This is a genomic window from Niveispirillum sp. CC-CTL257 (assembly GCF_059489915.1).
In genome coordinates this window covers 1,074,342-1,303,626 of the sequence record NZ_JCAJXE010000001.1, presented here as the reverse complement: position 1 = coordinate 1,303,626, position 229,285 = coordinate 1,074,342, and the positions used below count along the sequence as shown (strand labels likewise).

The 229,285-nt window shown below is 63.1% G+C and carries 206 protein-coding genes, 7 tRNA genes, 1 other RNA gene and 1 pseudogene (1 of these 215 running past the window's edge); 110 read left to right on the top strand and 105 right to left on the bottom strand.

What is annotated here, in order from left to right; translation table 11 throughout:
• Positions 1-94: 94 nt before the first annotated feature.
• Both ABC729_RS06245 and ABC729_RS06240 read right to left on the bottom strand, forming a co-directional pair.
• Positions 95-3,931 (bottom strand): SIR2 family protein, encoded by a 3,837-nt coding sequence (locus ABC729_RS06245; RefSeq protein ID WP_495606773.1) that lies wholly within the window; start codon positions 3,929-3,931, stop codon positions 95-97.
• Positions 3,932-4,237: 306 nt separating this feature from the next.
• Positions 4,238-5,479 (bottom strand): hypothetical protein, encoded by a 1,242-nt coding sequence (locus ABC729_RS06240; protein ID WP_495606772.1) that lies wholly within the window; start codon positions 5,477-5,479, stop codon positions 4,238-4,240.
• A 569-nt stretch (positions 5,480-6,048) separates the two neighbouring features.
• Between ABC729_RS06240 and ABC729_RS06235 the strand changes: the two genes are divergently transcribed.
• Positions 6,049-10,506, top strand: a complete 4,458-nt coding sequence (locus ABC729_RS06235) for an NACHT domain-containing protein (protein ID WP_495606771.1) — start codon at positions 6,049-6,051, stop codon at positions 10,504-10,506.
• Positions 10,507-10,942: 436 nt separating this feature from the next.
• Positions 10,943-11,116: pseudogene (locus tag ABC729_RS06230) on the top strand (IS256 family transposase); the annotation flags it as partial.
• Positions 11,117-11,410: 294 nt separating this feature from the next.
• On the opposite strand, the gene ABC729_RS06225 reads toward ABC729_RS06230, so the two are convergent.
• Entirely contained in the window at positions 11,411-11,827 is a 417-nt protein-coding gene (locus ABC729_RS06225; protein ID WP_495606770.1) for a GNAT family N-acetyltransferase, read from the bottom strand.
• A 99-nt stretch (positions 11,828-11,926) separates the two neighbouring features.
• Here ABC729_RS06225 and ABC729_RS06220 point away from each other — a divergent pair, with 99 nt between their 5' ends.
• The gene (locus ABC729_RS06220; RefSeq protein WP_495606769.1) at positions 11,927-14,428 is read left to right on the top strand and encodes a ligase-associated DNA damage response DEXH box helicase; all 2,502 of its coding nucleotides are present in this window, start codon (positions 11,927-11,929) and stop codon (positions 14,426-14,428) included.
• Positions 14,429-14,431: 3 nt separating this feature from the next.
• On the opposite strand, the gene ABC729_RS06215 is transcribed toward ABC729_RS06220, so the two are convergent.
• Entirely contained in the window at positions 14,432-15,199 is a 768-nt protein-coding gene (locus tag ABC729_RS06215) for a GGDEF domain-containing protein (protein ID WP_495606768.1), read from the bottom strand.
• 262 nt (positions 15,200-15,461) lie between these two features.
• On the opposite strand from ABC729_RS06215, the gene ABC729_RS06210 reads away from it, so the two are divergent.
• On the top strand, positions 15,462-16,307 hold the full coding sequence (locus ABC729_RS06210) for a cell envelope integrity EipB family protein (RefSeq protein WP_495606767.1): 846 nt from the start codon (positions 15,462-15,464) through the stop codon (positions 16,305-16,307).
• Here ABC729_RS06210 and ABC729_RS06205 read toward each other — a convergent pair whose 3' ends face one another.
• From ABC729_RS06205 to erpA, 5 genes are all read right to left on the bottom strand, one after another.
• A complete protein-coding gene (locus tag ABC729_RS06205; RefSeq protein WP_495606766.1) occupies positions 16,308-16,913 on the bottom strand; it encodes a flavin reductase family protein in 606 nt (201 codons plus the stop codon). It lies immediately after the preceding gene.
• A 69-nt stretch (positions 16,914-16,982) separates the two neighbouring features.
• Positions 16,983-18,065 (bottom strand): isoaspartyl peptidase/L-asparaginase family protein, encoded by a 1,083-nt coding sequence (locus ABC729_RS06200; RefSeq protein WP_495606765.1) that lies wholly within the window; start codon positions 18,063-18,065, stop codon positions 16,983-16,985.
• A 128-nt stretch (positions 18,066-18,193) separates the two neighbouring features.
• Positions 18,194-20,206, bottom strand: coding sequence for a multicopper oxidase family protein (locus ABC729_RS06195; protein ID WP_495606764.1), 2,013 nt, complete (start codon positions 20,204-20,206; stop codon positions 18,194-18,196).
• Between the two features lie 83 nt (positions 20,207-20,289).
• The gene (gene xth, locus ABC729_RS06190) at positions 20,290-21,060 is read right to left on the bottom strand and encodes an exodeoxyribonuclease III (RefSeq protein ID WP_495606763.1); all 771 of its coding nucleotides are present in this window, start codon (positions 21,058-21,060) and stop codon (positions 20,290-20,292) included.
• 12 nt (positions 21,061-21,072) lie between these two features.
• The gene (gene erpA / locus ABC729_RS06185; protein ID WP_495606762.1) at positions 21,073-21,453 is read right to left on the bottom strand and encodes an iron-sulfur cluster insertion protein ErpA; all 381 of its coding nucleotides are present in this window, start codon (positions 21,451-21,453) and stop codon (positions 21,073-21,075) included.
• A gap of 102 nt (positions 21,454-21,555) precedes the next feature.
• On the opposite strand from erpA, the gene dgt reads away from it, so the two are divergent.
• Positions 21,556-22,881, top strand: coding sequence for a dGTP triphosphohydrolase (gene dgt, locus ABC729_RS06180; protein WP_495606761.1), 1,326 nt, complete (start codon positions 21,556-21,558; stop codon positions 22,879-22,881).
• Between the two features lie 4 nt (positions 22,882-22,885).
• On the opposite strand, the gene ABC729_RS06175 is transcribed toward dgt, so the two are convergent.
• The gene (locus tag ABC729_RS06175) at positions 22,886-23,365 is read right to left on the bottom strand and encodes a glutathione peroxidase (protein WP_495606760.1); all 480 of its coding nucleotides are present in this window, start codon (positions 23,363-23,365) and stop codon (positions 22,886-22,888) included.
• Positions 23,366-23,435: 70 nt separating this feature from the next.
• Here ABC729_RS06175 and ABC729_RS06170 point away from each other — a divergent pair, with 70 nt between their 5' ends.
• The 3 genes from ABC729_RS06170 to ABC729_RS06160 are packed head-to-tail and all read left to right on the top strand — an operon-like array spanning position 23,436 to position 25,722.
• Positions 23,436-24,314 carry a hypothetical protein gene (locus ABC729_RS06170; RefSeq protein ID WP_495606759.1) on the top strand — a complete coding sequence of 293 codons (879 nt, stop codon included), beginning with the start codon at positions 23,436-23,438 and terminating at the stop codon, positions 24,312-24,314.
• Entirely contained in the window at positions 24,311-24,691 is a 381-nt protein-coding gene (crcB, locus tag ABC729_RS06165; protein WP_495606758.1) for a fluoride efflux transporter CrcB, read from the top strand. The genes ABC729_RS06170 and crcB overlap by 4 nt, the downstream gene beginning before the upstream one ends.
• Positions 24,688-25,722: an RluA family pseudouridine synthase gene (locus tag ABC729_RS06160; RefSeq protein ID WP_495606757.1), complete on the top strand. Its 1,035-nt coding sequence runs from the start codon at positions 24,688-24,690 to the stop codon at positions 25,720-25,722. The genes crcB and ABC729_RS06160 overlap by 4 nt, the downstream gene beginning before the upstream one ends.
• A 4-nt stretch (positions 25,723-25,726) precedes the next feature.
• Here ABC729_RS06160 and ABC729_RS06155 read toward each other — a convergent pair whose 3' ends face one another.
• A complete protein-coding gene (locus ABC729_RS06155; RefSeq protein WP_495606756.1) occupies positions 25,727-26,755 on the bottom strand; it encodes a BMP family ABC transporter substrate-binding protein in 1,029 nt (342 codons plus the stop codon).
• A gap of 187 nt (positions 26,756-26,942) precedes the next feature.
• Here ABC729_RS06155 and ABC729_RS06150 point away from each other — a divergent pair, with 187 nt between their 5' ends.
• The 3 genes from ABC729_RS06150 (at position 26,943) to ABC729_RS06140 (ending at position 30,038) form a co-directional block, all read left to right on the top strand.
• Positions 26,943-27,617, top strand: a complete 675-nt coding sequence (locus ABC729_RS06150) for an HAD-IA family hydrolase (protein WP_495606755.1) — start codon at positions 26,943-26,945, stop codon at positions 27,615-27,617.
• Positions 27,618-27,622: 5 nt separating this feature from the next.
• Positions 27,623-28,315, top strand: a complete 693-nt coding sequence (locus ABC729_RS06145) for an ATP12 family chaperone protein (protein ID WP_495606754.1) — start codon at positions 27,623-27,625, stop codon at positions 28,313-28,315.
• A 112-nt stretch (positions 28,316-28,427) separates the two neighbouring features.
• A complete protein-coding gene (locus tag ABC729_RS06140) occupies positions 28,428-30,038 on the top strand; it encodes a methyl-accepting chemotaxis protein (protein ID WP_495606753.1) in 1,611 nt (536 codons plus the stop codon).
• A 33-nt stretch (positions 30,039-30,071) separates the two neighbouring features.
• Here the strand turns inward: ABC729_RS06140 and ABC729_RS06135 are convergent, their stop codons facing one another.
• Both ABC729_RS06135 and ABC729_RS06130 read right to left on the bottom strand, forming a co-directional pair.
• Entirely contained in the window at positions 30,072-31,634 is a 1,563-nt protein-coding gene (locus ABC729_RS06135; protein WP_495606752.1) for a glycosyltransferase family 39 protein, read from the bottom strand.
• A gap of 57 nt (positions 31,635-31,691) precedes the next feature.
• The gene (locus tag ABC729_RS06130; protein WP_495606751.1) at positions 31,692-32,756 is read right to left on the bottom strand and encodes a glycosyltransferase family 2 protein; all 1,065 of its coding nucleotides are present in this window, start codon (positions 32,754-32,756) and stop codon (positions 31,692-31,694) included.
• A 439-nt stretch (positions 32,757-33,195) separates the two neighbouring features.
• Here ABC729_RS06130 and ABC729_RS06125 point away from each other — a divergent pair, with 439 nt between their 5' ends.
• Positions 33,196-33,732 (top strand): RNA polymerase sigma factor, encoded by a 537-nt coding sequence (locus ABC729_RS06125; protein ID WP_495606750.1) that lies wholly within the window; start codon positions 33,196-33,198, stop codon positions 33,730-33,732.
• Between the two features lie 2 nt (positions 33,733-33,734).
• Here ABC729_RS06125 and ABC729_RS06120 read toward each other — a convergent pair whose 3' ends face one another.
• Positions 33,735-33,953, bottom strand: coding sequence for a hypothetical protein (locus tag ABC729_RS06120; RefSeq protein WP_495606749.1), 219 nt, complete (start codon positions 33,951-33,953; stop codon positions 33,735-33,737).
• 155 nt (positions 33,954-34,108) lie between these two features.
• Positions 34,109-35,905 carry an acyl-CoA dehydrogenase gene (locus ABC729_RS06115; RefSeq protein WP_495606748.1) on the bottom strand — a complete coding sequence of 599 codons (1,797 nt, stop codon included), beginning with the start codon at positions 35,903-35,905 and terminating at the stop codon, positions 34,109-34,111.
• Positions 35,906-36,152: 247 nt separating this feature from the next.
• Here ABC729_RS06115 and ABC729_RS06110 point away from each other — a divergent pair, with 247 nt between their 5' ends.
• Positions 36,153-37,097: a lysozyme family protein gene (locus ABC729_RS06110; protein WP_495606747.1), complete on the top strand. Its 945-nt coding sequence runs from the start codon at positions 36,153-36,155 to the stop codon at positions 37,095-37,097.
• A 2-nt stretch (positions 37,098-37,099) separates the two neighbouring features.
• On the opposite strand, the gene ABC729_RS06105 is transcribed toward ABC729_RS06110, so the two are convergent.
• The 3 genes from ABC729_RS06105 to ABC729_RS06095 all read right to left on the bottom strand — a co-directional run bounded on the left by ABC729_RS06105 (position 37,100) and on the right by ABC729_RS06095 (position 37,842).
• Positions 37,100-37,384: a hypothetical protein gene (locus ABC729_RS06105; RefSeq protein ID WP_495606746.1), complete on the bottom strand. Its 285-nt coding sequence runs from the start codon at positions 37,382-37,384 to the stop codon at positions 37,100-37,102.
• 100 nt (positions 37,385-37,484) lie between these two features.
• Positions 37,485-37,559 (bottom strand) — tRNA-Met (locus ABC729_RS06100).
• A 76-nt stretch (positions 37,560-37,635) separates the two neighbouring features.
• Positions 37,636-37,842, bottom strand: a complete 207-nt coding sequence (locus ABC729_RS06095) for a hypothetical protein (protein WP_495606745.1) — start codon at positions 37,840-37,842, stop codon at positions 37,636-37,638.
• Positions 37,843-38,008: 166 nt separating this feature from the next.
• Between ABC729_RS06095 and ABC729_RS06090 the strand changes: the two genes are divergently transcribed.
• A complete protein-coding gene (locus ABC729_RS06090) occupies positions 38,009-39,490 on the top strand; it encodes a hypothetical protein (protein ID WP_495606744.1) in 1,482 nt (493 codons plus the stop codon).
• Between the two features lie 39 nt (positions 39,491-39,529).
• Here the strand turns inward: ABC729_RS06090 and ABC729_RS06085 are convergent, their stop codons facing one another.
• Positions 39,530-40,882, bottom strand: a complete 1,353-nt coding sequence (locus ABC729_RS06085) for an AmpG family muropeptide MFS transporter (RefSeq protein ID WP_495606743.1) — start codon at positions 40,880-40,882, stop codon at positions 39,530-39,532.
• A 243-nt stretch (positions 40,883-41,125) separates the two neighbouring features.
• On the opposite strand from ABC729_RS06085, the gene ABC729_RS06080 reads away from it, so the two are divergent.
• The 5 genes from ABC729_RS06080 (at position 41,126) to ABC729_RS06060 (ending at position 45,127) form a co-directional block, all read left to right on the top strand.
• On the top strand, positions 41,126-42,535 hold the full coding sequence (locus tag ABC729_RS06080; protein ID WP_495606742.1) for a class II 3-deoxy-7-phosphoheptulonate synthase: 1,410 nt from the start codon (positions 41,126-41,128) through the stop codon (positions 42,533-42,535).
• 111 nt (positions 42,536-42,646) lie between these two features.
• On the top strand, positions 42,647-42,886 hold the full coding sequence (locus tag ABC729_RS06075) for a DUF4160 domain-containing protein (RefSeq protein WP_495606741.1): 240 nt from the start codon (positions 42,647-42,649) through the stop codon (positions 42,884-42,886).
• Between the two features lie 3 nt (positions 42,887-42,889).
• Positions 42,890-43,150 (top strand): DUF2442 domain-containing protein, encoded by a 261-nt coding sequence (locus ABC729_RS06070; protein ID WP_495606740.1) that lies wholly within the window; start codon positions 42,890-42,892, stop codon positions 43,148-43,150.
• A gap of 82 nt (positions 43,151-43,232) precedes the next feature.
• Entirely contained in the window at positions 43,233-44,522 is a 1,290-nt protein-coding gene (locus ABC729_RS06065) for a Xaa-Pro dipeptidase (RefSeq protein WP_495606739.1), read from the top strand.
• A gap of 53 nt (positions 44,523-44,575) precedes the next feature.
• The gene (locus ABC729_RS06060; RefSeq protein WP_495606738.1) at positions 44,576-45,127 is read left to right on the top strand and encodes a YybH family protein; all 552 of its coding nucleotides are present in this window, start codon (positions 44,576-44,578) and stop codon (positions 45,125-45,127) included.
• Here ABC729_RS06060 and hpnE read toward each other — a convergent pair.
• The 3 genes from hpnE to ABC729_RS06045 all read right to left on the bottom strand — a co-directional run bounded on the left by hpnE (position 45,096) and on the right by ABC729_RS06045 (position 48,937).
• Complete coding sequence (gene hpnE / locus ABC729_RS06055; RefSeq protein WP_495606737.1) at positions 45,096-46,370, bottom strand: hydroxysqualene dehydroxylase HpnE; 1,275 nt, start codon at positions 46,368-46,370, stop codon at positions 45,096-45,098. The genes ABC729_RS06060 and hpnE overlap by 32 nt on opposite strands.
• Positions 46,367-48,121 (bottom strand): squalene/phytoene synthase family protein, encoded by a 1,755-nt coding sequence (locus ABC729_RS06050; RefSeq protein WP_495606736.1) that lies wholly within the window; start codon positions 48,119-48,121, stop codon positions 46,367-46,369. The genes hpnE and ABC729_RS06050 overlap by 4 nt, the downstream gene beginning before the upstream one ends.
• Before the next feature lie 189 nt (positions 48,122-48,310).
• A complete protein-coding gene (locus ABC729_RS06045) occupies positions 48,311-48,937 on the bottom strand; it encodes a superoxide dismutase (RefSeq protein WP_495606735.1) in 627 nt (208 codons plus the stop codon).
• 210 nt (positions 48,938-49,147) lie between these two features.
• Between ABC729_RS06045 and ABC729_RS06040 the strand changes: the two genes are divergently transcribed.
• Positions 49,148-49,993, top strand: a complete 846-nt coding sequence (locus ABC729_RS06040; RefSeq protein ID WP_495606734.1) for a phytoene/squalene synthase family protein — start codon at positions 49,148-49,150, stop codon at positions 49,991-49,993.
• Between the two features lie 328 nt (positions 49,994-50,321).
• A complete protein-coding gene (locus ABC729_RS06035) occupies positions 50,322-51,620 on the top strand; it encodes a glycosyltransferase family 2 protein (protein ID WP_495606733.1) in 1,299 nt (432 codons plus the stop codon).
• A 167-nt stretch (positions 51,621-51,787) separates the two neighbouring features.
• Here the strand turns inward: ABC729_RS06035 and ABC729_RS06030 are convergent, their stop codons facing one another.
• Entirely contained in the window at positions 51,788-54,472 is a 2,685-nt protein-coding gene (locus ABC729_RS06030; RefSeq protein ID WP_495606732.1) for a valine--tRNA ligase, read from the bottom strand.
• 104 nt (positions 54,473-54,576) lie between these two features.
• Positions 54,577-54,978 (bottom strand): DUF2497 domain-containing protein, encoded by a 402-nt coding sequence (locus ABC729_RS06025; RefSeq protein ID WP_495606731.1) that lies wholly within the window; start codon positions 54,976-54,978, stop codon positions 54,577-54,579.
• Between the two features lie 8 nt (positions 54,979-54,986).
• On the opposite strand from ABC729_RS06025, the gene ABC729_RS06020 reads away from it, so the two are divergent.
• Positions 54,987-55,115 carry a hypothetical protein gene (locus ABC729_RS06020; RefSeq protein WP_495606730.1) on the top strand — a complete coding sequence of 43 codons (129 nt, stop codon included), beginning with the start codon at positions 54,987-54,989 and terminating at the stop codon, positions 55,113-55,115.
• A 238-nt stretch (positions 55,116-55,353) separates the two neighbouring features.
• Here ABC729_RS06020 and ABC729_RS06015 read toward each other — a convergent pair whose 3' ends face one another.
• Genes ABC729_RS06015 through ABC729_RS06005 form a run of 3 tightly spaced genes read right to left on the bottom strand, consistent with a single transcriptional unit; the run spans position 55,354 to position 57,767 of the window.
• Entirely contained in the window at positions 55,354-56,745 is a 1,392-nt protein-coding gene (locus ABC729_RS06015) for a TolC family outer membrane protein (RefSeq protein ID WP_495606729.1), read from the bottom strand.
• 2 nt (positions 56,746-56,747) lie between these two features.
• Positions 56,748-57,080, bottom strand: coding sequence for a rhodanese-like domain-containing protein (locus tag ABC729_RS06010; protein WP_495606728.1), 333 nt, complete (start codon positions 57,078-57,080; stop codon positions 56,748-56,750).
• A 21-nt stretch (positions 57,081-57,101) separates the two neighbouring features.
• On the bottom strand, positions 57,102-57,767 hold the full coding sequence (locus ABC729_RS06005; RefSeq protein WP_495606727.1) for a protein-L-isoaspartate O-methyltransferase family protein: 666 nt from the start codon (positions 57,765-57,767) through the stop codon (positions 57,102-57,104).
• A gap of 224 nt (positions 57,768-57,991) precedes the next feature.
• On the opposite strand from ABC729_RS06005, the gene ABC729_RS06000 reads away from it, so the two are divergent.
• Positions 57,992-58,065 (top strand) — tRNA-Cys (locus tag ABC729_RS06000).
• Positions 58,066-58,105: 40 nt separating this feature from the next.
• Here ABC729_RS06000 and ABC729_RS05995 read toward each other — a convergent pair.
• Positions 58,106-58,720 carry an NUDIX domain-containing protein gene (locus ABC729_RS05995; protein ID WP_495606726.1) on the bottom strand — a complete coding sequence of 205 codons (615 nt, stop codon included), beginning with the start codon at positions 58,718-58,720 and terminating at the stop codon, positions 58,106-58,108.
• A gap of 176 nt (positions 58,721-58,896) precedes the next feature.
• Between ABC729_RS05995 and ABC729_RS05990 the strand changes: the two genes are divergently transcribed.
• The 3 genes from ABC729_RS05990 (at position 58,897) to ABC729_RS05980 (ending at position 59,567) form a co-directional block, all read left to right on the top strand.
• Positions 58,897-58,971: transfer RNA gene (locus ABC729_RS05990), tRNA-Asn, on the top strand.
• A 98-nt stretch (positions 58,972-59,069) separates the two neighbouring features.
• Positions 59,070-59,144, top strand: a tRNA-Asn gene (locus tag ABC729_RS05985).
• A 45-nt stretch (positions 59,145-59,189) separates the two neighbouring features.
• Positions 59,190-59,567, top strand: coding sequence for an Mth938-like domain-containing protein (locus ABC729_RS05980; protein WP_495606725.1), 378 nt, complete (start codon positions 59,190-59,192; stop codon positions 59,565-59,567).
• Positions 59,568-59,574: 7 nt separating this feature from the next.
• On the opposite strand, the gene ABC729_RS05975 is transcribed toward ABC729_RS05980, so the two are convergent.
• Both ABC729_RS05975 and ABC729_RS05970 read right to left on the bottom strand, forming a co-directional pair.
• Positions 59,575-60,039 (bottom strand): spore coat protein U domain-containing protein, encoded by a 465-nt coding sequence (locus ABC729_RS05975; protein ID WP_495606724.1) that lies wholly within the window; start codon positions 60,037-60,039, stop codon positions 59,575-59,577.
• Positions 60,040-60,104: 65 nt separating this feature from the next.
• Entirely contained in the window at positions 60,105-60,566 is a 462-nt protein-coding gene (locus ABC729_RS05970; RefSeq protein WP_495606723.1) for a hypothetical protein, read from the bottom strand.
• Between the two features lie 377 nt (positions 60,567-60,943).
• Here ABC729_RS05970 and ABC729_RS05965 point away from each other — a divergent pair, with 377 nt between their 5' ends.
• The 5 genes from ABC729_RS05965 (at position 60,944) to ABC729_RS05945 (ending at position 68,278) form a co-directional block, all read left to right on the top strand.
• Entirely contained in the window at positions 60,944-62,317 is a 1,374-nt protein-coding gene (locus ABC729_RS05965) for an adenylate/guanylate cyclase domain-containing protein (protein ID WP_495606722.1), read from the top strand.
• A gap of 57 nt (positions 62,318-62,374) precedes the next feature.
• Positions 62,375-63,565, top strand: coding sequence for a vWA domain-containing protein (locus ABC729_RS05960; RefSeq protein WP_495606721.1), 1,191 nt, complete (start codon positions 62,375-62,377; stop codon positions 63,563-63,565).
• A 430-nt stretch (positions 63,566-63,995) separates the two neighbouring features.
• The gene (locus tag ABC729_RS05955) at positions 63,996-65,447 is read left to right on the top strand and encodes an NADP-dependent isocitrate dehydrogenase (RefSeq protein WP_495606720.1); all 1,452 of its coding nucleotides are present in this window, start codon (positions 63,996-63,998) and stop codon (positions 65,445-65,447) included.
• 262 nt (positions 65,448-65,709) lie between these two features.
• The gene (locus ABC729_RS05950) at positions 65,710-66,084 is read left to right on the top strand and encodes a GcrA family cell cycle regulator (RefSeq protein WP_082372212.1); all 375 of its coding nucleotides are present in this window, start codon (positions 65,710-65,712) and stop codon (positions 66,082-66,084) included.
• A gap of 226 nt (positions 66,085-66,310) precedes the next feature.
• The gene (locus tag ABC729_RS05945; RefSeq protein WP_495606719.1) at positions 66,311-68,278 is read left to right on the top strand and encodes a methyl-accepting chemotaxis protein; all 1,968 of its coding nucleotides are present in this window, start codon (positions 66,311-66,313) and stop codon (positions 68,276-68,278) included.
• Positions 68,279-68,539: 261 nt separating this feature from the next.
• Here the strand turns inward: ABC729_RS05945 and ABC729_RS05940 are convergent, their stop codons facing one another.
• From ABC729_RS05940 to ABC729_RS05895, 10 genes are all read right to left on the bottom strand, one after another.
• The gene (locus ABC729_RS05940) at positions 68,540-69,583 is read right to left on the bottom strand and encodes an oxidoreductase (RefSeq protein WP_495606718.1); all 1,044 of its coding nucleotides are present in this window, start codon (positions 69,581-69,583) and stop codon (positions 68,540-68,542) included.
• Between the two features lie 37 nt (positions 69,584-69,620).
• Positions 69,621-70,424 carry an MBL fold metallo-hydrolase gene (locus tag ABC729_RS05935; RefSeq protein WP_495606717.1) on the bottom strand — a complete coding sequence of 268 codons (804 nt, stop codon included), beginning with the start codon at positions 70,422-70,424 and terminating at the stop codon, positions 69,621-69,623.
• Positions 70,424-71,218, bottom strand: a complete 795-nt coding sequence (locus tag ABC729_RS05930) for a TatD family hydrolase (RefSeq protein WP_495606716.1) — start codon at positions 71,216-71,218, stop codon at positions 70,424-70,426. Before ABC729_RS05930 ends, ABC729_RS05935 begins: the two co-directional genes overlap by 1 nt.
• Positions 71,218-72,765, bottom strand: coding sequence for a methionine--tRNA ligase (gene metG / locus ABC729_RS05925; protein ID WP_495606715.1), 1,548 nt, complete (start codon positions 72,763-72,765; stop codon positions 71,218-71,220). The genes ABC729_RS05930 and metG overlap by 1 nt, the downstream gene beginning before the upstream one ends.
• Before the next feature lie 31 nt (positions 72,766-72,796).
• A complete protein-coding gene (locus ABC729_RS05920; RefSeq protein ID WP_495606714.1) occupies positions 72,797-73,924 on the bottom strand; it encodes a DNA polymerase III subunit delta' in 1,128 nt (375 codons plus the stop codon).
• Positions 73,921-74,556, bottom strand: coding sequence for a dTMP kinase (tmk, locus tag ABC729_RS05915; RefSeq protein ID WP_495606713.1), 636 nt, complete (start codon positions 74,554-74,556; stop codon positions 73,921-73,923). The genes ABC729_RS05920 and tmk overlap by 4 nt, the downstream gene beginning before the upstream one ends.
• An 8-nt stretch (positions 74,557-74,564) precedes the next feature.
• A complete protein-coding gene (locus tag ABC729_RS05910; RefSeq protein WP_495606712.1) occupies positions 74,565-75,755 on the bottom strand; it encodes a D-alanyl-D-alanine carboxypeptidase family protein in 1,191 nt (396 codons plus the stop codon).
• A 160-nt stretch (positions 75,756-75,915) separates the two neighbouring features.
• Entirely contained in the window at positions 75,916-76,944 is a 1,029-nt protein-coding gene (locus ABC729_RS05905; protein ID WP_495606711.1) for a septal ring lytic transglycosylase RlpA family protein, read from the bottom strand.
• Between the two features lie 42 nt (positions 76,945-76,986).
• On the bottom strand, positions 76,987-77,934 hold the full coding sequence (locus ABC729_RS05900; RefSeq protein ID WP_495606710.1) for a lytic murein transglycosylase: 948 nt from the start codon (positions 77,932-77,934) through the stop codon (positions 76,987-76,989).
• Positions 77,935-78,056: 122 nt separating this feature from the next.
• A complete protein-coding gene (locus tag ABC729_RS05895) occupies positions 78,057-78,848 on the bottom strand; it encodes a YdcF family protein (RefSeq protein ID WP_495606709.1) in 792 nt (263 codons plus the stop codon).
• A gap of 341 nt (positions 78,849-79,189) precedes the next feature.
• On the opposite strand from ABC729_RS05895, the gene ABC729_RS05890 reads away from it, so the two are divergent.
• Positions 79,190-80,530: a putative bifunctional diguanylate cyclase/phosphodiesterase gene (locus ABC729_RS05890; RefSeq protein ID WP_495606708.1), complete on the top strand. Its 1,341-nt coding sequence runs from the start codon at positions 79,190-79,192 to the stop codon at positions 80,528-80,530.
• A 65-nt stretch (positions 80,531-80,595) separates the two neighbouring features.
• Here ABC729_RS05890 and ABC729_RS05885 read toward each other — a convergent pair whose 3' ends face one another.
• From ABC729_RS05885 to ABC729_RS05850, 8 genes are all read right to left on the bottom strand, one after another.
• A complete protein-coding gene (locus tag ABC729_RS05885) occupies positions 80,596-81,861 on the bottom strand; it encodes a peptidoglycan DD-metalloendopeptidase family protein (RefSeq protein ID WP_495606707.1) in 1,266 nt (421 codons plus the stop codon).
• A complete protein-coding gene (locus ABC729_RS05880) occupies positions 81,858-82,514 on the bottom strand; it encodes a protein-L-isoaspartate(D-aspartate) O-methyltransferase (RefSeq protein WP_495606706.1) in 657 nt (218 codons plus the stop codon). Before ABC729_RS05880 ends, ABC729_RS05885 begins: the two co-directional genes overlap by 4 nt.
• Positions 82,511-83,287, bottom strand: coding sequence for a 5'/3'-nucleotidase SurE (surE, locus tag ABC729_RS05875; protein WP_495606705.1), 777 nt, complete (start codon positions 83,285-83,287; stop codon positions 82,511-82,513). The genes ABC729_RS05880 and surE overlap by 4 nt, the downstream gene beginning before the upstream one ends.
• The gene (gene serS / locus ABC729_RS05870; RefSeq protein WP_495606704.1) at positions 83,280-84,554 is read right to left on the bottom strand and encodes a serine--tRNA ligase; all 1,275 of its coding nucleotides are present in this window, start codon (positions 84,552-84,554) and stop codon (positions 83,280-83,282) included. Before serS ends, surE begins: the two co-directional genes overlap by 8 nt.
• Positions 84,555-84,687: 133 nt before the next feature.
• Positions 84,688-85,740 carry a hypothetical protein gene (locus ABC729_RS05865; protein ID WP_495606103.1) on the bottom strand — a complete coding sequence of 351 codons (1,053 nt, stop codon included), beginning with the start codon at positions 85,738-85,740 and terminating at the stop codon, positions 84,688-84,690.
• A 209-nt stretch (positions 85,741-85,949) separates the two neighbouring features.
• Positions 85,950-87,317 carry an ATP-binding protein gene (locus ABC729_RS05860; RefSeq protein WP_495606703.1) on the bottom strand — a complete coding sequence of 456 codons (1,368 nt, stop codon included), beginning with the start codon at positions 87,315-87,317 and terminating at the stop codon, positions 85,950-85,952.
• A complete protein-coding gene (locus tag ABC729_RS05855) occupies positions 87,314-88,024 on the bottom strand; it encodes a response regulator (RefSeq protein WP_495606702.1) in 711 nt (236 codons plus the stop codon). Before ABC729_RS05855 ends, ABC729_RS05860 begins: the two co-directional genes overlap by 4 nt.
• A 32-nt stretch (positions 88,025-88,056) precedes the next feature.
• The gene (locus ABC729_RS05850; RefSeq protein WP_102111230.1) at positions 88,057-88,548 is read right to left on the bottom strand and encodes a MarR family winged helix-turn-helix transcriptional regulator; all 492 of its coding nucleotides are present in this window, start codon (positions 88,546-88,548) and stop codon (positions 88,057-88,059) included.
• A 72-nt stretch (positions 88,549-88,620) separates the two neighbouring features.
• On the opposite strand from ABC729_RS05850, the gene ABC729_RS05845 reads away from it, so the two are divergent.
• Entirely contained in the window at positions 88,621-89,517 is an 897-nt protein-coding gene (locus ABC729_RS05845; RefSeq protein ID WP_495606701.1) for a branched-chain amino acid aminotransferase, read from the top strand.
• On the opposite strand, the gene ABC729_RS05840 is transcribed toward ABC729_RS05845, so the two are convergent.
• Positions 89,518-90,762 carry a pyridoxal phosphate-dependent aminotransferase gene (locus tag ABC729_RS05840; RefSeq protein WP_495606700.1) on the bottom strand — a complete coding sequence of 415 codons (1,245 nt, stop codon included), beginning with the start codon at positions 90,760-90,762 and terminating at the stop codon, positions 89,518-89,520.
• Between ABC729_RS05840 and ABC729_RS05835 the strand changes: the two genes are divergently transcribed.
• On the top strand, positions 90,761-92,128 hold the full coding sequence (locus ABC729_RS05835) for a M48 family metalloprotease (protein WP_495606699.1): 1,368 nt from the start codon (positions 90,761-90,763) through the stop codon (positions 92,126-92,128). The genes ABC729_RS05840 and ABC729_RS05835 overlap by 2 nt on opposite strands.
• Before the next feature lie 28 nt (positions 92,129-92,156).
• On the opposite strand, the gene ABC729_RS05830 is transcribed toward ABC729_RS05835, so the two are convergent.
• Entirely contained in the window at positions 92,157-93,731 is a 1,575-nt protein-coding gene (locus tag ABC729_RS05830) for a DUF3369 domain-containing protein (RefSeq protein WP_495606698.1), read from the bottom strand.
• 237 nt (positions 93,732-93,968) lie between these two features.
• On the opposite strand from ABC729_RS05830, the gene ABC729_RS05825 reads away from it, so the two are divergent.
• The 5 genes from ABC729_RS05825 to accC all read left to right on the top strand — a co-directional run bounded on the left by ABC729_RS05825 (position 93,969) and on the right by accC (position 98,414).
• A complete protein-coding gene (locus tag ABC729_RS05825) occupies positions 93,969-94,733 on the top strand; it encodes a DsbA family protein (protein WP_495606697.1) in 765 nt (254 codons plus the stop codon).
• A gap of 98 nt (positions 94,734-94,831) precedes the next feature.
• Positions 94,832-95,977: an MBL fold metallo-hydrolase gene (locus ABC729_RS05820; protein ID WP_495606696.1), complete on the top strand. Its 1,146-nt coding sequence runs from the start codon at positions 94,832-94,834 to the stop codon at positions 95,975-95,977.
• Between the two features lie 96 nt (positions 95,978-96,073).
• Positions 96,074-96,532, top strand: coding sequence for a type II 3-dehydroquinate dehydratase (gene aroQ, locus ABC729_RS05815; RefSeq protein WP_495606695.1), 459 nt, complete (start codon positions 96,074-96,076; stop codon positions 96,530-96,532).
• A gap of 33 nt (positions 96,533-96,565) precedes the next feature.
• Positions 96,566-97,036, top strand: a complete 471-nt coding sequence (accB, locus tag ABC729_RS05810; RefSeq protein WP_495606694.1) for an acetyl-CoA carboxylase biotin carboxyl carrier protein — start codon at positions 96,566-96,568, stop codon at positions 97,034-97,036.
• Positions 97,037-97,067: 31 nt separating this feature from the next.
• Positions 97,068-98,414, top strand: coding sequence for an acetyl-CoA carboxylase biotin carboxylase subunit (gene accC / locus ABC729_RS05805; protein ID WP_495608647.1), 1,347 nt, complete (start codon positions 97,068-97,070; stop codon positions 98,412-98,414).
• A 174-nt stretch (positions 98,415-98,588) separates the two neighbouring features.
• Here accC and ABC729_RS05800 read toward each other — a convergent pair whose 3' ends face one another.
• Together ABC729_RS05800 and uvrB are read right to left on the bottom strand one after the other, a co-directional pair.
• Positions 98,589-99,020 carry an OsmC family protein gene (locus ABC729_RS05800; protein WP_495606693.1) on the bottom strand — a complete coding sequence of 144 codons (432 nt, stop codon included), beginning with the start codon at positions 99,018-99,020 and terminating at the stop codon, positions 98,589-98,591.
• Between the two features lie 92 nt (positions 99,021-99,112).
• The gene (gene uvrB, locus ABC729_RS05795; RefSeq protein WP_495608646.1) at positions 99,113-101,305 is read right to left on the bottom strand and encodes an excinuclease ABC subunit UvrB; all 2,193 of its coding nucleotides are present in this window, start codon (positions 101,303-101,305) and stop codon (positions 99,113-99,115) included.
• 180 nt (positions 101,306-101,485) lie between these two features.
• Between uvrB and ABC729_RS05790 the strand changes: the two genes are divergently transcribed.
• Positions 101,486-101,833 carry a hypothetical protein gene (locus ABC729_RS05790; protein WP_495606692.1) on the top strand — a complete coding sequence of 116 codons (348 nt, stop codon included), beginning with the start codon at positions 101,486-101,488 and terminating at the stop codon, positions 101,831-101,833.
• A gap of 99 nt (positions 101,834-101,932) precedes the next feature.
• Positions 101,933-102,397, top strand: a complete 465-nt coding sequence (locus tag ABC729_RS05785) for a hypothetical protein (RefSeq protein WP_495606691.1) — start codon at positions 101,933-101,935, stop codon at positions 102,395-102,397.
• A 113-nt stretch (positions 102,398-102,510) separates the two neighbouring features.
• On the opposite strand, the gene ABC729_RS05780 is transcribed toward ABC729_RS05785, so the two are convergent.
• The 4 genes from ABC729_RS05780 to ABC729_RS05765 all read right to left on the bottom strand — a co-directional run bounded on the left by ABC729_RS05780 (position 102,511) and on the right by ABC729_RS05765 (position 105,683).
• Positions 102,511-104,136 carry an NTP transferase domain-containing protein gene (locus tag ABC729_RS05780; protein WP_495606690.1) on the bottom strand — a complete coding sequence of 542 codons (1,626 nt, stop codon included), beginning with the start codon at positions 104,134-104,136 and terminating at the stop codon, positions 102,511-102,513.
• A gap of 4 nt (positions 104,137-104,140) precedes the next feature.
• Positions 104,141-104,848, bottom strand: a complete 708-nt coding sequence (locus ABC729_RS05775; RefSeq protein ID WP_495606689.1) for an XdhC family protein — start codon at positions 104,846-104,848, stop codon at positions 104,141-104,143.
• Positions 104,845-105,171, bottom strand: coding sequence for an XdhC family protein (locus tag ABC729_RS05770; protein ID WP_495606688.1), 327 nt, complete (start codon positions 105,169-105,171; stop codon positions 104,845-104,847). Before ABC729_RS05770 ends, ABC729_RS05775 begins: the two co-directional genes overlap by 4 nt.
• Before the next feature lie 62 nt (positions 105,172-105,233).
• Positions 105,234-105,683: an SRPBCC family protein gene (locus ABC729_RS05765; protein WP_495606687.1), complete on the bottom strand. Its 450-nt coding sequence runs from the start codon at positions 105,681-105,683 to the stop codon at positions 105,234-105,236.
• A gap of 193 nt (positions 105,684-105,876) precedes the next feature.
• On the opposite strand from ABC729_RS05765, the gene ABC729_RS05760 reads away from it, so the two are divergent.
• The 7 genes from ABC729_RS05760 to tatC all read left to right on the top strand — a co-directional run bounded on the left by ABC729_RS05760 (position 105,877) and on the right by tatC (position 112,395).
• Positions 105,877-106,848 (top strand): TAXI family TRAP transporter solute-binding subunit, encoded by a 972-nt coding sequence (locus ABC729_RS05760; RefSeq protein WP_495606686.1) that lies wholly within the window; start codon positions 105,877-105,879, stop codon positions 106,846-106,848.
• 195 nt (positions 106,849-107,043) lie between these two features.
• Positions 107,044-109,137, top strand: a complete 2,094-nt coding sequence (locus ABC729_RS05755; protein ID WP_495606685.1) for a TRAP transporter permease — start codon at positions 107,044-107,046, stop codon at positions 109,135-109,137.
• The gene (locus ABC729_RS05750; protein WP_495606684.1) at positions 109,137-109,529 is read left to right on the top strand and encodes a DUF1850 domain-containing protein; all 393 of its coding nucleotides are present in this window, start codon (positions 109,137-109,139) and stop codon (positions 109,527-109,529) included. The genes ABC729_RS05755 and ABC729_RS05750 overlap by 1 nt, the downstream gene beginning before the upstream one ends.
• 94 nt (positions 109,530-109,623) lie before the next feature.
• Positions 109,624-110,796, top strand: coding sequence for an ABC transporter ATP-binding protein (locus ABC729_RS05745; RefSeq protein ID WP_495606683.1), 1,173 nt, complete (start codon positions 109,624-109,626; stop codon positions 110,794-110,796).
• A 96-nt stretch (positions 110,797-110,892) separates the two neighbouring features.
• Positions 110,893-111,087, top strand: coding sequence for a twin-arginine translocase TatA/TatE family subunit (gene tatA, locus ABC729_RS05740; protein WP_495606682.1), 195 nt, complete (start codon positions 110,893-110,895; stop codon positions 111,085-111,087).
• Between the two features lie 4 nt (positions 111,088-111,091).
• Positions 111,092-111,598, top strand: coding sequence for a Sec-independent protein translocase protein TatB (gene tatB, locus ABC729_RS05735; RefSeq protein ID WP_495606681.1), 507 nt, complete (start codon positions 111,092-111,094; stop codon positions 111,596-111,598).
• The gene (gene tatC, locus ABC729_RS05730) at positions 111,595-112,395 is read left to right on the top strand and encodes a twin-arginine translocase subunit TatC (protein WP_495606680.1); all 801 of its coding nucleotides are present in this window, start codon (positions 111,595-111,597) and stop codon (positions 112,393-112,395) included. The genes tatB and tatC overlap by 4 nt, the downstream gene beginning before the upstream one ends.
• A 15-nt stretch (positions 112,396-112,410) precedes the next feature.
• Here the strand turns inward: tatC and ABC729_RS05725 are convergent, their stop codons facing one another.
• Positions 112,411-112,827 carry an NUDIX hydrolase gene (locus tag ABC729_RS05725; protein ID WP_495606679.1) on the bottom strand — a complete coding sequence of 139 codons (417 nt, stop codon included), beginning with the start codon at positions 112,825-112,827 and terminating at the stop codon, positions 112,411-112,413.
• Between the two features lie 11 nt (positions 112,828-112,838).
• Positions 112,839-113,309: an Lrp/AsnC family transcriptional regulator gene (locus ABC729_RS05720; protein ID WP_495606678.1), complete on the bottom strand. Its 471-nt coding sequence runs from the start codon at positions 113,307-113,309 to the stop codon at positions 112,839-112,841.
• Between the two features lie 129 nt (positions 113,310-113,438).
• On the opposite strand from ABC729_RS05720, the gene ald reads away from it, so the two are divergent.
• Positions 113,439-114,548 (top strand): alanine dehydrogenase, encoded by a 1,110-nt coding sequence (gene ald / locus ABC729_RS05715; protein WP_495606677.1) that lies wholly within the window; start codon positions 113,439-113,441, stop codon positions 114,546-114,548.
• 120 nt (positions 114,549-114,668) lie between these two features.
• Here the strand turns inward: ald and ABC729_RS05710 are convergent, their stop codons facing one another.
• Positions 114,669-115,049 (bottom strand): hypothetical protein, encoded by a 381-nt coding sequence (locus ABC729_RS05710; protein WP_495606676.1) that lies wholly within the window; start codon positions 115,047-115,049, stop codon positions 114,669-114,671.
• A gap of 299 nt (positions 115,050-115,348) precedes the next feature.
• Here ABC729_RS05710 and ABC729_RS05705 point away from each other — a divergent pair, with 299 nt between their 5' ends.
• The 6 genes from ABC729_RS05705 (at position 115,349) to ABC729_RS05680 (ending at position 120,397) form a co-directional block, all read left to right on the top strand.
• Positions 115,349-116,230, top strand: a complete 882-nt coding sequence (locus tag ABC729_RS05705) for a retroviral-like aspartic protease family protein (protein WP_495606675.1) — start codon at positions 115,349-115,351, stop codon at positions 116,228-116,230.
• Between the two features lie 67 nt (positions 116,231-116,297).
• Positions 116,298-117,116 carry a helix-turn-helix transcriptional regulator gene (locus ABC729_RS05700; RefSeq protein WP_495606674.1) on the top strand — a complete coding sequence of 273 codons (819 nt, stop codon included), beginning with the start codon at positions 116,298-116,300 and terminating at the stop codon, positions 117,114-117,116.
• A gap of 63 nt (positions 117,117-117,179) precedes the next feature.
• Positions 117,180-117,329, top strand: coding sequence for a hypothetical protein (locus ABC729_RS05695; protein WP_495606673.1), 150 nt, complete (start codon positions 117,180-117,182; stop codon positions 117,327-117,329).
• 83 nt (positions 117,330-117,412) lie between these two features.
• A complete protein-coding gene (locus ABC729_RS05690; RefSeq protein ID WP_495606672.1) occupies positions 117,413-118,267 on the top strand; it encodes a DUF4198 domain-containing protein in 855 nt (284 codons plus the stop codon).
• Complete coding sequence (locus ABC729_RS05685; protein ID WP_495606671.1) at positions 118,264-119,445, top strand: DUF4331 family protein; 1,182 nt, start codon at positions 118,264-118,266, stop codon at positions 119,443-119,445. Before ABC729_RS05690 ends, ABC729_RS05685 begins: the two co-directional genes overlap by 4 nt.
• 121 nt (positions 119,446-119,566) lie before the next feature.
• Positions 119,567-120,397: a hypothetical protein gene (locus ABC729_RS05680; RefSeq protein ID WP_495606670.1), complete on the top strand. Its 831-nt coding sequence runs from the start codon at positions 119,567-119,569 to the stop codon at positions 120,395-120,397.
• On the opposite strand, the gene ABC729_RS05675 is transcribed toward ABC729_RS05680, so the two are convergent.
• The 5 genes from ABC729_RS05675 to ABC729_RS05655 form a co-directional block, all read right to left on the bottom strand.
• Positions 120,390-121,235: a TIGR00282 family metallophosphoesterase gene (locus ABC729_RS05675; protein ID WP_495606669.1), complete on the bottom strand. Its 846-nt coding sequence runs from the start codon at positions 121,233-121,235 to the stop codon at positions 120,390-120,392. The genes ABC729_RS05680 and ABC729_RS05675 overlap by 8 nt on opposite strands.
• 17 nt (positions 121,236-121,252) lie before the next feature.
• Positions 121,253-121,852, bottom strand: coding sequence for a 5-formyltetrahydrofolate cyclo-ligase (locus tag ABC729_RS05670; protein ID WP_495606668.1), 600 nt, complete (start codon positions 121,850-121,852; stop codon positions 121,253-121,255).
• Positions 121,853-121,885: 33 nt separating this feature from the next.
• Positions 121,886-122,044, bottom strand: a non-coding RNA gene (ssrS, locus tag ABC729_RS05665) — 6S RNA.
• A 13-nt stretch (positions 122,045-122,057) separates the two neighbouring features.
• A complete protein-coding gene (locus ABC729_RS05660) occupies positions 122,058-122,414 on the bottom strand; it encodes a cell division protein ZapA (protein ID WP_495606667.1) in 357 nt (118 codons plus the stop codon).
• 2 nt (positions 122,415-122,416) lie between these two features.
• Complete coding sequence (locus tag ABC729_RS05655; RefSeq protein ID WP_495606666.1) at positions 122,417-122,671, bottom strand: hypothetical protein; 255 nt, start codon at positions 122,669-122,671, stop codon at positions 122,417-122,419.
• A 337-nt stretch (positions 122,672-123,008) separates the two neighbouring features.
• On the opposite strand from ABC729_RS05655, the gene tkt reads away from it, so the two are divergent.
• Entirely contained in the window at positions 123,009-124,997 is a 1,989-nt protein-coding gene (tkt, locus tag ABC729_RS05650) for a transketolase (protein ID WP_495606665.1), read from the top strand.
• A 58-nt stretch (positions 124,998-125,055) separates the two neighbouring features.
• On the opposite strand, the gene ABC729_RS05645 is transcribed toward tkt, so the two are convergent.
• The gene (locus ABC729_RS05645) at positions 125,056-125,742 is read right to left on the bottom strand and encodes a glutathione S-transferase family protein (RefSeq protein ID WP_495606664.1); all 687 of its coding nucleotides are present in this window, start codon (positions 125,740-125,742) and stop codon (positions 125,056-125,058) included.
• 146 nt (positions 125,743-125,888) lie between these two features.
• Between ABC729_RS05645 and ABC729_RS05640 the strand changes: the two genes are divergently transcribed.
• The 5 genes from ABC729_RS05640 (at position 125,889) to ABC729_RS05620 (ending at position 128,866) form a co-directional block, all read left to right on the top strand.
• Positions 125,889-126,374, top strand: coding sequence for a hypothetical protein (locus ABC729_RS05640; protein WP_495606663.1), 486 nt, complete (start codon positions 125,889-125,891; stop codon positions 126,372-126,374).
• Positions 126,375-126,629: 255 nt separating this feature from the next.
• Entirely contained in the window at positions 126,630-126,902 is a 273-nt protein-coding gene (locus tag ABC729_RS05635) for a hypothetical protein (RefSeq protein WP_495606662.1), read from the top strand.
• The gene (locus tag ABC729_RS05630; protein WP_495606661.1) at positions 126,899-127,210 is read left to right on the top strand and encodes a type II toxin-antitoxin system RelE/ParE family toxin; all 312 of its coding nucleotides are present in this window, start codon (positions 126,899-126,901) and stop codon (positions 127,208-127,210) included. The genes ABC729_RS05635 and ABC729_RS05630 overlap by 4 nt, the downstream gene beginning before the upstream one ends.
• Before the next feature lie 278 nt (positions 127,211-127,488).
• Complete coding sequence (gene gap / locus ABC729_RS05625) at positions 127,489-128,499, top strand: type I glyceraldehyde-3-phosphate dehydrogenase (protein ID WP_495606660.1); 1,011 nt, start codon at positions 127,489-127,491, stop codon at positions 128,497-128,499.
• A gap of 130 nt (positions 128,500-128,629) precedes the next feature.
• Positions 128,630-128,866 (top strand): DUF3126 family protein, encoded by a 237-nt coding sequence (locus ABC729_RS05620; RefSeq protein WP_054169668.1) that lies wholly within the window; start codon positions 128,630-128,632, stop codon positions 128,864-128,866.
• 42 nt (positions 128,867-128,908) lie between these two features.
• On the opposite strand, the gene ABC729_RS05615 is transcribed toward ABC729_RS05620, so the two are convergent.
• The 3 genes from ABC729_RS05615 to ABC729_RS05605 all read right to left on the bottom strand — a co-directional run bounded on the left by ABC729_RS05615 (position 128,909) and on the right by ABC729_RS05605 (position 133,120).
• On the bottom strand, positions 128,909-130,282 hold the full coding sequence (locus tag ABC729_RS05615; RefSeq protein WP_495606659.1) for an aspartate aminotransferase family protein: 1,374 nt from the start codon (positions 130,280-130,282) through the stop codon (positions 128,909-128,911).
• A gap of 193 nt (positions 130,283-130,475) precedes the next feature.
• Complete coding sequence (locus ABC729_RS05610; protein WP_495606658.1) at positions 130,476-132,098, bottom strand: ABC-F family ATP-binding cassette domain-containing protein; 1,623 nt, start codon at positions 132,096-132,098, stop codon at positions 130,476-130,478.
• 170 nt (positions 132,099-132,268) lie between these two features.
• Positions 132,269-133,120 (bottom strand): TolB family protein, encoded by an 852-nt coding sequence (locus tag ABC729_RS05605; RefSeq protein WP_495606657.1) that lies wholly within the window; start codon positions 133,118-133,120, stop codon positions 132,269-132,271.
• A gap of 333 nt (positions 133,121-133,453) precedes the next feature.
• Between ABC729_RS05605 and dprA the strand changes: the two genes are divergently transcribed.
• The 3 genes from dprA (at position 133,454) to ABC729_RS05590 (ending at position 137,874) form a co-directional block, all read left to right on the top strand.
• Positions 133,454-134,590: a DNA-processing protein DprA gene (dprA, locus tag ABC729_RS05600; protein WP_495606656.1), complete on the top strand. Its 1,137-nt coding sequence runs from the start codon at positions 133,454-133,456 to the stop codon at positions 134,588-134,590.
• A 51-nt stretch (positions 134,591-134,641) separates the two neighbouring features.
• Positions 134,642-137,329, top strand: coding sequence for a type I DNA topoisomerase (gene topA, locus ABC729_RS05595; RefSeq protein WP_495606655.1), 2,688 nt, complete (start codon positions 134,642-134,644; stop codon positions 137,327-137,329).
• 68 nt (positions 137,330-137,397) lie between these two features.
• Entirely contained in the window at positions 137,398-137,874 is a 477-nt protein-coding gene (locus ABC729_RS05590; RefSeq protein WP_495606654.1) for a hypothetical protein, read from the top strand.
• 15 nt (positions 137,875-137,889) lie between these two features.
• Here the strand turns inward: ABC729_RS05590 and ABC729_RS05585 are convergent, their stop codons facing one another.
• Entirely contained in the window at positions 137,890-138,747 is an 858-nt protein-coding gene (locus ABC729_RS05585; RefSeq protein ID WP_495608645.1) for an ATP-binding protein, read from the bottom strand.
• 212 nt (positions 138,748-138,959) lie between these two features.
• On the opposite strand from ABC729_RS05585, the gene yajC reads away from it, so the two are divergent.
• Positions 138,960-139,301, top strand: a complete 342-nt coding sequence (gene yajC / locus ABC729_RS05580; RefSeq protein ID WP_495606653.1) for a preprotein translocase subunit YajC — start codon at positions 138,960-138,962, stop codon at positions 139,299-139,301.
• 160 nt (positions 139,302-139,461) lie between these two features.
• Here the strand turns inward: yajC and ABC729_RS05575 are convergent, their stop codons facing one another.
• From ABC729_RS05575 to ABC729_RS05565, 3 genes are all read right to left on the bottom strand, one after another.
• The gene (locus ABC729_RS05575; protein WP_495606652.1) at positions 139,462-142,536 is read right to left on the bottom strand and encodes a TonB-dependent receptor domain-containing protein; all 3,075 of its coding nucleotides are present in this window, start codon (positions 142,534-142,536) and stop codon (positions 139,462-139,464) included.
• Between the two features lie 528 nt (positions 142,537-143,064).
• The gene (gene mgtE / locus ABC729_RS05570; RefSeq protein ID WP_495606651.1) at positions 143,065-144,489 is read right to left on the bottom strand and encodes a magnesium transporter; all 1,425 of its coding nucleotides are present in this window, start codon (positions 144,487-144,489) and stop codon (positions 143,065-143,067) included.
• A complete protein-coding gene (locus ABC729_RS05565) occupies positions 144,486-146,774 on the bottom strand; it encodes an NADP-dependent malic enzyme (protein WP_495606650.1) in 2,289 nt (762 codons plus the stop codon). The genes mgtE and ABC729_RS05565 overlap by 4 nt, the downstream gene beginning before the upstream one ends.
• Positions 146,775-146,998: 224 nt before the next feature.
• Here ABC729_RS05565 and ABC729_RS05560 point away from each other — a divergent pair, with 224 nt between their 5' ends.
• The 3 genes from ABC729_RS05560 (at position 146,999) to ABC729_RS05550 (ending at position 149,611) form a co-directional block, all read left to right on the top strand.
• Complete coding sequence (locus tag ABC729_RS05560; RefSeq protein WP_495606649.1) at positions 146,999-147,877, top strand: FkbM family methyltransferase; 879 nt, start codon at positions 146,999-147,001, stop codon at positions 147,875-147,877.
• Positions 147,878-148,002: 125 nt separating this feature from the next.
• Positions 148,003-148,632 carry a class I SAM-dependent methyltransferase gene (locus ABC729_RS05555; RefSeq protein ID WP_495606648.1) on the top strand — a complete coding sequence of 210 codons (630 nt, stop codon included), beginning with the start codon at positions 148,003-148,005 and terminating at the stop codon, positions 148,630-148,632.
• A 79-nt stretch (positions 148,633-148,711) separates the two neighbouring features.
• Positions 148,712-149,611 carry an FkbM family methyltransferase gene (locus ABC729_RS05550; RefSeq protein WP_495606647.1) on the top strand — a complete coding sequence of 300 codons (900 nt, stop codon included), beginning with the start codon at positions 148,712-148,714 and terminating at the stop codon, positions 149,609-149,611.
• A 38-nt stretch (positions 149,612-149,649) separates the two neighbouring features.
• Here ABC729_RS05550 and ABC729_RS05545 read toward each other — a convergent pair whose 3' ends face one another.
• Positions 149,650-150,054: a tautomerase family protein gene (locus tag ABC729_RS05545; protein WP_495606646.1), complete on the bottom strand. Its 405-nt coding sequence runs from the start codon at positions 150,052-150,054 to the stop codon at positions 149,650-149,652.
• Positions 150,055-150,152: 98 nt separating this feature from the next.
• On the opposite strand from ABC729_RS05545, the gene ABC729_RS05540 reads away from it, so the two are divergent.
• Positions 150,153-151,010, top strand: coding sequence for a LysR family transcriptional regulator (locus ABC729_RS05540; RefSeq protein ID WP_495606645.1), 858 nt, complete (start codon positions 150,153-150,155; stop codon positions 151,008-151,010).
• 188 nt (positions 151,011-151,198) lie between these two features.
• Here the strand turns inward: ABC729_RS05540 and ABC729_RS05535 are convergent.
• A tRNA-Leu gene (locus ABC729_RS05535) sits at positions 151,199-151,283 on the bottom strand.
• 176 nt (positions 151,284-151,459) lie between these two features.
• On the opposite strand from ABC729_RS05535, the gene ABC729_RS05530 reads away from it, so the two are divergent.
• From ABC729_RS05530 to ABC729_RS05520, 3 genes are all read left to right on the top strand, one after another.
• Complete coding sequence (locus tag ABC729_RS05530; protein ID WP_495606644.1) at positions 151,460-152,569, top strand: branched-chain amino acid ABC transporter substrate-binding protein; 1,110 nt, start codon at positions 151,460-151,462, stop codon at positions 152,567-152,569.
• Between the two features lie 221 nt (positions 152,570-152,790).
• Positions 152,791-153,204: a response regulator gene (locus ABC729_RS05525; RefSeq protein WP_495606643.1), complete on the top strand. Its 414-nt coding sequence runs from the start codon at positions 152,791-152,793 to the stop codon at positions 153,202-153,204.
• A gap of 235 nt (positions 153,205-153,439) precedes the next feature.
• The gene (locus ABC729_RS05520) at positions 153,440-153,679 is read left to right on the top strand and encodes a hypothetical protein (protein WP_495606642.1); all 240 of its coding nucleotides are present in this window, start codon (positions 153,440-153,442) and stop codon (positions 153,677-153,679) included.
• A gap of 123 nt (positions 153,680-153,802) precedes the next feature.
• On the opposite strand, the gene ABC729_RS05515 is transcribed toward ABC729_RS05520, so the two are convergent.
• The 4 genes from ABC729_RS05515 to ABC729_RS05500 all read right to left on the bottom strand — a co-directional run bounded on the left by ABC729_RS05515 (position 153,803) and on the right by ABC729_RS05500 (position 158,920).
• Positions 153,803-154,291, bottom strand: a complete 489-nt coding sequence (locus ABC729_RS05515; protein ID WP_495606641.1) for a DNA polymerase III subunit chi — start codon at positions 154,289-154,291, stop codon at positions 153,803-153,805.
• Between the two features lie 46 nt (positions 154,292-154,337).
• Positions 154,338-156,770, bottom strand: a complete 2,433-nt coding sequence (locus tag ABC729_RS05510) for a beta-galactosidase (RefSeq protein WP_495606640.1) — start codon at positions 156,768-156,770, stop codon at positions 154,338-154,340.
• A gap of 68 nt (positions 156,771-156,838) precedes the next feature.
• Positions 156,839-157,351, bottom strand: a complete 513-nt coding sequence (locus ABC729_RS05505) for a hypothetical protein (RefSeq protein ID WP_495606639.1) — start codon at positions 157,349-157,351, stop codon at positions 156,839-156,841.
• 75 nt (positions 157,352-157,426) lie between these two features.
• Complete coding sequence (locus ABC729_RS05500) at positions 157,427-158,920, bottom strand: leucyl aminopeptidase (protein ID WP_495606638.1); 1,494 nt, start codon at positions 158,918-158,920, stop codon at positions 157,427-157,429.
• Between the two features lie 202 nt (positions 158,921-159,122).
• On the opposite strand from ABC729_RS05500, the gene lptF reads away from it, so the two are divergent.
• From lptF to ABC729_RS05425, 15 genes are all read left to right on the top strand, one after another.
• The gene (gene lptF, locus ABC729_RS05495) at positions 159,123-160,250 is read left to right on the top strand and encodes an LPS export ABC transporter permease LptF (protein ID WP_495606637.1); all 1,128 of its coding nucleotides are present in this window, start codon (positions 159,123-159,125) and stop codon (positions 160,248-160,250) included.
• Positions 160,250-161,344 (top strand): LPS export ABC transporter permease LptG, encoded by a 1,095-nt coding sequence (gene lptG, locus ABC729_RS05490; protein ID WP_495606636.1) that lies wholly within the window; start codon positions 160,250-160,252, stop codon positions 161,342-161,344. The genes lptF and lptG overlap by 1 nt, the downstream gene beginning before the upstream one ends.
• A gap of 50 nt (positions 161,345-161,394) precedes the next feature.
• A complete protein-coding gene (locus ABC729_RS05485; RefSeq protein ID WP_495606635.1) occupies positions 161,395-162,717 on the top strand; it encodes a peptidylprolyl isomerase in 1,323 nt (440 codons plus the stop codon).
• Positions 162,718-162,720: 3 nt separating this feature from the next.
• Positions 162,721-163,734, top strand: coding sequence for a 4-hydroxythreonine-4-phosphate dehydrogenase PdxA (pdxA, locus tag ABC729_RS05480; protein ID WP_495606634.1), 1,014 nt, complete (start codon positions 162,721-162,723; stop codon positions 163,732-163,734).
• Position 163,735: 1 nt separating this feature from the next.
• Positions 163,736-164,581: a 16S rRNA (adenine(1518)-N(6)/adenine(1519)-N(6))-dimethyltransferase RsmA gene (gene rsmA, locus ABC729_RS05475; protein ID WP_495606633.1), complete on the top strand. Its 846-nt coding sequence runs from the start codon at positions 163,736-163,738 to the stop codon at positions 164,579-164,581.
• A 112-nt stretch (positions 164,582-164,693) separates the two neighbouring features.
• Complete coding sequence (locus ABC729_RS05470; RefSeq protein ID WP_495606632.1) at positions 164,694-166,994, top strand: putative monovalent cation/H+ antiporter subunit A; 2,301 nt, start codon at positions 164,694-164,696, stop codon at positions 166,992-166,994.
• Complete coding sequence (locus ABC729_RS05465) at positions 166,991-167,389, top strand: Na+/H+ antiporter subunit B (RefSeq protein WP_495606631.1); 399 nt, start codon at positions 166,991-166,993, stop codon at positions 167,387-167,389. The genes ABC729_RS05470 and ABC729_RS05465 overlap by 4 nt, the downstream gene beginning before the upstream one ends.
• Positions 167,389-167,748 (top strand): Na+/H+ antiporter subunit C, encoded by a 360-nt coding sequence (locus tag ABC729_RS05460; RefSeq protein ID WP_495608644.1) that lies wholly within the window; start codon positions 167,389-167,391, stop codon positions 167,746-167,748. The genes ABC729_RS05465 and ABC729_RS05460 overlap by 1 nt, the downstream gene beginning before the upstream one ends.
• On the top strand, positions 167,745-169,310 hold the full coding sequence (locus tag ABC729_RS05455) for a proton-conducting transporter transmembrane domain-containing protein (RefSeq protein ID WP_495606630.1): 1,566 nt from the start codon (positions 167,745-167,747) through the stop codon (positions 169,308-169,310). Before ABC729_RS05460 ends, ABC729_RS05455 begins: the two co-directional genes overlap by 4 nt.
• Positions 169,307-169,780 carry a Na+/H+ antiporter subunit E gene (locus ABC729_RS05450; protein WP_495606629.1) on the top strand — a complete coding sequence of 158 codons (474 nt, stop codon included), beginning with the start codon at positions 169,307-169,309 and terminating at the stop codon, positions 169,778-169,780. The genes ABC729_RS05455 and ABC729_RS05450 overlap by 4 nt, the downstream gene beginning before the upstream one ends.
• Positions 169,777-170,076, top strand: coding sequence for an MrpF/PhaF family protein (locus ABC729_RS05445; protein WP_495606628.1), 300 nt, complete (start codon positions 169,777-169,779; stop codon positions 170,074-170,076). The genes ABC729_RS05450 and ABC729_RS05445 overlap by 4 nt, the downstream gene beginning before the upstream one ends.
• On the top strand, positions 170,063-170,428 hold the full coding sequence (gene mnhG, locus ABC729_RS05440) for a monovalent cation/H(+) antiporter subunit G (protein WP_495606627.1): 366 nt from the start codon (positions 170,063-170,065) through the stop codon (positions 170,426-170,428). Before ABC729_RS05445 ends, mnhG begins: the two co-directional genes overlap by 14 nt.
• Positions 170,428-170,991 (top strand): hypothetical protein, encoded by a 564-nt coding sequence (locus tag ABC729_RS05435; protein ID WP_495606626.1) that lies wholly within the window; start codon positions 170,428-170,430, stop codon positions 170,989-170,991. The genes mnhG and ABC729_RS05435 overlap by 1 nt, the downstream gene beginning before the upstream one ends.
• A 161-nt stretch (positions 170,992-171,152) precedes the next feature.
• Entirely contained in the window at positions 171,153-172,859 is a 1,707-nt protein-coding gene (locus ABC729_RS05430; protein ID WP_495606625.1) for a long-chain-fatty-acid--CoA ligase, read from the top strand.
• Between the two features lie 125 nt (positions 172,860-172,984).
• Positions 172,985-173,206 carry a hypothetical protein gene (locus ABC729_RS05425; RefSeq protein WP_495606624.1) on the top strand — a complete coding sequence of 74 codons (222 nt, stop codon included), beginning with the start codon at positions 172,985-172,987 and terminating at the stop codon, positions 173,204-173,206.
• A gap of 99 nt (positions 173,207-173,305) precedes the next feature.
• On the opposite strand, the gene ABC729_RS05420 is transcribed toward ABC729_RS05425, so the two are convergent.
• On the bottom strand, positions 173,306-175,546 hold the full coding sequence (locus ABC729_RS05420; protein ID WP_495606623.1) for a xanthine dehydrogenase family protein molybdopterin-binding subunit: 2,241 nt from the start codon (positions 175,544-175,546) through the stop codon (positions 173,306-173,308).
• A gap of 3 nt (positions 175,547-175,549) precedes the next feature.
• A complete protein-coding gene (locus tag ABC729_RS05415; protein WP_495606622.1) occupies positions 175,550-176,008 on the bottom strand; it encodes a (2Fe-2S)-binding protein in 459 nt (152 codons plus the stop codon).
• Positions 176,009-176,306: 298 nt separating this feature from the next.
• Between ABC729_RS05415 and ABC729_RS05410 the strand changes: the two genes are divergently transcribed.
• Entirely contained in the window at positions 176,307-177,839 is a 1,533-nt protein-coding gene (locus tag ABC729_RS05410) for a YifB family Mg chelatase-like AAA ATPase (protein WP_495606621.1), read from the top strand.
• A gap of 1 nt (position 177,840) precedes the next feature.
• Here the strand turns inward: ABC729_RS05410 and ABC729_RS05405 are convergent, their stop codons facing one another.
• Both ABC729_RS05405 and ABC729_RS05400 read right to left on the bottom strand, forming a co-directional pair.
• Positions 177,841-178,593, bottom strand: a complete 753-nt coding sequence (locus tag ABC729_RS05405) for a substrate-binding periplasmic protein (RefSeq protein WP_495606620.1) — start codon at positions 178,591-178,593, stop codon at positions 177,841-177,843.
• 68 nt (positions 178,594-178,661) lie between these two features.
• Positions 178,662-179,423, bottom strand: coding sequence for a substrate-binding periplasmic protein (locus ABC729_RS05400; RefSeq protein ID WP_495606619.1), 762 nt, complete (start codon positions 179,421-179,423; stop codon positions 178,662-178,664).
• 143 nt (positions 179,424-179,566) lie between these two features.
• On the opposite strand from ABC729_RS05400, the gene ABC729_RS05395 reads away from it, so the two are divergent.
• A complete protein-coding gene (locus ABC729_RS05395) occupies positions 179,567-179,938 on the top strand; it encodes a VOC family protein (protein WP_495606618.1) in 372 nt (123 codons plus the stop codon).
• Here ABC729_RS05395 and ABC729_RS05390 read toward each other — a convergent pair.
• On the bottom strand, positions 179,935-180,243 hold the full coding sequence (locus ABC729_RS05390) for a hypothetical protein (protein WP_495606617.1): 309 nt from the start codon (positions 180,241-180,243) through the stop codon (positions 179,935-179,937). The genes ABC729_RS05395 and ABC729_RS05390 overlap by 4 nt on opposite strands.
• Before the next feature lie 174 nt (positions 180,244-180,417).
• On the opposite strand from ABC729_RS05390, the gene ABC729_RS05385 reads away from it, so the two are divergent.
• Together ABC729_RS05385 and ABC729_RS05380 are read left to right on the top strand one after the other, a co-directional pair.
• Complete coding sequence (locus ABC729_RS05385) at positions 180,418-181,293, top strand: dienelactone hydrolase family protein (RefSeq protein ID WP_495606616.1); 876 nt, start codon at positions 180,418-180,420, stop codon at positions 181,291-181,293.
• A 108-nt stretch (positions 181,294-181,401) separates the two neighbouring features.
• Positions 181,402-182,370: an aspartate carbamoyltransferase catalytic subunit gene (locus tag ABC729_RS05380; RefSeq protein WP_495606615.1), complete on the top strand. Its 969-nt coding sequence runs from the start codon at positions 181,402-181,404 to the stop codon at positions 182,368-182,370.
• Positions 182,371-182,489: 119 nt separating this feature from the next.
• Here the strand turns inward: ABC729_RS05380 and ABC729_RS05375 are convergent, their stop codons facing one another.
• Positions 182,490-182,690: a hypothetical protein gene (locus ABC729_RS05375; RefSeq protein WP_495606614.1), complete on the bottom strand. Its 201-nt coding sequence runs from the start codon at positions 182,688-182,690 to the stop codon at positions 182,490-182,492.
• 188 nt (positions 182,691-182,878) lie between these two features.
• Between ABC729_RS05375 and ABC729_RS05370 the strand changes: the two genes are divergently transcribed.
• Complete coding sequence (locus ABC729_RS05370; RefSeq protein ID WP_495606613.1) at positions 182,879-183,577, top strand: 2OG-Fe(II) oxygenase; 699 nt, start codon at positions 182,879-182,881, stop codon at positions 183,575-183,577.
• A 2-nt stretch (positions 183,578-183,579) separates the two neighbouring features.
• On the opposite strand, the gene ABC729_RS05365 is transcribed toward ABC729_RS05370, so the two are convergent.
• Positions 183,580-183,667, bottom strand: a tRNA-Ser gene (locus ABC729_RS05365).
• 198 nt (positions 183,668-183,865) lie between these two features.
• Between ABC729_RS05365 and ABC729_RS05360 the strand changes: the two genes are divergently transcribed.
• From ABC729_RS05360 to ABC729_RS05330, 7 genes are all read left to right on the top strand, one after another.
• The gene (locus tag ABC729_RS05360) at positions 183,866-186,262 is read left to right on the top strand and encodes a response regulator (protein WP_495606612.1); all 2,397 of its coding nucleotides are present in this window, start codon (positions 183,866-183,868) and stop codon (positions 186,260-186,262) included.
• A gap of 63 nt (positions 186,263-186,325) precedes the next feature.
• Complete coding sequence (locus ABC729_RS05355; RefSeq protein ID WP_495606611.1) at positions 186,326-186,727, top strand: response regulator; 402 nt, start codon at positions 186,326-186,328, stop codon at positions 186,725-186,727.
• A complete protein-coding gene (locus tag ABC729_RS05350) occupies positions 186,724-187,176 on the top strand; it encodes a GNAT family N-acetyltransferase (protein ID WP_495606610.1) in 453 nt (150 codons plus the stop codon). The genes ABC729_RS05355 and ABC729_RS05350 overlap by 4 nt, the downstream gene beginning before the upstream one ends.
• 74 nt (positions 187,177-187,250) lie before the next feature.
• Positions 187,251-190,391 carry an ATP-binding protein gene (locus ABC729_RS05345; RefSeq protein WP_495606609.1) on the top strand — a complete coding sequence of 1,047 codons (3,141 nt, stop codon included), beginning with the start codon at positions 187,251-187,253 and terminating at the stop codon, positions 190,389-190,391.
• A gap of 5 nt (positions 190,392-190,396) precedes the next feature.
• Positions 190,397-190,804, top strand: a complete 408-nt coding sequence (locus tag ABC729_RS05340) for a response regulator transcription factor (protein WP_495606608.1) — start codon at positions 190,397-190,399, stop codon at positions 190,802-190,804.
• A 72-nt stretch (positions 190,805-190,876) separates the two neighbouring features.
• Entirely contained in the window at positions 190,877-192,052 is a 1,176-nt protein-coding gene (locus ABC729_RS05335; RefSeq protein ID WP_495606607.1) for a PQQ-dependent sugar dehydrogenase, read from the top strand.
• 125 nt (positions 192,053-192,177) lie between these two features.
• Positions 192,178-192,858 (top strand): class I SAM-dependent DNA methyltransferase, encoded by a 681-nt coding sequence (locus ABC729_RS05330; protein WP_495606606.1) that lies wholly within the window; start codon positions 192,178-192,180, stop codon positions 192,856-192,858.
• Here the strand turns inward: ABC729_RS05330 and ABC729_RS05325 are convergent, their stop codons facing one another.
• Complete coding sequence (locus tag ABC729_RS05325) at positions 192,859-195,045, bottom strand: xanthine dehydrogenase family protein molybdopterin-binding subunit (protein WP_495606605.1); 2,187 nt, start codon at positions 195,043-195,045, stop codon at positions 192,859-192,861.
• A gap of 22 nt (positions 195,046-195,067) precedes the next feature.
• Complete coding sequence (locus ABC729_RS05320) at positions 195,068-195,517, bottom strand: (2Fe-2S)-binding protein (protein WP_495606604.1); 450 nt, start codon at positions 195,515-195,517, stop codon at positions 195,068-195,070.
• A gap of 202 nt (positions 195,518-195,719) precedes the next feature.
• Between ABC729_RS05320 and ABC729_RS05315 the strand changes: the two genes are divergently transcribed.
• The 4 genes from ABC729_RS05315 (at position 195,720) to ABC729_RS05300 (ending at position 199,547) form a co-directional block, all read left to right on the top strand.
• Positions 195,720-197,141, top strand: a complete 1,422-nt coding sequence (locus ABC729_RS05315; protein WP_495606603.1) for a sigma-54-dependent transcriptional regulator — start codon at positions 195,720-195,722, stop codon at positions 197,139-197,141.
• Positions 197,131-198,492, top strand: coding sequence for a sensor histidine kinase (locus ABC729_RS05310; RefSeq protein ID WP_495606602.1), 1,362 nt, complete (start codon positions 197,131-197,133; stop codon positions 198,490-198,492). The genes ABC729_RS05315 and ABC729_RS05310 overlap by 11 nt, the downstream gene beginning before the upstream one ends.
• A gap of 52 nt (positions 198,493-198,544) precedes the next feature.
• On the top strand, positions 198,545-199,156 hold the full coding sequence (locus ABC729_RS05305) for a LysE family translocator (RefSeq protein ID WP_495606601.1): 612 nt from the start codon (positions 198,545-198,547) through the stop codon (positions 199,154-199,156).
• A gap of 88 nt (positions 199,157-199,244) precedes the next feature.
• Positions 199,245-199,547 carry an SCP2 sterol-binding domain-containing protein gene (locus ABC729_RS05300; protein ID WP_495606600.1) on the top strand — a complete coding sequence of 101 codons (303 nt, stop codon included), beginning with the start codon at positions 199,245-199,247 and terminating at the stop codon, positions 199,545-199,547.
• A gap of 43 nt (positions 199,548-199,590) precedes the next feature.
• Here the strand turns inward: ABC729_RS05300 and ABC729_RS05295 are convergent, their stop codons facing one another.
• Positions 199,591-202,119, bottom strand: coding sequence for a M10 family metallopeptidase C-terminal domain-containing protein (locus ABC729_RS05295; RefSeq protein ID WP_495606599.1), 2,529 nt, complete (start codon positions 202,117-202,119; stop codon positions 199,591-199,593).
• A gap of 180 nt (positions 202,120-202,299) precedes the next feature.
• Here ABC729_RS05295 and pyrC point away from each other — a divergent pair, with 180 nt between their 5' ends.
• On the top strand, positions 202,300-203,586 hold the full coding sequence (pyrC, locus tag ABC729_RS05290; RefSeq protein WP_495606598.1) for a dihydroorotase: 1,287 nt from the start codon (positions 202,300-202,302) through the stop codon (positions 203,584-203,586).
• Between the two features lie 32 nt (positions 203,587-203,618).
• The gene (plsY, locus tag ABC729_RS05285) at positions 203,619-204,233 is read left to right on the top strand and encodes a glycerol-3-phosphate 1-O-acyltransferase PlsY (RefSeq protein WP_495606597.1); all 615 of its coding nucleotides are present in this window, start codon (positions 203,619-203,621) and stop codon (positions 204,231-204,233) included.
• A gap of 1 nt (position 204,234) precedes the next feature.
• Here plsY and ABC729_RS05280 read toward each other — a convergent pair whose 3' ends face one another.
• From ABC729_RS05280 to ABC729_RS05255, 6 genes are all read right to left on the bottom strand, one after another.
• On the bottom strand, positions 204,235-206,007 hold the full coding sequence (locus ABC729_RS05280) for an ABC transporter ATP-binding protein (protein ID WP_495606596.1): 1,773 nt from the start codon (positions 206,005-206,007) through the stop codon (positions 204,235-204,237).
• 103 nt (positions 206,008-206,110) lie between these two features.
• Positions 206,111-206,452, bottom strand: coding sequence for a PilZ domain-containing protein (locus tag ABC729_RS05275; protein WP_495606595.1), 342 nt, complete (start codon positions 206,450-206,452; stop codon positions 206,111-206,113).
• A 2-nt stretch (positions 206,453-206,454) separates the two neighbouring features.
• Positions 206,455-207,642, bottom strand: coding sequence for a PP2C family protein-serine/threonine phosphatase (locus tag ABC729_RS05270; RefSeq protein ID WP_495606594.1), 1,188 nt, complete (start codon positions 207,640-207,642; stop codon positions 206,455-206,457).
• Positions 207,639-208,403 (bottom strand): ATP-binding protein, encoded by a 765-nt coding sequence (locus tag ABC729_RS05265; RefSeq protein WP_495606593.1) that lies wholly within the window; start codon positions 208,401-208,403, stop codon positions 207,639-207,641. The genes ABC729_RS05270 and ABC729_RS05265 overlap by 4 nt, the downstream gene beginning before the upstream one ends.
• A 13-nt stretch (positions 208,404-208,416) precedes the next feature.
• A complete protein-coding gene (locus tag ABC729_RS05260; protein ID WP_054168696.1) occupies positions 208,417-208,722 on the bottom strand; it encodes an STAS domain-containing protein in 306 nt (101 codons plus the stop codon).
• Positions 208,723-208,739: 17 nt separating this feature from the next.
• Positions 208,740-209,576, bottom strand: coding sequence for a protein phosphatase CheZ (locus ABC729_RS05255; protein ID WP_495606592.1), 837 nt, complete (start codon positions 209,574-209,576; stop codon positions 208,740-208,742).
• A 461-nt stretch (positions 209,577-210,037) separates the two neighbouring features.
• Between ABC729_RS05255 and ABC729_RS05250 the strand changes: the two genes are divergently transcribed.
• Positions 210,038-211,057, top strand: a complete 1,020-nt coding sequence (locus ABC729_RS05250; protein WP_495606591.1) for a DUF2786 domain-containing protein — start codon at positions 210,038-210,040, stop codon at positions 211,055-211,057.
• Positions 211,054-212,226: a sialidase family protein gene (locus ABC729_RS05245; protein WP_495606590.1), complete on the top strand. Its 1,173-nt coding sequence runs from the start codon at positions 211,054-211,056 to the stop codon at positions 212,224-212,226. Before ABC729_RS05250 ends, ABC729_RS05245 begins: the two co-directional genes overlap by 4 nt.
• A gap of 7 nt (positions 212,227-212,233) precedes the next feature.
• Here ABC729_RS05245 and ABC729_RS05240 read toward each other — a convergent pair whose 3' ends face one another.
• The 6 genes from ABC729_RS05240 to ABC729_RS05215 form a co-directional block, all read right to left on the bottom strand.
• Positions 212,234-216,049, bottom strand: coding sequence for a response regulator (locus ABC729_RS05240; protein WP_495606589.1), 3,816 nt, complete (start codon positions 216,047-216,049; stop codon positions 212,234-212,236).
• A 251-nt stretch (positions 216,050-216,300) separates the two neighbouring features.
• Positions 216,301-216,376, bottom strand: a tRNA-Lys gene (locus ABC729_RS05235).
• A 91-nt stretch (positions 216,377-216,467) separates the two neighbouring features.
• Positions 216,468-217,247 carry a substrate-binding periplasmic protein gene (locus ABC729_RS05230; RefSeq protein WP_495606588.1) on the bottom strand — a complete coding sequence of 260 codons (780 nt, stop codon included), beginning with the start codon at positions 217,245-217,247 and terminating at the stop codon, positions 216,468-216,470.
• A 231-nt stretch (positions 217,248-217,478) separates the two neighbouring features.
• Complete coding sequence (gene coaD, locus ABC729_RS05225) at positions 217,479-218,003, bottom strand: pantetheine-phosphate adenylyltransferase (RefSeq protein ID WP_495606587.1); 525 nt, start codon at positions 218,001-218,003, stop codon at positions 217,479-217,481.
• Positions 218,004-218,138: 135 nt separating this feature from the next.
• Positions 218,139-220,865: a DNA gyrase subunit A gene (gene gyrA, locus ABC729_RS05220; protein ID WP_495606586.1), complete on the bottom strand. Its 2,727-nt coding sequence runs from the start codon at positions 220,863-220,865 to the stop codon at positions 218,139-218,141.
• Positions 220,866-220,972: 107 nt separating this feature from the next.
• Positions 220,973-222,349: an MATE family efflux transporter gene (locus tag ABC729_RS05215; RefSeq protein WP_495606585.1), complete on the bottom strand. Its 1,377-nt coding sequence runs from the start codon at positions 222,347-222,349 to the stop codon at positions 220,973-220,975.
• Between the two features lie 357 nt (positions 222,350-222,706).
• On the opposite strand from ABC729_RS05215, the gene trmFO reads away from it, so the two are divergent.
• Entirely contained in the window at positions 222,707-224,071 is a 1,365-nt protein-coding gene (gene trmFO / locus ABC729_RS05210) for a methylenetetrahydrofolate--tRNA-(uracil(54)-C(5))-methyltransferase (FADH(2)-oxidizing) TrmFO (RefSeq protein ID WP_495606584.1), read from the top strand.
• A gap of 7 nt (positions 224,072-224,078) precedes the next feature.
• Here the strand turns inward: trmFO and ABC729_RS05205 are convergent, their stop codons facing one another.
• Positions 224,079-225,032, bottom strand: coding sequence for a hypothetical protein (locus ABC729_RS05205; protein WP_495606583.1), 954 nt, complete (start codon positions 225,030-225,032; stop codon positions 224,079-224,081).
• Between the two features lie 177 nt (positions 225,033-225,209).
• Here ABC729_RS05205 and mazG point away from each other — a divergent pair, with 177 nt between their 5' ends.
• Together mazG and ABC729_RS05195 are read left to right on the top strand one after the other, a co-directional pair.
• Positions 225,210-226,019 carry a nucleoside triphosphate pyrophosphohydrolase gene (gene mazG / locus ABC729_RS05200; protein ID WP_495606582.1) on the top strand — a complete coding sequence of 270 codons (810 nt, stop codon included), beginning with the start codon at positions 225,210-225,212 and terminating at the stop codon, positions 226,017-226,019.
• A gap of 22 nt (positions 226,020-226,041) precedes the next feature.
• The gene (locus tag ABC729_RS05195; RefSeq protein ID WP_495606581.1) at positions 226,042-226,815 is read left to right on the top strand and encodes an SDR family NAD(P)-dependent oxidoreductase; all 774 of its coding nucleotides are present in this window, start codon (positions 226,042-226,044) and stop codon (positions 226,813-226,815) included.
• A gap of 72 nt (positions 226,816-226,887) precedes the next feature.
• Here the strand turns inward: ABC729_RS05195 and ABC729_RS05190 are convergent, their stop codons facing one another.
• From ABC729_RS05190 to ABC729_RS05175, 4 genes are all read right to left on the bottom strand, one after another.
• A complete protein-coding gene (locus ABC729_RS05190; RefSeq protein WP_495606580.1) occupies positions 226,888-227,622 on the bottom strand; it encodes an inositol monophosphatase family protein in 735 nt (244 codons plus the stop codon).
• Positions 227,619-228,938, bottom strand: a complete 1,320-nt coding sequence (gene hflX / locus ABC729_RS05185; protein WP_495606579.1) for a GTPase HflX — start codon at positions 228,936-228,938, stop codon at positions 227,619-227,621. Before hflX ends, ABC729_RS05190 begins: the two co-directional genes overlap by 4 nt.
• Before the next feature lies 1 nt (position 228,939).
• Entirely contained in the window at positions 228,940-229,191 is a 252-nt protein-coding gene (gene hfq, locus ABC729_RS05180) for an RNA chaperone Hfq (protein WP_054167448.1), read from the bottom strand.
• Between the two features lie 85 nt (positions 229,192-229,276).
• Positions 229,277-229,285 carry the 3' end of an HAD family hydrolase gene (locus tag ABC729_RS05175; protein ID WP_495606578.1) on the bottom strand. 705 nt of this gene lie beyond the right edge of the window, so the window shows 9 of its 714 coding nt (coding positions 706-714); its start codon lies off the right edge, out of view; the stop codon is at positions 229,277-229,279.

Genomic DNA, 229,285 nt, shown 5'->3' with positions numbered 1-229,285 from the left:
GCCTCCGGCAAACCCGGAGCGGTTCACTGCTGAATTCAAGCATCCAGGAAATTTGGTGCGGTTCAGTTACTTGGATCCGGTCAGCCTATGGGGATCATGATCCAAGGGCCACGGAGAACTTGGCGTACCTGGGATCGGCTTCAAGGTTTGGGTCCGACTGCCGGATCCGGTCCAGGATGCTCTGAAGGTTCGTCCTGACAAACGCGACGTGCCGGTGGTCCACCAAACGTTCCAATATTTCGAGCGACTCCGATGGGTGTTTCCGCGGATGGTCGGATTGCGCTAGGTCCACCAGCACTTGGTTCGGGCTCGGCTGGGGCACCATAAACGGACCGAGCATCTGGATGGCATCCGGCAGCGCGTCATCCGTCGATATGGCGAGCCTGCCAAAGTTGATCGCAGTATCCCGCGTCACAAGCGCCCTGAGGCGCGGCCATGCGCGGTGGAGCCAAGGGCGCACCCTTTCCGACCAGAAGCGGTCAGGTCCTGGGTCGAGCCTGAAGGCGGGATCGTAGGACTGCAAGTACAGCCATTCCGACGCCATGGCCCGGTCCTTATCGCTCATCGTCCCGATCGCCCTGCGTGCCTCCGAAGTCGGCACTTGGTCCGGGGGGAGCCATGTGCCGACGACCATAAGCAACTGGGCGAGAGGCCAGGTCGCATCGGGTCCCAACGATGCCAGCCTCGCCTCCTGGAAAGTGGCGAAGAAGCTGGTGCGGATCAGCATCCACAGGTTGGGGCTGATGTGCGGGCGGGTGGCGTAGCCAGTCCAAAGTGCCCGCGCCTCGGCTTCATCCCTCCAGTCCATGCGCATGAGGAGCGCCGAAGCCGTCCAGGCGGGGTCGACGGCATGGAGGAAATGCAGCCTCGTGGCAAGCGTCCGGCGGGCGTCCCGGAGCATGGCGGGCTCCGGCGCCAAGAGGAGGTCGAGCCATCCCTTCGCGGCGGCGGGGATGTTGCCACCCGTAACCATTCCGATCGCGTTCAGCGTGTCCAGCATGCCGTCAGCGAGCAGCATCACGTCGGTGTACGCCCTATTCTCCTGGGGCCTGTCCGCTTCCGGGGGCTCGTTCCGTGCCTGCTCCACCAGCGAATTGAACAAATCGGTCCAAAGGCCGGCAAAGCGCTCGATGCCCAACTTTGCGGCTGATGCCCACCTGTCCCCGGCGAAGTAATGGCAAATGGGTTGGATGAGGCCCCCCTTCGCCGGCGGGGGAACCGCGTCAATGAGGTCGACGAGGACATCCGGCGTTATGCGGCCGGGGTCTTCGGACAGGCCAAGGATGGCGAAGCGCCAGGTCGCGGTGTCGGCCGCCTCCCGGACCGCGGGAACGTTCCGCAGGACCGAGAGCGCCTTGTCCGGGACCTGGGCCGCCATGGAACGCCACACGGCCAGCCGGTCGTCGAAGTCGCCTTCGGCAGCTGCCAGGTACGAGGCCAGTTCGCCGTCGGCCATCGCCTCCATCTCCGCCGAACCCAGGCCGTTGGAATCGATGCCGTCGCGGGAGGAAAGGTAGCTGCTGAACCTTGCGCGGTGCGGGTCGCTCGGTTCCCAGACAGGGTACGCGGCCCGCAGACGCCTGAGTTCGACAGAGGCTGCCTCGGGCAGCGCTGCGGAACCCGGGGCAGACAGTAAGGAAAGCCGCTCGTAGACCTCTCGGTCGCGGACCCTGATGATCTTTTCCCTGGTACGGCCCGCTTCAGGATATTCGGCAACGTCGGGCGGGCCGGCGGCGATGAGTGTCGCGAGCCTGTCCCGCCCTACCTCGTCGAGGCGCCCCATGAGCGCGACCATGAGGTCCACAGCCTCCTTCTTCATGTATGGGTGCCAAAAGCAATGGCCGGCTACGCCGTCGGCAAGCGCGTCCAGCGCCTCTTTAGCAGGGTATTCGTCGTCACAGGCCATCGCCGCGAGCGCTAGGCGCCTGAACGTCCTGTGAGGGTATCGGAGCCAGTCCGAAACCACCCTGCGGCCGGCAGCTCGATCCGCCCCGTTCAGGAAGGCCCATCCCTGCCAGAGCGCCGTGATTAGGAACGTCCACGAGCCCGGCCCGTCTGACCGGTGTCGGTTCTGTTCGTCGGGCAGGATGGACGGGCGCTCGAGGTCCCCCGGGTCTTTGTCTTCCTGGTTAGAGCCGAGCATCGCCCATAGGTCCAGGGCCTCCTTGAGGCGAAGGGCAAGCTCGTCGACCATGGTCGACATGAATTCTCCATGGTCGCCCTCGTGCCAGCGCTGCCCACCGATCTCCTCACCCCGTTCGAGCACTACCTTGGCTCGAACCAGGTCACTGAGGTGCCGGTCCCTAGGCGGGGCCTCCACGCCTCTTGCCAGGAGCAGGTCGACCCATGGGTTGCCGCCGGGCGGCATCTCCGCGAACCAGAGCCTCGGCCGGGCCGCAGACAGGAAATTGGCTCGCCGGAGGTCTTGGTCGCCTTCGAAATCGGGGCCGTGGAACGTCGGGTCGCGGAAGTCGCGGTCGAGGGTGCCCACGAGGTCGGACGTGGCGAGGGTCCAGAACCTGAGGTAGGTGGCGGGAGCGGGGACAGCCGTGTCCGTTGCTTGTCTTCCTCTGACACGCGCCAGGATAAGGTCGCGCAGGTCGGGGTGCAGCCGCCGATGACGGCTCAACTGCCGCGCGGCCCAGCCGACCGCCTCGGGCTTGTCAAGATGCAGCACCAGCCAGTTGGCGAGTTGTCGTTCTTGGAGCGACAGGTCGTGCGTCTCGTCCCATGGTCCAAGGGTCAGTCTGCGGATGAGCATCGCCGGCCTTGGTCGCAACCGGTGGATACCAGCTGCCTCGGCCTCCGTGATATAGGCCGCATGCCTCTCGATCGCCTCCTGGTCGCGTCGGTCGAACTCCTCCAGCCATTCGACGGGCGGGGGCGGGGCGGCCAGCGCGAAGGCCCTAGCTCCGTCTCCGTCGGCGCTGGCCACCGCCCAGCAGACGTTGTCGACGTCCTCGGGGTCCCCGCCCTTTGGTCCGATCCCGGCAGGGTGGCGGATCATCTTCGCCTTCGAGGAAAGCCAGTCATTCCTTGCCTCGGCCCATCGGATAACCGTGTCCCGTAGGAGCTTGTGGTCGTTTCTATTCCTGCTCCTGTAGAAGATCGGCTCCAGGCCCCGGTCCGTCCATTCCCGGACTTCCTCGTCGGAGGGCCGACCTGAACGGTGGGCTCGGAATATGTAGGAGGTCCGGCGGGTAAGCGGCCGATCCGCGTTGACGTTCTCCGCAGCGAACGCGTCCGTGAGGTATGTCATCACGGGATCGTCGAGGCTGTACCCTATGAAGACGACGCTGTAATCGTCGAACAGCCGCTGGACGAAGCGGGCCGCCCACCCCTCGGTCAGATAGGCTGTACCGAAGTCGGCGCTGGTCAGGACGAGGTGGTGATTGTCATCTTCCTTATGATTTACGAGGCCGTGGAGAAAAACTACGCTTTTCCAACTTTGGTTGCCGTCGGCGCGGGGGACGGGAAGTGCGGGAGCCTCGTGCCAAGCTGGCGAGGCCTCCATATCCTTTGCTGCCTCATGGAAATAGCGGTCAAAGTTCGTCGTCACCAAGCGGTGTTCCGGGTGACCCTTGAGCTTTGCCAGCCCTAAAAGGGCTTTGTGCAGCTCTAGGTCTTTGGGCTGCCATAGGAGCCGCCGTGCAACTGCGGCCCGCATCGCGCCGGCGGGGCTGTCTACCTCGAGCTTGCGGAGCATCCGGTCCAATGGAATCGACGGCTTGCGTTTCCTTGACACTGGATCGCGGGCGTCGGGTCTGGGTTGTCCGAGTTCCTCATACGCGAAGTCCACCAACCCGCTGAAGCTAGGCTGCCCTGCGCCCATGGAGATGCCAGCGCCGCAGAAGAGGACAACCTTGTCCTCCTCCAATGTCCGAATGAGATCGTCAGGGATCAATGGGCCGTGGGGAACGAAGCGCGGCATGGATTTAGATCAGCGATTGGTGGGATGTTAGATATAATCCAACTTGGCTATATCGCTAAAGTAGTCTGACAACAGACTGCTTAATTTAAAAGTGCTTCAATGGCGGGCTATGGCACGTTTCACAAACACCGCTGTGGGCTGACAGGAGTCGTGTCTTTAGTTTCCAGTTCGCGTTCGCCGCAATGCACCCCATAATCGTTACCCAAGACGGGCAGTCGTGTTCCTGAAAGCAGCTATATCCACTCGTTTGGAATTACCGCCAACTGGCGACGAGCTTAAAGAGAAGCCTTACCGCAGACACTACGTTTACGCGATGCCATAAATCCGTTCGGCATACCCTCGAACTTCCGCTGTCGCCCGGGCTTCGAGCTCGCGCAGATAGGCAAGAAATTCCTCCTTATTTGCGTAACTATAGATGCAGGCGCGATAGTGAAGTTCGCGGCGCAATTCACCTTCGCCAAGCAGTAGCGCGCACTCGCGATCGACGAACATTGCATCTACATAAGGCGCGTAGGCGGCGATAGCCCGGAAGTCGGTCATCAACCCGCGTGTAAATTTGCGCTGCCCCATTGTTACTCGTCTGCCGAATGCCGCGAATAAATAGGCGAAGATGCGATTGAACGGCATCTCGTGTAGGCGCGGCCAATCCCAGAATGTGCCGACACGCCACGTCGCCACATCTTCAGACGCGTCCTGGCGCAGAAAATCGTGCAACATACGAAATTCCCTCCAGACCGGTGCCAGCGCAGCATTAAGCATGTCCATACCGTCACCGTCCGTGCCGGCATTTGCCATACGCCGAATGACGCTTCGGAGCGCAATGCGCCGATGCTGGCCAAACTGCGATTCCCGACGAAGCAGTTCACGAAACGGTGGTTTCTCTTCGGTCCAGGCCGCGACTAGCTCGCTCAATGCGGCGAATCCCTCGTCGCGCGTGCGGCGGATGCCATCTGCGAATTGCGAATAATCTGTGTTTACGCTGACACGCATGTCCGGCAACCAGCCATTGCGTGATCCGTGCAGGATCACGTCGGGAGTAAACGTAAGCAAGGGTTCGCCGCCATCGCGGAACGCTCGGGCGAACGCGAGCACCTGATCCATTTCAATTTCATCACTGTTATGCAACGAGGCGTCACCCCCGATATCCTCATATGCATCGCGCAAACCGCGAGGATCATGAAAGACGATCGTCTCGTTGGAGTGAAGGTCCGAGTGCGGCAAAATCGCCTGCTGCAGTAGAACGACGCGGCGCAGGAGTGGGATCAACTCCTCGTAAAAATCCCGATGACCGGGCGGAGCTTGACCGCCGGCTTTGATCTTGAAGATGTTGCTGAACACGAATTGGTCGAGATATATACACGCTTTTTCGACTTCGGGCAGCACTTCACCGTGGCTATAGCGGCATTTGGTACAGCGCAGCGTTATCAAATTACGCTCAACACCAAGTAAGCCAAACGTCTGCTCAAGGCAACGCGGGCATTGCTCGAACGGTCCTCGCTCCCAGGTGAAATATTCTGTCATTAGATGAGTATAAATCAGATCAGACACAGATAGAACTTCATATGCAAGGGAAATTGAAGCAATCCGCCGTGCCATGTTTGATACGAGCAGCCATTCTGGGCACGAATGTGAGTGAAAGGATGGTCGGGCGTTCATCGATCATGACGATCATCACATGCTTGTGGATTTCGATCCGGGAGCGGGCAAGCCTTGTCGTTTCGGGTTGATTGAGTAGCTGTCTCTGCAATACCGGTAATCCCGTGCTGACCTTCTGCTCGGAGACGCCCACTGCCAGCCGGTTTGAGTTAAGTCAGGGACAACGGATTGGAGGTCGGCCAGTAAGGCGAACCGCACTCCCACCATCCCGTGCGACAATCAACGCCAACATGATTGACGACCCTCGACAGCGCACTTGAAACCAGTGCCAATCAAAACTCACCATTACCTCGCCGCGACCCTGGGCCTTCTCATCATGATTGTAATGCCATAGATTCGCAGATCGAATACGTCAGCACCATTTGAAGACAGAAACGATGCCTTCACCTGCAATCGATTTCCGCGCTATCCGTTCGCACCATGGGAGCCAGCATAGTGGCTTTGAGGAACTGGTCTGTCAGATGGCAGCCCTTGAGACGCCACCCAGCCTTTGCTTCCACCGCAAGGGCGCGGGGGCCGATGCAGGACTGGAATGCTACCGTGTCGAAGCCGATGGGTCGGAGACCGGCTGGCAGGCAAAATATTTCTTCGAATTTGGCAGCGACCAGGCCTCGCAGCTGAAGGAATCCTTCGATCACGCTACTGACCATCATCCCGATCTCAAGCGGTTCATCGTCAGCCTCCCATTCAACCTATCGGACGGGCGCGTCGTGAACCGCAAGTCGCAGAAGGATCGCTGGGAGGATTGGGTGGCGGCACGCACCAAGGCGATCCTGCCGCGTATAGTCACGATCGAGTTATGGGATGAAACCCAGTTGATCGAGCGCCTGACGCGCACCGATCCGCGCCATGCCGGCCGCCGCCGCTACTGGTTCGGTCTCCTGCATTTCACGCCGGACTGGTTTCAGACGCGCTTCGACATCACCCGCGCGGCGCTCGGCAAGCGTTATACGCCCGAACTCAATATCGAGCTTCCCGTTCGTCGCGGGCTGCTCGCGATCGCGCGCGATCCCGCCTTTATCGAGGATCTATCCGAGTTGGCCAACAATGTCGATGCGGCCCGGCACCGAGCCGCCAGCGACATCGCGAGTTTGCTGGCGAATGGTCCGGCGGCCGCCCCCGCCGCCGGGCTCGATGCTGCGTTTCGCGCGATCAGCCTTAGCATCCGGACAAGCGCGATGGGTCCGGCCGATACTGTGCCGTTTGACACCTGGTTGCAGGCGGTCGATCAGGCCCGCACGACTTTGGGAATTTGCGCGACTGAGGTCTGGAATCTGCACAGCAAGAAGGCCGGTGACCGCGAAGCCATCCAGCGCGGGCATCACCACGTAAACCAACTCTACGAGGCGCTTCAGGCCATCTCCGAATCAGTCGATCGGCATGAGGCGCGGTTGGCGAACGAACATCGCCTGCTCGTGACCGGTGAGGCGGGCGTTGGTAAGTCGCATCTGCTGGCGGACGTGACGCAGCGCCATATCATGTGCGGTTACCCGGCGGTGCTGGTACTCGGCGGGAGCTTTGTCGATGGTGAAATCTGGCGCCAGGTCGGCGACCAGCTCGGGCTGACCAACGTCACCCCGGACGAGTTGCTCGGTGCCCTTGATGCTGCGGGCGAAGCCGCAGGCACGCGTGCACTGATAATCGTCGATGCGATCAATGAACGCGGCGGGATCGCCATCTGGACGAGCCGCTTGGCGGCATTCCTCGCGACCGCAGACCGGTTCCCGCATGTGGTAGTCGTCCTTTCATGCCGTACGACTTTCCTTCCCTATATCGTGTCCGACATCGATGAGAATGAGCTGCCGCGTCTCGCTCATCCGGGCTTTGCCGGGCGGGCGGCGGAAGCGGCGCAGCGCTATCTCGACCAGCGCGGGATCGTGCGCATGGCGGCGCCGAATCTCTCGCCCGAATTCGAGAATCCCTTGTTCTTGCGTACGTGCTGCGATGCGCTGGAGCGCCGCGGCGAGACCGAACTGCCGCGCGGGCTTGCTGGCGTGTCAGGCGTGTTCGATTTCTATTTCGGCGCCGTGTCGGAAACGATCACGGCTCGGATGAAGCTGTTTCCGCGGCTTCGGATCGTCGAGCGGGCCTTGGAGGCCATTACTGCGGCCATGGTCACCGCTCGGAGCGGCCATTTGTCGATCGGTGATGCGATTGCCCTGTTCGAAGTTCTGCACACCTCAAACAACCAGACCGAGCAAAGTCTGTTCTTCCAGCTCGAGAATGAAGGAGTCCTGACCATTGAGCCGGTGGTCGAGGGCGACGTCACCACCGAGATGGTTCGTTTCACGTTCGAGCGGCTGAGCGATCACCGCATTGCGCAGGCATTGCTGGAAGCCAAGGTCACTGGCACAAATCCGGCTCCCGCTTTTGCGCAAGGCGGGGCTCTTCGTGACTATGTGTTGGGACGATATGCGCATCGCTTCGCTGGGATCGCTGAAGCCTTTGCCGTCCAACTGCCCGAGCGATACGGAGTCGAACTTCTCGACCTGATCGACGACGAATGGGCATCCTATAATCTCTTGCCAGGCTTTCGCACCAGCCTGCTATGGCGGCGCCAGCACGCCTTCAATGCCCGTACAGTCGAACTGCTTGAGGAGAATGCCGACCGTCTGGGCGACGATCTCTGGCTCGACACAATGATTGCCATTGCGACCGAACCAGCCAATGCGTTCAATGCCGATCATCTGGACAGCTGGTTGCGCCCAATGACGCTGCCGGAGCGCGACGAGCTTTGGTCGGTGCGCGCGACTTATCATGCCCGAGATGAGGGCAATGCAATCGACACCCTGATCCAATGGGTACTTGTCAACGGACTGAAGCCCATCGAGGAAACACGTGCCCGTCTGGCGGCAATCATGCTGGCCTGGCTTACGAGTCTTAGTCACCGCGCCGTTCGCGACATGGCAACTAAGGCACTGGCCGTGCTACTCGTCAGGCGCCGTGGATTGGCCGCGCAACTCGTTGCAGATTTTGGCCGCCTGAACGACGCCTATGTCGTCGACCGCGTGCTGGCTGCGGCATATGGTGCGGCGACCCGCAGTGATAGCAATGAAGGCCTCGCTGCTTTGGCAGAGGCTGCCTATGCCGTAGTATTTGCGGATGACCCGATTCCGCCGCACGTGCTGATCCGAGATCATGCCCGCGGTATTATCGAGCTTGCCGCGTATCGCGGCGTCTTGCCGGCATCGGTTTCGCTCGATCGAGCTCGGCCGCCCTATCCGGTTGGCACTCCCATCGAGCTCATCGATGATGCCACGCTCGCTGGCTATGTGAAAATCTATGAGAATGGATCATGCTACCGCGACGATATCATGGGCTCTGCGGTCGAGGACGGCGATTTTGCGCGGTACGAGATCGATCCACTCGCAAACCAGTTTCTGGAATTGCCCCGGGAGGAGGTCGGACGGTCGAACGAGGTGCGCTATGACGAATGGTATGCGCGCGCGATCGCCGGAAATGTCGGGCGCGAGGATGCACTCAAGAAGCTGATCAGTCTTTCTGGCCAGCTGAATGCGATGCCGCATGACTTCAACTTCTATCTCGACGACCGACGCAACGGGGCGGGCACCAATGCTGACGGTCCGACTCGCGACGAAGTGCAAGCGGAGCGCGACACAGCTGCCGCGGCGTTCAAAGCACTTCTCGACGAAGCTGAGCATCGCGACTTCCATATTTACGCCGAAGGGTGGGTGGAACGCGCGATGTGGGATTCCGACGCGCAGCCAAATTATCCCAATATAAGCCACAACATGGCGCGGCGCTGGGTGGGTTGGCGTGCGCATGATCTGGGATGGACGCCTGAGCGTTTTGCGGTGCCCGAACGCAACATGCACAGTCACGACCGCATGGATCACCTTATTGAGCGGATTGGCAAAAAATATCAGTGGATCGCCTATCACGAGCTGACCGGGCGCCTGTCGGACCTCTATGCCATCGACGGCAGCTATCACGACGAGCCCCAGCCTTATCGAGGGCCATGGCAGGTAGGAACGCGCGAGATGGACCCGACGATACTGGTTACGCACACCGAAGCCCGGAATTCGAGCAAGCAACCTGCCACTTGGTGGTCGCCCCATGCGCCGCGGTGGCGCGAAGATCCGCCAAAGGCGCGTATCGCCTGGATGGAGGATGAAGGCCGTGACGTCCCGGATCCTGTGGCCCAGCTTGAGGTCACCGACCCCGATGGCAGGCACTGGCTCATGCTCGACCTGTCCGCTAGCCGCAATCAGTCAGTGATCGATGAAGGCGAGCACGTCATGCTGCGCATGACGTGGCACAAGATCCAATCGCTGCTCGTCCCGCGCAGCGAAGCCGATAGCTTGGTTCGGCTGCTGCGCCGATGCGAACGCGAACGCAATCATTTGCCGAAAATCGAACTACCCTGGCGAGCCTATCTGGGTGAGTATCCCTGGCATCAAGCCTATGACAGCATTCACGGCGAATGGGAGCTTGGCCGCCGCAAGATCGAAGCCTTTGCGACCATCGCCGACCGCTATGTCGAGCGTTCGGGGCATAATTATTCGGTTGTCGAAAGCTTCAATCTGACCATCCCAGGTCCGCGTCTGATGCGCGGGCTCGACCTGCGCTTGGCAGAGGGTCTTTCGCTATCCTATTGCGATGCCCAGGGCCGTGTTCTGTTCAAAGACCCGTCTGCGGATACGCCGGGGAACAGCGCCGCCGTTGTTGATCGCACGGCGCTGGTCGCGCTCCTAGCGCGAGAGGACCTTGAGTTGATCTGGGTATTCACAGGAGAGAAGAGCGCTCACGGCGGTCGTCCACACCGCAGCGGCTGGGGTGGCCAGCTCGAATATTGGGGTATCTACCGGTTTAACGGTTCGGCAATCAGCGGCGAACTCGAGTTCCAGCACAAGAAACCCGACAAGCAACAGCTCGCGGAATTCCTCGCCCATCGCTAACCAAAGGCGGTGCGAGGGCCAGGACACACGGCGGTTGCTCGGCGCGCTCTAAGAGAGTCTCTACATGAAGCTTGGCCGCGGAGCCGTCGTGCGTGAACTGGCCCCGTTTGAGCCGGACACTCAGGCGGCTTCGACTTGTTCCCTGGAAAGATGGCTGATGTGAAGCCTAGACCTCTCGGTCGAGAAGGGCTTTGATGGTGAAGGGCGGTTTCGGGCGATAAGCAGAGAGGTGTTGCGAAGTCCCTTGTCAGCCCTCATGGTATAAAAAGGTGAGGTGGGGTATAGACTTGACTCGTCACTATTAATTTCCCTATTTTCTTCCCTGTTGAGCAGTTGATCGGCCCCACTGGCTTCGCTAAGCGCCGCCAACATAGTTCGTTGAGCACCAGGTCAGGCTCGTCCTCACCTGGTGTTTCTATTTTAGCTTAAGCACTGTGCCGATGTCGTCGGCATCTTTCCAAACGAAGCTGCCATCACCAAGCTCGTCGATCGCATCGTGCTGGAACAGAACGTTGAATCGACCGTGCAGCGCGTCCGCTACATGACATTGGAAACCATGGCCCCGTTCAGCGATGATCCCGCCGCTCCTACACCACCCCGCGGGACGTGATCGGTGCAGGCGTTGTGATTACTTTCGTCTTCGACGAAACGAGGGTGTGCCCTCGTGCACCCCTTACGCTTGATCAGCCGCGAATTAAAATTCGCGGCTGATCAAGCGTCCAGTGTAAACATTTTAGACCAAAATTTGAGTTTTGTTTACATTTTAAATAATTGAACCGAAGAAAAGTCTATAAAATATATGATTATCAGTGACTTATGATGTTATTTACACTATCATAGTGCACATAACCGTTCTGAACAAGATCAAACCGGTGGGGATATTCCCCACCGGTTTTTCTTTGGCTTAAATGGGCTTTGTGAAGCCCTGTTCCCCACCCTCGGTCAGTTCGGTTGGCTGCCACCCCTGACGGCGGTAGAATTCATCGGCACGGGTGTTGGGGCCGGTTGACAGGGTGGCCGTGTTCCAGCCGGCGGCACGCAGATCATCCAGCGCATGGGGCAGCAGTGCCTTGCCAATCCCACGGCCTTCGGCGGTGGGATCGGTGAACAGGGCCCAGATGCTGCCATCGCGCGGGTCGGCGGCGGCGAAGCCATGGATGCCCCCTTCATCCTGGTATAGCCAGATGCGGCTGACGGACATGAATTCCTCATAGGCCGATGCCGGCACCCGCGACGGATCGTTCAACCGGTTCTCCTGCACGGCGGCACGGATACGCATCAGGTCCGGGATATCGGTGTGGGTGGCGGTGCGGATCATCATGGCTCACGCGGTTGACAGGGTGTGGTCTCGGTATAGGTGGGTGCAGACAGCGTCGCAACGCCCCTTTTCGTTCGCGCTCCGTTCCGTCATGATGCGCCGATGCAGTCTGTACCCGACCTTTCCGATGATCAGGACCTGATCCCGCCCGGCATCGCCGGCTGGTTTCGTGCCCAGGGCTGGACGCCGCGCCCGCATCAGCTGGGCATGGTGGCGGCCGCACGGGACGGGATGCATGCGCTGCTGATCGCGCCGACGGGGGCCGGCAAGACGCTGGCGGGATTTCTGCCCAGCCTGATTGACCTGTCCGAACGCCCTCGCGAAGGGCTGCACACCCTTTACATCTCGCCGTTGAAGGCGCTGGCCGTCGATATCCAGCGCAATCTGGAAGCGCCCATTGCGTCCCTGCGCCTGCCCATCCGGGCCGAAACGCGGACCGGCGATACCCCCGAAGCCAAGCGGGCGCGGCAACGGTCCAAGCCGCCGCATATCCTGATGACGACGGTGGAAAGCCTGGCGCTGATGGTCTCCTATCCCGATGCGGCGGAGATTTTCCGACCGCTGCGCCGGATCGTCATTGATGAACTGCATGCCCTGGCGGGGACCAAGCGCGGGGATCAGCTGGCCCTGTGTCTGGCCCGCCTGTCCAGTTTGGCCCCTTATGCCCTGCGCGCCGGCCTGTCGGCCACGGTGGCGGACCCGGATGCCCTGACCGCGTGGCTGTCGCCCACCGGGCGGCTTTACGATGATGAGGGGGAACTGGCGCCTGTACGTGTGGTGCGCGGTCGGCCCGGTGCCCCGCCCAAGGTGGAGATCCTGGCCACCAAGGAGCATCTGCCCTGGGCCGGGCATATGGCATTGCATGCGATGGGGGAGGTGTACCAGCGCATCCGCGACCATGGCGTGACACTGGTCTTCGTGAATACGCGCGCGCAGGCGGAGCTGGCCTTTCAGGAACTGTGGCGGCTGAACACCGACAATCTGCCCATCGCCCTGCACCATGGGTCGCTGGCCGTGGAGCAGCGGCGCAAGGTGGAGGCGGCGATGGCCGCTGGCAAGTTGCGCGCCGTGGTCGCCACCTCGTCCCTGGATCTCGGCATTGACTGGGCAGAGATCGATCTGGTGGTGCAGGTAGGGGCGCCCAAGGGCGTGTCGCGCCTGTTACAGCGGATCGGACGTGCCAACCACCGGCTGGATGAGGCGTCAAAGGCCCTGTTGGTCCCCGGCAACCGGTTTGAAGTGCTGGAATGTGAGGCGGCGGTGGCCGCCATCAAGGCCGGCACCCTGGATGGTGAAGCCTTGCGCCCCGGTGCCCTGGATGTGCTGGCCCAGCATGTCACGGGTGTCGCCTGTTCCGGGCCGTTCAGCCCCGATGCGCTGTATGCAGAGGTCGTGCGGGCCTCGCCTTACGCCAACCTGTCGCGCGATGAGTTTGACGATGTCTTCGATTTCGTGGCCACGGGCGGCTATGCGCTGGGTGCCTATGACAAGTTCAAGCGCCTGACCAAGGACCCGGATACCGGCCTGTGGCAGGCGGCCAACGGCATGGTGTCGCGTCAATATCGGCTGAATGTCGGCACCATTGTTGAAGAGGTGATGCTGAATGTGCGCCTGAACCGGGGGCAGGTGCTGGGACGGGTGGAGGAATATTTCGTCAATGGTCTGGTGCCGGGCGACACCTTCATCTTTGCCGGACAGTTGCTGAAATTCGTCGGCATCCGCGAGAATGATGTGATCGCCGCCAAGGGCGGGCAGGGCACACCGAAAGTTCCCGCCTATGCAGGCGGGCGTCTGCCGCTGTCCACCCATCTGGCCGACCGGGTGCGGGCCCTGCTGTCCGACCCGCGCCTGTGGGATGCGTTCCCCGACGCGGTGCAGGAATGGCTGCGCCTTCAGCAATATAAATCGGTGATGCCGGATGCGTCGGGCCTGCTGGTTGAAAGTTTCCCGCGCAACGACAAGGAGTACCTGGTCGCCTATTGCTTTGAGGGGCGCAACGCGCATCAGACCCTGGGCATGCTGCTGACAAGGCGGATGGAGCGGGCGGGGCTGCACCCGTTGGGATTCGTGGCGACGGATTATGTGCTGGCCATCTGGTCGCTGAAGCCCGCGACGAACCTGGAGGTCTTGTTCGATCAGGATATGCTGGGCGACGATCTGGAGGCGTGGATGGAGGAATCATCCATGCTGAAGCGCCTGTTCCGGAATGTCGCGGTCATTTCCGGCCTGATCGAACGCCGCCATCCGGGCTTGGAGAAGACAGGCAAGCAGGTGATGTTCAGCGCCGATCTGATCTATGACGTGCTGCGCCGGCATGAGCCGGGGCATGTGCTGTTGCGCGCCACACGGGCCGATGCGGCGGCAGGTTTGACCGATGTGCGGCGTGTGGCCGGTATGCTGAGCCGTGTGCAGGGCCGCATCCAGCATCGCCGCCTGGACCGGATTTCGCCGCTGGCGGTGCCCGTCATCCTGGAAATCGGGCGGGAGCATATCCAGGGCAGCGCCATCGATGCCCTGCTGGACGAAGCGGTGAATGAGCTGTTGGAGGAGGCGGTGCCCGAACTGATGGCCCCACCGTCGGAGCGGCAGGGCCGTTTGTTGTAGTGATCAACGAGCTGCCGACTTCGCCGCGCGCTTGACGCGGTACATGCCGGCATCGGCGCGGCGGATCAGTTCTTCTTCCTGATCGCCGGGCGCAAAGGGCTGCATGCCGAAGCTGCCGCGCAGGGGCAGGGTGCGCATCTGCCACTGACACGTCTGGGCGTTGAAGATCGACGACAGGGCTTCGGCGCGGGCCATGCCCTGCACCTTGTCGGTATGGGTCAGCAGGACCGCGAATTCATCCCCGCCGAAACGGGCCACGATGTCATTGGCGCGGACATTGTCCTTCAGGGTGCGGGCCGTCTGACGCAGATACCAGTCGCCGCAGAGGTGCCCGTGCGTGTCATTGATGGCCTTGAACCCGTCCAGGTCGATAATGACCAGAACCCCGCCGACACCTGTGCGCTTGGCCATGGCCAGTTCGCGCCGGAATGCCTCCACAAAGCCGCGACGGTTCAGAAGCCCCGTCAGCTCATCCGTCATGGACAGGGTTTCAAGATGTTCGATTCGTTCCTTCTGCTCCGCGACCTTTGCCTCCGCCTCTCGCAGACGCATGATTGTGTCCTGCAAAAGATAGACATAGGTGTCCGCATTCATCGACACCGGGCCCATATCCGGCATCACGGCACTGCCGACGCTGCCCGCAACGCTGCGGGCCAGGCTGTGCAGGCTGTTGGTCTGTTGCGGGGACGGGCTGGGGAAGGCGGACAAGCCACGATCCAGGCCACGCGACATCGTCATCGGACGGGTCTGGACGCTATCGAATGGGCTCATGGTCGGCTCCCCTGAATGGGTAATTGATCTGACCCGGTATCAGCAATGGCCGTGCCATCAGAAAAACGGCGGAAAAACAGGTGGTTGCGCGGTGTTGTTCGTTGATCATTCATTTCCGGGTGGCAGTTTCTGCCCGGTTGGATGAGCGCCGTGTGGCAAATGCTGCCCAGTGGCTCCCTCATCCGTCAGAGGGGTGCGAATGCCCGTTGCGGCGGGCCGTTCGCGGGCGCAAGATGGGTGTCTTGTTCCATATCAAGGCCGCATGCCCAACGTGACCGCCCTGTCCCGCGCCCGCCGCACCGCCCGTCCCGCCGCCGCCTTTGCCCTGGTCTTGCTGTTGGGCAGTGCGGGGACCGTTCCTGCCTTCGCCCGCTCCGGCATTGATATCGCGCCGCACAAGGCGACATACCGGCTGAAGCTGGATCATGCGCGGCTGCAAAGCGGCATCACGGATGTGAGCGGTCAGATGAGCTTTTCCTGGAATGACGCCTGCGATGGCTGGACCATCGATCAGCGTTTCCAGGTCCGCTTCTCCTATGCCGAAGGGGAGGACATGAACCTGATCACTAACTACGCAACATGGGAGGCGAAGGACGGCTCTGCCTACCGCTTCAATGTGCGCAAGCTGGTGAATGGCGAGATGGATGAGGAACTGTCCGGTGGTGCCAACCTGGATGGCAAGGGTGGCGGTAATGTCCGCTATGACAAGCCGGAGGCGCGGTCCATGCCGCTAAAGCCGGGCACCATGTTTCCCACTGCCCATACGCTGCGTGTTCTGAAACAGGCCGGATCGCCGGAAAACTTGTTTTCCGTTCCCGTCTTCGATGGGGCGGAGGCAGAGGGGGCCAGTCCCGTCAACACCATTGTCGGCAAACTGCGCTCCCCCGCGGTGATGAAGGTGAAGGATGCCGACCTGCTGGCCGCCAAGGCGTGGCAGGTGTCGCTGGCCTTCTTCCCCATCAATCCGGGCGAACCGCTGCCGGATTATGAAACCAGCATGGTTTTGCAGGAAAATGGCGTGGTCCGTTCCATGCTGGTCGATTACGGCGATTTCCGGGTCTCCATGGAGTTGGAGACCCTGGAAAAGGCCATCAAGCCGCCCTGCTGATCAGGTTTCTGCGCGGAAGTTCCGGCCCAGTGGCGCCGTCCCGCCGACATAGTGCCGGAACACATAGAAAAGCGGATGCCAGCGCGCGGTATCGATATGCCGGCCATTGGGCAGCAGGATATCGGGGGTGGCCCGCACCTCCGTAACCGTTACCTCCACAATGGCGTACCCGACATCCGCATCCTCATGGATGATGTTGGCGGTGCCGCTTAACTGCATCGGACATTCGGTGATGCGGGCCACCGGCCAGTCCGGGTCCTGTTGCGGGGTCAGGCTGCCCAGCGCGAACTTGTCCGCGACATGCATATAGCCCATGGCCTGTTTATGGTCGGGCACCGGGTTGCTGCCCGTTGCGCGGGCGATGCGTTCCACCTGCGGCCAGAGGTCGGCCGAGGGCAGGTTCAACACGCAGCGCCCATCGCGGCGCAGATTGGACATGGCGTAGCCATCCAGCCCCAACCCGATCACAACCCGGTCGCCCAGTGCCCACGCGGATGAGATGGGGGTGATATTGCTGGTCCCATCTGTGTTGAGGCTGGTCAACAGAATGACCGGTGTGCCGAAATAGAGCACAGATGGGGTGATGGTGACATGGGTGGCGGACATGGTGGCTCCGTTACTGGAAGAAGCCAACCTATGCCGGGCGGACGGGCCGTTGGTTCGGTCAGGACCGTATCAAGGTTCGCCCTTGAAAATACCCACCACCGGCTGCCCCCCGGCCACCTGCCGGGCGCGGTACATGCCGGAGGTGTTGAAGGACCAGGCGACCTGACCGTCCGGCGCGACGGCAACAATGCCGCCATCGCCGCCCAGTGCCGTCAGACGGGCCTGGATCACCTCGTCGGCGGCCTGTTGCAGGCTCATCCCTTTCAATTCGACCAGATCGCAGATGGCCCGCGCCACGCCCAGGCGGATGAAATATTCCCCCGTACCCGTGGCTGACACGGCGCAGGATCTGTCATTGGCATAGGTGCCGGCACCGATAATCGGCACGTCACCAACGCGGCCCCACAGCTTGGCCGTGGTGCCGCCGGTGGAGGTGCCGGCGGCGACATGGCCGGCATTGTCCAGCGCCACGACGCCGACCGTGCCGTATTTGCGATCCTCAAACGGCATATCGGCGGCAGCCAGCGGTATGGGTTCCGGGCCTACGCCCGCCGGCCGGGCCGGGACGGACAGGCCACGTTCCTTCAAGGTTTTCTTCAATGACTGCCAGCGCCGTTCGGTGAAGAACCAGGACGCGTCGGCCTGTTCCACACCCGCCTGCTGCCCGAATTTTTCAGCACCGGCCCCGATCAGCATCACATGGGGCGATTTCTCCATGACGGCGCGGGCCAGGGTGATCGGGTTTTTGGTGCCGGTGATGCCGGCGACCGCACCGGCTTTCAATGTGGCACCATCCATGATGGCGGCGTCCAGTTCATTGCGGCCATCGGCGGTGAAGACCGCACCCTTTCCGGCATTGAACTGCGGGTCATCCTCCAGCCCACGCACCACCGCCACCACGGCATCCATGGCGGTGCCGCCCTTTTCCAGAACCGCCCGTCCGCGATCCAGGGCGGCATGCATGGCGGCGCGGTATGACGCCTCCGTTTCCGGCCCCATGGTTTCGCGGTCCATCACGCCCGCGCCGCCATGGATGGCCAGCGCCCAGGCGGGACGGGCCGGGGCCGCCGCCTGTTTCTGCGTGGCACAGGCGGACAGGGCCAGGGTAGCGCCCAGCAATAGGGTGGCAAGGCGGATCGGATTGCGGCGCACGGTCACTCTCCCCGGAATGAAATTTCATGTCCCTTCAGGCACCGGGCTGGCGGTCGCCTGCCTCCAATCTGTTGCGGGCTTGATCCGTGACAGATTGGTAATGGGGAGAGTGATAGCAGGCTTGGCCGTCACCTCACCAGTTCAAGCAGTTCCATCATGCCGTTATCCTCATGGTTCACATTGTGGCAGTGCATGACCATGGGGCCGGTGAAGTCCAGGGCGCGGGACAGGAATTGCAAGACCTCGCCATTGCCGCCGGGCGGGTTGTCATTGGGCTGCGCGGTATTGCCAAACGGGAAGGTGCAGCCGCCGGGGCCGGGGGCGCAGTTGATCAGGGCCGTGTCGCGCCAGATAGGGAAATCATAGGCGACCGCACCGCGCTGCACGATCTGGAACGAGTTGATATGGATATGGAACATGTGGGTGTCGGATGCGCTTTGTACCCCCCATCGATCCATCTGCCCCAGTTTCAGCCGGCGCTGCACCCGTTCCAGGTTGAAGGGACGGCCATTGACCACCGAGGCACCGCCGATGGCGGATGGGGCATATTCGGTGTTGGTAAAGCCGAAAACGACGCCCTGGGTCGGCCCGTCGGGTACATCCTTTGCCGTCACCAGATCGGCGGGGGTGTAGAGCGCGTTCAGAGCCGTCTGGGTCGGCACGGCCTTGTTCACGTTCTTGGCCTTGCGCTTCTTAGTGACATTGACGGTCAGCAGGGTCTGCGTGCCGCTGGGCGGCGTGGCGCTGCACAGGTTGGTGGTGGGATTGGGGTTGGGATTGGCGGTGGTCGGGGTCGCCGTGCTGGCCGCCGGCGCCTGATAGATCAAATATTGTCCCTCCGCCGACGGTGCCTGGACCATCAGGTCCATACGCTGACCAGGGGCCATCAGCACCAGTTCATTGGTGATTACATCGGTGCCGGCGGTGGACGTCGTCAGTTTGTAGACGGGATTGCCCAGCGCGAAGGGCAGGTCCGGCGCACCGGATTTCAGCGTGCGATGGATGGGAACACCATCAGCGGCCAGTGCGTAGACGCCGGGGACGGGAGCCGTCGTGCCAGCCGCCGGTACCAGACAGAATGGCTGGACATTGCCGACCGTCGTATTAACCACCCGCCACAGCATGGCCTCTCCCGGTGCCATGGAGATGGTGGGGTTCACCTGACCGTTGACGGAGAACTGGGCATTGGCGGTGGGGTTATAGTTCGCAGGGTATTGATAGCCCAGCGTCTGGCAGATGGCCTGGCCATAGGTGGCGAAGCAGTTGACCGCATTCGGTGCCTCCTGGGTCGGTCCATTGGGGAAGGTGGGAGACGTGACATAGCCGATCTCCTGGATCACCAGGATGCGTTCGCCGTCATAGGCTTTGGCGTGCTTCACGGCGGGCAGGCTGTCGATTCCGCGCTTCTCATCCTCAATGATCAGGGCGCCGGCCATTCCGCTGGCCAGTTGGATCGCCACCGACCCATGTTTATGCGGATGATACCAGTAGGTGCCTGCCGGATGGTCTTCGGGGATCTTGTATTCATAGTCGAAGGCCCCCTCCACGCAGACATGGCGATGGGCCACGTCCTTGTCGGTTTCCATGTGGCAGGCCTTCTTCAGATCGTCGGCGGTTGCCCCTGTCGGCAGGATATTCAGCAGCACATTGTCGCTGTTGCCCAAAGGCGAGACATGCAGCCCGTGGGTGTGCAGGTTCAGGACGTCGAACCCATGCGGCAGAGTATCGACATAGGTTCCTGAACCCGGCCCATGGCCCAGCTTTGGTGCTTCGGGAAAGAAGTCTCCCGCCTCTTTCTCCTCCGCCTTGCGCGCAGCAGCGGGCGTGGGCCGCTCCAGCGCGGTGGTCGGGGGCATGTCGTTGCGCAGCTTCAGGCGCACATGCTCCCCTGGGCGTGCGCGCAGGGTGGGGGCGATCAGGCGCGTGTCCTTCCCCGTCCGCGCCGTCGTCCCCTCCGTCACGAAGCTGCGTGTCTGCACCAGCGTGCCGTTGAACGGATAGACCGCAGTCTTTGCGACCAGCAGATATTGCCCGTCGCCATTACGCCGCATATCGGGCGGATTTTGCAGTTCGTCGGCCAGAGCGACCGTGGTGAACGACAGGCACAGGGCGGCCACGCCCATGTTCAGAACCAGACGCATATCCATATCCCCCCGAGCAGCGACACCGGTGCCGGGAGGATAACAGAATTCAGGGTGTATGCCATATGCAACCGGGAGGGGTTTTACGCCAAAGTCAGTACCACGGGCGTATGGTCGGACGCCTTCTCCTTGGCGCGGGGGCCCTTGTCGATCTCGCACGCCACGATACGGTCGGCGGCCCGAGGTGACAGCAGGAAATGGTCGATGCGCAAGCCGTTATTGCGGGGCCATGCGCCGGCCTGATAATCCCAGAAGCTGTAAGCGGGGACGAGCCCCGGATGCAGGGTGCGGAACGCCTCCGTGTAGCCCAGCGCCAGGATTTCCTGGAACTTCAGCCGCGTTTCCTGCCGGAACAGGGCATCCTCGCGCCAGCCGATGGGATCATACACATCTTCCGGTGCGGGGATGACATTGTAGTCACCGCCCAGCACCACGGGCTGACCGCTTTTCAGCAACTCCGCCGCATGCAGGCGCAGCCGCTCCATCCAGCGCAGCTTGTAGGGATATTTCTCCGTCCCCACCGGATTGCCGTTGGGCAGATAGATGCTGGCGATGCGCACCCCGCTGATCGTGCCCTCGACATAGCGGGCCTGTTCATCCTCCACCTCTCCCGGCAGACGGGTGATGATGTCGGTGACAGGTGTCTTCGACAGGATGGCGACGCCGTTATAGGCCTTCTGACCCACTGCCTGGACGTGATAGCCCAGGTCCTCGAACGCTGATGCCGGAAAGGATGCCGTCTCGCACTTGATCTCCTGGAACAGCACCACGTCGGGCGCTGCCTCCGCCAGCCATTCGGTGATGTTGGGCAGGCGGGCCTTGGCGGAATTGACGTTCCAGGTGGCGATCTTCACGATGGGCTACCCTCAAACCGAAAACGACGTGCCGCAGCCACAGGAGGAGGCGGCATTGGGATTGTTGACCTTGAAGTAGCTGCCCATCAGGTCTTCCGCGAAATCCAGCTCGGCACCCGCCAGCAGGTCGAGGGAGACATCGTCAACCACCAGCTTGGCCGTGTCCTTGGCGAAGACATGATCATCCTCGTTGGTGACCGTGTCGAAGGAGAAACCATACTGGAAGCCGGAGCAGCCGCCGCCCGAGACGGTCAGGCGCAGCATCTGATCGGGATTGCCTTCCAGCGTCGCCAGCTTGGCGATGCGGCGGGCGGCACTGTCGGACAGGGTCATGGACCTGCTGCCGGGCGGCGGGGTTCCGGCGTCGCCGGTACTGGCCGATGTGATGGTCATTGAATGGTTCCTGTCTGCTAACGACTGGACAAACGCTTACACCCTATGTAAGCGGCGAAGGCGTGTCCGTCAAAGGTGGGCATGGCATGCGCTGGAGATAGCATGATGATGCGTTGGCAGTCCCTGTTGTCCCGCAAGCGTTTGGCCAAGGACGGATTGGCCCCGGAACTGCCCTATCGCAGCGCCTTTGAGATCGATATCGACCGCATCACCTTCTCCACCAGCTTCCGACGCCTGTCGGACAAGCAGCAGGTGCATGGCATCGGCGGGTCGGATTATGTCCGCTCCCGCCTGACCCATTCGATGGAGGCCGCACGGGTGGGCCGCTCTCTGGGCAGCTGGGCCGGGTCGGAGATCATCGCCCGTTATGGTCAGGATGCCGTGCCGGCCAGTGCGGCCGATATTGGCGATGTGGTCGGGGCGGGGGCCTTGGCCCATGATCTGGGCACGCCATGCTTTGCCCATACCGGCGAAGATGTGATTTCCGACTGGTTCGAAGGCACCAGTCTGGGCCGTGAGATTCTGTCAGGTGTGGATGGACAGCAGGCCGCCGAACTGTCGAACTTCGAAGGCAACGCCCAGGGCTTCCGCGTGCTGACCCGCCTGCAGGGCTGGCGTGCGCAGGGCGGGCTGCAACTGACGGCGGCGACGCTGGGCACCTATGGCAAATACCCCTGGGCCGCCCCGGCCTTCGCGGGCGAGGAGCGACCCCATAAGCGCAAATATGGCTTCCTGGGCAGCGAGACGGAACTGATGGCGGAGGTGGCGGGCGAACTGGGCCTGATCCCCATTGGCCGCGATGCCTGGTGCCGACACCCGCTGGCCTATCTGGTGGAGGCGGCGGACGATGCCTGCTACTCCGTCGTCGATATTGAGGATGCGGTGAAGATGCGCATGCTGTCCTTCGCCGATGCGGAGGAGTTGCTGGAACCGTTGATCGATTGGGACCGCGCGGAATATGAGGGGATCGAGGATGAGGATCGCCGCCTGATCTATCTGCGCGCCCGCGCCATCGACCGGCTGGTCACCGATGCGGCGGCGGCCTTCCTGGACAAGCTGCCCGACATCATGGACGGCAAGCCGGTCGGCCCGCTGCTGAAGATGATTGAGCGCACGGACGCGCTTAAGGAAATCTCCGACGTTTCCTACACCCAGATTTATCGCGGGCATCAGCGCTGCGAGACCGACATCGTTGCCGCCCGCACCGTCACCACCCTGCTGGATGCCTATGGCGAGGCCTTGCTGGCGCGGGAGAAGGCGGGGCCGGGTGGAGACCTGCCCCGGCGTTTTGCCTCGCTGCTGGAAACCGTGCCCGGCATCCGACAAATCCCCTACGACCGCGCCGGCTGGACCCGGTCCTTAATGGATTACATCGCCGGCATGACCGACCGCTTCGCCATCCGGCAGGCTCAGTTGATCGCGGGGTGAGGGGTTACAACAGCCCCTCAATCGCCACCCGCAGCGCGTCGGGCTTCGTCGTCGGGCTGAACCGGCCCACCACCTTGCCCGACCGGTCCACCAGGAACTTCGTGAAATTCCATTTGATCCGGCTGCTGCCCAGGAAGCCGCGCTTTTCCTTGGTGATCCACTTGTACAGCGGATGGGCCTTCTCCCCATTCACATCGATCTTGGCGAACATAGGGAAAGTGACATCATAGGTCAGGGAGCAGAAATTGGCGATTTCCGCCGCGTCGCCGGGCTCCTGCTTGCCAAACTGGTTACAGGGAAAGCCCAGGACAACCAGCCCGCGCGCCGCATAATCACGGTGCAGCGCTTCCAGACCTTGATACTGATAGGTGAAACCGCATTTGGAGGCGGTGTTCACGATCAGCATGACCTTGCCGCGCCAGTCACCCAGTGACACATCCTTGCCATCCAGCGTTTTGGCAGTGAAGTCATAGATGCTGGTCATGGACACTCTCCCCGTTGATCCGTGCGCGATGATGCGATGGGGACGGGGCGGTTGGCAATGTGGGGCAGGGATGGAATTTGATCTTTTCGTGGGCATTGACTGGACCGGCGCACAACCGGCCCGCGCCGTGGCTGTCGCCGCCTGTGATCCGTCGGGTCTTGTCCACCCTATTTGGCCCAGGGAGCGCTATTGGCGGCGGCAGGAGGTGGCGGACTGGATCGCTGCGGAAATCATATCGGGCCGCCGCATCCTGGCCGGGTTCGATTTCGGATTCGCCATGCCATGGGTGGATGGTGTGGGCTATCTGGATGGCCGCGTGCCGGATATCACCGACATGTTTGCGTTATGGGACCTGATTGATCAGGCCAGCGCAGGCGCGGAGGATGATTTCGCCGGTGCCGCCGTTCATGACCCGCGTCTGTTCCCCAGCTTCTGGATCAACGGCCCCACGCCGGTTCATTGGGGCGATGGTTCGACCAAGCGGCGCCGGGTGGAAGTGGTGGCGGCAGAGACGGGAGCCGGCACGCCCGTATCGCTGTTCAAGCTGGCGGCGGCGTCGAAACAGGTAGGCAAGGCCTCGCTGGCCGGCATGCGCACCCTGAAACGGTTGCGCACCATGGCGGGCGACAGGCTGGCAGTCTGGCCGGCGGAGCAGCCAGGATCGGGGCAAAGCGTGGTGATGGAAATCTATCCCACCCTATTTCGCAAACAGGCGCTGGGGGGCGTGCGAAAGATCACGGGACGGGCGGCGATGGCCGACGCGGTGGCGCATTTCGGCTGCACCCTGTCGTCCGATCTGCCGGAACAGTTTGACGATCATATCGGGGATGCCATCATCACGGCGGCCGGGCTGTCGCGGCTGGCGGGGCAGGCCTCGGCCTGGAATCCCGCCGGCCTGACGCCAGACATCGCCCGGCGTGAGGGCTGGATATTCGGGGTCGGCGCATGAAGATGGTGTTCTATGTCGCAATCGGTGGTGCGTTCGGCTCCGTGGCGCGCTATCTGACAGCGCAATGGTTCGGTCGGCTGTTCGGCACGGGCTTTCCCTGGGCGACGCTGACGGTCAACATCGTCGGTTCGTTTGTGATGGGATTGCTGGTCGGGCTGATGGCCCATGCCTGGTCGCCCCCGGCGGAGGTTCGCGCCTTTCTGACGGTGGGGATACTCGGCGGGTTCACGACCTTTTCCACCTTTTCCCTGGACGTGGCGGTGATGCTGGAACGGGGGGATATTGGGATGGCGGCGGCCTATGTGCTGTCGTCTTTGATTGTCGGCATCGGCGGGTTGTTCGCCGGGCTTTATCTGGTACGGATGGTGGCGGCATGAGCGATGCCGATGAAGTGCGCGGTCCCGCGAAGATCGTAGAGACGAAGCTGGTGGCCGATGACGAGGCCGATATCCGCCTGGACCGCTGGTTCAAGCGGCATTACCCGCAGGTGGGCCATGGCGTGCTGCAGAAGCTGCTGCGCACCGGTCAGGTGCGGGTGGATGGCAAGCGCGCGGACGCCAATACCCGCCTGTTGGCGGGCCAGACCGTCCGCATCCCGCCGCTGCCCGATGCCGCCCCTGCACCGGCAGACGAACAGGGACCGGCCGCCAAGGCTGCCAAGCCGCTGTTCAGCGACAAGGAAGTGGCGGCCCTGCGCGCCTGTGTCCTGTACCGCGACGCCGATGTCATCGTGCTGGACAAGCCCGCTGGGCTGGCGGTGCAGGGTGGCACGGGGCAGGCAAAGCATCTGGACGCCATGCTGGATCTGCTGAAATTCGACGCTCCGGGACGACCCAAGCTGGTCCACCGGTTGGACAAGGATACCAGCGGCTGTCTGGTCCTGGCCCGCAACGCCTTCGCCGCCACGCGCCTGACCGAAAGTTTCCGGGGCCGCGACGCGCGCAAGATTTATTGGGCCATCACCGTTGGCGTGCCCGAACCGCATCAGGGCCGCATCGACCTGTCGATCGCCAAGGAAATGTCGGCAGGTGGTGAGCGCATGATGGTCGATGAACGCAATGGCCAGCGCGCGCAATCCTATTACACCGTCCTGGAACATGCGCATCGCAAGGCGGCCTTTGTGGCCCTATGGCCGCGCACGGGCCGCACGCACCAGCTGCGCGTGCATATGGACGCTATCGGCACGCCGATCCTGGGCGATGGCAAATATGCCGGGCAGGGGGCTTTTATCGACGGGGCCGATATGAAGCGGCAGCTGCATCTCCATGCACGCCGCATCATCATCCCGCACCCGCGCGGCGGCACGGTCGATGTGACCGCACCGCTACCGGAACATATGCGACCCGCCTGGGATTATTTCGGGTTTAGCGCCAATTTGAAGGAAGACCCGTTCTTGGCCCTGGACTGAGGCCTCATTGCAGACGTGTTGGCGGCTCGCTATGTGCCGCCAACCGCAGTTCTGGCTGTTCACAGGACGCATCGGTCTGGCGGATGGTCAGGCGACCGTTCCTGATCCGCTGCTTAGCGCTTTCGATGGCGTTGATCTGATCGGGGGTCAGGAAACGGTCGGCACCCTGGCGCACCCAATCCACGCCGCCCTCGGCAATGCCCAGTTCCAGTGCGCCCGCCGACCAATGGTTATCAGTCAGATCCCGTAGTGCCTTGTAGACCGCCACATCCACACGCTTCAGCGCAGTGGTGACGATATGGCCGGGTGCAAGCATCTCCTGATCGCTATCCACACCGATCCCCAGATGCCCTGCCTGGGCCGCGGTCACCAGCGCGTCGCGGCTGGCGATGCCGGCGGCGGGAAACAGCACGTCGGCCCCATCCTGAAGCAGTTCTTCTGCCACCAACCGCGCCAGCCGCCGGTCGCGGAACCCTTCCATGTCCTTGGACATGTAGCGGGTGACGACCGTCAAGGGACGCCCCGTTTCCCGTGCGCCTTGCACAAAGCCGCAGCCAAAACGCTGCACCGGTGGGGTGGCGACGGCACCGATGAATGCCAGTTTGCCGGCCTTGCTGGCAAAGCCAGCGGCCATCCCAGCCAGGAACCCGGCCTCTTGTTCACGGAACCGGATGGACTGCACGTTGGGGGCCTTCACGGCGCTGTCGATGATGGTGAAACGGGCATGCGGGTAGATGGGGGCCAGCTGAATCAACGCCTTATCATGCACATAGCCGATCAGCAGCAAGGTGGTGATTCCCCGGTCAACAAAGGCTCGGATCGCCTCGGCGCTGTCATGTTCATTATTGATGACGCGTTGCCGGAACCGGATGCCGCTTTCCGCCTCCAACCGTTCGATAGCGGAAACAACCATGGAATTGTAAACCTGATCGTCCTTCTGTCCGCTGTAGATCACCCCGTAATCCCCCGCTGCCCGTGCCTGCGGCGCGGTCAAAAGGCTGAGGGCGATGATCAAGGCATAGAACAACCGCATTCGAACGTGTGATTCCAGGTGCAAACATAGTTATCCTGCTTATATCCAGGATTTCATGCCGATGGACAGCCGCCGCCACCTATCCCTTTGGATCAGGTGCCCAGCATGCCGCGCATGTTGCCCCGCCCCCTCGACAGCGCGAAAGACGCGGGGTAGCTAAGGGCATGCCCGTTCCTGCGCCTGAGACATGATGCCCTTACGACTTGCCCTGTTCGATTGTGACGGCACTCTGGTGGACAGCCAGCACGCCATCGTCGCCGCCATGGAGGCAGGGTTTGCCGCTCATGGCCTGGTCCCGCCTCCGGCGCGGGACATACGCCGTGTTGTCGGTCTGCCGCTGGTGCCTGCCGTCGCCACCCTGGCACCAACCCTGACGCCCGACGCGCATGAGGCGATATCAGAAGCCTACAAAGCCGCTTTTTACCGCAACCGTCTGGCCGGCACCCACCCGGAACCGCTGTTTGACGGCGTCGTGGCAGCGCTTGACGCACTGGAGGCAGCGGGCTTCGTTCTGGGCATCGCGACGGGCAAGAGCCGGCGCGGCCTGGATGCCACGCTGGCCCACCATGGTCTTGCGCCCCGTTTCGTCACGTTGCAGACCAGCGACCGGGTGGCGGGCAAGCCCAGCCCCGACATGGTGTTCGCAGCCCTGGCCGAGAGTGGGGCAAACGCGGCGGACACGGTCGTGATCGGCGATACCAGCTTTGACATCCTGATGGCCCGCAATGCCCGCGTCCGTTCCGTCGGCGTGTCCTGGGGCTATCACGAGGGGGCGGAACTGCTGGCGGCGGGTGCGGACCTTCTGGTGCATGAATATGCGGCCCTGCCCGACGCGGTGACGGGCCTGCTTGTTAAGGATTGAGGATCATGAAGCGCTTCTACAAGCAGGTGGAAACCATCGCCGCCGAAGGTGGCTTCACCCTGGCACTGGATGGAAAGCCGGTGCGCACCCCGGCCAAGCTACCGCTCGTCGTGCCGACCCAGGTCCTGGCAGAGGCGATGGCCGCCGAATGGGCCGCCCAGGGGGAAGAGGTGAAGCCCGCCACCATGCCGCTGACGCAGCTGGCCAGCACCAGCATCGATGGTGTGCGCGGTCGCCTGGAGGCGGTGGCAGAGGCGTCCGCCGTTTATGGCGAAAGCGAGCTGGTCTGTTACCGTGCCGACGAGCCGGCGGAGCTGGTGGAACGGCAGGCGATGCTGTGGAACCCGCTTCTGGATTGGGCCGCCCATCGTTATGACGCGCACCTGCTGATCGCGACCGGCATCATCCACAAGGCACAGCCGGAAGGGGCCCTGAAGGCCCTGCGGTCGGCGGTGGATCAGCTGGATGAATGGCATCTGACGGCGCTGCAAAACACCATCGGCATCACCGGGTCGCTGCTGGTCTCGCTGGCCCTGATCGACCGTCATATCACGGCGGAGCAGGCCTTTGATCTGGCCCAGCTGGACGAGAATTATCAGATCGAGAAATGGGGCGAGGATTGGGAAGCCGCAGATCGCCGCGCCATACAACGGGCGGATCTGGCCCACACCGTCCGGTTCCTTGATTTGCTGCGCTGAAGCATTCCGTGCCGCATTGCGCAAAATGTCAGGTGGCATTTCCAGTCTTCATCAAACCTGATACAAGCTGTCGCGAACAAAGACTTGCTGGTTTCCTGGGGGATTGGTTGGAATGCGGAATGGTGAGGGTCGCGCCGTATTGGCGCGTATTGGCAATGCTGTCGATGAAGCCATAAATGCTTTGCAGCGCCGCCTGGATGTTAATGGATTAACCACATCCAACCTGCGTTCCCTGATCGAAGGGGGATTGCCTTCGGAGAAACAGGCGGAGTTGGCCGCCGCTTTCCGGGCGTCGGGCAAGTCCCCCGCAATGGCGGCGGCGGCCTTTGCGGCGGTCCAGGGTGATCTGTCCGCGGCCCTGGTCACCGCTTCGCGCTGGAAACATGCCGCTGCCGTGGACGGCGTGCGGGTTCTGGGTACTGCGCTGTCCGATGCCTTGTCGGTACTGCTGTCACCGCCAGCTGCTGCAACGGCGACCGCGGGGCACCCGGTGCCGGATACGGCGGGCTTCATCACTGGCCTGATGGATCGCACCGTTGATGTGGCGACCGCCATCAACGACGCTTCCATTGCCAACGCAGAGATGGTGGGCCAACTGCGGGCCGTGGACAGTCAAGCCCAGGCCATCGCTGCCGCGACCGAGGAAACGGTGGCCGGTGTCAATGAAATCTCCGCCCGCAGCCAGGATGTGGCTCGGCTGGCGTCGGAGGCGCATGACGTGGCCGAAGGTGGGCGTCAGGCCGTTGCCAACGCGGTGCGCGGCATGGATGCCATCGCCGATGCCGTGGCGCAGAGCGCGTCGCGCGTGTCCGAACTGTCCGAAGCGTCTGATCGCATTCAGGACATCCTGGCCAGCATTGAGGCCATTGCCGCCCAGACCAATCTGCTGGCGCTGAACGCGACCATCGAGGCGGCGCGGGCGGGGGAGGCCGGCAAGGGCTTTGCCGTCGTTGCGTCAGAGGTGAAGAGCCTGGCCAACCAAACGGCGAAAGCGACGGAGGATATCCGCTCCCGTCTGGCGCATCTGCGCGCTGAAATGGCCACCATCGTCGGCTCCATGCAGGAAGGCACGCGTGCGGTGGCGGCGGGGCAAGACCAGATGCGCGAAGTGTCGGCCCGAATTGATGATGTGACGGCGCGTGTGGACACCACAACGGAGCGCATGGCCGAAATTGCCGCCATCCTGCACCAGCAGACGGCAGCAGCTCAGGAAGTGGCCCAGGGTGTGACTGACATTGCCAGCCGGGCCGCGCGCAACAGCCAGGCCATCATGCGCAATGTCGACGCCACCAAGGGCGTGGAATCGCTGCTGGGCAAGCAATTGTCCGACCTGATGAAGCAGGACATCCCCAATAAGATTGTGAAGATCGCCAAGGTCGATCACATCATGTGGAAAAAGCGGCTGGCCGACATGGTGGTGGGGCTGCAGACGCTGAACGCCGCTGAACTGGCCCGCCACGACGCCTGCCGCCTGGGCAAATGGTATTACGGTGCCGGCTCACTGCCCTTGCGCGGCCACCCGGCCTTCGCCGGCCTGGAGGCACCGCACAAGTCAGTGCATGAACATGGCATCCGTGCCGTCGAACTGTTCAATGTCGGCGATCTTGACGGGGCGATGAAAGAAATCGCCTTGGTGGAGGAAGCATCCGAACGCGTCGTGGCACAGCTGGACCGGTTGCAGAACGAACCGGTTCCGGGCACGCAGCAGGCGGCCGGGTTCTGAGATTCCTATCAGGTCGGGGCGGGAGGCCCCGACCTATGGCCTTGTCCTCAGGTCCAGCACATAGGCCAGCACAACGCCCATCCGCTCCACCCGCAGCAATTCCCGCCCCGCCGGGACCGGACCGCAGGTTCCACGCGTGAAGGCGATGTAGAAATCGGCTTCGCCATGCCCATCCTTGGGTGCCTTCCAGGTGGGGGGCAGATAGTGCAAGGCGCTGTCATGCGGGCCGCAGATGCGGATGCGATAGGGGTGGGCGACGGCCCCGCCCCCTTCTTCCGCTACGATGCGGTTGCGCAACCGGTCCGCCGCCTCTGACAGGGGGCTGCCCCAATAATCCAGCTCAAACCGCCCCTCCGCGCCGCGCACGCCGCCGGCCAGGGAATTATACCAGATGGCTTCATAGGGGTGCAGGCGGGCCACGGTCAGCACCTGCCAGCCAGCCCAGAGTGCCAGTACGCCACCGACAATCCGGCCCGCCTGTGGGAAACGGCCAGTAACCTTCTGTGTGGCCAGCAGGGCCGCCAGCCGATCCAGGCCCATGGCAGCGGCCACCGACAGCGGCGGCAGCAGGAACAGGAGATGGCGGATACCGTCATAGAGAACGGCACCCGTGATGATCACGATCAGCGGCGGCAGCAGAATGGCAGCCGCCAGCCCCACCCGTTCCGGTGACAGGGCCAGCGGTCGGCGCAGCGCCTGTACACCCATGATGGTGGCGATCAGCAGGCCGGCCAGAGTGACCTCCGGCAATTTCACGCTGAACGCTACAGGCACATACCACCACGGAAGGTCGGTCGTAACCAGCGTTTGACCCGCGAAGGGGAAACTGAATTGCAGCGGGAAGTGGGAAAAGCCGGCCAGCGCCTCCAGCGGGCGTGATACCGGGTCCAGCTGTGCCCAGGGCCAGAAGGCCAGCATGATCAGCCAGGCCAGTGCGAAGGCCGGCAGCAGCCGTGCCGCCGCCGTTATCCCTTCCCACAGCGCCGTTGCCGCCGGACGTTCACGCAGCCGCAGGAAAAGCCAGTAAAGACAGGCAATTCCCAGCGGCCCGATCAGGACGACGCCCCCCACGCGAATACCAAGTGCCGCCCCGAAGGCCGCGCCATAGGCCAGCAGGGTGCGCGCCTGCTGACGCGGCAGATCGCGGATCAGGCGGATTTGATACAGGCCCATCCAGGCGGCTGCGGTGGCAAAGGGCACATCCTTGGGATTGGCGAAGGATTGCCCCATCCATTCCGGGGTCAGCAGCAGCAGCAGCGCTGCCAGGGCGCCGGCACGGGGACCGGCCAACATGCGCGCCTGCGCCCGTACCGCCGCCAGCCCCGCGACCCCGACCAGCCCGCCAACCAGCCGCCGCGTTTCATAGGCATCGAACGGCAGCAGGATCCCGGCCACTGCCGTCACCGTGTCATACAGCGCGCCGTAGAGATAAAGGTTCTGGAAATTCAGCACCCGCTGGTCCGCGCCCAGGGACATGTACCAGTCCAGCGCCCGCCGCCCATTTTCCAGATGCAGCGGCTCGTCCCAGGTGATGCCATATTGCTTGAAGGTGGAGGCGACGAACAGCAGCGCGCCAGCCAGAACCAGCTGCGCCACGATATCCCAGAAATTCGAAGGGCCTTCGTCCCTTGTGCCGGATGGGCCCATCACAGATCAGTTCACGCCGCTGCGCCGGTCGGGCATGGCGGCCGCCGCATGGCGATGATCGGCGGCGTCCATACCGGCGCTGGCCGTGAAGCCGATACTGTCCGAGACAAGATAGAGCGGACGCCCCTTCACCTCGGTAAAGACCCGGCCCAGATAATCGCCCAGCACGCCCAGACAGATCAGTTGCACGCCGCCAATGAACAGGGTCGCCACCATCAAGGAGGCATAGCCCGGCACGTCGATCCCGAAGATCATGGTCTTCAGCAGGATGACGGCACCATAGAGTACCGCGATGGCCGCCACCGCCAGCCCCAGCCACGACCAGACGCGCAGCGGCAGGGTGGAGAAGGAAACGATGCCATCCATGGCGAAACGGAACAGTTTCCAGGTGCTGAAAGTGGTTGTGCCCGCATGGCGCGGCGCCGTTTCGAACGGAACCGCCACCTGGCGGAAACCGACCCAGGAATAAAGCCCCTTCATGAAGCGGGTGCGTTCGCCCATCTGGTTCAACGCATCGACAACAGCGCGGTCCATCAGGCGGAAATCGCCGGCATCGCGGGGCAGGGGCACTTCTGACATCGCATCCAGCATGCGGTAGAAGCGGCGGGTCAGGAAACGGCGCAGCGGCGGATCGGTATCGCGGGAACGGCGGACGCCGTAAACCACCTGTGCGCCGGCCTGCCAATGGGCATAGAACTCTTCAATGACCTCCGGCGGGTGCTGCAGGTCGCTGTCCATCAGGACGACGGCACGGCCCGACGCATGGCGCAGGCCAGCCGTCATGGCCATTTCCTTGCCGAAATTGCGGCTGAACCGGACCAGCCGGATACGCGGATTGGCGGCGTGCGCCGCCTGCAGGCGGGCCCAGGTGTCGTCGCGCGAGCCATCATCCACACACACGACCTCATATGGCACGCCCAGCCGTTCCATGACCGGGGCCAACCGCGCGAACAGCGCGTCGATATTCTCCCCCTCGTTATGCATGGGCAGAACGACGGACAGCACCGTGGCCTCGTTCAAGGGGCGCAGCGGGGTCGGGGACTTGGACGGCTCGTAGGGGGGCGTCAACATGACGGGTCCTTGGCAGGGCACGTGGTAGCGGCAAAGACGGCGGTCACCGGTTATGGCCGCTTCAGACGCGAACACTAAGCCTTAACCGGCCGAACCGCCACCCAACCGGAGGGTTAGGCCCTGGCCGACCGGCCGATACGGCCAGGTTCCACCTGTCCGGTGGATATAGCGTATCCGCGCCATTTTTCCAACCAGCCGTAATTTCTGTAGCGGAAGGACTATATCCATCCGGCTCGGACTAAAGAGATCAGATGTTAGACGCCGGCTGCCACAATCATGACACCGTCCAGAGAAAAATTCTCTAAATCACGAAGGGGAACAACTACTCCAATAAATCGGCTCACACTTGGGTCGTGCCAATAACAAGTCGAATATATTTCGATATTCGACATATGGCGAAGCAGACCTTGCGTTTCAGCCTTGGACGAAGGAGATGAACATGGCCAGCAGCCACTATAATATCACCACTGCCTCCGCCCGCCCCGACCTTGCGGCACAGGTGGCAGCCGAGCGTGAATATCTGCGCCGCTATGCATTGGGATTGTGCCGCGACGGCACGCTTGCCGACGATCTGGCACAGGAATGCATGGAACGCGCACTGACCCGCCTGCATCTGTGGGAGGAGGGCACGAACCTGCGGGCCTGGCTGTCAACCATGCTGCGTAACCTGCACATCAATGGCCTGCGCCGGAATCGTCAGCATGTGGCACTGGATGATTGCGATGGTGCCGAACTGGGTGGCACGCCGGCACGCCAGATGGGGCGCATGCAGGTCCGCGACCTGCGCCGCGCCATGGCACGGTTGCCGTCGGACCAGCGCGACATGGTCGTGATGGTTGCCTTGCGTGGCGTCAGTTATGAACAGGCGGCCCTGAACGCCAATATCTCGGTTGGGACGGTCAAGTCCCGTCTGTCGCGGGCACGCGGCACCCTGCGCCGCCTGATGGATGGCGAGATTGTGGAAGGTCGTGCCTGACGTCAGCTCTGGGACCAGGCCGCGGGTGGGCGGCCCCGCCGACGGCGCTTCTTGGGTTCAGGTGCGGCGGGTGGGGGTGGGGCGATGCAGCGTTGCAGGCCCTGATACGCCAGTCGGATCACGCCTGTCAGCTGATCCGGCGCCTGCGGGTTGGCCTGTATATAAGCGGTCGCAATCCTCGCGGCCAACAGGCGCAGTTGATCCGTCGGCGTCTCGGTCATCGGGGGTTCCTCCAGCCCTTAATCGATAAGGCACTGTGGAACCGGTCGCCCCCTCAAGTCCATTTGACCCATAGCCTAAACACGCAAACGTTGGGCCTATGCCCTTCGTAAGAAGCCGTGGGTGGCGAGGGGAGCGCCACCCACGGGACGGATTATCAGAACTGGTCGTCCGACAGGCCCATGACGGCACGGTGACCATGGGTCACCACCGTCAGCAGGCCGCGTGCCTGGGGCAGAATCTGGTCCGCATAGAAGCGGCCCGTGATGATCTTGGCATCCAGGAACTTGGCATCGGCCCCCGGTTCACGCATCAGGCTGTTGGCGGCCATCATGGCCTTGGCCGTGAGGTAGCCGCCGATGGTGACGCCGAACATACGCAGATAGCTGACGGCACCCGACGCGACCGCCGTCATGTCAGCCTTGCCGGTCTCCACCACCCATTTCGTGGCCGCTTCCACGGCGTCGATGGCATCGGTCAGGTTGGCACCCATGGTTGCCATGTCGTCGCCCGGCTGGGCGGCAATGGCGGCGGCTGTGGCGCGCATTTCGCTGATCAAAGTGAACGCCGCCTGACCGCCATCACGCAGCACCTTGCGGAAGGCCAGATCGTTGGCCTGGATACCGTTGGTGCCTTCATAGATGGGGGCGATACGGGCGTCGCGGTAATGCTGGGCGGCACCCGTTTCCTCAATGAAGCCCATGCCGCCATGGATCTGCACGCCCAGGCTGGTCAGTTCCACGCCCAGGTCCGTACACCAAGCCTTAGTGATGGGGGTCAACAGGTCGTTCAGGGCGTTGGCGGCCTTGGCGGCTTCGGCATCCGGATTGCGGTGGGCATTGTCCAGGGCAGACGCCGTCAGATAGACCAGCGCGCGGGCCGCCTCGATCTGAGACTTCATGCACATCAGCATGCGGCGCACATCGGGATGCTTGATGATGGCGACAGGGGCGGGGTCCTTGCCGGTCAAGGCCCGGCTCTGCACCCGGCCCTTGGCATATTCCACCGCCTGCTGATAGGCGCGTTCGGCAATCGCCATGCCCTGAAGACCAACGCCCAGACGGGCATTATTCATCATGGTGAACATATATTCGATACCGCGATTTTCCTCGCCCACCAGGAAGCCGACGGCACCGCCATTATCGCCATAGGCCATGACGGCGGTCGGGCTGGCATGGATACCCATCTTATGTTCCAGGCCGGCGCAGCGCAGGTCATTGCGCGCGCCCAGGCTGCCATCCTCATTCACCATGAACTTGGGCACGACGAACAGGCTGATGCCCTTCACGCCCGCCGGGGCCGTGGGGGTGCGGGCCAGGACCAAATGGATGATATTGTCGGTGAAATCATGCTCACCATAGGTGATGAAGATCTTCTGCCCGGTGATCAGCCAGGTGCCGTCTTCATTCGGCACGGCCTTGGTACGGACGGCACCCACGTCGGAACCGGCCTGCGGCTCCGTCAGGTTCATGGTGCCGGTCCATTCACCGCTGATCAGCTTTTCCAGATACAGCTTCTTCTGCTGTTCCGACCCATGGGCCTGCAGCAGTTCCACCGCACCCTGGTTCAGCATGGGGCAGAGCGAGAAGGACATATTGGCCGAGGTCCACATTTCCTGGATCGGCAGGGCCAGCGTCCAGGGCAGGCCCTGACCACCGAAATCCGGATCGAACGGCACCGCGTTCCAACCACCCTCGGCATATTTCCAGTAGGCGTCACGAAAGCCGGGGGCCGTGGTGACCACGCCATTCTCCAGCTTCGATCCATTCTGGTCGCCGACCCAGTTCAGCGGCGCCAGCACGTCACGCGCCAGCTTTCCGGCCTCGTCCAGGACCTGATCCACCAGATCGGGCGTCACCACGTCATAGCCGGGCAGACCGGCCACCTGGGCCAGGCCGACCACATGGTTCAGCGTGAAGCGCATATCCTGGATGGGTGCGTTGTAAGCGGTCATTTCGCCTTGTCCTCCCGGCTTCAATTTCAGGGCGGGTTCCAGCGCCCCGCCATCGGTTCATATCATGAAAGATCACCCGCGGCTCCGACAAGGTCTGCCAAAACCGGTGAGCGATTCTGTCATTACGTTAACGTAAAAGGAAACTTGCGTCACTGGCTTTGTCATCTGTTTCTGCATGTCACAGACGGTTGGCACGGCGATTGCTTTCCTTAGTCACGACCCCAGTGCGTGAGTGGAGTAAAGTGCCGTGACGACCAGCAGCCTCAACCTTTTGAACCAGCAGGGCAACAGCGCCGCCAGCCAGGGCGCCTCGCGCAATGCGCCGGCCCATGTCGTCCGCGCGGTCCAGCAGGCCAGTGCGGCAACCGGGGTCGATTTTGCCTATCTGATGGATAAGGCCGGGGTTGAAAGCGGCTATCGCACGGATATCAAGGCTTCGACCAGCAGCGCCACGGGCCTGTTTCAGTTCACGGAAGGAACCTGGCTAAACATGGTGGAACAGCACGGGGCCAAGTACGGATTGGGTGTCTATGCCGACAAGATCAATAATGGTTCGGTCTCCGACCCTCAGACGCGCAAGGAAATCCTGAATCTGCGCAAGGATCCGCGCCTGTCCGCCATCTTTGCCGCCGAACTGGCCAATGATAACAAGGCCCATCTGGAGAATGAGCTGGGCCGCCCGGTGGGTAAGACCGAATTGTACATGGCGCATTTCCTGGGTGCCGGCGGGGCCGCCAAGTTCCTGAAAGCCATGGACAAGAACCCCAACCAGCCGGCCGCCAACCTTCTGCCCGATGCGGCCAAGGCCAATCTGAACGTATTCTATGACGGCACACGGCCCAAGTCGGTCGGTCAGATCTTCGATAATTTCGCCGCCAAGTTCGATGATGCCCCGGCACAATTTGCCGGGTCCACGACGCTGGGCACCGTGCAGCCGGCGGATACTTCCTCCCAGCCATGGCTGACGGGGATGCGGTCCGCCGTGTCGGGCAAGGAACCGATCTCTACCTTCACCATCATGATGCTGGACAGTCTTGCCGTCCCGTCAGATGACGAGGAAGAAAGGAAGCGCTCCACCGGTTCTGGTGCCCGCGACAGCGATGAAGGCGATCAGAGCAGCGGCAAGGCCACCAACGGCTATGGCATGAAGGTCGGCCCGAACCTGTCCGCCGGCAGCCTGATTGCCGCGTAATATCAGACGGCCCGGCTGCCACCACTGAACAGGATACCGGAGCCGACAACGAATCCGAAATCGTACCAAAGCCCGTCATTGGGGAACGCGTACATCCGCATATCCAGAAACAGGCTGCCGATAAAGGAAATCGGGGCCAGGAACCCATGCACCAGACCCCAGAGCAAACCGGGCAGGGGATGGGTCACCTCCGGTGCCGGCTGGTTGGCACAGGCCGCCACCGACATTGCCAGCAGCACCAGCATGGCACCACGCAGCGCCCCCTTGCGGTCAATGGACTTGAACATGGATGCTGCCCTTTCGGCTGATGAAGCGGAAAGCGGATCGTATCATCCAGGCCCGGAAAAGCGAAAACCCCGCCGGAGGTATCTCCAGCGGGGTTTTAGATGGTGGCACCGGCGTGATTTGAACACGCGACCAAGGGCTTATGAGTCCCCTGCTCTACCGCTGAGCTACGGTGCCGAAACTCGTCCGTCCGGGTGGTCCCGAACGGGAGCCGCTATTTATGAAACTGCGCCCAGCCTGTCAATATCTGTTTTCAAAAATCTTCGTCATAAAGCAGGTGCCGTTTCAACTGCGCCCGGTAGCGGCCCATGCGTGACCCGTCATGGCCTGGCCAACCGGCGCGCAGTGCCGATAATTCGGCCTCGCGTTCATTGATGGCCCAACAGGACAGCTCCGTCTCTTTGCCGGCATCGTTGCGCCAGCGGAAAACGAACAGCTGTGGCGTTGGGGGCGATGGCATAGGGTAGGGGACCTGTCGGCGGCTTCACAGGGTGCAGGATGCGTTGCATCGATATTCCTGTCCACCCTGTCCAAGTTTGGTGGTGGGTTTGTCAATCGACCACAAGACTTTGGGGGTTATGCCGCTGTAGGATGCGCCACCCGCCAACCCGTGCCGGTTATCCGCCATGTTGCGCCTCGTGCTGACCCCGCTTCGCTGGTTCTTTCGCTTCGTGCTTTATACCAGCGTGATTCTCACCCTGCTGGTGCTGCTGGCGCCCTTTGCCTTTGACATACCAGGACGGGCCGAAAAGGTTCTGGCCAGCATGAATAATGGCAACCTCCGTGGCATGCGGGTGCAGGCCCTGCCGGAATCGGTGAGCGGCTTTCCGCCCGAGCTGGAAATCAGCAATCTGCGCGTGACGGTTCCCGGACCACAGGGGGTGACAGCCACCGCGATGACGGCGGCAAAGGTTCGCGTTGTCGTCAACGTCATGGAAAGCATTGTGCGCGGTCGGGTGGTGCTGGCCGCCATGGTCGAAAACCCTGTTATCTATGCCAACCAGCCCCTGAACCTGGGGGCCATCGCGACGGCCATAAGTGTTGCCACCGGCCTGCATACGCAGATCCAACTGGTCGGCGGCGAAGTGATCAATCCGGGAAGCCGGACCGTCGTGGCGTTGGGCGACGACACGCTGACCAATATCAACTCGCGCTCCAGCGAGGATCAGCAAGTGGCGGAGGTGGTGCCCCAGGACGATCGCGGTGCTACATCCACCTTTGGTGGCGGGGGCGGGGGTGCAGGTGGTGCCACGGGTGCCACGGCGGCGGGTGCCGGCGTCGGTGCCGGTGCCATTGCCCCTGGCGTGGTCGCCGGTGTGGCGGCTGGTGTTGGCGGTGGCATCATTGCCGGCACCAGCGGCGGTGGGCGGGTGCCCGGCACAAATCCCGGCGGTGGTGGCACTGATCCTGGTGGCGGCGGAACGAACCCTGGCGGTGGTGGCACCGATCCCGGCGGCGGGACTAACCCCGGCGGTGGCGGCACCAATCCGGGCGGTGGCGGCACATTGCCGGGTGGGGGTGGTACATTACCAGGCGGCGGAGGCACATTGCCGGGCGGCGGTGGGACTTTGCCCGGTGGCGGTGGCACGAACCCTGGCGGCGGCGGCACCAATCCGGGTGGCGGCGGCACCAATCCGGGTGGCGGTGGCACCAACCCAGGTGGTGGCGGCACCAATCCCGGTGGTGGCGGCGGTACGAACCCCGGCGGTGGCGGCACCAATCCTGGTGGCGGTGGCACGAACCCCGGCGGTGGTGGCACCAATCCCGGTGGCGGTGGCACGAACCCCGGCGGTGGCGGCACCAATCCTGGTGGTGGTGGCACCAATCCCGGTGGCGGCGGAACGAACCCCGGCGGTGGCGGCACCAATCCTGGTGGCGGTGGTACAAACCCCGGCGGTGGCGGCACCAATCCTGGTGGCGGTGGCACGAACCCCGGCGGTGGCACGAACCCCGGCGGCGGCGGCACCAATCCTGGTGGCGGTGGTACAAACCCCGGCGGTGGCGGCACCAATCCTGGTGGCGGCGGCACGAACCCCGGCGGTGGTGGCAGCAACCCCGGTGGCGGTGGCACCAACCCGCCGATGTGTAGCTGTCCCTGCGGCTTCTGACCGGTTGGAACCGGGTGGAGACTGTCTCCACCCGGTCAGTCACGCCTTACGTTGCCGGCTGGCGGCGCGGTCCAGGAACAGGCAGAGGGCGACGACGGGAATACCGATGGCGGCGGTACCAGCAAAGAACAGGGCGTAGGCCCCCATCTGTCCGGCAATCGGCTCCAGCCCCTGCACCATCTGACCTGAAAAACCCTTCAGCACCTTGCCCAGCACGGTATAGAGCGAGGACAGAAGCGCATATTGTGTGGCGGTATAGCCGAGGCTGGTCAGGCTGGACATGTAGGCGGTCAGCGCCACGCCGGCAAAGCCCGTGGCGATATTGTCCACGATGATGGCCGCAGTGAACACACCGATATCCGGCCCGCTGAGCGCCATGACAGAGAAGGCGAGGTTGGAGAAGGGGCCCAGGACCGCGCCCAAGATCAAGGTCCGCCGAAACCCCAGTCGGACCGACGCGATGCCACCCAGCGCGATGCCGGCAATGGAGGCCCAGAGCCCCACCGAGGCGCGAACGGTTCCCACCACTTCCTTCGTCAGGCCCAGATCGACATAGAACGGGTTGATCATGGGCCCAATCATGAAATCGCCCAGCCGGAAGGTCATGACGACCAGCAGCATCAGCACCGATAGCGCTCCATAGGTGCGCAGGAAGCTGAGCAGCGGCCCGACAATAGCGTCGAACAGGCCTGCCGGCGTCCAGAGCGGGGCCGACGCCATCCCGCCTGTCGGCGCGTGCCGCATCGGCTCCGTCGCCATCAGCGTGGCGACGATCCCCACCGCCATGACGGCACCGGCTACGCCGTAGGAGGATTGCCAGCCGATCCCGGCGGCCAGCAGCAGGATCAGGCTGTCGGTGGCCAGCATGGCGGCCCTGTACCCGGTCTGATAGGCAGCGGACAGCAGGCCCTGTTCTGCTCCATCCTCCGCACTCTCAATGCGCCAGGCATCAACCACGATATCCTGCGTGGCGGATGCGAATGCCGCCAGCAGGGCAAAGGCCCCCAGTTTCCACAGGTCGCCCCCGTCCGGCCCCACGGCGGCCATGCCGAACAGACCGGCCCCGATCAGCAATTGCGACAGCACCATCCAGCCGCGCCGCCGACCAAGCCGCCCCAGGATCGGCGCGTCCAGCCGGTCCACCAGGGGCGCCCACAGCATCTTCAGCGAATAGGCCAGTCCGACCCAGGACAGGAAGCCGATGGTCGCCAGATCGGCCCCACCTTCCCGCAGCCAGAAGCCCAGCGTATTGCCCGTCAGCAGAAAGGGCAGGCCGGAGGAGAAGCCCAGCAACAGCATGACCAGCACCTTGCGCTGTCCCAGCGAGCGCAGTACCTGCCGCCAGCCGATGGGGGCCTTCTTCTGCTCCTGGGTCGCTGCATCGGCCGTCATGGGCGGGTCCTGTTCTGTCTGCGGATTGATGGGGGTGAGTATAGGCAAGGGTTTGCCGGCCCGCGCGGCCTATTTGCGCACGAACATTGCGCAAAATGCAGGTCGTTTGGACTGGAAAATACCCACGCTCTCCGCTTACAAAGTTCGACCCACCGGTGAAATCCGATGCTGGGTAACCCATATGCACATCCCGCCGCCGGGAAGAGGCCGGTGCGGCGATGGCAGTAGAAGGATGAGCAGGACATGTCGACGGATACGCAGAAGGTGTGGACCGCTGGGCGCTGGACGCCTGACAGCTGGCGCGCCAAGCCGATCCGGCAGGTCCCGTCTTATCCCGACGAAACCCGGTTGAAGGCCGTCGAAGCCAAGCTGGCGGCCTATCCGCCGCTGGTTTTTGCGGGCGAGGCGCGACGGCTGAAGGATCATCTGGGCAAAGTGGCGCGGGGAGAGGCATTCCTGCTGCAGGGTGGCGATTGCGCCGAAAGCTTTGCCGAGTTCCATCCCAACAATATCCGCGATACGTTCCGCGTTCTGCTGCAGATGGCGGTCGTGCTGACCTTTGGTGCCGCCACGCCGGTCGTGAAGGTGGGCCGTCTGGCCGGGCAGTTCGCCAAGCCGCGGTCGGCCGATACCGAGGTGATTGACGGCGTCGAACTGCCCAGCTACCGCGGCGACATCATCAACGGCTTCGATTTCACGCCCGACGCCCGTATCCCCGATCCTGACCGCATGGTCCAGGCCTACAACCAGTCGGCCAGCACCCTGAACCTGCTGCGCGCCTTCGCCCAGGGCGGTTATGCCGACCTGCACAAGGTGCATCAGTGGAACCTGGGCTTTGTTGAGAAGAGCCCGCAGGGCGAGCGTTATCAGGACCTTGCCAACCGCCTGGATGAGACGCTGTCCTTCATGGCCGCCTGCGGCATCACGGGGGAGACGACGCCGCAGATCCGCGAGACTGAGCTGTTCACCAGCCATGAGGCACTGCTGCTGCCCTATGAGCAGGCGCTGACCCGCATCGACAGCACCAGTGGCGATTGGTACGACGTCTCGGCCCATATGCTGTGGATTGGCGACCGCACGCGCCAGCATGACGGCGCGCATGTGGAATTCCTGCGCGGGGTGAAGAACCCCATCGGCCTGAAATGCGGCCCGACAATGGACCCGGATGATCTGCTGCGTCTGATCGATATCCTGAACCCGGCGGACGAGGCTGGTCGTCTGACCCTGATCGTGCGCATGGGGTCGGACAAGGTCGCGGATAAGCTGGCACCGCTGGTCCGCAAGGTACAGCGCGAGGGTCGCACCGTGGTCTGGTCCTGCGACCCGATGCATGGCAATACCGTCAAGTCCTCCACTGGTTTCAAGACGCGGCCGTTCGACCGCGTCCTGGGCGAGGTCCGGGGCTTCATGGAGGTCATCCGGTCCGAAGGTGCGCATCCCGGCGGTGTGCATTTCGAAATGACCGGCCAGGACGTGACGGAATGCACCGGCGGTGCCCAGGCCATCACCGATCATGCCTTGGCCCTGCGCTACCACACCGCCTGCGACCCGCGCCTGAATGCCAGCCAGTCGCTGGAACTGGCCTTCCTGATCGCGGAAACCCTGAAGGCCGTCCGTGATGGGCAGCCGCGTACCCGCGTGGCGGCGGAGTAAGGTGTGAGACCGGACGGCGGTGGGCTGCTGCCGCCGTCCGGCATCATCGATTGAAGAACTTCAATGAAATAACATATAAGTAGCATCGCCTGTTGTGTTCAGGGATGCACCGTGCCTGTCGTCTTCCGCTCTGGTCCCTACACGATCCGCTTCTTCAGTAACGAGAATGGGGAACCGCCCCATGTCCATGTGGATCGTCCGGGATGCACGGCCAAAATCTGGCTGCTGCCACAGCCATCGATATCGATGGTCCGCGGATATGCCGGTCATGAACAGCAACTTGTGCTTAAACTGGTGGCGGACAACGCCTCAATCTGCTTAGAATCCTGGTACAGGCATTTTGGATACTGAGCCATGCATGACCCGTCCATTATCGATGTGGTGGTGACACAGGACCTCCTGACTGTTCATCTGGACGACGGTCGTGTGCTGTCGACCCCATTGTCGTGGTATCCCCGGTTGCACAATGCAACTGATTTGGAACGGCAACGCTGGGAAATTGTCTCGGCAGGTCTCGGGGTCAGTTGGCCGGATATTGACGAGGATTTGTCCCTGGCCGGCATGTTGCGCGGACAGCCGTCACTTGGGCAACCCCATGGGGCAGCGGCTGAGTAAGCCCATCGTCCCCTCAGCCCTGCTTATCTTTTCGGCATCCGCATGGTACCTCTGTTGGCAAAACAGCAATTCAGAGGGTTCCATGCCGTCGCTTGCCACCATTAAAAAGACGCTCGCCGCCATCCTGCTGTCCGCCACGGCCCTGTCTGCACAGGCCGGGACCACCTATGTCCAGGCCGACCGCATGGTCGATGTCGTGTCGGGAAAAACGGTGGAGAAGCCGGCCCTTGTCATTACTGATGGCCGTATCACGGCGCTGGGGACACAAGGGTCGGTGACGGTGCCGGCGGGGGCGGAACGGCTGGACCTGACGGGCATGACCATCCTGCCCGGCCTGATCGACATGCATGTGCATCTGACGGGCCGGCATGACATGCACGGCTATGAAGGGCTGGCGGAATCGACGGGGGATGAAACCATCAATGGCGTCATCCATGCCGAAAAGACCCTGATGGCCGGCTTTACCACGGCGCGCAATCTGGGCGCGGCCGGTTTTTCCGACGTCGCCCTGCGCCGTGCCCTGGCGGCCAACCGGTTGAACGGCCCGCGCCTCTATGTCTCCGGCCCTTCCATTGGCGCTACGGGTGGGCATTGCGACAATAACCTGCTGCCGCCCGAATATGATGCGCACAGCCAGGGTGCCGCTGACGGCCCCTGGGGCGTGGTCAAGAAGGTGCGGGAGGTGAAGAAATACGGTGCCGACCTGATCAAGATCTGCGCCACCGGCGGTGTGTTGTCCAAGGGCACGCAGGTAGGCGCGCAACAGCTGGCGCAGGAAGAGATGGACGCCATCGTGGCGGAGGCCAAGCGCCTGGGCCTGAAGGTGGCCGCCCATGCTCACGGCACCGCCGGCATCAAGGCCGCCATCCGTGCTGGCGTGGACACAATCGAGCATGCAAGCTTCATCGATGATGAAGGCATCAAGCTGGCCAAGGAGCGCGGCACCTACCTGTCGATGGATATCTATAACACCGAATATATCCTGTCGGCGGGAGAGGCGGCGGGCTTCCTGCCCGAAAGCTTGGCCAAGGAACGGGTGGTCGGCAAGACCCAGCGGGAAAGCTTCACCCGCGCCGTCAAGGCCGGGGTGAAGATGGTTTTCGGCTCCGATGCCGGCGTCTATCCCCATGGCGACAATGGCAAGCAGTTCAGCCGCATGGTGCAGTTCGGTATGACGCCGATGCAGGCTATCCAGGCCGCCACCGTCAATGCCGCCGACGCGCTAGGCGCGTCCGCCGATGTCGGCGCCCTGGCCGTGGGCCGCTATGGCGACCTGATCGCGGTGAAGGGTGATCCGCTGGCCGATATCTCGGTCCTGGAAAAGGTCGATGTGGTGGTCAAGGGCGGGGATGTGGTGAAGGGCAAGCCCTGACGTTACCGGCCATTAACCATTTCGACATCCACGGGAAACGCGCGGGCGGCATCATGCCGCCCGTTTTCGTTGAACCGAACGAGGTCGATGACATGCGTTTTGCCGCCGCTGCCCTTGTGGCCAGTATCGTCATGGCGGTTCCGGCCCGGGCCGATGACGCCGCGATCAACCGCATCTATGGCGACATGAGTGCGGCCTATAAGGCGCTGGATGTCGGCGCGATGGAGCGCATTTATACCCAGGATGTCAGTTACTTGCAGGCCGGTCCCGGTGACGCGCAATGGCAGGCGGGCCGTGCGGATGTCATGGGCGGCTTCAAGCAGATGTTCGATGCCGCAAAGGTCAGCGGAGATACACTGGATATCCGCTTTCGCATCGTGAAGCGCACCAGACAGGGCGATGATGCCGCCGCCGATATCGGCCATTTTAAACTGACGGTTACGCCAAAGGGCAAACCGGCGCAGGTTATGGCGGGCACGTTCATCACCATGCCGGTGAAGCGCCCGGATGGCACCTGGGCCTTTGCCGCCGACAGCTGGGGTCCTGTGAAGGCTGACGCTTATGACAAGGCGGTTAAAGCCGACGGGCTGCGTTTTGATGAATAAGGCTGGCCGCCCGATGTCCTGACTGTACCGCGCCTTCAATGGTGGCGGGCAGGCCGGTGTTGGTCCAGTCGCCGGCCAGATACAGATTCTGCGCCACCTGCGACGCTGGGCGTCGGCGTTCCTGGTCGGGGGCGGCGGCGAAGGTGGCGCGCTTTTCCTTCACGATGCGGCCCGGTGCCGGGCGGTCGGGATCACGCCCGATGGCCGCCGCCACATCGCGCCAGATCAGCCGCAACAGCGCATCCGCGTCGCTGTCGATCAGGGCGTCGGCGGCGCTGATGGTCACGGACAGGACATCATCGCGCAGGAACAGCCATTCCGCCACCCCACCCACCAACCCGACCAGGGGAAGGCCGCCCGGCAGGGTGGCGGGGGCGTCCAGCCGGTAATGGGCGTTCACGATGGCATGGAACCGGTTGGGCACCGGCAGGTCGGGCAGCAGGCGTGATACCGTGTCAGGGGGCAGCGCCAGGACCACGCTGTCGCCGGCCTTCAGGGCCACCCGATCCAACCCGAGATCCAGCAGCACCGCCCGACCATCCGCCGCACGTTCCATTCCTTTCAGGCGGGTACCGAACCGAACCCTTGCCCCCGATCTGTCCAGAAAGGCCAGGGCCGGATCGACGAATGCCGCCGACAGCCCGTCCGGCCCTGCGATCCAGGGTCGGCAGGCGTCTGCCCCGCGCAGCAGGGTGCGGCGGAAGACGGACCAGAGCAGACGGGCCGACCCGGACTCATAGGGCGTGTTCAGGATACTGACGGCAAGCGGCTTCCACAGCCGGTCCGTTAACGCCCGCCCTTCCGGCAGCACATCCGCTACCCGTGCATCCGGGTTGGCGAAGGCCAGCTTGAGTGCCGGCAGATAGGCCAACAGGCCACTGTCGGGCACCCGCCGTGCAGAATCGGTCAGCCACAGGGGCAGGATGCCGTTATCTGGACGCAGGGACCAGGACCGGCCATCGCGCAGATCCAGAAAGGGCAGGGTAACCGGATCGACCGTTATCAGGCCCGTCCGCCCGCCAATTCGGTCCAGATAGGCGAAACATTCGGTGTTGGCACCCAGGATCAGGTGATTGCCATTATCGATGGTCCGGTCCAGCACGCTGTCATGCCAGGAGCGGCAGCGACCGCCGGCATGGTCGGTGGCTTCATAAAGGGTGACGGAATGGCCCGCCGCCGCCAGCGCGGTGGCGCAGGCCAGGCCCGACAGGCCGGCCCCGACGATATGGACGGTGCCCGTCACAGGCGGGGTGCGCGACCCAGGGCGCAGGATAGCGCCACGCTGATTTTTTCCCAGCGGCCCAGGCGCGGACGGCGGGACAGGACGTCGGGTGACCAGCCACGCAGACGCAGGCGCAACAGGATGCGGTGATACAGCACCATCATGGCGGCCGCCGGCCACAGCTTGCGATGCGGCTGCTTCAACAGGCTGTTGGCCTGATGGAACGCGGCCTCGGCGCGTGCCGCCAACGCCTCACAGACCTGCGGCAGGGCCGGATCGGTCAGTACCGCGACGGGGTCGGACTGCACCGCATAGATATCGACGCCCGCATCCTCCAGCATCTCTTCCGGCAGGTAGCAGCGGCCATCGCGTGCATCTTCCTCCACATCCCGCAGGATGTTGGTGAGCTGCAACGCCTCGCCGAGAGCGAGCGCGAAGGCATCGGCGCTGGCATCGCCCTTGCCGAAGACACGGACGGACAATAGGCCCACGGCCCCCGCCACGCGCCGGCAATATTGCGCCAGCATGCCCAGCGACGGGGCGCGGATGGGGCCGTCCACGTCCATCATCATGCCGTCGATCACCGCCTGAAATTCCGCCTGTGGCAGGTTGTAGCGGCGGACGGCGGAGGCCAGATCCCGCAGACGCCCATGGTGGCGGCCGGCACCCGGCATGCCATACATGGCGTCGATGCGGCGCTGCCAGTCGGTCAGGGCACCGCGCTTGACCTCGTTATTCTCCTTGCCGTCGGCAATGTCGTCCACGGCACGGCAGAAGCCATAAATGGCGAACATGGCCCGGCGCTTGCGCTGTCCCAGCAGGCGCAGTGGCCAGTAGAAGGTGGAGGTGCCGCAGCTTCCGGCCTTGGCCAGTCCGCTTTCCGGCGACAGGCGTGGTGGACGGCGCGACATGCCGCGCAGCACGCCCAACAGCACCGCGCCGATCCGGCTGAATGCCGACAACTGCACCTTGCCGGCCAGCGGGTCGCGGCGGCGCAGCTGCTTCGACAGGGCCACTGCCATCTCAATGATCACTGCCGATTCCATGCGCAGGCCGGGATTGGCGATCAGGCGGGGCAGGGCGCTGGCCCGGCGCAGCAGCGAATCGACATTGTCCAGCGTCCGGTCGATGACGACGCGTACCGGCGGCGTCGCCTCCGTCTCCACCAGATGTTCGACCGACCCACCCGCTTCTTTGAACCAGGATGTGGGCAGGTAGCAGCGGCCAAGCTCCACCCAGTCATGCCGACAATCCTGAATATGGTTCAGGATCTGCAAGGCAGTGCAAAGCGCATCCGATGGTGGGGCCGCGTTGATCCCCTCCCCATGCAGTTCCAGCAGGAACCGGCCCACGGGGTTGGCGGAGTAACGGCAATAAAGGACAAGGTCCTGCCAGGTCTTGCAATGGCTGCCCGTGGCATCCCGACGAAAGGCCTGCAGCAGCTGCCGGGCATGCAGACCCGACACGCCGGTCGCGGTCTGCGTAGCCTTTAGGGTCAGGGCCGGGGCCAGCCAGGGCTGGTTGCCGATGCCGCTGACCAGCGCGCGTTCCAGCGCGTCCAACTGTGCGATCTTCATGTCGGGTTCGACATGCGGGTCGTCGGCAATATCATCGGCCAGCCGCGCGAAGGCATAGAAGGCCATGACATGCGGACGATAGGGGGCCGGGATCAGCCGGGAAGCGACGGGAAAATTCTCCGCCTCCGCGCCCTTGCGGGCGGCAGGATCGCCCGGTTGGGCGGGGTTCTGTGCTGACAGGCGGAATTCAGCCATGGGTCCCGGCGCTCTTCATCATCATCACCCTACTTTGCCACGACATGGCGACAGGGAGAAGTGGCGATAATGGGGCGCGACCCCGATATGACAAACCCCGCCGGTTGGGCCGACGGGGTTTGCATTACGTTTCATGTTCCCTCAGCCACAGGGCACTGCCATCCGGTGCCTGAGAGAATATGAAAAGTTTTAAATCACCGAACCAGCCTTGATCTTGTCCAGGCGGGCATTCACGGCGTCCCAATTGACCGTGTTCCACCAGGCGGCCAGATAGTCGGCGCGGCGGTTCTGATATTTCAGGTAGTAGGCGTGTTCCCAGACGTCATTGCCGAACAGGACCGGGGTGCCGTTGAACAGCGGCGTGTCCTGGTTCGGCTGCGCCACGATGGCCAGCTTGCCGGCGGTATCGGCGGTGACGAACACCCAGCCGGAGCCGAACTGCTTGGTCCCGGCCTCGTTGAACTTCTTCTTGAAGTCCTCAAAGCTGCCGAAATCGCGGGTGATGGCGGAGCCCACCTCACCGGTCGGGTCGCCACCGCCATTCGGACCCATGATGGACCAGAACATGGAATGGTTGGCGTGACCGCCGCCATTGTTGCGCACGGCGGTGCGGATGCTTTCCGGCAGCTCGCCCAGACGCTTCAGCAGGTCTTCCAGCGACAGGTCATGCAGCTGGCTGTGGTCGGCCAGGGCGTTGTTCAGGTTGGTGATATAGGTCTGGTGATGCTTGCCATGGTGGGTGGCCATGGTCAGCGCGTCGATATGCGGCTCCAGCGCCGCGGTGTCATAGGTCAGTGCCGGCAGGGTGAAGGCCATGATGATGGCTCCTGTTCTCTCTCGGGGTGGGTGTCGCCCCTGACGCGGGGACGACCGGACACGGGGTTGAGAGATACGACCGCGCCGCGCGCGGGTCAACCTGCTCGACCCCTGAATAATTGTCGGAACAACCATATGGGATGCTTGGGCTTTGCGAACAGGGGCAGAGCGCCTATAAGGCGGCAATCACCCCTGTTGGATTGAGCAAGAATGGCGCCCCCCGCCCTGTCCGCCTGTGCCGAGGCGGTCCGCAAGCATGACAATGACCGCTTCCTGACCGCGCTGTTCGCGCCCGCCGGGGTGCGGGAGGATTTGTTCGCGCTCTACGCCTTCAACCATGAGGTTGCCAAGACGCGGGAGGTGGTGACGGAGCCGACCCTGGGCCAGATCCGCCTGCAATGGTGGCGGGAGAGCGTCGAGGGCGCCTTTGAGGGCCGTCCCCGCCGGCACGACGTGGTGGAACCGCTGGCGACGGCAATTCTCCGCCACGGGCTGGACCGGACCCAGTTCGACCTTCTGATCGACGGGCGGGAGGCCGACCTGGATGATGAGGCACCAGCCGACATGGAGTGCCTGATCAACTATGCGCAAGTGACGGGCGCGCCCCTGACCCGGCTGGCCTGTCAGACATTGGGTGCCGGCGATCCGGCGACGATGGAGGCGGCCCGGCTGGTCGGCACAGCCTGGGCGCTGACCGGCATCCTGCGCGCCGCACCCTTTCTGGCGCGCGGTCACCGTTCGCGCCTTCCCCTGACCCTGATGGTCGAACATGGAGTGACGGAACCGTCCCTGTTCGATGGCAAGCCCGAACCGGGCCTGTCCAAGGTCGCGACCGCCGTGGCCGATGCCGCCCGGTCACTGCTGACCGATGCCCGCCGGATGCGACGCGACGTGGCGAAGGCGGCCCTGCCGGCCCTGCTGCCGGCCACCCTGGCCGACCATTACCTGGGCCGTATGGCGGCGGTCGGGTACGATTTGATGAACCCGATCCTGCTACGCCCCAGCGTGCGCCGCCCGCTGTCCGTGGGGTGGGCCGCGACCATCGGGCGGTGGTGAAGCGACCGTCCGTGCAACGCTGTGAAACACAAATTCAAGGCGTGTTTCACTTGATGCGCCGGGCGGCAGCCGCAGAGTCCGCCCTTTGATTGAGTTTATATAGCATATTCTGGTCGGGATTTCAGCAGTCCGTCCGTTCTGGTTCACAGACCAATGAACAGGCCATATGATCAGCGGCATTTACGTCGGCTCTGGCTGTTGTCAAATCTCAAGAGGCGCGATGCACCTCAATCAAAACAGGTTTTCTGTTCCTGAGAATGATTCGGAATTGGTGCCGTCAGGAAATGCAATTACAATGAACGTAATTTTCATCGAGTGAGGATCAGTTATGTCCCGGCCTACGTTGAGCATCTGTATTCCTACCCACAGACGGGCAGAGATATTGCGCGGCACTTTGCGATATCTATTGGAAGAAATACATTTCCCATTTCAATATGAGGTTTGCGTATCTGATAACGTATCCGAGGATGGAACGACTGAAGTCGTGGCCGAATTTATTAAGAAAAACCATCCTGTAAAATATAGGAAGAACGAAACATTGGTCAGTGGGGTCGTGAATTTTTCCAATGCAATTCGTCAGGGATCCGGAGATTTTCTGATTGTAATGGCTGACGACGACAGACTGATACCTGAACAGCTTTCGAAAGTTGTTCAGTTTCTTCAGATAAATGATAAGTTTGTCGCTGCATATGCGCCATTTGAATTCTATAGTGATAAGACAATATCAAGGCAATGTCTGTCAGTTGAAAATGAAAATTTTCCAGAAATAACAACCTTATCTGTGGATAATGTTTTTGCGACACTGGAATTTTTTCTTAGTATGATTTTGCCTCCGGAGGCGATGGTTTATAGAAACACAGTTTCAAATTTGGCTTTTAGTAACACGAAATTCTGCTATGGCTGCTATTTTGATATGACGAGCCTATTACTGCAGGGTAACGTTGCATATTTCCGTGAGCCATTCTATCGTTGGGTTACTGAGTTTGAGACACCAGATCAGCGAACCCATGCCAGCGTCAAGGAAAGTCGAGGCGGTTGGTCAGAATGGCGTGGCGGCATGGAAGAAATGATCAATATGTTGATGGCGCGGGCCTCTATCGGCATTGATGGAGAAATTAAGGATGTGTGCAACAATAAGCTCGATGCTTTTGAGCTTAGGAGAATGGAAGTGGCGCTGAATGCACACTTGGCAGTTAATGATCTTGTAAGTGTGTATGAAATTTATATAAGAATGAAAATTTTTTCTAAGTTGAAAAATATTGACCTGTCTCCATTGGAAAATTACAATGTTGCAACAAGTAGACTTCCTGGTGTTGTGCAGTGGATGTATGTTATTGGACTGATAAAAAATGACGAAACCTGCGATAATGTGTATTTTTACAATCTGGATACTGAAGTAACGTTGGATGACATAAAGCATGCTTTTAGTATGCATTCAGTGAAAGCATCTGTGCAACGATTGTCAGATACATTGGCAGAGAACATTGACGTCTTGAAAGAGGACGGAAAGACACGATTTATTATCGTTAGAACGCCAGCCGAAAGGAGAGGGCTTCTGGAGAATAGCACGTATCCGGCAGGTCAGATTCTGGATATGGAAACCATCACCCATCGCTTCCCAATCTGAACCGTGTCGATCAATGCCGAGTTCAGCATCGGTTCTGTTGGAATGAGGGAGGCAGGTTCCCCTGCCTCCCTCATTCCAGAGCTTACCTCCAACGACCGGAAACACGCTCCACCCTTCATCTCCAGCGCCGGCCGGAGCTGTTTTGGGTCAACCGAAAACAGCGCAAGTCACCCCAGCCGCGCCAGCGCATCCGCCAGCTTGGCCCGCACCGTGTCGGCTTCGGCCCGGCGGTCGCGCTGTTCTTCGATCACTTCTTCCGGGGCCTTGTCGACGAAGTTCTTGTTGGAGAGCTTGGCGTCGATCTTCGCGATGTCCTGTTCCAGCTTGCCGATTTCCTTGGCCAGACGCGCCTTTTCCTTCTCCACATCGATGAAGTCGGCTAGCGGCAGGATCAGGGTGGCTTCGTCCAGGATGGCCTGGGCGGAGCCTTTGGCGGCGTCTTCGCTGGTCGTTTCTACGCCGGACAGGCGGGCCAGACGCAGGATTAGGTCGCGGTGGGTGGCCAGACGCTGACGCGTGACCTCCGACGCGCCTTTCAGCAGCAGCGGCAACTGCGCCGACGGCGGCACGTTCATTTCCGACCGGACGGTGCGGATGGTGGAAATCAGGCGCACGACCCATTCCATCTCATCGCCTGCCGCTGCATCGACCAAGGTCGCCTGGGGCAGGGGCCAGGGGGCGGAGATCAGCGTCTGGCCCGCACCACCCAGCTTCTCGTTCAGTTCCTCCGTGATGAAGGGCATGACGGGATGCAACAGGTGCAGAATACGGTCCAGCACCCAGGCGGTGGTGGCGCGGGTTTCGGCCTTAGCGGCTTCATCCTCACCATTCAGGATGGGCTTGGTGAATTCCAGATACCAGTCGCAGAAGCTGTTCCAGGCGAACTGATAGATGCCATTGGCTGCCTCGTTGAACTTATAGGCGTCCAGCGCGTCGGTGACACGGCCCGCCGCCTGCTGTACCGCCCCCACGATCCATTTATTGACGGTCAGCTTCACAGCCGCCGGATCAAAGCCCGGCACCTGCGCCACCTGATTCATCTCGGCATAGCGGGCAGCGTTCCACAGCTTGGTGGCGAAGTTGCGATAGCCTTCGACGCGGTTCACGGCCAGCTTGATGTCGCGGCCCTGGGCCGCCATGGCCGTCAGGGTGAAGCGCAGGGCGTCACAGCCATACTGGTCGATCACTTCCAGCGGGTCGATGACATTGCCCTTCGACTTCGACATCTTCTGGCCCTTCTCATCGCGGACCAGTGCGTGGATATAGACCGTCTTGAACGGCACATCGCCCATGAAATGGATGCCCATCATCATCATGCGGGCAACCCAGAAGAAGATGATGTCAAAGCCGGTGACCAGCACGTCGCCGGGGTAATAGCGATCCAGCTCCGGCACCTTTTCCGGCCAGCCCAGGGTGCTGAACGGCCACAGGGCCGACGAGAACCAGGTATCCAGCACGTCGCTGTCACGGGTCAGGGAAACATCGGCACCGGCTAGGGCTTGGGCCTCTTCCGCCGTCTCCGCCACGAAGACATTGCCGTCCGCATCATACCAGGCGGGGATCTGGTGACCCCACCAGAGCTGACGCGAGATGCACCAGGGCTGGATGTTGCGCATCCATTCGAAATAGGTGTTTTCCCAGTTCTTCGGGACAAACACGGTCTTACCGGTTTCAACGGCCTCGATGGCCGGCTTGGCCAGCGTTGCGGCGTCGCAATACCATTGATCGGTCAGCCAGGGTTCAATGACCACGCCGGACCGGTCGCCATGCGGCTGGGTCATCTTGTGCGGGACAATCTGTTCCAGCAGCTCCAGCGCCTCAAGATCGGCGACGACTTGTCTGCGGGCCTCATACCGATCCAGGCCGCGATAGGACTCGGGCACCGGCTCGCTGAAGGCTTCCAGACGGCCATTGGCGTCCGGCTTGTACCCTTCGAAGGCCTGCACGATACGGGCATCGCGGTCCAGCAGGTTGATCAGCGGCAGCTTGTGGCGCTTACCCACCTCGAAATCGTTGAAGTCATGGGCGGGCGTGATCTTCACGGCACCCGACCCCGTCTCCGGATCGGCATACTCATCCGCCACGATGGGGATCAGGCGGCCGACCAGGGGCAGGCGCACGAACTTGCCAATCAGGTCCTTGTAACGCTCATCCTCAGGATGAACGGCCACGGCGGTGTCGGCAAGCATGGTTTCCGGCCGGGTGGTGGCGACCACGATATAGCGGCCTTCCTGCCCGTCGATGGGATAGCGGAAGTGCCACAGATTGCCGTTCACCTCCTTCTGCTCGACCTCCAGGTCGGAGATGGCGGTGTGCAGCTTGGGGTCCCAGTTGACCAGACGCTTGTCGCGATAGATCAGGCCCTGGCGGTACAGTTCCACGAACACCTTGCGGACGGCCTTGTTCAGGCCCTCATCCATCGTGAAGCGTTCACGCGCCCAGTCGGTGGAGGCGCCCAGGCGACGCAGCTGTGTCGTGATGGTGCCGCCGGATTCCGCCTTCCATTCCCAGACCTTCTCCAGGAACTTTTCGCGGCCCAGCGCCTGACGGCTGACACCTTCCTTGGCCAGATTGCGTTCCACCACCATCTGGGTGGCGATGCCGGCATGGTCGGTACCGGGCTGCCACAGGGCATCCTTGCCGCGCATACGCTGATAGCGGATCAGGATATCCTGCAAGGTGAAGGTCAGCGCGTGGCCCATATGCAGGCTGCCCGTTACGTTGGGCGGCGGCATCATGATGGTATAGGGCGTCTGGTTCGAATCGACGTGTGCGGCAAAGGCACCCGTCTGCTCCCAACGCTGGTAATGGCTGGCTTCAACCTCGGCGGGGGAGAACGTCTTTTCCAACATGATGGCCGGACCTTCCGGGTAAGGGGGATCGGGTTAGATAAAGGAAAAGGGGCGGCACCAGCAAGGCGCCGCCCCTTTTGTTCACGTCAAAGCAGGCAAGCGCGTCAGTCGAGGCCGCGCCGTACTACCCGCTCAATCTCACGCTTGACCATACGCTCCACCATGGAGGGCAGGTTGTCGTCCAGCCATTCACGGATCATGGGACGCACGATCTCATAAACAATCTGTTCCAGCGTGACGTCGGCGCGACCGATGGGGCCATCGCCCGTCAGGCTCGGGCCGCCACGGCGATAGCCAGCGAGACCGGAGGCAAATGCTCGGCTGGCCGCGTCGGCGGCATAGTCGGAGATCAGGCCGCCATCGTCCGGTGGCGGTGCACGGCGCGGTGGCGGCGGCGGGCTGTAATATTCCGGCTCCTCCTGAACCATCTGGGTCAGTTCCAGCGGCTCTTCTTCCATCGGGCCGAAATCCGGCTCCGGCTCCGGATCGTCCATCATCATCGCCATGGGAGGCGGTGGCGGCGGGGGAGGCGGCGGCGGAGGGGGGGGAGGTGGCGGCGGTGGCGGGGGGGGAGGTGGCGGCGGCGGGGGAGGAGGCGGTGGCGCTGCCTCTTCCCCTGGCGTGTCGCCATCTTCTGAAATGATCCTGCGAATGGAAGCGAGGATCTCTTCCATCGATGGTTCTTGTGAGGACCCTTTGTCGGCCATTTCGCGCGTAACCTGACCTTCCACGAATTCGTTGGCAAGCCTAGGGCAGAACGCGAGAAATTTCCACGAACTTGTTAACAGGATTGAATAATCGGCCCTGCAGCAGGCCCAAAAGCAAAGGGGAGGCTGTTTGGCCTCCCCCGCTGATGCTGATTTGCGTCAAATGCCGCCGAATCAATCGGCCGACAGACCCCAAATCTTGCTGGACGCGCTGTTGTAATGCGCCTCCACATCATAGACCTGAACCGGCAGGCCCAGGCTGCCGACCGACAGCTGACCGGTGGCGGCCATCACCTGGAAGCTGGCCACAACCTCGTCACGCTGGGCACGCACCAGCTCGACCTGGGCGTTCAGCAGTTCCTGTTCGGCGTCCAACGTATCCAGAACGGTGCGCGACCCGACGGTCGCTTCCTGACGCACGCCTTCCAGGGCGATGTTGGCAGCGCGCACCTGCTCATTACGCGACTTGATGGAGGCGCGGGCCGTGCTCAGGGCTTCCCAGGCGCGGATGCCGGTCTCGCGGGCGTTGCGGACCGCTTCATCGATCTGGATGCGGCGCTGCGACGCGGTCTGCTTGGCTTCGCGCACACGGGCGGTGGTGCCGCCAGCTTCGTAGATGGGAACCGAGACGCGGGCGATGATGGCGCCATTGTCCAGATCGCCCAAGGTACCCGGACGGTCCCAGGTACGGCTGTAGGAACCGACCAGCGAGACGGTGGGCAGCAACTCACCGGCGACCTGATCGACAGCGGCATCGGCGGCGCGTTCAGAGAACTTGGCGGCTTGGACCTGCGGATTGTTCTGTTCCGCCAACGCGATGGTGGCATCCAGCGACGCCGGCAGACCGGTCAGGGGGGCTGCCTGCTTCACGCCCTGCGGCACGGCACCGATCAGGCGGGCGAAGGTAGCGCGGCTGGCGTTCAAGGCACCTTCGGCGGCGATGCGGTTGGAGGTCGACAGGGCCAGACGCGACTCGGACTGGCTGACGTCGGTGCGGGTGATCTCACCCACGCGGAACCGGTCATTGGCCGCTTCCAGCTGACGCTTCAGCACCTGCTCGTTGTTGATGGTCAGCTGTAACACCGCTTCGTCGCGGACCACATCGGAATAGGCCTGGGCGGCGGCCAGCAGCACCGACTGTTCGGTGGACAAGAGGCTGGCACGCTGCGCCTGGATCAGGGCTTCGGCGCGGCTCATGCCGGCCATGGTGCGGCCACCGCGGAAAATCGGCTGTATGATTTCGGCGCTTGCGGACTTTTCGGTCCAGTACGTCTCAACCGGGCCGTTCTTCTGCAGGTTACGGCTGGCGCTGCCATTGGCGGTGATGGTCGGCAGGTAGCCAGCCTTGGCCTGCGGCAGCAGCTCATCGGTGGCGCGCAGTTGGGCGCGGGCGGCGTCCAGGGTGGGGTTGGACTGATAGGCCTGTACCAGCGCGTCCTGCAGGGACTGCGCATTGGCGGGGGAAAGGCCAAGTCCGAATGCCAGGGCCACGGCCGGCAGAGCGGCGCGCGCCACGCGGCGCAGGATCAGGCTGGTCGGGGACGGCTTCAGACGGCTGGAGTCCATGGTCAATACACCTTCATGGTCGGATCGATACGCCGGGCCCAAGCGTCGATTCCGCCCGCAAGATTGATAGCCCGGTCGAAACCCTGGGTGCGCAGCCATTGTGTGGCGTGCGCGCTTCGCATGCCGTGGTGGCAAAGGACCGCGATATCACGATCCTTCGGCAATGCCGCCACGGCCGACGGCAATTGCCCGAGCGGAATGTGGATGCTTTGCATGATCTGGCAAAGTTCCACTTCCCAGGGTTCGCGTACATCCAGCACGACAACCCCGTCATCCACCCGGAGCCTGTCCGCCAAATCCTCCACCGTCAGCTCATTGTCTGTGATGGGGCGCACAGGAGTTCTCCGGATACTGGATCAGAACTGGAAATCGGCCTTGGCTTCAAAGCCCGGCAGCAGGGCCGCCGATGCATCGAACAGGATGCGGCTGGACACTTGTCCACCATTCTTCTGATAGAGACGGGCCACGCCCTGGCCGCTTTCCGGCAGGACAACGGCCAGAAGACGCCCGCCCTCGGCCAGCTGATCCAGCAGCGAAGCCGGAACGGCGGCGACCGCACCCTCCAGGATGATCACATTATAGGGGGCCTGCTTTGCCCAGCCTGCATTCAGCGGGCCGTGCATGACGGCGGCGTTGTCCACGCCCTGGGTCTGCATCGCCTGATTGGCGAAGGCAGCCAGTTCGCTGTCCGATTCCAGCGCCACGACGGTGGCGGCGAGGCGGCCCAGCACGGCGGCGGAATAGCCGGTGCCGGTGCCCACATCCAGAACCATGTCGGTTGCTTCAATCTTGGCATCGTTCAGCAGGCGGGCCAGAACCATCGGTTCCAGCAGGTAGCGGCCCTTCGACACCGGAATGCTCTTGTCGACATAGGCGACGCCACGCAGGCTGTCGGGCACGAACTGGTCGCGCGGAACCGCCAGGAAGGCATCGACCACACGCTGATCGGTCACCTTGTTGGGCCGGATCTGGCCTTCGACCATGTTCAGACGGGCGGCGCTATATTCGGTGGTGGCCATCATGGACGTGTCTGTCGCGCTGGGGAAAGGAAGGGCGGGTGGGTTCGGCCGCCGGAAAGCGCCCAACCCACGCTGCTATATATCCGTCCCGTCCGCGGAACACAATGTTGCGCCTGCACCACAGACATCTGTGATGGAATTCTTAATCCAAACCCTTGACCTTGGTGGCGGCACCCGTCTATATACCGGCCCCACCCCGGACGGCGATGCCGGACGGTGGCACCGATGGCGCGGTGGCAGAATGGTGATGCAACGGACTGCAAATCCGTGAATCCGGGTTCGATTCCCGGCCGTGCCTCCAGATTTAAAAAGGCCCGTCCTCGTGACGGGCTTTTTTGTTTTCATTGACCACTCAACCCTTTCTCCAGTGCTGCTCGCAGGTCTGCCGGTGTGTCGGCGGCGTCCCGCAGCAATGGCAGGCGCAGAAGCGCCATGATGGACAGGCTGTCGGTGATCTCCCCCGACAGGGCCATCTCCAGCGCCGCGCGCAGTGGCAGGCGGCGCAGGCGCAATTGTTCGGTATCGTCGGGCTCTGCCGCACCTTCCGTCAGGTCCCAGGCGACATAGAGCGTGCCTTCCTCGTCCGACACGCTGTTGGATAAGGCGACGCGGGGGATGATGGGGAGAATGCGGGCGGCGGTCAGCCCCGTTTCCTCCCGCAACTCGCGCAGGGCACCCAAGGCCGGGTCCTCACCTGCCGGCACCCCGCCTTCGGGAATTTCCCAGCTGTAGCGGTTCAGCGGGAAGCGGTACTGTCCCACCAGCCATGTGGCGCCATCCGCCGCCACCGGGACCACGCCGACGGCATGATTTTGGAAATGCACCAGACCATAGATGCCGGGATCGCCGCTGGGTTTCAGCACATCATGATGATCGACGCGGATCCAGGGATTCTCATAAACCGTGCGGCGGGTCAGCGTGCGCCAGGGATTGGCGTCCGGATCGTGGTCGCGCATGCGTGTCCCCCTTGTCAGACATGGGTTCAGGCTACTGGAATCACAGGGATTTTCCAGCCCGATCAAGAAAATGCGCGAAATCGCGAAACAGGGGTTTACAAACCTGGATCGGGTTGGCTATAAGCCCGCCCACCGCACGATGCGGCGCCGATGACGCGCCACGTTGTGAGCACTGATCCCAGGTAGCTCAGAGGTAGAGCAGGCGGCTGTTAACCGCCCGGTCGGGGGTTCGAATCCCTCCCTGGGAGCCAATCGGCAGGGCCGGATGCCCAAAAGCGTCCGGCCCTGTTCATTCAGGGGTGCGATTGGCACGCGTACCATAGTAGTTCCAGTGTTGGAAATGGCCTGATCCCAGGTAGCTCAGAGGTAGAGCAGGCGGCTGTTAACCGCCCGGTCGGGGGTTCGAATCCCTCCCTGGGAGCCATTTCAACCTGGCCCGTTCTGACGGGCTCTTCGGAATATCCCCGACATGGTCGATATCACTCCCATCATCCCTGCTGACCGTCAGGTCATCGATACCTATGGCCCTGGCCGTTTCCGGGTGTCGAATGTGGTGCATGAAGGGGCGGTGATCGTTTTTCCTGACCGGACGGTTGCCTGGGATACGCCCGGCTTCGCCGGTCTGACCGCCGATCATTTCACGACCGTGCTTGCCGCCGATCCTAAGCCGGATGTGCTGCTGCTGGGTTCCGGTGCCCGCATGCAGTTGCTGCCATCGGCACTGCGCAAGGCGCTGCGGGAGCAGGGATTGGTCGTGGATGTCATGGACAGTCCCGCCGCCTGCCGCACCTATAATGTGCTGCTTGCCGAGGGGCGGCGCGTGGCCGCCGCCTTGCTGACGGTATAATCCCGCCTCACCGTGCGGCGATGGTTACGGTGATCGTGTCAGCATAATCGCCGGCGACGCGTTCGGTTGAGATCGGCACCGTCACCTTCAGGTCGGATTTCTTGCCGAACTGCGCCGTCGAACGCTGAACCACCATCTGGCTGGTCAGGGTGCCGGCATTGCTGTCGTAATCGACAGAATAGGCGATTTCATTGGCACCGCTTTTCATCTTGCCGCCATTGGCCGAGGCCAGGCTGATGGAATAGCCATTGCCCGCATTGCAGCTTTCCGTCACCGACCCGACCGTTTTCGACCCTTCGCCGCTGGTCAGGTTCCAGATGACATTATTGTCCTGCACGCTGATGGCGCAGGACATAGGCATATTGCCCCGCAATGAGAAAGTGCCACCCGTGCCTTGCGCCTTCGCGGCGGGCATCAGGGCGGTTGACGACAAAAGCAGGGCCAGGATGGCCCGGACCAGCATATGGCGCATTCTGCACCTCTCCATCCGGATATGGAAAACCCCGCCCGGTTTCGGGCGGGGTTTGGTCGGTAAGCTTACTTGGCGGCGATGGTGACCGTGACAGTGTCGGCATAGTCGCCGGCGATATACTGGTCGGAGGCGGCGATGGTGACCTTCAGGTCGGACTTCTTGCCGAACTGGGCGGTAGAGCGGTCAACGACCATCTGGCTGGTCAGCGCGCCACCCTGGCCGTCATAATTGACGGAGTAATCGATGGTGAAGTTGCCGGACTTCAGCTTGCCGGCGTTGGCGGAGGCCAGCGTGATCTTGTAGCCGGAGCCGGAATTGCAGGTCTCAGTGACCGAACCGACCGTCTTGGCGGTTTCACCGGCCTTCAGGGCCAGCGACTGGTTCAGGTCCTGGACGGCGATGGTGCAGGACAGAGCGACATTGCCCTTCAGCTGGATCGTACCGGACGCGTTCTGGGCCATGGCCGGAGCAGCGAAAGCAACGGCGATGGCGGCAGCGGCGGCGGTCTTGGCGAAGAACTTGGTCATGATGTCGGCTCCGTCTGAGCTTTTATTTCTGGGAAGGCATCGGCCTTTCTGATCACTCCTGCTGCACGGAGTATGCCAATCGGATAAGGGCAGAATCCGGGGTTAAAATCGCGCGCCCAAGGGAGGGTTTGTTAAAATATGCAATGCATTAGGCAATTAGTGCGCGGGAATTTGCAAAAAGCAACGACGGCTGCAAATGGAGGATGTGAAGAACCATATCCTTGCCATCAACCTTCCATGATTGCCGTTCATGGTCGCCCAGCTTGCGGGATCGGCTGGGGTGGGTTGATGCTTGGCCCTGTCATAAAGACCCGTTGTCGCGTTAGCTTGGTGATCAGGGGACAAAGCCGCTTGCAATGGCGGTGGGGAAGGGTGGCATGAGCAACCTGTCAGATCGCAATCTGGGGGCGGAAGCGCGGCTGAAGGCCGTGTTCGCGCGTGAGCAGTCGCGCGGGATCGAAATGGCCACCTGGGCCCGGCTGATCGGCCTGGGCGCTATCCTCAGCTGGATTGCCGCGCTGGACCAGTCGGTCGGGAACATTGCGGCCTACATCTGCATCGCGATCCTGGCCTGTAACGGCCTGGGGCTGTGGGCCCTGCACCGCACGCGGCTGTTCCGGCCCTGGCACCTGTTCGCCTCGGTTGCGTTCGACAATGCCACCATTGCTGCGGTGATGACGGTCCCCGTTATTTTCAGCGGGGAGGTGATGCCAGCCGCCCTGACCACGCGCAGCGTCTGGTTTGCCGTTTTCTTCCTGATGGTGGCGAGTTCGGCCACGTTGCAGCGCCCGGCCCTGGTGGTGTGGAGCGGGTTGACCGCTGCCCTGTCCTGGTCGGCGGTCATCGTGCACGCGCTGCGGGAGCCGCGAACCTTCACCATGCCGATGGACTGGCCCTATCACAGCACCAGCCTCACCGAGATATTCGAGGTCATGCTGGACCCCTATTATGTGGACCTGCCTGGCTGGCTCAGTCAGGTGTTGGTCCTGATACTGGTGGCCCTGACCCTGGCGGCGGCAGTGCGACGGTCCAAAATGCTGCTGGTCAGTCAGGCCGCGACCGAGTGTGAGCGGGCAAACCTGGCCCGTTATTTCTCGCCGGACATGGTGGAACGGCTGGCCGCCAGCGACAGTCCCCTGTCACAGCCCAATACCCGTGTCGTCTCCGTGCTGTTCGCCGATCTGACGGGTTTCACCCGCCTGTGCGAGAATGCGCCGGCGGGTGAGATCATTGACCTGTTGCGTCAGTTCCGCATCCGCATGGAGCAGGCCGTCTTTACCCATGGCGGCACCGTCGACAAATATATCGGCGACTGCGTCATGGCCACCTTTGGCCTGCTGGCACCCAGCGGCCGGGACCCCGCCGCCGCTTTAGCGTGCGCCCACGACATGCAGGATGCCATCGACGACTGGAACCGGGAGCGCGCAGCCCGGGGCCTGCCCCTGGTGGGGCTGGGCATCGGCGTACATTACGGGGCCGTGGTGGCCGGCGATATCGGATCGGATCAGCGGCTGGAATTTACGGTCATCGGCGATACCGTCAATGTCGCCAGCCGCCTGATGCATCTGACCCGGGAACTGGAAGCTGGCATCGTCATCTCTGACGAGGTGGCGGGGGCCGCCCTGGTGACCGATGGAGAGACCGCCCTGGCGGGTTACCGGCGGGTGGAGGAAATGCCCCTTAGGGGCCGTGAAGGCACCATCGCGCTTTGGTACCGGCCCCTGGTTTTGCGCGACGATGTCGCGGCCTGAACCAAACGCGTGTTAGACTGGCCTCTCATCAGCCCCTGCATGAATGCGTGACGACCCATGTTCACCGGCTTCTTCTATGACCTGCGCAAGGCCGGCGTGCCCGTCAGCCTGAAGGAATATCTGGCGCTGATGGAGGCGATGCAGGCCGGCATCGCCGGCTATGCGGTGGAGGACTTCTACTACCTGTCGCGCGCCATCCTGGTGAAGGATGAGCGTAATCTCGACAAGTTTGACCGGGTTTTCGCGACTGTTTTCAAGGGCTTGGAAGGCTCTGCTGCCATCGGCGCTGAGGAACTGACAGCCCGTATCCCCGACGAATGGCTGCGCAAGCTGGCCGAGAAATTCCTGACCGAGGAGGAAAAGGCGCAGATCGAGGCGCTGGGCGGCTGGGACAAGCTGATGGAGACGCTGGCGCAGCGACTGGCCGAACAATCGGGGCGCCACCAGGGCGGCAATAAATGGATCGGCACGGCGGGGACCAGCCCTTTCGGCGCCCATGGCTATAACCCAGAAGGCGTGCGCATCGGCCAGGATGGCAGCCGCCATCGCCGGGCCGTGAAGGTCTGGGACAAGCGGGAATTTCGCAATCTGGATGACAGCGTCGAACTGGGCACCCGCAACATCAAGGTGGCGCTCCGCCGTCTGCGCAAATTCGCACGCCAGGGGGCCGCCGATGTGCTGGACCTGCCTGACACGATCAGTTCAACGGCGCGCAATGCGGGCTGGCTGGACATCAAGATGGTGCCGGAACGGCATAACGCCGTGAAGGTGCTGCTGTTCCTGGATGTTGGCGGCTCAATGGATGACCATATCCGCTTGTGTGAGGAACTGTTCAGTGCCGCGCGCGGGGAGTTCAAGCATCTGGAATATTATTACTTTCACAATTGCGTCTATGAAGGCGTGTGGAAGGATAATAAGCGCCGGCATGTGGAAAAACTGTCCACCTTCGACGTCATCAACACCTATGGCCCTGACTATAAGCTGGTCTTTGTCGGCGATGCCTCCATGAGTCCCTATGAGATCACGCAGCCCGGCGGATCGGTGGAGCATTTCAATGAGGAGGCGGGCATTGTCTGGATGCGCCGCCTGCTGGACAAGTACACCCACGCCATCTGGCTGAACCCGGCGGATGAGCGCTACTGGTCCTATACGCAGTCGATCGGCATCTTCCAGAAGATTATGGCGGGCCGCATGTATCCGCTGACCCTGGCCGGGCTGGATGCGGGCATGCGGGAACTGATGCGCTGATCAACTCTCCCGCCGGCATCGGTTTTTTGTTAGGCTGAAGCCCGCACCGCTACAACTGTATCCGCTGTGAAACACGCCGCGAAACCATGTTGCACAGGGTTTCACATCCGCCGTGGACTGCTCCCCAAGCTTGAGACAAGGATGTTGCACAGCGTTTCACGGGCTTGTCCGGCACGTCCTATGAAACACGCGATGCCGGGATGTTGCACAGTGTTTCACAGGGCGGTTCGTCGCCCCGTCACGAAAAATATCGGGGGAAGGGGTGGTTTAGACACAAAAGTTCTTTGTGATCCGTGACTTGCGCCGCCGGGTCAGGGCCGCCCCGACCTTCGGTGCGATTGTGCGAAAACGGTAACGGGATTAACTTCGCGTCCGCCAGGCCCGGCAAACCCCGCTGAAGGGGACGGGCATTGACGAAAGGAACCATCACATGACCGAACCTACCCCCATTACCATCGCGCGCGGCGACGGCATCGGCCCCGAGATCATGGACGCCACGCTTGAAGTGCTGCAGGCATCGGGTGCTAATCTGGCGTTCGAGGAAATCCAGATCGGTGAAAGCGTCTATAAGCGCGGCATCATGAACGGCATGGAGCCCAGCGCCTGGGAAAGCCTGCGCCGGACTAAGGTGTTCCTGAAGGCCCCGATCACTACGCCGCAGGGAGGCGGGTACAAGTCGCTGAACGTCACGATCCGTGGCGCGCTAGGCCTTTACGCCAATATCCGCCCGTGCGTGTCCTATCATCCTTATGTATCGACCAAGCACCCGACCATGGATGTGGTCATCGTGCGCGAGAATGAGGAAGACCTGTATGCCGGTATCGAATACCGTCAGACGCAGGAAGTGACGCAGGCGGTAAAGCTGATCACCCGGCCCGGTTCGGAAAAGATCATCCGCTACGCCTTTGAATATGCACGCGCGAACCATCGCCGCAAGGTGACGGCCTTCGTGAAGGACAATATCATGAAGATCAGCGATGGCCTGTTCCATCGCGTCTTCGACGAGATTGCCGCCGAATATCCCGATATCGAACATGAGAGCATGATCGTCGATATCGGTGCCGCCCGTCTGGCCGACACGCCGGAGCAGTTCGACGTGATCGTCACGCTGAACCTCTATGGCGACATCATCTCCGATATTGCGGCCCAGATCACGGGTTCAGTCGGTCTGGCCGGGTCCTCCAACATCGGCGACCAGTGCGCGATGTTCGAGGCCATCCACGGCTCTGCCCCCACCATCGCCGGCAAGAACATTGCCAACCCGTCGGGCCTGATCCTGGCTTCGGTGATGATGCTGGTCCATATCGGTCAGGCGGAGGCGGCGGAGAAGATCCACAATGCCTGGCTGCGCATGATTGAGGATGGTATCCACACTGTCGATATCTTTAAGCGCGGCGTATCCAAGGCCCGTGTCGGCACCCGCGATTTCGCGCAGAATCTGATTGACCGTCTGGGTGAGCGTCCCAACCAGCTCATCCCCGCCTCCTATCAGGTGGGCGAGAAGTCCAGCTTTGCCGGCATCGCGCTGAAGGACTATCCGCGGGCTGATAAGAAGCTGATCGGCGTGGATGTGTTCCTGGATCACAAGGGCGGCAATGGCGACGACATGGCCCAGCGCGTGGCCGGTCTGGTCGGCGGCGATCTGAAGCTGTCCATGATCTCTAACCGTGGTCAGAAGGTCTGGCCCGACGGGGCACCGGAAACTTTCTGCACCGACCATTGGCGCCTGCGCCTGCTGGGCGATGGCAAGGCACCGGTGAGCCATGCCGCCATCATCAGCCTGCTGGGCCGCTTCGCTGATGCCGGCCTGGATGTGGTGCAGACGGCCAGCCTGTACAGCTTTGACGGCGCCAACGGCTTCTCTGCCGCTGCCGGGCAATAAGCGCAAAGGATGGGGTGGGGAAGGGGGCATATAGTCCTTCTTCCCCCTTCGGATAGGTAACGGAGTTACCCACAGGAATCCGTACCGCGCCCCCTACCCAAGGCGACTCAAATTTGGTAGGTTCACATCCAACAGGCCACCATATTTAGTGGCCGGATAATGGATAAGACAGCGATCCGCAGGGTTCGGGGCTGGACCCGTCAATGTGGTGAACTATCTGTTCCGGTTTCGGTAATTGCCATAGCACAAGGGGACCTGGAGCGTGGAAGCGACGGAAAGCACCTGGAGCGAAGAGCGCGTTGAGAAGCTGCGCCAGCTTTGGGGTCAAGGCATGAGTGCCAGCGAGATCGCCGAGCTGTTGGGCAATGTTACCCGCAATGCCGTGATCGGTAAGGCGCACCGTCTGGGCCTGTCCGGTCGGCCGTCGCCCATTAAGAAGAAGCCGACCAAGGGCGCCACGATCCTGTCCCTGACGGAACGTATGTGCAAATGGCCGGTCGGCGACCCGAAGTCGCCGGACTTCCATTTCTGCGGCAAGCCGTCACTGAACGGTCTGCCCTATTGCGCGGAACATGCGGCCATCGCCTATCAGCCGGCCCGTAAGCGCGAAGATGACCGCAAGTTGGGCGTGGCCTGAAGGCCCCTGACTGAACGGTGATAAGGATAGCCCCGGTATCGAAAGATGCCGGGGTTTCTTATTAAGGGTTGCTGTTCCTGCCGAACTATTTTCCAGTAATACGTGTGCAAATGGATAGTTTCCATCCTTTCAACCTTGTCAACCCATTCTGTTAAAATTCAGGTAATAATCAGGGCGCACGCTGAACCCAGGCGAAGAAATCGCCATACCAAAAAGGGAGCGTGTTATGCGGTCTTATCTTTCAAATATTTCCGTTACGGGCAAGTTGTCATTGGCATTCGGTGTGGTGATCGGCGTGGTGGCCCTGTCGGGCGTTGGGATCACCGGCTTCCTTAACCGTACCCATGAAGCAGTCGATCTGAATACCGAAAGCTATCAGGTACTGGATAAGGTCTCGACCCTGCAGCAATCAATCCAGCAGCAGGAAAGCGCCCTGCGCGCCTTTCTGGTGACGGGGGATAAGGAATTTCTAGCGCCCATCGCGCCGGCCCGCACAAACTTCGACAAGGCCATGGCGGAAGCCATGACGCTGTCCCACGGCGACGGGTCGATGCAGGCGCAGTTGCGGGAGATCGGGGCGGCTGCGGCGGATTGGCAGACACAGGTCGCCGACCGCGAGATCGCACTGGCCGTGCAGACCGGTGGACTTCAGGCCGCGCGGAATATGGTGGCCCAGCATGTCAGCGCCCCCATCATGGCGCGGTTGAGCAAGGCCCTGGATGCGGTGGAAGGGGCGGAACGGACACAGCTCGCGGACCGGTCGATGATCGCGGATGAGGGCTTGCACGGCATGCTGGACATATTGTGGTCAGTGATCGCGGCGGCGGCGCTGGTGGCGCTGCTCTCCGCCGTTGGGCTGGCACGGGCGGTCGTGGTGCCGTTGAACCGGGTCAGTGCGGCCATCACCGAACTGGCAGCCGGTAAGGCTACCCGTGCGATGGGCTGGAGCCGCCGGGATGAGATCGGGCGGATCGCGCAGGCATTCGATACGCTGCGAGGGACCGTGGCCAAGGCTTTTGCCCAGGCCCAGATGATCGCCGATGCGCCATTGGGCGTGATGACTTGTGACCCGGCCGACAATTTCCGCATCAACTATATGAACAAGCGCAGTGTCGAAGTGCTGAAGACGGTTGAGCATCTGCTGCCGTGCAAGGTCGAGGAACTGGTGGGCCAGTCCATCGACATTCTGCACAAGCATCCCGAACATCAACGCCGGCTTCTATCCAACCCCGCCAACCTGCCTCACCGTGCTAAGATCAAGCTGGGTGGCGAGGTTATGGATCTGAGGGTGACAGCCATCCTGGACAGCGAAGGCCGGTATGTCGCCCCTATGCTCACCTGGTCGTTGGTGACGCAGCAGGTCAATCTGACCAATGACTTTGAGATGAATGTGAAGGGTGTGGTCGATCTGGTGGCCCAGGCTGCCGAGGAGATGGCCCGTGCTGCCGACGCCTTGAGCATGACGGCCAATAATGCCAGCGGCCAGTCCGTGGCCGTGGCCGCCGCTGCCGAGGAGGCCAGCGCCAATGTCGCGGCCGTTGCCAGTGCCACAGAGGAACTTGCGGCCTCCATCCAGGAAATCGGCCGGCAGGCGGAGGCCTCCAACAGCCGGACCAGCATGGCGGAACAGGAGGCCTCGCAGGCCGATGAGATGATGCGTCAGCTGACCGACAGCGCACGGGAAGTGGGTGAGGTGGTCGAACTGATCAAAGCCATCGCTAGCCAGACCAACCTTCTGGCCCTGAATGCCACGATCGAAGCAGCGCGTGCCGGGGAAGCTGGCAAGGGCTTTGCCGTCGTGGCGGGGGAGGTGAAGGGCCTGGCCACGCAAACCGCCCAGGCCACCGACCGTATCCGCCAGAAGGTGGAGGAGATTCAGGCGGCATCGGGCCGGGCCGGCAGCGCGCTGCGTGGCATGACGGACATGATCCGCGAACTGCATTCGACCGCCGCCGCCATCTCCGCCGCCGTGGAGCAGCAGCAGGCCGCCACGCGGGAAATCGCCAGCAATATCACCCAGGCTGCCGCCGGTACCCGTGATGTGACGGAGCATATCAGCGGCGTCAATCAGGCGACTGGCGAAACGGGAGCAGCTGCTGCCCAGGTGCGGGGGAGCGCTGATGAACTGAGCTTCGGTGCTGGCAGGCTGTCGCAGCAGGTCGAACGTTACCTCGCCGAGGCACGCGCCGCCTGACCGGTTCACGCTCCCGGAAACAGGTGAGAACTGGGCCGGATGGGCGACCATCCGGCCCGATCTTTGCCTGGAACATCTCGTCAATCCGGCGCCGTTCCGCCAAACTCAGGTGCGAATAGTGCTCTCCCATGGCAGCCTCCAAACCGGCCAAAACCGATCCAGAGACTGACATTTCTATCTTGCCCAGGACTGACATTTTAACTTTGCGCCTACATTGCGTAGATCGATAATTAAGATTATGGAAAATATATCCAAGCCAAATCAAAGTGTTACGGTGCGTTCTGTCGATGCACTGTCAATGCCTACTTCAATCAACTCCATAACGTCGATAGCTTGACCGGCAGTCACAGGGTTTGGTTTGCCGTCTCTGATGGCGTCCGCCACTTCTGTGTAATAGCGGCGATAATCACCGGGAGATCCCGCATAAACCACAGCTTCAAGCGCCCCATCAGAAGCGGTTCGGGTCAGTCGTCCAGGCTGAAGGTCCTGGCCCCAGTCAGGGCTGCCGGGCACATTCCCGGCCTTCAGCATCTCCTCCTGGCTGTCGAGGCCATGTTTTACAAAGCTGCCCGTGTCCCCATGGACGGCAAAGCGCAGGCCGCTATCCGCCGTCAGCATGGAGCCGTGAAGGATGACGCGAAGCCCGTCAGCGTAGCGCAGGATGGCGTGGAAATAGTCAGTGGCACCGCCGCCGGGCCGTTGTGTCCCGATATCGGCCCAAAGGCTTTGCGGTCGACCGAACAGGCAAAGAGCCTGATCAATGACGTGCGGCCCCAGATCGTACCATAGACCGGCCCCCGGAACCCCGGCCCTTTCCCGCCAGCGATCACGCGGAACGGGCCGGAAGCGGTCGAAATGGCTTTCGAACTGCGTCACCCGGCCCAGGGCGCCATCCTTGATCAAGGCTGACAGGGTCAGGAAATCGGCATCCCAGCGCCGATTATGGAAAACGGACAATACACGTCCGGTCTGCTGCGCCAACGCTGCCAGCGAGCGCGCTTCGTCCAGGGTCACGGTAAAGGGTTTATCGACCACCACATGCTTGCCGGCCCGCAGCGCACGCCGCGCCAGATCGGCATGGGTATCGTTGGGAGTGGCGATCACTACAAGATCAATGTCGGGATCGGCCAGGATGGTGCTGATATCTGGCGCGACGGCGACATCTTTCCAATGGAGACGCACCTTGCCGGCATTGGAGGAGACAATGCAAGCCAGCTCAAGGCCCGGTGTGGCGGCAATCAGCGGAGCATGAAAGGTCTGGCTGGCATAGCCGAAACCGACAAGGGCGGTACGCAGCGGGGCCATGCTTATTCCTTTCAAAACAGCTTATTAGCTTGAATTGTTAGTCCCCCTGCCCGCCCGGCACCAGCACCATGCCATCATAGCCGGGTTCGACGCCCGGCGGCAGCATGGCACGCAGGGTGGCGTAATCCATGGTCTGGTTCATGTGGGTCAGAACAGCCCGGCGGGGGCGCAGCCGTTCGATCCAGCGGCGCGTGATCTCCCAATGGGCATGGACAGGATGCGGCGGCGACACCCGCACGCAATCGACGATCCAGGTGTCGACCCCAGCCAGGATATCAAATGCCTCATCCGACAGGTTCACGACATCGGTGGAATAGCCGATGGGTCCGAAGCGAAAGCCCAGACTTTCGGAAAAGCCGTGATCCTGCACGAACGGTAAAATCTCAATGGAACCAATGGTCAGTGGACCGGTGATGACATTGGGTATCAGGACAGGACGCGGGAAAAAAGGCGGCTTCACCTCTGCCGCCGCGAAGCAGTAATCAAAGCGCCGGGTCAGGATGTCCATAGTGCTGGGATCACCATAGAGCTGCACCGGCGCGTGCTGCAGCCAGTTCACGGCGCGCAGATCGTCAATACCATGGGCATGGTCGGCATGAGCATGGGTGTAAAGAACCCCGTCCAGCCGCTTCACCCCGGCATCGTTCAGCTGTTCGCGCATGTCCGGACCGGTATCGACCAGGATGGTCGTGTCCCGGTTCTGGACCAGAATGGAGGGCCGGCGGCGGCGATTGCGGGGCTCTGCCGGGTCAGCATTACCCCAGACATTGCCGACCAGTGGCACCCCGCCCGACCCGCCGCAGCCCAGGATGGTGACGCGCAGATCATCCATCGCGGACATTACGCCGCCTTCAGAGCCGATGCCGGCACCTTGTTGAAAAGACGCAGGAAATTGGCGGTGGAGACGCTGGCCATGGTGGCGGCGTCCACGCCCTTTACGTCGGCCAGCGTGGCCGCCGTATGGGCGACGAAGGCCGGCTCATTCCGCTTGCCCCGCATGGGCACCGGGGCCAGATAGGGGGCATCGGTTTCCACCAGCAGCCGGTCCATTGGCACAATGGCGGCAGTATCCCGTAAATCTTCCGACTTCTTGAAGGTCAGGATGCCGGACAGCGAGATGTAGAAGCCGATTTCCAAAGCCTGTTCAGCCAGTTGCCGGCTGCTGCTGAAACAATGCAGCAGACCCCGCAGACGCCCCTGCCCCTCTTCCCGCAGGATGCGGATCGTATCCTCATCCGCGTCACGGGTATGGACGATGATGGGCAGGTCGGTTTCAAGGCAGGCGCGGATATGGCGGCGGAAGCTTTCCTGCTGCACGTCGCGCGGCGACTTTTCGTAGAAATAATCCAGCCCCGTCTCCCCGATGCCGACCACCTTCGGCTGCCCCGCCAGACGCAGCAGTTCAGCCTCGCTGCACAGCGGGAACTCTTCGGCCGCCTGATGCGGGTGAACGCCCAGGGTGCAATAGACATCGTCATAATTCATGGCGATATCATGCACTTGGCCGAAGCGGCTGATATGGGTGCAGATGGTCAGCATCAGGCCGACACCCGCATCGCGGGCACGCTGGACCACGGCATCACGCTCCGGCGCGAAGTCGGGGAAATCCAGATGGCAATGGCTGTCGACCAGCATCACTTCGCCTCCTCCGGCGCGACATAGCGCGGGAAAGCCGGCGTCGGTGCCGGAAGCGGCGTGCCGGGCGTCAGCGGATTGGCGGCCAGATTGGCAAAGCCACGCTGGTCAGTCGGCACCACCAGCAGATCCAGGATGCGGTTGCTGGTTTCGGGCATGAAGGGCTGGGTCATGATTGCCAGTTGGCGAATGACATCGGCCAGCGTGTACAGCACCGTGCCCAGCCGCACCGTGTCGGTCTTTGACAGGGTCCAGGGAGCCATTTCCTGAACATAGCGGTTGGCCTCGTCCACGACGTGCCAGATGGCATCCAAGGCCTTGTTAAAGGCCTGAACGTCCAGTTCGGCCCGCACGGCATCCAGCATGCCCTTGGCGGCATTCAGCAGGGCGTGGTCATCACCGCTGAGCGCGTCTGGTGCGGGCAACTGACCCCCATGATACTTTTGAATCATGGAAAGAACGCGTTGGCACAAGTTGCCGTAACCATTGGCCAAATCGACATTGATCCGCTGTGCCATGGCGCGCTTGGAAAAGTCGCCATCATTGCCGAACGGGATTTCCCGCATCAGGAAGTAGCGGGTCTGGTCCAGGCCATAGGTCTCGATCAGGTCGGCGGGCTTGACCACATTGCCCAGCGACTTGGACATCTTCTCGCCTTCCACCGTCCACCAGCCATGGGCGAAGACGCGGCGGGGCAGCGGCAGCTTGGCCGCCATCAGGAAGGCCGGCCAATAGACGGTGTGGAAGCGCAGGATATCCTTGCCCACCATATGCAGGTCGGCCGGCCAGAACCTGGAAAACTCAGCGCTTTCATCGGGATAGCCGACGGCGGTGATGTAATTGGCCAGCGCGTCCAGCCAGACATACATCACGTGCTTTTCATCGCCCGGAACCTTGATGCCCCAGTCGAAGGTGGTGCGGCTGATCGACAGGTCGCGAAGGCTGCCCTTCACAAAGCTGATCACTTCCGACCGCTTGCCCGACGGCATGATGAATTGCGGCTGTTCTTCGTACAGCCTCAAGAGCGGTTCGGCATAGGCGGACAGGCGGAAGAAATAGCTGGGTTCCTCGACCCATTCGACGGGCGCCCCCGTGGGTGCGAAACGCTGGCCATCGCGTTCCGTCAGCTCATCCTCGTTGTAATAGGCCTCGTCACGGACGGAATACCAGCCGCTATAGCTGCCCAGATAGACATCGCCGCTTTCCAGCAGCCGTTCCCACAGGAACTGCACCGCCTTGATATGGCGGGCCTCGGTCGTGCGAATGAAATCATCATTGCTGACGTTAAGCAGCTTGGCCAAGTCCCTGAAATTCTGGGAATTCCTGTCCGCCAGCTCCTGCGGGGTGGTGCCGAACGCCTCCGCCGACTTCTGTACCTTCTGGCCATGCTCGTCGGTGCCGGTCAAGAACTTGACGTCGAAACCATCCAGCCGCTTGAAGCGGGCCATCACGTCGCAGGCGATCGTCGTGTAAGCGTGGCCGACATGCGGCGCATCGTTCACATAATAGATCGGCGTGGTGATGTAATAGGGCGTGCGCCCGGACATGGGACTTCTCCGCGAAGCGATAGGACGGTGTTCAGCCGGCGGCGGCCGCTTCGATCCGCGACAGTACCGACATCAGGGTCTGGCGCCGGTCGAGATTGGCGGATTCCGCCTTGGCGAACATATGGTTCGTGTTCTCCCACACCTCTACCCAGCGATCAAGGTTACCCGACCGTTGGCTCCCCTGCATCAGGCGATGGACAAGCGCGGCTTCACCGGGCACCACCTCTGGCGGGATGGTGCCACGCGCCCCGGCGCGGGCCACACGGCCCAGCCACCAGCCGATCAGTTCGGTGACGGCAACCCAGTTCGCCTCCTCGTTGCCGCCGCGCAAGGTGGCGTCGATGAAGGTATAGGCTTCGACAATATCCAGGCGCGGCAAACTGTCGAAGACGCCCAGCATGGCCTTGTAGAGCGTCAGGCCGCCAGCGGCGTGCAGCTCCATCGCTCTACCGATGCTGCCTTCCGACAGGCGAGCCAGGGCCGTGCGCTCCGCGTCTTCCAGATCGGGCAGATACCGGAACAGCAGGGCCTTGACCTGCGCCTCGCTAAGCGGTTCCAGCGCCAGTTTGCGCGTGCGCGACCGGATGGTGGGCAGCATGGCGCCGACATTGTCAGCCACCAACAATATCAACGCCTTGGAGGGTGGTTCCTCAAGGATTTTCAGAATGGCGTTCTGACCGCTGGTGTTCAATTGATCGGCACCATCGACGATCACCACGCGCCATCCGCCCTCTGCCGATGTCAGGCGCAGGAAGGGCGCGATCTTGCGGATTTCATCGACGGGCAGATCACGTTTGAAACGCTTGCGCTTTTCATCCCAGGTACGTTGCACCGTCAGCAGGTCGGCGTGACCACCAGATGCAATGCGGTGACAGACGGGGCTGTCGGGATCAACGATCAGGCTGGTCGGGTCTGGCGGGGGGCCGAACAGGCCCATTTCCTGTTCCCCCGGTAGTCCCTTGGTCAGGACAAAGCGCGCCATGCGGAAGGCCAGCGTGGCCTTACCGATGCCGGGCGGACCACCGATCAGCCAAGCATGATGCATGCGGCCTGAATTCCAGCTGTCCAGCAACAATTTCTGTGCGGCACCATGGCCTTCCAGATGGGTATTGCGACGCGGGTTGAACGCGTCATCCGCCTCATGCGGCTGCCCGCTCACAGCACCACCCCCAGCCTGTCGGCGATGGCGGCGCGGATATCAGACTGAATGGCATCAATCCCGGATGAGGCGTCGATAACCACACAGCGAGAAGGTTCAGCCTTTGCAATGGCTTGGTACCCTTCCCTCAACTTCTCGTGAAACGTGATCTGCATCCGCTCATACCGGTCCTCACCCCCGCGACGGGAGGCGGCACGGGCGAGCCCCTGGGCGGGATCGATATCCAGGATCAGGGTCAGATCAGGTGTCGTGTCGCCCACGGCGATATCGCGGAGCGCCGTCAGCACGCCATGATCCATGCCATGACCATAACCTTGGTAGGCCATGGTGCTGTCAGCGAAGCGATCGCATAGCACCCATTGTCCAGCATCCAGCGCGGGCCGGATGGTGCGCATGACATGGTCGTGGCGGGCGGCGGACAGCAGCATCGCCTCGCTGACCGGCAGCCAACGACCCGGCTCCCCATTCACCAGCAGGTCACGAACCGCCTCGGCCCCCGGTGAACCACCGGGTTCGCGGGTGGTCACCACATCGATGCCGGCGGCGCGCAGCGCGTCGGCCAGCAGGCGGATCTGGGTGGATTTGCCCGCCCCCTCGCCGCCTTCCAATGTGATGAAGCGCCCGCGTCCCATGCCGATCGTCACTGTGCCGGAGCCGGGGTCGCCGCTGGCTGGCTGGACCCGCCGAAGAAGTGCGACAGGGCGGCACCCATGCGACCGAACAAGCCCAGCTGCGCCACATCAGCACCAGCCAGCAGCGGCAGTTCCAGCGTCTCCAGACCCGGTGCGGTGATGGTCAGCGTGCCCAACTTGGCACCCTTGGTGACAGGGGCAGCCACGGGGCTGTCGGCCTTGAAGCTGACCTTCATCTTCTGCTTCTGATCATGGGTCATGGTGACCTTCACCTGATCCTGGATGACCAGCGGCACGGTTTCGGCCACACCCAGCCAGACGGGCAGGCTGTCCACCGTTTCACCAGCCTTGAACAGGGTGAAATTGTCAAACTCGCGCCAGCCCCATTCCAGGATACGGGCGCTTTCGTCGGCGCGGGCCTGCATGTTGGGCAGGCCGTTGACGACCAGCACCAGCCGGCGGCCATCGCGTTCACCAGACGCGATCAGCCCATAGCCGGCGGCTTCCGTGTGGCCGGTCTTGATCCCGTCCACACCCATGTTCCGGTACAGGAGCGGGTTACGGTTACCCTGCTTGATGCCGTGATAGGTGTAATCCAGCTCTGAATAGTAGTGATAATGATCGGGGAAATCCCGGATCAGGTGGCGGGCCAGGATCGACAGGTCGCGGGCCGTGGAATAATGGTTCGGGTCGGGCATACCCGAGGCGTTCATCAGATTGGTATTGTTGAGGCCAAGTTCCTTCAGCCGCTTGGTCATGGCGGCGGCGAAGGCTTCTTCGGTGCCCGACATGCCCTCTGCCAGGACCACGCAGGCATCATTGCCCGACTGGATCACCATGCCGCGGACCAGATCCTCGACCTTGATGTTGTTGCCCAGCTCCACGAACATCTTGGAGCCCTGGACCTTCCAGGCGCGTTCCGACACGGGCAGCGTGTCGTCCAGCGACAGGCGGCCCTCCTTCACGCGTTCGAACAGCATGTAGGCGGTGGCCACCTTCGACATGGACGAGGTGGGCATCCGCTCGTCAGCATTCTTTTCGAACAGGACCGTGTTGGTTTCCGCATCGACCAGGATCGCCTGTTTGGCGATGGTGTCCAGATCGACCGCCATGGCAGGCAGTGCCGACACGGTGAACAGGAGGGCCGCGGCAAAGCTGCGGGCGGCACCCTTCATCCGATGTGCGATCCGAATATCCATCTCTTTCATCAACCCTTCACTACAGGAACAGGTGGGGGCACTGCCCCCGGCGACAGTGGGACGGGCGGGATGGACCTGTCCAGTCCTGCGCGCCACCGCGACATTGTGCAACATCGTGAAACATGGTCCCGGCCACGGTTTCATTGGCCGGGCGCCAAGGTCAGTCCACGATGATCTTCGCCTCCGACGTGCCGGCCTGCAGCACCTGGGCCAGCACCTGATCGGCGCGTTCGACCTGATCGAACGGACCAACGCGGACGCGGAAATACTGCGTACCGTTGACCATGGCGTTCGACAGGTTGGTCGGCGCGATAGAGTTCAGCTTGGCCCGCAGCTTGTTGGCATTGTCATAGCTGGCGAAGGCACCGGCCTGGATATAGATCTTGCCCGGCTTGGCCGGCACCGCGCGCTGTTCAACCACCGGGGCCGGCAGGAAGCGGCCATCCTCTGTGGTGGTGCCGGCCAGACTGGTCGGGGTGGCGATGGTCCGGGCCGGGGTCGGGGTCGCCTGCGCCACCCTGGGCGGAATGGCGCTGCCGGGGGCAGCCTTGGTGCCCGCCGGCGGGGCCAGCGGTGTGGATTCTACCGTCACGCTGGGGCGCGGGGCCGCCTGTGGCACGGGACCGCCGTCCGGAGAGACGCCGGCGACCTGTGAGGCGGCGTTCATGGCGGCGGCGGCGATGGCGCGGCTTTCTTCCGCCAGCACCTCAACCCGGACCTTGGCGGTACCCTGCTGGTCAAAGCCCAGCAACTGCGCACCACGGCGGGACATATCGATGATGCGGCCCGACACGAACGGGCCGCGGTCATTGATCCGCACCACGATGGAGCGGCCATTTTCCAGGTTGGTGACGCGCACCAGACTGGGCATGGGCAGAGTCTGGTGGGCGGCCGTCAGCTCATTCTCATTATAGGCCTCGCCATTGGCGGTGACCTTGGTATGGAAGCCGGGGCCGTACCAGCTGGCGATACCCGTCTCGTTATAGGAATAATCGACGCGCGGGTAATACCAGACACCGTCGATCTGATAAGGGTTGCCGACCTTGTAGCTGCCGCCCGGCGTGGGCTTGGGCTCCACTGGTGCAGGTGCAGCAGCCGGGGGCTTGGGCGGCGGCGCTGAGGAGCAGCCGGCCAGCCCCGCAATGGTGACACCCAGGACAGCCAGTTTCACAAGATTTGCCCGCGCCATACTTCCCTACCCCAACCAATTGTGGTCGCAGCCTACATCAACTCATTTGCCCGCGCCAATATGGTCGGCGAGGATTCCGACCGCAGTCGCGAAATAGGTAGAGCGGTTCCAGTTCATAATCGTCTTGTAATTGCCATAAACCAGAAAGGCCCGGCCCTTCGGCCCGTCCGGCTGCACCAGCCAGGCATCCAGTGCGGCCTTGGGCAGCGGTTTGCCGTCTGCACTGCGCAGGCCGCGCTTGGCCCAGGCCGACAGGGGCTGCGGCGGCTTGTCCATACCGGCCCAGGCTGTCGAATCAGCCTTGGCCGGCACGCGCACGGCGCGGCCCCAGGTCTGATCGGTTTTCCAGCCCACGCTGGCCAGATAATTGGCGGCGGACGCGAAGACATCGGCATGGCTGGTCCAGATATCCCGCCGCCCGTCGCCATCGCCATCCTGGGCGTATTTGAAGAAGCTGGACGGCATGAACTGGCACTGCCCCATGGCGCCGGCCCAGGAGCCCAGCATGCGGTCGGGCGTGATGTGGCCTTCATCGAGAATCCGCAGTGATTTTAGCAGTTCTGACCGGAAAAACGCACTGCGCCGCCCGTCATAGGCCAACGTGGCGAGTGCATCGACCACCTTGAACCCGCCCATATTGCCGCCAAAATCCGTCTCCATCCCCCAGAGCGCCACGATGAAGCGCGCAGGCACGCCATATTGCTTCGATATCCGCGACAGCAGCGCCTTGTGGGTGACCATCCGCTCGCGCGCCTTTTTGATCCGCGCCTTGGTGACGGCGCGGGACAGGTAGGTGTCGAAGGTGATGGTCCGTTCCGGCTGCTTGCCGTCCAGTTCCAGGATGCGGGGAATGGGCGTGATGCCGGTCAGCGCCGTATCGATGATGGCGGGTTTGATCCCTTCGCGCAGCGCCTCCGCCTTCAGCTCGCCCAACCATTGCTGAAAGTCCGGCGCAGCATGGGCGGCAGGCGCCAGTAGCGTCGCCAGCATCAGGCAAGCCGGCAAAAAGCGCGGAAACCGGCGGCTTTGCATCGCTTGCATCATCATCTGGGGCCCTCACACCGTGCCTGATCCCACTGGTTGTGGCATGGGCAGGCGGATGGGAGCAAGGGTCAGGGAGAGGGTAATACTGTCGGGATACGCCCGGCGAGGCGGTAGGCGACCAATCCCCGCCATTCATGTGCGGCATTGTCGAACCGGTCCAGATTGTCCGACAGGTTCAGGCCGAACCGCCCAGCCTCCGTCCGGTTGGCGTTGAAGCCGACGGGATAGGCCACCAGCTGGATATCAGGCATTACCGACCGGAACACCCCCATGGCGCGGGGCATATGCGCCGCCGATGTTACCAGCAGCCAGTGTTGGCCCGCCCTGACCATCGGGGCGGTATTCACCGCATTTTCCCAGGTAGTGCGAGAGGCGCCCTCCAACTGCACCCTGGCCGTATCCACCCCCCAGCCCGCCAGCAGCTCCATCACGAAGGGTGCCTCCCGGTCGTCGGGATAGCGGGGATCGCCGCTGCCGCCGGAGAAGATCACGTCGGCATCCGGGAAACGGGCCATCAGGCCGGGCAAAACCGTCAAACGCTCCGCATCACGGGTCAGCTGCGGGCTGCCATGTTCCCTGGACGCGATCGGCATCAGGGCACCGCCCAGCACGATGATGCCGTCAATTGCTGGCATATCCGCCAGCGGCGGCACGGAGAAGCGTTCTTCCAGCGGCAGCGTCACCCAAATGGAAACGGGTGTCACCGCAATGAGAAAAAGCGGCAACAGGCCCGCCGCCAGCAGCCCCACGCCCCATCGCCGGCGGGCCAAGATCGCGATCAGTCCAGCCAACATCAGCAGCAGCAACAGATTGCCCGGCGATGTCAGGGCCGCGAACAGTTTGCCGAGGCTGAACCCCATGACCAGTACCCCGAAAAGATCGACAATCCCATTGCCAGATTCTTCTGCAACTGCGAAAGACGCTGCTTGCAAAGAGTGTCAGAAAATAGCGCTGATCACCATGTATGCGTTCCATCAGGGGGATGGATGTGCAATGATATTGCCCGGTCAGCCAATCGGACATGCGGTTCCCGGCATTAACAGGTGGCAGGCTGGTCGATGAATGGAAAGCCGGAGAGTACCGATGCCCTATCCTCCGTGGAACCGACAGATGCGGGCAGCGCGAAGCTTGATGTGTAAGGCAGAGTTTTCATCCACCACACTTCCTCTCGTCTGATCCGGGACCACGGAATAAAGCCGTCGTGACATTGTCCAAGATATTGAAACCGGATGGCGATCAGGCCGCCGACTTCATTCCCCGGGATGCCGTTACCGGCGTCTGGGAAATGCGGCCATTCGCCAACCGGGTTGCGGAAATCCTGGCCCAGCATGAAGGACGGCTGATCGCCGGACTGCTGGTCATTGAGATTGACCGTATGCCGCAACTGTTCCGCGTCCATGGGCAGCAGGCCCTGGATCTGGCCATGGCGACGCTGGTCAAGCGGTTGATGCCGATCTGCGGTGCCAATGACCTGATCTGTCGATTCGCCCAGACGCAGTTCGCCATCTTCCTGCCCGGCCTGGATCATGCCGGCAAGGCGCTGTTCGCGGCGTCGGCCATCGCCAATTCCATGGCTGAACCCGTGATGATCGAGGGGCAGCGGCTTTTCGTGTCCGCCAAGATCGGCGTGGCCGTGTCGCCCAACGACGCCACCGATGGCGCTTCCCTGATCCGCAATGCCTGCGTGGCGCTGCATCAGGCGGTCAAGTCGGGTACGGCCAATTACCTTCACTTTACGCGCACCATGCGTGACGACCTGAAGGAACGCCTGGATCTGGAGGATGAACTGCGCGCGGCCATCCGCGACGACCAGCTTGTCCTGCATTACCAGCCCAAGGTTGCCATCCAGGGCGGAGAACCGGTGGGCGGCGAGGCCTTGCTGCGCTGGCGTCACCCCGTGCGCGGCATGGTGCCGCCCGGCGTGTTCATCCCGACCGCAGAGGAAACGGGTCTGATTGTTCCCATCGGCGAATGGGTGCTGCGCAACGCCATCAAGCAGATCCGCGAATGGCTGGATGCCGGATATCCGCCCATCCAGATCGCCGTCAATGTATCGGAACGGCAGTTCCGCTGGGGCCACCTGCCGGCCCTGATCGATGTGCTGCTGGCCGAGAGCGGTATACCGCCGCATCTTCTGCAGCTTGAGATCACGGAAACCATCCTGCCGGAAGATCTGGAAGGTGCTTTGCAGCAGATGCGCTGGATCGCTGACCGGGGCGTGGCGTTGGCCCTGGACGATTTTGGAACCGGATATTCCTCCCTCTCCTATCTGCGGGAACTGCCGCTGGACTGCCTGAAGGTGGACCGCAAGTTCGTGATGGACATGGAGCGGGACCAGAGCACGCGCCATATCGTAGAGGCCATTGTGGCCATGGCGCAGGCCATGGACCTGAAGGTGGTGGCCGAAGGCATTGAGACGCCGGCGCAGTGGGAAATCCTGAAGCGGCTGGGCGTTGAGGAAGGACAGGGTTATCTGTTCGCCCGCCCCATGCCAGCCGAAGGTTTCGCCGAATTCATCCGGCACGCCGCCAAGCCGGTCTGAGCGCGATATAGACCTGATTTAGGAATGATGTCCGGGGATGGCAAGGGGCGCCCTGCCCCGCGCCATCATTTTTCCAGCTGATCAACAGGGTTGAGGACCTGTTCACCCTTGCGCACGGCAAAATGCAGCTGGGGTGAGCGGACATTGCCCGTCTGGCCGACAGTGCCGATCCCCTGCCCGCGCGTCACCCGTTGCCCTTGCTCCACGCCGATGGCGTCCAGATGGGCATAGACGGTGACCCAGCCGCCATCATGGCGGATCAGCACCAGATTACCGAAGGATTTCAGCTGATTGCCAGCATAGGCGACCACGCCATTCTCGGCCGCGGCGACCGCCGTGCCACGCGGGGCGCCGATATTGATGCCGTCATTGCGCAGACCACCCGGCTTTTCCCCGAAGCCCGACAGGATGGTGCCGCGCACGGGCCAGAGGAAACGGTTGCCGGAACGGGCGGGCACCGCCTCTTCCCGTGCGGGAGGCGGCGGCGGGGCCGCGGCGACCTGGGTAGGGGGCGGATCGGCCACCGGGGCGGCAGTGGATGGGGGTGTGGTGCTGACCGGCGGCGGTGCCGGGCGACGGTCGGGAGCGACGGCGGCGGGGGCTGCCTGGGCCTGAGCCGGCTGTGCGGTGGGCGGCGGCGGAGCCAAGCTTTCCGCCTCGACGCCCTTGCGGCCGGGGGCGGCACCGGAAGCGGTGGCCGTCGGCGCGGCGGCGGGGGGGCGGGTGGGCGCCGTTGTGACCGGGTTGGCGGATGGCGGGGGCGGCAGGGGCGTCACCTCCACCGTTGGACGCTGCGCCCGTTCGGTGGGCATGGAACTGGCGGCGGGTGGGGCCTCCGGCTTGCGGCCCGGTGCCGGCATGCCGGGTGGTTTGGCGACGGGGGCAGCCGAAGCAATGGCGGTCGTGCTGGCCGGCACCGGGCTTTGGCCCGGCAGGCGCAGGGTCTGACCGGCCTTCAGCGTGTAGGGCTGCTGCAAATTATTGAGGCGGACCAGTTCGGCGGTGTCGACCTGATATTGCCGCGACAGGCCGTACAGCGTGTCGCCGGGCTTCACCACATAGACCTTGGGCAAGGGCAGCACCAGACGCTGCCCCGGCAGCAGCACATAGGGGGCGGTGAGGCCATTGGCCTCGATCAGATCACGGACGGGGACATTATACTGCTGCGCCAGCTTGTAGAGATTGTCGCCACGGGAAACGAAAATGGAATTAATGGGGGCCGCCGGGGCGCGGGCCGCCTTGCTGGGCAGGTCGCCCTCTGTCGAGCAGCCGGCCAGAATCAGGCCGGGCAGCAGCAAGGCCGCCAGGGCGAAGCCAGACCGGGCCTTCATGCCGACACCGATTCCGGCGCGATATCCGGCAGCAGGGGAACGAACCTGACGGGCCACAGTACCTCTCGCTTCAATCCATCTTCGTCACGGCGGATACGCACCACGTTCAAGGCCCGATGATCCGGCCCCAACGGGATCACCATGACACCACCAACCGCCAGTTGCTCCACTAGACCATGAGGTGGATTGCCGATGCAACCTGCGGTGACGAGTATCCGTTCAAAGGGGGCCGCTTCCGGCCAGCCCTTGATGCCATCCCCTACCCTGGCCGTCATGTTGTGAAGACGCAAGGCGGTAAATCGCTGCTCCGCCTCCTGCGCCAGGGGGCGATGGCGTTCGATTGTATAGACCCGGCGCGCGATCTTGGCCAGGATCGCGGCCTGATAGCCGGAACCGGTGCCGATCTCCAGCACCTTATGCCGGTCGGTCAGCTCCAGCGCCTGTGTCATCAGGCCGACCACCTGCGGCTGGCTGATGGTCTGGCCATGGCCGATGGGCAGGGCCGTATCCTCATAGGCCTGATCGCGGAACAGGCGTGGGACGAAAAGCTCTCGCGGGATCAGCTCAATCGCGCGCAGGACATTGACGTCCGTCACCCCCTGGCGGCGCAGCAGCATCAGCAATCTGATCTTGCGCGCCGCCCCGCTGGTCATGCGAAGACCCCTTTCAGGTTCTCCAGGCAGCCATAATGGGTCAGGTCCAGGAAGATGGGCGTGACCGCGATGCCGCCATGATTGACGACATGCACGTCGGTGTCGGCGGGCACATCATCATCGCCGCGCGCGGCCCCGATCCAGAAATAGCGCCGGCCACGCGGGTCAATCCGCTCGTCCAGCTCATCCCCGATCTTGCGGTTGCCGTGGCGGACCACATGCACCCCAGTGACATCGCCGACCGACACGTCGGGATAATTCACATTCATCAGGACCAGTTTGGGCCAGTCAGCGGTCATCACTTTGCGCACCACCTGCGCGCCCAGCTCCTTAGCGACTGCCCAGTTGGGCGGGCCGCCATGGGGCATGCGCTGGCTCATGGCGATGGCGCGAACGCCCAGCAATGTGGCCTCCATGGCGCAGGCGATGGTGCCGGAATAGGTCACATCCTCGCCCAGATTGCTGCCATGGTTGATGCCGGACAGGACCAGGGCCGGCTTCTTATCCGCCATGAAATGGTTGATGGCCAGCAGCACGCAGTCGGTGGGCGTGCCATCGACGGCGAACCGCTTCGGCCCCAGTTCGCGGACACGCAGGGGGCGATGCATGGTCAGCGAGTGGGAGGCGCCGGACTGCTCCGTCTCTGGTGCCACCACCCAGACATCATCCGTCAGTTCCCGCGCAATCGCCTCCAGCACAGCAAGGCCAGCGGCATGAATGCCGTCATCATTGCTGATCAGGATGCGGGTGCCGGTAAAGTCGAAATCAGCCATTGAGGGCAATCCGCTCCAGCCCGCCCATGTATGGGCGCAGGGCTTCAGGGATCAGGATGGAGCCGTCGGGCTGCTGATAATTTTCCAGCACGGCAATCAGGCAGCGGCCGACGGCGGTGCCGGAACCGTTGAGGGTATGCACGAACTGGGTCGACTTCTCCCCCTTGGCGCGGAAGCGGGCCTTCATGCGGCGGGCCTGGAAGTCGCCGCAATTGGAGCAGGAGGAGATTTCGCGATAAGCGCCCTGCCCCGGCAGCCAGACCTCGATATCGTAGGTCTTTTGCGCCGTGAAGCCCATGTCGCCGGAACAAAGCGTGACGGTACGGAACGGCAGGCCCAGACGCTTCAGCACCGTTTCCGCCGCGTCGGTCATGCGCTCATGCTCCGCCGCCGATTGGTCGGGCCGGGTGATGGAGACCATTTCCACCTTATAGAACTGATGCTGGCGGATCATGCCGCGCGTATCCCGACCGGCGGAACCGGCTTCCGACCGGAAGCAGGGTGTGCGGGCGGTCAGGCGCAGGGGCAGTTCTTCGCCGTCCAGGATGGCGTCGTTGACCAGATTGGTCAGGGGCACCTCTGCGGTCGGGATCAGCCAGAAACCGTTGGTGGTCTGGAACAGGTCCTCGGTGAATTTCGGCAGCTGGCCCGTGCCGAAGGCGGCATCATCCTTGACCAGCAGCGGCGGGGACACTTCCTCATAGCCATATTCGGTCGTGTGGATGTCCAGCATGAAGTCGCCCAAAGCCCGCTCCAGCCGGGCCAGCTGTCCACGCAACACCGTGAAACGCGCGCCTGACAGCTTGGCCGCCAGATCAAAGCTCATCAGGCCCAGCGCTTCGCCCAGCTCGAAATGCTGCTTGGCATTGGCGATGTCGGTGGGTGTGCCGATGCGGCGGATTTCGACATTGTCATGCTCATCCTTGCCGTCGGGAACCTCCGGGGCCGGGATGTTGGGGTAAGAGGCCAGGATGCGGTCCAGTTCGGCCCCCAGCTCCTTTTCCCGCTCTTCCAGCTGCGGCATCTTTTCCTTGATGGCCGCCACCTCATCCAGCAGCGGCTGGGCGTCCTTGCCGTCCTTTTTGTAGGCGCCGATCAGCTTCGACGCCTCATTCCGGCGGGCCTGCAGCTCCTGCGCCTGCGTCTGGCAGGCACGGCGTTCCTGATCCAGTTCCAGGACGCGGGAAGACAGCGGTTCCACACCGCGCCGGGCCATGCCGGCATCGAAGGCTGCGGGGTTGTCGCGGATGGAACGGATGTCGTGCATGGAAAACCAGAAGCAAAGGGTCAAACGGTGCCCCGTTTATAGATGCACGGCAGGCGGCGCGTAAAGCGCTCGGAATTCACGGCATGGCGTTATCTCCTGTGAAACATTCTGTAACCGCCCTTCGGGTTTGGTTTCACAGGATGCCGGGCTTGGGTGCCCAGGACAGCCAGCGGGGGCGTTCGGCCCAGACTGTGTTGGTCAGGCCGGGGGTGGTGGGCAGATTGTCCAGCACGGCCTGGGTTTCATGGAGAATCCAGAGCAGCAAGCGTGGGGCCGCTCGCCGACGGCGGGCGGCGGGGTGGAAGGGTGCTGCCGGGTTCGCGGGCATGGGCGGGCATGCGGCCCTGACGCGGGCCGGCGGCCTGGGTGGGGCGAAGCGAAGTTCGGGGGGATAATCGGGCGGGTAATCGCCGGACTGGCCCATGGCGTCGGCGGTGGGTGGGGGCGCGCCGGGGATGGGGTCTTCTGCGTCTTCGTGATCGGCGGAGAGGTCGGGCGTGCGGCCCCTGGGTCCCGGCTTTCGCCGGGATGACGAAGAGAGGGGATCGGTTTGGATGGACGGAGCCGACGGCGGGGAGAGGTCGGGCAGGTCGGCGGCGAGGTCGGGGTCTTCGACGGTGGGGGCGGTCAGGGGGTCGAGGCGGATGGTATCGGCACCCTGCGACCACCAGCCGTCGGGGATGCGGGCGTGACCGGGCTTGGGCTTTTTTTCCGACGGTTGCAGCAGGTCCCCGCCCAGGCCCAGACGGTCAGCGGCCCAGAGGGTGGCGCGCATGTCGCCGCTGGCCACGGCATGATAGATGCTGTCCACCACCAGGGTGCGCAGCGAGACGAAACGGCTTTCCGCCTCCCGCCGCAGCAGGGCGCGTTCTTCGGCGATGCGGCGGCGCAGATTGTGGGATCGCTGCAAAGCGCGCCAGATGGTGGTGCGCGACACGCCATATTCCGCCGTGATCTCCTTGATCTTGCGGCCCGCCGCGATGTGAAAGGCGATCTTGGCCCAGGCAATGTCCGTCACCTTGCGAGAGGTATAACCCGCCGTCAGGTCTTCATCAGCGGCGAAGCGGACATCTTCGGTGAAGGGTTTGGTATGCAGGTCGGAGGAGCCGCGCCACCAAGCCTCCGCCTGTTCCTGCTTCGTCAGGGTGGGATGGTCGGTGTCGTAGGGATTATGGGACAGGGACATGGGGCAGCACTCCTGTTAATGGGGATGGGTCCATGATCCTATCAGAATTTGGGAATTTAATCCATGGATGTGGATCAGCAGAGTGGGTAGCGCGGATTAGCGTCAGCGTAATCCGCGGCGCAACGGTGCCGGGGTTTCCGCGGATTACGGCTTCGCCTAATCCGCGCTACACCGCCCCCCCTTACCGTCCATGATGATGGGTTTTGACCCTATAACGGCAACCGCACCACGGCGCGCAGGCCCTTTTGCGGGCTGTCGCGCAGCAGGATGTCGCCGCCATGGCGCCGCGCGATGTCGCGGGCGATGGTCAGGCCCAGGCCGACGCCGCCCGTCTTCTGATTGCGCGACGGTTCCAGGCGGTGGAAGGGGCGGAAGACGGCTTCGCGTTGATCCTCCGGGATGCCGGGACCGTCATCATCGATGAGGATTTCCACGAAATTACCGCGCCGTTCCAGGCTGAGCCAGACATGGCGACCATAGCGCGCGGCATTGCCGATCAGGTTGGTCAGGCAACGGCGCAGGGATAAGAGGCGCAAGGGCAGGACCACGGCCTCTCCCTGTGTCACCGTGGGGTCCAGCGTCAGGCGGGCCCCTTCCCGTCTGGCATTGCCGGCGATTTCGGCCAGCAGCAGGGAAAGATCGACCTGTCGTTCCTCCTCCTCCCCATCACCGCGCGCAAAGGACAGGTAGCCGTCGATCATCACCTGCATCTCGGCCACGTCGGCCTTGATCTCCTCCACCTCTGCCATGTCGGGCATCATGGCGAGCTGCAATTTCATGCGGGTCAGGGGCGTGCGCAGATCGTGGCTGACGCCGGCCAGCATTTCCGTGCGTTGCGCGATCTGGCGACGGATGCGGTCGCGCATCATCAGGAAGGCATGGGCCGCCTGCCGCACCTCCAACGCCCCTTCCGGGCGGAAATCGCTGATATCGCGGCCCTTGCCGAAGGCGTCGGCGGCAACGGCCAGCCGGCGGATGGGCCGGATCTGGTTGCGCATGAACAGGGTGGCGATGGAGAACAGCACCAGCGAACTGCCCAGCATCCAGATGATGAACAGGTAGGAGGTGAAGCTGTAGAGCCGGCGTTCGGGCGACAGGACCGACAGAACCCCGTCCGGCATCTGCACCCGGATTTCGATCCACTTATGGGCGACATTGGAATTGATGCGCCAGGGCCGGCGGACACGGTCGTCCAGGGCCTGACCCAGGGTTTCCTCCAACCCGCTATAGAGCCGGGCGGGCGGGTCATCCAGCACCTCCCCCGCGGTCCAGGTGAACAGGATGTCGGTATGGCGCGCGGCCATGGACAGGGTTTCTTCGCGCGACTTTTCGTCGGCGTCGCGCGACAGCTGTTCAATGACCAGGGCGATTTCGCCGGCGACCGAGTTGGCCAGCCGGTTGGTCATCGTGTCCCAATGCCGGTCATAGAAGACGAAGGTGGCGATGGCCTGGGCCAGGACCACGGGCGTCATCATGATCAGCATGGAGCGCGCGAAGAGCGTGGCCGGCACCATCCGTTTCAGCCCGCGCAGGGGCCGGGGACGGTTTTTCCACAAGGACTGCAACCAGCCGGTCAATCGGGCCTCAACACATAACCTTCACCACGCACCGTCTGAAGATAACGCGGTTCGCGCGGATCATCTTCCAATTTGCGGCGTAGGCGGGTGACCTGAACATCAATGGTGCGTTCATTGGCGGCGTCAACGCCAGCCTTTTCCACCAAGGCCTCGCGGCTGAACACCATGCCGGGTTCGGCGGCCAGCACGCGCAGCAGGCCGGCCTCCATGGCGGTCAGGCGGATGATCTCATCCCCTGCCCGCAATTCCTCGCGATCCGCATCAAACAGGTAACGGCCCAGGCGGATGGGCACAGCGGTGCCGGCGGTACGGTCGCGGGGCCGCAGGGTGCGGCGCAGGATGGCGTTCAGGCGCAGAACCAGCTCGCGCGGTTCAAATGGTTTGGACAGATAATCGTCGGCCCCCGCCTCCAGCCCGTCGATCCGGTCGCACGCCTCTACCCGCGCGGTCAGCAGCAGGACGGGCGGGCCGGCATTGGCCGATAGATGGCGGCAGAGCGACAGGCCGTTTTCCCCCGGCATCATCACGTCCAGCACCACCAGATCAAAGGCCAGCCCCGCCAGCTTGGCCCGGGCCTCGGCCGCGTCGGCGGCCCCGGTGACCAGAAAGCCGTTCTGGCCCAGGTACCGGCGCAGCGCCTCACGCAGGCGCGTGTCATCATCCACGACCAGGATGTGGGGCTGTTCAGCGGGATCGTCACTCATCATGGCCCTTCACATAGCATGGAAGGGCGCGATGGTCACCGCTTGCCGGGGGGCGGGAATTTGGCGCGGTCTTCGGCGTCGATGATGCCCAGCATGACGGTGCGGAAACCTTCCACCGCTGCGGCACCCGCGGCGCGGTAGGCGCTGGCGATGCGGGCGCGTTGGGCGTCCGACAGGCTGCGTTCCAGGTCCACGCCCTTGTCCGTCAGGGTCAGCAGACGTTGGCGCCGGTCCTTGGTGCCCGGACGCTGTGCGATATATTCCTGATCGACCAGATCGGATAGGACGCGGCTGAGGCTCTGCTTCGTGATCTGCAAAATGCCCAGAAGTTCGGTCACGGTGATGCCGGGATAGCGGCCCACGAAATAGACGACACGGTGATGCGCGCGGCCCAGCCCGATCTTTGCCAGCATGGCGTCGGGTTCCGCCGTGAAGTCACGATAGGCATAAAACAGCAGCTCAATGCCCTGGCGAAGATCCTCCTCGCGCAGGAAAAGCGGGTTCGGTCCCGATTTTATGTCAGCCATGTTGACTTATTTCCGCAATTCCGTATCGTGGATGCTGTTGTACACGACATAAAACAACAAGGAAGCCCCAAAATGTCCGTCATCCCTTTCCATGACCGCGATGGCCATATCTGGTTCGACGGGGCGATGGTGCCCTGGCGGGAAGCGCAGGTCCATGTGCTGACGCACGGGTTGCACTATGCCAGCTGTGTATTCGAGGGGGAGCGCATTTACAACGGCGTGATCTTCAAGTCGCATGAACATGCGGTGCGGCTGCGCCGGTCGGCGGAACTGCTGGGGTTCGAGATCCCGTACAGCGTGGCCGAGATTGAGGCGGCTAAGGTTGAGGTCTGTCGTGCGGCGGGCCTGACCAATGGTTATCTGCGGCCCGTCGCTTGGCGTGGCAGCGAGATGATGGGCGTGGCGGCGCAGAAGAACCGCATCCATCTGGCCGTCGCCTGCTGGGAATGGCCCAGCTATTTCAGCGCGGAAGCGCGGATGCAGGGCATTGATCTGGAAATCGCCCGCTGGCGCCGGCCCGCCCCGGATACGGCACCCACGGAATCCAAGGCGGCGGGTCTCTACATGATCTGCACCATCGCCAAGCATGAGGCGGAGCAGAATGGCCGGCAGGATGCGTTGATGCTGGATTACCGGGGCTTTGTGGCGGAAGCGACGGGGGCCAATTTCTTCATGGTCAAGGAGGGCGTGGTGCATACACCCATCCCCGATTGCTTCCTGAACGGGATTACGCGCCAGACCATCATCGATCTGGCGCGCCGCCGGGGCCTGACCGTTCTGGAACGGCATTTCACCCTGGACGAGGTCAAGGACGCTGACGAGGTGTTCCTGACGGGGTCGGCGGCGGAGGTGACGCCCGTGCGCCGCATCGGCGATTGGGCATTCACCCCCGGTGCCGTTTGCCGCGCCATGATCGGGGATTACAGCGATCTGGTGAATGGCCGATTGGCGGCGGTGGCGGCGGAATGATCAGCGCCGCCACGCGACGAGGCGGCGGGCGGCCTCGGCCACCTCCGCCTCGGCCGCAGCGAAGCTGATCCGCAGGTAGCGGTGGCCGCGAGCCGTGTCGAAATCCAGGCCCGGCGTGATGGCAACGCCGGTTTCGGCCAGGATGCGTTTGCAGAAGGCTTCGCTGTCGTCGGTCAGGCCGCTGACATCGGCATAGACATAGAAGGCCCCGTCGGCGGGTGCCAGATTGTCGAAGCCGGCGCGCGGCAACTCGTTCAGCAGCAGGTCGCGGCTGCGACGGTAGCGGGCGACATGGCTGTCGGCCTCGTCAGTGCAGTCGAAGGCGGCGATGGCCGCACGCTGTGACAGGGTGGGGGCGGAGATATACAGGTTCTGGGCCAGACATTCGGCGGAGCGCACCAGTTCCGGCGGCACCACCATCCAGCCCAGACGCCAGCCTGTCATGCTGAAATATTTCGAAAAGCTGTTGATGATGATGGCGCGGTCGCTGAAGGCCAGGGCCGTCTGGCCCTTCACGGGTGTGAACTCGATGCCGTGATAAATCTCGTCGGAGATCAGGCGGACGCCGTTCGCCTCGCACCACAAGGCCAGCTCGCGCAGGGCGTCGGGCGACAGCATGGTGCCGGCGGGGTTGGAGGGGCTGGCCACGATCAGGCCCTTCACAGGCTTGTTCAAGGCGGCCAGCAGGGCCGGGGTCGGCTGGAACCGCGTTTCGGGGCCGGTGGGGATTTCCACCGGCTCCAGGCCAAGTGCGCGCAGGATGTTGCGATAGGCGGGATAGCCGGGGGCCGCCAGCGCCACGCGGTCGCCCGGTTCAAACGCGGCCAGGAAGCCCAGAAGGAAGCCGGCAGAGGAACCCGTTGTGATGGCGATCCGCTCCGCCCCCACCGATACACCGTAATGGTCGCGATACCAGCGGGCGATGGCCTCCCTCAATGGCGGGAGGCCGAACGCGTCGGTATAGGCGATGCGGTCATTATCAAGCGCGGCATGGGCCGCCGCGATGACACCGCGCGGGGCGGGCGTGCCCGGCTGGCCGATTTCCAGATGCAGGACATCGCCCCCGGCAGCGGCGCGTTCATTGGCCGCACGCATCACCTCCATCACGATGAAGGGCGAAACAGCACCCCGTTGCGAGGGGGCCCAGAGCGCCTCACCGGCGGGAGCCTTTAAACTCGCCCTTCCCTCGCCATGTTTTTCGTGGCTAGTGTCGGGCCGAGGGGCCTTGCCGATGGATAAAGACATGTTTGCGGTTCCAAAGCGGATTGCCAGTGCGGCCGTGGCGTTGTTGATGTCGGCGACGCTGGCCGTACAGCCAGCCATTGCCCAGCGGTCGATCAGTTTCATTCGCGACACGGAAATCGAACATATCCTGCGCGTCTATTCCACCCCCATCTTGCAGGTGGCGGGTGTCGTGCCGGAATCGGTGACCATCGCCATGGTCAATGATGACAGCCTGAACGCCTTTGTCGCGGGCGGGCAGAACATGTTCTTCCATACCGGCTTCCTGATGGATACCACGGTCGAAGAACTGGTCGGCGTGACGGCGCACGAGACGGGGCATATTGCCGGCGGCCATCTGGCCCGCGCCGGTGACGCCATGTCGAACGCCGCCACCATCGCCAGCATCTTCACCCTGCTGGGCATGGCGGCGGCCATCGGGGCCGGGCGCACCGATGTCGGCATCGGGCTGATGGGCGGCGGCCAGGAAGCGGCCATGCGCACCTTCTTCGCCTTCACGCGCGGCCAGGAAGGGTCGGCGGACGAGGCGGCCATGCAATATCTGGAAAAGCTGGGCTGGTCGTCCGAAGGGTTGATGAAGATGATGCAGCGGCTGGCGGGCCAGGAGCTTCTGCCCGAAAGCCGGCAGGTGGAGTTCGTCCGCACCCACCCCCTGACCCGCAACCGCATCGAAGCCATCCGCAATTTCGTGGAAACGAAATCCAAGAATAACGGCAAGCGCTTGCCGGATAATTTTTATGCGATGCATGAACGCATGGTGGCCAAGCTGATGGGCTTCATGCGGCCGGAAGTGGCGCTGCGCCATTATGCGCCGACCGATACGGCCATTCCCGCCCGCTATGCCCGCGCCATCGCGCTTTATCAGCGCGGCAATGTGAAGGAGGCGCTGGTCTTGACCGACGGCTTGATCCAAGCCGAGAAGGACAATGCCTATTTCCATGAATTGAAAGGGCAAATCCTGTTCGAGGATGGCAAGGCGGCGGAAGCGGTCATCCCCTATCGTGAGTCCGTGCGGCTGGACCCGGAATCGGGCCTGCTGCGCAACGCGCTGGGCCATGCGCTGCTGGAGGTCGGCAATGACCGGTTCCTGAACGAGGCCATTACGCATCTGACGGCGGCGGCCCGGCTGGAGCATAATTCGGCGCTGACCTGGCGGCTGCTGTCATCCGCCTATAGCCGCGCCGATCAGCAGCCGCAGCTGGCCTATGCCCGCGCCGAGGAAGCGCTGGCGCGCGGCGATATCCGGGCGGCCAAGTACCATGCCGACCGGGCCGAACGCATGCTGCCCGCTGGGTCCCCGGAATGGATCCGGGCGCAGGATATCCGCGTGATGGTCGAAAGCCATCCGGGCGTGCGGGAATATAATTAAGGGGCGACGGGGCTGGATGCGGGGGTGATTACCGCGTCCGGCCCCGCGCCTGCCGCACCTGGAAGAAGGCGGCGACGACGGACGGGTCGAACAGGGTGCCAGACCCTTCCTCGATCGATTTCAGCGCATCGGCCAGGGGCACCGCATCACGCCAGGAGCGGCGGTGGGTTAGCGCGTCATAGACATCGGCCACCGCGATGATGCGGGCGGCGGGCGGAATGTCCGCGCCCGACAGGCCATGCGGATAGCCGCTGCCGTCCCAGCGTTCGTGATGGGCCCGCGCGATGGCGGCGCCGAAGGACAGGTAATTGCTGCCTTCCACCAGCCGCGAGGCCTTTTCCAGGATGGCTGCACCGCGTTCGCAGTGCAGCTCCATCTGGTGGCGCTCCTCCTCATCCAGCATGTTTTCCTTGCGGATCACGCTGTCGGGCACGCCGACCATGCCGATATCGTAGAGCATGGCACCCATGGTGATCTGGTCCAGGAACTCATCATCGATGATCCGGTCCCATCCCTCCTGCTGACGCAGGGCAAAGGCGATTTCGGTGACCAGCCGCGACAGGCGCAAGCCATGATCGCCGCCACCATCGGGGTCCTTGTATTCCGCCAGCCCGGCCAGCGCGATGACGGCGGCCTTGTGCGAGCGTTTCACCTGATCATAGAGGTGCAGATTGTCGAAGCCGATGGCGATCTTGGCGCCCATCACCTCCGTCAGCTTGCGTTCCAGACCGTCCAGGGGGCGGCCGACATGCAGGCAGGCGGCGGCATCACGGCCATCGGCGGTGCGCAGCCAGAGGATGGCATCGTTGTCATCGAAATGATGGTGCCGCGCGCGCAGCACCTCCATCACCTTGGCGGCCAGATCGGCATCGACACTGTGCCCCAGCGGCAGGCCCACACTGTCGGCATGGCGTCCCTGACCCGCCAGGATCTGCGCATCGGCCCGCGCATTGCCGCGCGGCACGCAGACAAGACCATCGGGGGCCACATCCAGCACGCGGGCCAGTTCGTGCAGCACCGCCTCGGCAAAGCGGTCGATGGCGCGCAGGGTGAACAGGTTACTGGAGGCATCGATGATGCGTTCCATGCCCTGACGCGAGCGCATCAGTTCGGTAATATGCTCATACGACCGCAGGGCCGCGACGGTGGCGGTGCCCAGCTTCTGCGCCGTCAGTTCCGTCTTGGCCTTGTAATCATTGATGTCATAGGCGTGGATGACGTCATCTTCCGGCGCCTGTCCCGGCTGTCCGGTGCGCAGGATGATGCGCACCTGGCTGTTGCCCAGTTCATCGCGGATTCGCGGCACCAGGCGCAGGCCGGCATCGTCCGTTTCCATCACCACGTCCAGCAGGACCATGGCGATGCCGGGATCATGGCGCAGCATGCCCAGAGCTTCTTCCGCCGAATAGGCGGACAGGAACTGCACCGGACGATCCCGATAGGCAAATTTCTTCATGACCAGACGGGTCATGGCATGCACTTCGGGATCGTCATCGACGATCAGGATCAACCAGGGGCGGGCCGCAGCCGCGGACGCGTCAACGGCAGCCGGAAGTTCCGGCCCCTCCTCCTTAAAGAGGAATTCGTCGTCGTCGCCCGCCATCACAACCGTACAAAGCTCCCTGTCATCGTCCGTGACCCCGCCCTGTTGCCGGGCGTATCAGCATATGGTCACGTTCGCACATTGCCATTGGCAATACCAATGCACACTTACGTATCACGGCATAGCTCGTGCCCAGAGGCAAGCCCCTTGAAAACAGGGGTTTCATTCCGCGCGGCGGTTGCGCACGTGGTCTGAGCAGTTCATGTTGCGGACAACCACTTTATGGATGTGTGATCAATGTTCTCTCGTCTTCGCGTTTCCGGGTCGGTTCTGGCGCTCAGCTTGGCGCTTTCCTGCACAACCGCCCTGCCCGTTTCCGCCGCCGATAAGCCGCTGGACAAGGCCGCCGTGGAGCAGATCGTCCGCGACTATCTGCTGACCCATCCGGAGATTTTGCTGGAGGCCATGGAGGCGCTGGAGAAGAAACAGCAGGCCGAGGGCGACAAGGCAGTGGCCGAGGCCCTGACATCGAATCGGAAGGCGCTGGAACAGAATGCCATGTCGCCGGTCGGCGGCAATCCCAAGGGCGATGTCACCCTGGTCGAGTTCTTCGATTACAATTGCGGGTACTGCAAGCGCACCCATCCGGAGCGCAGCGCCGCCGTGAAGGGTGATGGCAAGGTCCGCGTCGTCTATAAGGAATTCCCCATCCTGGCCCCTTCATCCAAGGAAGCCGCCAAGGCCGCCCTGGCCGCCAACAAACAGGGCAAGTATGAGGCGTTCCACACCGCCCTGATGACCCATGAGGGCCGGTTGGACAGCGACGCCATCCGCGCCGCCGCCAAGGATGTGGGCCTGGACCTGAAGAAGCTGGAACAGGATATGGGCGATCCGGCCATCGAGGCGGAGATCAAGGCCAATGTCGAGCTGGCCCAGAAGCTGGGCATCCGTGGTACGCCGGGTTTCGTGATCGGCGATACGGTGGTGCCGGGTGCCATTGAGACGGAACAGTTCGTTGCCCTGTTCAACGCAACGCGGGCGGCGAAGAAGGCTGGGGGATGAGGTTCTGGGCGGTTCCATTCTCATGGGGTGAATTGGCCCGAGAGGGAGGGGCCTGCGGGCGGTAGGATCAGAGGATCAACCGCCCGGAGGCCCCGCCCATGTGGAAATATGCCTGCCGTACCGCCCTGATCCTGACGGCGCTGGCCGTTCCCGCAGGCGCGCATGAGGTTCCAAGCCTGCCCTATCCGCCGGGCAGCACGGTGACGTCGGCGGATGGGTATCTTTATGAGGCGTCGAAACTGGCCGATGGGGTCTGGCTGTTCGCGTCGCCGGAACCGTTCCATGTTCAGCCCTATGGCAATGTCGTCGCCGTGGAACAGGCTGACGGGTTTGTCCTGTTCGATAGTGGCGGTACGCCGGCGGGGGCGGCGCGCATTCTGGACATGCTGGCATCCCTGTCGCCCAAGCCGGTAAAGGCCGTCATCGTCAGCCACTGGCATGGCGACCATATTAACGGGCTGCGCACCATTCAGCAGCGCTGGCCGCAGGTGCGGACCATCGCCACCAATGCCACCCGCGGCACCCTTACCGACCCCAAGGTCGCGCGGTTCATGCCCACCGGGGATACCGCTTCCGACGATGCGATTCGTCGCAATCTGGAGGGTGCGGTGGGCCATCTGCGCACCCAGGCGGCCCGGACCGACCTGCCGGAAGCGGTGCGTGCCGGCAATGCGCAGGGGGCCAGGGAGCTGCAACATTACGGTCAGGAACTGCTGGGCGGGGCCATGCTGGTGCCGGCCGAAGGGTTCGATGACAGGCTGTTGATCGATGATCCGCAGCGGCCCGTGGAGTTGCGCTTCCTTGGCCGGGCCAATACGGATGGGGATGCCGTCGCCTGGCTGCCCAAACAGCGGATCGTGATGAGCGGGGATATCGTGGTCTCCCCCATCCCCTATGGTTTCGGTTCTTATCCCAAGGATTGGGAGGCCACACTGGCGGCGTTGAAAGCCTTTGATTTCAAGATGCTGGTGCCCGGTCATGGCATGGTGATGAAAGACGCCACCTACCTGGACCGGTTGTCCGTCCTGATCGCCGAAACGCGCGCCAAGGTAGCGCCGATGGTGTCACAGGGGCTTTCACTGGACGATGTTCAAAAACAGATCGATCTTTCGGCGCAGGCGCAGATGTTCAGCGGCGGTGATGCCTTCCGGTCCCGCATCTTCGACCAATATTGGCGTCAGCCATTTGTTGCCAGCGTCTTTAAGGAGGCCCGGGGCGAACCCATCATACAGGGGGGTGGTTGACCACCTTCCGTAACGTAATGTCGATCTCCATTGCCGATGCGGCCAGCCATGCTATAACCGCCCGGCTTTTGGCGATCATCACAAGGGGCGGCCAAGTTGGCCCAACAGCCTTCGATCCTTATCCTGAACGGGCCGAACCTGAACATGCTCGGCACCCGTGAACCCCAGATCTATGGGGCGGAGACGCTGGCCGATATCGAGGCCCTGTGCCGTGCCGAGGGCGCGCGCCTGGACCTTGAGATCGATTTTCGCCAGTCGAACCATGAGGGCGAGCTGGTCACCTGGATCCAGCAGGCGCGCGGGACCCGTTCCGCCATCCTGTTGAACGCCGGAGCCTATACCCACACCTCGGTCGCCATCCTGGATGCGTTGACGGCGGTTGAACTGCCGGTTATCGAGGTGCATCTAAGCAACATCTTCCGTCGTGAACCGTTCAGGCATCATTCGTATGTCTCGATGGCCGCGCGGGGGGTCATTTGTGGCCTGGGTTCCCATGGCTATGTCCTGGCGCTGCAGGCGGCTGACCGTCTGATCCGTGCCGCGGCGCAGTCTTGACGTCCAAGCCCCTATCATAAGGTTGAAAACACCATGTCGAGCTTCGATCTGGATGCCAAGTTCGTGCGCACCATGGCCAAACTCCTGGAGGAGTCCGGCCTGACGGAGATGGAATATTCGGAAGGCGAGCGTCGCATCCGGCTGAGCCGCGCCGCACCGCCGGCCCCGATGGGCTATGCCCCGGCCTATGCGCCCGCCCCGGCGGCACCGGTTGCCGCCCCTGCCCCGGCTGCTGCGGCCCCCGCCGCCGCCGTTGCCCCGGCCCAGCATCCGGGTGCCGTGAAGTCGCCCATGGTCGGCACCGCCTATCTGGCGTCCGAACCCAGCGCCCCGCCGTTTGTGAAGGAAGGCGACACGGTCAAGGCCGGTCAGACCATCCTGATCATCGAAGCCATGAAGGTCATGAACCCGATCAAGGCCGCCAAGGGCGGCACCGTGACCCAGATCCTGGTCGCCAATGCCCAGCCGGTCGAATTCGGCCAGCCCCTGCTGATCATTGAGTGATCGACCCATGACGGCGAAATCCCAGGACGGGCTGTTCGAAAAAGTCTTGATCGCCAATCGCGGCGAAATCGCGCTGCGCATCCACCGCGCCTGCCGCGAGATGGGGATCAAGACCGTGGCCGTGCATTCCACGGCCGATGCCGACGCCATGCATGTGCGTCTGGCCGACGAAAGTGTCTGTATCGGCCCGCCGGCCGCCAAGGACAGCTATCTGAACATCCCCGCGATCCTGTCGGCGGCGACCATCACGGGCGCCGACGCCATCCATCCCGGCATCGGGTTCATGGCCGAAAATGCACAGTTCGCCGACATGGTGATCGAGCATGGTTTCGCCTGGATCGGGCCGACGCCGGAACATATCCGCGTCATGGGCGACAAGGTCACCGCCAAGAAGACGGTGATTGCGCGCGGCCTGCCCTGTGTGCCCGGTTCGGACGGTCCGGTGGACAGTTTCGAAACGGCGGCCAACGTGGCCGACCAGATCGGCTATCCGGTGCTGATCAAGGCCGCCGCCGGCGGTGGCGGCAAGGGCATGAAGGTGGCCTTCAGCCGTGACGAGCTGAAGGAAGCCTATTCCCTGGCCCGTGGTGAGGCACGCGCCGCCTTTGGCAATGACGAAGTGTACCTTGAAAAGTACCTCGCCAATCCGCGCCATATCGAGGTGCAGCTGCTGGGCGATCACCATGGCAATGTGGTGCATTTCGGCGAACGCGACTGTTCCGTGCAGCGCCGTCACCAGAAGGTGGTGGAAGAGGCCCCCTCGCCCGCGCTGAACGCCGAGGAGCGGGAGAAGGTCGGGTCGCTGGCCGCCCGCACCGCCAAGCTTCTGGGCTATCGCGGCGTCGGCACCATGGAGTTCCTGTACGAGAATGGGCAGTTCTATTTCATTGAAATGAACACCCGTTTGCAGATCGAGCACACGATCACGGAAATGATCACGGGCGTCGATCTGGTGCGCGAACAGATCCGCGTCGCCACTGGGGCGCCGCTGGGGTACACGCAGCAGGATATTCGGTTCCACGGCCATTCCATCGAATGCCGCATCAATGCCGAACATCCCGAGACGTTCATGCCGTCGCCGGGCCAGATCAAGCAGTATCATGCGCCGGGCGGCCTGGGCGTGCGCGTCGACAGTGCGCTGTATGACGGTTACCGCGTGCCGCCCTATTACGACAGCATGATTGCCAAGCTGATCGTCCATGGCAACACGCGCAATGAATGCCTGATGCGCCTGCGCCGCGCGCTGGAGGAGTTCGTCATCTCCGGTGTCGATACCTCCATCCCGCTGCATCAGAAGATCATCGCCGAGCCGGATTTCATCAACGGCGACTATGATATCAAGTGGATGGAAGGCTGGATGAAGCGTCAGCAGGGCTGAAGTTTCGGTTCAGTGTTGAGATGAAAACCCCCGGTGGCTGGATGGCCGCCGGGGGTTTTTGTTGTGGGCGTAGGTCAGGTCGAGGCGTAAGCCTCGCCCTGACAGATAAGGATTGAAAGCTTTTGTCGTCAGGGCTCGCCTACGGCTCGACCTGACCTACGGCCTGAAAGGACATCACGCCAGCGTCGCCGACAGCTTCACCTCGGCGTTCAGGACCTTGGACACGGGGCACATGGCCTTGGCCTGGGCGGCCACTTCCTGGAACTTGTCGGCGGCGATGCCGGGGATCTTGGCGGTCAGGGTCAGTTCGACGGTGGCGATCTTCCAGCCGCCGCCATCGCTTTCCATGATCAGGACCGCCCCGGTCTTCAGCTCCTCCGGCGGGAAGCCGGCAGCGGTCAGCAGGAAGGACAGCTGCATGGAGAAACAGCCGGCGTGGGCAGCGGCGATCAGTTCCTCCGGGTTCGTGCCCTTGCCATCGCCAAAGCGCGCCACGAAGCTGTAGGGCACATTGGCCAAGGTCGCGCTCTGTGTGGACAGGGTGCCGCTGCCATCCTTGCCGGTGCCATGCCAGACGGCATTGGCGGTACGCTTGATCTGGGCCATCGCTGCGTCTCCATCAGGAAAAGTTTTGCGATGGAAGCGTAACACCGGTTTGTGACGGGTGGCAGCGGAGGAACGCGGATTCTTTAGGGGATTTAACGCCGCTTCCTGGTGTTCTTGCCCCCGAACTCGATACCACCGACATTCAGGCCGCCATCCTTGGTCTTGGCGGCGCCCTTGGTGCGACCACCCTTTTCCGGCTTGGCGGGGCTGCGCGGCCTTTCGCCCTGGGCCGAGGCGCGGATGGGGCTTGCACCGGGGGCGAGGCCGAGGTCGATGGCTTCCAGGCGGCGGATTTCGTCGCGGATGCGGCCCGCCTCCTCGAACTCCAGATCCGCTGCTGCCGCGCGCATCTTCTTTTCCAGCTCGGCGATAATGGTCTTGATGTCCTTGCCGGCCAGACCAAGCCCCTCGGCGGCACCCGTATCCACCTCCACCCGGTCGCCGCGCTCATAGACGCTGCCCAGAATGTCGGAGATGTTCTTCTTCACCGATTCCGGGGTGATGCCGTGGGCGGCATTGTATTCCAGCTGCTTGGCACGGCGGCGGGCCGTTTCCTCCAAAGCTGCCTTCATGGAGTTGGTCTCGCGGTCGGCATAGAGGATGGCGCGGCCTTCAACGTTACGGGCCGCACGCCCGATGGTCTGGATCAGGCTGGTGCGGCTGCGCAGATAGCCTTCCTTGTCGGCATCCAGGATGGCGACGAGGCCGCATTCGGGGATGTCCAAGCCTTCGCGCAGCAGGTTGATGCCGATCAGCACATCGAACACGCCAAGGCGCAGATCGCGGATAATCTCAATCCGTTCAAGGGTTTCGACGTCGGAGTGGATGTAGCGGACCTTGATCCCCGCCTCCATCATGTACTCCGTCAGCGCCTCCGCCATCTTCTTGGTCAGGGTGGTGACCAGGACGCGCAGGCCCTTGGCCGTGACCTCCCGCACCTCCGCCATCACATCATCCACCTGCGTGTCGGTGGGGCGGATGATGACCTGCGGATCGACCAGACCCGTGGGGCGCACCACCTGTTCGGTGAAGACGCCGCCCGTGCGCTCCAGCTCCCAATCACCCGGTGTGGCGGAGACGAAGACGGTCTGCGGACGCATGGCGTCCCATTCCTCGAACTTCAGCGGGCGGTTATCGGCGCAGGAGGGAAGACGGAAACCATAATCAGCCAGGGTCGATTTACGCATGAAGTCGCCCCGGTACATGCCGCCGACCTGCGGCACCATCACGTGGCTTTCATCCACGATCAGCAGGGCATTTTCCGGCAGATATTCAAACAGGGTCGGCGGCGGCTCCCCCGGATTGCGGCCCGACAGGTAGCGGGAATAGTTTTCGATGCCGGCGCAGGAGCCGGTGGCCACCATCATCTCAATATCGAAGGTGGTGCGCTGTTCCAGGCGCTGCGCCTCCAGCAATTTTCCTTGTGGAACAAGCTCATCCAGCCGCAGCTTCAGGTCGCGCTTGATCTGTTCCACGGCCTGAAACAGGGTCGGCTTGGGCGTGACATAGTGGCTGTTGGCGTAGATACGCACCTCCTTCATGGAGGCCAGCTTCTCCCCCGTCAGGGGGTCGATCTCGTTAATCGCCTCCAACTCATCCCCGAACAGGGACAGGCGCCAGGCGCGATCCTCCAGGTGGGCGGGGAACAGTTCGATCGTGTCGCCACGCACCCGGAAGGAACCACGGCCAAAGCCGGCATCGTTGCGGCGGTACTGAAGCTCAACCAATCTCTGAAGGAAGGCCTGACGCTGCAGCATCTGCCCGACCTGCAATGGGATGGTCATTTCCGAATAGGTTTCGACCGAACCGATACCGTAGATGCAGGAGACCGAGGCCACGATGATGCAGTCCTGCCGTTCCAGCAGGGCGCGGGTGGCGGCATGGCGCATGCGGTCGATCTGTTCGTTGATCGAGCTTTCCTTCTCGATATAGGTGTCGGTCCGGGGCACATAGGCCTCGGGCTGATAATAATCGTAGTAGGAAACAAAATACTCTACGGCGTTGTTTGGAAAGAAACTTTTCATCTCGCCATAGAGCTGCGCCGCCAGCGTCTTGTTGGGGGCCAGGATCAGGGTCGGGCGCTGCACCCGCTGGATCACATGCGCCATGGTGAAGGTCTTGCCCGAACCGGTGACGCCCAGAAGGACCTGATCCTTCTCCCCCCGCACCAGACCCTCGGTCAGTTCCTCAATGGCGCGTGGCTGATCGCCCGCCGGTGTGTATTCCGACACGACGGTCAGCGGTTCCAGGAAGGGCCTTTCCTCCACCTTCACGCGCCAGGGCATGGCGGCTTCCGGGGCGGACAGGGCGGCGGCGGGGGCGGCGGTCTGGGTCATGGCCGGTAATCTATGCCTGTCGGCGGCCGGCGAAAAGGGGCTTGATCTGTTTTTGTTCCCTTTGCCGCCAGGACCATGGTGCGGGGCCGGGGAACATGGTTAACTGAGGTGCGCAACGGGGAGGCAGAAATGGCGGCGGTCGGACGACAGGTGGCGGGCGTGGTGGTAGGCATCATCCTATCCATGATCATCATCATGGGGGTGGAGATGGCGGGGCATATGGTCCTGACCGGGGAGGCGCTGTTCGCCGGGCCGGTTGTAGCCTATCTGATCGCGGCGGCGGCGGGTGGGTTTGTCGCCATCAAGGTGGCGGGGCTGCGGCGCTGGTGGCTGCCGGCCATCGTCGCGGGCGTCCTGGCCCTGGGCACCGTCATGAACCTGACCATGATGGAACATCCGGTATGGTTCGCGCCGACGGCAGCAGCGGCGCTGGCCCTGGGCTATGCCGCCGCGTGGCGGGCGACGCGGGGTGCATAGAGATAGGGTCCGTGCAAAATCACTGGACCTGATGCCCATGACGCCTATAACGAATATTCTATGTCTGACCGGCAGAGGGCCGGCCGGGGTGTGGGGAGAGTGACGCTCGTGTCTCAGGCGCTTCAAACGGTTGCCCAGCTGGCGCGTGCAGCGGAGAAGGGTTTGCCCATCGGTCCGGGTGCGGTGCGCATGGGCGAAGACGGTAATGTCAGCGTCACAAGCCCCACCACAGCGTCGCGCCACCATTTCTTCCTGGACGGGCTGATGTTCCATGTCAGCCTGACGCCGGACGAGGATGGCACCTTGCTGCAGATCTGGGCCGAAGTGGGGTACATGCCCTTCACCATCGAATCGCCCGAGAAGCGCATGCGCCTGTCCAAGGTGATGCGCGCCGCCGGCCACCTGCAGAACGCCCGGTTCGTGGTGGATAACAAGCAGATGATCATGGTGCTGGGTCAGGCCCGCGTTGACGGCCATGTCACCCTGCCCGATTTCATGTATGAAATCCTGCAATTCGTGCAGGAGGCCCGGCCCTATCTGAAGGTGCTGGGCCAGTATCTGTAACTTATACCCGTTCCCTCAGTCGCCGGGCGGGCGCATCCGCGCCCTTGGCTCACGGCGCACGAGCGCCGGGCTGGCAGTCGCCAGCCTTCAATATGGATTGAAGGCCTGTTCTGTCAGGGCTCACCTTCGGTTCGACCTGACCTACTGGTGAGGGCGATCAAGGCGTCAGGCGTGTCCACGTCCAGCAGGGTGCCCGTATCTTCCACCGCCACCTCACAGACCACGGGTGCGTGTGCCGCGATCAGGGCGCGGGCACCCTTGTCGCCCGTCAAAGTCAGCATTTCCGGGATGAAGGCAGCGTCCCAGAGGACGGGGTTGCCGCGTTGCCCGCCACAGGTAGGCAGCACGATGGCGCGGCCATCATCGGGGCTGTAGGCCGCGATCAGGCGATTGATGGTGGCGGGCGTCAGGCGCGGCATGTCACCCAGCAGGACCAGAACACCATCAATATCATCCGGCAGCGATGACAGGCCAGCCTTCAGGGTAGCGGACATGCCATCGGCATGGTCGGGGGCGTGAACGAATTCCAAGGGTAGGTCGGCAAGGACGGCGCGGACGGCGTCGGCCTGATGGCCGGTGGCGATGGTGACGCCCGTCAGTTGCGACGACAGGGCCGTGTCCACAACATGGCGGACCAGGGCCTTGCCGTGCCATTCGCACAGCAGCTTATTGGCCCCGCCCATGCGCCGACCGAAGCCACCGGCCAGGACAAGGCCGTGGATACGCGGCGCGCGGGGCAAGGCGGTGGCGAGCGCGCGCGGCAGGGGCCGGCTCGGAATTTCGGCCAGCAGGCCGCCCACGCCCATGGACATGATGGCGGCAGCATCGACGGACAGGCCCGCCCCCAACCGCTGCAACACCCAATCCACGCCATTCAGACGGGGCGAGCGGGCGCAGCCGGGCAGGCCCAGCACGGGCCGCCCATCCAGGTCGCCCAGAAGCAGCAGATTGCCGGGGTCCACCGGCATGCCCAGATGCAGCACGCGCCCACCCGCCGCCAGGATCGAGGCCGGGATGACATCGCGGCGGTCGGTGATGGCCGACGCCCCGATGACCAGCAGGATATCGCCCTCCATCTCGCGCAGCGCAGCGGCGAGTGCGTTCACTTCATGAGGACACCGAATATCTTCGGCGAGGTCGGCCCCGATACCGGACAGGCGGTCGGCGGTGATAGTGACGCTTTTTTCCAAGACCGATGGCTTGGTGCCGGGCAGGGTTGTCTGGATCAGGCCGACGGAAAGGCCGATCCAGGGTGACAGTGAGACGGGTCCAGTGCCCGCCAACATCCATTCCAGTTTCGTAATGATGCTGTCAGGCACGGCGAAGGGGATGATCTTGATGGTGGCCAGCATTTGGCCCTTCAACACGGGTGTGAAGGGCGGGACGGTGGCGATGGTCACCGCCTCATCCACGCGGTTCAGGGCATGGATGGTGGCCGTGTCAATGGTGGCAAGGCCGTCGGCGGCGGCGAACAGGTTGACGCGACCGGTATAGGCGGCACTGACCGTCAGGTTGGAGCCGGCCAGACGGGCCGCGATGCGGGTGGCGGCGGAATCCTCGCCGACATCGCCGGGTTCCAACTGCGCCACGGTGATTGTTTCGATACCGGATTGGGTGAGCAGGGCGATGTCATCCGCGCTGATCACCCGTCCCTTGGCGAAGCGGCCATGGGTGTGGTGGACGCCATGGGCCAGGATGGCACCGACAGACGCGGCGACCGGTACGGGACCGAAACGCATCAGCCTATGCCTTCCACTTTTGGCCGCGCAGGGCCAGGATGATGTCGGCCAGGATGGAGACAGCGATTTCGGCGGGTGTGACGGCCCCGATATCGAGACCGACAGGGCCATGGATGCGGGCCAACTGTGCCTCCGTCACCCCGTGCCCGCGCAACCGTTCCAGGCGGGCGGCTTGGTTCTTCCGCCCGCCCAGCACGCCGACATAGAAGGCCTCGCTGCCGAGCGCTGTGATCAGGGCCGGATCATCGAATTTCGGGTCATGGGTCAGGGCGACGACAGCGGTACGGGCATCGGGGCGAAGTGTCGCCAAGGCCTCATCCGGCCAGTCGGTGACAAGGGTGGTGTCCGGGAACCGTTCGGGGGTGGCAAAGGCGGCGCGCGGGTCGATGACGGTAACGTCCAGCCCGGCCAGCCGGGCGGCGGGGGCCAGGGCCTGCGCCAGATGTACGGCGCCCACGATCAACAGGCGGTTGGCGGGCGGATGGACATTGATGAAGAAGCGGCCATCATAGAATTCCACGGTACCGCTGCGGTTTTCCCGGATGGCGTCCAGAACCTGCGGCAGGAATTCATCCTCCAGCCCCGCATCTCCCATCTGCCGCCCGTCGGGTTCGACCAGCGTCTGCAGGCCCGAACCCAGATCGGTGACCAGGGCCACGGCGCGCCGGTCGGCCAGGGCGGCGCGCAACGCGTCAAAAATCCGGGCCTTCATTGGATCGGCTCCACATAGATCTCCAGCTTGCCGCCACAGGCCAAGCCCACTTCCCAGGCCATTTCATTGCTGATCCCGAAGGAGAGGAATCGCGGTTCGCCATCGGCCAAAACCTTGCCCGCCTCCATCACCACCGCCCCTTCGACACAGCCGCCGGAGACGGACCCTGCCATGGCACCGCTGGCAGAGACGGCCATCAGGCTGCCCACAGGGCGCGGGGCGGAACCCCAGGTGGCGATGACATGGGCCAGGGCCACGGATTGCCCGGCATCGCGCCAGGAGGCGGCCTGGGCCAGGATGGCTTCGTTATCGTCGCGGATCATGAAAGGTTCCAGTTGGGATCAGCCGGATATGGGGATGGTCACGCTTCTTGTCACGGTGCTTGTCAGGGGGCCGGCGTCAGGGCGGCGGCGAAGGCGGCGAAGAATTCGTCCGCCAGCTTGGCGGCGGTGCCCTGGATCAGGCGGGCACCCAATTGCGCCAACTTGCCGCCCACGGTGGCTTCCGCCTTGTACCGCAGGATGGTGGTGCCGTCGGGACCATCGGTGAGGGTGACCGCCGCCCCGCCTTTGCCAAAGCCGGCGGCCCCACCCTGCCCTTCGCCGGTAATGCGATAACCGTTGGGGGCATCAATGTCCGACAGAGTGACGCGGCCCGCGAATTTCGCGCTGACCGGGCCGATTTTCAGCTTCAGCTTGGCCGACAGGATATTGTCCGCGTCGCGCACCAGTTCCTCGCAGCCCGGAATGCACAGGCGCAGGGTTTCGGTATCGTTCAGCGCGTCCCAAACAACGGATCGCGGGGCCGGGATGGCGTATTCGCCTTCCATATCCATCGGGATGTTCCCACAAAATTCAAACCAGGGTGCCGCAGCCTGCCACAAAGCGGGGCCAAAAGGAAAATCCGGCATGAAGCGCATTGCGTGTGGCCGGAATTTTCTGAAAGATCAATGGTCAAGAAAGGGGCCATGGACAGGCCCCGGCGCACCGGCGAACGGGCAGCAGCAACAATCAACGGGAGGATGGTTCATGAATGGGTTGAACCGGCGGCAATTCGGCATTCTGGGTCTGGGTGGCATGGCGGCGGCGATGGGCGGCGCGATGCCGGCCCTGGCACAGGCCCCGCGCTTCGTCACCATCCTGACCGGCGGGACCAGCGGGGTTTATTACCCGCTGGGCGTCGCCCTGTCGCAGATCTATGGCAAGGCCATGCCGGAGACGAAATTCACCGTGCAGGCCACCAAGGCATCGGCGGAGAACCTGAACCTGTTGCAGGCCGGGCGCGGCGAGATTGCCTTTACCCAGACCGACACGCTGGTTCAGGCCGTGCGCGGCGATGCGGAGGTGGGGTTCACCACACCGCTGAACAAGCTGCGCAGCCTCGCGGTGATCTATCCGAACTACATCCAGATCGTGGCGTCGAAGGCGTCAGGCATCAAAACGCTGGCCGACCTGAAGGGCAAACGCATTTCGGTGGGCGCACCGAAATCGGGCACGGAACTGAACGCGCGGGCGGTGGTGAAGGCCGCCGGCCTGTCCTATGCCGATTTCGAGAAGGTCGAGTATCTGCCGTTCGCAGAGAGCGTCGATCTGATGAAGAATCAGCAGCTGGACGCCACCCTGCAATCCGCCGGGTTGGGCGTGGCATCGCTGCGCGATCTGGCCAGTTCCATTGAGATCACCGTCGTGTCGGTGCCGGCAGAAACGGTGGCGAAGATCGGCGAGGCGGTTTACCGGTCCGCCGTCATCCCGGCCCATACCTATAACGGCCAGACGGCGGATGTGCCGACGGTGGTGACAGGCAACGCGCTGACCACCCATGCCGGCCTGTCGGATGAGGCGGCGTATCAGATGACCAAGCTGATGTTCGACAACCTGGAGGCCATGAAATCGGCCCATGCGGCGGCCAAGCAGATCGCCCTGTCCAAGGATGCGGCAGCGGAGTTTGCACCCCTGCATCCGGGGGCCAAGCGGTTCTATCAGGAGAAAGGGTTGTTGTGAGGGGGCGGTAACGGTTTTCGATCCTGTTACGCCCCCCACTTTCGTCATCCCGGCGAAAGCCGGGACCCAGTGTCAAGGCGCGGTTAGCGCTGATATGAGTCATGTCGCAGCTATCGCTGCTTACGCTGGGTCCCGGCTTTCGCCGGGATGACGAAGGGGAAGCGTTCCCCACATCAATCCAGACAGGCCCCCCACATGACCCATACCGCTGATATTGATGAAGAAGCCGTCCGTCGGGCGGTGGAGAAGGATGATCCGACATCGGCCATTGCGCGGCTGAGCGGGGGTGATCGGAAGGTCATTTTTGTGATCGGCGTGGCATTTGCGCTGTTCCAGCTATGGACCGCGACCTTCAACCCGCTGTCCAGCCTTGTCGTGCGGTCGGTGCATGTGGGGTTTCTGCTGCTGATGGCCTTCCTGCTGATCGGCGCGCGGGATGGGATGAAGCGGGACAAGGTGCCTGCCTATGACTGGTTCCTGGGCGGGGTCGCCTTCCTGATGGGCCTTTATCATTGGGTGTTCGAGCATGATTTGATCCTGCGGTCGGGCACGCCGACAGACCTGGATCTGTGGGTGGGGGCGCTGAATACCCTGCTGGTGGCAGAGGCCGCGCGGCGGATCATGGGCTGGGGATTGCCGGCCCTGTGCCTGATCTTCGTGCCCTATGCCATGTTCGGCCAATATATGCCGGATATCCTGGCCCATCGCGGGTACGGGATGGACCAGGTGATTGAGCAGCTGCATTTCTCCACCGAGGGGATTTACGGCACGCCGACCTTTGTTTCCTCCACCTTTATCTTCCTGTTCATCCTGTTCGGGGCGTTTCTGGAGAAGGCCGGGGTCATCGGCCTGTTCAATGATCTGTCCATGGCGCTGGTCGGGCGGCGGCTGGGGGGGGCGGCCAAGGTGGCGGTCGTGTCGTCGGGCTTCATGGGCATGGTCAACGGGTCGGGCGTGGCCAATGTTTTGACCACGGGGCAGTTCACCATTCCGATGATGAAGCGCTTCGGCTATTCCGCGAAATTCGCAGGCGCCCTGGAAGCCACGGCCAGCATGGGCGGGCAGATCATGCCGCCGGTGATGGGGGCTGCCGCCTTCATCATGGCCGAAACGCTGGGTGTTTCGTATCTGGAGGTGTGCAAGGCGGCGGCGATCCCGGCCATCCTCTATTTCGTCTCCGCCTATTGGATGGCGCATCTGGAGGCCGCACGCGCCGGCCTGCGCGGGTTGCCGGAGGCCGAGTGTCCGAGGCTGTGGCCGTCGCTGCGCCGGGGCTGGCATCTGCTATTGCCGCTGGTGGCGCTGGTCACCCTGCTGCTGTCGGGGCGCACGCCGCTGTTCGCGGGCGTTGTCGGCATTGCGGGCACGGTCGTGCTGATGATGGGTCTGATGATGGTGGCGCAGATGGGGCCGGTGGCGCTGCGGGTCGCTTTTTGGATCGGGCTGGGCCTGGGGGCCTGGGGCCTGACGCAGGCGGGCCTGCGGACGGAGCAGATGGCCATGCTGGTCATCGGCCTGCTGGCCCTGCCCTGCTTCCTGATCAAGTCGGGGCGCGGATTGCTGACGGCACTGATGGAGGCGCTGGCCGATGGGGCGCGGGCGGCGGTGGCGGTGGGTATTGCCTGTGCCCTGGTCGGTATTCTGATCGGCATGCTGACGCTGACGGGTCTGGCATCGGGGCTGGCCGGGATTATTGTGGAACTGTCGGGCGGCAATCTGCTGCTGGCGCTGTTCCTCACCATGGTGGCCTGCATCATCCTGGGCACGGGTTTGCCCACGACGGCCAATTACATCATCACCGCCTCCATCGCGGCACCGGCGCTGCAGCAGCTGGGTGTGCCGCTGATCGTCAGCCATATGTTCTGCTTCTATTTCGGGATCATGGCCGATCTGACGCCGCCCGTGGCGCTGGCGGCACTGGCCGCGTCGCCCATCGCGCGGGCCGGGCATATGGAGATTGCCTGGCTGGCCACCCGCATCGGCATCGCCGGATATCTGGTGCCCTTCATGGCGGTGTTCGACCCGGCCCTGATGCTGCAATCGGGCGACTGGCTGGACACGGCCTACATGGTGGTGAAGGCGCTGCTGGGGATCGGGCTGCTGGGGATCGTCACGGTCGGGCATTACAAGACCAAGCTGGCCGTGTGGGAGATGGTCTGGGCCTTTGCGGCGGCGCTGCTGCTGGTCCTGGCCATGCCGATGACGGACGAGGCGGGGTTCGCGCTGGCGGCCCTGTTCTTAGGCCGCCAATTCTGGCGCGGGCGGCAGATGGCGGGGGCCGCCGCCTGATGGCGGGTGTGCTGGCCCTGTGCCTGATTGCCGGGATGCAGCCGCCCGTGACGGTGCCCACCGATCGCTTCACCCTGTCCTGGACCCATTCCATCGAGAAGGTGGAATGGCGGGAGGAATATCGGGTCACCGATCCGGGTCTTGTTCTTGAGGTGTCGCGCGTCAAGGGCAGCGGCGTAGGCATGGAGCCGGGGCCGGACGCCAGAGTGGTCGATGGCTGGTGGGTCAGCCATCCCAGCTTGCCGCCCCTGCCCGAGCTGGTGCTGGCGGGCAGCCATTTCGGCGGGGACCATACGATCTGCATTCCGGGGCGGTGCGCACCGCTTCGCCAATGGCTGGGCCGGGAGGATAACGGGCCGGTACGTTTGGTCGCATGTCCGATACGCGACTAATAACGGTTTGCAAAGGATTGTCCGGCATCCTAAGTATGAAGCATGCGTGACCCTTTCGGGGTCGTGAGACAAGGTGGAAGGCGTCGGCCCGGAAATGGATACGACGATCAATGAGGCGATGATCCGGGACGCGGTCGGGCGGAACCGCAAGGCGGAATTCCCGCCGCTGGACATGGCCGCTCCCCGCATGGCCCCCCTGCCCCTGCCCTCGCTGTCGCTGGACAAGGTCAGCCACCGCTATGGCACCAAACAGGCGTTGAGCGATGTGTCGCTGTCGATCTCTCCAGGGGAGATTGTCTGTCTGGTCGGACCGTCGGGATGCGGGAAATCCACCCTGCTGCGGCTGGCCGCCGGGCTGGAGACCATTCAGGAAGGCAGCGTCGCCATCGCGGGGCAGACCATTGCGCAGCCGGGATCGTCCCTTCCGCCGGAACGGCGCGGCATCGGGCTGGTGTTCCAGGATTACGCCCTGTTCCCGCATCTGAACGTGCTGGACAATGTCCGTTTCGGCCTGAACCGGCTGCCGGCATCGGAGCGGGATGAGCGCGCCCTGGCCGCGCTGGAACAAGTGGGTATGGCGGGCTTCGTCAAGGCCTTCCCGCATGCCCTTTCGGGTGGGCAGCAGCAGCGGGTGGCGCTGGCCCGTGCCATGGCCCCACGCCCTTCGGTTCTGCTGCTGGATGAGCCTTTCTCCGGCCTGGATACAAGGCTGCGCGAGAGCGTGCGCGATGAGACGCTGCATGTGCTGAAGCGCAGCGGGGCGGCGACCATGATCGTCACCCATGATCCCGAAGAGGCCATGTTCCTGGCCGACCGCATCGCCCTGCTGCGCGATGGCCGGCTGGTGCAGGTGGGATCGCCGACAGCGCTCTATACAAAGCCGGTCGATGCGTTCGCCGCCAGCTTCTTCGGTGAGGTCAACCAGTTGACGGGCGTTGTGCGCCACGGGCGGGTCGATACGCCCGTCGGGTGTCTGACGGTGCCGCACCTGAATGAGGGGGCGGATGTCGATGTGCTGATCCGGCCGGAAGCGCTGCGCCTGACCATGGCGGCGGACGGGGATGTCACGGGCGTGCCCAATCTGGCACGGGTGGAGGCGTCCCGGCTGCTGGGCCGCACCAGTCTGGTGCATCTGCGCGTCAACGACCGTGACGGTCGGCCGCACCACCTGCATGCCCGCGCGCCGGGCCATTTCCTGCCCGAGGATGGCAGCCATGTCAGCGTAACGCTGGAACCCCGCCAGGCCTTTGTATTTGAAAAGATGTGAGTGGTGGCGCGATTGCGGCCACGGGGCCTTTCTGCCATGATCCCGCGCCTTTCCGATGGTACGGGGCGATGGCCCCTTTGCAGGCGGAGTTGAGACATGGGTGGTTTGGGCGTTTGGGAGATCTTGGTGATCCTGGTGATCGTCCTGGTCATTTTCGGGGCGGGGAAGCTGCCGAAGGTGATGGGCGACCTGGGTCAGGGTATCCGCAACTTCAAATCCAACCTGTCGGACGGTGCCAAGGCTGAGGCCGATACCACCCAAGCCAAGCCCGACGATACCCCCAAGGCCTGACACTATGTTTGATATCGGCTGGTCCGAACTGCTTGTGATCGGGGTGGTGGCGTTGATCGTCATCGGTCCGAAAGATTTGCCCAAGGCGTTGAGCACCATGGGCAAATGGGTGGCCCGCGCCCGTGCCATGGCCCGCGAATTCCAGAATAATGTCGATGACATGGTGCGTCAGGCCGAACTGGACGAACTGCGCCAGCAGGTTCAGAAGGCCCGCGACTTCAACCTGACGGACGAGCTGGAAAAGAGCATCGATCCCGATGGCGGCGTGCGCAAGACGCTGGCTGTTGAGGATTTCACTAGCCCGGCCCAGGCCAAACCCGCCACCCAGGACGGTAAGCCACCGGTGCCGACGGTCGATGCCAGTGGCGAGGATGTGGCCGATATGGCCAGTGCCGCCCTTCCCGTTGCCCCCGTTCCGGTGCAGACCGGCACCGCCGCCCCCGATGCCGTCAGCGCCGTTGCCGCCGCGACGGCAGCCCCCATGGAACCCACCAAGGATAAGACGCCTTGAGCGAACCGATGCAACAAGATGAGCTGGACGCCGGCAAGATGCCGCTGCTCGACCATCTGATCGAGCTGCGCAACCGGTTGATGTGGAGCGGCGGCGCGCTGATCGTGGCGTTCCTGGCCTGCTTTGCCGTGGCCGACCATATCTATCAGTTCCTGATGCATCCGCTGGTGCAGGCGCTGGGCGCCAAGGCCGCGGAACGGCGCATGATCTTCACCGCCCCGCAGGAATTCTTCCTGACGCAGGTGAAGGTGGCCTTCTGGGCCGGGGCCATGCTGGCCTTCCCCATCATTGCCACCCAGATCTACAAGTTCGTGGCACCGGGCCTGTACAAGCATGAACGCAAGGCGTTCCTGCCGTTCCTGGTGGCGACACCGGTGCTGTTCACGCTGGGCGCGTCGCTGGTCTACTTCTTCATCATGCCCATGGCGTTGAAATTCTTCTTCAGCTTTGAGGCGGAGGCGACGGCGACCACCCTGGCGGTACAGGCGGAAACGCGGGTGGCGGATTACCTGTCGCTGATCATGGCCCTGATCTTCGCGTTCGGTCTGGCGTTCCAGCTGCCGGTGCTGCTGACCCTGCTGGCGCGCGTCGGGCTGGTGACGGCGGATGGGCTGGCGTCGAAGCGGCGCTATGCCATTGTCATCATCTTCGTGGCCGCCGCCATCCTGACCCCGCCCGACGTGATCAGCCAAGTGGGGTTGGCCATCCCGCTGCTGCTTTTGTACGAAGTGTCAGTGTTCATGGCGCGGCGCATTGAGAAGGGCCGAGCGGCCAAGGATGCGGCGGCGGGGCTGTAAAAGGTCTCTGTCTGATCAGGAGGCCTGCCCGTTGGCGTCAACATGGGCCGCCACGGCGGTGCGGGTGGAGATCGTCAACGGTTCCGGCAGTGCGTCCAGCGCGAACCAGCCCCAGTCGGCCATGGCGTCCGGCTCCATTACCCTGGGTTCTCCCGCCACGATGCGGGCGCGGTGGACGGGGTTGACCCAGTGGCTGGGGCCGCTGGGATCAATCTGATCCACGACGCAGAGCAGACCGGTCAGCGCGATGGTCACCCCCAGCTCCTCCGCGATTTCGCGGCGGATCGTGTCGGGAACGGGTTCCAGGAAATCGACCTTGCCACCGGGCAGGCCCCAATGGTCCGCCTCTGGATTGCGGCGGCGTTTGACCAGGAGCAGGCGGCCCTGATCATCGGTGATGAAGGCGCCGCAGCCGACGCGGATCATGGACATGGGCTGTTCTTTCAGCGCATTGGCACGGTGGTGCGTTTGGCCACCGTGCGCAGGGTGAAGCTGGACCGGACGCGCGCCACGCCGGGCAGCCGGGTCAGGGTCTGGGTGTGCAGGCGTTCATAATCGCTGCCATCGGCGACGACAACGCGCAGCATGAAATCGGCATCGCCGGCCATGAGATAGCATTCCATGACCTCCGGGCATTCCATCACCTTGGCTTCAAACGCGCGCAGGTCCTGATCCTGCTGCCGGTCCAGCGTGATCTGCACGAAGACGGAGGTTCCACGGCCCAATGCGGCCGGGCTGACCAGTGCCACGTAACCTTCGATCACGCCCTCATCCTCCAGCCTTTTCAGGCGGCGGTGGCAGGCGGACGGCGACAGGCCGACATGGTCGGCGAGGTCGGCGACGGAGATGCGGCCATCGGCCTGCACCTTTATCAGAATCTTACGATCAATGGCGTCAAGATCGATTGGCCGCATAATCCACCGTCAGTGCCAGAATTCATGCACGAAACATCGAAATAGGGCCATGCGAAACCCGGTCTTTGCAAGGACATTCGGTGGGGTTCGCGCGTATTCTCTCCCCACATCCGAACAGGGAGAAGAAACATGCTCATCGGCGTTCCGAAAGAGATCAAGAATCACGAATATCGCGTCGGTCTTATCCCCGGCAATGTGCGTCAGCTGACGGTCCATGGCCATCAGGTCATCGTCCAGAAGGACGCCGGTACGGCCATCGGCCTGACCGATGATCTGTATGTCGCCGCCGGTGCCACCATCGTTGACACGGCCGAAGAGATTTTCGCCCGCGCCGACATGGTCGTGAAGGTGAAGGAGCCGCAGCCGGTCGAATGCAAGATGCTGCGTCCCGGCCAGGTCCTGTTCACCTATCTGCATCTGGCGCCCGATCCCGAGCAGACCAAGATGCTGCAGGAGAGCGGCGCCATCTGCATCGCCTATGAGACCGTGACCGACCGCAATGGCGGCCTGCCCCTGCTGGCACCCATGTCGGAAGTCGCCGGGCGCATGTCCATCCAGGCCGGCGCGCACTGCCTGGAAAAGTCCTATGGCGGTATCGGCATCCTGCTGGGCGGCGTGCCCGGTACGCCGCCGGCCAAGGTCGCCATCATCGGCGGCGGCGTGGTCGGCACCAATGCCGCCCGCATGGCCATGGGCCTGGAAGCCCATGTCACGGTTCTGGACAAGTCGCTGGACCGGCTGCGTCAGTTGGATCAGCAGTTTGGCCGCCGCCTGAACACCGTCTATGCCAATGTCGAAACCATTGAGCATGCCGTTCTGGAAGCCGATCTGGTGATCGGTGCCGTTCTGGTGCCGGGTGCGGAAGCGCCGAAGGTGGTGACCCACGACATGGTGAAGCGCATGAAGAAGGGCGCGGTTCTGGTCGACGTCGCCATCGATCAGGGCGGCTGCTTTGAGACCAGCCATGCCACCACCCATGCCGACCCGACCTATGTGGTTGATGGCGTAATCCATTACTGCGTGGCGAACATGCCGGGTGCCGTTGCCCGTACCTCCACCTTCGCGCTGAACAATGCCACGGCCCCGTTCGTGCTGGCGCTCGCCGACAAGGGTTGGGTCCAGGCGCTGAAGGACGATGTGCATCTGCGCAACGGCCTGAATGTTGCCAAGGGCCAGCTGACATATCCCGGTATCGCCCATCTGGGCACCGTGGTCAGCGCAGACAGCGTTCTGGGTTGAGGATAGCCAGGGCGGCTCCGATTGATCGGGCCGCCCTGCTGAAAAGAAAGAAGGCCGGGTCCTGTCGCGGGACCCGGCCTTTTCCATGGCCCCCCTGTGGAGAGGCGTGGGAAAGCTGTTTTACGGTGCGCGTTCGGCCACCTGAACCGAGGCGGCGCGCGAGGCGCGCACAGCGCTGGCATAGTCCAGGCGGGCGGCGGTCAGGTCATAGGCGCTGCGGCTGAGCCGGCCGGCGATCACAGCCTGTTCGGACTGGGTCAGGGTGTCGCGCGACGCGCGCAGTTCCTTATGCAGGCAATCCTGATAGGCCGCGATGGCGGCGGCATAGGCATCAACAGCCATGCGTTGCTGCTCCACCGGCTTTCCATCCAGACCCGGTGCCGGCACGGCGGCGCAGACACGATCAAGACGCAGGCCCAGATCATCGGCGGGCGCGGCATGGACAGGAACGGACAGGACGGCGGCCAGCAGAAGGGCGCCGATGGGCAGGACGGTCTTCATGGTGTGTCTCTTCGCATGCACTGGCATGGGGCTTGTCGCCCCCTTGGCATGGGACTGTTATGGCGCTGTGCGGGATCAGGGGCTGTGACGGTGCCCACAGAACCATTCCGCTGCGGTCATTGCTGGCATGTCGGGGATGCAGCCATGGAGGTGCGACCACAGAGGTTGCGCAGTAATTGATTTCATATATGCAATATATTTCAGTTAATTGCCCGCTTTGAAATACATGAAACCTCAAATCGATTTATCTATCGATGAAAAACCTTATCATCAGCGCTGACTTTTCCATGGAGTGTTTCATGATCACCCGCCATCACCTTCTGTTCGTTATGGCCGCCCTGGGCAGCATCTGTGCCGGCGCCCGTGCGGATGTTCCGATGGTGGTGGCGGCGTCCGGCCACACGACGGTGCCCGTCAGCCTGGATGGGGCGGAGCCGGTGCAGTTCGTGATGGATACGGGCGCGTCGGACACGGTGCTGTATCAGGGTCTGGCCGATCAGTTGAAACTGACCCTTGGCGCCAGTGCCGCGCTGCAGGGGCAGACGGGAAGTGCGGACTTGCCCACGGCGATGATGCCGCCGCTGATGGTGGATGGACGGACCAAGGCCCCGTTTGAAACGGTGATCCTGCCGCCGCGTGCCGATGGTGTGCCGTTGGCCGGCATCCTGGGCGTGGATGTCATGGGCGCCTATGTGGTGGATATTGATTACACAGGCGGGCGTTTCGCCCTGCGTGATCCGGGCACCGACATTGCCCGTCTGCTGCGTCCCGGTGCGAAAGCCATCAAGGCGCGCAAGGCGGAGAACGGGTTCCTTTATCTGCCCGTGACGGTGGGCGGCGCGACAGGCGTGGCGGTTCTGGATACGGGTGCGCGCAAGAGCATCGTGAACTGGCGCTTTGCCCAGGCGGCGGGCATCGACCCGGCCCGCAACAATCTGGCCGCCGACGGCGTGGTGCAGGGGGCCACCAACAATCCCGTCGCGGCCAAGCGCGGCGTGCTGGGTCCGGTCGAACTGGCCGGCACGGTGCGGCAGGATTTCTCCCTGCGCGTAGGCGACCTGCCGGTGTTCAAGGTCTTCGACCTGGACCAGCAGCCGGCCATGATCCTGGGCATCGACCTGCTGGAAAGCGGGCGGATCATCGTGGATTACCCGACGGGGACGGTCTGGTTCGATCTGTAAGCGATTGCCGGAAATGGCGGGGGCGGCGTAGGGTGTAGGCCCCTGCCCCCATGGATGCCGGCTTGCCTTGTTCCAGGTCACCCGCCTGCTTACCACCCAACTGGTGGAGGTTGCCGATGCCGTGCATGACGGACAGGGCGGCGAGGTTGACCAGGAGATGGCGGCGGCCACGCTGGTCTTGCCCTATCGCGGGCTGTTCCAATGCCATATTGCAGATGAACGGGTGGTGGCGGAGCCCAATCAGGTCCTGCTGCTGAATGCCGATGAGCCGGTACGGTTCAGCCATCCGGTGCCGGGCGGGCATGCCAGCCTGTATCTGACCATCGATCCGTCGGTTCTGCGGGAACTGCCGCCGGCGGGGCTGTTGCAAGATGGGGAGATGGTGCGGTTCACGCGGCACCGGCTGCGCATTGATCCACGGGCACAGGCGCTGACCGCCATGCTGCGTTACTCCCTGATCCATGGGATCGCGGAACCGCTGGAGGCGGAAAGTCTGGCCCTGACCCTGGCGCAGCGGGCGCTGGGGCCACGCACGGCCCATCTGGCAGAGGGGCGACAGGGGCAGCAGAAGCTGGTGGATCGGGTCAAGCTGGTGCTGTCGGCGGACCTGTCCCGGCGCTGGACCCTGGCCGATATCGCGGCGGAGGTGGGCGGGTCGCCCGTCTATCTGACGCAGATGTTCCGTGAGGTGGAGGGGGTGCCGCTTTATCGCTATCAGACAAGGCTGCGGCTGGCCCGCGCGCTGGACCTGATGGCGGATTGTGATGATCTGACGGCGCTGGGGCTGGAGCTGGGTTTCTCCAGCCATAGCCATTTTACGGCGGCCTTCCGTCAGGCCTATGGACGGTCGCCCACGGAATTCCGGCAGTCGGTCCTGAAACGCTAAAGATTTCGACAGCGCGGATATGCGCGAACTGGTTTCATCCCGGCATCGACGATGTTGGAGGGAATGATGAACCAGAGGACCTGTGCCGCCTGTGACTGTGACCTGGATGAACAGCCGATCCAGGTGACGGTGGGCGGGCGTACCGTCGAAGTCTGCTGTGATGAATGCGCCATCAAGCTGAACGAGGCCCACGCCTCCGCCCAGGGTGATTAATATCGCCTGAGGGCCGGGCCGGCGGGGGTGCCCCCGCCGGCCCCTTTCAAATTCGACAATGTCAAATGAAGAGAGACCACGCCATGGCGGGGAACGGGGGTGCTTTGCCTGTGTTGGGCCGGGGGCTGCTGGTGGCGTTATTGCTGCTGACGGGGCCGGTGCGGGCGCATGATTTCTGGGTCGAGCCGCTGCGGTTCCAGACGGAGCCGGGGCACGCGGTGTCGGCCATGATCTGGGTCGGTGATCATGGGAGCCGGGAACGCTCCCCCATCCAGGCGCGGCGCATCGTGACGCTGCGCAGTGTCGGGCCGGGCGGGGGGCGCGATCAGTTGCCGGGTTTGAGCATGGGCGGGGATGGTGCCGATATGCGCCTGACCCTTACGGAGCCGGGCACGCATCTGCTGATCTTGGAGACCGACCACGCGCCCATCGCCCTGCCTGCCGACCGGTTCAATGAGTATCTGCGTCAGGAAGGGCTGACGCCCGCCATTTCCTGGCGTCGCGACAGGGGGCAGGAGGAGAGGCCGGGGCGGGAAATCTATTGCCGGCGGGCCAAATCCATCCTGCAGGCAGGCCCCCTTCATCCCGAAAGCGCCGGGATTGTGACGCGGGCCACCGGCCTGAACCTGGAGATCGTACCGGAGATGCATCCCGGTCTGCTGCGGCCGGGTCAGGCCCTGCCGGTGCGGGTGCTGTTCGATGGGGTGGTGTTGGCCGGCGCACAGGTCCGGCTGAGCGACCTGAATGCGGCGGGAAAGCCGGTGGATCAGCAGGTGACGGACCCGGAGGGCCGCGCCCGCTTCACCCTTCCCCGGCAGGGTCGCTGGCTGCTGTCGGTTGTGTGGACCAAGCCTGTTCCCGACGGGATCGTGGCCGATTTTGAAACCCGTTTCGCCAGCCTGTCCTTTGCGACGGGCGAGCAAGGATCAGAGAAATGATGCGTTGCCGATCAATCCTCGCCACGCTGCTGTCCTGCCTGTCCCTGACATCGGGGGCTGGGGCGGCGGATCATCTGGACAGCCCCACCGTCATCGCCGACCCGCGCGCCGATATCGGCGATGTGTATGCCTGGATGTCGGCGGATGCGCAGCGGCTGAACCTTGCCATGACCATTGTCGGGCATGGGTTCGCGCCGGATGTCGCCTATGAATTTCATATCGGCAGCGGTTCGCGGTTCGGGGAGACCACCCGGTCGATCAGCGTCTATTGCCGCTTTCCCAGGCCGGACGAGGGCGATTGCCGGCTGGGTGGCGATGACCGGGCGCAAGCGACATTGGGGGATACGGCGGGGGCGATGTCGCGCCATGGCCGGTTTCGGATGTTCGCGGGTCTGCGCGATGATCCGTTCTTCAACAATGTGCGGGGCACGCGCGATGCCTATCGCGTGGCGCAGGCGGCGCTGAATGCTGGTGCGGCACTGGATGGGGATCGCTGCCCTGCCTTTGACGCGGCCACGGTGGCGGCGATCCGGGAACGCTGGCGGCAGGTGGATGGCGGGCCGGCGACCAATTTCCTGAAAGGCTGGACACCGGCCAGCATCGTGCTGTCCATCGATGTGGCGGCGGTCAATGCCGGCGGTGCCTTTCTGTCGGTCTGGGCCGCCACGCAGGGGCCGGAGCGGCGGATCGACCGTATGGGAAGGCCGCTGACCGGCAATGCCTTGCTGGGCACGCTGGACCCGGCGGAGACGGCCAATGCCCTGAAGGAGGCGTATAATGCCGCCGGTCCAGGACAATGGGCGGATTTCGCGCCGGAGATCGCCCGCAATCTGGGCCTTTATGATGGGTTTGACGGGGTGTGCGGCAATGCGCTGCTGACCAGCGGTGCGGGGCCGAGCGGACGCTATGGCCGGCTGGCAGCACTTCTGGCCGATGATCGGTTATGGATCAACGCAAGGTCCGGACAATGCCGGCATTTCGCGGCTGTTGAACTGACGGCGCTGGCGGGACGGGGCGACCATGCGGGGGATTGCGGCGGGCGTGGCCCCGGACAGGATGCCGTTGATATCTATCGTTCGCTTCTGTCCACGGGCATGGAAACCGGCATCAATGACGGGGTGGATGGGGATGAGAAGCCGGTATCGGATACGGATTTTCCATTCCTGGCCCCACCGTGACACCGTACCGGAACGGGATTGCCGGCGGGCATGGCGAATGGGCCTTCCGTGTTCACCACCTGAGGGCGTATGATTCCGGTCATTGCGCCCCCTTGTGGGCCATGGCGAGGCTGTTCACATCGTGACATTGAGCCGTCTGCTGCTGGGCCTGTGGGCCATTCTGTTCTGGACCTGCGCCGGGCGCGCCGATCCGGTGGTGCTGCGTCTGCCGGTTACGCCCAGCGGCAATCATGTCTTCTATCATGAATTGCTGGTCGCGGCCTTTGATGCGGCGGGCGTGACGGTCGCGGTGCAGGTTGCGGAGGGACCGACCAAGCTGCGCCTGTCGCGCATGCTGACCCGTGGTGACATCACGATCCTGTGGATGGTGCGCAGCGAGACGCGGGACCAACAGTTCGTGCCCGTCCCGGTCCCCCTGACCGGCGGTTTGATCGGCCAGCGCGTGCTGCTGATCCGGCCGGAAGATCAGCAGCGGTTCGACACGGTGCGGTCACTGGAGGACCTGCGCAAGCTGGGCATGTTTGCCGGCATGGGACGCGATTGGGTCGATCGCGCCATATGGGCCGTCAACGGGCTGCCGGCCATGGCACCGAAAGCGGATTGGCGCCTGCTTTATGCCATGCTGGAGGCCGGCAACCGTAATGTGGATTACATCCCGCGCGGCATCACAGAAATCGTGGCGGAAGCGCGCGAACGTCCGAATTTGGCGATCGAGAAACGGCTTGTGCTGCAATATGCGCGCGATCAGCAGTTCTATCTATCGCCAGCGGCTGCCGCTCTGGCACCCGCCCTTGAACGGGGGCTGATCATCCTGCAACAGAATGGCCGGTTTGCCGCCCTGCTGGACAAGCATTTCGGCCACCTGCGGCAGGCGGTCGATATGCGAAACCGCCTTGTCCTGACGTTGCAGGACGCCCCGGAGACGCAGACGCCCCAGGACGATATCAACTGACCGCAGGCAGGCTTTGCCCCAGCCGCCCGCCAATCCGCACGGGTTCGGCCCGCTTGGCAAGGCCGGTGCGGTCGTCGGTTTCAACAAAGACGCCGCAGACGCTGACCGTCGCGTCATTTTCACCCGGCGAATAGCGTTCGCCGGGTGTCTTGCGCAGCATCTTGTGGATGGCGGCGTCCTTCTTCATGCCGATGACGGTGTCATAGTCACCGCACATGCCGGCATCGGTCTGATAGGCGGTGCCGCCATTCAGGATCTGAAGGTCGGCGGTGGGGACATGGCAATGGGTGCCGACCACCAGACTGACGCGGCCATCCAGGACATGGCCCATGATCATCTTTTCGCTGCTGGCCTCGGCATGCATGTCCATGATGATGGCGTCCACGCCCGCCGGACCCATGCGCGCCCCGCCAAGGCGGTGGATGTTCAGCACCTTCTCCACGGGCGGGAACGGGTCGTCCAGCGGGTCCATGAAGACGCGGCCCATGGCATTGATCACCATCACCTTATGCCGCCCATTCTTGGCCGGCAGGATGGTGAAGCCACGGCCTGGTGTGCCTTCCGGGTAATTGATGGGGCGCACCAGTTGCGGCAGGCGGCCGATCTGGCCCAGCAATTCCTTCTGATCCCAGGCATGGTTGCCCAGGGTCACGCAATCTACGCCAGCGTCGAACAGTTCCTGTGCGATCTTTTCGGTGATGCCGAAGCCACCGGCGGCGTTTTCCCCGTTCACGACGATAAAATCGGGCTTCAGCTTGGCCTTCAGGTCAGGCAGGTGGCGCAACACGCCCTCCCGCCCGCTGCGCCCCACAATATCGCCCAGGAAAAGCAACCGCATCTGATACCCCGAATTATTCACGTGGGACGCGAGGCGCCCTGTTCCGTCACGATCCAGTCAAGCTTTTGATCGTAGGCGTCGATGGGCAGCTTATCCACCCCCTGCCCCGCATAGCCGATGCCCACAGCCAGGGTCGGGGCCTCGGCGCGCAACACCTCCAGCGTGCGGTCATAGAAGCCGCCGCCATAGCCCAGACGGTATCCCGCCTGATCAAAGGCCAGCAGCGGCACCAGCACGATGTCGGGCTGTACCAGCGGGGCATCACCCATCGGTTCCATGACGCGGAAAGCGCCGGGCACCAGCGGATGGCCGGGCCGCCACAGCCGGAAGACCAGCGGCCAGGCGCGGCCCGTCACCACGGGCAAGGCGGTCGCATGGCCGGCGGCGGAAAGGGCCGACAGGGCGGGCAGCACATCGACCTCATCCCCCTTGGGATGATAGCCCGCGATGGTCAGGGGACCGGGGCGCAGGCCCGGCAGCAGCGACAGCAGATGGGGGACGATGGCAGCCGCCGCAGCGGAACCAGATGCCACATGGGCGCGGGCACGGGCTTCGCGCGCCTGGATGCGGGCGGCCTGCTTGGCCTGGGCGATCAGATCGACGTCCAGGTCGGTCATTGGTCAACCAAGTTCAGTGGCGGGGAAAAGCGGAAGATGGCCGCCTTGGCCGTTGGTATTTGCTATCCCTCGTGACCTGTGCAAACAGGTGGGAGCCATATGCCGGCACCACGGCACCGGTAGGGACAGCCCCCTCGAGGAATGATTATCGGCCCCGGGGATAAAGCGACCTGACGCGCCAGGCAGCCAACTTCCTGTCCATAACTTAGGCGCGTTCAAGCCGCGCTGCAATGTCTTCGATGCGTTTTGCCAGCGTATCGACAGCGGCGACCACTTTTGCCTCATCCGCGGGGGATGTCGCGGGAGCCGGCTGATGCACGATCGGGGCCGGGCTGTGGCCGGCACGAAGCGCCTTCGACTCCGCCCTTGCCTCCATCAACTCATCCGCCAGCACGATGCAGGTGGCGATGAGATTCTGTACCTCGTGCCCCGCCGCACCACCCGTCAGTTCCTGCATGCGGGCATCGACATAGGCCGCCAGTTCCAGCAGGCGCTTTTCCTGCCCATCCTCGCAATTCAGCGAGTGGTTACGGCCATTCAGGGTGAAATCGACGCGACGCATGATTAACCTTCCTCAAGCACGCCCTGCAGGCGTGAAATCGCCCCGTCAAGGCGAACCTTCATGACGCGGGCTTGTTCCTGTGCCTGACGTTCGCCGTGACGTGCCGCCGCCAGTTCCGCCTCCAGCCGCAGCTTTTCCGCCAGCCAGCCCGCCGTCCCGGCCCCGGCATCCAGCCGTTCCAGCCGGCGCGTCAAGGCGCGGTCCAGCAGGCCGATGGACTTATCCAGGCGCTCCAGCGCGGCGGTGAGGCTGTCCAAGGCGGGGCTCATTCAGGGCGGGTGGACGAATGTCGGCACCGTTCAAGGCACAGACGACAGACCTTAGGGGCCGCCCTCCCCCCACGTCAACATTCGCACCGCGAAAAACGCTGGAAACCGCCTTTTGGACCACCCCCATGGCCGGGCATCCGCCATGCTTGGCTGTCGCTTGACCCCCCCGACGCTTTTGGCCAATTTGCCGCCACCATTCGGGGGGTATTGGCCGTCGGACCGGGACGGTGGGTGCGACCCGTCTGTGTCACGGTACAGCGCTTCATTAGAGCAATGTCCGGCCAGACCCAAAGGCCGGCGCCCCGCATGAAAGGCCCTTCGCGCAATGTCGTCCGATCTGACCGCTGGCGTGTCCCACGCCGATCTCGCCAACGCCATCCGCGCCCTGTCCATGGACGCGGTGGAAGCCGCCAAGTCCGGGCATCCCGGCATGCCGATGGGCATGGCCGACGTCGCGACCGTCCTGTTCACGCAGTTCCTGAAGTTCGATCCCAAGCGCCCCGACTGGGCCGACCGCGACCGGTTCATCCTGTCCGCCGGTCACGGCTCCATGCTGCAATACAGCCTGATGTACCTGACCGGGTATGAAGACATCACGCTGGACGAGATCAAGCGCTTCCGCCAGATGGGGGCCAAGACCGCCGGCCACCCCGAATTCGGCATGGCGCGCGGCATCGAGATGACCACCGGCCCGCTGGGCCAGGGCATCTCCACCGCTGTTGGCTTCGCCATGGCCGAGCGCATCCTGAATGCCCGCTTTGGCGACGATCTGGTCGATCACACGACCTATGTCATCGCCGGCGACGGCGACCTGCAGGAAGGTATCAGCCACGAAGCCTGCTCGCTGGCGGGTCATCTGGGCCTGTCCAAGCTGATCGTTCTGTGGGATGACAACCGCATCAGCATCGACGGTTCCACCGACCTGTCCTTCACCGAGGATGTGAAGGCCCGCTATGCCGCCTATAACTGGGACGTGTCCGCCGTTGACGGCCATGACCCGGTCGCGGTTGCCAAGGCCATTGCGGCAGCCAAGCTGACGGACAAGCCGTCGCTGATCGCATGCCGCACCACCATCGGCTATGGCGCGCCGACCAAGGCCAACACCGCCGGTAGCCATGGCAGCCCCCTGGGTGCCGCCGAGATCGAGGGCGCGCGCAAAGCCCTGAACTGGCCGCATGCGCCGTTTGAGATCCCCGAGGCCATCCTGCACGCCTGGCGCCATTTCGGCGACCGGGGCCATGTGGCGGTCGATGCCTGGGTCAAGCGTCTGGCCCGGTCGCCCAACCGTCTGGCCTTCAAGGCCGCCATCGCCGGCAACCTGTCGGATGAGGCGCGGGCCGCCCTGCATGCCCATAAGAAGGCCGTGTCGGAGACCAAGCCGAAGATCGCCACCCGCCAGTCGTCGGGCAATACGCTGGACGTCATCGTCCCGCTGATGCCGGAAATGATGGGCGGTTCCGCCGATCTGACCGGGTCCAACAATACCCGCGTCAAGGCCCTGTCCAAGGCCGTGCAGAAGAACAGCTGGGATGGCCGTTACGTCCATTATGGCGTGCGTGAGCATGGCATGGCCGCCATCATGAACGGCATGGCCCTGCATGGCGGCATCATCCCCTATTCCGGCACCTTCCTGGCCTTCTCCGACTATAGCCGCCCGGCCATCCGCCTGGGTGCCTTGATGAAGCAGCGGGTCATCCATGTCATGACCCATGACAGTATCGGCCTGGGTGAAGACGGCCCGACGCACCAGCCCGTGGAACATATTCCGGCCCTGCGCTCAATCCCCAACCTGCTGGTCCTGCGCCCCGCCGACGCCGTGGAAGCGGCGGAAGCCTGGGAAATCGCGCTGGATGCCAAGACGCGGCCGTCGGTCCTGGCCCTGACCCGTCAGAACCTGCAAACCATGCGTGTGGACCACACGGACGAGAACCTGTCGGCCAAGGGTGCCTATGTCCTGCGTGAGGCGTCGGGCCCCCGCAAGGTCACCTTGCTGGCCACGGGGTCGGAGGTGGAGATCGCCTTCAACGCCCGTGAAAAGCTGGAGGCGGAAGGCATCCCGACGGCCCTGGTCTCCATGCCGTCCTGGGAACTGTTCGCCGAACAGCCCGAGGCCTATCAGAAGGCCGTGCTGGGCGATGGGCTGCGCATCGGTGTGGAAGCCATGGTCCGCTTCGGCTGGGATCGCTGGTTGGGCGAAAAGGGTGTGTTCATCGGCATGCCCGGCTTCGGCGAAAGCGCGCCCTACCAGGAACTGTACCAGCATTTCGGCATCACGGCGGATGCCATCGTGAAGGCGGCCAAGGAACGGCTGTAAACAAGTTGGTCAGAAATGATGCAAACGGCGCCGGAATGATCCGGCGCCGTTTTGCATTTCAAGCCGACCTTGACGCGTGGACCGGGAATAGATGCCGGTAGGGCAGCGCCTGCTCCATGACGCGGGCGATGGAAGGGCGCGCCATCAGGCGGGCGTGATAGGCGCGCAGGGTGGTCATTTCATCTGGAATGGGACGTATCCAGTTGGCAAAGCACAGGGCCGGGGCGGCGGCGCAGTCGGCCATGGTGAAGATGCTGCCCGCCGCCCATTGCCGGCCCGCCAGTTCCCGTTCCAGCCAGACATAGGTGCTGTCCAAGGCTTCGGACGCCGCCGCCAGCCCGGTGGCGCGCGCCGCCGGGTCATCGTTCAACACGCTGTCCACCGCCTGCTGCACCACGCCCAGCACATGCTGTTCGAAATAGCCGTCCATCAGCCGTGTTTCCAGCACGGGGATCATGCCGTCCGGCAGCAGTCGGACAGGACCGGGATGGGCGAATTGCAGATATTCGATGATCAGGCCGGTTTCAACGATGTGGATCTTGCCCTCGGCCAGCAGCGGGAATTTGCGCAGGGGCCAACCGTGGAGCCATGGGGCCATGCCGTCCGGCATCCGGGCCGGCAGGCCCGCAAATTCAAACGGCACCGGATTCTGATGAAATTCAAATGGCGTCGCATTCTCGTAGAGCGCGATCAGGACCTTCTGGGTCAACGGGGACAGGGGATGACCATAGATCAGCAGGGACATTCACAAACCTCGTGCCTCGGGCGACGCGCCACCAGCAAAGGCCCATTTGGCACCGCTGGCAAGTGGGGATCGGCATGCCCGGCGTCGGCGAAAGCGCGCCCGTTCCATGTTGAACGGGTGTGACGCGGACGGCACCTGGGTGTATCGTGGCAATGTTTTGTTTTGTCGAGCAGCAGGATGAAATGCAGAATAAGCAGGCACAGGGGGTGCGGATTAGAATTCAACGTGAGATGGATGTGCGGACTTATGCGCACCTGTGGACCTCCAGTGAATTTATGCTTGAATGCGGACGGCGCGATCAGAACGGGGCATCGCATCACTACCTTTCGAGCATCATACTCACGGCGTTTGCCCTTGAGGCGTACTTGAATCACGCTGGAAGAGAGATACTGAACTCATGGGAACAAGTGGAAAAATCTCTATCACCGTTGGATAAATTTTCTCTCATTTGCGATATAGCCAATATTGATAAACTGGACCCTGGAAAGACACCACTCAGTACGATCAGGGAGATTTTTAAATTTCGCAACATGGTTGCCCATGGAAAGACGCATCCCATTAAAGAAGAAAAAGAAATTGAATCAAGCGGTTTGCATTATGATATGTATGGAGGTTTTTTGAAGGCCGATTGACAGACGAAAATAAGTAACATTAAATTTGCACAAAGGGCTATTTACGATGGCGAAAAATTTATGAGGCATATTCATTCCAAAATCTTTGATGAAACCCAACCACTGTTTTCATATGGAATAGGATCCGACTCAGCGACGATCATTGAAGATCTCCCCGGCCATCCTGCTCCGGTGCGGAGGTGACGTTTGAACCTAGCTGAGTTATCTTTCGGTTCGACTGAAATGGAGTGAAATTTGATGGGCGCTACACGCAGAGTGGTCCTGGAACTGCCGGAAGAGGATGCGGCTTTGCTGGACGAGTTGGTGGCGTCCGGGGCCTATCCATCCAATGCTGCCTCTGTTTCAGCGGCGCTGGATATGTTTCGGCCACATGATGAGAATCCGGAAATCGACCGCTGGATCGAAAAGGTCGGCATTCCGTTGTTGGAAGAGATCAGGCGGGATCCCAGCCAGTTGCTGACCCTTGAGGAGTTCGATCAGGAATTGGAAATCCATCGCCGCAACCGGCGCGCGGCAAAAGCACAATGAAATTCCGCGTCATATTTTCCAGAAATGCGAGAAGAAATTTATCCGAGATCGAAGATTACGTTGCTGAACGTTCTGGCGAGCAGCGCGCAGAGAATTTCTTGAAGGCCATTCGGCGGACATGCTTGAACCTGGACACCTTCCCGCAGCGTGGTCGGCTTGCAAGAGAGGGCATCAGGGTTGTCGGTCATGGTCGTTGGACAAACATCCTGTTCAAGGTAGAAGGCAACGAAGTCACAATCCTTGGCATCCTGTATGGTGGCCGCGACATCTCCCAGCATTTGGGCGTCTTGCCACCCGTTGAAGAATGAAACGGGAGCAAAATGGATTGCTACGGCCCCTCCTGCCCCACCCCCGCACAAACCCTGCCCCGAAAGAGTCATGCCGGTAACGCCGTTACCTGAATTGCGTGCTTCCCGCAAAAAAACTAAGCTGCAACCCGTGCGCTTCACGCATGGCGGAAGGGACGGTTGCGCCCTTGTATGCGGGGGGTTCAAGGGTTAATTCGGGCAAGGGAACCTGGGTCGTCCCACGGCCCATCGGCCCCCGCGCCAGAGCCGGCGCGGGCGTCGTTCAATCGGAGGAAAGCATGGCTGTCAAAGTTGCGATCAACGGGTTCGGGCGTATCGGCCGTCTGGTTCTGCGCGCGCTCATCGAAAGCGGCCGCAAGGATATCGAGGTCGTCGCCATCAACGATCTGGCCGACGCCAATTCCAATGCCCACCTGCTGAAATATGACAGCGTCCATGGCCGCTTCCCCGGCACGGTCGAGGTTGTCGATGGCAATCTGGTCGTCAATGGCCACACGATCCGTTCCGTGCAGCAGCGCGACCCGGCCCAGCTGCCCTGGGGCGAGCTGGGGGTTGATATCGCGCTGGAATGCTCCGGCATTTTCACCAGCCGCGAAGCCGCGTCCAAGCACCTGACCGCCGGCGCCAAGAAGGTGCTGATCTCTGCACCCGCCACCGACGAAGACCTGACGGTCGTCTATGGTGTCAACCATCAGAAGCTGACGGCCGAGCATAAGATCGTGTCGAACGCTTCCTGCACCACCAACTGCCTGGCCCCGGTCGCCTATGTGCTGAACAATGGCATCGGCATCGCCCATGGTTTCATGACCACCATCCACAGCTACACCGGCGACCAGAACACCGTGGACACGTTCCACAAGGATCTGCACCGCGCCCGTGCCGCTGCCCTGAACATCATCCCAACCTCGACCGGTGCCGCCAAGGCCGTGGGCAAGGTTCTGCCGGAACTGAAGGGCAAGCTGGACGGCACCTCGCTGCGCGTGCCCACCCCGAACGTGTCGGTCGTCGATTTCAAGTTCGTGGCCAAGCGCAACACCACGGTCGAAGAGGTCAACCAGCTGATCAAGGACGCCGCAGCGTCCGGCCCGCTGAAGGGCATCCTGGGTGCCTATGCCGAGCCGCTGGTGTCCACCGACTTCAACCATGACGCGCACAGCTCGATCTTCGCGCTGAACGAGACCAAGGTCATGGAAGGCAACTTCGTGCGTATCCTGACCTGGTACGACAATGAATGGGGCTTCTCCAACCGCATGGGCGACACCGTCATCGCCATGGCGAACGCGGGCTGATTTCCCGACTGGTCTTTGCCAGCGATCAGGCTATCCTGACCGCTGGCCGGATCGACAGCAGGGGCGCCGTTCCGGCGGGAGCGGCGCCCCTGGCTTTTCTTTGAACCCTAAGAGCCACAAGAAAGGGCAGATGGACATGACCCCCAACGAGATCGCGCGGCTTCAGACCTATCTGCGCAAGAATTTCGGCAACGACAAGATCACCGTGAACCCGCCGGCCAAGAAGGGCCAGCCCGTTGAAGTGACCATCGGGGAGGAGTTCATCGGCACCCTCTACCGCGACGAGGATGATGGCGACGTGTCCTATGCGTTCAACATGACCATCCTGTCGGAAGATTTGCCGAACATTGCCCCGGCGAAGAAGTAAGGTCGGGTGATCGGGGGCGGATTTGACCGCCCCCACCCCTTCTTACATCACGCCCAAATCCCGGGCCGTGAGGTCAAGCGCCAGCTTGGCCAGCCGCGCCACCTCATCCGCCTCCCCCTTGGTCATGGTCAGGGCGGGGGCATAAACGAGGCTGTCGCGGATGCCGCGCATGATCAGGTTATTGTGGAAGCAATGGTCGCGCGCCATCAGGCCGACCTTGCCACCGCCGGGGAACCGCTCCCGCGTCCGGCGGTCCTTCACGACCTCAATGGCGCCGATCATGCCTTCGGAACGGATTTCACCCACGATGGGGTGACCGTCCAGAACCTCTTCCAGCTTTTCGCGAAGGTACGGTCCGATCTCGCTGCGTGCCCGGTCCACCAGCCCTTCCCGCTCAATCACCTCCAGATTGGCCAGGGCGACAGCGCAAGCGACGGGATGACCGGAATAGGTGAAGCCATGGTAGAACTCCCCGCCCTCATGGATCAGGGTCTCTGCCACGCGGTCGCCCACCATGACGGCGGAAAGCGGGATGTAGCCCGAGGTGATGCCCTTGGCCAGGGTCATGAAATCCGGGCGGATGCCGTACCGCTGTGACCCGAACCAGTGGCCCAGCCGGCCAAAGCCGCAGATCACCTCATCCGCGATCAGCAGGATGTCGTGTTCCTTGCAGATGCGGTTAATCTCCGGCCAGTAGCTGTCGGGCGGGATGATCACGCCGCCCGCCCCCTGTACCGGCTCGCCGATGAAGGCAGCGACGTTTTCGGGGCCGATGGCGAGGATTTTCTCTTCCACGGCGCGGGCCGCCAGCCGGCCAAACGCCTCCCCACACATCTCCCCTTGGCCCTCAAACGGGTACGGGGCCATGACATGGGCGAAGCCGGGCAGCGGCAGGCCGCCCTGTTCATGCATCACCTTCATGCCGTTCAGCGAGGTCGCGGCCATGGTGGTGCCGTGATAGCCATGTTCGCGCCCGATAAAGACCCGCTTTTCCGGCTTGCCCTTCAAGGCCCAGTAATGGCGGGCCATGCGCACGATTGTGTCGTTCGCCTCTGATCCGGAATTGGCGAAGAAGGCGCGCGACAGGCCCGGTGGCGTCAGTTCCGCCAGCTTGGCCGACAGCCGCACCGTCGGCTCCGTCGTGGTCTTGAAGAAGCCGTGATAGAAGCTGAGATCGGTCAGTTGCCGGTACGCCGCATCGGCCAGTTCCCGCCGCCCATAGCCGACATTGACACACCACAGCCCGGCCATGGCATCCAGGATGCGCGCCCCGCTGCTGTCGGTCAGCCACACGCCATCGGCATGGGTGATGATGCGGGGACCACCCAATGCGGCCAATTCCTGATGGTCGGTAAAGGGGTGCCAGTGATGGGCACCCGACAGGCGCTTCAAGGCGTCAGTATCAACGGCGGACATGGGTAACCTTCCCCAGCAATAGTGATGCAGATGACGGGCGCGCAGGCGGGAACCGTCAGGCCGGCGGGTTGAACCCAATCCGGGCGCAGAGCAACAGCATCACTTCCTTGGGGCATGGGCCGTGATAGGTCATGGGGGCAGCATAGCGCCGACGGGCGGCGGCGTCACGGGGGTGCAACGCCGCCACGCGGGATCAGCTGCGCAAACCCGGCGCTTCCTGTCCGGTGCGCGCCACATATTCGGTATAGCCGCCGCCATATTGATGGATGCCATCTGGCGTCAGTTCCAGCACGCGGTTGGACAGCGTCGCCAGGAAATGCCGGTCGTGCGAGACGAACAGCATCGTGCCTTCATAGGCGGCGAGCGCCGTGATCAGCATCTGCTTGGTGTCAAGATCCAGATGGTTGGTCGGTTCGTCCAGGACCAGGAAATTCGGCGGGTTGTACAGCATGATCGCCATCACCAGCCGCGCCTTTTCACCGCCTGACAGAACGCGGCAGCGTTTTTCCACATCATCACCGGAAAAGCCGAAGCAGCCGGCCAGCGCCCGCAGCGACCCCTGGCCCGCCTGCGGGAAGGCGCTTTCCAACGCCTCGAACACGGTCTGTTCGCCGTCCAGCAGTTCCATGGCGTGCTGGGAGAAATAGCCCATCTTGACGCTGGCCCCGATATTGACGGTCCCGCTATCGGGCCGGTCAGCGCCGGCGATCAGCTTCAGCAGGGTTGATTTACCAGCACCATTGACGCCCATCACACACCAGCGTTCCTTGCGGCGGATGGTGAAGTCAAAGCCCTGATAGATGGTACGACTGCCATAGCCCTTGTGGACATTGCGCAGGACGGCGACATCATCGCCCGAGCGGGGGGCGGGCGGGAAGTCGAAGGCTACGATCTGACGGCGCTTCGGCGGCTCGACCCGTTCGATCTTGTCCAGCTTCTTGACGCGGCTTTGCACCTGACTGGCGTGGGAGGCGCGGGCCTTGAACCGCTCAATGAACTTGATCTCCTTGGCCAGCATGGCCTGCTGACGCTCAAACTGCGCCTGCTGCTGCTTCTCGTTCAGGGCGCGCTGCTGTTCATAGAAGGTGTAGTCGCCGGAATAGGAGTTCAGCGAGCCGCCGTCGATTTCGATGATCTTGTTGACGATCCGGTTCATGAATTCCCGGTCGTGAGAGGTCATCAGCAGCGCGCCCTCATAATCCTTCAGGAAACCTTCCAGCCAGATCAGGCTTTCAATGTCCAGGTGGTTGCTGGGCTCGTCCAGCAGCATGGCATCGGGCTTCATCAACAGGATGCGGCCCAGCGCCACGCGCATCTTCCAGCCGCCCGACAAGGCACCGACATCCTTGTCCATCATTTCCTGGCTGAAGCTGAGGCCGGCCAGCACCTCGCGCGCGCGGCCCTCCAGCTCATAGCCGCCCAGCTCGTCAAAACGGGCCTGGACCTCGCCGTAGCGCTCAATGATGGCGTCCATCTGGTCGGCCTGATCGGGGTCGGCCATGGCTTCTTCCAGGCTTGCCAGTTCCTTGGCGATCTCGCTGATCGGGCCGGCACCGTCCATCACTTCCTGGACGGCACTGCGGCCCGCCATTTCGCCCACATCCTGGTTGAAGTAACCAATGGAGACCTGCTTCTCCACCGACACTTGGCCCGTATCCGGCTGTTCCTCGCCTGTGATCATGCGGAACAGGGTGGTCTTGCCGGCCCCGTTGGGACCGACCAGCCCCACCTTCTCCCCCCGGTTCAACGCGGCGGACGATTCCAGGAAAAGAATGCGGTGACCATTATGTTTGCTGATATTTTCGAAGCGGATCATGGGGCCGGGTTCCAGGGGCGTGTTTGGCCCCCTTATGCCACAAGAAGGCGTGCGCGACAGTGTCGCCTTCGCCCCCGGCTTCGGCCAACGGCGCAGGCCAGCCCAGCGCCAGGGCGGAGGCAGGGCCGTTTGGCGCATGCTGGTCGGTCAGGGAGACGAACGGCGCGCCATCACCGCTGCGGCAATGCCTGCAGAACGGTCGCCAGCGGAACCGTATAGATATCGGCCATGCCCTTATCCTGACCCGACCGTTCCGCCGTGCTTGCAAAGGCAAGGGATGGGCCGGTTCTGTCCATCATGATTTGGGGTGTAAATTGGAAATCGCCCTTGTTGATCGTATCAGGAAGGACGACAGCAGGCCCCCAGCCGTCGCCAACGCGACGTAAAGCATAAAGTTTGCCATTCCCATCCCGCAGTGACCAGAACAGCGCAACCTGGCCGTCCGACGTCAAGGTAAAGTCACCCTCCTGCGCCGGACTGTTGATGGGGGCCGGTAGCAGCTCCGCCGTACCGACGCTGCCATCGATGCCGATGGGGGCCGCGTAAATATCCAGGTTCCCGCCTCTATTAGAGTTGAAGTAAATCCGATCCCCATGGACTTCCGGTCCCAACTCCACGGACGGGCCATTCACCGCATCGCCAAGATGTTCGGGCGCCTGCCAGACGCCATCCTTGCGTCGGGCACGCCAGATATCGGTATCCTTCTTATCAGGACGGGCAGAGGTGGGGCGGTTGGAAACGAAATACAGCGTGTTGCCGTCTGGCGTCAGCCACGGATCGCTGTCTTTGTAGCGCTCGTCACTGAACGATATGGGCATCGCAGCCGCCCAATTACCATCGCGATCCCGGTCCGCAATCATGATGCGCGCTTCTCCGAAATTCGCCTTGGATCGGGCAAAGACCAAGGTCCTGCCATCGGCTGATATATTGAAATTATAATCGTTCAACGCGCTGCTGGCACCGGCGCGGGTCTCCAGAACCGGCGTGGACAGAGTATCGGCCCGAACAGTTGTTGATGACATCAGCAGTACAGAAAGGACAAAAGTGGCAGCGTTCTTCACATCTTATTTCCCGCATTACTTACGTTGGATAGCTGGTAACACGAAAGTCTCACCCAAAGTAGAGCCATTTTGATGATGGACCCAAGGACCATGGGCTGTTTGCTGTGCGACCGTTCTCGGGATCGGGTAACAATTTTCCTGTACGACAGGATGTGAGCGCGCACACCTGATGATCGATCCGACAGGCCCTATTTTTACCACTGCTCGGCATGATCGCTGAACCATCCGATAAAACCAGCCAGCGTTCATCGCATCACCGTTGACACTAGCATTCAATTGCAGAAGCATATCTGCATGCAATCCTCAATCACTCCCCTTTCCCATGCCGAGCGTATCGACCGTGTCCGCCTGATCCGGGCGGAGAATGTCGGGCCGGTGACGTTTCTGCGGCTGATGGAGCGGTTCGGGACGGCGACCGCTGCCCTGACCGCCCTGCCGGAACTGGCGAAGCGCGGCGGACGGACGGCACCCTTGCGCGTGCCGGGCAAGGCGGAGGTGGAGCGGGAGGCGGTGGCGCTGGAGCGGATGGGCGGGCGGTGGCTGTTTCGCGGCGAGGCGGAGTATCCGGGGCCGCTGGCGGTTCTGGATGACGCGCCGCCGGTGTTGACGCTGCTGGGATTCCCGGCGCTGCTGTCGCGGCCCTGTGTGGGGATTGTGGGTGCCCGCAATGCCAGCATTGTTGGCCGCAAGATGGCGGATAAGCTGGGCCGTGATCTGGCCGAGGCGGGGTTCACTGTCGTTTCGGGACTGGCGCGCGGCATTGATACATCGGCCCATCAAGGTGCCCTGGCCGGTGGGGTCAATGGCGGCGGGACAGTGGCCGTGGTGGCCGGTGGGGTGGATATCATCTATCCGCCGGAGAATGAGGGTCTTTACCGTGACATCGCGCAACGCGGGGCGGTGCTGGCCGAATCACCCCTGGGGACGGAGCCGCAGGCCCGGCATTTCCCCCGGCGCAACCGCCTGATCTCCGGCCTGTCGCTGGGTGTGGTGGTGGTGGAAGCGGCGGTGAAATCAGGATCGCTGATCACGGCCCGCTTTGCTGGGGAACAGGGGCGGGAAGTATTCGCCGTACCGGGATCGCCCCTGGACCCGCGCGCCCAGGGCTGTAACCGCCTGATCAAGGAGGGGGCGGGGCTGGTTGAGAATGCCGATGATGTGATCAGCCACCTGCAAGGGGCGCTGCGCCGGCCCCTGGGCGAGCCGTCGGGCGGGCTGTTCCGGCCCACCAATCCTGCCCGCGAGGACGAGGCGGAACTGGAAAAAGCGCGCCGTCAGGTGGTGGAGTGCCTGTCCCCTACCCCGGTTCTCATTGACGAAGTGGTTCGCGGCTGCCAATTGTCTGCCGGAGTGGTGTTGACTGTCCTGCTGGAATTGGAGCTGGCGGGGCGGCTGCAACGTCACCCCGGTGGACAGGTCAGTCTGATCTGACCCTGTTCTGCCGTCCGGTCGTCCATCGTTCTTGCAAAGGCGGGTCCTTCAGTGGCTGGCAGTGTCGTCATCGTCGAATCCCCGGCCAAGGCCAAGACCATCAACAAATATCTGGGGTCGGACTTCACGGTCCTGGCCAGCTTCGGGCATGTGCGCGACCTTCCGCCCAAGGATGGGTCGGTGCGCCCCGAAGAGGATTTCGAGATGGATTGGGAGCTGGGTGACCGGTCCAAGCGCCATGTCGATGAAATCGCCCGCGCCGTAAAGGGTGCAAACCGCGTCTTCCTGGCAACTGACCCGGATCGCGAAGGGGAAGCCATCGCCTGGCATGTGCATGAGCTGCTGAAGGAAAAGCGGCTGGCCGGCAAGGCAGAGATCCGCCGCATCACCTTTAATGAGATCACCAAGAGTGCGGTTCTGGACGCCATCGGCAAGCCGCGCGATGTGGACCAGGAACTGGTGCAGGCCTATCTGGCGCGCCGTGCGCTGGATTATCTGGTGGGTTTCAACCTGTCGCCTGTTCTGTGGCGCAAGCTGCCGGGATCGAAATCGGCAGGGCGCGTGCAGTCGGTGGCCCTGCGCCTGATCTGTGAGCGCGAGGCCGAGATCGAGGCGTTCAAGCCGCAGGAATACTGGACCATCGAGGCGGAGTTCAAAACCCACGACGGTTCCACCTTCACCGCCCGCCTGACGCAGCTGGACGGCAAGCGGCTGGAGAAATTCAGCCTGAACAACAAGGCAGGTGCCGAGGCCGCCCTGGCCCGCATCCGCCCCATGCTGTTCAAGGTCGGTCGGGTGGAGCGCAAGGAGGTGAAGCGCAACCCCTATGCGCCCTTCACCACCTCCACCTTGCAGCAGGAAGCCAGCCGCAAGCTGGGCTTTGGTGCTGTCAAGACCATGCGCACGGCCCAGAAGCTGTATGAGGGCGTGGATATCGGTGGGGAGACGGTCGGCCTCATCACCTATATGCGTACCGATGGCGTGTCGCTCAGCCAGGAGGCCATCGAGGGGTCGCGCCGGTTGATCGACCAGACCTGGGGCGATAATTACGTCCCGGAAAAGCCCCGTATCTATAAGACCGCTGCCAAGAACGCCCAGGAAGCGCACGAGGCCATCCGCCCGACCGACCTGTTCAAGCGGCCGGACCAGCTGTCGCGCTATCTGGATAAGGATGAGTTGCGGCTGTACGAGCTGATCTGGAAGCGCACGGTGGCCAGCCAGATGGCCAGCGCCATCATGGATCAGGTGACCGTCGACATCATGTCCAAGGGTGCGGAGGCCGTGTTCCGCGCCACCGGTTCCATTATCCGCTTCGACGGCTTCCTGAAGGTCTATCAGGAAGATAAGGATGATGATGGCGAGGATGAGGAGAACCGCCGTCTGCCGCCCATGAAGGATGGCGACGACCTGACGCGCGGCGCCCTGAAATCCGATCAGCATTTCACCCAGCCGCCGCCGCGATACACCGAGGCGAGCTTGGTGAAGAAGATGGAGGAGCTGGGCATCGGCCGTCCCTCCACCTATGCCTCCACCCTGCAGGTTTTGCAGGAGCGCAATTATGTGCGGCTGGAGAAGCGGCGGTTTGAACCGGAGGATCGTGGCCGGCTGGTCACCAGCTTCCTGGAGAATTTCTTCAACCGCTATGTCCAGTATGATTTCACGGCGGCGCTGGAAGAGAAGCTGGACGATATCTCCGGTGGGCGCATCTTCTGGAAGGATGTGCTGCGCGAGTTCTGGAAGCATTTCCACGCCGCCATCGACGAGACCAAGGACCTGACCATCACCCAGGTGCTGAACGCCCTGGATGAGGCGCTGGGGCCGCATTTCTTCCCCGACCGGTTCGATGCCGAGGGGCACAAGATCGATGTGCGCGTCTGCCCCACCTGCGGCGCCGGGCGGCTGTCGCTGAAATTGGGCAAGACGGGTGCCTTCATCGGCTGTTCCAACTATCCGGACTGCCGCTATACCCGCCCCCTGGCCGTGGCCGGGGAAGAGGCGGAGGCGGATGCCGACCGCGATCTGGGGCGCGATCCCGAGACGAACCAGAATGTCGTGATGAAGCGCGGGCCCTATGGCGTCTATGTCCAGCTGGGCGAGGCCGTGGCTAAGGGGGAAAAGCCAAAACGCGTCTCCCTGCCCCGTGGCCTGAACCCGCAGGATGTGGACCTGAACACGGCACTGGCGTTGTTGTCGCTGCCGCGTTCGCTGGGTACGCATCCGTCATCGGGGCAGGAAATCCAGGCCGGCATCGGGCGGTTTGGGCCGTATCTGAAGCATGGCGATGCCTATAAGAACATTCCGCCGGATGATGACGTGCTGACCATCGGGTTGAACCGGGCCGTCGTCCTGCTGGGCGATGGGCCGGTGAAGAAGGCGGTGGCGGGGCGCGAACTGGGCAACCATCCCAAGGATGGCAAGCCGATCTCCATCGGGTCGGGCCGGTTCGGGCCTTATGTGAAACATAACAAGCTGTTTGCCAGCATCACCAAGGCCTACAACGCCGATACGCTGACGCTGGAGCAGGCGGTGGAGTTGCTGGCTGCCAAGGCGGCCAAGGACAGCGCCAAGAAGGGTGCGGCACCGGAGGGCGAGGCCGAGGAGAAGCCGAAGAAGGCACCGGCCAAGAAAGCCGCCGCACCCAAGGCGGCGTCGGCCAAGAAGCCGGCGGCGAAGACGGCAACAGCGGCAGCGAAGAAACCGGCGGCCAAGACCAGTGTGGTGAAAAAAGCCAAGGTGTAAGCTTGCAAACAGAGACAGGGTGAACCATGTTCAGCCGTATAAAGGGTATCAGCACCCTGGAGGGCCCCATGCGCACCCTGTTTCTGACCGGCCTGGTCCTGTCGATCATCGCCCTTTCCGCGACGGCGGAGGAACAGGCGGCCCCGGCGACGGCACCTGTGAATACCTTCACCCTGCTGGAGAAGAAGCCGGCACCGCAGCCGGTGGGCGGCGGCCCCACGGCCCGCGCCGTACCCGATTACAGCCAGGGCGTGCCGGTGGCAGAGGCGCAGCAGGCGGAGCAGGAAGCCAAGTGCCGGGTGCGCAAGACGGTGGAAGCCGGCGTCGCCATGGGCGGGGTCAGCGGCACCTATGCCGGCGCACGCCTGGATTATGGCAAGGATGACAAGGCGCTGGCCCGTGGCTATGCCCCCAACCCCTGCCCCGATACCGGCTTTGCCATGTCGCTGGCCGTGTCCAGCAGCGACATGGAGGTGAAACGCCGGGGTGAACGCCGGCCGGGACAGATGGATGAAGATGCACGGCCGGAGTTGATGGAGCGGTAAGAGCCCCGGCCCTGTTCAAACCAGCTTCCGGCCCGCAGCGCCGGCCAGGTCCTGGATCAGTTGCCAGGCGACGCGGCCCGAGCGGTTGCCGCGCGTGACGGACCATTCGACGGCAGCGGCGCGCAGTTGTTCTACACTCAGGTCCAGGCCATGGGCAGCGGCATAGCCTTCGACCATGGCGAAATAGCTGTCCTGGTCGCAGGCATGGAAGCCTAGCCAGAGGCCGAAACGGTCGGACAGGCTGATCTTTTCCTCCACCGCCTCTGACGGGTTGATGGCGGTTGACCGCTCATTCTCGATCATATCGCGTGGCATCAGGTGACGGCGGTTGGAGGTGGCGTAGAGCACGACATTGTCGGGCCGCCCCTCAATCCCGCCCTCCAGCAGGGCCTTCAGCGATTTGTAATCGCCATCATCATGGCTGAAGGAAAGGTCGTCGCAGAACAGGATGCAGCGGCGATCGGACCCGCGCAGCACCTCCAGCAGCTTGCCCAGGGTCGGGATATCATCGCGGTGAATTTCCACCAGCGCCAGGGACCCCGGCGCGTCCCGGTTCACGCGGGCATGCACGGCCTTGACGATGGAGCTTTTGCCCATGCCGCGCGCCCCCCAGAGCAGGGCGTTATTGGCCGGCAGGCCGCGCGCGAAGCGGGCCGTATTCTCCAGCAACTGCGCCTTCTGCCGGTCGATGCCTTTCAGCAGGTCGTAATCGACATAGGCGACACGGGACACGGGCGTCAGGGACAGGCTGTCGGCATGCCAGACAAAGGCGTCGGCGGCGGACAGGTCGCCGGTGGCGCGGGCCGGCGGGGCCAGACGATCCAGGGCGTCGGCGATGCGGGACAGAAGGGGCAGGATATCCGGGTCGGCCATGTCGGTCGGTCGCTCGAAAATGCGGTGGCGCCCCTTGCGCGCGGCGGCACGCGGGGCCAGATGTGGTGCCCGCACGCTATCACGGTGCCTGTGCCGCGCCGAAGCCCGCTTGCCGCATGGCAGAAGGCCGGTTTCGGTTGCAACGGTGCCGCTGGCTTGTATAGTCCCCGCATCCGGCGTCGCCGGGCTTTGAAGAATTTGAGGAGCAGTTGATGTTCATTTCCACGGCCTATGCCCAGGCCGCCGCCGGTGCGCCGGCTGGCGGTATGGAATCCCTGATGTCGCTGGCCCCGCTGGTGCTGATTTTCGTGGTCTTCTATTTCTTGCTGATCCGTCCGCAGCAGAAGAAGCTGAAAGAGCACAAGACCATGCTGGAGGCGCTGCGCCGGGGTGACAAGGTCGTGACCGGCGGCGGGATCGTCGGCACCATCGTCAAGGTCGCCGATGACGAAGCCACGGTGGAAATCGCGGAAAATGTCCGCGTCCGCGTCCTGCGCTCCACCATCACCACCGTCCTGGCCAAGACAGAGCCCGCCAAGGACGACGAGAAGTAAGCGCCCTTCCCCGCCGCTAGATCAGCGACGGGAAAACAAAAACCCCGATCCTGGCGTGAGGCTGGGATCGGGGTTTTCTTTTGGGCGGATGGCACTCGCCACAAATAAAAGGCCCGCCCCCTTGCAGGGGCGGGCTCATCATCCAATCAACCGGGGTTGATTAGAACTTGTAGGTGCCACCGGCGTAAATGAAGCGACCCTTATTATCATAAATCGACGAACCCGCGCCGACACCCGTGCCGTCATAGGGCGGGATTTTGTCGGTCAGGTTATCGATGCCGGCATACAGGTTGATTTCTTCCGTCAGGTCATAGCCCACGCGGATGTCGTGGTAGAACACTTCGGGATAGAATTCAGCCGACGCATAGTCCGCGTTTTCCGGCGGACGACCCTGAACGGAGCGGATCGCCTCAATGGCCGGGGAAATGGCCATCTTGCCGATGTAGCTCATTTCATAGCCGAACTTCCACTTGCCGGTCTTGAAGTCAGCCGAGAACTGAGCCGCCCACTTCGGGTCACCAAGTTCCAGCAGGATCTGGTCGATGAACTTCGGATCCTGGACGTTCGGGTAGTTGTTGCGCTCCTTGATATAGGTGGTGATGCCACGCATATCCAGGGTGCCCAGATCGCCAATGTCCGTCGTATAATTTACCTCGGCGTCGATACCCTTGGAGGTACGACGGGCGAAGTTCAGCGACGACTGCAGGATACCCTGCGGCACAAAGAAGAAGGCGTTGCTTTCACCCGTGCGCGGATCGGTGCTGCCCGCCGGGCGGCGCTGAATCAGAGCGCAGAAGGCATTGTCCAGCGACGCGCTGTCGTAGCAGAGATTGACAATCTGCTGCGCCGACACCGACGCGATGACATTGTCCACGTCGATCTTGAAATAGTCGACAGTGACCGAGAGGCCATCAATCAGATCGGTCGGGGTCAGCACAAAGCCCAGGGTGGTGGACTTCGACTTTTCCTCGGTCAGCAGCGGGTTACCGCCCGACAGGATTTCAGCTGTCTGCTGGCGAGCCAGCGCGTTGATGAAACCGGTCGGGATACCGGCCGCAGCGCAGTTTGCGATGCGGTTCGGGTTACCGGACGAAATGAAATTCACGTCGCAGGGGTCATTGAGCGAGGCAAAGTTCTGGGACTGGGCGGAGTAGAGTTCCGACTGGTCCGGGGCGCGGACGGCCACGGAGTAGTTACCACGGAACCGGACCCAGTCATGCGGAGACCAGACACCACCAGCGTTCCAGGCGTAAACCGTACCGGTAGCGCCCTTGTAGTCGGCGACACGGAAAGCGCCCTGGGCCGTCAGTTCCTCGAAGAACGGCGTATCCTTGATCAGCGGAACGTTCACTTCCGCATAAGCTTCCTTCACCTCGAACGCCGGCGGATCGAAGATCGGAATGGCGTTCAGGAACGTGCCCTCAGCGCGGACCAGCTCGTCATATTCCTCGTAAGAGGTCTGACGACGATATTCCGCACCAGCGGCGAAGCCGATCGGGCCGGCCGGCAGCTCGAACAGATCGGAGCTGTCACCCGAAATAAAGCCCGAGGCCACGAACTGCGACTGCTTGCCGTCCGCGCGCGACGTGGTCATCACGTAATCAATGGCTTCCTTGCTGGGAGCGCCTTCGCCAAACGGGTTCAGCGGGACGCAACCAGCCACGTCGGCGGCCAAGTACTTCTCCAGGCTGGGAGACAGCGCCTCACGGGCCGACGGGTCGGCGGTCACGCGGCAGACGATCTTACCCGTGCTGTCGCGGACAGCGTCGGTAGCGAAGTAGAAACGCTGCTCAACGCGGTTGCCGCCCGACAGCTGCTTCTTCTTGTAATCGCCATAGTTCAGCGAAACTTCGTAAGACCAGTCATCATTGAACTCGCCCTTGGTGCCGACCACAGCGCGATAGGTTTCACGCGTGATCTCTTCGGCGCGGGAACCGAAGTCAAGGTTGTTGCGGTTCACGGAGAAGGTACGCGACGGCGACGTCCCCGGGATGATCTGGTTCAGCAGCGTGCGGGCCTGCGTAGACAGGAACGGATTGTCCAGACCAACGATCAGCGTACCCTGATCGAAGCTAGGGCTGCTTTCCTGGACGACATCAGTACGGACATACTTGGCTTCGAAGAACGGCACGAAAGCCGGAGAAACCTCGTATTTACCAATGCTGTTGATGGCCAGACGCTCAATACCGGGCTGCAGCTGACCGTAACGGCGCAGGGTGGAACCATCACCGCCGTCGGTGGTGTTGGCGTTCGGCCGGAAATCAGTGGTGCCGTAGTCAGCCTCGGTCAGCGTGCCATCGGGGCGGAAGCGATAGACGCGGGCGATGTTCCCACCCGGCTTGCAGCGCAGGTCACGCGCCGTACCCGTCAGGGCGGCGGTGCAGCTAGGCGCGTAAGTGCCGCCCTCGCTGATCAGGACAGAATGCGCGTCCTTGATGAAGCTGCGGTCCGGGATACCGTCGGTGCCACCCGGCTCGCCCGCCGTCGGTTCTGAAATGACCCACACTCGGCGGTTTCGCGCCCAGCTGCGGTCGGTCATCTTCAGTTCGTTCTGATCAGCATATTCGACGGCCAACGCGACATTGCCACGGCCTTCATCGAAATTTCCGCCCGTGGTGGCGCTGATGAAGTAGCTGTCGGCATCGCCCTTATCAGACGAACCATACTGAGCGCGGATCACTGAGCCTTCGAAATCATCCTTCAGGACAAAGTTGACCACACCGGCGATGGCGTCGGAACCGTAAATCGCCGAGGTGCCGCCCGTCACGACGTCAACCCGTTCGATTAGGTCCGTCGGGATCATGTTGGTATCGACGTCGTTGGTGCCTTCGGAGGCGCCAACATGGCGGCGTCCGTTCTGCAGCACCAGCGTGCGGCTGGTCCCGAGGCCGCGAAGGTCAAGAAGGTTAAGGCCGGCGGTGCCGATGAAACGAGTGGAGTTGCCGGTGCTGAACGTCGAACGCAGAGCCGGCAGTTCGTTCAGCACATCACCGATCGACACATTGCCGGTGGACTGGAACTTCTCAGCGCCAACGGTGGTGACCGGCACGGCAGAATCAATGTTCGGGCGGCGAATGCGCGAGCCCGTCACAACGATTTCTTCAATCTGAAGCGTCGATCCACCAGCGGGCGCGTTCTGCGCGATAGCGGTGGAGCCAGTAACAATCGTGGCCGCAACGCCTGTCAGAAGGGCCGCACGAACCGCGCGTCCCGGCAACTTCTTTTGAATTGTCATCTCTTACCCCATTTTTATCCCCGCGCGGCGACCGATGGCCCACTCCATACGGCTTGTCCGATGCCACGCAGGTTCCCAGCAGTTAACGACGCCGAAATTTTTGCGACAAGGATAGCTTACGTGCTACGTGCAAAGAGATTTACACCTGTTGCAATGCTGCAATACCAAGGTCGATATGTAACATTTTGTTATTTTTATGTAAAATATTGAACAATTATTGCGTTCATGATTCAATTTTTGACAAAAAATACTAAAATAGCCTTACGCCAAAATGTAATATATCTTTAGTTATACAATTAAATTGAAATTTACGGTCCATTAAAAATCAAAAAAGGAAAGAATATTTTTCCATCGCGGATGATCGCATGCCGAAAGTTCTTTCAAGAAAACAATGATTGCAAAAATAAAAACTTTTGACGCTCAAATGGCCTCCCCTCATCACAGCAAGCAACATTCCAGAAATGTATTATAGCAAGGCTGGATATATCCGCACGGCAATGATTTTGTCCGTGATCAGTTTTCGAACGCTCACAGCAGGAACAGCGTCGCCAGTCCCAGGAAAGCCAGGAAACCGACGACGTCGGTAACCATGGTGAGGAAAACGCCGGAAGCGACGGCGGGGTCGATCTTCATCCGGTCCAGCAGGAACGGGATGAGGCCGCCGAACAGGCCGGCGCAGATCAGGTTGATGATCATGGCCCCGGCAATGACCAAACCGATGATGGAATGGCCGAACCAGAAATAGGTGATGCCGCCGACAATGCCGGCCAACGCCATGCCGTTCAGCAGGCCCACCAGCACTTCCTTGCCGATCACGCGGGCGGCGTTCGATGTGGTCAGTTCCTTGGTGGCGAGAGCGCGCACAGCGACGGTCAGCGCCTGGGTCCCGGCATTGCCGCCCATGCTGGCCACGATGGGCATCAGGGCAGCCAAGGCCACGACGTGGGCGATGGTGGAGGTGAACTGGTTGATAACGGTGGCGGAGATCAGGGCCGTGACGACATTGAAGGCCAGCCAACGAAAGCGCGAGCGGGCGGTGGACAGGACGGCGCGGTACAGATCGTCCTCGCCGACGCCGCCCATGGCCAGCATGTCGGCCTCCGCCTCCTCCTCGATCACGTCCACCACGTCATCGACGGTGATGACACCCAGCAGTCTTCCGCCCTTATCCACCACGGGGGCCGAAACCAGACCATAATTGCGGAACAGGCGGGCCACTTCCTCCTGATCCATGGTGACGGGGATGCGGTGAATATCCTCGTGCAGGATGTCCGCCAGCTTCACCCCCCGCTTGGCCCGCAGCACGCGCGACAGCGGCACCGAGCCGATGACCCGATGCATCGGGTCCACCACGAAGATGTCGTAGAATTCTTCCGGCAGATCGCTGTCATCGCTGGTCGCGGCGGCGCGCAGATAATCCAGCAGCCCGCCCACGGTCCAGAATTCCGGCACCGACACGAATTGCCGGCCCATCAGGCGGCCGGCGGAATATTCCGGGAAGGTCAGGCCTTCCTCGACCAACGCCCGCGCCTCGGGCGGGAGGTTGGACAGAATGGTCTGCTGCGCATCCTCGTCCAGATCCTGGATGACATCGACGGCGTCGTCGGTATCCAGTTCGGCAACGGCGGCGGCGAGCGCCTTCGGCTCCAGCCTTTCCACCACCTCGTCGCGCAGATCGACCGAGAGATAGGTTAGGATTTCGGCGTCGAACTGTGGCCGCAGCAGCGCGATCAGCAATTCGCGCCGTTCCTCATCCGCCTGTTCCAGCAGGTCGGCGATGTCCGAGGGGTGCAGATCGGCCAACGCGTTGGCGGCGGCCGACAACTCATCCGTATCCAGCAGACGGTTTACGGACGCAATTTCCCCTTCCCCGCCGTCAGCCTCGATATCGACCGCGCGGCGGGGGGAGGATTTAGGCCGATCCTGTTCCTGGAGATCGGCCTTTTCGGTCATGCGCCACCCGTTGACGCACCGTGCATCTGGGCGTCAATGACCGCCAGGGCCGACATATTGACGATGCCACGCACCGTGACCGACGGGGTCAGGATGTGCGCCGGCTTGGCCGTGCCCAGCAGGACCGGACCGACGGTCAGACCATCGCCCAGCACCTTCAGCAGGTTGAAGGAGACATTGGCGCTGTCGCGGTCGGGCATGACCAGCAGGTTGGCGGACCCGTGCAGACGGCTGTTGGGGAAGATGCGGCTGCGGATTTCCGGGCTAATGGCGGCGTCGGCGTGCATTTCGCCCTCCACCTCCAGGTTCGGATAGCGGGCGGTGATGGCCTGCAAGGCTTCGCGCATCTTCACGGCGGACGCGTCTCCATGGCTGCCGAAGCTGGAATGCGACAGCAGCGCGATCTTGGGCGAAAGGCCGAAGCGCCGCACCTCCTCCGCCGCCAGATCGGTGATGTCCGCCAGTTCCGACGCGCTGGGCGTGGCGTTCACATAGGTATCGGTCAGGAAGAAGGTGCCGCGATTGAGGATCAGCACCGACAGGGCCGCCATGACGCGCGCGCCCGGCTTCTTGCCGATCACGTCATTCACATGCTTCAGGTGCCAGTCATAGAGACCGACCGTGCCGCAGATCAGGGCGTCGGCATCGCCCTTCTCCACCATCAGCGCGCCGATCACGGTGCTGTTGGTGCGCACCACCTGACGGGCGCGGTCGGGCGACACGCCGCCACGTTCCATCTTGCGGTGATAGGTCTGCCAATAGTCATTATAGGCAGGATCGTTCTGCGGATCGATCAGACGGACATTGTCATCCAGGCGCAGGCGCAGGCCCAGCTTTTCGATACGGCGAGCCACAACATCGCGCCGGCCAATCAGGATCGGCTGGGCGATACCGTCATCCATCACCTGCTGGGCGGCGCGCAGCACCCGCTCCTCCTCACCCTCCGCATAGGCGACGCGGCGGGGATCGGCCTTGGCCTTGGCGAAGACCGGCTTCATCAGCAGGCCGGAGCGGAAGACGAACTGGCCCAGCTGTTCCAGATAGGCGTCGAAATCCTGGATGGGGCGGGTCGCCACACCGCTATCCATCGCGGCCTTTGCCACGGCGGGGGCGATTTCCAGGATCAGGCGCGGGTCAAAGGGACGCGGGATCAGATATTCCGGGCCGAAGCTGGGCGGCGCCTCACCATAGGCCATGGCGACGACATCATGCACCTCCGCCTGGGCCAGCCGGGCGATGGCGTTGACGGCGGCGATCTTCATCGCCTCGTTGATGGTGGTCGCGCCCACATCCAACGCACCGCGGAAGATGAAGGGGAAACACAGGACATTATTGACCTGATTGGGGAAGTCCGACCGGCCCGTGCCAACGATGGCATCGGGGCGCACTTCCTTCACTTGATCCGGCATGATCTCCGGCGTCGGGTTGGCCAGCGCCATGACGATGGGGCGTGCCGCCATCTTCTTCACCATGTCCTGGGTCAGGACACGGGGAGCGGACAGGCCAAGGAAGATGTCGGCATCGCCGATGATGTCGTCCAGGGTGCGGGCGTTGGTCGGCTTGGCGTAACGTTCCTTGCGTGGGTCCATCAGTTCGGTACGGCCCTGATAGACCACACCCTTGATGTCGCTGACCCAGACATTGTCGACCGGCAGGCCCATATCGACCAGCAGATCCAGGCAGGCGAGCGCCGCCGCACCGGCACCGGAGCAGACCAGCTTGACCGACGCGAAATCCCGGCCCGTCAGCTTCAGCGCATTGGTGATGGCAGCGGCCACGATGATGGCGGTGCCGTGCTGATCATCATGGAAGACGGGGATCTTCATGCGCTCGCGCAGCTGCTTCTCGACATAGAAGCATTCGGGCGCCTTGATATCCTCCAGATTGATGCCGCCGAAGGTCGGCTCCAGCGCCGCGATGACATCGACCAGCTTGTCGGGGTCCTTCTCGCTGATCTCGATATCGAAGACATCGATGCCGGCGAATTTCTTGAACAGGACGCCCTTGCCTTCCATCACCGGCTTGGACGCCAGGGGGCCGATATCGCCCAGCCCCAGAACGGCGGTGCCGTTGGTGATGACCGCCACCAGATTGCCGCGGCTGGTATATTTGGCGGCGTTCGCCTCATCCTCGACAATCGCCTCACAGGCATGGGCCACGCCGGGGGAGTAGGCCAGCGCCAGATCACGCTGTGTCGCCAATGGCTTGGTCGGCGTTACGGCGATTTTTCCGGGTACAGGAAGACGGTGGTAATCCAGGGCCGCATCACGGAAGGCATCGGTCATTTCAGGGTGAACTCCCAACAAACCTGAACGGATTTTTATTGGCCCTAGTTAGGCCCGCCGGACCGTCGCTGTCCAGCCTGCGGACAATGTCCAGGGCGGGAAGCAGCCCCGTGCAGGTCAGATTTCAAGCCGGACAGCCGGCAAGGTGGTTTGGTCATTGAGTTGTGGCGCGCGGAAGTATATCATCGCTCAATATTCGGCGTTTCGAAAAATGGGAAACAACTATGTCTAATATTGAAAATATAGAAAAAATTGATTCGAGATTATTTAGAGTATTTATGGGGCTCATGCGATCAGATATGAATGTTCGCACAATCGATTTTCAACCTAATGAAGGTCGTGGACTTTACGCAGCGCGAAGCCTCAATCCCGATCAATATACCGTGCGCGTCCGATGCGATCAGGCGATTGCCCCCCATGTTCTCGTCAATCACGATTGGGAAATCAATACGATCCTGTTCGCCCGTGACGTGATCGCCAGATATCCCGCCTGTAATGTCGTTGACGTCGGTGCCAATATGGGATTGTTCTCGCGTCAGTTGCTAGGTTGGTGTAATGGCATCAGGAAGCTTTTCGCATACGAACCCGATCCCGAAAATTTCGCGTGCCTGACCCACAATCTGGCCTGCTTCCCAGAAAAGGTCACCCGGATGGTCGGTTTGGCGGCACATCGTGGTCAGTCCGTTCTGCACATTGATGCGCTGAATTGCGGCAACAGCAGCCTGATGCCCCATGGCAAGGCGGCAAGCGACCGGTATAGGGCAATCAGCGTCGAGCTGGAGGATATTGTACAGGAAAGCCGTCATTGGATGGCCTCCGGCCTGCCGATATTCTACAAATCCGACACGCAGGGGTATGACGAGTATCTGATTTCATTATTGCCAGAGGATGTCTGCGAAAACATCATCGGAGGCTTCATCGAGGTCGAGCAGTGCGTCAAGCCGGAGATCGACATGGCGCGGTTCCGTAGATTTCTTGATTTTTTTCCAAACAAGATCAGTCTGAGCACGGAAGGGATGCATGTGCCGATGACAACGGACGATGTACTGGCCCTTATGGAACATCGTGGTCAGCACGGCAACAATATCGGCTTTTTCCGGTAGGTTGGCGGATAGATTAATTGCCCCGTAAAATCAACGGCGGCCCACGCGATCATTGGACAGGTTCAATGGACGTTGGCATAGTAGGGGGGCGTTGAGAGACGTTACGCGGCATATCGGGATTTGCGATGCAAAGCACCTTTCTTAAGCAATATAATGAGATTTACGCACCGTTGCTGGCCGACCGTGCCGATGGCTTCCGGGTAATATTCGAAAAGCTGGAAGAACGTCGTCAAAGCCGTGGCCCCGGTTACCGCCCCTGGATTATTGAGACCGGCAGTCTGCGGGTTATGAACAATTGGGCTGGCGACGGCCAAAGCACCCGGCTGTTTGACATGTATGCCGCCCACACCGGCGGCTCTGTCATCACGATTGACATCAATCCGGAAGCGCAACAGGTGGTTGTCGCTAATTGCAGTGATCTCGTGACATCCATCGTCGATGATTCCGTTACGGCGCTCCATAAGATCGCCATGGGTGCCAATGGTCAGACGGCGGATCTGCTGTATCTCGACAGCTTTGATTTCGAGGAGAGCAACCCGTTCCCAAGTGCTTTTCACCACGTGAAGGAACTGTTGTCAGCAATGACGCTGTTGGATGATGGGACAATTGTCAGTGTGGACGATAACTATTTTATGCCAAATGGCATGAAAACGGGTAAAGGGTTATTGGTTCAGCAATGGTTCTCTGATATCGGCCAGCGTCCTATCCATGATGGATATCAGACTGTGTGGCAGTACAGGAAGGCCATTACATGAAACATCTCAGTCAAACATACGATCTCAGCAATCCACCTTTCATCCTCAATGAATATCGTCTTTAGCTTAGGGATATATTATGAATCTCGGAGATCAGAAAAATATAGAGTCATTTTGGACTAATTATCCATATACCATAATGTATTTAAAAGTTTTATGCAATCTTACCCATTTTGAATTTCTTCCACGACACGACAGTCCGCTCTTCGCTGCGCCTGTACCGGATCCGAATAATTATACCGTTCGGCTTCGCTGGGATACGGCCATCAGCCCCATGACGTTGGCCAATCATAATTGGCAACCCGAAGAATTGATTTTTACCAGGGGTGTTACTGATCTGTACCCAGCCGTAATGCTGATTGATATCGGCGCGAATATGGGCTTGTACTCCCGTCAGGTTTTAAGCCACTGCCCCAGTGTGACCCGTTCATATTGCTATGAGCCGGAGCCAGAGAATTTCGCGTGCCTGGTTCACAATATGAGGCCGTTCAATAACGCTCATCTTGAGATGTGTGCCATCGGCGAGACTATGGGCAATGCGCAGTTCCACGTGGATTTGCGGAACTGTGGCAATAACAGCCTTGTCAGCGACGATCTTAGCGGCGCCCCAGATAAGAAGACCGTAGAAGTTCGCGTCGTGGCGGCAGAAGCGGAATGCCGGCGATGGATGTCACACGGGCAGCCAATCTTCTATAAATCCGACACACAGGGATATGATGAGCAGATCATCTGCCTGCTGCCCCTGTCATTTTGGGACAATGTCGTTGGCGGTGTATTTGAGATCGCCCATATGGATAAGCCCGATTTTGATCGGGAGAAGTTCATCGCCTTCCTCAATAAATACGACAATAAGGTCAATTTGAACGATCTGAACGTCAAGCTGACGACCGAAGACATCATCGCTTATCTCGATTCCGAGGATGATGCGGTGAGGATTCCGGGTGCCGGTCGCAATGCCGATTTCGGGTTCTGGCGCTGATACCCCAGAACCCAATCTTTCCCACCCGTTGAGCAAAATCAGCCGGGATTGACCGCCGACCAGCGCCCTTCCTGGGTACGGCCGCCATAGCCATAGGCATGTCCGTCGACGGCATGGACCAGGACATAGCTTTCGGCGTGGGTTGGCCCTAGCAAGGCCGACATGCCGTCAAACGCGGCGCGGATGAATCGTGTCGTCTCCGCCTTCACATTAGTGCCGGCCGTGATCTTGATGTCCATCCAGAAGACGGCAAGCCCGTCCTCCACGGGACGGCGCCCGGCCACCCACCAGTTGCTGCCCGCCGCTTCTTCCACCAGCACGGCCGTCACGCCCGGATCCTTGCCCAGATGGTCAGCCGACCAGCCAGAGACGGCGGCGGCGATAAGGCTGTCCAGCCCCTGGGCGGGCCGTGGCGTGGCATAGCGAACGATAATCATCGGCATCGGATATCTCCCCGATCATGTTGCGATGCCGGGAGGATGGCGGAAATCCATAAATCGTGTAATCATATGTCTTAGTATAGATATAATAGTGATCTGCTATGATGCTTGATCTCGAGTCCATCCGGCTTTTCGTGCTGACGGTTGATCTGGGCAGCCTGACCCGTGCGGCAGAGGCGGCGGGAACGGTACAGCCCGTGGTCAGCCAGCGGCTGCGGCTGCTGGAGGAGCGGCTGGGGTGTCGCCTGCTGGACCGCAGCCCGCGCCGTGTGACGCCTACGCCGGAGGGAACTGCCTTTCTGCCCCGCGCCCGACAGCTTCTGTCGGCCCATGAGGCGGCAGTGGCATTTCGAGATGAGGGGGAAACAGCGGAACTGCGGCTTGGCATCAGCGATCATGCTCTGGGCTTGGGAGCGGGGCTGCTGTTCCAGCGGTTGCGGAGTGCCCTGCCCCCGCGCTGCCGCCTCGATATCCGCGTGGGTCTGTCGCAGGGCCTGCGCGGCAGTTTCAATGCCGGCCTTCTGGATGCCGTCGTCATCCGGCGGGAGGCCGGCGGCCAGGAGGGAGAAGTGCTGGGCCTGGACAGGCTGGGCTGGCGCGGCGTGGCGTCGGCGGTCGTGTCGGGGGAGCCGCTGCGCCTTGCCACGCTTGGGGAACCGTGCGGGGTGCGGGCACAGGCCATCCGCGTGCTGGAACAGGCAGGCCTGGATTGGCGGGAAAGTCTGGTGGCGGGCAGTTGTGCCATGCTGGCCGAGGGGGTGCGCGCCGGATTGGGGATCGCGCCCATGGGCGCGCTGGCCGGCGGTGACCTGCCCGATATTGGTGCCAGCCTGGGGCTGCCACAATTGAAGCCATCGGAGATCGTCCTGCTGGGCCGGCAACAGGATGCGGGTATGGCGGCGGCGCTACGTGTGCTGGCAGCCGGCGTGCGCGCCGCGTTGCAACGTCCGCATTCATGATTGCCCTTCGGTCAACCATGATGCCCCTCAATCGCCGGGCGGGCGCATCCGCGCCCTTGGCTACGCGGCATGGGCCGCGCGGCGGCGGTCGCCGCCGTAACTGGGGCTGATGTTTTGAGCGTTGGCACTTGTGGCCCTGAAAGCACGAAGCCCCGGAACATCGCTGTTCCGGGGCTTTCGCGAAATCATGGTGCGGCCGAAAAGACTCGAACTTTCACGGGTTGCCCCACAGCGACCTCAACGCTGCGCGTCTACCAATTCCGCCACGGCCGCAAGCACATGTCGGAAACCAAACGGGGTCGCCGTCCGGTGGAGGGGTGGATAGCAAATCGCGTTACCGGGTTCAAGCGGCATTTCAGTTCCTCACGACCACGCAACGGATTTGACGGGCCGGTCACGCGTGCTAGCTTCTGCCCCACGTTCCACGCCCCGATGGGAGATTGGCGACAATGAACCTTAAGAAGAACCTGACCGCGGTGCTGGCCGCAGCGACCATGCTGAGCTCGCTGCCCGCACTGGCCGACACGGTTGTCGGGCTGGTGGCCCCCCTGACCGGACCCAACGCAGTGTTCGGTGAACAGATGCGCCGTGGTGCCGAAATGGCCGTTGCCGACATCAATGCCAAGGGCGGCCTGCTGGGTGAGAAGCTGGTTCTGACCAATCTCGATGATGCGTCGAACCCCAGCCAGGGCGTGGCCATCGCCAACAAGCTGGCGACCCAGGGCGGCGTCGCCGCCTTCGGGAATTTCAATTCCGCCGTCTCGATTCCCTCCTCCAAGGTGTTTGCCGATGAAGGGATCGTGATGATCAGCCCGGCTTCCACCAACCCGCAGCTGACCGAGCAGGGATTCACGACCGTGTTCCGCACCTGCGGACGCGACGATCAGCAAGGCGACGTGGCCGCAGCCTGGCTGCTGAAGAACCATAAGGATGGCAAGGTCGCCGTCATCCATGACCAGACCACCTATGGCCGGGGTCTGGCGGAGGCGACCCGCAGCGCCCTGAACAAGGGCGGCAAAAAGGAAACCATGTTCGACGCCGTCAATGTCGGCGATCGCGACATGTCGGCCCTGGTCACCAAGATGAAGGATGCCGGTATCGGCGTCGTGTATTTCGGCGGCCTGCATACCGAAGCCGGCCTTCTGGTCCGCCAGATGGCTGATGCCGGCCTGAAGGCTGTGTTCATGTCGGGCGACGGCACCGTGAACCAGGAATTCTGGAACATTGCCGGCGCGTCCGCCGAAGGTGCGCTGGTCACGTTCGGCAATGAATATCGCGACAAGCCGGAAGCCGCCGATGTCGTGAAGCGGTTCCGCGCCGCCGGATTCGAACCCGAAGCCTATACGCTCTATACCTATGCCGCCGTGCAGGTGTGGGCCAATGCCGCGATCAAGGCCAAGTCGGTGGATGCCGACAAGGTATCGGCCAGCATCCGCGATGGCGTCTACACCACCGTCATCGGCCCCCTGTCCTTTGACGCCAAGGGCGACCGCAAAGTCACGGACTATGTCGTCTATCGCTGGGCATCGGGCAAGTATGCCCCGATTCCCGGCCAGTAATCCCGGATGAAAACGCCCCCGGCCCCGACAGGAGCCGGGGGCGTTTCGATTTTGGAACTATCGCTTTCGTCCAAGAGCATACCTTTAGTATAAGGACCAGCGACGACTGGCCGAATTGCGCGTGCCCCGTTGTTGCCCTATCCCAAGTCATCAACGCCGTTCAATGCGCAAGGCAGTGAAACGCGCGGCCGATTCCCCCCCTTCCCCGAAAAGGAACCGTGGTGACTGTGTCCTCCGCCGCCCATCCGCCCTTGAAGGTCATGATCGTGGAAGATGACGCCCTGGTCGCCATGGGCGTGCAACTGACCCTCAGCGAATTGGGGCATGAGGTGGTGGGCATCGCCGCATCGGAGATGGAGGCCCTGGCCCTGGCACAGGTGGAGCGACCGCAACTGGCCCTCATGGATATCCGGCTGCGCGGTGCCAATGATGGTGTGCAGGTGGCGCAGCGGCTTTGGCAGGAATTGCGCGTCCGTTGCATCTTCCTGTCCGCCTATGCCGACGAGCAGACGATGGAGCGCGTGGCACAGACAAGGCCGCTTGGCTTTGTGCAGAAACCCTATTCGGCGCAGCAGTTGAAAACGGCCCTGGAACAGGCCCGCCCCCGTCTGGCGGAAGACGGTCCGGCTGCTTAAGCCTCTGAAATTCCCTGCTGACGGCACGCCATTGCCGCATTTGGACGGGATATTGAAGGTGAAGACGGCAGCGGCACGGTGGATTGCCGGAAAAATGCGCAAAAAGTTCCGGAAAACCCATCGACGCTGTTGTCATAATGCACTCAAGGCTTCAAGGTTGGAGCGTTGAAGCGTACCCGGTAACGGGGGGATGGGCCCCTGCCAACCGGCCACATATAAGCGAAGGAGCGAAACAATGCGCGTGCTTCCCATGGTTTTTGCCGGCCTGATGGTTGTCGGCCTGGCCGCCTGCGGCAAGAAGGAAGAGGCTGCCGCCCCGGCTCCGGCCCCGGCCGCTGAGCAGCCGGCACCGGCCCCCGCCGCCGAACCCGCCCCGGCGCCTGCGGAAGCGCCGGCCGCCGCTCCGGCTGATGCTGCCCCGGCCGCCCCGGCCGAAGGCACCCCGCCGGCGACCCCGCCGGAAGGCAACAAGTAATCTCAGTACCGTGACCGCCTTGGCGGTCGGAAAGGGCCGGGCATCGTCGGGATGCCCGGCTTTTTTTATGTGTTCCCTCAGACGCCGGGCGGCGGATGCCGCCGCCTTGGCTGGCGACCCGCGTCAGGCCTTCTTTTCCCAGCCGCCGCGATCATTCTGTTGCCAATAGGTCAGCTCGTCCCCGGCGGCCTTGGCGCTGCGCCAGCGGTCGCGGGCGGCGGCCACGGCGTCGGGGTCATTGCCGTCGAACAGATCGCAGATCAGCGTGACACCCGGCATGCCGGCCTGATCGACCCCATCGGTGAGGAACAGGACCGTGGCACCGTTGGGCGGTGCCTCAAGCGGGCCGTCTGCCATGGCGTGGATCAGCACCGGCTGCAGCGCCACATGCCCGTCCTTGGCCGTGCCATGCGGCAGGAACCCGTCGGGACGGTAGGTCCAGAGATGCTGGTTCAGCGCCTCTGCCCGTTCCGGGCTGCCCACCATCACCAGCACACGCCAGCCGCGTTCCAGCGACTTCTCCAGCAGGCCCGGCAGGGTCTGCTCCAGCGTCTTGCGCGTCAGGTGATAGAAACGCCGTTCCGTCATCGACAGGACCCTATGCTGGTTCACCACCGTTGCTTTAGCATGAAAGATGGAAGCGACGTCACGGGAACGATCAAGGCACGGCCACCGACAGCCCATATTCCGGCACGATGCGCGCCGATTTCAAAAGGGCCACCTGCCCGCCCGTCGGCTGTACCGGCTTCCATTCCTGCTGGATATAGATCGGGGCGTCGGCACGCAGCGGCATGATGGTCAGGGTCAGGGGCTGTGCGATGTCGGTCGCAAAGCGTTTCAGGCCGATGCGCCATGCGGGTCCATTGAAGTAATGGTCGTCGATCATGCGCACGCCACTGAACAGCCGCCCGACATCACCCTGATAATCCAGTTCCAGCCAGGCATCGGCCACACCGGACAGGGCATCAGAGGGAACGGTGATCGTCCAGGCGGCGGCGCGTCCATAGGCCTCTGGTGCCGGCTGCATCGCTGCCTTGGCCGGACCGCCGATGCGGATGGCGGGGGCAGGCTGTTCCGCCCGCAGCTTGGTTATCGTCACGGGCATAGCCGGCTTGGGCGTCACCGCCTTTTCATAGGTGGTGAAAAGCCCGTCCGCCTTGCCGCCCTGGCCCAGAGAGGGCAGCGTGGAATAGCGGAAGCGGGCGTTCCTCCGGCTGCGCAGGTCAAAGCCGGTGTCGGTGGGGAACAGGTCGGCATCACTGATGACCACCCGGTCCTGCCCGTTCCGACGCAGCAGGGTCATGGATTCGGCCTGCGCCTCCGTCAGAATCAGCAGTCGCTTGGCGATACCGCCGGCGGTGAAGGTGATGATGGTGCCCAGGCCGGGCTTCAGGCCCGTGACCAGGGTGGCCCCGTCATGATCAGCCACCTTGGCCCCCGGAGCCTTGACGTCCGTGGCACCGGCCAGGGCCAGTTCCACCTGCACGCCAGGTTCGGCCTGCAGGATGTGGGTTTCGATACCGTCCACCAGGATCCGTGTGACCGGTTGCGCCGTGGCATAGGACAGGCGGGCACCCCCAAGATCCATGTTCACCGGCCAGATGAAATGTGATCCGGCGGGGATGGTGATCGGTACGGATGGAAAGCGAACGGGGCCGCCGGGAAGATTGATGGTAAAGCGGACATCGCTTGCCGGCTGCATCCGATATTGGCGGATATGGCTGTTGAAAAACAGAAAGGCGGCGTCACCGGCGCTGCGCACAGACCAGCGGGGCGTGGAGAGATCGTCCAGCGCCGTCGGCAGGAGGGCCGGCGCATGCGGCACCATGGGGGCCAGTTGATCCCCATAGGCGGCGGTGAACAGGTGGAAGGGCCGCACCCGGCGCAGGACCGGGCGCATATCGCCATATTGGCCAATCGGGGCCTGAAAATCATAGCCGATGATGGGCGTGTCATTATGGCCGTGGATGGCGGTATTTTCCTCCAGCGTCGTGCGCCCCACCGGGTTACGGCCGCCATGGAACATATAATAGCCGAACAGGTTCACGCCCGACCCGATCTGCACCGGCAGCATGGCCGAGATATCGGCGGGGTCGATGACGGCGCGGCGGCGATACATGGCCGGCACGCCGCCCCCATATTCAGCGCCCAGGAACGGCGTGTGCGGGATGTCGGGATCGGCATCACCCCGGCGTGCGGCCACCGTCTGCGCCCCCAGATTGCCGCTGACCCGACTGTCAAAGCGAAAGGCGTAGGTCTCCTTCGGCGGCAGGATTTCCGGGCTCGCCTTCCACGGCTCGTCCGGGTAACCGCCGAAGACGGGCACAACCTCCCCACTGGGATAGACAGCCTGATCCCAGCCGGTGACGGTGTAGAGCGGCACGTCGAAGCCGGCGGCCAGCGCCAGACGTTTCAAGGCGGCGATATGGTCCCGCCCCTGCGCCGGCCCCGTCAGATTATATTCATTTTCAAGCTGTACCCCGATGACCGGCCCGCCATCCTTCCACAACAGGCCGGACACCTGTGTCGCGATCTGCCGATAGAAGCGATCAACGTAGGAGAGATATTGGGGGTCATTGCCGCGCGTGGGCATGGCGTCCACCACCCAGTCGGGAATGCCGCCGTAACGCACCTCCGCATGCGACCAGGGGCCGATGCGGACCAGGAGTTTCAGCCCATGTTTCGCGCATAGCTGTGCGAAGCGACGCAGGTCACGGTCGCCGGTCCAAGTGAAGGCACCCGCCACCTCCTCGTGGTGGTTCCAGATGATGTAGGTGGCGACAATGTCGATGCCCGCCGCCTTCATCTTGGCCAGCTGTTCCTCCCAGCCATCGGCGGGGAAGCGGGTGTAATGGAACTCCCCCATGGTCGGCATCCACGGCCTGCCATCCAGCGTCAGATAGCGGTTATTGATGCCAATGGTCCCGCCGCTGGGGCTAAACCCCTGCCCCATCTTCAGGTAACCGGTTTCCAAAGCCGGAGCGGGCGCGGTGGCATCCACGCTGAGCATGGTTTCTGCCCGCGCGGTTCCGGATGACAGCAGCATGACGGCCAGACCCAGACCCAGCAGACGGCCAGTTTCGACGCGCATAACCACTTCCTCCCCAAATTCAATTTGGGGAGTAGTATTATACGATAAATATGTCTTTCAAAAGCCTATCAGCGCGGCGGGAACGGATCGAAATCCACTTCCTGTACCATGGCGCGCAGGTCATCGAGCGTTCCGGTGCGCGTGGTCAGCATGACAATGCCGTCGGCACCGGCGGGAATCTGGATCTGGTGCAGCGGCACCTGCGCCTCGGGATAGGTGATGACGATGGCGCGTTTGCCGTGCAGCACCTCAACCGTGCCGTTCGGCGGCAGGGTGCTGGGGACCTTGATGGAGCCCATGACGGCCTTGAACAAGGTCGGGCTGCGCGCCGCACCCACCACAACCTCTACCTTGCCCTTGCGGTAAGAGGCCTCTGCCGTTGCCGCCGAATACATCGGCAAGGCACCGCCGGCCGTGCGAACGTCGCTCTTCTTCCAGCCATCATGGCCGCCAGGAAGAACATCCTCCATCTGGCTGTTCGGCTTGATGACCGCTTCCTGGGCCGTTGCCAGGGCAGCGGGCAACAGGGCCAGCGGGGAAACCAGCAGGGCAAGGGAGAGAGCAAGGGCCGGACGACGCATGAAACCTTCTCCGTCGGGAAGTCACTGTAGAAAAGGGGCCGGCCCTTCTGCCGGCCCCTGACCCTGTATCAGATATCAGCCTTCGTAATGCGTGGCGACCAGCTTATCCAGCAGGCGCACACCAAAGGCCGTAGCACCCTTCGGGATCATGCCCTTATCGGCCTTGGCCCAGGCGGTGCCGGCAATGTCCAGATGCGCCCACGGCACCTTGTTCACGAAGCGCTGCAGGAACTGCGCCCCGATGATGGAACCGGCGGTCATCGGGCGGCCAATGTTCTTCACATCGGCCACGTCGCTGTCGATATCCTTGTCATAGGCGGGCGACAGCGGCAGACGCCACAGCTTCTCCCCCGTCTTCAGACCGGCATCCGTGAGCTTGGCGGCCAGATCGTCATCGTTAGAGAATAGGCCGGCATGTTCATTGCCCAGGCTGACGATGATGGCACCCGTCAGGGTGGCCAGATCGACCATGAACTTGGGCTTGAACTGATCCTGGGTGTACCAGAGCGCGTCGGCCAGCACGAGGCGGCCTTCGGCGTCGGTGTTCAGCACCTCAATCGTCTGGCCCGACATGGTGGTGACGATGTCGCCCGGACGCTGGGCATTGCCGTCGGGCATATTCTCGGCGAGCGCCACGACGCCAACGGCATTGACCTTGGCCTTACGGCCCGCCAGCACAGCCATCAGGCCGATGACGGTGCCGGAACCGCCCATGTCCCACTTCATCTCGTCCATGTTGGCGGCGGGCTTGATGGAGATGCCACCCGTGTCGAAGGTGATGCCCTTGCCGACGAAGGCCACCGGGGCCTCATCCTTGGCACCGCCATTCCACTTCATGATGACCAGACGCGGGGGACGCACCGAACCCTGGCCCACGCCCAGCAGCGCGCCCATGTTCAGCTTCTTCATCTTCTTTTCGTCCAGCACCTCGACCTCAAGGCCCAGCTTGGACAGATCGACGCAGCGGTCGGCCAGGGTTTCCGGGTAGATCACATTCGGCGGCTCCGACACGACATCGCGCGTCACGAAGATGCCGTCGGCGACTTTTTCCAGCTTTTCCCAGATCTTCTTGGCCGCCTTGGCGGCATCGGTCTGCACGGTCACCTTCTTCACCGACGGCTTCTTGTCGTCGGTCAGTGTCGTGCGATACTTGTCGAACCGGTAGGAGCGCAGGACAGCGCCGAACGCCACCTCAGCGGCCAGTTCGCCGGCGTCGCCGGTCACGCCGTCATGGGCGTCCAGCGTGACGGCCAAGTCAGCCTCGCCCGTGTTCTGTGCGGCGGCCCAGGCAGCGGCACCGGCATTGTTGGCGCCGGTGCCATCAAACTCTCCAGCGGCACCGATGCCGACCAGCAGCAGGCGCGCGACGTCCAGACCCGTGGGGGCGACGAGGTTCAGCACCTCTTCCGGCTTGCCCTTGAAACGGCCCTGTTCCATGGCGCGCGTCAGCAGGCCGCCGGTCTTCTGGTCCAGTTCACGCCCCAGGGCGCCCAGCGCGCGGTCGGCGACGACAGTGACGGCCAGGATGCCGGATTTCGGCGTACCGGGCGAAGCGAAGGCGATTTTCATTCCGGTGCTCTCTTATCGTTGGACCGGCGAATTGCAGCGCCGGCGGTTGTGTGCATGGCAAGGAGTCGATAAAGAACAGCCACGTACCCATGTCAAGGTCACCTTGGGCCAAAATCTGTCGGTCCGCCACGAACAGGTCGCAATCGGGCGATACGTTATATGGTGGGTGCAGGGCCGCGACGGTGCCCCGACCTGTTGGGAAATGATGTCTCAGATCAACCGTTACCTTCTGCGCAACCTTCTGCTGGCCACGTTCGTGGTGACGGGGGCCCTGTCGGCAGCCATCTGGCTGACGCAGTCGCTGCGTCTGGTCGAACTGGTGGTTGAAGGGGGTGCTGGGTTCGGAGCCTTCGCGCATCTGGCGCTGCTGTCCTTTCCCACCTTTCTGTCCATCGTGCTGCCGTTCGGGGTGCTGACGGCAGTCCTGTTCACCTATAACCGCCTGACGCAGGACAGCGAGTTGGTGGTGATGCGGGCGGCAGGGCTTGGCCCCATGGCGCTGGCGCGGCCTGTGCTGATTCTGGCACTGATCGGCACCATGTTCTGTTTTCTGCTGTCCGTCTGGTTGGGTCCGGCGGCGCAGCGCGGTCTGGTGGCGCTGCGCCAATCGGTACGCAGTGACGTGTCGGCCATGCTGCTGCGTGAAGGGACGTTCAACGAACTGTCGGACAAGCTGACCATCTATATCCGCGACCGGCAGCCGGATGGGTCGCTGGAGGATATCCTGATCCATGACGGGCGGCAGGCGGGCGTGACCACCACCATCGTGGCCGCCAGCGGCACCATCACCGATGCCGACGGCACGCCCCGCGTGCTGGTGCATGACGGCACCCAGAGCAAATTCACCGAAGCCACCGGCAAGGCGGAATGGCTGGAGTTCGAACGCTATGCCGTCGATCTTCAATCGCTGCGGCGTGAATTCGCGCCACGCTGGGTGGAGCCGCGTGAACGCACCTTGCAGCAGCTCTGGACCCCCGACGCGAACGACCCGATTGATGTGCGCTTTGCTGGCCGGTTGCGGGCGGAGCTGCATAACCGGCTGGCCAGCCCATTCCTGGTGCTGTCATTTGCCACCATCGCACTTGCTGCCCTGTTGCCGGGCGAGTTTTCCCGCCGGGGCCGGGGCCGGCGCATCACCATCGCTGCCATCGGCGCCCTGGTGTTACAGGCGGCGTTCCTGGGCATTGTCAGCCTGATCGGCAAGGTGCCGGTGCTGGCGGGTCTACTCTATCTCTTCGTTCTGGCGCCGGTGCCGTTCTGCCTTTGGTATCTGCGGCGCGACGGCATGGGCCGTCCCACGGCCGCCGCGCCGGGCAAGGGGGTGGGGTGATGCGCCTTTCCTCTACCCTTGCGCTTTATATCGGGCGGCAGTTCCTGTTGTGGTTCGCCGTTGGCCTGTCCTCGCTGCTGGCGCTGATTTATCTGCTGGACACGGTCGAACTGCTGCGCCGCGCCGCCAACCGGCCGGAGGCGACATTCGATATCGTCGTCACCATGGGTCTGCTGAAACTGCCGGAGATCGGGCAGGAGGTGCTGCCCTTCGTGGTGCTGTTCGGGGCCATGTATACGTTCTGGCGGTTGACCCGCACGCATGAGCTGGTGGTGGCGCGGGCCAGCGGCATCAGCGTCTGGCAGTTCACGGCCCCGGTCCTGGCCTGGGCCATGATTATCGGCGTGTTGCTGGTCACCGTCCTGAACCCGATCTTCGCCGCCATGCTGACCCGGTTTGAGAAGCTGGAGAACCGGTATCTGCGCGGTCAGACCTCCTCGCTGGATGTCGGTCGGTCCGGCCTTTGGCTGACACAGCTGACGCCGGAGGGGGCGTACCGCATCCATGCGGAGTCGGTGGTGCCGGGCACGCTGGAGATGCGGCGGGTCATGGTGCTGCTGTCCGTGCCGGGACAGAAGCTGTCAGCACGGCTGGACGCCGTTTCGGCGGAGCTGGTGCCCGGATATTGGGACCTGAGCGAGGTCTGGTACAATGAACCGGGGGAGCCGGCACGGTTCCTGGCCCGTTACCGCCTGCCCACCGACCTCACCGAACAGCGCATCCAGAACAGTTTCGCCAGCCCCGACACCCTGTCCTTCTGGCAACTGCCGGACTTTATCCGCACCCTGGAACTGACGGGCCTGTCGCCCGTAAGGCACCGTTTGCATTGGCATACGCTGCTGGCCCAGCCCTTCCTGTTCGCGGCCATGGTGCTGCTGGCGGCGGCCTTCTCGCTTCGGCAGATGCGGGGCGGCGGCACCCTGACCATGGTGGGGGCCGGGATCGTCACCGCCCTCCTGCTGTTCATCGTCAAGGATGTGATCATGGCGCTGGGCCTGTCAGGCTCCGTGCCCGTGATCATGGCCGCCTGGGCGCCCGCCGGGGTGACGGTGATGCTGTCGGTGGCGGCCCTTCTGCACACCGAAGACGGATGAGCAGCGGTACGCTTTGCGTTTAGCCCTCCAAGCCTCTATAAGAACGCCCCATGATGCAGCCTGTGATCCGACCGACCATGAAAAGCCTTGCGCGCAACACCCTGCTGGGGGCGACCGCCCTGTCCATCGCCCTGCTGTCCGCGCCCCTGGCCGTGCATGCACAGGGCGCCAACGGGGCCCAGGGCCAGTTGGGCCGTATCGCCGCCATCGTGAACGAGGAACCGATCACGGTCTCCGACGTGGAGGGCCGGTTGCAACTGGCCATCGTTTCCTCCGGCCTGCCCGACAATGCCGAGACGCGCCAGCGACTGCTGCCGCAGGTCATCCGCCTGCTGACCGACGAGGCATTGCAGATCCAAGAGGCGCGCGAACGCAACCTGACGGTCACCGAGGATGAGCTGACCGAGGATCTGGAAGCCGCTGCACAGCGCAACCGCATGGATCTGGAGCAGCTGAAGGCCGCCCTGGCCCAAGCCGGCGTGCCGTGGAACACTATGCGTCAGCAGATGCTGGCCCAGATCGCCTGGAGCAAGGTGGTGCAGCGCGTGGTGCGCCAGCAGGTGACGGTGCCCGACAGCGAAGTGAATTCCTATATCGAACGTATCCGCGCCAATGCCGGCAAGCCGGAATATCAAGTCGCGGAGATTTTCCTGGCCATCGACAACAATACTAACGAGGCTGAGGTTCTGCGCCTGGGTGAGCGTCTGGTGGAACAGATCGGTCAGGGTGCCAATTTCGGTCTGGTTGCCCGCCAGTTCTCGCAATCCGCCGGTGCCGCCAATGGCGGCGACCTGGGCTGGATCCAGCAGGGTCAGCTGGAAGAGAATCTGGACCGGTCGTTGCAGCAGATGCAGAAGGGCCAGTTCTCCCGCCCCATCCGGGGTTCCGCTGGCTATCATATTCTGTGGCTGCGTGATCAGCGTATCGTGGCCGCCGGCGATCCGAAGAATATCCAGATCGCCATCCGCCAGTTCGTGGTGCCCATCGCCGGCGAGGCACAGGCCCAGCAGGATGCCGCCTTCAACGCCGCCAAGCAGGTGAGCGAACAGGCGCGCGGCTGCGAGGCCCTGGAGCAGGCCACACAGCTGGTGCCGGGATCGCAGGTCTTCACCCAGCCGCTGACCCGCCTGGGCGATATTCCCGAACAGATCGGGCAAATGGTGGGTGCCTTGGGCGTCGGTCAGGCGACGGCCCCGCTGATGACCGACCGTGGTGCCATGCTGCTGATGGTCTGTGACCGCGTCGTGCCGGAGGGCAGCCTGCCGCCGCCCGATCAGGTGCGCAACGCCCTGTTCCAGGAACGCATGGACCTGCAGCAGCGCCGTTACCTGCGCGACCTGCGCCGGAATGCCACCATCGAGACCAGGATGTAAGCCATGGCGGCGCCACTGGGCCTGACCATGGGGGAACCGGCAGGCATCGGCGGCGATATCGCCCTGAAGGCCTGGATGGAACGCAGGGCGGCATCAGTGCCGCCCTTCGTCTTGCTGGACGACCCTGACCGTATCCGGGCGCTGGCGTCCATGCTGACACTCGACGTGCCGGTCACCGTTATCGAGGAAACGGAGCTGGAAAGCGTGGCCGATCTGTTCGGCACGTCGCTGCCCATCCTGCCCGTTCCCCTGCCCGCCCCTGTCACTTATGCCAGCCCCGACCCTGCCAACGGGTCGGCGGTGATCGCGGCCATTGACCGGGCGGTGGCACTGGCGAAAGATGGTCGGCTTTCCGGTGTCGTTACGAATCCGATCCAAAAAAGTGCGCTTTATGCCAGCGGCTTCCGCTGGCCGGGCCATACCGAATATCTGGCGCACTTGGCGGGCCTGCCCGATGACGGTACGGTCATGCTGCTGGAAGGCGGGGGCCTGCGCGTCGTGCTGGCCACCATCCATATTGCCGTTAAGGATGTGGCCCAACATCTGACGTCGGATGCCATCCTGCATGTGGCCCGCGTCACCCATGCCGCCCTGAAAAGTGATTTCGGCATCGAAACGCCCCGCCTGGCCGTTGCCGCGCTGAATCCGCATGCGGGTGAAGGCGGGGCCATGGGGCGGGAGGAGATCGAGGTGATCGCGCCCGCCGTCGCCCTGCTCAAAGCCGAAGGTATCGATGCCGCAGGTCCCTTCCCCGCCGATACCCTGTTCCATGCCGGCGCGCGCGCGCGGTATGACGCCGTGGTCTGCATGTATCATGACCAGGGTCTGATCCCGCTGAAGACGCTGGATTTCGACACGGGCGTGAATATCACGCTCGGCCTGCCCTTCGTCCGCACCTCCCCCGACCATGGCACCGCCCTGTCGCTGGCCGGGACCGGACAGGCCAATGCCAGCAGCCTGATCGCGGCGCTGAACGCTGCATCCCGCATCGCCGCCCGGCGGCAGAAGAGTGCTTGATATGAGTGATGGTCGCGACCTGTCCCATCTGCCGCCCCTGCGCGACGTTATCGCCACCCATGAACTGGCGGCCAAGAAGGCCTTTGGGCAGCATTTCCTGCTGGACCTGAATGTCACGCGCCGCATCGTGCGCGAGGCGGGCGATTTCACGGGCGTGAATATCGTGGAGGTGGGGCCGGGTCCCGGCGGCCTGACCCGCGCGCTGGTGGAAAGCCCGGCAGCCAGCATCACCGCCGTGGAACGCGACCCGCGATTTGCCGTCGCACTGGCCGATATCGTCGCGGCGTCGGCGGGGCGGATGCGGTTGATCGAGGCGGACGCCCTGACCGTTGATCCGGTCGATCTGGTCCCGGCCCCGCGCGCCGTTGTTTCCAACCTGCCCTATAATGTCGGGACGCCGCTGCTGATCGGCTGGTTAAAGCGGATCGGGGAGTACCGGTCCCTGACCTTGATGTTCCAGAAGGAAGTGGCCGACCGGATCGTAGCCGGCACGCGCACCCCGGCCTATGGCCGTCTGGCTGTGATGGCACAATGGCTGGCCCATTGCCGCAATCTTTATGATCTGCCGGCCCGCGCCTTCACCCCGCCGCCCAAGGTGGACAGTGCGGTCGTGCATCTGACCCCGCGCGAACGGCCCGCCGATGATCCCGACTTCGCCACCATGGAGACGCTGGTCGGGACGGCATTCGGGCAGCGGCGCAAGATGCTGCGCGCCAGCCTGAAATCATTGATGAAGGAGCCGGAACCGCTGCTGCTGTCGGTTGGCATTGCGCCCACAGCGAGGGCGGAGGAAATTGACGTGGCGGGATTCGTCGCCCTGGCCAAGGCCTGGAAACCGAAGGCATAATCGACCGCAAACGACGCCCGTCCGGTCCGGTTTCGGTTGAAGCTGTCCCATCAATCCCTATATTGGGCTGCAATAAAGGCATGGCAGCGAACGGGCGGACAGCGGCGTGATATTGACGGCGATCCTTGCCATCACCCTGGCAGCAGCAACAGCCCCGACGCTTAATCGGCTTTTTCCTGCCCTCTCCCACTGGTTTCTGGCGCTGGTTCCCCTGGCGGCAACGGTATGGTTTGCCACCCAGATTCCAGGCATTACGGCGGGTGTACCCGTTCTGGAAAGTGCCGCCTGGGCGCCGACACTGGGCGTGCAGCTCAGTTTCCGGCTGGATGGGCTGTCGCTGCTGTTCGCGCTGCTGATCTGTGGCATCGGTGGCTTCATCGTCATTTATTCCGGCGGCTATCTGCGCGGGCATCCGCGCGAGGGGCGGTTCCATCTGTTCATCCTGGCCTTCATGGCCGCGATGCTGGGGCTGGTGACGGCGGATGACCTGATCAGCCTGTTCGTGTTCTGGGAACTGACCAGTATCACCAGCTTCATGCTGATCGGGTTCAATCATGAGGATGCGCGGTCGCGGCGGTCGGCGCTGCAGGCCCTGCTGGTAACCGGCGGTGGCGGCATGGCGCTGCTGGCGGGGCTGGTGCTGATGGGTATGGCGTCGGGTCATTGGACCCTGTCTTCCATTGCCGCGTCCGGGGCCGATCTGCGCGCCCATACGCTTTATCCCGCCATGCTGGTCCTGCTGCTGTTGGCGGCCTTCACCAAATCGGCGCAGGTGCCGTTCCATTTCTGGCTGCCCAACGCCATGGATGCGCCGACGCCTGTCAGCGCCTATCTGCATTCCGCCACCATGGTGAAGGCCGGCGTCTATCTGCTGGCGCGGCTGAACCCGACCCTGGGCGGGACGGAGCCGTGGTTCTGGGCCCTGACCATTGCGGGTGGCGTCACAGCGTTGTGGGGGTCGGCCATGGCCCTGCGTTCCACCGATCTGAAAAAGATCCTGGCCTATACGACCCTGATGGCGCTGGGTGTGCTGGTTCTGCTGGTCGGGGTGGGCAGTGATGGTGCGCTGAAAGGCTTTGCGGGCTTCCTTCTGGCGCATTCGCTTTACAAGGGTGCGCTGTTCATGGGGGCCGGGTCGGTCGATCACGGGTCCGGCACGCGGGAGGTCGGCGAACTGGGCGGTCTGTGGCCCAAGATGCCGGTGACGGGCGTCGCGGTGGTCCTGGCATCCTGCTCCATGGCCGGACTGCCGCCCTTTTTCGGCTTTATCGCCAAGGAAATCATCTATGACAGCGCCATTGGCGGTGAACGCTGGCTGGTGCTGGCGGTGCTGCTGCTGGCCAATGCCGCCATGGTGGCCGCTGCCGCCATGGTCTTTGTGAAGCCGTTCCTGGGCACCGCGACGAAGGCGGCGGCGCATGCCCATGAAGGGGGGCCGGCATTGCTGGCGGGACCCTTGGTTCTGGCCCTGCTGTCGCTGCTGTTCGGATTGTGGACCGGGTTGCCGCAGGGTTTGCTGGCAGCGACGGCAGATGCGGTACGCGGCGCCGCGGTGGGTATGGAATTGCATCTGTGGCATGGGTTGACACCGGCCCTGGGCCTGTCTGCGGTAACGGTCGCTTTGGGTGCTGTATTGTTCCTGGCGCTGATGCCCGTCAAAGAGGTGATGGCGTGGGTACAGCGGATCACCCGGATCGACCATGACCGGGCCTGGGATTGCCTGCTGGCCCTGGTGGAAGTGCTGGCCCGCGCGGTGACGGGCTGGCTGCAGAACGGTGTGCTGACCCGCTATCTCGCCATCACCTTTGCCAGCATGCTGACGCTGCTGGGGTCCACCTTGCTGCTGCGCGGCGGGGTGTCGTGGCCGGGCATCAGCCTGTCGGCGGGGGATGGGCTGGGTCTGGCGCTGGCGGTTCTGATGCTGGCCGGCACGGTCGGGGCCATACGGGCCGGGTCGCGGATGGCGGCCATCCTGTCGCTGTCGATCAATGGCATGTCGGTGGCCCTGTTCTTCCTGCTGTATGGCGCGCCGGATGTGGGCATCACGCAATTGATGGTGGAGACGCTGACGGCCATCATCCTGGTGCTGGTTCTGGCCCGCCTGCCCTTCCTGCCGGCCGGGGCCGACCGGCCGGTGGCGGCCAGACTGCTGCATACGGTTCTGGCCATCGGTCTGGGTGCCTGCGTGACGGCCATCATGCTCTCGATCCTGGGCCAGCCGCTGCCGCTCGACCTGACCCGTTTCTTCGGCGACACATCGTGGCTGGAGGCGCATGGGCGCAATGTAGTGAATGTCATTCTGGTTGATTTCCGTGGGTTTGACACGTTGGGCGAAATCACGGTGATCGCCAGCGCCGGCCTGGGCGTCTTTGCCCTGATGAAAGCCCGTATGGGCAAGGGGGACCGGCCATGATGGACAGTCTGATCCTGCGCACCGGTGTACGCATCCTGCTGCCGCTGATGATGCTGTTCAGCATTTTCATTCTGTGGCGCGGGCATAATGAGCCGGGGGGCGGCTTTGTCGGCGGTCTGATCTGTGCCGTCGGCTTTGCCCTGCATGCGCTGGCCTTTGGTGTTGGGGCGATGCGCCAGGTGTTGAAAGCCGATCCGCGCTCGATCCTGGGGGCGGGTCTGTTGCTGGGCGTGCTGTCGGGCTTCATCGGGGCGCCGACGGGCGAACCCTATATGACGGCGCAATGGGCGGTGGGGCTGGGTACGCCCGTGCTGTTTGATATTGGCGTCTATCTGGTGGTCGTCGGCGGCATCCTTTCCATGGTTTGCGCGCTGATGGAAGGAGGGGGGGCGTGATGGAGGTGATCATGTCCCTGGCCGTGGGCGGCATGGTGGCGGGTGCCGTCTATCTGTTCCTGTCGCGGCAGTTCCTGCGCATCATGTTCGGCGTCATCCTGCTGTCGAACGCCGTCAATGTCGCGATCCTGACCGTGGGCCGCCTGACACCGGGGCAGCCGCCCCTGATCGGCAAGAACGTCGAGATCATGGCGCAGGGCGTGTCGAACCCCCTGCCCCAGGCCCTGATCCTGACCGCCATCGTCATCGGTTTCGGTCTGTTGTCCTTCGCGCTGGCACTGGGTTGGCGGGCCTATCAGGAGATGGGGACCCTGGACACCAGCGCAATGCGCGTGGCGGAACCGGAGGACATGCCATGAATACCTGGCTGACCGCCGCCCCCATCCTGACGCCGCTGACCACGGCAGCGCTGTGCATGGTGGCCTGGAAATATCCGGTGGCGCAGCGCGTCCTGTCGCTGACCGGTAGTTTCGCGCTGATGGTACTGGCCGGTATCCTGGCTGCCACGACCCTGGATCAGGGTATCCAGGTGGTGCAGATGGGAGCCTGGGCGGCCCCGTTCGGCATCACCCTGGTGGCCGATCCTCTGTCGGCGCTGATGATCATGATCGCGTCGATCATGGGTTTCTGCTGCGCGCTCTATGCGCTGGGCGATATTGACCCGGTACGGGAACGCGGCGGATTCCATCCGATCTTTCAGGTTCTGATGGTCGGCGTCTGCGGTGCCTTCATCACCGGTGACCTGTTCAATCTCTATGTCTGGTTTGAGGTGATGCTGATCAGCAGTTTCGTGCTGCTGTCGCTGGGCGGAACCAAGGCGCAGATCGACGGGGCCGTGAAATATGTTGCCATCAATCTGGTGGCAACGGCCTGCCTGCTGCTGGCCGTTGCCTTGCTGTATGGCGTTACCGGCACCTTGAACATGGCCGACCTGTCGCAGCGCCTGCCCCAGGTCGTCAATCAGGGGCTGGTCAGTGCCATTGCCGTGCTGTTCATCATTGCGTTTGGGATGAAGGCGGCGCTGTTCCCCTTCTTCTTCTGGCTTCCCGCCGCCTATCACACGCCCGCCGTGTCGGTGCAGGCCATCTTCGCCGGGCTTTTGACAAAGGTCGGCGTCTATGCCCTGCTGCGCGTCTTCACCCTGATCTTCACCGGCGATGCCGGATGGACCCATTCCATCCTGTTGTGGATGGCGGGCATCACCATGATCGTGGGGGCGCTGGGGTCGCTGGCGGCACGGGACCTGACGCGGGCCTGGTCCTGGCAGGTGGTGGCCCATATTGGTAGCATGGTCATGGGGCTGGCCATCGCCACCCCGCTGGCCCTGGCCGCCACGGCCTTCTATCTGGTGCATGACATCGTCGTGAAGACCAACCTGTTCTTAGGCGCCGGGCTTGTCCGCCGCCTGTCGGGCGGGCCGGACACGGCGTTTGCGCGGCTGGGCGGGCTGTTCAAGGCCGCCCCCTGGCTGTGCATTTTGCTATTCGTGCCGCTGGCCTCGCTGGCCGGGTTTCCGCCGCTGTCTGGCTTCTGGGGCAAGCTGCTGCTGGTCAAGGCGGGGCTGGAGACACAGCATTATGTGATGGTCGCGGCCCTGCTGGTCAGCGGCCTGCTGACCATCTGGCTGGCGGGCCGTGTCTGGGCGGAGATGGTATGGAAGGCACCAGCGGAGCCGCCGGCCGATCTTCTGACAAGCCTGCCGCTGGGTCGTGCCTATGCGCTGGTTCTGCCGCTGCTGTTCTTGTCCATGATCACCGTCAGCATCGGGGTGAACCCCGACCGGCTGCTGAACATCGCGTCGCAGGTGGGCGGCAGCCTGCATGACACCAGCGCCTATGTGGAGGCGGTCCTGGGCGGCAGGGCGGAGCCGGAGCCGACCCTGGTTGGTGAATTGCCGCACCCGACGGGAGAGATGCCATGATGCTACTGGCCCTTAATGTGCTGCTGGCGCTGGCCTGGATGGCGATCAATGCCGATTTCAGCCTGATGGGCTTCACAGCGGGCTTCGTCCTGGGCCACCTGATCCTGTGGCTGGCGCGGCCGTTGTTCCCCAACCAGCGTTATTTCCGCCGCACATGGGGCGGGGCCGCTTACACCATCTGGCTGGTGAAGGAGATTTTCGTATCCGCCTGGGCCGTGGCCAAGGGGGTGATGGGCATCGGCGCGCCGATCCGGCCCGCCATCATCGCCGTGCCGCTGGAGGCGAAAACCGACCTGGAGATCACGCTGTTCGCCTGCTCCATCACTCTGACGCCGGGCACGCTGACGCTGGATATCTCGCCCGACCGCAAGGTGCTTTATATGCATGCCATGTTCGCCGCCGATCCCGACCAGCTGCGCGACGATACCAAGGCCGCCATGGAAAGCCGCATCCTGAAGGTGCTGCGATGACCCCGTTTCTGGAATCCTGTCTGGCGGTCGCGCTTGGCCTGTTGATCCTGTCGCTGGCGCTGGCGACATTCCGTGTGCTGACAGGTCCGGCGCAGGGCGACCGAATCGTCGCCATCGACCTGTTCGGCGTGCTGGCCGTGGCCCTGATCGCGCTGTTCGCGCTGTGGATGGAACAGGTGGTGTTCCTGGACGCGGCCATCGCGCTGGCCCTGGTCGCCTTTTTCGGGACCGTCGCCTATGCCAGATTCGTGGAACATAAGGCGGCCCGGAAGCCCGAGGAGGATGGCGATGCATGAAGCCTATCAGGCATTGATCGGCATCCTGGCCGTCGCGGGTGCCGCCTTCTGTGCCATCGCCGCTATCGGGGTGGCACGCCTGCCCGACGCCATCACCCGCATGCATGCCAGCAGCAAGGCCGGCACGCTGGGCTGTGGCCTGGTCCTGGTGGCGCTGGCGCTGTATTTCCCATCGGTGGATGTGACAGCGCGGGTGGTGGCGGCCATTCTGTTCCTGCTGCTGACCACGCCCGTGTCCGCCCATATGATCGGCCGCGCCATCTATACCAGCGGCGAAAAGCTGTGGTCCGGCACAGGACGGGATGATTTGCGGGGGACGAAGAATGATCCGGGGGAGAGGGTGAAGGGCTGATGCCGATCGCCACCCTCCTCCTCGTACTGTCGCTGATCATCGTCTATGGCGGTTATCTGGTGGCGAAGATCGGTTCCGGCAGCCTATGGCCACCCCGCCGGCTGGAGATGTCCAGGCTGGCATTGGTCTTTTGCGCGGCGCTTGTTCTGCCCTGGGCCGGGCAATCGCTGGTTCACCTGATGATGGACTATAGCGGCCATGCAGCGGTCCCAGACATGGCGTCATGGGGGCCGCGAGTTCTGCTGTTCGCGCCGCTGATTGAGACCTTGATGGTGGGCGGTGTTTATGCCGCCAGCCGCGTGATCCGACCCGGGCGGTCGGGCGATGTAGTCTTCATCCTGGTCACCGGAGCGGGGGCGGCACTGCTGCACCGGCACGGGATGCTTGTCATGGTCGTCTGGTATTTCACCTTCTTCGCAACGCAGGCGGCATTTTTTGTCTGGGTGTTGCCCAGGCTGGGTCACATTCGCGCGATCGTTGCCGTCACTGCAATCCATGGGCTGGGCAACCTGGGGATCATGGTGTCAGTCATCACAACGCATGCGCTACGGAACATGGGCTGAGGCGTCGTTATATTGCGCGCGCTTTCCGCCCTGCAAAAAAACGACAGACCTTCCGTTACGTCACCTCGAATAATCGCTTGAGGTTGCGTTTTGGCTCCCGATATAGGTCAATCAAAGGCGCGACGCTGGAGTGCGCCAAGAGCATATCGGGAGGACCGGACATGGCCGAAGCCGCCATCAAGATGACCACACGCGAACCCTTCCTGTGGGAGAAGAGCTATCCCGCCGGTGTTTCGTGGGACATCGATTTGAAAGCGATGTCGGCCTCGGAAATGATGGAGCATTCGGTAAGGACCTGGCCGGAGAAGCCCTGTCTCGATTTTCTCGATAAGAAATATACCTATGCCCAGGTTGGGGCGCTTATCGGCCGGTTCGCCGCCGGGCTGCAGAAAATGGGCCTCACCCCCGGACAGAAGGTCGGGCTGTTTCTGCCCAACACCCCCTATTCCGTGATCTGCTATTACGGAATCTTGAAGGCCGGTGGCGTGGTGGTGAATTTCAATCCGCTTTATGCGGAGCGCGAAATTGCCCACATGATCAATGACAGCGAAACCGATTGGATGGTGAGCCTTGATCTGAAGGTCACCTATGACAAGCTGGCCAAGATGTTCGGTCAGACGCGCCTGAAAAAGATTATCGTCGTGCCAATGGCCGACATATTGCCATTTCCCAAGAACTGGCTGTTCCCCATCGCCAAGCGCAAAGAGATCGCCGACATTCCCCGGAATGAACAGCATGTGCGCTTCAAGGACCTGATCGCCAATGATGGCAAGGTGACGCCGGTCCCTTGCGACCCCTTCAATGATGTCGCGGTCCTGCAATATACCGGTGGCACCACCGGGGTGCCGAAAGGTGCCATGCTGACCCACCACAATATCGTGGCCAACACCAAGCAGGCCGCAAACTGGTTCCCACAGGCACGCCTGGGCCAGGAGAAGATGCTGGGCGTGCTGCCCTTCTTCCATGTTTTTGCCATGACCTGCGTCATGAACTGGACGTTGAACCTGGGGGGCGAAATCATTCTGCTGCCCCGGTTCGATCTGGATCAGCTGCTGGATGTCATCGACAAGAAGAAGCCGACCCTGTTCCCGGCGGTCCCCACAATCTACACCGCCATCAACAATCATAAGGACGTGAAGAAGTTTGATCTTTCGTCCATCAATCTCTGCTTCTCCGGCGGCGCGCCGCTGCCCGTTGAGGTGAAGCATGAGTTTGAGCGACTGACCGGGTGCCTGCTTGTCGAAGGGTATGGTCTGTCGGAAAGCGCCCCCATTGCCACAGGCAATCCCGCGCAAAACAACCGAGCAGGTTCAATTGGCCTGCCCATTCCCGGCACGATCATCAAGATCGTCAGCCTGGAGGACCGGAAGACAGAGGTGCCGCAGGGCGAGCGCGGCGAGATCTGCATCATTGGCCCCCAGGTGATGAAGGGCTACTGGAACAAGCCGGAAGCCACCGCCGAAACGCTGGATGGCGGCATGCTGCATACCGGCGATGTCGGTTACTTCGATGAGGATGGCTATATCTTCATTGTCGACCGCATCAAGGACATGATCCTGGCCGGCGGCTACAACGTCTATCCGCGCAATGTGGAAGAAGCCATCTATCAGCATCCCAACGTCGCCGAATGCATCGTTCTGGGCGTGCCGGACCCATACCGTGGTCAAACGGTGAAGGCCTATATCAAGAAGCGCGAAGGCTGTGAGCTGAGCAAGGAAGACATGAAGGCCTTCCTGGAGGACAAACTGTCCACCATTGAACAGCCCAAACTGTACGAATTCCGCGACGAACTGCCCAAAACCATGATCGGCAAGCTGTCGCGCAAGGCGCTGCTGGATGAGCTGGAAGCGCAGAAGAAGGCGACTTGATAGGATTCTTAAATTTACTATGGTTCCGATTACAGTCGGAACCATAGTTTTTATGTAAACTCAGCCCCCTACGCAGAGCGAATTTATTTTGATACATTATGACTTTTTCAGATAGGAGGCTAAATATGCAAGAATATATTCACGGATTGATAATATTTTTAATCATGTCTTGGGCAGGTTGGCAGACAAAAAGTAGCAGTGTATTTTTCGGTATGGGTATATTTTCACTAATTGGCAGTCTTGCATACTCTTTAGAAATTGGAATCAATAATGAATTATTTACAGGAATTTTGATGTCAATTGGATTTATTTTGATTGGAATTGGATTGAAGAGAAAATCAAATTAACTCAGTTCGGAAATGCCTTTAGAATCATATCCAGCGAATTCCCATAAAAAAAAGCCCCACGTCACCGTGGGGCCTTTTCTTTTGTACTGACAGAAGAGATCAGACGACCCCGGCCTTGCTGAACGGCAGGTCGTGCAGCTTCTGGCCGGTGGCGCGGAAGACGGCGTTGGCGACGGCCGGGGCCGCCGTGGGCACGCCGGGCTCGCCCACGCCCGTGGGGCGGGCCGTGGACTTCACGATATGCACCTCGACATCGGGCATGTCCGACAGGCGCATCGGCTCGTACCCGTCGAAATTGCTCTGATCGACCAGACCGTCAGTCATCGTGATCTGATCGCGCAGGGCATGGCCGATACCGAAGCCGGTGCCGCCCTCAATCTGCGCCTTGATGACGTTGGGGTTCACGGCCTGGCCGCAATCCACCGCCACGACGACACGATCCACCTTGATCTTGCCGTCCTTGGACACCGTCACCTCGGCCACATGGGCCACGAAGCTCTGGAAGCTTTCATGGACAGCGACGCCGCGCGCCCGCTTTGACCCGTCGGCGGCCGGGGCCAGCGGCTTCGACCAGCCGGCCTTTTCCGCGGCCAGCTTCAGCACGCCGGTCAGGCGCGGATGGGCATCGCCCAGCAGTTCCAGGCGGAAAGCCACACTGTCCTTGCCAGCCGCCGCCGCCAGTTCCTCGATAAAGGCTTCCTTGGCGTAGGCGGTGTGGGTGTGGCCGACCGAGCGCCACCACAGGGTGGTGACCGGCGAAGCCATCTGATGATAATCGACGGACAGGTTCGGCACGGCATAGGCCATGTCGGACGCCCCCTCCACCGCCGTTACATCCACCCCATCCTTGATCATCACCTGGGCAAAGGGCGTGTCGGCAATGAAGGACTGCGTCACAATCGCCTGTTCCCAGGCCACCAGCTTGCCAGCCTTGTCCAACCCACCCTTGACCCGGTGAACGACCATGGGGCGGTAGCGACCGCCCTGGATGTCGTCTTCGCGTGTCCAGACCAGATGCACCGGCACCTTCCGGCCCTTGGCCGCCAGGGCCTTGGCGATCAGGGCGACCTCCGCGAAATAGTCGGCATTGGTGGTGGCGCGGCGACCGAAGCTGCCACCGGCCCAGAGCGTGTTGATCTTCACCTTGTCGGGCGTGGTGCCCAGGATGCCAGCCACGACCGGCTGTTCAACGCCCTGGAACTGCGACCCGGCCCAGATCTCTGCCCCGCCATCGGCGGTGATTTCCAGGGTGGCGTTCAGCGGTTCCATCGGCGCATGGGCCAGATAGGGGAAGCTGTATTCCGCCTCAATCACCTTGGCGGCGGTCTTGAAGGCGGCGGCGGTGTCGCCCTTGCGGGCGGCCTTGGCACCGGGCTTCTTCGCCTGTGCGCGGTATTCGGCCAGCATCTGGTCGGTGCCGCGCTTTTCCGCCTTGGCGTCGTCCCACTGGACGGACAGCGCCTCCCGCCCCTTGATGGCGGCCCAGGTGTTTTTAGCCACCACCGCCACGCCCACCGGCAGGGTCAGCACGTCGATGACGCCGGGAACGGCGCGGGCGGCCTTGTCGTCCACCGACTTGACCGTGCCGCCGAAACGCGGGCTGCGGGCCAGGACCGCCGTCACCTGATTCGGACGCCGAATATCCATGGCGAAGATGGCGGTGCCATTGGTCTTCGACACATGGTCCAGACGGTGCAGCGTCTCATTCCCGATCAGGCTGTACTGGCCGGGTTCCTTCAAGGTCACCTTGGGCGGAATCGGCTGCTTCGACGCGGCCTCGGCCAACTGGCCAAAGGTGGCGGACTTGCCCGAGGACTTGTGGCTGACCACGCCCTTGGCCACGCTGATCTGATCCGCCGGCACCTTCCATTCGGCGGCGGCGGCGTTCACCAGCATCACGCGGGCGGCGGCACCGGCCATCCTCAGCTCATCCCAGCTGTTGGCAACGGCGGTGGAGCCGCCGGTACCCTGGATGCCGAAGAAATGGTTGCCATAGAGCTTACTGTCGGCGGGCGCATGCTCACCGCGCATCTGCGACCAGTCGGCGTCCAGTTCCTCTGCCACGATGGTGGTGAGGCCGGTCATGATGCCCTGGCCTTTGTCCAGATGCTTGACCAGAACGGTGACGGTATTGTCCTTGGCCACGCGCACGAAGACGTTGGGGCGCGGGTCGGCCGGGCCGACGATGGCGGGGCCGGCAGCCTCCGCCGCGAAGGACCCCAGCGGGACGGTCGCGCTGATGATCAGGGCGCCGCCGGTGCCCTTCAGGAAGGTACGGCGGCTGGGGGTGGGTTCAGCCACGTTGGACGCGGCCTGTCGCAGCAATTGACGCAGCATCATGGCTCAGGTCCTCGCCAGCTTGGCAGCCTGCTTCACGGCTGCTTTGATCCGCACATAGGTGGCGCAGCGGCAGACATTGCCGTCCATCGCCGCCTCAATATCGGCATCGGTGGGGTTTGGGTTCTCGGCGATCAGGGCCGTGGCGGCCATCACCTGACCGGACTGACAGTAGCCACACTGCACCACGTCCAGATCGGCCCAGGCCTTCTGAACGGCAGCGGCGGCCTTGCCGGACAGGCCCTCAATCGTCGTGATCTTGGCCCCGACCGCCGCCGATGCCGGCAACTGGCAGGAGTGCGTCGGCTGACCATCCACATGCACCGTGCAGGCACCGCACTGCGCGACGCCGCAACCGAACTTGGTGCCCGTCATATTCAATTCGTCACGAAGGACCCACAGAAGCGGCATGTCGTCGGCCACGTCCACTTCGCGGACTTTGCCGTTGATATCGAGGCTAATCATCGCTGACCCCAATCAAGAATGAAATCATCAGGCCCTCGCCAAGCCTGACATCGCCCGTGAGGATGAGGGGCAAGGGTTTGGAAGTCTTCCAGATTTCGATCATTTCAGAGACGGCACACAGGCCTTGGCGTGAAAGGTTTGTTACTTGGCATCCATCGTAATATACGAATGAATATATCGATGAAATCTTGAGCAGCATCCTCGACGCCGCGGGAGAAAGAAAGTCGGAAGCCGACCCTTTCCGCCTGCAAGTCTCATCATCTATACTAACCTGAACTTGTGTGCGGTGGGGGTGTGGGTGGCGGCGCGTGTATCGACGGTAGCCTTTCAAGGCATTGATGTGCTGGATATCGACGTTCAGGTGCAGATGACGGGCGGCCCCATCACCTTTCTGGTGGTGGGATTGCCGGACAAGGCGGTTGCAGAAAGTCGGGAACGGGTGCGCGGGGCCCTGCATGCCCTGGGCATCGCCCTGCCCGCCCAGCGCCTGATGGTCAATCTGGCACCTGCCGATGTCATGAAGGAAGGGTCGCATTTCGATCTGCCTATCGCGCTGGCCCTGCTGGTGATGATGGGCATCCTGCCGGATGACGCCATGGCCGGGTATCAGTCGCTGGGCGAACTGGGGCTGGACGGGTCCATCGCGCCCGTGGCCGGGGTGCTGCCGGCCGCCATCAATGCGCTGGCCGCCGGCAAAGGCCTGATCTGTCCGGCGGCCAGCGGCGGGGAGGCGGCCTGGGCGGGGGATGGGCTGGACATCCTTGCCCCGCCGTCGCTTCTGGCCCTGGTCAACCATTTCAAGGGCACGCAGGTTCTGACCCGCCCCGAACCGAAGCTGCAGGTCGACCTGCCCGGTTCCGTGCGCGATCTGCGCGATGTGAAGGGACAGGAGACGGCCAAGCGCGTGCTGGAAATTGCCGCCAGCGGCGGGCACAATATGCTGATGCTGGGGCCGCCGGGGTCGGGCAAATCCATGCTGGCTGCACGGCTGCCGGGCCTGCTGCCGGGACTGGACGCGGCGGAGGCGCTGGAAGTGTCGATGGTGCATTCCATCGCGGGCGGGCTGGAGGAAGGGCGGTTGATCCGCACAAGGCCGTTCCGGGAGGTCCACCATTCCGCTACGCTGGCCGCCATGGTCGGCGGCGGCACGCGCGCCAAGCCGGGGGAAATCAGTCTGGCGCATCAGGGCGTGCTGTTCCTGGACGAATTACCGGAATTCGCGCGTGGGACCCTGGAGGCGCTGCGCCAGCCGCTGGAAACCGGGCGCGCCACCATCAGCCGCGCCAACCACCATGTCACCTATCCGGCGCGGTTCCAGCTGGTGGCGGCTATGAATCCCTGCCGCTGCGGGCATCTGGATGATGCAGCACTGGCCTGTGGCCGGGCACCGAAATGCGCGCTGGATTATCAGAGCAAAATCAGCGGGCCGCTGTTCGACCGTATCGACCTGCATGTCGATGTGCCGGCGGTCAGCGCATCGGACCTGTCGCTGCCGCCGCCGCGTGAGGGCACGGCTGAGGTGGCGGCCCGCGTCGCCACCGCACGGGAGCGGCAACGGGAGCGGTACAAGGCCATGCTGCTGCCCGGCCATCCGCCCATCCGCACCAATGCCGAGGCGGATGGGGAATTGCTGGAAAAGGCGGCGGCACCGGACCCGCAGGGCCGCTCGCTGCTGACCGAGGCGGCGGAGCGGCTGAAACTGTCAGCGCGCGGCTATCACCGTGTGCTGCGCGTGGCCCGCACCCTGGCCGACATGGACAATACCGATCAGGTGCGCCGCATCCATGTGGCCGAGGCGTTGTCCTATCGCCGGGTGGCACCGGGACGGTAGATTATTGCCCCACGCTGGTGTCGGCCTGCGCCAGTTCCGCCGTCACACGACGCAGATCGGCGGCGGAGACGGGCCCCACCTTGGTCACGCCCATGGTGACGGTGAAGCGGGCCGTCACCCCCTTCACCGACAGGCCATCATCCTTGCCACCCAGGTAATAGAAGGTCTGTTCCGACAGGATGCCCAGGGGGGCGCGTCCGCGCCGGACCATGGTGTAAACTCCCTCCTCCGTCCGTACATCGCGGCGGCGGGCCGTGCCGTCGGCGAAGGCGCGGTTCATGGCGTCGCCATAGACATAGCCGATGACGGTCACCACATCCCCCGACGGGGCGCAATCATCACAGATGGGCGGCTGACTGGCCGGACCGACAAAGACATTGCGCACCACATACATGGGCGTGCCGAATTCGATGCTGCCGGGATCGGGATACCAATCCGGGGACACATGGCAGAGCATGTCGGCATCCCGCGCCTTGATCATCTCTGGTACCCGCTTCGACGGGACAACCGTCAGCACGGGCATATAGCCAAGGCGAGTCGCCGCAGCCCGACATAGGTCGGTTGCCATGCCGGCAACCGCGCCCTTGCCCGTGATCAGATAGGGCGGCGGTATACTGTCGCTGATGATCAGGCGCAGCGGCGGTGGCGGGGTGGCCAGGACGGGCACAGAGAAGCCGGCGGCCAGCAGCAGCCCGGCAAGGCCCTGGCGCATAAGGTGAAGCAAGGGGACGGACAGAACCGGAACATTCTTCATGCCGGTAATCCCAGGAAGGCTTCAACAGACGCTCAGCGTATCATGCCGATATTGGTTGCAACAGGATTTCAACGTTTGGCGGCGGGGCTGCCCAGATAGGCCCGGTATTCGGGTGCCACATCCTGCGGCAGCCGGATTGAGGCGGATGCGATCTTCAATTCCGCCTCGCTGATCAGCCCGGTGCGGGGCACGCCGACGGTGATGTTGAATCGGGCCACGCTGCCCTTGATCGCCAGATCGTGCTGACCCTTCGCGAAATAACGGAACGTATATTCGGAGATGATGCCATAGGGCACGCGGCCATGCTGAACCAGACGGAAGACATTTTCCTCTGAGCGCACGTCGCGGCGCGACACGGTCCCTCTGTCAAATCCCTGACGCAGCCGGTCACCATATTCATAGCCGATGACAGTCGCCACCTCCGGCGGCAGGGGGCATTGGTCGCAGATGCTGGGCGCGCCCTGTGCCGCGATGAAGACATTGTCGGCGCTGTAAAGACGGCGTCCAAACCAGAGATCGTCGGGATAGGCATACCAGCCGGGGGCGACATGGCAGACCATATCCACCTCTCCGGCCCGCACCAGTTCGGGCAGGCGCTTGGGCGGGGCCAGCCGCACCTCTGCCCCGTGGCCCAGCCGTTCGGCCACCTTGCGGCAGAGGTCGATGGCCAGGCCCTTCGCCTCTCCCCCATCCTCATCCAGGATCAGGTAGGGGGGCGGCAAACTGTCGGCGATGACCAGACGCAGCGGCTTTCCCACAGCACCGGCGGGGATTGCCAGCAGAAGCAGCAAGAGGATGGCGGGCAACAGCCCAACGCGTGCAATGCCCATCCCGGCCATACGCTGCTTCGTCCCGTCATTAACCATCGACCCGCAAAGGATGTACGGTTGTTTGGGGATGATGCCAAGACTTGTTGGCGGACCGGTCGATATGCGACGCTGGGAACCAATTGAATCTGAGGATGGAGGGGGCCATGGCGGCGGTTCTGGGCATTGGCGGTCTGTTCATCAAGGTTTCCGATCCGGCGGCCATGGGCGATTGGTATCGGCGGGTGCTGGGAATCGACTGGGGCGATTTTGGTGCCATGTTCCCCCATCCCGACCGTGGCTTCACCCTGCTGAGCGGGTTCAAGGAAAGCAGCAGCTATTTCGATCCCAGCCCCCTGCCCGTCATGTTGAACCTGATCGTGGACGATCTTGACGGCGTGCTGGAACGTGCGCGGGCGGAGGGCGTGGAACCGCTGGGCCGTGACGACAGCGACCCCAATGGCCGCTTCGGCTGGCTGATTGATCCCTGGGGGTTGAAGATCGAGCTGTGGGAAGCGCCACCGAAGGCGGAGGATTAAACCCGCTTGCCGCCGGGGCGGGATAGGTGGCGGGGGTCGGTATAGGCCTTGGCCGCCGCTTCCGGCTTTTTCAGGTTCTCCATCAGGGCCATGGCGAAGCGCCCGCCATCATTGCGGGATTGCAGGAAGCTGGCCACGACGTCGCGCGCCGCATCCTTGTCATAGGGCACGTGGTCGGGCGGCAGGGTGCGCGCGGCTTCCGCCGCCTCGGCAGCCTTCTGGGCGCGGGCCAGAACATCGGGATCGATGCGCCGCCGGATGGTACGGATCTGGCGCAGCAGTTCGGCTTTCGCGTCGCTGGACATTGCTGTTGGCCCCGGTTTGGTACTGACGACAGGATGCGCGTGCCGGCCCGCCGCCGCAAGGGGCATTGAAATCACGGATGAAATCAACCGGCCCGGTCCGCAAAGGGTTGCGCGTCCGCCGCCTTGCCCTATCTTGGGCGGCCAGTGCCGGGATAGATACGGGAGAGAAACCCCATGGATCGCGTTGACGCCGAAGCCCAGTGCCTGCTGTCGCCCATCAACCCTACCCTGTCGCGACGGATGTTCGCCATGACGACATTGGCGGGCGGTTTCGCCCTGTCCACCCTGCCCGTTTCCGCGCAGACGATCACCACGCCCGCCGACGGTCTGGTCGCGGGTGAGGTGTCGATCCCGGTGGAGGGTGGCAGCCTTCCCGCCTATCGCGCCAAGCCGGCGGGCAACGGCCCATTCCCCATCGTCCTGGTGGTGCAGGAAATCTTTGGTGTGCATGAGCATATCAAGGATGTCTGCCGCCGCTTTGCCAAGGAAGGCTATCTGGCCATCGCGACAGAGCTTTACGCCCGGCAGGGCAATGCCGCTTCCTTCACAGATACCGGCGCCCTGATCCGCGAACTGGTGAACAAGGTGCCGGATGCGCAGGTCATGGCCGATCTGGACGCGACAGCCGCCTGGGCAGCCAAGGATGGTGGCGACGCGGCCCGGCTGGGCATTACCGGCTTCTGCTGGGGCGGGCGCGCCACCTGGCTTTATGCAGCCCATAACCCGAAGCTGAAAGCCGGTGTCGCCTGGTATGGTCGCCTGACCAGCGCGCCGACGGCGCTGCAGCCCATGGTGCCGGTCAATCTGGTGCAGAAGATGAACGCCCCCGTCCTGGGTCTTTATGGCGGCAAGGATGGCGGCATTCCCATGGCGGATGTGGAGCGGATGCAGAAGGCGCTGGCCGCCGTGAATTCCCGCAGCACATTCCATGTCTATCCCGAGGCCCCCCACGCCTTCCACGCCGATTACCGCCCCAGCTACCGACCCGACGACGCCAAGGATGGCTGGAAGCGCTGTCTGGAATGGTTCAGGGCGAACGGGGTGGTGTGAACCCCGCCCGGATCATGCCCGACCGGTTTTTCTGACGCTTGCAGCAATGGGGGCGGGACAGCATAGTCCCGCCCCGCCGATCCACGCCGTCAGCCGAAAGCCCGCTCCATGGCCGTCCATCCGCATGATATCGATGCCCGCGCCGAGACGTTCGCCCATCGCCACCTGCTGGGGATCGAGGGGCTGACGGCGCCGGAGATCAATCTGCTGCTGGATACCGCCGACCGCTATGTCGAGCAGAATCGCGGTGAGAACCGGGTGACGAACAAGCTGGCCGGCAAGACCATCGTCAATCTGTTCTTTGAGAACTCCACCCGTACCCGCACCAGCTTTGAACTGGCGGCCCGCCGCTTAGGCGCTGATGCCATCAACATGTCAGTCGATGGCAGTTCGGTGAAGAAGGGCGAGACCCTGATCGACACCGCCCTGACCTTGAACGCCATGCATCTGGACGCGCTGGTGGTGCGGCACCAGGAATCGGGCGCGCCGAAGCTGCTGGCCAGCAAGGTGAACTGTGCCGTCATCAATGCCGGCGACGGGCAGCATGAGCACCCGACCCAGGCGCTGCTGGACGCGCTGACCATCCGCCGCCGTCTGGGCACGCTGAAGGGCCTGACGGTTGCCATCTGCGGCGATATTCTGCATAGCCGGGTGGCGCGGTCCAACATCCATCTGCTGAACATCATGGGCGCACATGTGCGTGTCGTCGCCCCGCCCACCCTGCTGCCCGGTGCCGTGGACCGGATGGGGGTGGAGGTGCATCATTCCATGGCCACTGGCCTGAAGGATGCCGACATCGTCATGATGCTGCGCTTGCAGCTGGAGCGCATGCAGGGCCAGTTCCTGCCCAGCCAGCGGGAATATTTCCGGTTCTTCGGTCTGGATTACGAGAAGCTGGCCGTTGCCAAGCCGGGTGCCCTGATCATGCATCCCGGCCCGATGAACCGGGGCGTGGAGATCGACAGCTTGGTGGCCGACGATATCCACCGGTCGGTGATCCTCCAGCAGGTGGAACTGGGCGTGGCGGTGCGCATGGCCTGCCTGGACCTGCTGACGGCGGCACCCAAGGCCGCCTGAACGCCCTTATACCAGCGGTTTGAAATGCCGATAGGTCGGCATTTCAAGCTTCGGCGGCACGGGCCGCCGCCGCGCCAGTCGGCGCGGATACTAACGGTCAAGAATTCTGACCGTTAGTATTAGCCCCAGTCCCAGACGCCGGGTTCGCGCCGGCGAAGACCTTCCATCTTAGTCGGGGCTGGCGGGGCGGTGCCCATATCCACCACGACCCGCGAGGGGCGGTACATCTTGTCCCCGATGCGGGGCAGCAGCCGGAATGGGCTTCCCGTGAAGTCAGACGGTTTCGGCAGCGGCCGTTCCGCAACGTCGTACTGATCCATGGCATCCTCCCTTGATCGGACAGCAATATAGAACATTTCAGGAACATTGACAAGGCGGGTTGAAGGCGCCGTTACAGACGGACGTATGTTCCCCTTCCACGCAGGCACCCACCGCAAGGATCGGAATGCGCCCGGCCTTCCCCTCAGTCATGCTGTCATCTGTCACGATCTCAAAGGATGGTGGGGCGATGTCGCGCCTGGATGCATATGACTGGCCGTTGATCACGGATGAACTGAACAACCAGGGCAGCACCGTTCTGCCGGGCCTGCTGACGGCGGCGGAATGCGCGCGGATTTCCAGGATGTACCCGGACGAAAGCCAGTTTCGCAGCCATGTCATCATGGCCCGACACGGATTCGGGCGGGGGGAATACCGGTATTTCCGCTATCCATTGCCCGATCTGATACAAGCCATGCGCACGGCGCTGTATCCGCGTCTGGCCACCATCGCCAATGACTGGAACGCGCGACTGGCCCGGGAGCGGCATTATCCGGCGGCGCATGCAGATTACCTGGCGCAGTGCCATGCGGCAGAACAGAAACGGCCCACGCCGCTGCTGCTGCAATATGGTCCCGGCGACTATAACTGCCTGCATCAGGACCTGTATGGCGATCTGGTCTTTCCGTTGCAGGCGGCGATTCTGTTGTCAGAACCGGGGCGCGATTTCACGGGCGGCGAGTTTGTCCTGACCGAACAGCGGCCGCGCATGCAGAGCCGGGTGGAGGTGGTGCCCCTGCGGCAGGGCGACGCCGTCATCTTCGCTGTCAATGAACGGCCCACACAGGGCACGCGCGGCCCCTATCGCGTGGCGATGCGCCATGGGGTCAGCCGGATACGAACCGGCCAGCGCCATACGCTGGGCATTATCTTTCACGATGCGCGGTAAGGTGGCGGATGGGGTGGGATTCGAACCCACGGTGAGTTGCCCCACGGCGGTTTTCAAGACCGCTGCCTTAAACCACTCGGCCACCCATCCGGTGCCAACACGCCTAGCCGAAACGCGCGGCAGGGGCAAGTCCCCCGTCGCGTTCGCACGGGAAATCTACACAAAGCCCTGATATGCTGCATGCCGCGCATAGGATGGACGCTTTGACGCACATTGCTTGGTTAACGGTGCGTTTAGGATTGCCCACGCATAGTGCGCCGCATGATTGGCAGGGAAGGTTGTGCATTCATGGGTGGTGATGACGCGGATGACCTGTTCGCCCCGGAAGAGGATGATGTGCTGTTCAGCGCATCCGAAGGGGTGAACAGCGCGGCACAGCCCGCCCCCCCGCCGCCTTCCCCCTGGCCCGTCCTGGTCGTTGATGACGACGAGGAGGTTCACATCATGACGCGGCTGGTCCTGTCCAAGCTGCGTTACAAGGACCGACCACTGGAACTGCTGGCCGCGCGGTCGGGGATGGAGGCGGATGACGTTTTCCGCCGGCGCGAGGATATCGCCGTCGCCCTGCTGGACATCGTGATGGAGACGGATGATGCCGGCCTGCGGCTGGCGCGGCGCATCCGCGAGGAATTCGCCAACAGCGATACACGCCTGATTCTGCGCACGGGGCAGCCGGGACAGGCACCGGTGCGCGACGTCATCGTGAATTATGACATCAACGACTATAAGTCGAAAACCGAGCTGACGTCGGAAAAGCTGTTCATCACCATCATCACGGGTCTACGGTCCTATGACAATATCCGCAGCGCCCGCATGGCGGAGAGCGCGTCGAAGCTGAAATCCAGCTTCCTGGCCGCCATGAGCCATGAGATCCGCACGCCCATGAACGGGGTTCTGGGCATGCTGGAACTGCTGGGCCACACGCCGCTGGACGCCGATCAGCGAGACATGCTCCTGACCGCGCAGGATTCGGCAGGTGCCCTGCTGCGCATCATCGATGACATCCTGGATTTCTCCAAGATTGAGGCCGGGCGCATGGATATCGACCGGCATCCGGTCGAGCTTGGCACCATCATGGAAGGGGTGGCGGACACGCTGGCCCCGGCGGCGCGCAAGAAGGGCCTGTCCTTCGATATCCATGTCGACCCGGCCATTCCCGTTGCCGTGATGGGCGATCCGGTGCGGTTGCGCCAGATCCTGTTCAACCTGACCGGCAACGCCATCAAGTTCACGGAACAAGGCGGCGTCATGGTCCGGGCCGAGCGCTATCCCGACCCGGCCCCCGGCGTGGCCCGCGTGCGCGTGTCGGTGATCGATACCGGCATCGGCATCGCCCCAGACCAGCAGGCCAAGCTGTTCCAGCCCTTCACCCAGGCCGAAGTGTCCACCAGCCGCCGGTTCGGTGGCACGGGTCTGGGCCTGTCGATCAGCCACCGGCTGGTCGAGTTGATGAAGGGCCATATCGGGTTGGACAGTGTGCCGGGTCACGGCTCCACCTTCTGGTTCACGCTGGACCTGGATGTATCGGCGCAGGACATGCCCGACCCAACCGGTGGAGTCGATATTGCTGGCCTGCATGTCGCGCTGGACATCGCCGAACCAGAACTGGCGCAGACGGTCAGCGCCTATTTGGTGAATGCGGGTGCCGTGCCGATGGATGCCGGCGCACCATCCGCAGACCTGATCATCTGTGCCGGGCGCAGCGGCGCGCCCTGGCCCGTGCCGCAAGGCCCCCTGCCCGCCGTCGTGATTGCCGATGCGGATTCGCGGCGGGCCGGCGACATTCCGGCGGGAACGCAACTGGTGGCCCGTCCCCTGCGCCGGGCAGCCCTGTTCCGGGCCGTTGCCGTCGCCGGGAACCGGCTGTCGGGCAGCACCCCTACGGCAACCGCCGCCCCGCGTGCCGCCGTCAGCGCCCCTACGCCGCAGGAAGCGGCGGCGCAAGGTCGCCTGATTCTGGTGGCGGAGGATCAGCGGGTGAACCAGATGGTCATCAGCCGGCAGCTATCCATCCTTGGATTCGCGGTCGAAATCCATGCCGACGGGGCGGCAGCGCTGGCCGCCTGGCGTCCCGGTGCGCATGGGCTGCTGCTGACCGACTGCAATATGCCGGTGATGGACGGGTATGAGCTGACGGCCGCCATCCGCGCGCAGGAAGCCGAGAATGGGTTGCCGCGCCTGCCCATCATCGCCCTGACGGCCAATGCCATGGCCGGCGAGGATCAGCGCTGTATCAATGCCGGCATGGATGATTTCCTGTCCAAGCCGCTGGACCTGACGCAACTGGAACGCTGCCTGTCCCGTTGGCTGGGCACAGAGGCACATGGAACACCGGCAACAGCAGCCCCGGCGGCGGTGGCAATCTTCGACCCCGGCATGACCATCGATCTTTTCGGCAGTCTGGATGATGACGCGCGCGGGTTCCTGGCCGAGTTCACCAGTTCTCTGAAGTCGCTGTCGGACGAGGCGGCGGCAGGCTTTGCGGCCGACGACATGGAGGCCGCACGGCGCGGCATCCACGCCCTGGCCGGGGTCGCAAAGAATGGCGGTGCCCCCGCGCTGGGTGCCCTGGCAGACGATATTGAACGCGCCCTTAAGCAGGGCGATCACGCGGATGCGCGCACAAATGCCCTGAAAATACCCGGCATGATTGATCGGGTGGTTGCCGCCATCGACGCCTTGTAGTCAACTAGGGCGGTACAGGGTCGCAAGACCCCGTATGCATGCGCGTCCATGGGGAAAAGTGCGATGTCGGGTTTCAGCAGCTTCAGCCGGATGAATGCCTTGATCGTCGAAGATCAGGCCTTCATCCGGACCGTCGTGTCCCGGATCCTGAAGCAGCTTGAATTCAATCAAGTTTTCGAGGCGGATGAGGGGACAGGCGGGCTGTCCCTGGCGCTGGAGCGCAAGCCCGACGTCATCATCTGCGATATCGAGATGGCGCCCATGGATGGGCTGACCTTCCTGCAGCAACTGCGGCAGAAGGAAGAGCTGGGGCGGCGCACACCCGTTATCTTCCTGACGAACCACGCCCAGAAGGACATGGTGCTGAAGGCCCGCGATCTGGGCGTAAATGCCTTTATCGCCAAGCCGGTGACAGTGATCGGCCTGCGGGAGAAGCTGGCCGTGCTGTTGAGCACCCGGCGATGAGCGGTGAACTGAATTTTCGCTGGCAGGGGTTCGACGCATTCACAACGGCCAGCCTCTACGACATGCTGCGCTTCCGTCAGGACGTGTTCATCGTGGAGCAGCAGTCCCCCTATCCCGATCTGGACGGGCTGGACCCGTTCTGTCAGCACCTGCTGGTCACGGATCCGGCGGGGGGGCTGGTCGCGTACCTGCGCGCCCGTGGTCCCGATGGCGAAAATCCGGCCTTTATCGGGCGCATCGTGGTGGGGCCGGCGGGGCGCGGCACGGGACTGGGCCGGCGGCTGGTTCAGGAAGGGCTGGACTTCATGGACCGGACCTGGCCGGGGCAACCGATCGAGATTGGCGCGCAACAGCATCTGTCCGACTTCTATGCAAGTTTCGGGTTTGTCGCCGAAGGCCCGCCCTATGATGATGGCGGCATCCCGCATGTGACCATGTGGCGGCGGTAAAGAGAACGCCCGGTTGAATTTCCGCGATTTTTATGGTCCGTTCACTATCGAAAATAGAGAACGGGGCGCGCGACGTGCGGATACCGGTGCGGCATCTCCTGTTTTACGTGGCGGCCATTGCAGCGGTCGTGACCTTCCTTTGGCTGCAGGTGGCAGAAGCCAATCAGCGCCTTGAGGAGCAGCGCCAGACAGCCCGCATCGACGTGACCCGCCGTGTGGAACAGGCCGTGGGCACGGCGCTGGATTTCCTGGAATTGATGCATGCGCAGATGGAGGAAGGGCTGGTCAAGGCGGTGCCGGGCGCCCCGCCCTCCCCGCTGCGCCGCGCCTTGCAGGCGGGGGACGACGGTTCCTACCACCTGGACAATCCGCCCGGCCCCTATCAGCGCGATCTGGTCGGCAACATCACGGGCCTGGGTGGGCTGAACAGCCGTGGCCCAGCCTTCGAGGCGGAAATGGAGGCGGCCCTGTCGCTGCACACCGCCTTTGCCCAGGCGCAGCGCCGGCTGCCCAACATTCCCTGGGTGTATTACATCTCCGCAAGCCGGTTCAGCTTTGTTTATCCTTATGTCGCGTCGACGGAACTGACCTTCGCGGACAAAGACCTGGAGATGGAGTATTTCCAGGCTTCCCTGCCTACCAACAACCCGTCGGGGGACCTGTTCTTCTCCAAACTGTACGAGGATGATGGCGGCAAGGGGATGATGGCCACCATCGGCATGCCGGTCTATCAGGGCGACCGGCATCTGGGCGTGGTCGCGCTGGACATGACGGTCGGCTATCTTACCTCCCTGCTGGACGGGTTTCCGTCCGGGTTTGGCACGCTGGCGCTGGTGGCACCCGACGGGCAGGTGATCGGCGTGTCGCATGGTGAGGGGCGGCGGCATCCGCCCGAAGCCGCGTTGAAGGCCGCCATCCAGGAGACCATCAGCCGCGACGGTCAGATACGACTGGAAAAGGATGGCTGGACCTTTACCAGCCATATCCTGCGCAAATCGCCCTGGCGCATGGTGATGGCCCAGGATGGCACGGGCCATCTGCGCGCCGTCATGCAGGAGAGCACGCCGCCCATCCTGGTGGCATTGATGCTGCTGGGCCTGATCGGCGGCATGGAATTCCGCCGCCGCACCGACGCCCGCATCCGCAAACAGTCCGACATCCTGGCCGCCACCAACCTGGATCTGGCCCGCGCGCGGGATGAGGCGGAACAGGCGACACGCGCCAAGTCCACCTTCCTGGCCACCATGAGCCACGAGATTCGCACGCCGATGAATGGCGTGCTGGCCATGGCGGAAATGCTGGCCGATACCCCGCTGAACGAGGATCAGCAGGGTATGGTGAAGGTGGTGCGCGACAGCGGCGGCGCGCTGCTGACCATCATCAACGATATCCTGGATTTCTCGAAGATCGAGGCGGGTAAGCTGGATATCGAATGGATCGATACCGACATCCTGTCCCTGGCCGAGGGGGTGGGCGATCTCCTGGCCCGCCGGGCGGAGGAGAAGAGCCTGGCCCTGACCGTGGATGTCGATCCCGCCCTGCCCCGCCATCTGGTGGCCGATCCCACCCGGTTGCGTCAGGTCCTGCTGAACCTGACGGGCAATGCCATCAAGTTCACCGAACATGGCGGCGTCACCGTCCGCCTGAACCGCATGCCCAAGGGCGACGACGGTAGGGTCGGTCTGCGGGCGGAGATTGTGGATACGGGTATCGGCCTGACTCCGGAACAGCAGGCCAAACTGTTCCAGCCCTTCGCCCAGGCCGACGGGTCCACGGCACGGCGTTTCGGTGGCACTGGGCTGGGCCTGTCCATCTGCCGGCGTCTGGTCGAACTGATGGGCGGGACGATCGGCGTTACGTCAGAGGCGGGTGAAGGATCGACCTTCTGGTTCGAACTGCATCTGGACGAAGGCAAGGCGGATGAGGGGGCGGCGGATGAGCCGTCGCTGTGGGGCATGCGCGTTGGCATCCTGGGCGGCCTTCCCGCCGAACGCGCCAGCCTGACCCGTACCCTGACGGCACGGGAGGCGGACGTGGTGGAGATGGCGGACGAGGCGTCGGCCCTGGCAGCATTGCGCCAGGCCGCCGCCGACGGCATGCATTTCCACGCCATACTGATAGATGCCTATCCGGGCGACGGGGTCGGGTTGGATATCGCCCGCAGGCTGGGCGTGGCCGACGGCACGGGGGGCACGCGCACGGTGCTGATAGCACCGGTATCGCTGGTTTCCACCCTGTCGGAGGCGGGGCGGGGCAAGGGCATCTTCGCGGCCATCCCCAAGCCGGTGCGCCAAGCCCGCCTGATCAAGGTGGTGGCCGCCGCCGATGGCCGCGCCTCCCTGGACATCACGGCCACGACGGGCAGCAGCGAAACCGTCTGGCAGGCGCCGGAGATCGACGAGGCGGCGGCCAATGGCGCGCTGGTCCTGGTGGTGGAGGATAACGCCACCAACCAGATCGTTATCCGTCAGGCCATGCGCAAGCTGGGCTTTGCCGCCGAGATCGCGGGCAATGGCGTGGAGGGGCTGGAGGCCTGGCGCTCGGGGCGGTTTGGCGTGGTGGTCACCGACTGCCATATGCCGGAAATGGACGGGTACGACATGACCCGCGCCATCCGCGTGGATGAGGGGGCCGCCGCCGATGGCCGGCACGTGCCCGTCATCGCGCTTTCCGCCGACGCGGTCAGCGATGCCGCCCAGAAATGCCGCGATGCCGGCATGGATGATTACCTGACCAAGCCGATCGAGCTGACCAAGCTGGAAGCGGCCATCCTGCGCTGGGCACCGGTTACGGCGGAGATGCGGCGGCGTGTGTCGGCCAAGCATGCGCGACCCGTGGCCCCTGCACCCACGGCCCCTGTCCCGAAGGCCGAAACCGATCCCGCCATTTTCGACGCCAACCGGTTGAAGGAGATGTTCGGGCATCTGGATGCCGAGGCCATCACCCTTCTGGACGAGTTCCTGATGCAGGCGGAGGCGCGGGCGTCCGCCGTGGAAGAGGCGCTGAACAATGGCGACCTGAAAGCGGCTAAGGATGGTTCCCATTCGCTGAAAGGGTCCGCCAACGGGGTCGGGGCCGTGGCCCTGGGCGACCTGTTCGCCCGGATCGAGGCGGCCCTGAAAGAGGGGAACGAGGATATGGCGCAGGACCTGCGCTGGAACATCGCGCCGGCCTTTGAAGACCTGCGCCATCAGATCAGAATCGTGAAAGGCTGAACATCATGGCCGATGTGGATTTTACCAAGCTGAAGGTCCTGATCGTCGATGACGATCAGTTCTATCGCGGTATCCTGAAACGCCTGCTGTTTCAGGCGGGCGTGCGGATGATCGCGGAGGCCGAGAATGGCGAGGCGGCCATCACCTCCATCACGCGCCTGAAGCCCGACGCGGTGCTGTGCGATATTGAGATGGAGCCGGTGAACGGCATTGAGGTTCTGCAACGTATCCGGTCGGTCGATATCAAGCAGATTGCCACCACCCCCATCGTGATGGTTACCAGCCACGCCACCAGCGATCTGGTGAAACAGGCGGTGCAGTATCAGGCATCAGGATATCTGGTGAAGCCGGTATCGCTGACCGATATCCAGAAACGCCTAACGGTGGCCATTCAAACGCGGCCTGAGGTGTGATTACCCTTGGCAGGGACGGGCGGAACCCCCACATTGCGGGCAAGTTCATGTTCCGACGGGAGAATTGCCCCTATGTCCCTGACCAGGAAGGCCCTGGCCGCCCTTGCCGTCACCCTGTTGACCGGCACCGCCGCCCTTGCCGCACCCAAAGAGTTCACCACCTTCCCGGTGCCCAAGACCCGGCATGATGTGAAGGTGACGGTGGTGGCTGAGGGGCTGGACACGCCCTGGTCCATCGCGTTCATGCCCGATGGGCGCATCCTGGTCACCGAACGCACGGGCAATCTGCGCGTCGTGAAGGATGGCAAGCTGCTGCCGGAGCCTGTCGCCGGCCTGCCCAAGATTGAGGAGTTCAAGCAGGGCGGTCTGATGGATATCGCCCTGGACCCCGATTATGCCCAGAACCGCTATGTCTATCTGTCCTTCATGGAGAAGGCGGAAAAGGGACCGGACGCCAAGCCGCGCGATCAGGACAAGGGCAACCGCACCGTCATCGCCCGCTTCACCGATGATGGCACCGCCTTCAAGGACATGAAGGTCCTGTATAAGGGCGCGCTGGTCGATAGCGGTTTCCATTTCGGCAGCCGGTTCGCCTTTGACAAGGAAGGCCATATCTATTTCAGCATCGGGGAACGCGGGTCGCAGGACCGGGCGCAGGACCTGATGGATGCCGCCGGCAAGGTGTTCCGCCTGAACCGCGACGGCAGCGTGCCCGCCAACAACCCGTTCGTGGGCCGCAGCGACGCGCTGCCGGAGATTTTCACCTATGGCAACCGCAACCCGCAGGGTCTGGCGACCCAGCCGGGGACGGGCCTGATCTGGGAAAGCGAGCATGGGCCGCAGGGCGGGGATGAGATCAACATCATCCGTCCCGGCACCAATTACGGCTGGCCCGTCATCACCTATGGCAAGACCTATGGTCTGGGCCTGAAGATCGGCGAGGGCACCGAGAAGGAAGGCATGGCGCAGCCGGAGCTGTATTTCGTGCCGTCGCTGGCCGTGAATGGCATGACCTTCTATGATGGCGGCTCGCTGCCCTTCTGGCGCGGCGACCTGATCGTCGGGCTTCTGGCCGGCGGTATCGCGCGTCTGGATGTGGAGGGCGAGAAGGTGGTGGCCACCGAGCGCCTGCTGGTCGACGAACTGCCCCGCACCCGCGACGTGGCGCAGGGGCCGGATGGCCGCCTTTATGCCCTGATCGAAGCGCCGGGGACGGATGGCAAGCTGGTCCGTATCGACCGGAAGTAAACGGGATTGACCATTCCTGCGGGGCTGGATAATTTCAGCCCCGCAGTGGCGCTGCTTTCCGCCTGCCGGATCTAAATCTACGCCCCTTTGCGTACAGGTGAACGCAAGATGGGGAGAGATGCGCCATGAGTGATCACAACAGAACCGTCAGCACCAATCAGGCCGGCTATGACCGCTGGTCAGATTTCTATGACCGCTATCCCAACCCGACGGTGGCGGCGGATGACCTCGCCTTCCCACCGCTTTGGGCCCATCTGACGGGATTGAACATCCTGGAGATCGGGTGCGGCACGGGCCGGCATACCCGGCGGCTGGCACAGGCCGGCAACCGTGTCACGGGCGTGGACCTGTCGCCCGGCATGCTGTCCCAGGCCGCGCAGAAGCTGGCAGGTTTGCCCGTAACCCTTATTCAGGGCGACGTGATGGCCGGGATCGACATTCCCGGCGGCCCATTCGATGCGGCGCTGACGGCACTGGTCATCGAACATATCGGCGATCTGCCGGGATTCTTTGCAAGGATCAAAGCCCTTCTGAAACCCGGTGCGCGCTTTTACATCTCCGAAATCCACCCAGAGCGGACGGCGGGCGGCACCTTCGCGCATTTCAAAACCGACGACGGGGACGAGGTGGCGCTGGCCGGATATCCGCACAGCGCTGCCGATGTGGAGCGGGCGGCGGCAGAGGCCGGGCTTTGCGTGGAACAGAGCATTGATGTTCTAGGCAACGCGGCCCTGGCGGCGCTGAACCCGAAATGGGAGCGTCACCAGGGCCGGCCGATGTTGAAAATATGGGTGCTGCGGGGTTGATCAGGCCTGCAGCGCCTCCACCAGCGGCAAATGCCGTAGCCGCTTGCCCGTGGCCGCCGACAGGGCGTTGGCGACCGCCGGGAAGGTGGGCGGCAGGCCGGGTTCGCCGACGCCGCCAAGCGCCTCCCCTGAATTGATGAAGTGGACATCGATGACGGGTGGTGCTTCGGAATGGCGCATCAGGCGGTAGCTATCGAAATTGCGCTGTTCGGCGCGGCCATCCTTTACCGTCACCGCCTCATATAGGCCCGCCGACAGGGCCATGATCACGCCGCCCATCATCTGGCTGCGTGCACCATCGGGCAGGACGACATCGCCGCAATCCAGCACCGTGGTGACCTTGTGGATCTTCGGCTGTCCGTCGGACACCGACGCTTCCACGACATGGGCCGACAGGGAACCGAAGCTGGCGAAGAAGCCGATTCCCTGGGCATGGCCCTTGGGCAGCTTCTTGCCCCAGTCGGACTTGGCGGCCACCAGATCGATCACGGCAAGCGCCCGCTTGTTCCCGGCCAGCAATTGCCGGCGGAAGGCCACCGGGTCCTTGCCGGCGGCGGCGGCCAGCTCATCGATAAAGCATTCCAGGAAGAAGGCATTGTGAGTGGCACCCACAGCCCGCCAGGGAGCCGTCGTCACGCGCACATGCCGACGCGCCCAATCCAGTTTGAAATTCGGCAGGTTATAGGGAAGGTTCGACAGGTCCTGCACGGAGGAACCATCCAGGTCCGTCTCCTTCACACTGCCGGGGGTGAATTCGGCACGCATGGAGGGGCCGGAGATGCGGATGGCCATGCCGGTGACCTGCCCCTTGGCGTCCAGCGAAGCGGTCAGGCGGGCCATCTGGGCCGGGCGGTAATAGCCACGGTCGAATTCATCCTCCCGCCGCCAGAAGAACTTGACGGGCGTGCCGGCCATTTCCTTGGCGACCTGGGCGGCACCGGGAATACCCTCATCCATCAGGCGCCGGCCAAAGCCGCCACCCAGCAGCAGGGTGTTGACCTTCACCGCCTCCGCATCGATGCCGAGCGTGGTGGCGGCGGTACGGCGGGAGCGGTCCTGCACCTGGGTCGGGGCCCAGAGTTCCAATTTGCCATCCTTGAACAGGCCCGTGCAGCTCCACACCTCCATCGGGGCGTGGCAGACATAGGGCACAGCGTAATCGGCGGTCACCATCTTGGCCGCAGATTTCAGGGCCGCCGCCAGATCGCCACGTTCGGTAGCGGGGATGGCGTTATCGGCGCTTAACCCCTCGACCATGGCGGCGGTCAGGGCGGTGCTGCTGATGCCATCCTGCGGTGAGGGGGCCATGGTGACGGTGACGGCGTCGGCCCCCTTCATGGCGGCCCAGACGCTGTCGGCGACCACGGCCACGCCGCCCGTGATCTTCACCACCTTCTTCACGCCCTTGACCTTCAGGGCCGGCGCGGCGTCGAAGCTGGCAACGTCGCCATAAAAGACGGGGTTCAGGCGGGCGCAGGCATAGAGCATGCCGGGAAGGTGGAAATCCATGCTGTAGATGGTTTCACCGCGCACCTTGGGCGGAATATCCAGGCGGGGGATATCCTTGCCGACATAGCGGCGGGTCTTGGGATCGCGCAGGGTGGGATTGTCGGGCGGCGTCAGCTTGGCGGCATCCTCCGCGACCTCGCCAATACCCAGGCTGCGCTTGGAAGGGGCATGGGTCAGGCGGCCATTTTCCAGGGTGATCGTGGCGGGATCAACCTGCCAGCGGTTGGCCGCCGCCTGGATCAGGACGGCGCGGGCCTGCGCCGCCCCCTTGCGCAGATGGTCGTTCCAGCGGCGCACGCCCTGGCTGCCGCCCGATCCCATGGAGCCGCCCCAGCGATAGGCATCGGCGGGGATGGCGGTTTCAACCGACACGTCAGGGAAATCCACCCCCACCTCATCCGCGATGATGGCGGCGTGGGCCGTGTGGGTGCCCTGCCCCATTTCCGTGGTAGGGGAGATAATGACAACCTTGCCGTCTGGCTTTACCACCAGATGGGCCGTGACCATGCCCGCCTGAACATTGGCCCCGGCAGCAGCAGCGCCCAGCGGTGGCGGGGCCGGCGGCGCATTCTGCGCCAGGACCGGCAGCGGCAGGGCGATGGCGACAGCAAGACCGCCCATGCCGGCCAGCAGGGCGCGGCGGGACAGGTCGGTATCGTGGATCAGATGGCTATCCATGGAACAATCCTCCCTTCCCGCTTCAGGACGCAACGCTGGCGGCGCGCTTGATCGCGGCCTTGATGCGCGGATAGGTGCCGCAACGGCAGAGATTGCCATCCATGGCGGCATCGATATCGGCATCGGTGGGCTTGGGCGTATCCTTCAGCAAGGCGGCGGCGGACATGATCTGCCCGGACTGGCAGTAGCCGCATTGCGGCACCTGCAATTCCTCCCACGCCTTTTGCAGCGGATGATTGCCGCCCAGCGCCTCAATCGTCGTGACCTTGGACCCGGCGACCGATTCCAACGGGATGGAGCAAGAACGGGTGGCGACACCATCGACATGAACGGTACAGGCCCCGCATTGGGCGACGCCGCAGCCATATTTAGTGCCGGTCAGGCCCAGAATGTCGCGGATGGCCCAGAGCAAGGGCATGTCAGGATCGGCATCCAGCCGGTGCGCCTTGCCATTGATGGTCAGTTCGATCATCGCCTTACCCTCTGCCATTGGGATTATTTGTGTCACAAGATAACTCTACCGCCGCCGCCGGCGACGGGCATTTTGTTTCCGGACGGTAAATGCGGTGCCAAAACATATCAGCCTGTCGCGCGCGCCCGTTACCCATATCTCCTCGCCATCAATCGACAAAGACTGTACGTTTCCGGACAGTTCCGTTGCCTTCTGGTGAGACATGGCCGAGCAGCCGCGCGTTCTGATCGTTGACGATGACGAGGATATCCTTGTCGCCGCCCGCCTGATGCTGAAACGCGAAGGCATCCTTTGCCATACGGAGCCAAGGCCCGACCGTATTCCGCAGCTTCTGAAGGATGGCACCTTCGACGCGGTCCTGCTGGATATGAATTTCGCCATTGGTGCCAATACAGGGCGCGAGGGTTTTCAGTGGCTTAAGCGCATTGTGGAGATCGACCCGACCCTGTCGGTCGTGCTGATCACCGCCTATGGCGATGTCGGGACAGCGGTGGAGGCCATGAAGCAGGGGGCCGCCGATTTCGTGCTGAAGCCCTGGCAGAATGAACGGCTGCTGGCCACCCTGTCATCGGCCCTGAAGCTGACTGCGTCACGGCGCGAGGCACAGCAATCGGCAGCGACAACCAAGGAACTGGCCAGTGTGGCCATGGATGGCACGCCCAATACCATTATCGGCTCATCCCCCGCCATGGCCCGTATCTTCGCCCTGCTGGACCGCGCCGCGCCGACGGAGGCGAATGTCCTGATCCTGGGTGAGAACGGGACGGGCAAGGAGGTGATCGCGCGCGAAATCCACCGCCGGTCCAAGCGCGCGACGCAGGTGTTCGTGTCGGTCGATCTGGGCTCCGTCTCTGAAAGCCTGTTCGAGAGCGAGCTGTTCGGCCACAAGAAGGGGGCGTTCACGGACGCCAAGGAGGACCGGGTCGGCCGTCTGGTCGCCGCCAATGGCGGTACGCTGTTCCTGGACGAAATCGGCAATCTGCCGCTGTATCTGCAATCGAAACTGCTGTCCGTGCTGGAGCAGCGGGTGGTGATCCCGGTGGGCGGGACCAAACCCATCCCCATTGATGTCCGTCTGGTCAGCGCCACCAACATGCCGCTGGACCAGTTGGGCCGGGAAGATGTGTTCCGTCAGGATTTGCTCTACCGTATCAATACGGTGGAACTGCATCTGCCGCCCCTGCGCGACCGGGCCGATGACATTCCGGCCCTGATCGACCATTTCGTCACTATCTATGCCCGCAAATACAATATGCCGGTGAAGAAAGTGTCGCCATCGGCCCTGCCCCGCCTGATGGCCTGGCGCTGGCCCGGCAATGTCCGCGCGCTCCGCCATGCTGTGGAACGCGCCATGATCCTGTCGGGCGGGCCGATGCTGGAGGCAGAGGATTTCTCCCTGCCCTCCACCGCTGGGCAGGCACCGGCCGCTCCCGTTGCGACCCCGGCTGTCGCAGCGGCACCGGCAGGGGCGCTGGTCCTCGATACGCTGGACCTGGAAGCGGTAGAGCGGGAGGCGATCCGTAAGGCGTTGTCCAAACATCAAGGCAATATCAGCCATGCGGCCCAGGATCTGGGCATTACCCGCGCTTCCCTCTATCGCCGGATGGAAAAGCATGGGCTATAGGCAGTTTGAGCTGAATGTCACCTTGCGAGTGGCCGCACTGGCGCTGTCCTCCATGCTGCTGGGCATCATGCTGGTGACGACATCCTATCGGGCGACCAGTTTTCTAATAGGACTGGCCATCCTGGCGCAGGTGGGCGGGCTGTTGCGCACTGTCACCAAAACCAACCGGGAGCTGGCACGGTTTCTGGGTGCCATCGCCCATTCCGATTTCAGCCAAACCTTCAGCCAGTTGGGCCAGGGGTCAGCCTTTGACGAACTGGGCGCCTCCATCACGCAGGTGATGGACAAGTTCCGCGCCAGCCGCGCCACGTCGGAACGGCAGGCTGACTACCTGAACGCCATGCTGAACCATGTGCCGGTGGCGCTGGCCGCCGTGTATGAGGATGGGCGTGTCGAGTTGCTGAACAATTTCGCCCACCGCCTGCTGGGGCCGGAGGAGCTGAGCCGGCGGACGACGGACGGTGTGCTGATCGCCGATGCCCTGCGCCGCCTGTCGCCGGGCACGCGCACCCTGATCCGCGTGGCCGCCGGCAGTTCAGTTGGGCCGCAGCAGCTGACCGTGACGGCGACGCAGTTGATCCTGGCAGGGGAAAGCCGGCTGCTGCTGTCCTTACAGAATATCGCGGGCGATCTGGAAGCGACGGAAGTTCGGGCATGGCAGGATCTGGTGCGGGTTCTGACACATGAGATGATGAATTCGCTCACCCCCATCTCTTCCCTGACGCGCACGGCGCAGGGGGTTCTGGCCGACCTGAAGGAGAAAGTCGAGGGGCAGAGCGATCTGGTGGAGGAGATGCAAGACGCGGAGATGGCCATCGATACGGTCGCCCGCCGGTCCAATAGCCTACTGCGCTTTGTCGAACGTTATCGGCAATTCACCTCAGTGCCCAAACCGCAGCTGTCGCGCATCAAGGTCAAGGAAATCACCGAACGTTTGCAGCGCCTGATGGCACCCGCCGCGCAGAGCCATGGCGTGACCCTGGAGGTGCTGGTCCTGCCGCCACAGCTGGAACTGATGGCCGATGCCGACATGGTGGAGCAGGTGCTGATCAATCTGTTGAAGAATGCCGTGGAGGCCATGCGCGACATGGAGGCGCGCGACGGCGGCCACCGTATCCGCCTGACGGCCCACCTGGATGAAGGCGGGCATGTCGTCATCAATGTCGGGGACAATGGACCGGGCATCCCGTCGGAGGTGGCGGAAAAGATCTTCATCCCCTTCTACACGACCAAGCGCGACGGATCGGGGGTCGGTCTGTCGCTGGCCCGTCAGGTGATGCTAGCCCATGGCGGCAGTATCAACCTGTCGCCTGATCCCGACGGCGGCTCGGTCTTCACGCTGCGGTTTTGAACCCATTTCGTGGTAGGCTGGCACCTGTGACCTTGTTTGCGGGTGCCGTGCCATGGAACTGACCGCCTTGATGATCTTTGTCGGCATCTATGCCGTCGCCGTCGCGTCCCCCGGTCCGGGCGTGGCCGCAGTGGTGGCCCGTGCCATGGGCAGCGGCACGCGCCGTACCCTGCCCTTCATCGCCGGCATCGTAATCGGCGATCTTGTCTGGTTTGCGCTGGTGGTTGGCGGTCTGGCCGTTCTGGCGCAGAGCTTCCAGATCGTCTTTACCATCATCAAATATGCCGGTGCCGCCTATCTGCTGTATCTCGCCTGGAAGCTGTGGCGCGCCCCGGCCAAGGGCATTGAGGAGCAGCCCCAGATCAAGGGCGAAGGCTTCAAGCTGGTGATGGGCGGGCTGGGCCTGACGCTCGGCAATCCCAAGACCATGGTCTTCTTCCTGGCCATCCTGCCACAGGTGATCTCGCTCCAGGCCATCACGCCGTTGGCCATTGTGGAGCTTTGCGCCATCATGGTGGTGGTGCTGGGCGGGATCATGACCGGCTATGCCATGCTGGCCGACAGCGCCCGCCGCTTCATCGCCACGCCGGAACGCATGCGGACCGTCAACCGCGCCACAGGCGGGTTGATGGCCGGTGTCGCGGTCGCCGTCGCCGCCCGCTGATGCGTGATTGCCGGGTCTTCTTGCCTGAATAAGGTATTTGCGCTATAAGTTCCGCTTACGTAAACGTTAGAACGCTAAGAGGAACGCCATGACCATCGACCAGATCGAAGCCCAGATGAAGGCCAATGCGCTGAATTTCGTCGGCCTGGGCGCGCTGGTGAAATTCGACCTGGGCGGCGGCAGCACCCTGTTCATTGATGGCCGCGCCACCCCGCCGACCATCAGCCGCGAAGGCGGCACCCCCGACACCACCCTGACCATTTCGCCGGAGAACCTGGCCAAGCTGGCGGAAGGCAAGCTGGCCCCGACGCTGGCCTTCATGACGGGCAAGCTGAAGGTCAGCGGCAGCATGGGCATCGCTCTGAAGCTGGCCAATATGCTGGAAGATTGATCAACGGCGCCGACGCGGCTGACCATGGTCAGCCGCGCCTGGATCAGGCCAGCCAGTAATTATCCGTTGCCATATCTGCGACCTGACCGACCAGATCCATGTCGGGTGCCGCGGCCAAGGGCGCGGCTGCGGCGCTGCTGCTGCCGGTCACCAGGGCGACAGTGATCTTGTAATCCTTGGCCGTCGAACTCCATGCCTCCAGCGTAATATAGACGTCTTCGGCTTCGTGCGTAAAAATCTCAATCGACATCGACGGATAGCGTCCGTAATCGTAAGTGACACGGACATTGTCCTCGCCCCGAAGGGCCAGTTCCGCCAGGGTCGGACTGCTTGACGCGGTGAGGAATTCGACTGTCACCTTGTAGTTCTTGTAGGCGTCGCCCCTGAACTTGAACCAGTCGATATCATCGATATTGCTGAAATTCCCGGTGGTCGCGGTGCCGACGGTCAGGATGTGCTTGTCCTGATCGGTGCCGAAGGGGGTGCCGTTGGTACGATTGCCGGCCAGATAGGCCTTTGTCGCCCGCTCCTGCCAGCCATCGCCGGTGATGTTGTTTTGAATGGCATAGGCGGTGACGTCGAACTTTGCCGTACCCAACCCCTGCGCCAGCCCCGTGGTGATGTAATGCTTGGTCAGGGCCGCGACGTCATAGCCCAGCGAAGCCACGACCGTCGGATTGGACCCGGCATAATCATAGACATTGAAAGTGTCGTCGCTTCGCCCCTCCACCACGCCGTAGTAAAAGTAATGGAAGTAGGCGCGATCCAGATCGTAACCAAAGGCACGGGCCAGATCGGTGTTCGATGCCAGATAATTGGCAACGTCGAACCGCACCTCCCGATATTCCTTTACGCCCGTGTTCAGATAGTGCTGCAAACCGGCGGCGGCGTTCATGCCGATGGACGCGCGCAGATCGGCGTAAGAAGCGACATAGGCCAGACCGTCAAAGGTGATGCCCAATCCCTTGGGCGCGCCATTCTGAATATAGTCGATCTGACCGGCGGCAGCGCTGATCCCGATCTTGTCCAGGCGCGTGGTGTCGGAGGCCAGCCAGGCGAGCCCGTCAAAACCGCTGACCGCGCGACCTTCGCGATAGCCATAGCTGATGTAATGCATGGTGGCGGCCGTCAGATCGTAACCGAAGGCGGCGATCAGGTCCTTGTTGCTGGCCAGATAATCCAACGCGTTGAACCCATCCAGCAGGCGGCTCTCAAACCTGCCCAATGTCTGCCAATGGTTGGTGGCAGCCGCCAGATTGCCCCCGAATGCCAGGATCAGGTCTGGATTGGCGGCAACATAGAGCATGCTGCTGAAATCCAGCGCCGCCACCTGCGCCCGTGTCAGGGTCTGTCCGGCATTGCCGCTGAAGGTGAAGCTTTCAACATTGCTGACCAGGATGCTGCCGGTGGGGCCGCGCAGTGTCAGGGTACCATCGGAATTGGTGATGGTGCGGTACAGGTCCTTGCTGCCCTGCAATTGCAGGATGTCAGTGCCGGCACCGCCATCGACGGTATCATTGCCGATCGTCAGGGTGATCACGTCATCACCGGCCCCGGTGGCGATGCGATTGGCCAAGGCATTGTCACGCACCCCATCCGTGCCCGTGCCGGTCACCACATTCGCGATATAGGTCGCGAAGGCGATGGAGAGGTTGCTGCGAAGCCCCGCGACATCGGAATAAGAGCCGGGACGCAGATCAACGGTCGAGGCATTGGTGAAGCCCGACAGATCCAGGGTGTTGCGACCGCCGCCATCCCAGATGGTCACCACAGGCTGGGTGTTGACATTAAAGTCCAGGACCGAACGGTCGGCCGTGCTGTTGAAGCCATAGACCGTGTCGCCCGCACGCGTCGCATAATTGCGGCCATAGAAATCCTGCACGGCCAGCAGGTCGTACACCATGGGCGTCGCAGCATATTTGCGCCCGTGATTGCCGCCAATCTCCGTCGCATTGAAATAGGACATGATGGTGTACAGGCGATTATCCTGAAGGAAATCCGCGCTGTTGGCGTAAGTCTCTTCCCCGCTGTCGGAGGCGTTGTAATCGCTGGGATGCGACAGGCCCAGGGCATGGCCGATTTCATGCAGCGTGGCCTGGAGATCATAATTTCCCGGCGTGCGGCTCCAGGTGTCGGTGCTGCCGTTGAAATTAATCCAGACCGGGCGCGTTGTGCCGGAGGTGTAGGCAAAACCCCAGACGCCTTCCGTGATCGTATCGGAATTGGCGAAGGTGATCTGTCCTTGTCGTTCCGCGCTGGTGGCATCTTCCTTGAACGTCAGACCGGCGACATCGGACCAGAGTTGCAGCGCGAGACGCACCGTTTCCTTCTGCTGGTCGGTCAGGACATTGAACCCGTTATAGTCCTTGCCGGTACTGATAGCCGGCCGGGAGGTCAGGAAAGAAATACCGATGGTCTTGTTGGGCGACCAGGAACCGTCATCGTCCTGCAGCCGCTCAACGATTTCCGCATCGGACAGGATGGGTTTGCTGACAGAGCCGGCGACCCGGGCGGCCACCTCCTCCGTCGTCAATTCATGTGTGTCTTCCAACCTGCCACACAGAACGCACATGATGTTCCATACCCGTGAACGCCGATACAGATCGATAGCGTAACAGAATTGAACGGGCTGATAACAGCAGCGCAAAGGGATGAGCCGGCCAATTTTCAACCACAGCCCGCGAAATCAGCACGCCGCGCCGCCGCTGCCTCTGGTAAATAGCCCCGACCACGCCAGGGAGACCAGTGCGCCATGACCCAGCCCGTGCTTTACCGCAATGCCCGTCTGATCGACCCGGCCAGCGGCCTTGACCAGGTGGGAAGCCTGCTGACCGTCGGGACGAAGATCGCCGCCATCGGCGCGGATGCCGATCAGAGCCTGCCCGACGGCACGGAGATTGTGGAGGCGGACGGTCTGGTGCTGGCCCCCGGCCTTGTCGATCTGCGTGCCCAGGTCGGAGAGCCAGGGCTGGAGCATAATGAGACGATCCAGACCGCCAGCCGCAGTGCCGCCGCCGGGGGTATCACGGCGTTGGCAGCATTGCCCAATACCGACCCGGTGATTGATGACGAGGCCGGGCTGGAATTCATCGCGCGACGGGCGCGGGAAACCAAGCTGGTGAAGATCTTCGCCTATGGCACCGTCACGCGGGAGACGGCGGGCAAGGAGATCAGCGAGATCGGGCTGCTGGCCGAAGCCGGGGCCGTGGGCTTCACCGATGGCGGCCCCATCGCCGACCCGGCCCTGATGCGCCGCGCGCTCGCCTATGCCAACGGCTTCGGCCAGACGATTTTCCAGCACCCGTCAGAGCCGCGGCTGGCCGGCGGCGTCATGAATGCGGGCGAGATTGCCACGCGCCTGGGACTGGCTGGCATTCCGGGCATGGCGGAAGTCATCATGCTGGAACGCGATCTGCGTCTGGTGGAGATGACGGGCGGACGCTATCACGCCGCCAATATCTCCACCGCCGAATCCGTGGCGGTTATTCGCCGGGCCAAGGCGCGCGGACTGAAGGTCACCTGCGACACCGCCCCGCCCTATTTCGCGCTGAGCGAAGTCGATGTCGGCGATTACCGCACCTTCTTCAAGCTGTCGCCACCGCTGCGGGGCGAAATGGACCGCCGCGCCATCATTGAGGGGCTGGCCGACGGCACCATCGATGCCATCGCATCCGACCACCACCCGCATGACCAGGACAGCAAGCGCGTGCCCTTTGCCCAGGCGGCCTTTGGCGCGGTGGGTCTGGAAACGCTGCTGCCCCTGACGCTGGAGCTGGTGCATAAGGGGGCGCTGCCCCTGTCGCGTGCGCTGGCGGCGGTCACCTCGATTCCCGCCGATATCCTGGGCCTGCGCCAGCTTGGCCGGCTGTCGGTGGGCGGGGCTGCCGATCTGGTGCTGTTCGACCTGGACCGGCCCTGGCGCGTGGAGGCCGAGAAACTGGCGTCGAAGTCCAAGAACAGCTGCTTTGACCGCCGCCCGGTTCAGGGCATGGTCTTGCGCACAATCGTGGATGGGCGCACGGTGTTCGCCCGCGACTGATTGCAGACCGACCACAAACAAGAAGCAAGACCATGGCCGATCTCTCCCCGCTGCCGCTGATCCTCGCACTGATCGGCGGCTACCTGCTTGGCTCCATCCCGTTCGGCCTCGTCCTGACCCGGCTGGCCGGCTATGGCGATATCCGCCAGATCGGCAGCGGCAATATCGGCGCCACCAATGTGCTGCGCACCGGCAACAAGCCGCTGGCGCTGGCTACCCTGCTGCTGGATAGCGGCAAGGGGGCGATTGCCACCCTGATCGCGCTGTATGTGGCGGGGACGGAGGCCGGGATTGCGGCGGCGGCGGGGTCCATGCTGGGCCACAGCTTCCCGGTCTGGCTGGGCTTCAAGGGCGGCAAGGGTGTTGCGACCTCGCTGGGCGTGCTGCTGGCCATTTCCTGGCCCGTGGGGCTGGCGGCCTGCGGCACCTGGCTGCTGGCGGCGGTTTTGTTCCGCATCTCTTCCCTGTCAGCCCTGATCGCCGTGGGGGCCAGCCCGGTGGTGGCGTGGTTCCTGGCCGGTCCCGCCGTGGCGGGCCTGTGCCTGTTTATCGCCGTCCTGGTCTATATCCGCCACAAGGATAATATCGCCCGCCTGTTGAAGGGCGAGGAGCCGAAGATCGGGGCGAAGAAGAAGGAAGCGGCGTAATTTACGCCCCACCCTGCAACGCCTGATACCGCGCATAGGCACCGCCGGCGGCCAGCAGGTCGGCATGGGTCCCCTGCTCCACCACCCTGCCCTGATCCATCACATAGATATGGTCGGCGTCGGCGATGGTGGAGAGGCGGTGGGCGATGACCAGGGTGGTGCGGCCCGCCGCCAGACGGCGCAGCGCATCCTGCACCGCGCGTTCGGACGCACTGTCCAGAGCCGAGGTGGCTTCGTCCAGCAACAGGATGGGGGCGTTTTTCAGCATGGCGCGGGCAATGGCGATACGCTGCCGCTGCCCGCCCGACAGTTTCAGGCCCATCTCGCCGACCACGGTGTCGTAACCATGGGGCAGTTCCATGATGAACTCATGGGCCGCCGCGTCGCGGGCCGCCGCCTCAATTTCCACCCGGCTGGCACCGGGGCGGCCATAGGCGATGTTGGCCAGGATCGTGTCGTCGAACAGGGCGGTTTCCTGACTGACCAGGGCGATGGAGGCGCGAAGGCTGGACAGGGTCAGATCACGGACATCGTGCCCGGCCACGGTCACTGACCCGCCCGTCACCTCATAGAAGCGGGGTATCAGGTTGAGGACGGTGGTCTTGCCCGACCCCGACGCACCGACCAGCGCCACCGTGCGACCCGCCGGCACCATGATATCCACACCTTCCAGCGCCTCCTTCTCCCCATCATAAGAAAAGCGGACATTGGTGAAGCGGATGTCGTGGGTGGCGTCGACCCGCAAAGCCAGGGCGCCGGGCGTGTCGGTAATGGTGGGCGCTGTGTCCAGCACCGCCAGCACGCGTTCAGCCGCCGCCAGCCCGACCTGTAACTGGGCATTCAGCTTGGTCAGGGCCTTCATCGGCTGATAGGCCAGCATGAAGGAGCCGATGAAGCTGACCAGTTGGCCCGCCGTGCGGGTGCCGTCGGCGATGGCGAGACCGCCATAGATGATGACGCCGACCACGGCGGCACCGCTGAAAATCTCGTTGATGGGCAGCATGGACGCGCCGGTACGGTAGCTCTTGGCCGTCAGCTTGCGCAGCCGGTCGATGGTGACACCCACCCGGCGTTCCTCATACGCCTCCATGCCATAGGCCTTCACATGGCGTGCCCCCTGGAAGGTCTGGCCCAGCACGGCGGAGAAATTGCCCAGTTCCGTCTGCTGGCTGGCCGCGATGCGCCGCAGACGCTTGCCCAGCCGGCCCAGGAACCAGCCCGACACGGGAAACACCGTGAAGGCGATCAGGCCCAGCCGCCAATCCTGATAGAACATGATGCAGACCAGCACGACCAGCGTCAGGCTGTGGTTCACGGCCCCCGTGAGACATTCCGACACGGCAAGGCGCATCTGGTTCACATCATTGACCAGATGCGAAATCCACTGTCCCGAGGCGCGGCCATGCAGATAGGCCAGATCGGACCGAATCAGGTGGCCGTAAACCTGGCCCTGAATGCGCGCCACGATGCGCTGCCCCACATGGTTGACCAGCACCGAATGACCATAGGCCGCCGTACCGCGCACCACGAAGGCCGCCATGATCAGGGCCGCGAAGGGCAGCAGAAAACCCTGATTGTCTGGCTGAAACGCACGGTCCAGCAGGGGTTGGAACCCCAGCCCCACCGCCCCGGTCCCCGCCGCCTCCAGCGCCATCAGCAGCAGGGCCGCCAGCAATTTCGGCTTGTAGGGCCCCAGATAGTCCCCGGACAGACGGCGCAGAAGGGTGCCGGTCGGTGTGGAACGTTTCACAGGCACAGGAGAAGGTTTAGCCAAGGTCGGGTTCCGTCGGTGCCATACCAAAGACCATAGCACATGGACCGGCCAACGCGGCGGCGCAAGGGCAGCATCCAGGACCCAGACATTCCCGGCAGGTTGGCTATTCCGTCACGGGGCTTTGTCCCCGCGCCCAACCGGCAACGATGGCACCGACGCCGTCCTTGGAAAATTCGATGCCGATGCCCAGTTCCGTCCGTCGCACCACACGCGCATTGGCGGTCAGCGCAATCTGCGGGATCTCCAGCTGCACCAGGGTCCCGATGGTCAGATCAGGCGCATCCACCAGCAACGCACCGCTGGGCGAGACATCGCGCATGTTGCAGTCATGGGTCTGACCGCCAGCAAGCAGCCTGACCCCGAACTGTACCGCGTGCCGGTCGTACCGGCGGCGGTTGGGCTTGAATAAACCTGTCAACCAACTGGGTAGGGACATCGCCGGCATGGTCATACCCTGCTGATGCAAATGGCCGTCAGATCGTCGGCCAGAGGCCGCGCAGCCATAGTGTCGAAGGAGGCGAGCAATCGCGCAAGCCTGTTCTCGCCGCCGGGGAAACATTGGCGCACAAGACGCAGCAACCCATCCTCCCCGATCAGGTGGCCGTTCCGGTCATCCGCCTCCGTCATCGCATCGGAGTAGATGAGAAGGGAAGCGCCACGGGGAAACGGAACCGTGTCGGCCGTCAAGGATGGATTGTTGGAAACCCCAAGCATCAGGCCGCTGGCATCCAGCATCGTGACATGACCATTGTGAAACATCATCGGGCTGGGCGCGCCGGCGGCGGCGTAGGAAAGCGTGCCGATGCGGCTGTCGATGATGCCATAAAAGCAGGTGGCGAACTGTCCGACCGGCAGCAGATCCTTCAGCGGCCGGTTCAGCATAGTCAGCCATTCCACCGGTTCGAAGCCTTGCGGGGGTATCCGCTCAATCAAGGTATGGAATCGGAAGGTGTTGATGGCGGCGGAAATGCCATGGCCGGAAAAGTCCGCCGCCAGCACCCCCACCAGATCATCGCCCAGGTCGAAAAGGGTCCAGAAATCGCCCCCTAGCTCGTCCGACGGCTCAAAATGCCCTTCAATCGCCAGCTTGTGACGCTGGCCGGCGGCGGCGATGGTGCGGGCGTCGGGGATCAGGGATTTCTGCATCGACCGCGCCAGTTTCAGATCATTCTGCAGGCGGCGGTGGAAATCCGACAGGTTACGGAAGAAGAACTGCTTTTCCAGATGCAGGCGGACGCGCGCCATGCATTCGCCCGGATTGATGGGTTTGGTGACGATGTCGCTGGCACCGGCCTCAAAGCATTTCACGCCAGCGGGGTCGGCGCTGGCCGATGTCTGCATCAGGACGGGCAGGTCGGCCCAGGCCGGCTCATCGCGGATGCGACGGCACAGCGTCAGCCCATCCATCACCGGCATATCGATATCCAGCAGGACCAAGTCGTAGTTGGAGGCCCGCAGCTTCGCCAGCCCATCCTCTCCATTGGCCGCGAATTCGATGCGGCCAATGCCCACCCATTGCATGAAGCGGGATAGGATTTCGCGGTTGAACCGGCTGTCGTCAATGATCAGGACGCGGCAATCGGCGAAGCTGATCCGGTTCGGTCCCTGCGGTGGAAGGGGCGGTATCTCCGTCATCGGCGGAAATGCAGGTGGACGGCGCGCCCGCCCTCGGTAAAGGTTACGCGGTCGGCCAGTTCGCCCATGATGCGGATGCCACGGCCCGACTTGGCCTCCAGTTGCTCCACCGCCGTCGGTACATGGCCGGGATGACCCCGCCCTTCATCCCGGATGGTGATGCAAAGAATATCGGCGGCTGCCGTCGCCTCAACCGTCACGCGACGGCTGGCATGGTCACGGTCGGTCAATCGGGTCTGGATGGACCGAAAAAAGCCGTCGAAGGCGCTTGCATCCGCCGATGGCCCCTGATGAATATCCAGGTTTCCATGCACGATGGCATTGCTGATCGCCTCATGCAGGCAAATCTCTGCATCGGCGCGGCGGTCAGGGGAGAGCCAGCCGCGCGCCACCATTGCACCACAGAGCAGGGGCGCCAGATCGAGGCTGAAGCAGGTGGCGGTCGATAGGGATAGGTGCAGGCAGGGCGGCCCCGCCAACAGGGGCAGCAGCCCCGCCGGCAGGTCGCCATCATCGCCCAGTTCCACATAGGCCGAGCCACCCAGCGACAGACCAGCAGCGATATCCCGCACACTGCCGCGCACAGCCACCAGAATATCCGGTGCTGCCGACAGTTCCCCCATTTCCGCCGCTTCGACCGCCCAATCGGTGACGCGCAAACCGTGACCGCTGGCCAACCGCCATAGCAAGGCCGATGCCACCTCCCCGCCGATGGATGGCGGGTGGGCGTGCGGGGTCAATGGTTCGGCGGCGATCACCATTGGCGCGCCGGGATCAGGGGGTGACGCGGAACAGCGTCTGGAACTTCGCGATCTGCAGGATACGCTTCACCGATTCCTGCGCGCCGAACAGCTCGATCTCCATCTTCTTCGGCAAGGCCACGTCGCGGGCGATGAGGAACATGCCCAGGCCGGAGCTGTCGACGAATTCCAGCTTCGTCAGATCGAAAATGCAGACGGTGCCTTCCGCCTTTTCGATCGCATCAACGACATTGCGGAACTTTTCATGGTCGATCAGCGTCATACGGCCAGACAGGGTGACGCGCAACCCATCAGCGGCGGTGTGGACGGTGTAGTCCATCAGAAGTCTCCGTTAAATCAGTCGAACAGATTGTCGATTTCGGATTGGTCAAGCGGGTTCGGCGGATCCCCATCCACCGCGGCAGCAGCGGCATGCGCTGCCGGCTTTGGCGGCGGAGGCGGTGGCGGGGCTGCACGCGGGGCTGGCGTCGCCCCCGACATCAGCGCATCCACATCGTTCTGGTTGACACCATCGTCGCGCGGGCCACCCAGCAGATGGGCGTCGGGACGTGCATCAACAGGGCCGGCAGGGGCCGGCGTCTTCACACCCTCAATGCTCCAGATGGAGATCATGGCGTTGATGCGCTGTTCCACATAGCGCAGGGCATTGACCACCTTGCTGGTGCGCTGCCCCGTCAGATCCTGGAAGGAACAGGCGGTGAAGATGTTGGTGACTTCATTCTCGATATCGCTGACCAGATCGGCATCTGCGCCAAGGCGCTTCAGACGGCCCGCAACCTCCATCAACCGCTCGGCGGATTGAAGGATATCAATGGACGCACGCTCCGTCGTGGAGACGATAGCATCCAGTTCGTTGGTGGCGATATCGAGGCGATTATTCGCCTGATCCTTGGGCCGCAGCGCCGCGATTTCCCGGCGGGCATGTTCGATGGAGGCCGCCATCTCCAGCAGTTCATTGCGCAGCACCTCGGCCCGGCCGGAGGTCTGCAAAAGGCTGGTCTGGCTTTCAAACAGCTCGCGCAGATCGCGCAAGGCTGAGTCGACCTTGGTCTGGCCGGCCTCGCCCGCGCGGCGGGCATGTTCGCGCAGAAAGGCAAGTCCTTGCGGTGACTGTGCGATTCGGTCGTAAAGAGCGGTATAGTCCGCTTCTGCCAGACCCGGAATGTTACCCATTTCGTGCAAGATGCCGCACCATTCCTTGATGTCGGGCCGTTACCCGGTCCCACCGCCCCACGCGATTGGTAACCCGGCCCGCCTTATTGCTACCACCATCCGGGTAAGCGCAGCAAATGATTGCGCCTGTTCACGTGGCGGATTTTATCGACCGCCTTCAAATCCTCATATCACAGGCCGCCCGTCCCCAACTGTGCAGTGCTTGCCATGGTCCATGACGTGGGAGGCCGGCATTTTCCGGGGTTTCCAGACGGCTATGAATTTGACTGCGTATGTATGCGATCACTTGGACGCCATGCTTTACGAAACTTTCGCTGCGTGGCCCTTCATTCCCTTTCCTGAACGCCGCCGAAGCTTCCCGCAACCAAGGGGCGGATAGATTTTGTGCGGCGCGATGCAGGTTAACTGGACAGGGGATCACGGGCTGCTATGCTGGCCGTCCAATATGGACGGTTCTGGGCATGCTGGATCTGGTGAAGCTGGGCAAAGTGCTGGCCCTGGTCGATAGTTCGAACGAGGGTGAGGCCGCCGCCGCCATTGAAAGCGCGCGCCGGCTGCTGGCCCGCGACGGCAAGCGCTTCGCCGATCTGGCCACGATGTTGATGGAAACGGCGGCCCCTCCGCCTCCGCCGCCGCCGTCTCCCCCTCCGCCACCACCACCCGCTGCAGCGCCGCCGCAGCAGCCCCCACGCCCGGACTTCCGCAGTCGGCGCGCACGGGCGGCGGCACCCGACGCACAGGCCGTGCTGGAACGGCACGGCGACCGCGAGGCGGTGATGGCCCCCTGTTCGCGGGAAAAGCTGCTGCGTGGGGCAGTCGCCCGCTGGTCCGTGGCGCATGACACCCCCAATGAGCGCTGGACGCGCAGCCTGTCCGGCTGGACCACCGACAGCCTGCCCCGGCATATGCCACCGGAGATTCGCCGTGCCGTGGAAACCGCCTATTCCCTGCCGACCACTGTCGCCGGCTGTCTGGCCGAGCTGGAATATTGGGAGAAGCGGGGCTTTGAGATCGCGTCGATGCGCGGCCTGGACGGGCAGATGGTGCCAGACGATATCGAGCCGACGCGGCATCTGGACCTGCCGGCCTATGCGCGGGCCATCGTTATCCGGCGTCTGGTCGAACATGGGCTGCGTGCCGCCAATATCCAGGATGCCCTGGCACGGGCGGAATATTGGCGCGCCCATAGCGGGCGCGGCAGTTGGGTTGAGGCGGCGATCCTGGCAGATCTGCGCCATCTGGCCGGTATTGACCGCGCCAGCCGGAAGCGCGATGGCCAGGATGCCGATATCGCCCAACCCACCCATTTCCGCACCGCGTCGGAACGGCGGGAAGAGGTGATGCGCCTGCTGTCCGACCCTGCCATGGCCGCCCTTCCCGACCGGGAAATCGCGCGGCGCGTGGGTGTGTCGCCACAGACAGTGGGCAATCTGCGCCGCCGCGTGGCGGATGGATCGCAGGCATCGGGAGGAACCCTGTGAAACACCGCCATCTGTTCGGGTATCTGCTTTCGGCCTGCCTCATGACACCGGTGTCTGTGGCGCAGAATGTGCCCTATACGGTTGCACCGGGGCTTTTCAACCATGAGCGGCCCGGCGATCTGGGCCTGCGCCCCGCCGCGGGGACGCAGACCTTCACAATCTTCGCCCCCGGCCCCGCCACGCCCGACAAGTTCCATAACGGGGTCGTCCTGATCGGCTTCAAAGGCCGGCTATATGCGCAGTGGCAGGTCTTGCAGCGCGACGAGGACACCTTGGACACCTGGATTGCGCATAGTATCAGTGATGATGACGGACGCAGCTGGTCCCCTCCATCCGCGCTGTCACCGCCAACGCAGGTGCCAGGGGAGATGCGGTCCAATGGGGGGTGGTGGACTGATGGGCAGCGTTTGGTCGCCTTCACCAATGTCTGGCCGACGGGGTTCCAGTCCTGTGATGGCGGTTACGCCGAATACCGGATCAGCGAGGATGGAAGGACATGGTCAGCGCCGCGCCGGGTGATGGGCCGCGATGGCAAGCCTGTGGAAGGCATCATCGAACAGGACCCCCATGCGCTGCCGGATGGCCGCATCATCACGGGTTTCCATCAGCGTCCAGGCATGATCGCCGCCCCCTGGTATACGGACGATCCGTTGGCCGTCAGCGGCTGGGTGCGCGGGCGGTTCGACAATCTGGCGCATGAGGGGCGGGTCAGTCGGGAACTGGAACCCAGCCTGTTCCTGCGCGCGGAGTGCGCCATCATGGTGTTCCGTGATCAGGCCGAAAGCTTCCGCCAGCTGGCATCCGAAAGCTGCGACAGGGATGAAAGCTGGACAAGGCCGATGCTGACCGAGATGCCGGATGCGCGGGCCAATCAGAGTGCGGGAAATCTGCCGGACGGCACCGCCTTCCTGGCGACTGCCGTCAGCAATGACAAGGCGCGTATCCCCCTGGCCCTGACCCTGTCAGCGGACGGGCGGGTTTTCGACCGATCCTTCCTGCTGCGCGGGGCGGGCGACCTGCCGCCCCTGCGCTATGCCGGTCGGTTCAAGCGCCCAGGATACCATTACCCCAAGAGCCTGATCTGGAACGGCTACCTCTATGTCGCCTACAGCACCAACAAGGAAGACATCCAGGTAACACGCGTGCCGCTGGCATCATTGGCACCGTGAGCGGCAATCAGGCCGTCACGTCCTCCTCATCCTCCTCTTCCCGGATGAGGGGCGCGGACATTTCTGCACGCACCTGTTCGATCAGGGAGGTGGGAGTGAAGGGCTTTCCAATGAAGCCATCCATGCCTGCCACCGCCAGAGCCGGCCAGGCGCGCGACCGTTCCGCCGCCGTCATGCCAATGATGCGCACATGCCGGCCCGGCCCCGGAAGGGCGCGGATGCGCCGCGTCGCCGCAGCGCCATCCATACCCGGCATCTGGACGTCCATCAGGACGGCATCGAAGGGCGCGGCCGCAACGGCATCAATGGCCTGCTGCCCCGACATGGCCTGACTGACCCGGTATCCGGCACGGGTCAGCAGGCTGGTGACCAGGGTCAGGTTCATCTCGCTGTCATCGACCACCAGGATATGGGGGGCCTCCGGCTCCACCGGCGGCAAAGCGGCGGGGGACGCCGCGTCTTCGTCCGCCATCTGGGCGGGCCGCTGCGCCAGCCGGGCCAGGATGGCGGACAGCCGGTCCAGCACCGGTTCAACCGCCTGATCCCACTGTTCATACCCCGACCGCATCATATCCTCGACAATCCGCGCCTGTTCCCCCAGATCGCCGGCGCCGATGCTGGCCGCCGTGCCGACCAGGGTGTGCAGAATGGGCAGGACGGTCCCAGCGTCGCGCGCTTGGATCGCCGTGCGCAGATGCAGGAAATCCGCCCCCTGCTGCCGTGCGAATCCATCCAGCATCCGCAGCAGCAGGTCAGGATTGCCATCTGCCCGCTTCAGTGCGTCTTCCACATCCAGCAGCGGCGGCAGTTCCCGAAGGAAATTGATCATGGGGCGGGGTGGTGCCGTCACCGGCATCGACAGCACGGTCTTCGCCCGGTCGCGGCGCGGCAGCCAGGTCAGCAGCGCCTCCACAAGTTCATCGACCACCACGGGCTTGGTGATATGGCCGTCCATGCCCGCCTCCCGGCACTTCTGCCGGTCGCTTTGCAGCGCGTGGGCGGTCATGGCCAGGATGGGCAGGCGCGGCTTGCCCGGAATGGCCAACGCCTCCTCCCGGATCACGCGGGTCGCCTGATATCCATCCATGATCGGCATCTGGATATCCATCAGGACCAGATCAAAGCGACCGGCCTTTACCCTGTCGGCGGCCTGACGCCCATCCTCCGCCAGGGTCACATGCATGCCCCAGCGGGTCAGCATGTCGAACGCCACCTGCTGGTTCAGGGGATTATCCTCTACCAGCAGGATCTCCCCACCGGCCACGGGGGCCAGCCTTTCCTCCGGCCGTGCCGCCGGGAACGCCGGTCCGCGCGCCTGGGCGAAGGCCTGACGCAGCGCCTCCCGCAGGGCCGTGGGGGTTACGGGCTTGGCCAGGATGTTGCGCACCGGCGTGCCCGCCGTGGCGGCGGCCAGTTCATCCACATCATAGGCGGTGACCATCAACATCGGCGGCGGCGGTGAGGCGGCAGCCATGATGGCGCGGCACAGGTCCAGCCCATCCATGCCCGGCATGCGCCAATCGGTGATGACCAAATCGTAACTGGCCCCTTCGGCACCGCGCAGCCGCTCCAGCGCTGCCTCGACCGTCTGCACACCCTCTACCACCACGCCATACTGTTCCAGCATGCTGACCAGCACGTCGATGGCAAGCGCACTGTCATCGACCAGCAGTGCGCGTTTGCCCGTCAGGTCCACATCGCTGTGCAGCAGATCGTTGGACACGGCCGGGCGCCAGCGCAATGGTAGCGTAAAGTAGAACCGGCTGCCCCGGCCGACCGCGCTGTCGACGCCGATGGTGCCGCCCATCATCTCCACCAACTGCCGGCAGATGGCCAAACCCAGCCCGGTGCCACCGTAGCGGCGGGTTGTGGAGCTGTCAGCCTGCGAGAAGCTGATGAACAGACGCTGCATCTGCTCGGCATCCATGCCGATGCCGGTATCCTCCACCTGCACCGACAGGCGCAGGGTCTCATTCTCCACCGCTTCGAACGCAGCGGTGATGGTGACGCGGCCCTCATGGGTGAACTTGATGGCGTTGGCGATCAGGTTGCTGATCACCTGCGTCAGGCGCAGCGGATCACCCAGCAGCACGCGCGGCGCGCCTGTGGGCCGGCGCAGGATGAATTGCAGCCCATGGCGGCGCGCCTCATCTGCATGCAGGGAGGCGACGGCGTCCAGCAGTTCATCCAGCAGGAAATCCACACATTCGATGGTGACGCGGCCCGCCTCGATCTTCGACAGGTCTAGAACACTGTTGATAATGCCCAGCAGCGACTTTCCCGCCTCCTCGATCTTGGTCAGGTATTCGCGTGCCTTGGGCGGCAGGTCGGTGCGCAAGGCCAGATAGCTCATGCCGATCACGGCATTCATGGGCGTGCGGATCTCGTGGCTCATATTGGCCAGGAATTCCGACTTGGCGCGGCTTGCGGCCTCGGCGGCCTGTTTTGCCTCTCCCAGTGCCTCAGCCAGTTGTTGCAGTTCCACCTCCCGTCGGCGGGCCTGCGTAACATCGGCATAGGACGTGACGAAACCGCCACCGGGCATGGGGTTGCCATGCGCGTCCAGCACCGTGCCATCGGGGCGCGTGACCTCGAAATGATGCGGCTCGTTATTGGCCGTGGCACGCAGTCTTTCGTCGATCAGCGCCTCAACCCCGTCAGGGGCCACCGGGCCATATTCCTCGCGCAGGGACTTCCAGCGGATGAGGTCGCGCATGCTGACACCCTGTCGGCACAGGCCGGGCGGCAGGCCATGCATGGCAACGAAGCGGGTGTTGAAGGCCAGGACCCGCAGATCGGCATCGAAGGCAACAATCCCCTGATCCACCGTATCCAGCACGGTAGCCAGCATGGTTTCCCGCGACCTGGCCGTCGCCCGCGTCTCTTCCAGTAGGCTGACATCCTGGAAGGTGCGGACCCATTGCGTGACGCGGCCACCATCGCCCAGGACGGGGGCGCTTTCCTCCCGTATCCAGCGGTGACCGCCATCGGGCAGGCTCAGCCGGCACAGACGATTGACGATGCCATTGGCACTACGCAGAGCTTCTGCCTCTTCCCCCGCATCCAGCCGTTGGGCAATCATCGCCGACAACTGGTCGGTGGACAACGCCTCCTCCGGGGAAAGCCCCATCAGAGCCGGCAGATTGCCGGAAATTTCGCAGCCGCCCTCCACATCCTCCACCAGCCAGGCCAGATTGGCGACGCGCTGTGCCGCTGCCATCCGTTCCTCACCCCAGCGCAAGGTGCGAAACCCTTCCCAGTTGCCGCGGAGGAACAAGATCTGCCCCATGCTCATCAGCAGCATCAGCAGCGAGGTGCCTAACCAGATCGGGTCGCTGCGATCGGAAACGCTGAGCCACAAGGCCGCCGCCATCATGGGACCGGCATAGGCAACGCAGGCTTGCGGCACCACCGCCAGGGCCGCATTGGCCCCCACCGCCAGAAAGGCACAGCCGCCCAGCAGCAACGCCTTCGCCTCCAGCGGGGCGCGGGACAGGTAGAACAGCATCATGCCGCCCCAATAGAGGCCCATGACACTCGAACTGACGATAATCATCCGGATTCGCCGCCGCGACACGGCACGGGGCGGCCGGCGTCCTCGGCTGCGCATCAGCCCCCGCACCGCCGGCAGCATCAGCAGCGGCACGCCCAGCAACAGGGGCGTCAGCGCCAGGAACGAGAAATCGTGCCACAGGACAATGGCACCGATCCACGCTCCCAGCAGGTTCCCCAGGATGATCATGGGCAATTGCCGCACGAAGGCCGCCGATTGGGCAGCCCTGATCGTCTCATCGTCCTGGATACGGTACCAAGGGCTTAACAAAGGGGCCTTCCGTCCACGAAAGAGGTGGAAACATGACCACTGAACCGGCGCGAAATCCTTCGCCGCTGCTCCTGGTGGATGGTTTCCACACAGCATAGTATGTCGGTCGCGAACGCCCCGCGCAATCGCCGGCTTACCTCATTCGGTCAGGTCGATGGCAATTTCAGGTTACCGGTACCGGCAGATTGCCCGGAATCACGAAAGGCCCGGAACAATGTCCGGGCCTTTCGTAACAACCTGATGTCGCGGAATGGTGATTCCGGTGGGATTCGAACCCACGACCCCATGATTAAAAGTCACGTGCTCTACCGACTGAGCTACGGAATCATGTCCGCGAGGTGGCGCGCACCATAGGCAAGCGGATCGCGTCCGTCAACAGTGTGCATCGCACAATCCGCCTTCCCAATATGCGGGGGGATTAAGGCAGCCAGCGTGCAATGATCTTGGCAATAGTGCCGTCTTCATCCAATGACCGCAGACAGCTGTTCAGTTCAACACTCCATCCCGCCAGCGGTGATACCCTGGAAAGCAGGAGATGCCCGTGTAATTCGGCAAGCGTCAGGCCGCTGTCGACAATATGATCCAGGGATTTTGTCCGACGGATATTCTGTTCAAAATAGTCCATATCGACGATGAGGCCATCAATATTACCTGCACGTAGCATGTCATAAAGCTGTTCAAAGCTGCGGGCCTGTTCCAGCTGCTGGCGAGCTTCCAGCGTCTGCCGGACCTTGTTGAATTCAGGACCGTAGGTGGCGCCCTGAATCATGCCGATACGCAGGTCCGGCCGTGCCAGCAATGCTGCCATTGTGTTCGGGACCAGCGATTGCCCCTGATCATCGGTGCGGGCGACGATCCCGATTCTTCGGGCGGGACCATAGGGGCCCAACGGGAAAGCCGACCTTTCGCGTTCAGGGGTCAGGGCGGCACCGGGCAAAAGATCAATGCGTCCCTGGGACAGAGCGGTCAGAGCGCGGGGCCATGGCATTTCACGCCAATCAACCCGACAACCGCAGCGTTCCCCCAGCGCCTGGACAATATCCACATTCAGGCCGTTCACAGTGCCGTCCGTGCCACGCATCGACATAGGTGGGTTTTCATCCCACGCCGCGCGAAGGGTGCAAGAGCTTGCCGCCGCAGGCATCGCCATAAACAGACTGCCAAAAATAAGTACAGCAGCAGAAATTCGATGAAACATACGATCACCACCATGTCGCGCGGACATTTAATGACGGTATGTATATTATAAAATAACCCACATGGGACAACAATAAATACGCATTCTATATATCAGGGGATTATCAGGCCAAATATTTTAATAACCAGCTAAATAATTTCAAATCTATATCAGCCACACAAATAATTTAACACTTCAGTTGAATGAGGTGTAATGCCGCCGACCGCGCGGCGGCGATAGAGGATAAGCAGGTTACGTTGTGGCCCGGCTGGCCCGTTCGGCATCGAAACGCGCCTGAAGACTGGCGGCAACGCGCGGGCTGACGAACTGACTGATGTCCCCGCCCAAACGCCCGATCTCCTTCACGAAGCGCGACGATATGAACTGATGCTTGTCGGACGCCATCAGGAAGACGGTATCGATAGCGGGGTTCAGACGGGCATTCATGCCGGCCATCTGAAACTCATATTCGAAATCGGAAACGGCACGCAGGCCCCGGATAATCACCGATGCCCCGCAATCCATGGCGAATTTCATCAGAAGCTGATCGAAGGGCCGCACCTCGACGCTGAACCCTTGCTGGTTCAGGGTTGCTAGCTCCCCCGCCACCAGGGCCACGCGTTCATCAGTGGTATAAAGCGGACCTTTGCCGGCATTGCTGGCTACGCCCACGATCAGGTGGTCCACCATGCGGCAGGCGCGCTGGATAATGTCGAAATGACCGTTGGTCACCGGGTCGAATGTGCCCGGATAGACGCCGATACGCGGTGCCGCCATGGTCCTTTTCCCCTTCCCCTTCCCCTCAAGGCTCTCTCAACTGACCGTCGGCCCGGGTCCATGGCCCGCGCACTTTTCCGGTCAACCGTGCGGCATCGAGGGTGTTTTCCCGATGCCGCGCGGGTCGTCCTCATTTCACTCGGTCGCCGTTGCCTCGACAACCTCGCTGGTTTCGGAACCGTCATCTTCCAGACGGGCGACGGACACCACCTTCTCCTCCCCCGACAGGCGGAACAGGGTGACGCCCTTGCTCTTGCGGCCCGTCAGGCGGATATCGTGGACCGGCATGCGGATGACCTGGCCACCATCGCTGACCATCATCAGCTGGTCTGTCTCATGGATGGGGAACACGGCCGCGATGGCCTTGTTGCGGTCGCCCATATCCATGTTCCAGATACCCTGGCCGCCACGGCCCGTCAGGCGGTATTCATAGGCCGAAGTGCGCTTGCCGAAGCCCTGCTCGGACACGGTCAGGATCATTTCCTCGCGGTCCTGCATTTCCTTGAACTGCTCCGGCGACAAGGTCGCCTCGCCCACAGGCTCGGCATCCACATCCACCGCATCGTCGGTATCCTCGCCCTCCGCCCGGCGCAGCTCGCGCGCCTGCTTCAGATAGGCGGCGCGTTCTTCCATGCTGTAATCGGTATGGTGCAGGATCGACATGCCGATCACCGCATCGCCGCTTGCCAGCTTGATGCCGCGCACACCGGTGGAGGTGCGGCCGGAGAAAACGCGCACCTCTGTCACGGGGAAGCGGATGCAGCGGCCCAGATGCGTGGCCAGCAGCACATCATCCTGATCAGTACAGGTGCGCACCGAAATCAGGGTCTCGCCCTCCTCCTCCAGTTTCATGGCGATCAGGCCGTTGGCGCGGATATTCTGAAAATCCGACAGCTTGTTACGGCGGATGCCGCCCTTGCTGGTGGCGAACACGATTTCCAGATCGCCCCAGGTGCCTTCATCCTCCGGCATCGGCATGACAGTGGAGATGGTTTCCCCCTCCTCCAGCGGCAGCAGATTGACCAGGGCCTTGCCGCGCGTCTGCGGCGTGCCCTGCGGCAGGCGCCAGACCTTCAGCTTGTGCACGATGCCGCGGCTGGTGAAGAACAGCATGGGCGTGTGGGTGTTGGAGACGAACAGGTCGGAGACCTGATCCTCCGCCTTCAACTGCATGCCCGAGCGGCCCTTGCCGCCACGCGCCTGCGCCCGGTAGGTGGACAGGGGCACCCGCTTGATATAGCCGCCCTGGGTGACGATAACGACCATATCCTCGCGCTGGATCAGGTCCTCGATGTCGGACTCGAACTCCGATTCCTCGATCTGGGTGCGGCGCGGGGTGGCGAAGCGGGCCTTCATCTCCCCCAGCTCGTTGCGAATCACGTCGAGCAGCAGGGTGCGTTCGGCCAGGATCGCCAGGAAGGTCTTGATCTGATCGGTGACGCCGGTCAGTTCCTCACCGATCTTGTCACGTTCCAGACCGGTCAGCCGATGCAGGCGTAGGTCCAGGATGGCGCGGGCCTGGGCTTCGGACACGCGATAGGTGCCGGCTTCCGACAGGCCACGGCCCGGTTCGTCGATCAGCGCGATCAGCGGGGCCACGTCCGCCGCCGGCCAGTCGCGGGCCATCATCTGCTCACGTGCCGTCTGCGGATCGGGCGCGTTGCGGATCAGGGCGATCATTTCATCCAGGTTGGCGACCGCAACGGCCAGCCCCACCAAAATGTGGGCGCGCTCGCGGGCCTTGCCCAGCTCAAACTCCGTCCGCCGCGTCACCACCTGTTCGCGGAAGCGGACGAAGGCGGAAATGATGGTCTTCAGGTCCATCAGCTCCGGCCGGCCGCCATTCAGCGCCAGGGTATTGACGCCAAAGCTGGTCTGCAGGGCGGTGTGCCGGAAAAGCTGGGCCAGCACCACATCGGGCACCGCATCGCGCTTCAACTCGACCACCACGCGCACGCCATCGCGGTCCGACTCGTCGCGGACATCGCTGATGCCCTCGACCAGCTTCTCGTTCACGCATTCGGCGATACGTTCCAACAGCTTTCCCTTGTTCACCTGGAACGGGATTTCAGTGGCGACGATGGCCCAGCGATCCTTGCGGATCTCCTCCACCTCCGTCTTGGCGCGCATGATCACGCTGCCACGGCCCGTGTGGAAGGCGGACCGGATGCCCGACCGGCCCAGGATCAGGGCACCCGTCGGGAAATCCGGACCCGGAACGATCTCGATCAGCTCATCAATGGAGATGTCGGGATTGTCGATATAGGCCAGACAGGCGTCGATCACCTCGCCCAGATTATGGGGCGGGATGTTGGTGGCCATGCCCACCGCGATACCGCCGGCGCCATTGACCAGCAGGTTGGGGAACTTGGCCGGAAGGACCGTGGGTTCTTCTTCCGACTCGTCATAGTTCGGCTGGAAATCGACCGTTTCCTTGTCGATATCGTCCAGCATGAATTCCGCGACCTTGGCCAGACGGGCCTCGGTATAACGCATGGCCGCCGCCGCGTCGCCATCCATGGAGCCGTAATTGCCCTGACCGTCGATCAGGGGCAGGCGCATGGAGAAATCCTGCGCCATACGGACCATGGCGTCGTAAATCGCGCTGTCGCCATGCGGATGGTATTTACCCATCACGTCACCGACGATACGCGCCGACTTCTTGTAGGGCTTGGTACTGTCGTACCCGCCTTCCTTCATGGCGAACAGGATGCGGCGATGCACAGGCTTGAGGCCGTCGCGCACATCCGGCAAGGCTCGGCTCACGATCACGCTCATCGCGTAATCGAGATAGGATCGCCGCATCTCATCTTCGATGGTGATGGGCGTGATATCGGACGGCAGAGCGGGCGTGGAAGTCACCGAGCGGAACTCGTCATTACGGGTCTACAAAACCAACGGCTGGGCGTGCCGGGCCATCGGGCACCCCTTGTAGCACCATTCGCGGGTGCGAACAACGAAAGGGGAAATCACCCCACCGCCGCCCGATCATCGCGCCGCGACAGCCACCAGAACCGCGCCATGAGAAAGCTGACAGCCACGAAACTGGCGATCAGGATGCCCATGAACAGGCCAAGCACCCCATGCCCCATGGGGAACGCCAGGAACCAGCCGAGGGGCATCATGATGGCGTAATAGCTGACGAAATGCATAGCCGTCGGGACCCAGGTATCGCTGCGTCCGCGCAGGGCCTGTGCCATCACCACCTGCCCACCATCGGCCACCAGAAGCCAGGCAGACAGCGCCAGTAATGGGGCGGTCAGCGCGATCAGGGCCGGGTCGGCGGTGAACTGGGAGGCGACCCAGGTGGGAAAGAACAAGAAGATGACACCCACCAGGGCCAGGATGGCGCTGGTCACGCCCAACCCGGTCCAGCCCGCGACCTTGGTTTCCACCCGATCCCCGGCACCATAGGCATTGCCCACCCGCACGGAAGTGGCTGTTGCAAGGCCCAGGGCACACATGAACGGCAGAGCGATCAGGTTCAGGCCGATCGTATAGGCCCCGACCGACATGGCACCCAGCCAGCCGGCAAACAGGGCAAGGGCGGCGAAGGCCGAACCCTCCAGGCCGTTGGACAGGCCGGCGGCATAACCAACCTGACGCTGTGCGCCGCTGTCGCGCCACCAGCCCTTGAATCCGCCGCGAATGCCCCAGGCGTCCCGCTGCGGTAGCCACCAGACATAGGCGATCAGGCCGATGGCCCCCATCCAGCGCAGAATGCTGGTCGCCCAGGCCGCCCCCTCCGCCCCCATGGCGGGAAAACCGAAATGGCCCCAGACCAGCACCCAGTTCAGCCCGACATTCAGGACATTGCCGATCAGCATCGCAACCATGCCGGGCAAGGGGCGCTTCATCCCCTCCAGATACAGGCTGGTGGCCAGATGCAGTCCGGCCGCGGGCATGCCAATGGCGATCACCGCCATCACGCCAGCACCGCCAGCGGCCAGATCGGGGGCCTGCCCCGTCAGCAGCAGGAACTCCTCCCCCCACAGGCACAGTCCGGCCATCACCCCGCCGACCAGCAGCGAATAGGGAATGGCGCGGCGCCAGATGGTGCCGGTGCTGGCATCCTCCCCCCGTCCCACCGCCTGGGACACCATGACCACCACGCCCAGCAGCAGGCCGACCATGACGCCCATCATCACGCCGACCGGCATGTTGCCAAGGCCGTAATAGGCCAGTTCCTGCGCCCCGAACCGGCCCACCATCAAGGTGTCCGTCAGGGCCATCACCATGATCCCCGCCCGCGCGATAATCACGGGAATAGCCAGGTGGAACAGTTCCCGCACGTGGCGGCGGATGCGGTGGGACAGGATTTCGGCCTGAAGGGCGGCGACGGTCATTTTGCGGAATAGGTCCAATGAGCTTGAAACGCCGCGCACGATACATCCGATATCGGAAATGTCCAGTGCGACCATGTTGGGGGAACAATTCACCCCGCGACGGGGTTGATTGATGGCAACCGTCACCAAGGAAGGAACCCGACCCATGGGTATCGTGCCACCGCTCCCCGGCTCCACCCCGCCCGACCAGACCGAAGTGCCGCCGCCGGACGAATTGCCGACACCGCAGCCCGGCGGGCCGCCCGAACCGCCGCCCGTGCCAGAACCGGACCCCGAACCCACACCAGTTCGCATGTCCGGGGGCGCATGCATGCAGGGGGCTTGACGGCGGGGCCGTGGCGCGCGACATCACGGCCCATGACCCAGAAGAACCCCATCCACGTCATCGGCGCCGGCATGGCCGGCAGCGAAGCTGCATGGCAGATCGCCCAGGCCGGTATCCCCGTCATCCTGCACGAGATGCGCCCCGTTCAGAAAACGGACGCGCACCAGACGGATTTCTTTGCGGAGCTGGTCTGTTCCAACTCCTTCCGGTCCGACGACGCCGAATATAACGCCGTCGGCCTGTTGCATGAGGAGATGCGCCGCTGCGGCTCGCTGATCCTGACAGCGGCCGATACGCATAAGGTGCCAGCCGGTGGCGCGCTGGCCGTGGACCGCGACCATTTCGCCGAACATGTGACCCAGACCCTGACCAGCCACCCGCTGGTGACGGTGGAACGCGGCGAAGTGGCCGGTATTCCGCCCGAAGACTGGGACAATACCATCATCGCCACTGGCCCGCTGACCAGCATGAAGCTGGCCGAGGCCATCCGGGCGTTTACGGGCGAGGAGCAGTTGAGCTTCTTCGACGCCATCGCCCCCATTGTCCATACTGACAGCATCGATCTGTCCAAGGCCTGGTTCCAGTCGCGTTATGACAAGGTCGGTCCGGGTGGCACCGGCAAGGACTACATCAACTGCGCCATGGACAAGGAGCAATATCAGGCCTTTATCCAGGCGCTGATTGATGGGGAGAAGGGCGACTTCAAGGAGTGGGAGAAGAACACCCCCTATTTCGAAGGCTGCCTGCCCATTGAAGTGATGGCCGAACGCGGGGTCGATACCCTGCGCTATGGCCCCATGAAGCCCGTGGGCCTGACCAACCCGCACGAGGGCAAGCGACCCTATGCCGTGGTGCAGTTGCGCCAGGATAACGCGCTGGGCACGCTCTATAATCTGGTCGGGTTCCAGACCAAGCTGAAATATGCCGAACAGGTGCGGGTGTTCCGCATGATCCCCGGCCTGGAGAATGCAGAATTCGCACGGCTGGGCGGGCTGCACCGCAATACCTTCATCAATTCCCCGCGCCTGCTGGACGGCTCCCTGCGCCTCAAGGCCATGCCGCGCCTGCGCTTTGCAGGCCAGATCACGGGCTGTGAAGGCTATGTGGAAAGTGCTGCCGTCGGCCTGCTGGCCGGGCGGTTCGCCGCAAGCGACCGCCTGGGCAGTGAACCCTCCCTTCCCCCACGCACCACAGCCCTGGGCGCCCTGCTCTCCCACATCACCGGCGGGGCCGAGGCCGAAACGTTCCAGCCCATGAACGTCAATTTCGGCCTGTTCCCGCCAGTGACAGAACGGCAGCCAAACGGCAAGGAGCTGCACGGCAAGGACCGCAAGAAGGCCTACAGCACGCGGGCCTTGCGCGATTTGGCCGGGTGGCTGGAACCGGCGGCGGAGTGAGCCCGGATTATCCCCGGCGTGGCTTCAGGATCAGACGCTTGCCCGGATAATCAATGGTGACGTTCCAGCGGCGCAGCGCGGCGGCACCGATGGTGCCGATGCTGCTGCTCATCTCCAGGCTGCCGGGCGGGCTGTAGAGGCTGGGCACGTCCGACATGGCGGCGGTGCCGGCCCGCAGGGTCACGGGTGCTCCTTCCCGCTGTTCCTCCAGCCCGTTGATATAGCAGGCCTTGCGCACCTTGCCGCCCGGCGGCGGCAGGGTCAGGGCCGGATCGGTGCCGACGCGCAGCAGCAGGGCCGTGTTCTTGCCGCTATCGACATGGAATAGCCCGTTCACGGGCGTGCCATCCGGCAGGGTTACACCGGCACGCACATAAATGTGCCCATCCTTGAATTCCAGGGGCAGGACAGTCCCGCCATCAGGCACCCAGACCTTGGGATCATGCAGGCGCAGGCGGTTCATATCGAAATCCAACTCCGCCACATAATGGCGCAGCAGGTCCGCCCCGACGATGGCGCGAATGCCCAGCTGATCCAGCCTTTCGCGGCAGGGCATGGTGTCGATGGGTACGGCCACCATCGGCAGGTCGCGCAGGGACACTGGCCCGAAATCAAGGGAGAATCCATAGCGGAAGGAGCCGATGGGGCTGGCCGGACTATCGCCCAGCTTCTGCGCATCCGACAGGTCCAGCGCCAGGGGTGCCGTCTCCGCCCCCGCCAGCAGGACCGACACCGGCGCACCCGTATCCAGTGCGAACAGCAGGTCGGCCTTGCCATTCACCGATCCGCGAAAGGTGATCAGGCCGTTGCCATCCTGGATGGGCAAATCAAGCGGCAGGGGGCCGGATGGCACGGCGACCGCCGCGTCCCGCGCGTTCTGAAACCGCATCGCATCCACCACAAGACAGCCCGGCAGCAGCGCCAGGGCCGCAACCATCATCCAACCGACACGCCGCTTCATGAAGATCACCGCTCAATTTGAACAACGTTCTTTTCAGTTAACCATGATTGCCCCGCCGGACAAGGTCGCTTCGCCCCATGCGCATGGGGCCAATTCGGTTGCCTGGGGTCCCCGCCCCTGGCTTCACAGCGCCCTGTCCGATAAGGTCGCGGCAGACCCGATAATGGATGCGGTGCGATGACGGACAATACCACCCGCCTTCTGGACATCATGGCGAAGCTGCGCGATCCCGATGGCGGCTGCCCCTGGGACCTGGAGCAGGACTTCGCCACCATCGCCCCGCACACCATCGAAGAAGCCTATGAGGTGGCGGACGCCATCCAGTCGGGCGACATGATGGCCGTGAAGGATGAGTTGGGTGACCTGCTATTCCAGACGGTATTCTATGCCCAGATGGGCAAGGAACGCGGCCTGTTCGATTTCGATGCCATCGCGGGCCATATCGCCGACAAGATGATCCGCCGCCATCCCCATGTTTTTGGCGAAGTGTCAGTCAACAGCGCCGATGATCAGGTCAAGCATTGGGAAGAGCTGAAGGCGCGGGAGCGGGCGGAAAAGGCGGCGGCCAGCGGTGTTCCACCCTCGGCGCTGGACGGGATCACGCCCGGCCTGCCCGCATTGACGCGCGCTGTGAAGCTGCAAAAGCGCGCGGCGCGCGTCGGCTTCGACTGGACCCAGGCGGATGAGATCCTGGACAAGATCGAGGAAGAAATCGGGGAGTTGCGGGCCGAGATCAAGGCGCGCCAGCAGGACAAGGCGCGGGTCCAGGATGAGCTGGGCGACCTGTTGTTCGCCCTGGTTAACCTCGCCCGCCGCCTGGAAGTCGATCCCGAAACGGCGCTGCGTGGGACCAATTTCAAGTTCGACCGACGGTTCCGCTTTGTCGAACAAGCCCTTGGTGCCCAAGGCAAAAAGCCCGAAACCTCCACCCTCGACGAGATGGAAGCATTATGGGTTGAGGCCAAGAAGACTGAACGTCAGGCGTGATCAGAAGACCGGAGAGCAGATAATGACCAATGTTCCCTACGCGCCCAAGGTGGTGATGATCACCGGTGCCACCGGCGCCTTTGGTGCGGCCTTCGCCCGCCGTTTCGCCGCACTGGGATCGAAGCTGATCCTGACGGGCCGCGATCTGAGCAAGTTCAATGGCTTGCTGGAGGACATCAACACACCGGTGCATCTGATGAAGTTTGATGTGCGGGACCGCAAGGCGGTGGAGGCGGAACTGGCCGCCCTGCCGGCGGAATTCCGCGATATCGACCTGCTGATCAACAATGCCGGTCTGGCGCTGGGGGCGGACCCTGCCTACAAGGCCGACCTGGATGATTGGGAGGTGATGATCGACACCAATGACAAGGCGCTGGCCATCATCACGGGCCTGATCCTGCCCGGCATGGTGGAGCGCCGCCATGGTCACATCATCAATATCAGTTCCACCGCCGGCTCCTACCCCTATCCGGGCGGCCATGTCTATTGCGCGTCAAAGGCGTTCGTGACGCAGTTCAGCCTGTCGCTGCGTGCCGACCTGATCGGCACCGGCGTGCGCGTCACCTGCGTCGAACCCGGCATGGTGCAGACTGATTTCAGCCTGGTGCGCTTCAAGGGCGATGCCGAGCGGGCATCCAAGGTCTATGCCGACACGGTACCGCTGACAGCGGAAGATGTTGCAGAAACAGTAACTTGGACCGCGACACTGCCGCCGCACTTCAACGTGAATCGGGTGGAAATCATGCCGACGACGCAGGGGCCGGGGGCGCTCGGCGTTCATCGCACGCCGAAGTAACCTATTCCGGAAACACCAACCCGTGGATCGCATCCCAGGTCGGTTGATCGGGGGCCAGTAAGATACCACCGGTCACGTCACCAGGAAGATAGGGGGTGCGGTCCCATTTGGCGACATGCCCCCCGCCTCCGCATAGGCCAGGGCGCCGGCGGCATGGTCCCAGGGCATGGTGCGGTTATAAAGCGCGAACTGACCCTTACCCGTCAGCAGATTCAGATATTCGTGCGCCGCACAGAACAAGCGGTAGGTGGAGGCGAAATGCGGGCGCAACGCCTCGATCCGCTTCTTCTCCTCCGGCGGGAAGAATTTGGTGGAAAGCGATCCGCGTAGGTTGAGCACCGGGCCGCCGGCCAGGGCGCGCAGCCGCTCACCGCCCATCCAGGCACCCTGCCCGATCTCAGTAATCGCCATGCGGTCGCCCATGGGATCATAGATCCATCCGCCGACGGTGCGCCCGCCCACCGACAGGGCCAGCAGCACGCCGAAGACGGGGCGGCCATTGGCAAAATTGCTGGTCCCATCCACGGGATCAATGATCCAGACCGGAGCATTACCAGCGGTGATGCGGGACAGGACGGTGGGATCGGCGGCGCACGCTTCCTCGCCCACCACCAATGATCCTGGCAACAGATCGGGCAGGCGAGCGGTCAATGCCCGCTCCGCCGCCTCATCCGCCACGGTCACCAGATCACCCGGTCCCTTTTCCCGGATATCAGCCTTGGACAGGCTGCGGAAACGGGGGACGATTTCGGTGGCCGCCACATCGCGGATGATGGCGGCCACCTTTTCGGGATCAGGAAGCCTCATGATGCCAGCGCCTGTTCACGCGCACGATAGGGGAAACGGTCCTGGAACCGGGCCACATCCGCAGGATCAAGGCCGACGCGCAGGCGGGCGCAGGTTTCGTCATCCTGACGATCCAGCACCTCGCCCTTGCCATAGAGCCAGGCAATGGCGGCCCCATCACTGACATCAATATCGAACTCCACCACCTCACGCCCCGCCACCATGCGGCGGTCGATGGCGTCGAACAGGGTGTCCAGACCATTGCCGGTCAGGGCGGAGATGGCGATACCGCCATTGCGCCGCGCCTGACGCAGCAGGGTCTGCTGATCCTCCTCAGACAGGCGGTCCAGCTTGTTCAGGACCTCCATGACGCGTTCGTCCGTATCGACCTCAATGCCCAGGCCCTTCAGCACCGACTCCACGTCGGCCTTCTGCGCCTCTGTATCGGGATGCGACACGTCGCGGACATGCAGGATGATGTCGGCGGCCATCACCTCTTCCAGGGTGGCGCGGAACGCCTCCACCAGACCGTGCGGCAGGTCGGAGATGAAACCCACCGTGTCGGACAGGATGATCTTGCGGTTCGACGGCAGCATGATCGACCGCATGGTCGGGTCCAGCGTCGCGAACAGCAGATCCTTGGCGAAGACATCCGCCCCGGCCATGCGGTTGAACAAGGTCGATTTGCCAGCATTGGTGTAGCCGACCAGGGCGACCACGGGATAGGGCACCTTTTCCCGCGCCTTGCGGTGCAGGCCACGGGTGCGGCGCACCTCCTCCAACTCGCCTTTCAGCTTCACGATCCGGTCGCTGATCAGGCGGCGGTCCATTTCGATCTGGCTTTCACCAGGACCGCCCAGGAAGCCGAAGCCACCACGCTGTCGTTCCAGGTGGGTCCAGGAGCGGACAAGGCGGGAGCGCTGATAGGTCAGCGCCGCCAGTTCCACCTGCAGCTGGCCTTCACGCGTGCGGGCACGCTTGCCGAAAATCTCCAGGATAAGGCCAGTACGGTCGATGACCTTGGCCTTCCAGTCGCGCTCCAGATTGCGCTGCTGAATGGGGGTGAGCGACTGGTCAACGATGACCAGACCGATCTCCGCCTCCTTAATCAGCGTAGCCACCTCCTCCACCGCACCGGTTCCCAGCAGGGTGGCTGGGCGCGGGCGGGTGACACGGACAGTGCGGGCGTAGGCGACCTCAAGCTCAATGGCGGCGGCCAGACCCACCGCCTCTTCCAGGCGGGATTCGGGGCCGCGGGCGTCGTTCCGGTCCTCGGGCAGGACGGGATGCAGCACGAGGGCGCGGGTGGATGACCCGCGCCCCTCGTTATTTACCAACTCAGTCGTGGTCGGTCTCCTTGGCCGGCGGATCGAACAATTGGATCGGATGCGCCGGCATCACGGTCGAGATAGCGTGCTTATAAACCAGCTGCGAATGGGCGTCACGGCGCAGCAGCACGGAGAAATTATCGAACCAGGTGATGATGCCCTGCAGCTTGACGCCATTGACCAGGAACACGGTCACTGGTGTCTTGCTCTTGCGGACATGGTTCAGGAACACGTCCTGTACGTTCTGGGATTTTTCTGACATTGGAGCAGCCTCGCTTATGCTCAGGTTATTGGGGACCCATCAGACGGGGGCCCAAGTTTGCATAGGATATCCGACAATCGCCCTTTCAGCCAAC

Bases quoted from the DNA above. Each gene is read 5' to 3' on its own strand.
- ABC729_RS06245 (WP_495606773.1), bottom strand. From the start codon at position 3,931: ATGCCGCGCTTCGTTCCCCACGGCCCATTGATCCCTGACGATCTCATT.
- ABC729_RS06235 (WP_495606771.1), top strand. From the start codon at position 6,049: ATGGCAGCCCTTGAGACGCCACCCAGCCTTTGCTTCCACCGCAAGGGC.
- ABC729_RS06225 (WP_495606770.1), bottom strand. From the start codon at position 11,827: ATGATGATCCGCACCGCCACCCACACCGATATCCCGGACCTGATGCGT.
- ABC729_RS06220 (WP_495606769.1), top strand. From the start codon at position 11,927: ATGCAGTCTGTACCCGACCTTTCCGATGATCAGGACCTGATCCCGCCC.
- ABC729_RS06215 (WP_495606768.1), bottom strand. From the start codon at position 15,199: ATGAGCCCATTCGATAGCGTCCAGACCCGTCCGATGACGATGTCGCGT.
- ABC729_RS06210 (WP_495606767.1), top strand. From the start codon at position 15,462: ATGCCCAACGTGACCGCCCTGTCCCGCGCCCGCCGCACCGCCCGTCCC.
- ABC729_RS06205 (WP_495606766.1), bottom strand. From the start codon at position 16,913: ATGTCCGCCACCCATGTCACCATCACCCCATCTGTGCTCTATTTCGGC.
- ABC729_RS06195 (WP_495606764.1), bottom strand. From the start codon at position 20,206: ATGCGTCTGGTTCTGAACATGGGCGTGGCCGCCCTGTGCCTGTCGTTC.
- erpA (WP_495606762.1), bottom strand. From the start codon at position 21,453: ATGACCATCACATCGGCCAGTACCGGCGACGCCGGAACCCCGCCGCCC.
- dgt (WP_495606761.1), top strand. From the start codon at position 21,556: ATGATGATGCGTTGGCAGTCCCTGTTGTCCCGCAAGCGTTTGGCCAAG.
- ABC729_RS06175 (WP_495606760.1), bottom strand. From the start codon at position 23,365: ATGACCAGCATCTATGACTTCACTGCCAAAACGCTGGATGGCAAGGAT.
- ABC729_RS06170 (WP_495606759.1), top strand. From the start codon at position 23,436: ATGGAATTTGATCTTTTCGTGGGCATTGACTGGACCGGCGCACAACCG.
- crcB (WP_495606758.1), top strand. From the start codon at position 24,311: ATGAAGATGGTGTTCTATGTCGCAATCGGTGGTGCGTTCGGCTCCGTG.
- ABC729_RS06160 (WP_495606757.1), top strand. From the start codon at position 24,688: ATGAGCGATGCCGATGAAGTGCGCGGTCCCGCGAAGATCGTAGAGACG.
- ABC729_RS06155 (WP_495606756.1), bottom strand. From the start codon at position 26,755: ATGCGGTTGTTCTATGCCTTGATCATCGCCCTCAGCCTTTTGACCGCG.
- ABC729_RS06150 (WP_495606755.1), top strand. From the start codon at position 26,943: ATGATGCCCTTACGACTTGCCCTGTTCGATTGTGACGGCACTCTGGTG.
- ABC729_RS06145 (WP_495606754.1), top strand. From the start codon at position 27,623: ATGAAGCGCTTCTACAAGCAGGTGGAAACCATCGCCGCCGAAGGTGGC.
- ABC729_RS06140 (WP_495606753.1), top strand. From the start codon at position 28,428: ATGCGGAATGGTGAGGGTCGCGCCGTATTGGCGCGTATTGGCAATGCT.
- ABC729_RS06130 (WP_495606751.1), bottom strand. From the start codon at position 32,756: ATGTTGACGCCCCCCTACGAGCCGTCCAAGTCCCCGACCCCGCTGCGC.
- ABC729_RS06125 (WP_495606750.1), top strand. From the start codon at position 33,196: ATGGCCAGCAGCCACTATAATATCACCACTGCCTCCGCCCGCCCCGAC.
- ABC729_RS06120 (WP_495606749.1), bottom strand. From the start codon at position 33,953: ATGACCGAGACGCCGACGGATCAACTGCGCCTGTTGGCCGCGAGGATT.
- ABC729_RS06115 (WP_495606748.1), bottom strand. From the start codon at position 35,905: ATGACCGCTTACAACGCACCCATCCAGGATATGCGCTTCACGCTGAAC.
- ABC729_RS06105 (WP_495606746.1), bottom strand. From the start codon at position 37,384: ATGTTCAAGTCCATTGACCGCAAGGGGGCGCTGCGTGGTGCCATGCTG.
- ABC729_RS06095 (WP_495606745.1), bottom strand. From the start codon at position 37,842: ATGCCATCGCCCCCAACGCCACAGCTGTTCGTTTTCCGCTGGCGCAAC.
- ABC729_RS06090 (WP_495606744.1), top strand. From the start codon at position 38,009: ATGTTGCGCCTCGTGCTGACCCCGCTTCGCTGGTTCTTTCGCTTCGTG.
- ABC729_RS06085 (WP_495606743.1), bottom strand. From the start codon at position 40,882: ATGACGGCCGATGCAGCGACCCAGGAGCAGAAGAAGGCCCCCATCGGC.
- ABC729_RS06080 (WP_495606742.1), top strand. From the start codon at position 41,126: ATGTCGACGGATACGCAGAAGGTGTGGACCGCTGGGCGCTGGACGCCT.
- ABC729_RS06070 (WP_495606740.1), top strand. From the start codon at position 42,890: ATGCATGACCCGTCCATTATCGATGTGGTGGTGACACAGGACCTCCTG.
- ABC729_RS06065 (WP_495606739.1), top strand. From the start codon at position 43,233: ATGCCGTCGCTTGCCACCATTAAAAAGACGCTCGCCGCCATCCTGCTG.
- ABC729_RS06060 (WP_495606738.1), top strand. From the start codon at position 44,576: ATGCCGCCCGTTTTCGTTGAACCGAACGAGGTCGATGACATGCGTTTT.
- ABC729_RS06050 (WP_495606736.1), bottom strand. From the start codon at position 48,121: ATGGCTGAATTCCGCCTGTCAGCACAGAACCCCGCCCAACCGGGCGAT.
- ABC729_RS06045 (WP_495606735.1), bottom strand. From the start codon at position 48,937: ATGGCCTTCACCCTGCCGGCACTGACCTATGACACCGCGGCGCTGGAG.
- ABC729_RS06040 (WP_495606734.1), top strand. From the start codon at position 49,148: ATGGCGCCCCCCGCCCTGTCCGCCTGTGCCGAGGCGGTCCGCAAGCAT.
- ABC729_RS06035 (WP_495606733.1), top strand. From the start codon at position 50,322: ATGTCCCGGCCTACGTTGAGCATCTGTATTCCTACCCACAGACGGGCA.
- ABC729_RS06030 (WP_495606732.1), bottom strand. From the start codon at position 54,472: ATGTTGGAAAAGACGTTCTCCCCCGCCGAGGTTGAAGCCAGCCATTAC.
- ABC729_RS06025 (WP_495606731.1), bottom strand. From the start codon at position 54,978: ATGGCGATGATGATGGACGATCCGGAGCCGGAGCCGGATTTCGGCCCG.
- ABC729_RS06015 (WP_495606729.1), bottom strand. From the start codon at position 56,745: ATGGACTCCAGCCGTCTGAAGCCGTCCCCGACCAGCCTGATCCTGCGC.
- ABC729_RS06005 (WP_495606727.1), bottom strand. From the start codon at position 57,767: ATGATGGCCACCACCGAATATAGCGCCGCCCGTCTGAACATGGTCGAA.
- ABC729_RS05995 (WP_495606726.1), bottom strand. From the start codon at position 58,720: ATGCGCGACCACGATCCGGACGCCAATCCCTGGCGCACGCTGACCCGC.
- ABC729_RS05980 (WP_495606725.1), top strand. From the start codon at position 59,190: ATGGTCGATATCACTCCCATCATCCCTGCTGACCGTCAGGTCATCGAT.
- ABC729_RS05975 (WP_495606724.1), bottom strand. From the start codon at position 60,039: ATGCGCCATATGCTGGTCCGGGCCATCCTGGCCCTGCTTTTGTCGTCA.
- ABC729_RS05970 (WP_495606723.1), bottom strand. From the start codon at position 60,566: ATGACCAAGTTCTTCGCCAAGACCGCCGCCGCTGCCGCCATCGCCGTT.
- ABC729_RS05965 (WP_495606722.1), top strand. From the start codon at position 60,944: ATGAGCAACCTGTCAGATCGCAATCTGGGGGCGGAAGCGCGGCTGAAG.
- ABC729_RS05960 (WP_495606721.1), top strand. From the start codon at position 62,375: ATGTTCACCGGCTTCTTCTATGACCTGCGCAAGGCCGGCGTGCCCGTC.
- ABC729_RS05955 (WP_495606720.1), top strand. From the start codon at position 63,996: ATGACCGAACCTACCCCCATTACCATCGCGCGCGGCGACGGCATCGGC.
- ABC729_RS05945 (WP_495606719.1), top strand. From the start codon at position 66,311: ATGCGGTCTTATCTTTCAAATATTTCCGTTACGGGCAAGTTGTCATTG.
- ABC729_RS05940 (WP_495606718.1), bottom strand. From the start codon at position 69,583: ATGGCCCCGCTGCGTACCGCCCTTGTCGGTTTCGGCTATGCCAGCCAG.
- ABC729_RS05935 (WP_495606717.1), bottom strand. From the start codon at position 70,424: ATGTCCGCGATGGATGATCTGCGCGTCACCATCCTGGGCTGCGGCGGG.
- ABC729_RS05930 (WP_495606716.1), bottom strand. From the start codon at position 71,218: ATGCTGGTCGACAGCCATTGCCATCTGGATTTCCCCGACTTCGCGCCG.
- metG (WP_495606715.1), bottom strand. From the start codon at position 72,765: ATGTCCGGGCGCACGCCCTATTACATCACCACGCCGATCTATTATGTG.
- tmk (WP_495606713.1), bottom strand. From the start codon at position 74,556: ATGGGACGCGGGCGCTTCATCACATTGGAAGGCGGCGAGGGGGCGGGC.
- ABC729_RS05910 (WP_495606712.1), bottom strand. From the start codon at position 75,755: ATGGATATTCGGATCGCACATCGGATGAAGGGTGCCGCCCGCAGCTTT.
- ABC729_RS05905 (WP_495606711.1), bottom strand. From the start codon at position 76,944: ATGGCGCGGGCAAATCTTGTGAAACTGGCTGTCCTGGGTGTCACCATT.
- ABC729_RS05900 (WP_495606710.1), bottom strand. From the start codon at position 77,934: ATGCTGGCGACGCTACTGGCGCCTGCCGCCCATGCTGCGCCGGACTTT.
- ABC729_RS05895 (WP_495606709.1), bottom strand. From the start codon at position 78,848: ATGGGGTTCAGCCTCGGCAAACTGTTCGCGGCCCTGACATCGCCGGGC.
- ABC729_RS05885 (WP_495606707.1), bottom strand. From the start codon at position 81,861: ATGAAGGCCCGGTCTGGCTTCGCCCTGGCGGCCTTGCTGCTGCCCGGC.
- ABC729_RS05880 (WP_495606706.1), bottom strand. From the start codon at position 82,514: ATGACCAGCGGGGCGGCGCGCAAGATCAGATTGCTGATGCTGCTGCGC.
- surE (WP_495606705.1), bottom strand. From the start codon at position 83,287: ATGGCTGATTTCGACTTTACCGGCACCCGCATCCTGATCAGCAATGAT.
- serS (WP_495606704.1), bottom strand. From the start codon at position 84,554: ATGCACGACATCCGTTCCATCCGCGACAACCCCGCAGCCTTCGATGCC.
- ABC729_RS05865 (WP_495606103.1), bottom strand. From the start codon at position 85,740: ATGTCCCTGTCCCATAATCCCTACGACACCGACCATCCCACCCTGACG.
- ABC729_RS05855 (WP_495606702.1), bottom strand. From the start codon at position 88,024: ATGATGAGTGACGATCCCGCTGAACAGCCCCACATCCTGGTCGTGGAT.
- ABC729_RS05850 (WP_102111230.1), bottom strand. From the start codon at position 88,548: ATGGCTGACATAAAATCGGGACCGAACCCGCTTTTCCTGCGCGAGGAG.
- ABC729_RS05845 (WP_495606701.1), top strand. From the start codon at position 88,621: ATGTCCGTCATCCCTTTCCATGACCGCGATGGCCATATCTGGTTCGAC.
- ABC729_RS05835 (WP_495606699.1), top strand. From the start codon at position 90,761: ATGTTTGCGGTTCCAAAGCGGATTGCCAGTGCGGCCGTGGCGTTGTTG.
- ABC729_RS05840 (WP_495606700.1), bottom strand. From the start codon at position 90,762: ATGTCTTTATCCATCGGCAAGGCCCCTCGGCCCGACACTAGCCACGAA.
- ABC729_RS05830 (WP_495606698.1), bottom strand. From the start codon at position 93,731: ATGGCGGGCGACGACGACGAATTCCTCTTTAAGGAGGAGGGGCCGGAA.
- ABC729_RS05825 (WP_495606697.1), top strand. From the start codon at position 93,969: ATGTTCTCTCGTCTTCGCGTTTCCGGGTCGGTTCTGGCGCTCAGCTTG.
- ABC729_RS05820 (WP_495606696.1), top strand. From the start codon at position 94,832: ATGTGGAAATATGCCTGCCGTACCGCCCTGATCCTGACGGCGCTGGCC.
- accB (WP_495606694.1), top strand. From the start codon at position 96,566: ATGTCGAGCTTCGATCTGGATGCCAAGTTCGTGCGCACCATGGCCAAA.
- ABC729_RS05800 (WP_495606693.1), bottom strand. From the start codon at position 99,020: ATGGCCCAGATCAAGCGTACCGCCAATGCCGTCTGGCATGGCACCGGC.
- uvrB (WP_495608646.1), bottom strand. From the start codon at position 101,305: ATGCCCTGGCGCGTGAAGGTGGAGGAAAGGCCCTTCCTGGAACCGCTG.
- ABC729_RS05790 (WP_495606692.1), top strand. From the start codon at position 101,486: ATGGCGGCGGTCGGACGACAGGTGGCGGGCGTGGTGGTAGGCATCATC.
- ABC729_RS05780 (WP_495606690.1), bottom strand. From the start codon at position 104,136: ATGCGTTTCGGTCCCGTACCGGTCGCCGCGTCTGTCGGTGCCATCCTG.
- ABC729_RS05775 (WP_495606689.1), bottom strand. From the start codon at position 104,848: ATGAAGGCCCGGATTTTTGACGCGTTGCGCGCCGCCCTGGCCGACCGG.
- ABC729_RS05770 (WP_495606688.1), bottom strand. From the start codon at position 105,171: ATGATCCGCGACGATAACGAAGCCATCCTGGCCCAGGCCGCCTCCTGG.
- ABC729_RS05765 (WP_495606687.1), bottom strand. From the start codon at position 105,683: ATGGATATGGAAGGCGAATACGCCATCCCGGCCCCGCGATCCGTTGTT.
- ABC729_RS05760 (WP_495606686.1), top strand. From the start codon at position 105,877: ATGAATGGGTTGAACCGGCGGCAATTCGGCATTCTGGGTCTGGGTGGC.
- ABC729_RS05755 (WP_495606685.1), top strand. From the start codon at position 107,044: ATGACCCATACCGCTGATATTGATGAAGAAGCCGTCCGTCGGGCGGTG.
- ABC729_RS05750 (WP_495606684.1), top strand. From the start codon at position 109,137: ATGGCGGGTGTGCTGGCCCTGTGCCTGATTGCCGGGATGCAGCCGCCC.
- ABC729_RS05745 (WP_495606683.1), top strand. From the start codon at position 109,624: ATGGATACGACGATCAATGAGGCGATGATCCGGGACGCGGTCGGGCGG.
- tatA (WP_495606682.1), top strand. From the start codon at position 110,893: ATGGGTGGTTTGGGCGTTTGGGAGATCTTGGTGATCCTGGTGATCGTC.
- tatB (WP_495606681.1), top strand. From the start codon at position 111,092: ATGTTTGATATCGGCTGGTCCGAACTGCTTGTGATCGGGGTGGTGGCG.
- ABC729_RS05725 (WP_495606679.1), bottom strand. From the start codon at position 112,827: ATGTCCATGATCCGCGTCGGCTGCGGCGCCTTCATCACCGATGATCAG.
- ABC729_RS05720 (WP_495606678.1), bottom strand. From the start codon at position 113,309: ATGCGGCCAATCGATCTTGACGCCATTGATCGTAAGATTCTGATAAAG.
- ald (WP_495606677.1), top strand. From the start codon at position 113,439: ATGCTCATCGGCGTTCCGAAAGAGATCAAGAATCACGAATATCGCGTC.
- ABC729_RS05710 (WP_495606676.1), bottom strand. From the start codon at position 115,049: ATGAAGACCGTCCTGCCCATCGGCGCCCTTCTGCTGGCCGCCGTCCTG.
- ABC729_RS05705 (WP_495606675.1), top strand. From the start codon at position 115,349: ATGATCACCCGCCATCACCTTCTGTTCGTTATGGCCGCCCTGGGCAGC.
- ABC729_RS05695 (WP_495606673.1), top strand. From the start codon at position 117,180: ATGATGAACCAGAGGACCTGTGCCGCCTGTGACTGTGACCTGGATGAA.
- ABC729_RS05690 (WP_495606672.1), top strand. From the start codon at position 117,413: ATGGCGGGGAACGGGGGTGCTTTGCCTGTGTTGGGCCGGGGGCTGCTG.
- ABC729_RS05685 (WP_495606671.1), top strand. From the start codon at position 118,264: ATGATGCGTTGCCGATCAATCCTCGCCACGCTGCTGTCCTGCCTGTCC.
- ABC729_RS05675 (WP_495606669.1), bottom strand. From the start codon at position 121,235: ATGCGGTTGCTTTTCCTGGGCGATATTGTGGGGCGCAGCGGGCGGGAG.
- ABC729_RS05670 (WP_495606668.1), bottom strand. From the start codon at position 121,852: ATGACCGACCTGGACGTCGATCTGATCGCCCAGGCCAAGCAGGCCGCC.
- ABC729_RS05660 (WP_495606667.1), bottom strand. From the start codon at position 122,414: ATGCGTCGCGTCGATTTCACCCTGAATGGCCGTAACCACTCGCTGAAT.
- tkt (WP_495606665.1), top strand. From the start codon at position 123,009: ATGTCGTCCGATCTGACCGCTGGCGTGTCCCACGCCGATCTCGCCAAC.
- ABC729_RS05645 (WP_495606664.1), bottom strand. From the start codon at position 125,742: ATGTCCCTGCTGATCTATGGTCATCCCCTGTCCCCGTTGACCCAGAAG.
- ABC729_RS05630 (WP_495606661.1), top strand. From the start codon at position 126,899: ATGAAATTCCGCGTCATATTTTCCAGAAATGCGAGAAGAAATTTATCC.
- gap (WP_495606660.1), top strand. From the start codon at position 127,489: ATGGCTGTCAAAGTTGCGATCAACGGGTTCGGGCGTATCGGCCGTCTG.
- ABC729_RS05620 (WP_054169668.1), top strand. From the start codon at position 128,630: ATGGACATGACCCCCAACGAGATCGCGCGGCTTCAGACCTATCTGCGC.
- ABC729_RS05615 (WP_495606659.1), bottom strand. From the start codon at position 130,282: ATGTCCGCCGTTGATACTGACGCCTTGAAGCGCCTGTCGGGTGCCCAT.
- ABC729_RS05610 (WP_495606658.1), bottom strand. From the start codon at position 132,098: ATGATCCGCTTCGAAAATATCAGCAAACATAATGGTCACCGCATTCTT.
- ABC729_RS05605 (WP_495606657.1), bottom strand. From the start codon at position 133,120: ATGTCATCAACAACTGTTCGGGCCGATACTCTGTCCACGCCGGTTCTG.
- dprA (WP_495606656.1), top strand. From the start codon at position 133,454: ATGCAATCCTCAATCACTCCCCTTTCCCATGCCGAGCGTATCGACCGT.
- ABC729_RS05590 (WP_495606654.1), top strand. From the start codon at position 137,398: ATGCGCACCCTGTTTCTGACCGGCCTGGTCCTGTCGATCATCGCCCTT.
- ABC729_RS05585 (WP_495608645.1), bottom strand. From the start codon at position 138,747: ATGGCCGACCCGGATATCCTGCCCCTTCTGTCCCGCATCGCCGACGCC.
- yajC (WP_495606653.1), top strand. From the start codon at position 138,960: ATGTTCATTTCCACGGCCTATGCCCAGGCCGCCGCCGGTGCGCCGGCT.
- ABC729_RS05575 (WP_495606652.1), bottom strand. From the start codon at position 142,536: ATGACAATTCAAAAGAAGTTGCCGGGACGCGCGGTTCGTGCGGCCCTT.
- mgtE (WP_495606651.1), bottom strand. From the start codon at position 144,489: ATGACCGAAAAGGCCGATCTCCAGGAACAGGATCGGCCTAAATCCTCC.
- ABC729_RS05565 (WP_495606650.1), bottom strand. From the start codon at position 146,774: ATGACCGATGCCTTCCGTGATGCGGCCCTGGATTACCACCGTCTTCCT.
- ABC729_RS05560 (WP_495606649.1), top strand. From the start codon at position 146,999: ATGTCTAATATTGAAAATATAGAAAAAATTGATTCGAGATTATTTAGA.
- ABC729_RS05555 (WP_495606648.1), top strand. From the start codon at position 148,003: ATGCAAAGCACCTTTCTTAAGCAATATAATGAGATTTACGCACCGTTG.
- ABC729_RS05550 (WP_495606647.1), top strand. From the start codon at position 148,712: ATGAATCTCGGAGATCAGAAAAATATAGAGTCATTTTGGACTAATTAT.
- ABC729_RS05545 (WP_495606646.1), bottom strand. From the start codon at position 150,054: ATGCCGATGATTATCGTTCGCTATGCCACGCCACGGCCCGCCCAGGGG.
- ABC729_RS05540 (WP_495606645.1), top strand. From the start codon at position 150,153: ATGATGCTTGATCTCGAGTCCATCCGGCTTTTCGTGCTGACGGTTGAT.
- ABC729_RS05530 (WP_495606644.1), top strand. From the start codon at position 151,460: ATGAACCTTAAGAAGAACCTGACCGCGGTGCTGGCCGCAGCGACCATG.
- ABC729_RS05520 (WP_495606642.1), top strand. From the start codon at position 153,440: ATGCGCGTGCTTCCCATGGTTTTTGCCGGCCTGATGGTTGTCGGCCTG.
- ABC729_RS05510 (WP_495606640.1), bottom strand. From the start codon at position 156,770: ATGCGCGTCGAAACTGGCCGTCTGCTGGGTCTGGGTCTGGCCGTCATG.
- ABC729_RS05505 (WP_495606639.1), bottom strand. From the start codon at position 157,351: ATGCGTCGTCCGGCCCTTGCTCTCTCCCTTGCCCTGCTGGTTTCCCCG.
- ABC729_RS05500 (WP_495606638.1), bottom strand. From the start codon at position 158,920: ATGAAAATCGCCTTCGCTTCGCCCGGTACGCCGAAATCCGGCATCCTG.
- lptF (WP_495606637.1), top strand. From the start codon at position 159,123: ATGATGTCTCAGATCAACCGTTACCTTCTGCGCAACCTTCTGCTGGCC.
- lptG (WP_495606636.1), top strand. From the start codon at position 160,250: ATGCGCCTTTCCTCTACCCTTGCGCTTTATATCGGGCGGCAGTTCCTG.
- ABC729_RS05485 (WP_495606635.1), top strand. From the start codon at position 161,395: ATGATGCAGCCTGTGATCCGACCGACCATGAAAAGCCTTGCGCGCAAC.
- pdxA (WP_495606634.1), top strand. From the start codon at position 162,721: ATGGCGGCGCCACTGGGCCTGACCATGGGGGAACCGGCAGGCATCGGC.
- rsmA (WP_495606633.1), top strand. From the start codon at position 163,736: ATGAGTGATGGTCGCGACCTGTCCCATCTGCCGCCCCTGCGCGACGTT.
- ABC729_RS05465 (WP_495606631.1), top strand. From the start codon at position 166,991: ATGATGGACAGTCTGATCCTGCGCACCGGTGTACGCATCCTGCTGCCG.
- ABC729_RS05460 (WP_495608644.1), top strand. From the start codon at position 167,389: ATGGAGGTGATCATGTCCCTGGCCGTGGGCGGCATGGTGGCGGGTGCC.
- ABC729_RS05455 (WP_495606630.1), top strand. From the start codon at position 167,745: ATGAATACCTGGCTGACCGCCGCCCCCATCCTGACGCCGCTGACCACG.
- ABC729_RS05450 (WP_495606629.1), top strand. From the start codon at position 169,307: ATGATGCTACTGGCCCTTAATGTGCTGCTGGCGCTGGCCTGGATGGCG.
- ABC729_RS05445 (WP_495606628.1), top strand. From the start codon at position 169,777: ATGACCCCGTTTCTGGAATCCTGTCTGGCGGTCGCGCTTGGCCTGTTG.
- mnhG (WP_495606627.1), top strand. From the start codon at position 170,063: ATGGCGATGCATGAAGCCTATCAGGCATTGATCGGCATCCTGGCCGTC.
- ABC729_RS05435 (WP_495606626.1), top strand. From the start codon at position 170,428: ATGCCGATCGCCACCCTCCTCCTCGTACTGTCGCTGATCATCGTCTAT.
- ABC729_RS05430 (WP_495606625.1), top strand. From the start codon at position 171,153: ATGGCCGAAGCCGCCATCAAGATGACCACACGCGAACCCTTCCTGTGG.
- ABC729_RS05425 (WP_495606624.1), top strand. From the start codon at position 172,985: ATGCAAGAATATATTCACGGATTGATAATATTTTTAATCATGTCTTGG.
- ABC729_RS05420 (WP_495606623.1), bottom strand. From the start codon at position 175,546: ATGATGCTGCGTCAATTGCTGCGACAGGCCGCGTCCAACGTGGCTGAA.
- ABC729_RS05415 (WP_495606622.1), bottom strand. From the start codon at position 176,008: ATGATTAGCCTCGATATCAACGGCAAAGTCCGCGAAGTGGACGTGGCC.
- ABC729_RS05405 (WP_495606620.1), bottom strand. From the start codon at position 178,593: ATGAAGAATGTTCCGGTTCTGTCCGTCCCCTTGCTTCACCTTATGCGC.
- ABC729_RS05400 (WP_495606619.1), bottom strand. From the start codon at position 179,423: ATGGGCATTGCACGCGTTGGGCTGTTGCCCGCCATCCTCTTGCTGCTT.
- ABC729_RS05395 (WP_495606618.1), top strand. From the start codon at position 179,567: ATGGCGGCGGTTCTGGGCATTGGCGGTCTGTTCATCAAGGTTTCCGAT.
- ABC729_RS05390 (WP_495606617.1), bottom strand. From the start codon at position 180,243: ATGTCCAGCGACGCGAAAGCCGAACTGCTGCGCCAGATCCGTACCATC.
- ABC729_RS05385 (WP_495606616.1), top strand. From the start codon at position 180,418: ATGGATCGCGTTGACGCCGAAGCCCAGTGCCTGCTGTCGCCCATCAAC.
- ABC729_RS05380 (WP_495606615.1), top strand. From the start codon at position 181,402: ATGGCCGTCCATCCGCATGATATCGATGCCCGCGCCGAGACGTTCGCC.
- ABC729_RS05375 (WP_495606614.1), bottom strand. From the start codon at position 182,690: ATGGATCAGTACGACGTTGCGGAACGGCCGCTGCCGAAACCGTCTGAC.
- ABC729_RS05370 (WP_495606613.1), top strand. From the start codon at position 182,879: ATGTCGCGCCTGGATGCATATGACTGGCCGTTGATCACGGATGAACTG.
- ABC729_RS05360 (WP_495606612.1), top strand. From the start codon at position 183,866: ATGGGTGGTGATGACGCGGATGACCTGTTCGCCCCGGAAGAGGATGAT.
- ABC729_RS05355 (WP_495606611.1), top strand. From the start codon at position 186,326: ATGTCGGGTTTCAGCAGCTTCAGCCGGATGAATGCCTTGATCGTCGAA.
- ABC729_RS05350 (WP_495606610.1), top strand. From the start codon at position 186,724: ATGAGCGGTGAACTGAATTTTCGCTGGCAGGGGTTCGACGCATTCACA.
- ABC729_RS05340 (WP_495606608.1), top strand. From the start codon at position 190,397: ATGGCCGATGTGGATTTTACCAAGCTGAAGGTCCTGATCGTCGATGAC.
- ABC729_RS05335 (WP_495606607.1), top strand. From the start codon at position 190,877: ATGTCCCTGACCAGGAAGGCCCTGGCCGCCCTTGCCGTCACCCTGTTG.
- ABC729_RS05330 (WP_495606606.1), top strand. From the start codon at position 192,178: ATGAGTGATCACAACAGAACCGTCAGCACCAATCAGGCCGGCTATGAC.
- ABC729_RS05325 (WP_495606605.1), bottom strand. From the start codon at position 195,045: ATGGATAGCCATCTGATCCACGATACCGACCTGTCCCGCCGCGCCCTG.
- ABC729_RS05320 (WP_495606604.1), bottom strand. From the start codon at position 195,517: ATGATCGAACTGACCATCAATGGCAAGGCGCACCGGCTGGATGCCGAT.
- ABC729_RS05315 (WP_495606603.1), top strand. From the start codon at position 195,720: ATGGCCGAGCAGCCGCGCGTTCTGATCGTTGACGATGACGAGGATATC.
- ABC729_RS05310 (WP_495606602.1), top strand. From the start codon at position 197,131: ATGGGCTATAGGCAGTTTGAGCTGAATGTCACCTTGCGAGTGGCCGCA.
- ABC729_RS05305 (WP_495606601.1), top strand. From the start codon at position 198,545: ATGGAACTGACCGCCTTGATGATCTTTGTCGGCATCTATGCCGTCGCC.
- ABC729_RS05300 (WP_495606600.1), top strand. From the start codon at position 199,245: ATGACCATCGACCAGATCGAAGCCCAGATGAAGGCCAATGCGCTGAAT.
- ABC729_RS05295 (WP_495606599.1), bottom strand. From the start codon at position 202,119: ATGTGCGTTCTGTGTGGCAGGTTGGAAGACACACATGAATTGACGACG.
- pyrC (WP_495606598.1), top strand. From the start codon at position 202,300: ATGACCCAGCCCGTGCTTTACCGCAATGCCCGTCTGATCGACCCGGCC.
- plsY (WP_495606597.1), top strand. From the start codon at position 203,619: ATGGCCGATCTCTCCCCGCTGCCGCTGATCCTCGCACTGATCGGCGGC.
- ABC729_RS05275 (WP_495606595.1), bottom strand. From the start codon at position 206,452: ATGCCGGCGATGTCCCTACCCAGTTGGTTGACAGGTTTATTCAAGCCC.
- ABC729_RS05270 (WP_495606594.1), bottom strand. From the start codon at position 207,642: ATGACGGAGATACCGCCCCTTCCACCGCAGGGACCGAACCGGATCAGC.
- ABC729_RS05265 (WP_495606593.1), bottom strand. From the start codon at position 208,403: ATGGTGATCGCCGCCGAACCATTGACCCCGCACGCCCACCCGCCATCC.
- ABC729_RS05260 (WP_054168696.1), bottom strand. From the start codon at position 208,722: ATGGACTACACCGTCCACACCGCCGCTGATGGGTTGCGCGTCACCCTG.
- ABC729_RS05255 (WP_495606592.1), bottom strand. From the start codon at position 209,576: ATGGGTAACATTCCGGGTCTGGCAGAAGCGGACTATACCGCTCTTTAC.
- ABC729_RS05250 (WP_495606591.1), top strand. From the start codon at position 210,038: ATGCTGGATCTGGTGAAGCTGGGCAAAGTGCTGGCCCTGGTCGATAGT.
- ABC729_RS05230 (WP_495606588.1), bottom strand. From the start codon at position 217,247: ATGTTTCATCGAATTTCTGCTGCTGTACTTATTTTTGGCAGTCTGTTT.
- coaD (WP_495606587.1), bottom strand. From the start codon at position 218,003: ATGGCGGCACCGCGTATCGGCGTCTATCCGGGCACATTCGACCCGGTG.
- ABC729_RS05215 (WP_495606585.1), bottom strand. From the start codon at position 222,349: ATGACCGTCGCCGCCCTTCAGGCCGAAATCCTGTCCCACCGCATCCGC.
- trmFO (WP_495606584.1), top strand. From the start codon at position 222,707: ATGACCCAGAAGAACCCCATCCACGTCATCGGCGCCGGCATGGCCGGC.
- ABC729_RS05205 (WP_495606583.1), bottom strand. From the start codon at position 225,032: ATGAAGCGGCGTGTCGGTTGGATGATGGTTGCGGCCCTGGCGCTGCTG.
- mazG (WP_495606582.1), top strand. From the start codon at position 225,210: ATGACGGACAATACCACCCGCCTTCTGGACATCATGGCGAAGCTGCGC.
- ABC729_RS05195 (WP_495606581.1), top strand. From the start codon at position 226,042: ATGACCAATGTTCCCTACGCGCCCAAGGTGGTGATGATCACCGGTGCC.
- ABC729_RS05190 (WP_495606580.1), bottom strand. From the start codon at position 227,622: ATGAGGCTTCCTGATCCCGAAAAGGTGGCCGCCATCATCCGCGATGTG.
- hfq (WP_054167448.1), bottom strand. From the start codon at position 229,191: ATGTCAGAAAAATCCCAGAACGTACAGGACGTGTTCCTGAACCATGTC.